The 198,202-nt window shown below is 38.4% G+C and carries 196 protein-coding genes, 2 tRNA genes and 3 pseudogenes (1 of these 201 running past the window's edge); 117 read left to right on the top strand and 84 right to left on the bottom strand.

Annotation, left to right across the window (positions count from 1 at the left end; genetic code table 11):
* From DWW91_RS10960 to DWW91_RS11110, 32 genes are all read right to left on the bottom strand, one after another.
* Window positions 1–748, bottom strand: partial view of a DNA polymerase III subunit alpha gene (locus tag DWW91_RS10960; protein ID WP_122327703.1) — the start only. 2,231 nt of this gene lie to the left of the window's left edge; 748 of the gene's 2,979 nt are visible here — the first part of the coding sequence; it begins with the start codon at window positions 746–748; its stop codon lies off the left edge, out of view.
* On the bottom strand, window positions 748–1,035 hold the full coding sequence (locus DWW91_RS10965) for a hypothetical protein (protein ID WP_122327704.1): 288 nt from the start codon (window positions 1,033–1,035) through the stop codon (window positions 748–750). Before DWW91_RS10965 ends, DWW91_RS10960 begins: the two co-directional genes overlap by 1 nt.
* Complete coding sequence (locus DWW91_RS10970) at window positions 1,022–2,386, bottom strand: ATP-dependent RecD-like DNA helicase (RefSeq protein WP_122327705.1); 1,365 nt, start codon at window positions 2,384–2,386, stop codon at window positions 1,022–1,024. The genes DWW91_RS10965 and DWW91_RS10970 overlap by 14 nt, the downstream gene beginning before the upstream one ends.
* Window positions 2,383–4,074, bottom strand: coding sequence for a PHP domain-containing protein (locus DWW91_RS10975; RefSeq protein WP_122327706.1), 1,692 nt, complete (start codon window positions 4,072–4,074; stop codon window positions 2,383–2,385). Before DWW91_RS10975 ends, DWW91_RS10970 begins: the two co-directional genes overlap by 4 nt.
* Window positions 4,068–4,331, bottom strand: a complete 264-nt coding sequence (locus DWW91_RS10980; RefSeq protein WP_122327707.1) for a hypothetical protein — start codon at window positions 4,329–4,331, stop codon at window positions 4,068–4,070. The genes DWW91_RS10975 and DWW91_RS10980 overlap by 7 nt, the downstream gene beginning before the upstream one ends.
* A 4-nt stretch (window positions 4,332–4,335) precedes the next feature.
* Window positions 4,336–5,361, bottom strand: a complete 1,026-nt coding sequence (locus DWW91_RS10985) for a toprim domain-containing protein (RefSeq protein WP_122327869.1) — start codon at window positions 5,359–5,361, stop codon at window positions 4,336–4,338.
* A 78-nt stretch (window positions 5,362–5,439) separates the two neighbouring features.
* Window positions 5,440–6,804 (bottom strand): DnaB-like helicase C-terminal domain-containing protein, encoded by a 1,365-nt coding sequence (locus tag DWW91_RS10990; protein ID WP_122327708.1) that lies wholly within the window; start codon window positions 6,802–6,804, stop codon window positions 5,440–5,442.
* Window positions 6,786–7,382 (bottom strand): hypothetical protein, encoded by a 597-nt coding sequence (locus DWW91_RS10995; RefSeq protein ID WP_122327709.1) that lies wholly within the window; start codon window positions 7,380–7,382, stop codon window positions 6,786–6,788. The genes DWW91_RS10990 and DWW91_RS10995 overlap by 19 nt, the downstream gene beginning before the upstream one ends.
* A complete protein-coding gene (locus DWW91_RS11000) occupies window positions 7,360–7,980 on the bottom strand; it encodes an RNA polymerase sigma factor (protein ID WP_233584465.1) in 621 nt (206 codons plus the stop codon). Before DWW91_RS11000 ends, DWW91_RS10995 begins: the two co-directional genes overlap by 23 nt.
* Complete coding sequence (locus DWW91_RS27550) at window positions 7,953–8,204, bottom strand: hypothetical protein (RefSeq protein WP_147426541.1); 252 nt, start codon at window positions 8,202–8,204, stop codon at window positions 7,953–7,955. The genes DWW91_RS11000 and DWW91_RS27550 overlap by 28 nt, the downstream gene beginning before the upstream one ends.
* Window positions 8,201–8,683: a crossover junction endodeoxyribonuclease RuvC gene (locus tag DWW91_RS11005; protein ID WP_122327710.1), complete on the bottom strand. Its 483-nt coding sequence runs from the start codon at window positions 8,681–8,683 to the stop codon at window positions 8,201–8,203. The genes DWW91_RS27550 and DWW91_RS11005 overlap by 4 nt, the downstream gene beginning before the upstream one ends.
* Entirely contained in the window at window positions 8,676–11,012 is a 2,337-nt protein-coding gene (locus tag DWW91_RS11010; RefSeq protein ID WP_122327711.1) for an AAA family ATPase, read from the bottom strand. Before DWW91_RS11010 ends, DWW91_RS11005 begins: the two co-directional genes overlap by 8 nt.
* Window position 11,013: 1 nt before the next feature.
* Window positions 11,014–12,054, bottom strand: coding sequence for a metallophosphoesterase (locus tag DWW91_RS11015; protein ID WP_158599436.1), 1,041 nt, complete (start codon window positions 12,052–12,054; stop codon window positions 11,014–11,016).
* Window positions 12,055–12,124: 70 nt separating this feature from the next.
* A complete protein-coding gene (locus tag DWW91_RS11020; RefSeq protein WP_122327713.1) occupies window positions 12,125–13,459 on the bottom strand; it encodes a hypothetical protein in 1,335 nt (444 codons plus the stop codon).
* 17 nt (window positions 13,460–13,476) lie between these two features.
* Window positions 13,477–13,803, bottom strand: a complete 327-nt coding sequence (locus DWW91_RS11025) for a hypothetical protein (protein ID WP_199722571.1) — start codon at window positions 13,801–13,803, stop codon at window positions 13,477–13,479.
* 247 nt (window positions 13,804–14,050) lie between these two features.
* Complete coding sequence (nrdG, locus tag DWW91_RS11030; protein WP_122327715.1) at window positions 14,051–14,530, bottom strand: anaerobic ribonucleoside-triphosphate reductase activating protein; 480 nt, start codon at window positions 14,528–14,530, stop codon at window positions 14,051–14,053.
* A complete protein-coding gene (gene nrdD, locus DWW91_RS11035; protein WP_122327716.1) occupies window positions 14,523–16,688 on the bottom strand; it encodes an anaerobic ribonucleoside-triphosphate reductase in 2,166 nt (721 codons plus the stop codon). Before nrdD ends, nrdG begins: the two co-directional genes overlap by 8 nt.
* Window positions 16,678–17,367 carry an FAD-dependent thymidylate synthase gene (locus DWW91_RS11040; protein WP_122327717.1) on the bottom strand — a complete coding sequence of 230 codons (690 nt, stop codon included), beginning with the start codon at window positions 17,365–17,367 and terminating at the stop codon, window positions 16,678–16,680. Before DWW91_RS11040 ends, nrdD begins: the two co-directional genes overlap by 11 nt.
* A gap of 143 nt (window positions 17,368–17,510) precedes the next feature.
* Window positions 17,511–17,930, bottom strand: a complete 420-nt coding sequence (locus DWW91_RS11045; protein WP_122327718.1) for a hypothetical protein — start codon at window positions 17,928–17,930, stop codon at window positions 17,511–17,513.
* Between the two features lie 67 nt (window positions 17,931–17,997).
* Window positions 17,998–19,980, bottom strand: a complete 1,983-nt coding sequence (locus tag DWW91_RS11050; RefSeq protein WP_122327719.1) for a hypothetical protein — start codon at window positions 19,978–19,980, stop codon at window positions 17,998–18,000.
* The gene (locus DWW91_RS11055) at window positions 19,977–20,522 is read right to left on the bottom strand and encodes a hypothetical protein (protein ID WP_147426542.1); all 546 of its coding nucleotides are present in this window, start codon (window positions 20,520–20,522) and stop codon (window positions 19,977–19,979) included. The genes DWW91_RS11050 and DWW91_RS11055 overlap by 4 nt, the downstream gene beginning before the upstream one ends.
* Window positions 20,519–21,406, bottom strand: a complete 888-nt coding sequence (locus DWW91_RS11060; RefSeq protein WP_122327721.1) for a hypothetical protein — start codon at window positions 21,404–21,406, stop codon at window positions 20,519–20,521. The genes DWW91_RS11055 and DWW91_RS11060 overlap by 4 nt, the downstream gene beginning before the upstream one ends.
* Window positions 21,406–22,332 carry a hypothetical protein gene (locus tag DWW91_RS11065; RefSeq protein WP_122327722.1) on the bottom strand — a complete coding sequence of 309 codons (927 nt, stop codon included), beginning with the start codon at window positions 22,330–22,332 and terminating at the stop codon, window positions 21,406–21,408. Before DWW91_RS11065 ends, DWW91_RS11060 begins: the two co-directional genes overlap by 1 nt.
* Window positions 22,333–22,334: 2 nt before the next feature.
* A complete protein-coding gene (locus tag DWW91_RS11070) occupies window positions 22,335–22,991 on the bottom strand; it encodes a hypothetical protein (protein ID WP_122327723.1) in 657 nt (218 codons plus the stop codon).
* Between the two features lie 459 nt (window positions 22,992–23,450).
* Window positions 23,451–23,792, bottom strand: a complete 342-nt coding sequence (locus DWW91_RS11075; protein WP_122327724.1) for a hypothetical protein — start codon at window positions 23,790–23,792, stop codon at window positions 23,451–23,453.
* Window positions 23,793–24,505: 713 nt separating this feature from the next.
* Window positions 24,506–28,336, bottom strand: coding sequence for a hypothetical protein (locus tag DWW91_RS11080; protein ID WP_122327725.1), 3,831 nt, complete (start codon window positions 28,334–28,336; stop codon window positions 24,506–24,508).
* Between the two features lie 9 nt (window positions 28,337–28,345).
* The gene (locus DWW91_RS11085) at window positions 28,346–29,998 is read right to left on the bottom strand and encodes a hypothetical protein (protein ID WP_122327726.1); all 1,653 of its coding nucleotides are present in this window, start codon (window positions 29,996–29,998) and stop codon (window positions 28,346–28,348) included.
* Between the two features lies 1 nt (window position 29,999).
* On the bottom strand, window positions 30,000–30,806 hold the full coding sequence (locus DWW91_RS11090) for a hypothetical protein (RefSeq protein WP_122327727.1): 807 nt from the start codon (window positions 30,804–30,806) through the stop codon (window positions 30,000–30,002).
* Window positions 30,807–30,808: 2 nt separating this feature from the next.
* Entirely contained in the window at window positions 30,809–32,077 is a 1,269-nt protein-coding gene (locus DWW91_RS11095) for a hypothetical protein (RefSeq protein ID WP_122327728.1), read from the bottom strand.
* Window positions 32,068–33,069: a DUF6046 domain-containing protein gene (locus DWW91_RS11100; protein WP_233584466.1), complete on the bottom strand. Its 1,002-nt coding sequence runs from the start codon at window positions 33,067–33,069 to the stop codon at window positions 32,068–32,070. The genes DWW91_RS11095 and DWW91_RS11100 overlap by 10 nt, the downstream gene beginning before the upstream one ends.
* Window positions 33,069–35,891, bottom strand: coding sequence for a phage tail tape measure protein (locus tag DWW91_RS11105; RefSeq protein ID WP_122327729.1), 2,823 nt, complete (start codon window positions 35,889–35,891; stop codon window positions 33,069–33,071). The genes DWW91_RS11100 and DWW91_RS11105 overlap by 1 nt, the downstream gene beginning before the upstream one ends.
* Window positions 35,892–36,175: 284 nt before the next feature.
* Window positions 36,176–36,553: a hypothetical protein gene (locus tag DWW91_RS11110; protein WP_122327730.1), complete on the bottom strand. Its 378-nt coding sequence runs from the start codon at window positions 36,551–36,553 to the stop codon at window positions 36,176–36,178.
* A gap of 341 nt (window positions 36,554–36,894) precedes the next feature.
* Here DWW91_RS11110 and DWW91_RS11115 point away from each other — a divergent pair, with 341 nt between their 5' ends.
* On the top strand, window positions 36,895–37,965 hold the full coding sequence (locus DWW91_RS11115) for a hypothetical protein (RefSeq protein ID WP_122327731.1): 1,071 nt from the start codon (window positions 36,895–36,897) through the stop codon (window positions 37,963–37,965).
* Between the two features lie 28 nt (window positions 37,966–37,993).
* Here the strand turns inward: DWW91_RS11115 and DWW91_RS11120 are convergent, their stop codons facing one another.
* The 5 genes from DWW91_RS11120 to DWW91_RS11140 form a co-directional block, all read right to left on the bottom strand.
* Window positions 37,994–38,437 carry a hypothetical protein gene (locus tag DWW91_RS11120; RefSeq protein WP_122327732.1) on the bottom strand — a complete coding sequence of 148 codons (444 nt, stop codon included), beginning with the start codon at window positions 38,435–38,437 and terminating at the stop codon, window positions 37,994–37,996.
* Window positions 38,438–38,448: 11 nt separating this feature from the next.
* Window positions 38,449–39,732 carry a DUF2586 family protein gene (locus tag DWW91_RS11125; RefSeq protein WP_122327733.1) on the bottom strand — a complete coding sequence of 428 codons (1,284 nt, stop codon included), beginning with the start codon at window positions 39,730–39,732 and terminating at the stop codon, window positions 38,449–38,451.
* A gap of 7 nt (window positions 39,733–39,739) precedes the next feature.
* Window positions 39,740–40,063 carry a hypothetical protein gene (locus DWW91_RS11130; RefSeq protein WP_122327734.1) on the bottom strand — a complete coding sequence of 108 codons (324 nt, stop codon included), beginning with the start codon at window positions 40,061–40,063 and terminating at the stop codon, window positions 39,740–39,742.
* A gap of 65 nt (window positions 40,064–40,128) precedes the next feature.
* Complete coding sequence (locus DWW91_RS11135) at window positions 40,129–41,157, bottom strand: hypothetical protein (protein WP_122327735.1); 1,029 nt, start codon at window positions 41,155–41,157, stop codon at window positions 40,129–40,131.
* 19 nt (window positions 41,158–41,176) lie between these two features.
* The gene (locus DWW91_RS11140; RefSeq protein WP_122327736.1) at window positions 41,177–42,526 is read right to left on the bottom strand and encodes an ATP-dependent Clp protease proteolytic subunit; all 1,350 of its coding nucleotides are present in this window, start codon (window positions 42,524–42,526) and stop codon (window positions 41,177–41,179) included.
* A gap of 99 nt (window positions 42,527–42,625) precedes the next feature.
* Between DWW91_RS11140 and DWW91_RS11145 the strand changes: the two genes are divergently transcribed.
* Complete coding sequence (locus tag DWW91_RS11145) at window positions 42,626–42,835, top strand: hypothetical protein (protein WP_122327737.1); 210 nt, start codon at window positions 42,626–42,628, stop codon at window positions 42,833–42,835.
* A gap of 9 nt (window positions 42,836–42,844) precedes the next feature.
* Here DWW91_RS11145 and DWW91_RS11150 read toward each other — a convergent pair whose 3' ends face one another.
* From DWW91_RS11150 to DWW91_RS11205, 10 genes are all read right to left on the bottom strand, one after another.
* A complete protein-coding gene (locus DWW91_RS11150) occupies window positions 42,845–43,369 on the bottom strand; it encodes a hypothetical protein (protein WP_122327738.1) in 525 nt (174 codons plus the stop codon).
* Window positions 43,370–43,396: 27 nt separating this feature from the next.
* Window positions 43,397–44,011: a hypothetical protein gene (locus tag DWW91_RS11155; RefSeq protein WP_122327739.1), complete on the bottom strand. Its 615-nt coding sequence runs from the start codon at window positions 44,009–44,011 to the stop codon at window positions 43,397–43,399.
* A 190-nt stretch (window positions 44,012–44,201) separates the two neighbouring features.
* The gene (locus tag DWW91_RS11165) at window positions 44,202–44,966 is read right to left on the bottom strand and encodes a hypothetical protein (protein ID WP_147426543.1); all 765 of its coding nucleotides are present in this window, start codon (window positions 44,964–44,966) and stop codon (window positions 44,202–44,204) included.
* A complete protein-coding gene (locus DWW91_RS11170) occupies window positions 44,953–45,636 on the bottom strand; it encodes a hypothetical protein (RefSeq protein ID WP_122327742.1) in 684 nt (227 codons plus the stop codon). Before DWW91_RS11170 ends, DWW91_RS11165 begins: the two co-directional genes overlap by 14 nt.
* Before the next feature lie 3 nt (window positions 45,637–45,639).
* Window positions 45,640–46,098, bottom strand: a complete 459-nt coding sequence (locus DWW91_RS11175; protein ID WP_122327743.1) for a hypothetical protein — start codon at window positions 46,096–46,098, stop codon at window positions 45,640–45,642.
* A 229-nt stretch (window positions 46,099–46,327) separates the two neighbouring features.
* On the bottom strand, window positions 46,328–50,065 hold the full coding sequence (locus tag DWW91_RS11185) for a hypothetical protein (protein WP_122327745.1): 3,738 nt from the start codon (window positions 50,063–50,065) through the stop codon (window positions 46,328–46,330).
* A gap of 2 nt (window positions 50,066–50,067) precedes the next feature.
* Complete coding sequence (locus tag DWW91_RS11190) at window positions 50,068–51,009, bottom strand: Ig-like domain-containing protein (RefSeq protein ID WP_122327746.1); 942 nt, start codon at window positions 51,007–51,009, stop codon at window positions 50,068–50,070.
* Window positions 51,006–51,461, bottom strand: coding sequence for a hypothetical protein (locus tag DWW91_RS11195; RefSeq protein ID WP_233584467.1), 456 nt, complete (start codon window positions 51,459–51,461; stop codon window positions 51,006–51,008). The genes DWW91_RS11190 and DWW91_RS11195 overlap by 4 nt, the downstream gene beginning before the upstream one ends.
* Window positions 51,458–52,282 (bottom strand): phage minor head protein, encoded by an 825-nt coding sequence (locus tag DWW91_RS11200; RefSeq protein ID WP_122327748.1) that lies wholly within the window; start codon window positions 52,280–52,282, stop codon window positions 51,458–51,460. Before DWW91_RS11200 ends, DWW91_RS11195 begins: the two co-directional genes overlap by 4 nt.
* Entirely contained in the window at window positions 52,272–53,600 is a 1,329-nt protein-coding gene (locus tag DWW91_RS11205; protein WP_122327749.1) for a DUF935 family protein, read from the bottom strand. The genes DWW91_RS11200 and DWW91_RS11205 overlap by 11 nt, the downstream gene beginning before the upstream one ends.
* A gap of 357 nt (window positions 53,601–53,957) precedes the next feature.
* On the opposite strand from DWW91_RS11205, the gene DWW91_RS11210 reads away from it, so the two are divergent.
* From DWW91_RS11210 to DWW91_RS11265, 12 genes and pseudogenes are all read left to right on the top strand, one after another.
* Window positions 53,958–54,503, top strand: coding sequence for a DUF4494 family protein (locus DWW91_RS11210; RefSeq protein WP_122327750.1), 546 nt, complete (start codon window positions 53,958–53,960; stop codon window positions 54,501–54,503).
* Window positions 54,503–54,952, top strand: coding sequence for a hypothetical protein (locus DWW91_RS11215; protein ID WP_122327751.1), 450 nt, complete (start codon window positions 54,503–54,505; stop codon window positions 54,950–54,952). Before DWW91_RS11210 ends, DWW91_RS11215 begins: the two co-directional genes overlap by 1 nt.
* Window positions 54,953–54,956: 4 nt before the next feature.
* Window positions 54,957–55,379 carry a hypothetical protein gene (locus tag DWW91_RS11220; protein WP_122327752.1) on the top strand — a complete coding sequence of 141 codons (423 nt, stop codon included), beginning with the start codon at window positions 54,957–54,959 and terminating at the stop codon, window positions 55,377–55,379.
* A 1-nt stretch (window position 55,380) separates the two neighbouring features.
* The gene (locus tag DWW91_RS11225) at window positions 55,381–55,710 is read left to right on the top strand and encodes a hypothetical protein (protein WP_122327753.1); all 330 of its coding nucleotides are present in this window, start codon (window positions 55,381–55,383) and stop codon (window positions 55,708–55,710) included.
* A gap of 2 nt (window positions 55,711–55,712) precedes the next feature.
* Window positions 55,713–56,147: a dUTP diphosphatase gene (dut, locus tag DWW91_RS11230; protein ID WP_122327754.1), complete on the top strand. Its 435-nt coding sequence runs from the start codon at window positions 55,713–55,715 to the stop codon at window positions 56,145–56,147.
* A 39-nt stretch (window positions 56,148–56,186) separates the two neighbouring features.
* Window positions 56,187–57,446: a KilA-N domain-containing protein gene (locus DWW91_RS28045; protein WP_233584468.1), complete on the top strand. Its 1,260-nt coding sequence runs from the start codon at window positions 56,187–56,189 to the stop codon at window positions 57,444–57,446.
* Window positions 57,447–57,506: 60 nt separating this feature from the next.
* Window positions 57,507–58,073, top strand: coding sequence for a BRO family protein (locus DWW91_RS11240; RefSeq protein WP_122327756.1), 567 nt, complete (start codon window positions 57,507–57,509; stop codon window positions 58,071–58,073).
* A gap of 1 nt (window position 58,074) precedes the next feature.
* Window positions 58,075–60,027, top strand: a complete 1,953-nt coding sequence (locus DWW91_RS11245; RefSeq protein WP_122327757.1) for a BRCT domain-containing protein — start codon at window positions 58,075–58,077, stop codon at window positions 60,025–60,027.
* A 146-nt stretch (window positions 60,028–60,173) separates the two neighbouring features.
* The gene (locus DWW91_RS11250; protein WP_122327758.1) at window positions 60,174–60,758 is read left to right on the top strand and encodes a tyrosine-type recombinase/integrase; all 585 of its coding nucleotides are present in this window, start codon (window positions 60,174–60,176) and stop codon (window positions 60,756–60,758) included.
* Window positions 60,759–60,894: 136 nt separating this feature from the next.
* A complete protein-coding gene (locus tag DWW91_RS11255) occupies window positions 60,895–61,707 on the top strand; it encodes an antA/AntB antirepressor family protein (protein WP_122327759.1) in 813 nt (270 codons plus the stop codon).
* A 330-nt stretch (window positions 61,708–62,037) separates the two neighbouring features.
* A pseudogene (locus tag DWW91_RS11260) lies at window positions 62,038–62,370 on the top strand (IS1595 family transposase); the annotation flags it as partial.
* 381 nt (window positions 62,371–62,751) lie between these two features.
* Window positions 62,752–63,291: a DUF6680 family protein gene (locus DWW91_RS11265; protein ID WP_122327760.1), complete on the top strand. Its 540-nt coding sequence runs from the start codon at window positions 62,752–62,754 to the stop codon at window positions 63,289–63,291.
* A gap of 9 nt (window positions 63,292–63,300) precedes the next feature.
* Here the strand turns inward: DWW91_RS11265 and DWW91_RS11270 are convergent, their stop codons facing one another.
* Window positions 63,301–63,594: a hypothetical protein gene (locus tag DWW91_RS11270; protein WP_122327761.1), complete on the bottom strand. Its 294-nt coding sequence runs from the start codon at window positions 63,592–63,594 to the stop codon at window positions 63,301–63,303.
* 192 nt (window positions 63,595–63,786) lie between these two features.
* Here DWW91_RS11270 and DWW91_RS11275 point away from each other — a divergent pair, with 192 nt between their 5' ends.
* The 5 genes from DWW91_RS11275 to DWW91_RS27625 all read left to right on the top strand — a co-directional run bounded on the left by DWW91_RS11275 (window position 63,787) and on the right by DWW91_RS27625 (window position 69,352).
* Window positions 63,787–64,011 (top strand): DUF2188 domain-containing protein, encoded by a 225-nt coding sequence (locus tag DWW91_RS11275; RefSeq protein ID WP_122327872.1) that lies wholly within the window; start codon window positions 63,787–63,789, stop codon window positions 64,009–64,011.
* 300 nt (window positions 64,012–64,311) lie between these two features.
* Window positions 64,312–67,005: a hypothetical protein gene (locus DWW91_RS11280; protein WP_122327762.1), complete on the top strand. Its 2,694-nt coding sequence runs from the start codon at window positions 64,312–64,314 to the stop codon at window positions 67,003–67,005.
* Between the two features lie 910 nt (window positions 67,006–67,915).
* Complete coding sequence (locus DWW91_RS11285) at window positions 67,916–68,500, top strand: hypothetical protein (RefSeq protein WP_122327763.1); 585 nt, start codon at window positions 67,916–67,918, stop codon at window positions 68,498–68,500.
* A gap of 13 nt (window positions 68,501–68,513) precedes the next feature.
* Window positions 68,514–69,188, top strand: a complete 675-nt coding sequence (locus DWW91_RS11290; RefSeq protein WP_122327764.1) for a hypothetical protein — start codon at window positions 68,514–68,516, stop codon at window positions 69,186–69,188.
* Window positions 69,189–69,199: 11 nt separating this feature from the next.
* Window positions 69,200–69,352, top strand: a complete 153-nt coding sequence (locus DWW91_RS27625; protein WP_158599437.1) for a hypothetical protein — start codon at window positions 69,200–69,202, stop codon at window positions 69,350–69,352.
* 420 nt (window positions 69,353–69,772) lie between these two features.
* Here DWW91_RS27625 and DWW91_RS11295 read toward each other — a convergent pair whose 3' ends face one another.
* Window positions 69,773–70,027 carry an SOS response-associated peptidase family protein gene (locus DWW91_RS11295; RefSeq protein WP_255420029.1) on the bottom strand — a complete coding sequence of 85 codons (255 nt, stop codon included), beginning with the start codon at window positions 70,025–70,027 and terminating at the stop codon, window positions 69,773–69,775.
* A gap of 117 nt (window positions 70,028–70,144) precedes the next feature.
* Here DWW91_RS11295 and DWW91_RS11300 point away from each other — a divergent pair, with 117 nt between their 5' ends.
* Genes DWW91_RS11300 through DWW91_RS11310 form a run of 3 tightly spaced genes read left to right on the top strand, consistent with a single transcriptional unit; the run spans window position 70,145 to window position 74,313 of the window.
* On the top strand, window positions 70,145–71,383 hold the full coding sequence (locus DWW91_RS11300; protein WP_122327765.1) for an ABC-three component system protein: 1,239 nt from the start codon (window positions 70,145–70,147) through the stop codon (window positions 71,381–71,383).
* Window positions 71,384–71,387: 4 nt separating this feature from the next.
* Window positions 71,388–72,068, top strand: a complete 681-nt coding sequence (locus DWW91_RS11305) for an ABC-three component system middle component 1 (RefSeq protein ID WP_122327766.1) — start codon at window positions 71,388–71,390, stop codon at window positions 72,066–72,068.
* Window positions 72,040–74,313 carry an ATP-binding protein gene (locus tag DWW91_RS11310; protein WP_122327767.1) on the top strand — a complete coding sequence of 758 codons (2,274 nt, stop codon included), beginning with the start codon at window positions 72,040–72,042 and terminating at the stop codon, window positions 74,311–74,313. Before DWW91_RS11305 ends, DWW91_RS11310 begins: the two co-directional genes overlap by 29 nt.
* A 109-nt stretch (window positions 74,314–74,422) precedes the next feature.
* Here the strand turns inward: DWW91_RS11310 and DWW91_RS11315 are convergent.
* The 4 genes and pseudogenes from DWW91_RS11315 to DWW91_RS11330 all read right to left on the bottom strand — a co-directional run.
* Window positions 74,423–74,731: pseudogene (locus DWW91_RS11315) on the bottom strand (transposase); the annotation flags it as partial.
* A gap of 93 nt (window positions 74,732–74,824) precedes the next feature.
* The gene (locus DWW91_RS11320) at window positions 74,825–75,493 is read right to left on the bottom strand and encodes a uracil-DNA glycosylase family protein (protein WP_158599438.1); all 669 of its coding nucleotides are present in this window, start codon (window positions 75,491–75,493) and stop codon (window positions 74,825–74,827) included.
* Between the two features lie 77 nt (window positions 75,494–75,570).
* A complete protein-coding gene (locus DWW91_RS11325) occupies window positions 75,571–77,502 on the bottom strand; it encodes an SIR2 family protein (RefSeq protein ID WP_122327769.1) in 1,932 nt (643 codons plus the stop codon).
* 57 nt (window positions 77,503–77,559) lie between these two features.
* Window positions 77,560–78,426, bottom strand: coding sequence for a hypothetical protein (locus DWW91_RS11330; RefSeq protein WP_122327770.1), 867 nt, complete (start codon window positions 78,424–78,426; stop codon window positions 77,560–77,562).
* A 98-nt stretch (window positions 78,427–78,524) separates the two neighbouring features.
* Between DWW91_RS11330 and DWW91_RS11335 the strand changes: the two genes are divergently transcribed.
* Complete coding sequence (locus DWW91_RS11335) at window positions 78,525–79,256, top strand: hypothetical protein (protein WP_122327771.1); 732 nt, start codon at window positions 78,525–78,527, stop codon at window positions 79,254–79,256.
* A gap of 850 nt (window positions 79,257–80,106) precedes the next feature.
* Here DWW91_RS11335 and DWW91_RS11340 read toward each other — a convergent pair.
* Window positions 80,107–80,442, bottom strand: coding sequence for a hypothetical protein (locus DWW91_RS11340; protein WP_122327772.1), 336 nt, complete (start codon window positions 80,440–80,442; stop codon window positions 80,107–80,109).
* Window positions 80,443–81,532: 1,090 nt separating this feature from the next.
* On the opposite strand from DWW91_RS11340, the gene DWW91_RS11345 reads away from it, so the two are divergent.
* The 18 genes from DWW91_RS11345 (at window position 81,533) to DWW91_RS11420 (ending at window position 89,076) form a co-directional block, all read left to right on the top strand.
* Entirely contained in the window at window positions 81,533–82,180 is a 648-nt protein-coding gene (locus DWW91_RS11345; protein ID WP_122327773.1) for a hypothetical protein, read from the top strand.
* A gap of 49 nt (window positions 82,181–82,229) precedes the next feature.
* Window positions 82,230–82,454 (top strand): DUF6722 family protein, encoded by a 225-nt coding sequence (locus DWW91_RS11350; protein ID WP_147426544.1) that lies wholly within the window; start codon window positions 82,230–82,232, stop codon window positions 82,452–82,454.
* Window positions 82,451–82,591 carry a hypothetical protein gene (locus DWW91_RS27630; protein WP_158599439.1) on the top strand — a complete coding sequence of 47 codons (141 nt, stop codon included), beginning with the start codon at window positions 82,451–82,453 and terminating at the stop codon, window positions 82,589–82,591. Before DWW91_RS11350 ends, DWW91_RS27630 begins: the two co-directional genes overlap by 4 nt.
* A gap of 83 nt (window positions 82,592–82,674) precedes the next feature.
* A complete protein-coding gene (locus tag DWW91_RS11355; RefSeq protein WP_122327775.1) occupies window positions 82,675–83,208 on the top strand; it encodes a hypothetical protein in 534 nt (177 codons plus the stop codon).
* Between the two features lie 12 nt (window positions 83,209–83,220).
* Window positions 83,221–83,445: a hypothetical protein gene (locus tag DWW91_RS11360; RefSeq protein WP_122327776.1), complete on the top strand. Its 225-nt coding sequence runs from the start codon at window positions 83,221–83,223 to the stop codon at window positions 83,443–83,445.
* A 13-nt stretch (window positions 83,446–83,458) separates the two neighbouring features.
* A complete protein-coding gene (locus tag DWW91_RS11365) occupies window positions 83,459–83,680 on the top strand; it encodes a hypothetical protein (protein WP_122327777.1) in 222 nt (73 codons plus the stop codon).
* A 248-nt stretch (window positions 83,681–83,928) separates the two neighbouring features.
* A complete protein-coding gene (locus tag DWW91_RS11370) occupies window positions 83,929–84,144 on the top strand; it encodes a hypothetical protein (RefSeq protein ID WP_122327778.1) in 216 nt (71 codons plus the stop codon).
* 154 nt (window positions 84,145–84,298) lie between these two features.
* Window positions 84,299–85,195, top strand: coding sequence for a hypothetical protein (locus tag DWW91_RS11375; RefSeq protein WP_122327779.1), 897 nt, complete (start codon window positions 84,299–84,301; stop codon window positions 85,193–85,195).
* A gap of 10 nt (window positions 85,196–85,205) precedes the next feature.
* The gene (locus DWW91_RS11380; RefSeq protein ID WP_122327780.1) at window positions 85,206–85,496 is read left to right on the top strand and encodes a hypothetical protein; all 291 of its coding nucleotides are present in this window, start codon (window positions 85,206–85,208) and stop codon (window positions 85,494–85,496) included.
* 157 nt (window positions 85,497–85,653) lie between these two features.
* A complete protein-coding gene (locus DWW91_RS11385; RefSeq protein ID WP_147426545.1) occupies window positions 85,654–86,733 on the top strand; it encodes a hypothetical protein in 1,080 nt (359 codons plus the stop codon).
* A 12-nt stretch (window positions 86,734–86,745) separates the two neighbouring features.
* Window positions 86,746–87,042, top strand: a complete 297-nt coding sequence (locus tag DWW91_RS11390) for a hypothetical protein (RefSeq protein ID WP_122327782.1) — start codon at window positions 86,746–86,748, stop codon at window positions 87,040–87,042.
* A gap of 28 nt (window positions 87,043–87,070) precedes the next feature.
* Window positions 87,071–87,331 (top strand): hypothetical protein, encoded by a 261-nt coding sequence (locus DWW91_RS11395; RefSeq protein ID WP_122327783.1) that lies wholly within the window; start codon window positions 87,071–87,073, stop codon window positions 87,329–87,331.
* Window position 87,332: 1 nt separating this feature from the next.
* Window positions 87,333–87,509 (top strand): hypothetical protein, encoded by a 177-nt coding sequence (locus DWW91_RS27830; protein WP_199722572.1) that lies wholly within the window; start codon window positions 87,333–87,335, stop codon window positions 87,507–87,509.
* A 17-nt stretch (window positions 87,510–87,526) separates the two neighbouring features.
* Window positions 87,527–87,826 (top strand): hypothetical protein, encoded by a 300-nt coding sequence (locus tag DWW91_RS11400; protein ID WP_122327784.1) that lies wholly within the window; start codon window positions 87,527–87,529, stop codon window positions 87,824–87,826.
* Between the two features lie 35 nt (window positions 87,827–87,861).
* The gene (locus tag DWW91_RS11405; protein WP_122327785.1) at window positions 87,862–88,074 is read left to right on the top strand and encodes a hypothetical protein; all 213 of its coding nucleotides are present in this window, start codon (window positions 87,862–87,864) and stop codon (window positions 88,072–88,074) included.
* Window positions 88,075–88,082: 8 nt separating this feature from the next.
* The gene (locus DWW91_RS11410) at window positions 88,083–88,310 is read left to right on the top strand and encodes a hypothetical protein (RefSeq protein WP_122327786.1); all 228 of its coding nucleotides are present in this window, start codon (window positions 88,083–88,085) and stop codon (window positions 88,308–88,310) included.
* 3 nt (window positions 88,311–88,313) lie between these two features.
* Window positions 88,314–88,685 (top strand): MucR family transcriptional regulator, encoded by a 372-nt coding sequence (locus DWW91_RS11415; RefSeq protein ID WP_122327787.1) that lies wholly within the window; start codon window positions 88,314–88,316, stop codon window positions 88,683–88,685.
* A gap of 4 nt (window positions 88,686–88,689) precedes the next feature.
* Window positions 88,690–89,076, top strand: coding sequence for a hypothetical protein (locus DWW91_RS11420; RefSeq protein WP_122327788.1), 387 nt, complete (start codon window positions 88,690–88,692; stop codon window positions 89,074–89,076).
* 9 nt (window positions 89,077–89,085) lie between these two features.
* On the opposite strand, the gene DWW91_RS11425 is transcribed toward DWW91_RS11420, so the two are convergent.
* A complete protein-coding gene (locus tag DWW91_RS11425) occupies window positions 89,086–89,319 on the bottom strand; it encodes a helix-turn-helix domain-containing protein (RefSeq protein WP_122327789.1) in 234 nt (77 codons plus the stop codon).
* Between the two features lie 487 nt (window positions 89,320–89,806).
* Here DWW91_RS11425 and DWW91_RS11430 point away from each other — a divergent pair, with 487 nt between their 5' ends.
* From DWW91_RS11430 to DWW91_RS11590, 31 genes are all read left to right on the top strand, one after another.
* On the top strand, window positions 89,807–90,211 hold the full coding sequence (locus DWW91_RS11430) for a hypothetical protein (protein WP_122327790.1): 405 nt from the start codon (window positions 89,807–89,809) through the stop codon (window positions 90,209–90,211).
* Window positions 90,212–90,235: 24 nt separating this feature from the next.
* Complete coding sequence (locus tag DWW91_RS11435) at window positions 90,236–90,478, top strand: hypothetical protein (RefSeq protein WP_122327791.1); 243 nt, start codon at window positions 90,236–90,238, stop codon at window positions 90,476–90,478.
* A gap of 11 nt (window positions 90,479–90,489) precedes the next feature.
* Window positions 90,490–90,660 carry a hypothetical protein gene (locus DWW91_RS27635; protein ID WP_158599440.1) on the top strand — a complete coding sequence of 57 codons (171 nt, stop codon included), beginning with the start codon at window positions 90,490–90,492 and terminating at the stop codon, window positions 90,658–90,660.
* Window positions 90,653–90,907 carry a hypothetical protein gene (locus DWW91_RS11440; protein ID WP_147426547.1) on the top strand — a complete coding sequence of 85 codons (255 nt, stop codon included), beginning with the start codon at window positions 90,653–90,655 and terminating at the stop codon, window positions 90,905–90,907. The genes DWW91_RS27635 and DWW91_RS11440 overlap by 8 nt, the downstream gene beginning before the upstream one ends.
* Before the next feature lie 99 nt (window positions 90,908–91,006).
* On the top strand, window positions 91,007–91,282 hold the full coding sequence (locus DWW91_RS11445; protein ID WP_122327793.1) for a hypothetical protein: 276 nt from the start codon (window positions 91,007–91,009) through the stop codon (window positions 91,280–91,282).
* A 10-nt stretch (window positions 91,283–91,292) separates the two neighbouring features.
* Window positions 91,293–91,517: a hypothetical protein gene (locus DWW91_RS11450; RefSeq protein ID WP_122327794.1), complete on the top strand. Its 225-nt coding sequence runs from the start codon at window positions 91,293–91,295 to the stop codon at window positions 91,515–91,517.
* A 273-nt stretch (window positions 91,518–91,790) separates the two neighbouring features.
* Complete coding sequence (locus tag DWW91_RS11455; RefSeq protein WP_122327795.1) at window positions 91,791–92,339, top strand: hypothetical protein; 549 nt, start codon at window positions 91,791–91,793, stop codon at window positions 92,337–92,339.
* Between the two features lie 36 nt (window positions 92,340–92,375).
* On the top strand, window positions 92,376–92,777 hold the full coding sequence (locus tag DWW91_RS11460) for a ribonuclease H (protein ID WP_122327796.1): 402 nt from the start codon (window positions 92,376–92,378) through the stop codon (window positions 92,775–92,777).
* A gap of 192 nt (window positions 92,778–92,969) precedes the next feature.
* A complete protein-coding gene (locus tag DWW91_RS11465; RefSeq protein WP_122327797.1) occupies window positions 92,970–93,755 on the top strand; it encodes a hypothetical protein in 786 nt (261 codons plus the stop codon).
* 137 nt (window positions 93,756–93,892) lie between these two features.
* Complete coding sequence (locus tag DWW91_RS11470) at window positions 93,893–94,543, top strand: hypothetical protein (RefSeq protein WP_122327798.1); 651 nt, start codon at window positions 93,893–93,895, stop codon at window positions 94,541–94,543.
* Window positions 94,544–94,624: 81 nt separating this feature from the next.
* Window positions 94,625–95,059, top strand: coding sequence for a hypothetical protein (locus tag DWW91_RS11475; RefSeq protein ID WP_122327799.1), 435 nt, complete (start codon window positions 94,625–94,627; stop codon window positions 95,057–95,059).
* A 182-nt stretch (window positions 95,060–95,241) separates the two neighbouring features.
* A tRNA-Glu gene (locus DWW91_RS11480) sits at window positions 95,242–95,312 on the top strand.
* Window positions 95,313–95,602: 290 nt separating this feature from the next.
* Window positions 95,603–95,676: transfer RNA gene (locus DWW91_RS11485), tRNA-Met, on the top strand.
* 137 nt (window positions 95,677–95,813) lie between these two features.
* On the top strand, window positions 95,814–96,464 hold the full coding sequence (locus DWW91_RS11490; protein WP_199722573.1) for a LamG domain-containing protein: 651 nt from the start codon (window positions 95,814–95,816) through the stop codon (window positions 96,462–96,464).
* A gap of 136 nt (window positions 96,465–96,600) precedes the next feature.
* Window positions 96,601–97,443 (top strand): LamG-like jellyroll fold domain-containing protein, encoded by an 843-nt coding sequence (locus tag DWW91_RS11495; protein WP_158599442.1) that lies wholly within the window; start codon window positions 96,601–96,603, stop codon window positions 97,441–97,443.
* 38 nt (window positions 97,444–97,481) lie between these two features.
* Window positions 97,482–98,045 (top strand): hypothetical protein, encoded by a 564-nt coding sequence (locus DWW91_RS11500; protein ID WP_122327802.1) that lies wholly within the window; start codon window positions 97,482–97,484, stop codon window positions 98,043–98,045.
* Window positions 98,046–98,051: 6 nt separating this feature from the next.
* Entirely contained in the window at window positions 98,052–98,309 is a 258-nt protein-coding gene (locus DWW91_RS11505) for a hypothetical protein (protein ID WP_147426548.1), read from the top strand.
* Window positions 98,310–98,323: 14 nt separating this feature from the next.
* Window positions 98,324–98,590, top strand: a complete 267-nt coding sequence (locus tag DWW91_RS11510) for a hypothetical protein (protein ID WP_122327804.1) — start codon at window positions 98,324–98,326, stop codon at window positions 98,588–98,590.
* A 368-nt stretch (window positions 98,591–98,958) separates the two neighbouring features.
* On the top strand, window positions 98,959–99,261 hold the full coding sequence (locus tag DWW91_RS11520) for a hypothetical protein (RefSeq protein ID WP_122327806.1): 303 nt from the start codon (window positions 98,959–98,961) through the stop codon (window positions 99,259–99,261).
* Between the two features lie 233 nt (window positions 99,262–99,494).
* The gene (locus DWW91_RS11530; protein WP_122327808.1) at window positions 99,495–99,758 is read left to right on the top strand and encodes a hypothetical protein; all 264 of its coding nucleotides are present in this window, start codon (window positions 99,495–99,497) and stop codon (window positions 99,756–99,758) included.
* Window positions 99,759–99,762: 4 nt separating this feature from the next.
* The gene (locus DWW91_RS11535; protein WP_147426549.1) at window positions 99,763–100,080 is read left to right on the top strand and encodes a hypothetical protein; all 318 of its coding nucleotides are present in this window, start codon (window positions 99,763–99,765) and stop codon (window positions 100,078–100,080) included.
* A 24-nt stretch (window positions 100,081–100,104) separates the two neighbouring features.
* Window positions 100,105–100,281 carry a hypothetical protein gene (locus tag DWW91_RS27835; protein WP_199722574.1) on the top strand — a complete coding sequence of 59 codons (177 nt, stop codon included), beginning with the start codon at window positions 100,105–100,107 and terminating at the stop codon, window positions 100,279–100,281.
* Window positions 100,281–100,472 carry a hypothetical protein gene (locus DWW91_RS11540; RefSeq protein ID WP_122327810.1) on the top strand — a complete coding sequence of 64 codons (192 nt, stop codon included), beginning with the start codon at window positions 100,281–100,283 and terminating at the stop codon, window positions 100,470–100,472. Before DWW91_RS27835 ends, DWW91_RS11540 begins: the two co-directional genes overlap by 1 nt.
* Window positions 100,473–101,008: 536 nt before the next feature.
* Window positions 101,009–101,203 (top strand): hypothetical protein, encoded by a 195-nt coding sequence (locus DWW91_RS27840; RefSeq protein ID WP_122327813.1) that lies wholly within the window; start codon window positions 101,009–101,011, stop codon window positions 101,201–101,203.
* 16 nt (window positions 101,204–101,219) lie between these two features.
* A complete protein-coding gene (locus tag DWW91_RS11560) occupies window positions 101,220–101,804 on the top strand; it encodes a deaminase (RefSeq protein ID WP_199722575.1) in 585 nt (194 codons plus the stop codon).
* Window positions 101,776–102,453 (top strand): RNA ligase family protein, encoded by a 678-nt coding sequence (locus DWW91_RS11565; RefSeq protein WP_122327815.1) that lies wholly within the window; start codon window positions 101,776–101,778, stop codon window positions 102,451–102,453. The genes DWW91_RS11560 and DWW91_RS11565 overlap by 29 nt, the downstream gene beginning before the upstream one ends.
* Window positions 102,454–102,466: 13 nt before the next feature.
* Window positions 102,467–102,919 carry a hypothetical protein gene (locus tag DWW91_RS11570; protein WP_122327816.1) on the top strand — a complete coding sequence of 151 codons (453 nt, stop codon included), beginning with the start codon at window positions 102,467–102,469 and terminating at the stop codon, window positions 102,917–102,919.
* Window positions 102,920–102,990: 71 nt separating this feature from the next.
* Window positions 102,991–103,338 carry a hypothetical protein gene (locus DWW91_RS11575; RefSeq protein WP_122327817.1) on the top strand — a complete coding sequence of 116 codons (348 nt, stop codon included), beginning with the start codon at window positions 102,991–102,993 and terminating at the stop codon, window positions 103,336–103,338.
* Window positions 103,322–103,747 carry a GTP pyrophosphokinase gene (locus tag DWW91_RS11580; protein ID WP_122327818.1) on the top strand — a complete coding sequence of 142 codons (426 nt, stop codon included), beginning with the start codon at window positions 103,322–103,324 and terminating at the stop codon, window positions 103,745–103,747. The genes DWW91_RS11575 and DWW91_RS11580 overlap by 17 nt, the downstream gene beginning before the upstream one ends.
* Before the next feature lie 7 nt (window positions 103,748–103,754).
* Window positions 103,755–104,051 carry a hypothetical protein gene (locus DWW91_RS11585; protein ID WP_122327819.1) on the top strand — a complete coding sequence of 99 codons (297 nt, stop codon included), beginning with the start codon at window positions 103,755–103,757 and terminating at the stop codon, window positions 104,049–104,051.
* A 368-nt stretch (window positions 104,052–104,419) separates the two neighbouring features.
* Window positions 104,420–105,745, top strand: coding sequence for a PhoH family protein (locus DWW91_RS11590; protein ID WP_007656311.1), 1,326 nt, complete (start codon window positions 104,420–104,422; stop codon window positions 105,743–105,745).
* Window positions 105,746–105,823: 78 nt separating this feature from the next.
* Here DWW91_RS11590 and DWW91_RS11595 read toward each other — a convergent pair whose 3' ends face one another.
* Window positions 105,824–106,933 carry a family 20 glycosylhydrolase gene (locus DWW91_RS11595; RefSeq protein WP_122327820.1) on the bottom strand — a complete coding sequence of 370 codons (1,110 nt, stop codon included), beginning with the start codon at window positions 106,931–106,933 and terminating at the stop codon, window positions 105,824–105,826.
* Between the two features lie 302 nt (window positions 106,934–107,235).
* Window positions 107,236–107,739, bottom strand: a complete 504-nt coding sequence (locus tag DWW91_RS11600) for a GNAT family N-acetyltransferase (protein ID WP_122327821.1) — start codon at window positions 107,737–107,739, stop codon at window positions 107,236–107,238.
* Between the two features lie 157 nt (window positions 107,740–107,896).
* Here DWW91_RS11600 and DWW91_RS11605 point away from each other — a divergent pair, with 157 nt between their 5' ends.
* The 12 genes from DWW91_RS11605 to DWW91_RS11660 all read left to right on the top strand — a co-directional run bounded on the left by DWW91_RS11605 (window position 107,897) and on the right by DWW91_RS11660 (window position 122,978).
* A complete protein-coding gene (locus DWW91_RS11605) occupies window positions 107,897–108,487 on the top strand; it encodes a hypothetical protein (protein ID WP_007656315.1) in 591 nt (196 codons plus the stop codon).
* Between the two features lies 1 nt (window position 108,488).
* Entirely contained in the window at window positions 108,489–109,358 is an 870-nt protein-coding gene (locus DWW91_RS11610) for a DUF2764 domain-containing protein (protein WP_007656316.1), read from the top strand.
* A gap of 2 nt (window positions 109,359–109,360) precedes the next feature.
* Entirely contained in the window at window positions 109,361–111,118 is a 1,758-nt protein-coding gene (locus DWW91_RS11615; protein WP_007656317.1) for a V-type ATP synthase subunit A, read from the top strand.
* An 8-nt stretch (window positions 111,119–111,126) separates the two neighbouring features.
* Window positions 111,127–112,446, top strand: a complete 1,320-nt coding sequence (locus tag DWW91_RS11620; protein ID WP_007656318.1) for a V-type ATP synthase subunit B — start codon at window positions 111,127–111,129, stop codon at window positions 112,444–112,446.
* A gap of 92 nt (window positions 112,447–112,538) precedes the next feature.
* On the top strand, window positions 112,539–113,165 hold the full coding sequence (locus DWW91_RS11625) for a V-type ATP synthase subunit D (protein ID WP_007656319.1): 627 nt from the start codon (window positions 112,539–112,541) through the stop codon (window positions 113,163–113,165).
* On the top strand, window positions 113,162–114,982 hold the full coding sequence (locus tag DWW91_RS11630; RefSeq protein WP_007656320.1) for a V-type ATP synthase subunit I: 1,821 nt from the start codon (window positions 113,162–113,164) through the stop codon (window positions 114,980–114,982). The genes DWW91_RS11625 and DWW91_RS11630 overlap by 4 nt, the downstream gene beginning before the upstream one ends.
* Before the next feature lie 54 nt (window positions 114,983–115,036).
* A complete protein-coding gene (locus tag DWW91_RS11635) occupies window positions 115,037–115,489 on the top strand; it encodes a hypothetical protein (protein WP_007656321.1) in 453 nt (150 codons plus the stop codon).
* 186 nt (window positions 115,490–115,675) lie between these two features.
* Complete coding sequence (locus DWW91_RS11640; protein WP_122327822.1) at window positions 115,676–116,932, top strand: DUF4934 domain-containing protein; 1,257 nt, start codon at window positions 115,676–115,678, stop codon at window positions 116,930–116,932.
* Between the two features lie 61 nt (window positions 116,933–116,993).
* On the top strand, window positions 116,994–119,435 hold the full coding sequence (locus tag DWW91_RS11645; protein WP_010803232.1) for a DPP IV N-terminal domain-containing protein: 2,442 nt from the start codon (window positions 116,994–116,996) through the stop codon (window positions 119,433–119,435).
* A 252-nt stretch (window positions 119,436–119,687) separates the two neighbouring features.
* Window positions 119,688–120,053, top strand: coding sequence for a BlaI/MecI/CopY family transcriptional regulator (locus DWW91_RS11650; protein WP_044246236.1), 366 nt, complete (start codon window positions 119,688–119,690; stop codon window positions 120,051–120,053).
* A gap of 5 nt (window positions 120,054–120,058) precedes the next feature.
* The gene (locus DWW91_RS11655; RefSeq protein WP_122327823.1) at window positions 120,059–121,729 is read left to right on the top strand and encodes a M56 family metallopeptidase; all 1,671 of its coding nucleotides are present in this window, start codon (window positions 120,059–120,061) and stop codon (window positions 121,727–121,729) included.
* Between the two features lies 1 nt (window position 121,730).
* On the top strand, window positions 121,731–122,978 hold the full coding sequence (locus DWW91_RS11660; protein WP_158599443.1) for a DUF4934 domain-containing protein: 1,248 nt from the start codon (window positions 121,731–121,733) through the stop codon (window positions 122,976–122,978).
* A 435-nt stretch (window positions 122,979–123,413) separates the two neighbouring features.
* On the opposite strand, the gene DWW91_RS11665 is transcribed toward DWW91_RS11660, so the two are convergent.
* From DWW91_RS11665 to DWW91_RS11725, 14 genes and pseudogenes are all read right to left on the bottom strand, one after another.
* Entirely contained in the window at window positions 123,414–125,930 is a 2,517-nt protein-coding gene (locus tag DWW91_RS11665) for a beta-N-acetylglucosaminidase domain-containing protein (protein ID WP_122327825.1), read from the bottom strand.
* Window positions 125,931–126,051: 121 nt separating this feature from the next.
* Entirely contained in the window at window positions 126,052–127,806 is a 1,755-nt protein-coding gene (locus tag DWW91_RS11670) for a DUF3857 domain-containing protein (RefSeq protein ID WP_122327826.1), read from the bottom strand.
* Window positions 127,807–127,812: 6 nt separating this feature from the next.
* Complete coding sequence (locus DWW91_RS11675; protein ID WP_122327827.1) at window positions 127,813–129,777, bottom strand: DUF3857 domain-containing protein; 1,965 nt, start codon at window positions 129,775–129,777, stop codon at window positions 127,813–127,815.
* Window positions 129,774–130,436, bottom strand: coding sequence for an HNH endonuclease (locus DWW91_RS11680; RefSeq protein ID WP_122327828.1), 663 nt, complete (start codon window positions 130,434–130,436; stop codon window positions 129,774–129,776). The genes DWW91_RS11675 and DWW91_RS11680 overlap by 4 nt, the downstream gene beginning before the upstream one ends.
* 6 nt (window positions 130,437–130,442) lie before the next feature.
* A complete protein-coding gene (locus DWW91_RS11685; RefSeq protein ID WP_122327829.1) occupies window positions 130,443–131,534 on the bottom strand; it encodes an AAA family ATPase in 1,092 nt (363 codons plus the stop codon).
* A gap of 58 nt (window positions 131,535–131,592) precedes the next feature.
* Window positions 131,593–132,750: an AMP-binding protein gene (locus DWW91_RS28050; protein WP_233584473.1), complete on the bottom strand. Its 1,158-nt coding sequence runs from the start codon at window positions 132,748–132,750 to the stop codon at window positions 131,593–131,595.
* Between the two features lie 45 nt (window positions 132,751–132,795).
* Window positions 132,796–133,818, bottom strand: a pseudogene (locus tag DWW91_RS28055) (o-succinylbenzoate synthase); the annotation flags it as partial.
* Window positions 133,799–134,875, bottom strand: coding sequence for a YhcG family protein (locus tag DWW91_RS11695; RefSeq protein WP_122327831.1), 1,077 nt, complete (start codon window positions 134,873–134,875; stop codon window positions 133,799–133,801). The gene DWW91_RS11695 and the pseudogene DWW91_RS28055, both read right to left, overlap by 20 nt.
* Window positions 134,876–134,902: 27 nt before the next feature.
* The gene (gene menB, locus DWW91_RS11700) at window positions 134,903–135,727 is read right to left on the bottom strand and encodes a 1,4-dihydroxy-2-naphthoyl-CoA synthase (RefSeq protein WP_007656343.1); all 825 of its coding nucleotides are present in this window, start codon (window positions 135,725–135,727) and stop codon (window positions 134,903–134,905) included.
* Window positions 135,728–135,753: 26 nt separating this feature from the next.
* Window positions 135,754–137,421: a 2-succinyl-5-enolpyruvyl-6-hydroxy-3-cyclohexene-1-carboxylic-acid synthase gene (gene menD, locus DWW91_RS11705; RefSeq protein ID WP_122327832.1), complete on the bottom strand. Its 1,668-nt coding sequence runs from the start codon at window positions 137,419–137,421 to the stop codon at window positions 135,754–135,756.
* A gap of 65 nt (window positions 137,422–137,486) precedes the next feature.
* On the bottom strand, window positions 137,487–138,551 hold the full coding sequence (locus tag DWW91_RS11710; RefSeq protein WP_122327833.1) for an isochorismate synthase: 1,065 nt from the start codon (window positions 138,549–138,551) through the stop codon (window positions 137,487–137,489).
* Window positions 138,548–139,780, bottom strand: coding sequence for a Cof-type HAD-IIB family hydrolase (locus DWW91_RS11715; RefSeq protein ID WP_122327834.1), 1,233 nt, complete (start codon window positions 139,778–139,780; stop codon window positions 138,548–138,550). Before DWW91_RS11715 ends, DWW91_RS11710 begins: the two co-directional genes overlap by 4 nt.
* Window positions 139,781–139,876: 96 nt before the next feature.
* A complete protein-coding gene (locus DWW91_RS11720; protein WP_010803221.1) occupies window positions 139,877–140,719 on the bottom strand; it encodes a Cof-type HAD-IIB family hydrolase in 843 nt (280 codons plus the stop codon).
* Window positions 140,720–140,726: 7 nt separating this feature from the next.
* Window positions 140,727–142,670 (bottom strand): AAA domain-containing protein, encoded by a 1,944-nt coding sequence (locus tag DWW91_RS11725; RefSeq protein ID WP_122327835.1) that lies wholly within the window; start codon window positions 142,668–142,670, stop codon window positions 140,727–140,729.
* Between the two features lie 101 nt (window positions 142,671–142,771).
* Here DWW91_RS11725 and DWW91_RS11730 point away from each other — a divergent pair, with 101 nt between their 5' ends.
* Entirely contained in the window at window positions 142,772–143,428 is a 657-nt protein-coding gene (locus DWW91_RS11730) for a hypothetical protein (RefSeq protein WP_044246388.1), read from the top strand.
* Window positions 143,429–143,434: 6 nt separating this feature from the next.
* Here DWW91_RS11730 and DWW91_RS11735 read toward each other — a convergent pair whose 3' ends face one another.
* On the bottom strand, window positions 143,435–144,793 hold the full coding sequence (locus DWW91_RS11735) for an MATE family efflux transporter (RefSeq protein ID WP_122327836.1): 1,359 nt from the start codon (window positions 144,791–144,793) through the stop codon (window positions 143,435–143,437).
* 44 nt (window positions 144,794–144,837) lie between these two features.
* Window positions 144,838–145,683: a hypothetical protein gene (locus DWW91_RS11740; protein WP_122327837.1), complete on the bottom strand. Its 846-nt coding sequence runs from the start codon at window positions 145,681–145,683 to the stop codon at window positions 144,838–144,840.
* Window positions 145,684–145,771: 88 nt separating this feature from the next.
* Here DWW91_RS11740 and DWW91_RS11745 point away from each other — a divergent pair, with 88 nt between their 5' ends.
* The 8 genes from DWW91_RS11745 (at window position 145,772) to DWW91_RS11785 (ending at window position 157,206) form a co-directional block, all read left to right on the top strand.
* Window positions 145,772–147,064 (top strand): serine dehydratase subunit alpha family protein, encoded by a 1,293-nt coding sequence (locus tag DWW91_RS11745; RefSeq protein ID WP_007656511.1) that lies wholly within the window; start codon window positions 145,772–145,774, stop codon window positions 147,062–147,064.
* A 299-nt stretch (window positions 147,065–147,363) separates the two neighbouring features.
* Window positions 147,364–148,908, top strand: a complete 1,545-nt coding sequence (locus DWW91_RS11750; RefSeq protein ID WP_007656513.1) for an acyl-CoA carboxylase subunit beta — start codon at window positions 147,364–147,366, stop codon at window positions 148,906–148,908.
* A 13-nt stretch (window positions 148,909–148,921) separates the two neighbouring features.
* Window positions 148,922–150,433, top strand: a complete 1,512-nt coding sequence (accC, locus tag DWW91_RS11755; protein ID WP_122327838.1) for an acetyl-CoA carboxylase biotin carboxylase subunit — start codon at window positions 148,922–148,924, stop codon at window positions 150,431–150,433.
* A gap of 18 nt (window positions 150,434–150,451) precedes the next feature.
* On the top strand, window positions 150,452–150,976 hold the full coding sequence (locus tag DWW91_RS11760) for an acetyl-CoA carboxylase biotin carboxyl carrier protein subunit (protein WP_007656521.1): 525 nt from the start codon (window positions 150,452–150,454) through the stop codon (window positions 150,974–150,976).
* A 636-nt stretch (window positions 150,977–151,612) separates the two neighbouring features.
* Window positions 151,613–152,728: a DUF4925 domain-containing protein gene (locus DWW91_RS11770; RefSeq protein ID WP_122327839.1), complete on the top strand. Its 1,116-nt coding sequence runs from the start codon at window positions 151,613–151,615 to the stop codon at window positions 152,726–152,728.
* Between the two features lie 274 nt (window positions 152,729–153,002).
* Window positions 153,003–154,028 (top strand): DUF4925 domain-containing protein, encoded by a 1,026-nt coding sequence (locus DWW91_RS11775; RefSeq protein WP_122327840.1) that lies wholly within the window; start codon window positions 153,003–153,005, stop codon window positions 154,026–154,028.
* Between the two features lie 242 nt (window positions 154,029–154,270).
* Entirely contained in the window at window positions 154,271–155,482 is a 1,212-nt protein-coding gene (locus DWW91_RS11780) for a DUF4925 domain-containing protein (protein ID WP_122327841.1), read from the top strand.
* Between the two features lie 254 nt (window positions 155,483–155,736).
* Complete coding sequence (locus tag DWW91_RS11785) at window positions 155,737–157,206, top strand: PCMD domain-containing protein (RefSeq protein ID WP_233584470.1); 1,470 nt, start codon at window positions 155,737–155,739, stop codon at window positions 157,204–157,206.
* 69 nt (window positions 157,207–157,275) lie between these two features.
* Here the strand turns inward: DWW91_RS11785 and DWW91_RS11790 are convergent, their stop codons facing one another.
* The 5 genes from DWW91_RS11790 to DWW91_RS11810 all read right to left on the bottom strand — a co-directional run bounded on the left by DWW91_RS11790 (window position 157,276) and on the right by DWW91_RS11810 (window position 163,012).
* On the bottom strand, window positions 157,276–157,998 hold the full coding sequence (locus DWW91_RS11790) for a bifunctional 2-polyprenyl-6-hydroxyphenol methylase/3-demethylubiquinol 3-O-methyltransferase UbiG (RefSeq protein ID WP_224265126.1): 723 nt from the start codon (window positions 157,996–157,998) through the stop codon (window positions 157,276–157,278).
* A 100-nt stretch (window positions 157,999–158,098) separates the two neighbouring features.
* Entirely contained in the window at window positions 158,099–159,184 is a 1,086-nt protein-coding gene (locus DWW91_RS11795) for an LptF/LptG family permease (protein WP_007656526.1), read from the bottom strand.
* A gap of 31 nt (window positions 159,185–159,215) precedes the next feature.
* Window positions 159,216–160,346: a tRNA guanosine(34) transglycosylase Tgt gene (gene tgt, locus DWW91_RS11800; protein WP_007656528.1), complete on the bottom strand. Its 1,131-nt coding sequence runs from the start codon at window positions 160,344–160,346 to the stop codon at window positions 159,216–159,218.
* Between the two features lie 36 nt (window positions 160,347–160,382).
* On the bottom strand, window positions 160,383–162,062 hold the full coding sequence (locus DWW91_RS11805; protein ID WP_122327843.1) for a 4Fe-4S binding protein: 1,680 nt from the start codon (window positions 162,060–162,062) through the stop codon (window positions 160,383–160,385).
* On the bottom strand, window positions 162,062–163,012 hold the full coding sequence (locus DWW91_RS11810; RefSeq protein WP_255217677.1) for a DUF362 domain-containing protein: 951 nt from the start codon (window positions 163,010–163,012) through the stop codon (window positions 162,062–162,064). Before DWW91_RS11810 ends, DWW91_RS11805 begins: the two co-directional genes overlap by 1 nt.
* Before the next feature lie 79 nt (window positions 163,013–163,091).
* On the opposite strand from DWW91_RS11810, the gene DWW91_RS11815 reads away from it, so the two are divergent.
* Window positions 163,092–163,889 carry a hypothetical protein gene (locus DWW91_RS11815; protein ID WP_122327844.1) on the top strand — a complete coding sequence of 266 codons (798 nt, stop codon included), beginning with the start codon at window positions 163,092–163,094 and terminating at the stop codon, window positions 163,887–163,889.
* A 385-nt stretch (window positions 163,890–164,274) separates the two neighbouring features.
* Here the strand turns inward: DWW91_RS11815 and DWW91_RS11820 are convergent, their stop codons facing one another.
* The 5 genes from DWW91_RS11820 to DWW91_RS11840 all read right to left on the bottom strand — a co-directional run bounded on the left by DWW91_RS11820 (window position 164,275) and on the right by DWW91_RS11840 (window position 167,538).
* Window positions 164,275–165,165 carry an AraC family transcriptional regulator gene (locus tag DWW91_RS11820; RefSeq protein ID WP_046147057.1) on the bottom strand — a complete coding sequence of 297 codons (891 nt, stop codon included), beginning with the start codon at window positions 165,163–165,165 and terminating at the stop codon, window positions 164,275–164,277.
* Window positions 165,166–165,288: 123 nt separating this feature from the next.
* A complete protein-coding gene (locus tag DWW91_RS11825; protein WP_122327845.1) occupies window positions 165,289–165,645 on the bottom strand; it encodes a TlpA disulfide reductase family protein in 357 nt (118 codons plus the stop codon).
* Window positions 165,543–165,905 carry a hypothetical protein gene (locus DWW91_RS11830; RefSeq protein ID WP_010803206.1) on the bottom strand — a complete coding sequence of 121 codons (363 nt, stop codon included), beginning with the start codon at window positions 165,903–165,905 and terminating at the stop codon, window positions 165,543–165,545. The genes DWW91_RS11825 and DWW91_RS11830 overlap by 103 nt, the downstream gene beginning before the upstream one ends.
* Window positions 165,906–165,938: 33 nt before the next feature.
* Window positions 165,939–166,565 carry an NUDIX hydrolase gene (locus DWW91_RS11835; RefSeq protein WP_122327846.1) on the bottom strand — a complete coding sequence of 209 codons (627 nt, stop codon included), beginning with the start codon at window positions 166,563–166,565 and terminating at the stop codon, window positions 165,939–165,941.
* Window positions 166,566–166,599: 34 nt separating this feature from the next.
* Window positions 166,600–167,538, bottom strand: a complete 939-nt coding sequence (locus DWW91_RS11840; RefSeq protein WP_122327847.1) for a winged helix-turn-helix domain-containing protein — start codon at window positions 167,536–167,538, stop codon at window positions 166,600–166,602.
* Between the two features lie 161 nt (window positions 167,539–167,699).
* Here DWW91_RS11840 and DWW91_RS11845 point away from each other — a divergent pair, with 161 nt between their 5' ends.
* Window positions 167,700–170,036: an ATP-dependent helicase gene (locus DWW91_RS11845; protein ID WP_122327848.1), complete on the top strand. Its 2,337-nt coding sequence runs from the start codon at window positions 167,700–167,702 to the stop codon at window positions 170,034–170,036.
* Window positions 170,037–170,040: 4 nt separating this feature from the next.
* Here DWW91_RS11845 and DWW91_RS11850 read toward each other — a convergent pair whose 3' ends face one another.
* Complete coding sequence (locus DWW91_RS11850; protein WP_147426550.1) at window positions 170,041–171,504, bottom strand: TlpA disulfide reductase family protein; 1,464 nt, start codon at window positions 171,502–171,504, stop codon at window positions 170,041–170,043.
* A gap of 413 nt (window positions 171,505–171,917) precedes the next feature.
* Between DWW91_RS11850 and nspC the strand changes: the two genes are divergently transcribed.
* From nspC to DWW91_RS11955, 22 genes are all read left to right on the top strand, one after another.
* Window positions 171,918–173,057, top strand: a complete 1,140-nt coding sequence (nspC, locus tag DWW91_RS11855) for a carboxynorspermidine decarboxylase (protein WP_048315309.1) — start codon at window positions 171,918–171,920, stop codon at window positions 173,055–173,057.
* 135 nt (window positions 173,058–173,192) lie between these two features.
* Window positions 173,193–174,146: a signal recognition particle-docking protein FtsY gene (gene ftsY / locus DWW91_RS11860; protein ID WP_007656544.1), complete on the top strand. Its 954-nt coding sequence runs from the start codon at window positions 173,193–173,195 to the stop codon at window positions 174,144–174,146.
* 138 nt (window positions 174,147–174,284) lie between these two features.
* The gene (gene rimO / locus DWW91_RS11865; protein ID WP_010803199.1) at window positions 174,285–175,583 is read left to right on the top strand and encodes a 30S ribosomal protein S12 methylthiotransferase RimO; all 1,299 of its coding nucleotides are present in this window, start codon (window positions 174,285–174,287) and stop codon (window positions 175,581–175,583) included.
* 77 nt (window positions 175,584–175,660) lie between these two features.
* The gene (locus tag DWW91_RS11870) at window positions 175,661–175,951 is read left to right on the top strand and encodes an HU family DNA-binding protein (RefSeq protein WP_044214631.1); all 291 of its coding nucleotides are present in this window, start codon (window positions 175,661–175,663) and stop codon (window positions 175,949–175,951) included.
* Window positions 175,944–177,191: an HU family DNA-binding protein gene (locus DWW91_RS11875; protein WP_122327850.1), complete on the top strand. Its 1,248-nt coding sequence runs from the start codon at window positions 175,944–175,946 to the stop codon at window positions 177,189–177,191. The genes DWW91_RS11870 and DWW91_RS11875 overlap by 8 nt, the downstream gene beginning before the upstream one ends.
* Before the next feature lie 158 nt (window positions 177,192–177,349).
* Window positions 177,350–178,345: a MoxR family ATPase gene (locus DWW91_RS11880; protein WP_007656548.1), complete on the top strand. Its 996-nt coding sequence runs from the start codon at window positions 177,350–177,352 to the stop codon at window positions 178,343–178,345.
* 260 nt (window positions 178,346–178,605) lie between these two features.
* Window positions 178,606–179,475, top strand: coding sequence for a DUF58 domain-containing protein (locus DWW91_RS11885; RefSeq protein ID WP_010803197.1), 870 nt, complete (start codon window positions 178,606–178,608; stop codon window positions 179,473–179,475).
* 2 nt (window positions 179,476–179,477) lie between these two features.
* A complete protein-coding gene (locus tag DWW91_RS11890; protein ID WP_122327851.1) occupies window positions 179,478–180,479 on the top strand; it encodes a hypothetical protein in 1,002 nt (333 codons plus the stop codon).
* A 1-nt stretch (window position 180,480) separates the two neighbouring features.
* The gene (locus DWW91_RS11895; RefSeq protein ID WP_122327852.1) at window positions 180,481–181,467 is read left to right on the top strand and encodes a VWA domain-containing protein; all 987 of its coding nucleotides are present in this window, start codon (window positions 180,481–180,483) and stop codon (window positions 181,465–181,467) included.
* Between the two features lie 12 nt (window positions 181,468–181,479).
* On the top strand, window positions 181,480–182,499 hold the full coding sequence (locus tag DWW91_RS11900; RefSeq protein WP_007656552.1) for a VWA domain-containing protein: 1,020 nt from the start codon (window positions 181,480–181,482) through the stop codon (window positions 182,497–182,499).
* Window positions 182,500–182,512: 13 nt separating this feature from the next.
* On the top strand, window positions 182,513–183,262 hold the full coding sequence (locus tag DWW91_RS11905; RefSeq protein ID WP_187386437.1) for a tetratricopeptide repeat protein: 750 nt from the start codon (window positions 182,513–182,515) through the stop codon (window positions 183,260–183,262).
* Between the two features lie 32 nt (window positions 183,263–183,294).
* A complete protein-coding gene (locus tag DWW91_RS11910; protein WP_010803193.1) occupies window positions 183,295–185,103 on the top strand; it encodes a BatD family protein in 1,809 nt (602 codons plus the stop codon).
* Between the two features lies 1 nt (window position 185,104).
* Entirely contained in the window at window positions 185,105–185,872 is a 768-nt protein-coding gene (locus DWW91_RS11915) for a tetratricopeptide repeat protein (protein ID WP_010803192.1), read from the top strand.
* Entirely contained in the window at window positions 185,872–186,558 is a 687-nt protein-coding gene (locus DWW91_RS11920; protein ID WP_122327853.1) for a phosphatase PAP2 family protein, read from the top strand. Before DWW91_RS11915 ends, DWW91_RS11920 begins: the two co-directional genes overlap by 1 nt.
* A 152-nt stretch (window positions 186,559–186,710) precedes the next feature.
* Complete coding sequence (locus DWW91_RS11925; protein ID WP_007656557.1) at window positions 186,711–186,986, top strand: hypothetical protein; 276 nt, start codon at window positions 186,711–186,713, stop codon at window positions 186,984–186,986.
* Between the two features lie 115 nt (window positions 186,987–187,101).
* A complete protein-coding gene (locus tag DWW91_RS11930; protein ID WP_007656559.1) occupies window positions 187,102–188,214 on the top strand; it encodes a universal stress protein in 1,113 nt (370 codons plus the stop codon).
* Between the two features lie 582 nt (window positions 188,215–188,796).
* Window positions 188,797–191,124, top strand: coding sequence for a DUF4906 domain-containing protein (locus DWW91_RS11935; RefSeq protein ID WP_233584471.1), 2,328 nt, complete (start codon window positions 188,797–188,799; stop codon window positions 191,122–191,124).
* Between the two features lie 280 nt (window positions 191,125–191,404).
* The gene (locus tag DWW91_RS11940) at window positions 191,405–192,316 is read left to right on the top strand and encodes an Rpn family recombination-promoting nuclease/putative transposase (protein WP_010803178.1); all 912 of its coding nucleotides are present in this window, start codon (window positions 191,405–191,407) and stop codon (window positions 192,314–192,316) included.
* Window positions 192,317–192,460: 144 nt separating this feature from the next.
* Complete coding sequence (locus DWW91_RS28310; protein WP_255420030.1) at window positions 192,461–192,583, top strand: hypothetical protein; 123 nt, start codon at window positions 192,461–192,463, stop codon at window positions 192,581–192,583.
* 265 nt (window positions 192,584–192,848) lie between these two features.
* Window positions 192,849–195,341: a DUF4906 domain-containing protein gene (locus DWW91_RS11945; protein ID WP_122327856.1), complete on the top strand. Its 2,493-nt coding sequence runs from the start codon at window positions 192,849–192,851 to the stop codon at window positions 195,339–195,341.
* Window positions 195,342–195,377: 36 nt separating this feature from the next.
* Window positions 195,378–195,581 (top strand): hypothetical protein, encoded by a 204-nt coding sequence (locus tag DWW91_RS11950; RefSeq protein ID WP_048317933.1) that lies wholly within the window; start codon window positions 195,378–195,380, stop codon window positions 195,579–195,581.
* Between the two features lie 182 nt (window positions 195,582–195,763).
* Window positions 195,764–198,046 carry a DUF4906 domain-containing protein gene (locus tag DWW91_RS11955; protein WP_122327857.1) on the top strand — a complete coding sequence of 761 codons (2,283 nt, stop codon included), beginning with the start codon at window positions 195,764–195,766 and terminating at the stop codon, window positions 198,044–198,046.
* Window positions 198,047–198,202: the final 156 nt, after the last annotated feature.

Genomic DNA, 198,202 nt, shown 5'->3' on the forward strand with positions numbered 1-198,202 from the left:
AAATATTTTGCGTATAACCGTTTACAAATAGACGATAAACCTTCTCATCTTCAAGTTTATCTGTGATGATATTTAAGAACGAGGTTTTATCCGAATACATTTGTACTACGAGATCATGTATTTTTTGAAGCTTTGTTAACTCCTTAATCCCAAGACAGTCATTCTTCAGTAGTCCCACTTCATCAATAGATGCTCCATCAATCTCAGATACCAATATGTCATCAATTTTCTTTACCGGCAAGAAATCGAAACATTCCATTGTTTTCCCATTTTTAATCTCAGGGGTAATAACAATTGCTGAAGCATGAACAGAAGAGGAGCGAGGCTGATTCATCAATGTACGAATATCTTCAATAACTCTAGGGTATGTTTCAATGAATGATCTAACTTTCTTATTTGTATATGCAAGTTTGAATAGTCCTGTATAGTCCATTGCATCATCATCAATGATCTTGTTGATGTAATTTACCTCCATTACTGGTACATGATGAACTCTAGCAACATCTTTTAGAACAGCTTTAATTTTCATTGTTGTAAAAGTACCGGCACTAAAAACTCTTTGTAGACCATTCTTATTATATCGTCTTTCAAGATATTCTTTAACTTCTTGCCGACGATCCGATTGATAATCGATATCCACATCTGGAAGGGAACCTGACTCACCTTGCAGATACCCCTTCCCAACACAGCAATCGATGACTGGTATCACATTTGCTGACTTTTTCAGCTTAATTGATTCTACTAGCATTAATTTTTATTGTCGTTTTTATATGCATCTTCCCAGCCATCTCTTGATAATACTTCTTCCAGGCTATAATTCATAAATACTGCTCTTACCATATGAGCTGGAGAAACATAACTTTTCCCGTTTGACAAATTATTTATTGTGATCTTTGTTGTTTTTTCAATGATTCCCATCGAAAGTTCAAACTTTACAATAGTACCTTCTTGAAGATCCTTGTAGAATCTCGATGATGTCCTACGTCTTACTTCAGTAATTCTGTAAGTACCACTTGTTAATTTAATTGGTTTCATTTCCTTCTTCTGTTTTAGGTGACTGTTCGTTCCGTTTATTTCTCATAAATTTTACAACCTTCCGGTCGCAACTGATTTGATCTTTGCTAAACATTGAGATCAGATGCATATTTTCTAAAGTTCTGCACCTACTTAATGCTACATATACTTGTCCTGAAGCAAATGATCTTCCTGCATCGATGATCACTTTGTCAAATGTTAAGCCTTGACTTTTATGGATCGTAATAGCCCAAGCTAATCTGATAGGAAGTTGAGTACATTTACCTATGGATTCACGTTTGATCTTTCCACTTTCAGCATCATGACTGAATTTATTGTTGTCCCAGGTATGAGGTTTTACTTCTATTGATAAACCATTTTCCAGTTTTACTACAACATTTTTTTCTTTAGTTTCTGGATCAATATCAATGTATTCAACAGTGCCAATTGTTCCGTTACAAAATCTTTGATCTGGATCATTAATAAGAAACATGACCTGTGAGCCTTCTTTTAATCTTAAAATCATGTCGCAAGGAATAGAATTGTTATTAAACTCTCCTTCAGTCAAGCAATTGAATACATGTTCTTTTGAACTTAGTTTGGATAACTCTTTCGCGTTGATCTTGTCTGCTTTTGAATTGTGAGAGCAAACTGTGATCATGTTTTCTTCAGACTTAAATCGGGGTTGACATTTTTTATTAAGAACACTAAAGCTCTCCTTAGAAATAGTGCCCATTCTGACTTCATTTAATATATTAATGAAGACGGGATCTTTCTGTCGATAAATCTTATCCAGTTCTATCATTTTGAACCCACTAAGTTTCAGTGCCCATGAATCAAAGAAATAGAATGATTGATATAAATCAGAGAGTATTTCTTCTTCTTCTTTTTTGATAATAGGACTTAATTGGAATAAGTCTCCGAACATGACCACCTGAACGCCACCGAACATTTTATTATTACATCCACGGTGAACACAAAGGATATCATTGATAGCGTCCAGTAAATCTGCTCTAACCATACTGATTTCATCAATAATCAAAGTGTTCATGTTTTTCAAGACTGCAATTTTATCAGGTCTTAAACCATAACTGTCTAGTCCAGGATATGTATTTTTGCCTACGATGTTCGGTCTGAATGGTCCGAAGGGTACACCGAACTGGGAATGGATTGTTGTACCACCGGCATTAATTGCTGCAATACCTGTTGGAGATACTACTGTAATGTTTTTATCGCAATTTTCAACTAGGTAATGAAGCAATGTGGTTTTACCGGTCCCTGCTTTACCTGTAATAAACAAGTTTTCATTTGTATTGCATACTAGATCGTATGCTTCTTTCATTCTAGGATTATCCTCTAAGTTTATGTTCATAATTCATTAATTGTCCATAATACATCTCTATTGTCAAATATGATATCATCTCCTGGTATCAATTCATCAGCATAAATAATTATATCTTCTCCACCTCGATTTACAATTAGTTGAGCATCTCGATCGAATTTGTATTTTCGACCATTCATTTCTATTTCTACAAACTCCTTTGTAGGTACTGAATCTTTAATGATTGTAACATCTGTTTCGTACAACCCTGATCTATCTGGAAGTAAGAAACGCTCAAAAATTAAATTGTACTTAAGAGGGTCAAGTTTAGTGATTCCCATAAGATAAAGTAGAAGACATCCACCACCAGAACCGCGAGAAATACCAACCATGATATTGTTCTCAGTAGCCCAGTTGACAGTATCGTATTGAACGAGAAAATAATCTATGTTATTTGTTGATTCAATTACGTATTTTTCATACTCCATCCTTTTACGATACAAATCTTCTTGTCCTTTAGGAACCAATCGTTTAAAACCTTCTTCAAGAATTTGATTGAACATGTTATGCCGAGAACCATACTTTTTTATTTCATCTGAAGTCATGTCGTATTGTGGCATGAAGTTTCTATCTGTTTCATAAGCAGCTTTGGCTCCTTCAGCAATCTTGATTGTATTTGTACATAGTTCCTCGAACAGTGATTCTTTATCCCAGTCGTCTGAAAATAATTCATCAAGCACAGAATATAGTTCATCTTGATCTTTAAAATACTGCTCTTCGCTTTGCATATGAGCAGCACCATCGGCTACTTTGTTCAGAATTATTTTATTTTTGGCATCTTCTTTATCGAGATAATAGTTGTCACATATTAGAACTGGATGGATTTCGTAATACAAATTATCGTAGTACATCTTAATTGCTTCAAGATATGCTTTATCAAAGCGATCAGCTTTGAACTCTGTAAGATCAACCTGGTAATAAATTCCTTTGGCACAGTGTTCTAAATTCCTTATTTTACTAAGGTTTTCAGAAATCCAGTTTATAGAAAGAGTTCCAAATACAACAATGTTTCCAGGTACATACTCTATCAATCGAGAATATGAGATAGTTTTAGTATCGCTATCAACATTGATCTCTTTTTGGATTCTGAGAAGATTCTGAAGACCATCATTTGTTTGACAATAAATCTTTACAGGGATAATAATGTCTCCATCTTTCATATCTAGGGTATATCCTATCACATATCTTATTTCCGCTTTCTTACATTCTTTCTGAAGTACAAGGGATGCGGCCATAGTATTCTTATCACATATGCCGATGGCTGTGTGATCTAGATACTTAGCTTTCTTAACCCATTCAGATACCTGGAAAGATCCTTGTAAAAGTTCGAATGGAGTATGTATTCCAAGATTAACAAATTGTTCATTGTGTTTAATAGGAGTTCTTTTACCGATATATTTGAGAATGTTAAGTGAAAACTTTTCCCGTAAATCATAATAATACCAGTTATTTCCGAATTGGAAACAGGTGAAATATATTTCTTCTTGGAAAAGAGTTTCTTGTGTCTCCATCAGGTTAAAGATAACTTCACCAGTGTTATCTTTCCGGAATATGGAGTCTACTTCATTTAGATCATTAATGAATAGCTTACCAAAATTCTCGATTTCGATTACATCGTCATCGATTTGTTTATAAGATATTTTGTTTATAGATAGCCATTCAGACAGACTTTCTACCACACTTTATACATCTGGAAGAAATTACAGACATCTTTTGCAGATTCTGAAAGTCCATAAAAGAACGATGATATAAAACCATCTTCATCTATTTTATGGAAAGTATAGTGAAAAGCTCTTGCGAGTGGTGTGATAAAAACCAATATCCAGAACAATGGATTCCACCATCTAGGGTAGAATAAATTCCATAGAAAATTCTCTTCAATCAATTCTTTCCAGTCGCTACTTTTATTGGCGTATGTTTTGTTTTGTTGTGACATATTTTTATATTTTATTTAATGCATACTCGATTGGTGTCTTAATTCTATAGGCGAAAGTGTTGTATATTTCTTCATACTCCATTTCATCAAAGTCTAGATCACCATCAATATCTGCAATATATGTTTCGAAATATGTTTTTAGTTGTTGAGAGATTGTTTTAATAGCTGTAACAGCGTCTCCATCGTATGCAAGTACGACAGTTTTAACTCCTTTTTGTTGTATTTTATATATCTGTGTAGTCGAAATTTTTTTTCCAAATGTGGCTATTACTGCTATCCTGTGATTGTCATATAGTTCTAACTTTCTGGTTAGTGCAATAACATCAAAAACTCCTTCTACTAAAATGACGGTATCGGTTTCTCCTTCAATGATTGTATCATAGTTGTATAGCAACTTCATGAATTCATTTTCGGTAGAGTTTTTATATCGTCTCAATTGAAATATGCCCGTTCTTTTTGCTTTTCGATTATATTCTTCTATGTCTGATTTAGGCCAAGTATGTCGGGCCACCCATCCAACTGTATCACCAGCGTCAACAATGAGGAATATTACATAATTGTCGAATTGAAAGTTGCACCCTCTTGTTGTGCCCACTGGGAAATATTCATAATCATCAGCATTAAATCCACGAGATTTTAAATAATTGTTTTTATAGCATCTTTTAAATCCTTTAGGAGGTTTTATAATATCTAAGGAGTCATCAATTTGTTCTCCAGTGGTGTCGAGTAGAAGAGAGGCTTCTAATTCAACGTCAAGTGTAGTAGTAGCTTCAAATATTAAGTCGGATCTTTCAAGTTTTTCTAATAAAGGATTGAGTTCTCTGTTAGATTTTCCACATGAAAAACAATGCGAAGCAAATAATTGTTTTCTTGCAGTAGGCTTACCAATGTAAACCGCAAACTTGTGTTTTTTTCGACAGTAAGGACAATACTCTGCTATCAGGTTTTTTTCTGATCCGTCAAGGTGTCCATTCAGTTCAATTTTGAGTTCCTGTATAATGAACTCAACTTCTTGTCTGCTGTAGTTCATTTTGACAATGCAAATATAATGACAAAAATTAATTAAAAAACTAAAGGCCCATAGAAATATACCATGAGCCTTCATTTTTCATTTTACTTTACTCAGATTTAACGTTCTTTGTCGATCATAGAACACTTCGTCTTCATATCTAGTAGCTATTTTAAAAGTATTCCCTTTTTTGAAAAACCTTGATTTGGCAACATGGAGCCGCATAATATTTTCTTTTCTCTCATTGTCCGACTGATTCATCGAAATTAAATGGGTCATAGGTCTTGCTAGACCCTTTGCTTCTGAACAGTTATACTCTGTCAATACATTCTTTTCATCGTTTAACCAATCTCGATTTTCCATTGTCGCCTGATAAGTAACAACTATCCAAAGATCTTCGTCCCCGGCAATATCTTTCAGGTCATTTGCAACTGCAATTCGTTTATGTCGTTCGTGATCGCTATCCCAAGTTTTTCCACTCGCATCTCCAAGCAAATCCATACTATCAATAATAACGAGATCAGGAGCAGAACCATAAGTTTTTTTGTATTCATCAATTCCTGCTTTTATATCGATTGTGGTAACTTTATTATTGAATCTGGGAAATGCCTTTACATCAATATTACCTGCATATTGATCCATTTGGACAATAAATCGATCCATCTCAGCATCGCTTAATCTTCCTCTTTCATATAAGTATGAACTTTTTTCGATAAGAGCTCCAGAGTACGCATCAACAACCTCTTTTTGAGATCCTTCTAACTGAAAATGCAATACATTCAAACCATCATCAATTGCTGCATGTAACCCGACATGTCTTGCAATATGGGACTTGCCAACTCCAGTAGGTGCAAGAAAGCAAGTAAGCTGGGTTCTTAAATTTCGTCCTCCATTAAGATTATCAAGATCATCAACATAAAATCTCGAAACAATAGGCTTGTTTTGAAGCTTCATGTCTTCCATTGCTCTTAAATTGTCATCATATCTTTCTTTAAAAGTTCCAATCACATCAATAAAACTAGAAGAATGAAGGGAGAATGAGTTAAGCCATTCCGCGTATTTCTTAATCTCATCTTGCGCTTTCTCTGCTTGCCCTTTATTATAGTAACTTGGAATTTTCGCATATAGCTGCTTTAGTTTTACATCCTTGATGAACTCTTCCAGTGTGTCAATAATAATCTCATCTGTTTCATTATATGTTACTTCATTTATCGTTTGAACCAATTCAACAGCATCTAAATCATCTCTAACCTTTTCCATTAGAATACCAACTGACGGAGAACATTTATTTGCTTTGAAATAGATACTGATGATCTTATTGATTGTCTGAAATTGTTTATCTGGCAAGTAATCAGGTTTCATGTTCTCAACGATGATACCGCAAATATTACTCCGCTTCAAAGCTACATTATATAAAATATATAGGAAATCCTCACTTAAATGTTTTATTTCGTCTTTTGCCATCTGTCTAGTCTAATTCTAAATAGTTCAGGGTATAATTTTTGTGTGAGAGCTTTGCATTCTATTATTGAATTACAATGAATACAACTTTTAGAGAATGGAGTGTATAGTAAAGTGCTTCTTTCACACATCAGAACTCCCATTTTTAGTTTCTGTGCTCTTTTCTTAGTTTGTTCTTCCGATTCCAGATAGATGTATTTGGCTAGGGGATGAGTTGTACAGTCTGAGATAATAGCTTCTAGTTCGGATCTTGTTAATCCATTTTCTTTTAGCCATTGATCTTCGAAATATCTTTTTCCACCTTTGAATTCGATATATCTTTCTATTGATTTGGGACCAAATGATAGATTAGGTTTCCAAATCCTATTTAGATCTCTGCGATAATGGACTAAACAGATACAGTAATCTACAATACGTCCGTTACTTATTTCTCCAAATTCTTTTTCTAATCTATCGACAAATGCCTCCATTTCTCTGTACACTTTTCCACCTCCGGGAAAAGAAAACTGAGGATGGAGGCATTTTCTTTCTATCTGAGTATAAATCGTGACAAACTTTTTAATCAGTTCGTCTTTCACCATTTCTAGTTAATTTTCTTTGTAAAAATTGCCTGGCTAAGAACAATCTACTTTTTATTGTATCAATGTTCTTTGATTTGAGATTTCCATTCCGATATGATATTTCAACTATTTCGTTTAACTTGTACCCTGCATGCTGTAATAAAAAAGCTTCTCGATAAATAGGTTTTAATGACTGTAGAGCTTCAATTTCTTCATCATTATATATTTCAGTCCACTTTCTGCAATTGAGAGCATCATCTTCTGAATTGTTGGGTTCATACATAAATTCTTCTGAATTCTCAATATTAACATCATCAGTAGGTTGAAGTTGTCTTGTTCTTCTTTCTTCCAGATCATGAACAAATCTTTTACATATTATGTGGAGCCATGTTCTGATAGACATTGAGGGGTTATAAGTTTCTATGTATTTATAGTAATTCACTAAACATTCGACATAATTGTCATCTATATATGCTTTTTGCATTGAATATTGAATTACTAACTTATATATCATGTTTTCATATGGTACGACATACTGGTAGAATAATTTATGTTTTCTTTTTATGTCTTCATCTGTATCTGGCCTTCGCTCTATTGCTCTGTTTGTTTGTGCTTCCACGCTTCTGATACTTGGTGTTTAAACTCTGAATGTAGTAGGGGAGATAAGTGCTTTTTTAAACAGTAGGATAACCATTCTTTTTCATATTCAATGAACTTATTTCTTACTTCTTCGTCTGAAGGCTTATCAGACTTAGAAAGAAAATCATAAAAGCGACTCAGGATTATACCAAGTTCGTTCAAATGTTTATCTATTGCTCTACGATTTCTTCTTGAAATACTCATAATCGGTAACGTTTACATATTAAATGAAATAAATGGCATGCATCGGCTTCATTATCATCAACTGGAATTAGACCATATTTATCAATCATTGCTTGTATCATGTCTTTTTTATCAGCTTTGCCATTGTTAGTAGCAAATTTTTTGATAGAAGATACATTTACGAATATTGGTTCTGGAAGACTAAGTTTATCACACACTTCCATAAGTATTCCTCTAAATTCACTCAACTTTCTCATACCAGAAAATTGCCCCCCTACATTTACATCTTCGGCTGCAATCAGTCTAATATTGTTCTTTGTTATAAAGTTTAGTATGGTTGTTCTAAAATCTAGGTGCTGTTTCCAGTCGTTTGATTTCTTTTCGGTAAAATCCCAGGTTCCAGAACTAAGTGTAGAATAGTATCCACAATGTGTGGCAATATCTAGTGCCAATATATCTTCTTTCTTCAGGTCAACAGGTACTTTTAAATGATTATCCATTAATTGTTGAGTTTCCGTTTTGTTTTGTTATTACTAATTTGTGAGGGTATGATTCTGCAGTTTTACCATGTGAAACAACTAATGATGTTATTTTTAGTTTGTTAAGAGAGTCCAATATATGAATTAACCCTTCCTCATCAACTGCTGCTAATATTTCATCCAATATTAATAAATCAAGACCTTTATCTCCTTCAGCATTGTTATTAGTAAGAGTATTCATTGCAAGGATTGTTGCAAGTTGTATTCTACTTTTCTCTCCTTCTGAGAATTTAGCGAAACTACCTACATCGATGCCGTCACGAAGTAGCGAGACTGATATTTTGTCTCTAATCTTTCCAGACTTTAACATTGTATATCCATCAAATCTAACTCTTAGATCACTGCCGATTTGCTCAAGGAAATTGTTTGTGATATCGTTTAAAGCTTCAACCTTACTGTTAGCTAAGTAAGTTTTAAAAGCAATGAATCTAGCTTCCTGTGTGTTCAATAATTTTATCCGCTCATCCAGATCGTTGCTCTTTTTGTATACTATCGCTTTTTTCTTTTTGTATTCCTTAAGAGAAGATTGTAATGATGATATTATTGAGTTCTCATCCTCTGTTTCTAGTTTGTTGATCAATTCTTTTTTTGCCTCAATGATACCATTATAATTAGAAATAGACTCGTTTGCCGATTTTATGGAGTTTGAAAGCCTTGTAAAACATCTTGTAATATTATTGAAAATATCATCAAATATATTGTTAACCAAATGAGTTTGTTTCTCTTTCAGTTCCTTAATGATATTTTCTATATTGCTTTGTTGTCTTTTGACATCTTGCAGCTTTTCGTTTTTAAGGGTGACTGCTCTTTCTGCTGCCTTAAAATCTTTTTCAATAGTCTCTAATAAAGAACACCTAACTATTTTTGACTTATTTGATTTATCAATATAATTATCAATACACTCTAAGTCTTTGACTGATTTTTCTATTTCACTAATACATATATTATTCTCATCTGTATGATATTTGATTAGAGATTTAGCATTGTCAATATCAAAGTCTTTATCTCCAAGAATGAAATGTTTCTTACAATGAGGACATTCAATAGAACCACTAATTTTTGCTTCCAGATCTGAGATTGTAGAATTGTTTTTAGTAATCTTTGCCCTGAATGACTTGATGACTTCATTCAGCTTCTCTCGCTTAACACAATATTCTTGTCTTTTGACTTCAAAATCTGAAATGAATTTATCATAAGTAACTTTTTCACTGTTGAACTTCTCTTGATGGTGGGTTAAATCTATTGATAATGATTGTAAGTCTGATTCAACCTGGATAATATCTTGCCCCAGTTTCTCATATTCTTCATTCTTTAGCTTAATCTGATCAGATAACTGATCTCTAGTTTCATTGAAGGATTTTGAATCATAAGAAACTAAATTTGTTTTAGACAATATTGTATTTATATTACCCAAAATCTCATTAATAGCGATTTCTTGAGACTTATCGTCCAGTTCATTTAGTTCATCACCGACAGTGTTTAGAGTGTTCTGCTCTGATTTATAGGATTCAATATTAGCTTTTTGCTCATTAATTAAATCCTGATGGCTTTTAATTAAGTCTTTTACTTCTTGAATACGTTGAGATTTTGTTATTTGCCTTGTTTCGGCATTTTTCTTTTCATTCTCAATTTGTTCTTCAGTAGCAGATATTCTACCTTCAAAGTTGGATAATTCAAGTTTGGTATTATCAAATTGCTCCATTAAAGGTTTTTTATCAATCTGTACAGCCTGGATAGATTGATCCACCAAGTTCCCGTTACTAAATTTATTGATGATTTCTTTCTTGTCCTTGTCGGAGGCAGATAGAAAGTCTTGGTACCGATGTTTTGAAAGAATATAACTATTGTATATTTCATCTTTACTTAGACCAAGTAGATCAAGAATGTACTTGTTATATTCATCTACTCCAGATTTAACAGTAGAGCCATCATCAACCAAGTTACCATCTCTATACATGGAAACAGTAATATCTGGTGATCCTTTTCTGTAGATTGTTCTTTCTATATCTACAGATATTTTATTGACGGTATTTTCTAGCCTTATTCCGATAAAAGCATTTTCTTCATCATTATTTATAAGTTCATCATTCTTTACCTGACGAAGAGGGGACCCGGTTAACCCAAATACGATTGCTTCAGTCAATGCTGATTTTCCAGAGCCATTACTCTTTTGGCTATCATTATCCAAATTGTTTCCAAATACTAATGTTGTTACTCCTTGGGTGAATGAATAATCAATATCTTTCAGTGTACATATGTTCTTTATTCTTATTTTCTTTATTTTCCACATCTTATTGTATCACATTTAAGTATTTAATTCCAATCTCTGCTTCTTCGTCTGTAATATTGTTTTCCTGGCAAAATGATGAGTACACATCTTTCAATCCATTCTTGTCATAACGTTTACCAAAGTCGTTCTGAGAGGTTTTTATCAGTTCGACATTATCTTGTGTTACTTCTACTTTTGATGCTCCAGAATCGATTAAAAACTGTTTGTCAATGCTTTTAACCTGCTCTGGTTTACAGTTGATTTTTACCCTCACTTTATATCCATCATGAACAAGATCATCGATGGTTTCTTTCATATGAGAGTTAATCTCTTCGAAAGAAACTTCAAGGGTTTTATATCTGATGTTAACCTCGTTTTTGATAAATTGAGTTGAACCATCTGAGAATAAGATTGTGTACCCCTTTTCTTCATCCTCTCCAAAATTGTGCTGTCTGGATGATCCGATGTATTCAATATTAGCAAACTTGCATCGGTTATGATAATGGCCAACTAATACTTGATCCCAGTCTTTGAATATCTTTGCTGGTAACTCGTCATCACTAGGTTGGGAGAGGGCACCACGTATTCCTTGATGGATGTATAGAATCCATTTTTCGTAATTTGTTCCTGAGAAATATTCTGTTATTTCTTGTAACTTGTCAGAGAAAGAACCGTTCTCTGGAAAATAGGACATAAGTCCTACACCGATAGGTCCAAATCCGACTTCTCCCCAGGTATCAATCACCCTTACATTGTCGAATGAGTCAAACACATGACAATATCCTCTTAATGTTTCTTGGTCTACTTTATCATGATTACCTTCAATAATAGTTAGTTTAATATTATTGTCAAGACATTCCTGAAATGTATCATGTACAGCTAAAAGAATGTCTAGGTTTTGGGAGGACCTACTGAGAAATAAATCACCTCCGACTAAAATATGGTTAATCTGGTTATCAATAGCTATATTTATAGCTTCTCCCCAGTTCAATTTAAAATCATTAATAGTATCCTTACCAACATGTACGTCATTTAAAAGTAAGGCTACCGCTTTTTTCTGCACTACTATTGATATTTAAAAAGGACATACCTTCTGTTTCGATATGTCCTTTCATTTATCTGTTAAGTCTTTGTTATTGTCTTCTTCTGCGTCGAGGAGTCGCTTCTTCAGTTGGAGCTGGATCAGCTGTTGTTTCTTCTGTTTCTTCCTTTTTTTCTTCAGGAGCATCATCAGAAACATCTTCTTCCGGTGTTTCTTCTACCTCTTTCTTGCTTTTAACTGATGTTGTTGCTTTCTTAGATGTAGGTTCCCCACCTAATGTATCTAGTTCTGCTTCAATTTCATCAAGGAGATCACTATTTGATTTGCCACGTTTAACAGCAACAGATAGATTTTTACTTTTAATATATTCTGAAATCAACGATCTTAAGTTCTGTCCTTCTTCTGTTTTGTCTCCAAGTTTTTTGTCCTGAAGATCGTCATAGATGGCAGCCAGTTTATCAAATGTTATGTCTTCATCACTTACTTCACCTGATTTGTCATCATCACCCGATTTGAAAGAGAAAGAAGAAGTGTCATCTGCCGGTAATTCGCCTTTCAGAATTTCGATAGCATTTAGCATATCTTCATGTTCCATAATATTTAGATCACTTGTCTCATCATATTGCTTAAGAAACTCGATTGTTGCGTCCATATGATACTTTGTGTATCGGTAGATGATTTCTGGAAGAGTAGGAGCACTCATTAAGTCCTTAAGCTGTTTTTCGCTCAGTTCGTATGAGTCACTAACAACATCAACAATAAATTTGTATTCGGTTTTATTGTTTTCTTTTTTCTTAGTGATCTCAATAGGAAAACCTTTATTCCACGATGAAATAGGACAAGGAAATTTTGCATTCTTTGATTTAGTAATCATCTTTTTCCAAACAGATTCTTTCTGATCTTCAAGATCTTTAAACTGACCATTTGATGCTTCCCATATCATCATTCCATCGGCTTCTTTGTCCAGATTAATTACATACATTGCATGATTATAACCGTATGCAAGTCCCCCTCCAAACGTACCTCCTTTGATTTTCTTTACCAGATCTTCGTCATCCTTTACTGCATCTAAAGCCAATTTTTTATATGTATCGATCAAATCCACGGAGTAACCAGCATCAGTCGCTTTACATACCTTCACGTACATAAATTTCTTTTTGGCTTCTTGATCCGGATTATTGATCTTCAATAGCATTTGGCGAACTGGATATTCATACCCTCTGCGATCTGATTTAGGTGGCAAAGGTAAAATACGAATATTATATGAACCTAATGAGTCCATGACAAAGTATTTAGCTTTTACAAAAGATACTTCTTCCTTCGCTTTTCTTGCTTGTGCTTCTTCTAATGATTCTTGGCTATCTGAAAATAAGTCTTGTAATGATTTTTCTTGTAATTCCAGGTCTTTTTCGTTTACTTCTGACATAATAAATTGCTTGATAATTAAATATTTCTGTTATAGTCTTCCCACTGTTCATTATATGCACCAACATAAGCTTCAGTTACTTCAGATGGTCTAAAATCCAATCTTTCCATGACTTTAATACTCAAATTTTCTGAAGCAAACCAAATAATTTTTTGAATTACTTCATCTAATTCTGTTGATGTACAATTTTTTAAATCTTGGTATGAAAATTCGTTTTTGAAGAGTCTTGTTGTTCGGGTGGGTGCGAACATTTTTTCGAACTTTCTGTATAAAACCTCTACTTTAGGATGGTCCGGTAATTCGTCTGATATGGTTTTTAAAACTACCGCGTAAAGGTATTTCATGCGAGGGAGGGTTTTGTTGGGCTTCTTGTCGCAGATAAAAAATGAATATTCACCATCTGGTAATCTTCGAATTTCTCTTTGTAACTCTGCTAGATCTGGTCGCTTACCTCTAATATGGACCAACCCTTTTTTTAGAATTGACACTACTTCATATACTTTGTTTTCTTATTACGATGCAAATGTAAATACAATAAATTAAATATGCAAATAAATTAGATAAAAATAATTATACTACTGTATATCAATGTTATAGTATTTTATTTCTGAATCTATATGTTATATCAATTAGAACTCCATCTTTAATACTAAACATTCTTTGATTAGTGTTTTTTGATTTAAGTCCTCCTAAAGCTTCAATGTATGGTCCAAGTTTGATATAATCAAAATACTGGAAAGGAAAAGTTTTATCTGATTTATTAGGGAACATCTGTTTTCCCGAATACCATCCAACTTTAATATTATAACGTTCTTTTATGTATTGAGCAAAATATGAAACTTCAAAAGGGGCATCATCACCACCCATAAACCCTATAAGTGTAATCTCTTCGTGATATTTATCCATAAATTCATCTATGGTATCTTTTGTTAATAATTCTCCAATGTCTTTAACTAAATAACTAGAATGACAGCCTGGACAATGACAAGGGCAATTGGAGATATTTATACACAGTGCAACTTCATCTGGGAATTCTTGAAAAGTTACATCTGTATTGACATATTTAAGCATCACTGTTCATATTTCCATAATATCGTTTTGAAGCTTCTTCTTGACGAGGTTTAGAGAAGTTAGATATAAGACGTAAATAGCCAATTATTCGCGTCGCGTAATCAATATTTTCACTTCCGCATTTTGGGCACTTATCTAATGTATGTTTCGAAATATGTCCACATTCTCTGCAAACCGTATTTTTAACATTGAATGTAAAGTAGTTTGTGCCTTCCTTAACTGCAATCTGAAGAAGCTTTGAATATTGATTTCTAGTTAGATGTTCTGCTAGATTACAATGAAGAGCTGATCCTCCATCAAGATTGCTTACATATCTTCTTCCATGAAGTTTGAACTTTTCAATAATGTTTGTGTCCGATTCTGGAAGAAAGAAGTAAGAATTATAACAGTCACGAGGTGAAAAATAACCATCTTCCTTATCCCAGTTTGCATTCTTTACGCCTAAAGACTCTCCTGGAACAAATTCTGTGTTGAATAATAGTTCGTCTGTTTTATGACTACTATTCTCTCTTGATATAGTTTTTAAAATCGTATTTGTGAATCCTTCATAGGATTTATTATCGCTAACATCAATCCCCATGTATTCTGCTGCTTCATTAATACCGTTGATTCCAATTGTAAGATACTGTTGCTTCATTGAGATAAACCCTGCTTTATATACCGGTAACATATTTGCGTCATACAATTCTTTCAATAGTTCATTGTAGGCTGTATGATATTTATAGACACGATCCAGTATTGTCTCCAAATAAGTTGGAAATTCTGTTGGAAAAGTCATTTTTACATTTGTTTTAGTCCAGTCTTGGACTATTCTATTGATATTCAGGGTAATAACTGATTTGCTACCTGTGGACTCTCCAGTTAGACCATTTGTAAAGCTAAAAGTGTTGTCTGATAATTCATTACGTAAACGGCAACAGCTTGATAAGCTATCTACATTATCACTAATATATGTAAAGAATGAATGGCCTTCAGAATACATTTTAGCTACAAACTCAGCCCATTCTTCATCAAGAATTTTATTCTTACCATCGGAAAGTAATGCAACTGTTTCAACAGGGAAAGTTAAAACACATTTAGTTCTTTCATGATTGAACCACTGCATGAATTTCTTTTGTAGCCAATTAATAGATTCCCATTGAGGTTGTGTTCCGTCTGGATAATAGAAGTGACCGAACATTCCATGCCAGTAATTTTTGTCAAAGTAAGATATGTTAGTAAATGGACTTTGAAACGATCTATTTCCAGCAGGTTGATTAATCGAGTAGACTATTTGCTGAAAATATTGTTCAATCTGCTTGTTTACACTTACTCCATATTCTTCTCCTTCATGTTGTTTCAGTCGAGCAATTCTATTTTCAGTAAATAAGTAGTAGTCATCTCCCCATTCTTTGCGTGCAAAATAATCGAACATATTAAAGAAAGAAGCAACAGCTACAGCGCCTGCGAACTGAGAGGATACAGCAAATATCAAATTTACAAACATTCCGCAGAATGAATCTAAGTTTTTAGGTGCCGCTGATAATCCCCCTAGATCCTTCAGGCCGTTTTGCATAAATGGATAACAATTAATAGCAACACAATAGGGGACAGTTCCAAAAGAAAAAGAATTTTCATCATTCTTATATATAATATGTGAGTTTAAATCTTTTTCATAATCCGGAGCTTGATCTCCATATAGTTTATGAAGCATTTTAACAACACGATACCTGTTTAGTTTGATGGCATCTTGTTTGGGGATTTCTGCGTTTAAAGTTGCAATATTTTTAGCTGCCACATTAGCATTTGAATCATAAACACTACCAGTAGCTGCATTTTCGGCATTTGAGTACTCATAGATAAATTGATTCTTCTTTGCAAGCAGTGCTAGTTCTCTAGCTTTATTTCTCTCATTCCTATAATCTTCAAAACACTTAGCTATATAATCGAAACTATCTTCTCGGAGAGTTTTGATGATTAAATCTTGAATATCTTCTACAGATGAACTTTCAGTTATTTGTCTAATAACTTTATCTGTTACCCTTTCGGTTATTTTTATTTCAGGTAAATCAAATTTTCCTGAAGTTGCTTTCACAGCACTAGAGATGGCACTAGAGATACAAAATGGGTCAAATGGGACAATACGTCCATCACGTTTTGTAATAGTTTTAGTTGGCATGTAATCCTTTTTGTTTAAGTGTAAAATGTTTGATATAATTTTCTTGTTCCTTTTTGAATGTAGGAGAAACTTGGAAGCCGCAACATTTGGGCTCTCCACATAGTCCATTTCGATAGACACACTTACGAACCATCATTGAAGCTAGTTCTGGATCAATCTCGTTGATCTTTTCTTTAATGGCAGAGAATACTTTTATTGTTTCTAGAGAAGCCATATTACAGAGACGAAGTTTTGCCATATCGATCAGTGATTGAGCATTTACAAGTATAGAGAGATTTGTCAATGCATTTCTTCCAGATCTATTTCTTAACTCTTCAAGTAACTCATACATCTCTTTGGTTTCTTCTTCAGCACGATATTCTTCTGGAATAGCTAGGATTTCCGATAAACGATCTGCAATATAAGGACACTGGTCTTTTCCTCCATCACGATCAGTTCTCATTGATAATTGAAATTTCTCAATACCGACATGGTGTCTTACATAGTGAGAAACAACAAAAAGAGGTGCGTTTTTTATCTCAATCCAAAACAATTGTGTTCTAGCGGGAGAGTGCTCGGATTTATAGATACTCAATAAACTTTGATTGCTTTTTCCTAGGAATGTAGACTCACATGCAGAAAGCATTAGTTCACGATCAGTTAATTTTCTAACAGTTACATAGAAATTTTCATTTAACATTTATATAATTAGATATTTGCTTGGGCGAAGAAATGTGCCCATTATCAAGGATAGCGATGCAAAGGTAAGTTCTATTTGTAAAATAAGCAAATAAATTTGATAAAAAAAGGAACACCCTGTAAAAGAGTGCTCCTATGTGTACATTAATAATAATATCCTTCTTTTTTCTTGGATTCAATATATTTTTTTATCTGATTCATTTGGAGCCTTTCGTAATAAGCTTTTCTTTTTGATGTTAATACTTTTGCTCTTTCACTGCAAAGTTTGTTTCTTCTGTAATCATCAAGATATCGGTAGAACTTATTTTTTTGAAATACTGGGTTAGGGGAGGCTAGTGTAATAGCTTCTATAACCTTTATTTTAGGCTCCGGAAAAACACTTTTTGGTGTAGAAGACATAATTAGTTCATATTCTATTGGCGTTTCATATTTTAAAAGAAAACCTAATTTAGTCTCTTCAAACAGTCTTTTCTTTTTTGTTCCTTTTGGTCTTCCTGGTTTCCCGTTGGGTTTTGACTTCAGTGTTATCCTTACTCCGTTCTTTATTAATGGTTTCGTAGCCATCTTCTTTCATTTTTTCTAATAAATATAAATCACGATCCAAATTTGATATGTTCATAATAATACAAGTTTATAAATATGCCTCTGCATTACCAGGTTTTGTTTTTGTAACATATGTACAACTAAAAGTAACTTCTCTTTCTTGATGATCAGGATAGTAATGAAAAGGACATGTAATATTTCTACTCTCTGCTTGGCATTCCCAAGTTAATCCATAGTTAATATCCTCTTTCTTTCCAAATCCAGCAAATATAACCCCACTGATAACTGTAGCAGGTGCACCTATTGAATTTGGAATATTAAACCAATGACCAGCACCACCCGCAGGTTCAATTTTTCCTCCAATAGATACAACACCTCCAATTTGAACAAACGTTAATCCATCTTGAGTAGCGATCTTTATTCCTGTAGTGGATTTTAAAGCAAATTTTTCATCCAAACTTTTCATCTCTTCTTTGACAATTTGTCTTACTCCTGAATCAGCAGGAGAGTCTCCGATTTTTGCTGCTCCAATCGCATTTCTGATATTCTCCTTTTCGTTTTCGGTTAAAGTAGGAAGATCTGAAAGTTTCTTGTCTTTGCGCAGGTAGTAACTTTCGCATTCAGATTTTGAAAAAATATTTAGATTCTCTCTTGCTTCAGCTTTATCATTGACATCGCTCAAATTATTGGCCGCGTCTAATTTTCCTGCTAATGCCTGGCTTACATCATTGCCATTTACCATCCCATCATTACCAGAACCAATGCTTCCCTGTTTTATATTATCAAGTTTAGCTTTGTCAGCAGATGTAAAGTTCTGTTCTGACAATCCCATTCCGGCAACCGAATTAACTTTTTTAGCTAACTCATCATCTACATATGCTTTTTTTGCATAGACGAAGTCTAATGATTGTCCTGATTCTAGTATTGTTCCTGATATATTGAATTGTCTAGCTACAATTGAAACATCTCCTTGTTCATTTTTGATAACCAAGTCATTTTTCGATGTGTCTGAGTAGCCTATAGAACCTAGAATCACTCCTGCATTATCTTTCCAGGCAATCGATTTATTATAATTAGGTTCCCTGTAACTATGTGCTGTATCTCGAAGCGTAATCCCAAACTCGTTAGTTGATTCTTCTGTAAATGAGCCATATGAAATCACTGTGTTTTTACTTCCATCAACGCGGAATAATAACTGTTTTTTACCTCCATATACATTAAAATGACGTGGTGTATTTGCAGTTCCGTTATAACCGGTTCTATTAATATTTATACCGCCATCTTCACCTTTGGTGCTAAAGTTATCAATTTCATTACCTTTAATAGCTAGTTCTGAAGTTCTTAGTTCATTAACACCTATAAGGTCACATGCTGTGTTTGTAGGTGAAATAACCAACTTTTCAATACCTCCAGAGATAAATTTGATGCAACCGTCATAACCGAATAGTAACTTGCTTAGTTCGGCTCCATTTTTTAAGAAAGAGTATTGACCGTCTCCGGAGGATGAGATAGACTGTTTTATTTCAACCTGTTTATCTGAATTGATTTGTGTAATATTGCCGACACTAGTTATATTTCCTTTGACTGATATATTTTTATCAAATGCAATATTTTGTGAGACTGTCTGTTGGTTGAATGCACTATTTAAGGTTACTGCATATTTACCAAAGAACTCGTCCTTAAGCCTTGGGATATATGTACTTGTGATTTTTATGAACTGCTTGTCTATAGGCTCTACATCTGATCCGAAGCATTCGTATATAATACAACCTTGTTGAGTCGCATCCCCAGCATATTTGACAGATTCAGTCCTTTCTTTTTCTACAATGTAGTATGGTTTTGTTAAATCTATACTTCCTCCTTCAAAGTGTCTAATCTTCCCTTTGATAAATACATAACCCTCAGATATTGCTATATTGGAATTATTTGTCCCGGATGTCTTACAACCGGAAAGAATGAAATTATTGCATCCTTCGAAAATAGAAGTAAGTGAAAGTGATATTTCTTGAAGTCCGATAAAATCTTCAATATATGTATACCGGCCTCCTGTTTTTGCTATAAATTCTCTCATTTTGGTTCTGATATTTTAATTTGAAATGTTTTGCCTGCAATACGATACATTTTTATCGTATTAGCAATCATTGGTACAAAATCTTCTTGCGGTATATTGATTGCCGGAACAGAGACAGAAAAACTTGTTTTGTTTATTGTAATATTTTCTTGCTTATAAAAGAATACTGGAGGTTCTTCGTTGGTGTCTTTGACAGAATCCCAATTATCAGCGACATTCCAAATAGTATAAGGAATTTGGTTGGGATCTTTGTGACGATACACAGGGACTCCAATATCTATTGAATCTTCAATTATTACCGAATCTGTTGGATCTACAAAATATTGGTTGTATTTATGATTTAAGTACCAAGTAAATAGAATAACTTGGCTTGTCATTGATGCTTCAATTTTCTTCTCTTTTGCAAAATTGATGAATTCTTCATTTTTTATCTGTAGAGGATATATAAAAGATTGCATAAAGAGAACATACTGTCTATTTCTCAAATAGTATGGTATAAGCATATTCATTAAACGATCAAAATTTATAGAATACCTGCTCATACTACATCTACCTTTAGAACTATAGCTTCTCTGAAATTTGGAATATTAGCTTCTTGATCCTCTTTTGATGATTCTCTCAAGAAGCCGGAGCTGGCATATGTCATTCTTCCGATTCTCCTTTCTTCAGCCATAGAACCATCACTTTCATACGATACAATGTAGACTCCTTGTTGTGGGACTGCATTAACATCCATATAAACATCGGTAACATGCTCAATGGACATTAAACAGCTAATAATGTTTGAAACATAAATTGCAGAATTAAATTTTGTTTCCATTATAAAGCTATTTAATGCTTCATCAATTTTGCTTCTCATAGTCTCTTCTGGTAAGGCTCCATCATGATAAACTGTTAATCGAGGTATAATTATGTCACCCTTTCTACTTACGACTTCTATATTTGTTCCAGCAAACTTGATCTGATTTACATAAGAAGTAACCATCATAAGTTGATCAGATGTAAGAGGAGACAGTTTTCCATTTGTTCCGGAAGCAACTTTCAATATCAGCTTAGTATCTAAACTTTGATCATTTGTGTCTTCTTGATAAGAAGCCTGAGTTACAATACGTTTTGTTGTATCTAATTTTTCATATCCAAATCCAAGTCCATCTTCTCGGATTTTGAGTTTATCACCGTGTTGATATTTAAGTAGTGAATTGACATAATATGAAGGTGTTCCGTTAATTCTTTCCTGTAGGGCACTGTTCATATCATATGTAAAGATATCCATTATAGTTTCAAAGGAGAAAATAGCTGTAGCTACTGTCCATGCTATACCATTAAAAATAGAGACTTTAGAATCACTCTGAATATCAGATAATTCAAGCCTTTTGTCTTTCTCTGCTACAATTTCTTTGTAGATATCATTAATGCTTCTTGCCATTATATAGTGTATGTATTATTTGTTAGTATAAATTTCCAAGGACCTGATGATTCTTTATGTTCATTTACTATTACCCATATTGCTTCCATACCGGTGAGAGGATTTTTTATGTCTTTTGGTTTTTGATATAGACCTGTAGGGTTAATAGAACCAATCAGATTTACAGTACAGTTTCTTCTAACCCCGTAGTTTTTTACAAGAGATATCAAGTATTGATCGATTACAGATTGTTTTATGTTGGAATATGATAAATTGATTATTTGGGCTTGTCGTAACTGGATAAGGGGTGTAAGGTTTGTTAATTTAGTATGTACTAAATCAATGTTAGTTAGTACGTTGTGGTCTGCTAAATATAAGAACTCTATATCAAATAGACTTGTGGCTCCCCTAAAAGATAAAGACTCAACGTAAAGAGGGGAGACAACATATAATTTTATTGGCGGAATGTTGCTAAAGTCTATTTGGTATAAACTAAAATCACCATAGAACTTGATTTTCCTGTTTCCTAATATTTCATTGTTTGCTACATGACTCACATTACGTAAACTACTTGATAAATCAATATTCTCAATGGGGGAATTATCTCCCCAATCAATTTTAATGTTCCCATTTCCTGAGACATTAAAACCAAAGTTCCTCAATTTATTATCAATATGTATAATCATTCTTAGTTGCGGTAACATATTGTAATAAATGTTTCCAATCTGATTAGCAGGAACAATTTTGTTCGATTTATAATAATCAAGTACTGAAGAGTCTTCAAAATAATTATCTGTGTAACTTAAGATATCGCCATCTTTTATGTTTGAATCCATTGATAAGTTCGGGTTGCATACAAATAAATCCAGAATTCCTTCAACTGATCCATAAAGAGATAATGCAATGTCAAATATATTTTGTCCAACCTTGACTGTATATTTTGCCATAATTATTTTTCTATTGCTTTTATACAAATTTCTCCTGTTTCAGTATTGATAGAAGCGGTTTCTACATACATACCATCTCTGTTGAACTCATCTTTAACCCTTTCTCCTAAGTCAGAGGCCCCAATATTACCATTTAAATAGCCTGGTAGTCCAACTCCGGATGTTGGGTATTTATACAAATTCCCTTCATTACATTTTAACAAGAACATTTTGTTTTGTTCTATTGATTCGTTGATACTTAAATCATAGCTATACATATCAGATATATATACCATATTATCTTTCATAGTCAATTTATACATAAAATCTTCAGATAATAGTGGTAATTGACTTGCATAAATAGGGGTATTGTCTTGATTTACAGCGTCAAATATAGCCCTGCTGTTACTGGAATTTAATACAGGATAAGTGTTGTTCTGATTATCTATGACCAAAAAAGATAACCTGATTTTCTTATACTTGCTTTTAAAAGGGATATTTACTCCAATCCCATTATATAAATGTTCTTCCGTCATACCATATCTAAATGCACATTCTCCATAGACATAGTAATCATCTTCTTTTTCTTCCAGCCAAGAGAAATCAACGGTGAACTGGGGAATATTCTTTTTTAGTGTAAGTTCCCCGGTATCATAATTTATTGCAATATCAGTTCTCATATCGTTTAGGTGTTTATTAAGATTAGATATTAATCAATATCTATGTTCATATACAAGAAAGGGGAGAAAAGCAATTAGCTAATCCCCCCTGATTTAGTTAAGGTTTTGTTATGTAATGAAGATAATTTATAATTAAATTTGTAGCCCCTGTTAAAGATAAATAGAGATAAGCCTTAACAAATAATTTTTTAAATCTAATCTAAATGATTATATACCACAATAATAAGTTGGTGGTGTTTGTTCATGCGTATTTCAGAAATCGCTTCGGTAGAACTGAATATGTAAGACAGCATTATCGTTCTTTACCTCGTAGATAGTAGATAACAGTTGTAAGTTATCTTTATGGAGGTGAAAGAGGGTTGGTGGTGGGTGCAGATTCATATCTTATATCCAGATTACGTTTTTTATATGAGATAGATTAACTAAGGACCGGTTATAGTTCATTTGTAACCGGTCCTTTTAAATTAAGATAATTGCGCACTCATCAAATATTCGTTCAATTAAATTCCATATGTCATCGGTATACTCATTCTCAGATACGCTTTCACAAGCGGTTTTAAGGTAATTGGCTAAATCTTCGGTTAAGGTTAATTCTAGTGGGTTCTCTTGATCGTATTTATAATCCCATTTTACAGTTTTGTTTTCATCATCACCGGTTTCAATTTTGTATTTTTCTTTATCTTCTTCAGAAATAGAGATTTTATTGATTAACTCCTTTTTGATACTGAAGGTCTTGTAGCTTATTGCTTTTTGAGGAAGAATGTTTAAAAGATAAATTCGGTCCTTAATATATAATTTCATATTTTAAAATGTTGATTTTTAGGTTGTTAAATATTTATTGTTGTTGAAAAGGCATAATATGCCCTTTATACCCCAGGAAGGAATGTCTTATTCAACCTTACTCCACCTTTATTACACCTTATAATAATACTTTCATTATATAGGGCAATAAGCCATAAGATAAAACATTCTTTCCTCAACCTCATATAACACTTCCGTCCCCCCACAATATCAATTAATGTTTTCTTCCTAATTACTAATCTCTATTTTCTATATTATCTATAAATGGGTAAGGAAGGCCCAGAAAATATAAAACTTCAACAAGATGTTCTGTTAGTTATAATTGATATAGCTTCTTTGTTCGTTCACTTACATCATAACGTTAGTCGGTGCTAAAAGCGTTATTCCTTCCTGGGTTCTCGTTAACAGGGCAGTTAGAGCGAGATTTTTGCCAATTATGTGTAAATGGTTATATAAAGCCAATTTCTTTTGTTACCTTCCTTTTTTATGGCGAAGATTGAGAGATATAGGCAACCTATCTGGTATTCGCAGATTCAGTTGCCGTACAGAACTCAATGTTATCTGGATGTCTCATTACTTAATTCCAGACCTCAAATCGGATTGTTTACCGCAAGTCTTCCATTCTACTTCTCTTGAAGTATTTATAGAAGAATAAGGAAATGAACAGAAAAAGGTTTAAAAAATGTACCAAACAAATATTATACAATGATTAATTACCAGCCATTATCATATTTTGCTACACACATCCATCCGGCTCCAACTAAAGTACTAGATATATTAGGAATCAAATAACCATAATGTACCTTAATAAAAATGGCACATTCCCCTCCGTGTACTTCAACCCATTGACCATTAGAAGCGATATATCGAGAATAATTGTTATGTGTATTTACAACAATAACGACCTGTCCGTTACTTCCAATTAAATTGTATCTAACAGTTCCGGCATTACCATGTTGTATTATAAATACATTAGCCGTGAATCCGGGTATCGAAGTGCTAGTGCTAGCATCTAAAGGAACATCATAATAAACTAAATTATTATTTGATGTTTTATATGGAAATACTACTTTTACATATTTAGATGTATCTCCCGGCTCACCCGCTTGATTAGGTCCATCTACACAATAAAAACCATTATTTACAGAATATCCAGTTTGAAGGGTATTCATGCGTCTTGCTCCAAATCCGCCCCTGCACCATATATCTCCTGAATAAAATCTATAACCTCCTTGGTGATACATATTGCCGGAAAACCATAAATTATTACTACCGTCAAAAGATATCATACCTGCTGGTTTGCTAGGATCTGTATCATAACAAGTTAACTTTTTGAATGAGCCAACAACTCCTTTAAGTTCACCAGTGAATGTACCACCTTTTGCATTTATTGTGCCAGTAATATTTAAATCTCCAGTGGCAGTCCACGTAATGTTACCATTGGCTAAACGACCAGAACCATCATTGTTTAATTTCCAATAATTTCCATTATATAAACTTCCATCTGAACCCCAATATACAGAATTCTTGTATATCGCATTTGAAGTGATATTCCACCCACCGATAGTCCCTTTGGTTGTCGTGAGAGTAAGAGCATTAACCTGTTCAGCCGTTATTGTAGCATTCACTTTTACCGATCCATCGATAGTGAGATTTCCGCTAGCATCCCATTTAATCTTTCCATCGGCCAACTGACCTGAGCCATCTTTTTTAAAAATACAAGTATATGTTACGATAGCATTGTTGTGAATAGTAATACCATTTGTCCAGTTAGCACTTCCATTCCATTTAGTACCAGTATATATCGAATTACTATCTATAACCCAACCTCCAATAGATCCTGAAGAAGAAGTTATTCTTCCAGAAAAATCACCGTTAACACCACTTAGAGTGCCGGTAAATGTTCCGCCAGCAGCAGAAAGAGAACCTTTGAATGTACCACCTGCTGCACTTAAATTACCAGAGAATGTACCGCCAGCAGCTGATAGATTTCCACTAAAAGTACCTGTAGCGGCACTAAGGGTTCCTTTAAAGAATGCATTTCCATTTGTATCAATTCTAAATTGTTTGGCTCTTAATGCACCGGCACTGGATAATGTAATCCCTGTACTTGTAAAATCATTATTTGCTTGCTTGGTTCCTGAGTATATAGAGTCTCCATCAATATTCCAGGCTGCAATAGAACCAGATTTAGCTGTGATTTTGTCTACATTCCAAACACCATCAGTACCCCATTTAATAGCACCGCCAGCTAGTTGGCCAGAGCCATCGTTATTGAGTTTCCAATAATTGCTGGTATGATAGATGCTACCATCTGAACCTAAATAGATGTTATTCTTCTTTATACTGGTAGAGTTTATGGTCCAGCCACCAATTGTGCCACCGGCAGCAGTAATGCTTCCTATGAGGCTTAAATTGCCTGCTTTGTCCCATGTAACATTACCTCTTGCAAGTTTACCTGATCCGTCTTTGGAAAATAACCAGTTTACAGTTGAACCCGTTAATGATTGTATTGAACCATTCGAGTTCAGTTCAATTTTTTCATTATTGCTAGTAGGAGTAGAGTAAAGCTGAGTATCAGAAATGTTCCACCCTGCAATAGTAGTGTTTCCATTTTTATCCCATCTAATCTTACCTGATGCAAGAATACCAGAACCGGTAGGAGAGAGTTGCCATATTGTTTTGCTTGCTACTATTGCTTGAATACCTCCAATGGTTGATAGTTCTATATGATCACGACCGGGAGTTGTTTCAGAGGTAAGCCTATTTGCTTCTATTAACCATCCTCCAATTTTTCCTTTTTGAAAAGTAAGATTACCACCTACGATAGTTTCGGTTTCTATGTTTTTCGCAAATATTGCTCGTACATTTAAAACATCTGTGTTGATGGTACCATCTTTAATTAGAGTCGTTCCATTAATAGTTGATTTGTCTCCAATTTCAACTTGTCCTTTAAAATAGGCTGATCCATCTGGCAGAATATAAAAATTATCATTACGAGAACGAATAGAGCCATCAGGTCCAAGTTTAAGTAATGGGTTTTGTATTGTACCACCTATACCGCCTTCGCAAAACCAGGCACCGTACCCTTCACTGTCTTCTTTTAATGTTCCGTCTGTTGGTTGGTATTGAGATACAATATCTCCTTTCTCTAATTGTGGAGAACACACAATCAGAGGTTCATTCGTTTCAAAGTTGATATAGAATGGATCTCCGGATTCAGTTACAGGAAAAGATGTATAATAACGTCTCCAACCTTGATATATATTCCATGAGTCAATTAGGTTTGTGTTTTGATAAAGATTTAAAGTAGTTATATTTGAACTATATATCCATATTGAAAAAGTTATAATATCACCCTTGTTATTAATGGACCATCCGGATTCCCTACATGTCAGACGGTGAAGCGTTGTATTAGTCTTAAATTTGTATGCAGATCCAATTTTAGCTGGGATTTTTATATCGACTTTATCTGCGGTGTTATTAAAATCACAATTAAGGCTATTCTTTATCATGTTTTTGTAGATGCGGCCAGCATAGAAGGTACTTGAAAATCCATTGCTATCACCTGCTGTTAAAGTTCCTGCAATACCTACGTTCTGAGTCGCATAAAAATTTTGAGTGTGGATTCCATAGCCCTTGAGTGATCCGAATATTGGATCAACTGTTGAATTAAGGTTCCCAATAATAGCTTTGCCAGCATCAGAGAAATTAGCAACATCTGATAACTTTATGATATTTAGTTCAGCAATTTCAACCCAGTCGTTTTGAGATAATGAAGCTAAATCAATAAGAAAACTCCTTGTGTTCCGAGATGGTGCATCAATTTGGACAATATGTAATTTGTATTCCCAATCACCTTTTGAAGATACAGACCCTGAAGCGTCGTATGAACTGTTGTCTGTATATCCAAAAGAAAAAGGTAAGGTGATATTTTTATTTGTTCTGATTTTGTATGAGATTAAAACCTTATCCTGTATTTGAAGTGAATCTAGGAAAGTAACTTTTATCTGAACTGCATTATTTGTGGTTGTTTTTTTGATAACCTTGTATGCCCGGTAAGAACCATTAGAGTATTTACTATATGATGTTGTTAGAAAACTTTCTCCTATACATGCATAAATATTTTTAGACGGTTGATTTACACTACTTCCTGACAAATATGGCAAACACAGTGATTTTTCTGTTCCAAGTTTATCTAAAACTTTTAGAAATGGAGCATCTGAATCACTGGCAGTCATATAGATTGCTCCAGACCTATCTGCGTTAAATAAATTGGTAGTTCTAACAAAATCCAATACCTGTTGGCTATTAGGAATATCGCCTTCTAGTAAGGCTCCGATGAAGTAATGGGATTTCACTATAACACCTTTATCATTAGGTACTTCATCAAGGCCTACAGCCAATACAACCATTAGAGTATATATTGTACTTATTCCATCTGAATATTGTCTTCTTACTATATCACCAGGTTGTAAACCTTGAGTTTTTTTGGAATCAGGATTGATGGAGATTTTAAATTTAGGGTAATTGGTTAATGACATAATTAGGTTTTATTTTATTTGCTCTACTTTATCTCCGGAACATGAACTACTGACCCAAAGCGATCCATTGATGGAACTTATCTTTTGTATTTCAAATTCATATGCTCTGATTTTTTTTCGAAATACAGCCTCATCTGCAGTGATCTCTATATTACCGGTATCTATTTTTTTTCTAATACCCCATCCTTCGCCTGCGAAACCTGTCGAGAAACGCTCGGATGAAAGATTGCCGATAAAATATGCGTTGCCAAAATGCTTAATTCCGTCAGAGATATTTAGTAGATAATTGTTATCGCTAAAGAATAGAGTATTGTTTGCTAACCTGGTTGTTGATTCTTGAATGCCAACAAAGTCTTTCCCTTCCAGTGGTTTGTTGAAAGTAAAGAAATCGGCACTTGTATCAATAAATACGCTTTCACTGTTTCTAGATAAGTCTGCATAAACAGATGTAGTCTTGCCATAATTGATACCGGTCTTATGTGTTACCCGGTTCGAATCAGATCTGAGAAAATCAGCTGTTAATGCTATTCCACATATATCAGAATTAATATATGGACCAATGTTGTCTCTGAATCTTAACTTCTCGTGGATTATTACAGCTTTGGTATTTGTACTCATCAAAATATCACCATATCCGAACCCTGCCTGGAATGAGTTCATAAATGATGCTCGTCCAAATTTGTCGATTAAGTTATGATCTCCTGCTTCTGTAGTTAAAGTAGACCAAAGGCGTATATCACTAGTAGATTCTCCTCCTAGTATTAGTGAGCCACCTATAGAAGATAATTGGATATGGAAGTCTGAAGGACATGATATAACTTTTTGACCATTTAACTTGATGCTGAACTGTTTTCCTATATTTATATTTCCGTTCAATAGAAGTTCATCTTGTGTTATTGAAGCTATAGCATTTCCATTTGCACCTAGTTGTACTCCATACAAAGAGAAGAGTGGACCCAATAAATTACTATTCCCCGTAACTGATAATTCTCCCTTCACAATAGCGTTTAGCATAGTCCAATTTACATCAGCCTTGTTAGAGTTTCCGGAATAATAAATATCTCCTCCTTTATATGAAAATAAATTGGTGGTAGGGGATACATAAAAACCATTAGAAATATCAGGTCCAAATAATACATCTCCCGATGTCTGTAAATTTGACTGAAGAAAATCTACAATGTCTCCAGCATCAATCTTCATTATCTCTTTTTGAATTGAAGAATCAATGTAGTGATTGAATAATAATTTGTTGTCTATTAATAGATTATTGCTGTCTATTTTTAGTTTCTCTTCAATAGATATATAGCTCTCAACAGTTTGTCCATCGTTGGTTTTCTTAAATGTTTGAAGAAATATTTTTCCATCTTCCCCAGCTTGGAATCCAAATAAAGTACTGAGTCTACCAGACATATTATCGCCAGCTTTTTTAACGAAAGTCGCTAATTGTGGTTCAGTAGGGTCGGCAGATTCGAAATTTTCAGCAATAGGCTTGGCTAAATTATAGGCGGAATTTTTGATTCGTGTGTCAAGACTAATGTTAGTTTTCCCATCCTGGCTTGTTTTAATACTGGCATAAAAACTCTCATATAAATTTTTGCATACAATAGAGGTCGAAAGATCAGGCATCTCTATCAACCCTTCTGTATTTTTTGTTTGCTTCATATTATTTTACTGTTACAGTTTGAGATAAGACTGAATTACATTTAGTTAGAAATGATAGGAAATTAGCCATGTTTATGATTGGCATTGTTCCTAACATTGTTGGTGTAGTTATCTTTGAACACTCAGTCATAAACTCCATCATAAGGGATACTAGTTGGTTGCCTAGTACAGCTGGCTCTGTTGCTCCTTCACCAAGAACTATGTGTTTCCCATTTAAAATGATTGAATCTTCGGTTATGCTTTCACTAGTATTTCCTACAGAATGCTTAATTTGATCTTTATCTTGCTCTACCTTGCTTTTTCCTGTGTTAGTAGTAATCTTGCTTGGTTCTATAGTTTGAGTGGCAGAATCGCTCTTATTTGAAGCCTGAGAGATTATCTTCGTGGATTCATATATGGTTTCTGTTTTGTTCCCGTCGTTTTTTAATTCATTATAGTCTACTTCAGGATTGCTAACTTCACTAGTTACACCAATAATAGTTTTTTTATTAGCTATAGTGCTAATTCTATCTAAGTGGGAAAACGATAGGATAGATGCGTCCCCAGTTCCAACAGCCCATAACAAGGTTACATCAGACTTAATAGTTGGCACAAACATTTGTCCTTTATTTAATCCCGGAACGGAGTTAAGAGGGATATCTGATAGATTAATTGTCCCATCCATTGAAATAACGTCAATGGTTCCTAATGAACCTTCATTTTGTGGTTGGTTATATTTTGCAACAAACCCATGAACTATTTGGAGGTTATTTTCTGGAGCTTGGACTAATTTGCGTAATGCTTCTGATAGTTTGTTTTGGTCGGCCATGATTATTTGTCACTTAGTTTATATGGTATTTTAAGTCTTTGTCTGTATCCATGTGTTCCAAAGGTTGTAACAACTTCACTTATAACATACGTTCCATTTCTTTCAGGATTTAGATTGTCAGTTAATCTAACTTTACATCCGGAGGAGAGTCCATAATCTCCGAAGATAACCAAGTCTCCTTCGATCCCTGTCTGTGAAATCTCGGAGAATGCAGCCTGTGCATTTTTGACAAGAGTATCTCTATTGACGTTGTACTCATGATAAGTTCGAACGTTATAAGCAGAAAGATCAATCTTATTATTTTGAGTCCCCACCAAATTTGTGAGGTTAGTATTTTTATCATGCTCGCTTAATAAAGTGTTCTTTAACTGGTTTTTACTGATCTTGGTCTCATTTATTACTTGAAATTTAGAATTGTCTTTAGGATCACGCCTGATGGTTGCCTTATACATAGAATTATCTGGATACAGAGCTATAGCTTCAAGGGCAAGTAGATTAGCATCCAACTTACTTATTTTGAGATTATCATCTGCAACATGTTCATCAAAGTAAATTTCATATGGTGTCGCTGGCATATCTTTGAGTAAAGACTCGGAGGAGTTAACGGAGAACATAGTTCTTCCAAGAGCCAAATGAGGCACGCCATTATAGTTTCTCATATAAGCCATGATTCCCCATTTTTTGAATCGATTCAAAATATCAGCAGCAGTACAACTCTGTGGATATACAATTTGTCCAACTTCCATATTCATTTCTTTTGTTGCTGGATGTAGTTCAATACCGGTCCCTTTTAATAAAATATTTTCACAGAAATCATTAAGCTTAGTACCTTTAGAATCCGTTTTTATGGCAGAAAGAGCGGTTTGTTTTAATATATATCCCATATCTTCACATTTAAGTGTAAATGGATTATCCGCTACTATACCGGTAATGAAACCGTCAAACATTGTTTTTTTATTGGTTTCATCTCCCTCTATTTCACTATACCAAAGCTGTATTTTAATTCTTTGTCCACGTTTAAATGCCCCGTTTTCACCTACTAATCTTACTTCTCGCTCTCCAAATTCATTTTTCTGTGAAGTCTTGGTTGTAATTTGTCGTGTAAATTGAACATTAGCAACATTGATAATAGTTTTGTAGGAGTCTTTTATCTCTATATTGACTACTTCATTTATGTAGGTAGGATTAATGATATTTAATTTGTTGTTTGGATCTGTATCCCCAAAAGTAATGAAACAGTTGAGGATACTTAGACCATGTACTATATCCATGATTGTTGTTGTAAGAATTGTTTTGGATTAAGTTTATTGAGATAATCTTTCAATGATGTACCTGCAGGTTGGTATTTTTTGATAGTTTCTACATTAGCTTCAACTATACCTTCTTGCTTTGCGATTAATGCCTCTAGTTCGGCTCTGGCTTCAAGAATTTTCTTTCTTTGAGCATCATCATATTTTATTGCTTCTATAGATTTTTCAAAGACAGCACTAATCGTATAATTTTGTACGTTGGAAGAACCTATTACCTGTGGAAAATCATAGCTAAGAACTATCATAGTACTTATCTCAAATATATCAAGAAATGGAGATCTGCATTTTATTACACCTTTATGTTTCAGTATTTTAAGCAGGTTTGACATCTCTTCTGTTGGATATACATCTTGATAAGGGCTCACTATTTTACCAGTAATAGAAATCATATAATCTCCTCCGGAAATATATTCTTTACGAGTAAGATCACGACCTTGCACTTTTGTTAACAAGATGTTTTTACTTTCGTTGATTTTTAATACTGCATGAGCATCTACAAATTTCAATCCGTCTGCTTCCAGGCGAAGATAATGTCGTATTTCTTCACCAGCAAAAGTTTGCATTCCAGATTCTAAAACTGGTGTGTTTGCATCGACGAGTTTAATACGGGCCTCATTAATGGATTTTAAATCTCCTTCAATCTTTATACTATTGCTTGGCTTACCGTTAATTAACTCATCAGCCAGCCTCATAGCTGCCTGTTTAGTTCTCCATTTTACAATTCGTTCTACTATCCTGGCCTTTTTTTTAATATATGCCTCTGGATTACGTGCTAAATCGATTATATTAATCCTGGGAATATAGGTTAGGAGAGAAGATGGGTCTTTTCCTTTATATAATTCCCTTTTTAGAAAAGGTAAAATGTTTGAAGAAGCTTGATTTACTTGAGCAACAAATTTTTTGTTACTTTCTTTATCAAGATATGTATTTAATCTTAATTTATTAATATTCATTAGCTATATGATATTTCAAAGTCTTTTACTGCATCCATAATTACTTGGGTTACTTTGTCTCTCAATTCTTCCATATCTTCTCCATTTGTAGAGTTGATATTAATAGATCCAATTAAAGACTGGATATTTATAATGAGGTGCTTAGTTTGATTGTTAGAACCTTTCCCAACTCCAGAAAGTGATCCGTTACCTTGGCGTCCACTAACTGAAGTATCGACACTACTATCTCCTTCTATGCGAGCTTTATCTGGACCAAATAATTCTGTTGGAGGAACTAGGTTTTTGATATGATCAGGCAATGATTTAAATAATGCATCTAGTAGGACTGGGCTATACTTTTTATTTCTTAGTTGAGAATAAATATTCTGAACATAAGCAGATTGAGCATCTTCGTTGAGTATATTAAAAGACTTAAAGTCTTTTCCAGTCTCCAATTTGATTAAGTCATATGAATCCTGAGAAGTAAGTGGTATGCTTTTATATACTTTTTCGGATACGTCTAATATTTTATTTGTAAGCGAAGAGTATCTTTCTAAACTTTGATTATAACCATCTGCAAAAGAAGAAATCTCTTTGATATTGTTTTCATTAATATCATCCGGGTTAAGTCCTGTAAAATTTTTGTGCTTATCGTAGCTAAATATTTTCTCTCCAGTATGAGCAAATATACTGTATCGACTGTCATTAATCAACATCGATTTAATTTGGCTACGTTTTGCTTTTATTATTTCTATAGCTGTATTATTATCGATATTAGATATGCTAACGATATCCTGCTTGAACTTATTAAAGTCTTGTGCTGCTGATAATTCACCTTGTTCTTTGACCTTGTCATGGTATTGTTTGTAATAATTATTACCAAAGCCATTGAAAAAGCCAAGATCGTATCCTAATGATTCAAAATAGTTCTGTTTCTTTTTATTGGAATGTCCTTCATATTCATACTTAAATCCTGGCAGTAACTCGTCAATCTGGTTTTTTATTGATGAAGATACATTTGCAGTTTTAGATTTTGCAGAGTATACTTCGATCCCAAAAGTTGCTAAAGCAGCTACTGCTGCCGCTATAACAGCAGGTATTCCACTTATAGCAGCCAATAAGCCTCCTCCGACTGCTGCCCCCGATCCACTTGCTACTCCAACTGCTGTTGTCAATGCCTTAGTTCCTCTCAATGCTCCGGTCAAAGTGCTACCAAAATCTAAAAAAGCCGAACTAATACTGTATACTTTTTTTGATAAGAAACCGCCAACGATAAGTGGTTCAAGCCAACTCCAGTTTTCAGATACCCACTGGGATACTCCGATTAAAGCCTTGGTCAATGTCATTAGGCCAGCAGCAAGGTCTCTGAAAAATTGAATAGTACCTGGTTGCTGTAATAATACAACAATATCATCAAGTCCCTTTTTTATAATTGGATTATATGCTTCAAAAATATTCATCCCTGTTTCTGTGAACTGGGAAGTTACTTTATACCATTTACCTTGAATTGTATCTTGCTTTTTAGATGCAATATCTTCTGCTATGCCTCCGGAGTATACTGAATTTTGCACTAAAGAAGGTATTTTCATAAGTTCTGCAAAAATATTGTTTGCAGCGTTACCTCCAATTTTGTCAAATATTCTTGTTAAGTCTTGAACACTAGCATCTTTTGCTTTTAACTGAGTGAAAATGTCAGTGAGAGAGCGCAATTTTATTTTACCAGTAAGTTTATCAGTCTCATATAGTTTTATATTGTATTTTTCTAAGACAGCCAACCCTTTCTTTGTAGGATTAAGTAATCTCGTCATCATGGCTCTTAATGCAGTACCGGCTACTGTTCCCTTTAATCCGGCATTAGCTAACGCCCCAATTGCAGCTGCTGCTTCATTAAATGATACTTTTGCCATACTCATCATAGGAGCCGCAAACTTCATAGCTTCACCCATTTCCAATACATTAGTGTTGGTACTGGTTGTAACGCTGGTAAGAATATCTGCTATTTGTGGCATCTTGGAACTCTTTAAACCATAAGCAGTCTGAATATTTGTAACAATATCAGCCATCCTATCTAATGGTGCGTCTCCAATAATAGCCAAATTAGCAATAGATTTAATAGAATTGTTGATGTCCTCTATATTTAGGCCAGCCATTCCTAAATATTTAGCTGCTCCTGCAACTTCAGTTGTTGTAAACTTGGTATCTATTCCGACCTGTCTAATATTTTTTGACATTGCTTCAAATCGTTGATCAAATGTTGCAACATCGTCGTCTGTAACCTTTAGAATACTTTGAACAGTCGTCATGATATTCTCATATTCTGCAGCAGACTTGACAATACTCATTGTTCCCATACCAATTGCTGCCGCCCCAATCATGTTAGGGAATGGGAAACCTGCGGCATACATTACGTCAGCTGCTCCAAATAGGCCTCGTGAACCGGAACCAAACCCTCTTGCTGCTCTATTACGCCCCTTTTGAGATAAAGTATTATTACGGGGAGTAACAACAGGAACCTTGCCTCCTGTTCTTTCTGTTGAAGTTTCGTTTATTGTAGCATTAACTTTAATAGTTTTGCCTTTTATAGAATTTATTTCAGCCTGAAGATTTTTGAGTTGTTTATTGATATTGCTATCAAGAGTGAATTTGACTGTTTTGGGTTTGGCTCCAATAAATCGGTTCATAGCTACAAATGCCGAGTTTACCTTACCTACCTCTTTTCTTAACTTTGCTAGATTTGTAATAATTGAAGGAATGGTTCTTTGTGCTGTATCTTGAAAGTCACCAAGTCTTTTTGTTGCGGTGCTGCTGTTTATGTCTATGTTATACCTTACATTATAATCCATATGGTCTTGATTAAATCGGTTTTTAATAAGAATAGAGTTAAGGAGTAGGGCTTGATTAAAACAAGAAACCCCCACCGGAAAAATACCGATGAGGGTTGTGAAGATGTGTATATAAAGTAGTTAAGAAAAAAGCCTAACTGAAGACATGACCATTGTCTGTTCGTGAAGCCATAGAGCATCGTTGGCTACTATTGCAAATTCTTCATCTGTTAAGGTTGTGAAATCTATGCTGGGGAAGTAGTGACGCACTAAAGCTGTGTATTGCCTTAATGCATCATCTTTATCTACTTTCCAGCTTTGTAGAAATTTACGACTTTGGTTTGACGAGCCTCCAGGATTTTACCCATTTCTGCTGATAGACCATACAAGAAAATAGAATCATCATCAATCATTTCCTTATCGCCATCCACAAAAGTATCGCGAGCCAATGCTCTCAAAGCTGCAACATCATCCTTTTTCTGTAGCTGTACAAATTTGCTAAATGCAGCAAAATCAGGTTCTCTGAAGTAACCAACATATGTATCCTTATCATCAAACTCATCACCAAAAATTACAATAGGTCTGATACGCTTGTTCTTTTTAGGATCTTCTTTTCTGAGAGATTCAAGTTTCTTCTTGATTTCCTCCTCTTGTATTGAGGTTAATTCTTTGCTTTCTTCCATTTTTTAATAATGATTTTTGTTTTATGAAAGAATAGTGATTTTGTTCATCTATTGTTTTTTAGTTATCAGTCAATATATATTTTGGTTGTTAAATGGTAATTTTCTTTTATTGTAAAGTCTCTATTTGTAATATTAATGTTTATATTTGCAAAAATAAGTATTTGTATTATGATTTATAATATTGTTAATAAGACATTTTCGTTTGTTGCAAAAAATTGGAAGACTATTACTACTGTAATTGCAAGTGGTACTATTGCTTCAGTCATGGTAACTAAAAGCCAGAAACGTCAAAATAACAAACAGAGAAAAGTTGATGAAATGAATAAATAAGAATCCTTGGTATGAAGAATTATTTAATAGGAAGTAATGATGAGTTAATAAAACAGAAGTACACAGATGAGGTTTTGTTAGATGAAAAAAATCTAGAAAGGCTTGAAAATATATTTTCAAACTTAATTGATACTACAAAAGATATGATTGTTAACTCCAGAAGAAATGGAACAACTTATTTTGAATGTTCTGTTGATCCTTCATTTTTAATGAAAGCTAAAGGCGGAGGATATTATGGGGATATAATAGATGATAATGGTAAAATATGTAAAAAAGCAAAACTGTTTGAAGTTACAGGAAAAGATGCATTAGTTTTATCTTGTTTTCAAGCAACTTCTCTGATTACTGGGCAATATTATCAGCAAACTATTAAAAAAGAATTAGAGATTATTCAAGAAAAACTAGATAAGATTATTCGCTATTCAGAGATAAAAGATGAAGCACAATTAGTAAATTCATTTAATATTGTTCAACGTTTGTATAGTCAAGAGTATTATGCTTATAATGATTATATTTCCATTGATTATCAAATAGATAAAATAGGGTACCTGGTTGAGCAATATAGAAAAAGTATTGCTGATGTATTCAAAAAACTAAGATTATCTCATACTTGGTTTTTTGAATATTTAGAAGCTAGGCAGAAAGTTAGCAAATTAGAGAATAGTGACTTTTTTTATCTATGTGATATGGCATTAAATGCTGAAATGTTTTATAAAATAGCTATTTCAATAAAGATCAAAATGTATGAGTTTAGTAATGATATCAATCATATCCAAAATATACCTGCATTAATTAATGAATTAAATATAAATATCAAAGATTACTATGATAAAAGTTTTTGTAGAATAGCAAATGACATTTTAATCTATCTGAAATTATCAAAAAATAATGCTTGGGTATTTAAAGGGATGATACAGAGGTGTATAGATCGCTGTAATGCTAGGTTTACGGATGTTAATGCTAAGTATAAACAAAAATATGATTATATATCAACAATAAATCAAAACAGTAATATTCTAATAGAGATTGAGGGTAATCATATTAAACACGTTTTTAGGCAGGCAAAAATAAAGGAGGAATGAACTGTCTTATAGCTCATCCTCCTTTACTTTAAGATACTGGATCAATACCTCCAGGATTCAAATCAAACTCTTTAGTAAGGTCTGTGTCATCCTGTTTTGCGTCCATTCCATCTTCTGAGAAAATACATTTCTTCAATGTGGTGGTTACTGTACGTCCGTCATCTGGATGGGCGAAGTGAACAATCAAATCAAATTCACCAAGTCCCATCAGTGTACCGTCCGGAGATGCTTCCTGGAACATAACCTGAGTCGCGTAGTCCAGTTCAACTGATGCTGTATAGGTCCAGTTTCCATATCCACGAGAAATAGGCTGAGAACCGATTCCGTAGTTACTCTCAACCTTTCTTTTCCGTTCCCATTTTACTGCCTTGATCCCATATATTGCTTCTGAAGAAGAGGCAAAACCGAAATTTATTTCTATCATTGACCAGTCATAAGCGCGGCCATTGATTAATGTTGTGCTATCTGCCATTATGTATTAATTTAAGCGTTAGTTAAGGCAAATCCTTCTTCTACAATGATGTTGCTATTAACACCAATAGGAACGATTGCATAAGTAATTTTCAATTCATCAGTTAAAAGGATATTTTGATTAGTCGCAACAAGAACTGAATATCCTGAGATTTCGCTGTTCCCCTGCATTGTTTCTAAAACACCTTTTACTACATTTTGATATTTTTTGATCTCAATTTCAGCAGGATAACCAGTCTTAGGATTAACTGTTAGAGGAGAATTTAAGTAGGGGAGTAGTGCATTTCTGATTGCTCGTCTTGATTTATCTATCGTTCTATTTCTAGCAATAGTTCGATAGTCTCCAGTTGTACAAGTTGTATCTTTATTAAAATAAGTTCCATTAGATTTTCCCGGATACTTGATTAGGAATACATATCCTTTGTTGTCAATTTCATCAACCTGAGCAGCAGCCAAAGATTCAAATTGTAACATACTAACAAAATCATCTCCAGCATCATTCAAACTAATGTCCCCGAAACCAAGTTCAATATTTGCCATAAATTTATTATTCAAATTGAATTGACTAACCCAGGCAATAGATTCACATACTTTAGCTTCAGCAACACATCCTAATGCAGTGCCAACACACCCAATGCTGGAGTGATTCAGATTGGCTATCTGCATTTTTCTTAAAGTATCATGTTTACCTTGACCAAGCAATACTGTAACTCTGGGGTAATCTCCTTTGCAAGTTGGAATCTTTGTTAAATTGATAGTTTTAGTCGCTCCTGTAGAATCTGCAGTAGTAGAGTTTGCTGTCAGTATAATAGAAAGAGGTTGATGATCATTAGCTAGTTCTTCAGCGATATTATTGATGTCAGCTACAAGATTTAACGTGTATGGATCTTCTGAACTTGCTCCAATAGACCAAATGTTTTGTGGTGTCCATACTCCTAATTGCTTAATATTTCCTTGTGCCACTGATTGAATAGTTTTGATTGCATTCCAGTTTTTAGAACAATCTGTAAACATCACATACAATGAACCATCAGGTTTCATTCTAAAGTATTCAGAAATATGGAAATAGGGGATGCCATAGAAGAAATTTTGTTTCTCTTCATCATATTCAGTAATACCGAGGGAAACTGCTTCTGTAACAGAAAAAATCTGAATTACATCGTTCAGTTTAACTCCTGAAGGCATTTGGGTATCTTTAGGAATGTCAAACAAAAGGCCGGAAATATGGTCTGTTCCAATTGCTGTAGCTGTTAAATTTCCGTCTTGTCTTGTGAAGGTGACTTTTGAAATTGCCATAGTTTGTTTATTGTTTGTGGTAAGGATTTTTATATAAAATTGATTCTGGAGATTTGTAGTCTTTTGAAGTATAAACTCCACCTTTATTGTCTACAAATAATTCAGCATAGGAAGGATACATTTTAAGTTTAACATCTACATATTCAGGTATATCTACTTTGTCTTTTATTTCTGGTGGAGTAGGAGATGTTGTAGTTGGTTCTGAGGTATCTTCACTATTTGTAGTCCCTTCTGTAATAATATCTTCTGATTTATTGGTATCCGGATTTACATTTTCTAATTCAGTCTGAGTTTCCGGTTTTAATTCTTCAGCTTCTTTCTTTCGTGCCATAATTTAGGTTATAAAAAAAGGAGTGAGGTTTGGCCTCACCCCTTTATGGTTTTGGTTAATAATGATTATGCGTTAGCCAATTTGTATGCGGTCCATACTACAATTTCTGCCGGACGAACAATGTTGACATCCATTTTCATTCTCATTTGGAAAAAGTAGAGTTCTGAGTTAGCTTGTAAACGGTCAATTTTTAAGACTTCGGTATCATTAGCATAGTCAACACCCATCCACAAGTTTGAATCCATACCAGTAGTGAAATTACCCAAAACAATAGTACATTCAGGAACTCCTACGATAGGTACAATTCTCTTTCCTTTAAACATGTATTTGTTAACCTGGGTATTGTCGGTATATTTAAACTGTTTTGAAGTTACATACTGATCATACAAATCCCACAATTCCCAACTCATGATATATACCAAATTACTTTTACGAATCTGATATGGAGTCTTCTGCCACATTGTATACATTGCAGATTCAACCTGTTCACCAGTAGTCAATTCTGTATTTCCTGCCAACACTGCTGTTTCTCCTGCAATGTTTTCTTTCAAATTGGTTAGGATTCGATAAATAGCACCATCATAATATTTATATGATCCAGCACCAAGATCAACACCTGTAGTTGGTTTAGTTAGCGTACCGGTAACGCCAGCAGTTCCACCCTTTATTGATTGCCAAATTGCGTCACCAATGTAAGCGTTCTTCTTATCCATCAATAAACGAAGCATAGTTGCCTGTACTTTCGGATCGAGTTCACGAAAAACTAAATTTCCATCTGGCTGCGCAAACGCCCAATATTTCTCAAAATCGCGAGGGTTAAATTCAAGGTAAATCATAAAATCTTTCGGTTCCAAATAACGTTCACGGAATGTATATTCTCCTTTGGAATCTGAAGGACTAACCGGTGTTGGCTTATTATCCTGGATAATATCTCCTAGCGAGATAGAAGGTAAGGTATATTTATTTTGGATACCGGATTTAATATGAATAAGACCTTCTTTATAGGTGTCATTACCTTGTGCGGTATATGTTAGCAGGTCTTCTAGGACTTCACCTGCGTAAGAATTTTGTGCAAAAGTTACACTTGCCATAATATAGTTAAGGTTTTAATTATTAATCGAGAGTGCTAAATTTAAAGTCTTTTCCAACAACGTTTGATACTTGTTCGGCAATTTTAGCTTCAACTGTTTTTACGCTGTCTTTGACTCTTTCAACGTTGTGTTCGTCATGTTCAATTTCTGTAGAAATCTTATCACGAGCAGGAATTGAATCCAAAGTAGACTTGGCTAAATCAAAGTTTTTTGTAGCCATGTCAATCCAAGTTGATTTAGCAGAATCTTCAATTTTACCTGCTTCAATGGCATTCTGAACCATAACTGCGATCTTTTGGTTGATTGCTTCTTTTTCTGCGTCTTGGTAGGATTTTAATTGTGCTTTTACCGTTGTTAGTTCCTGTGTTAAATTCTGGTTCTTTGTGGTTTCTCCTACATTTTCGATTTTCAAAGTATCGATGATTTTATTTGCCTCATTCAGTTTATTTTCAACTCCCATCAATTCTGTGATACGAGTCATAACCTGTGGTACATCTGCTTGTTCTTTGAAACCGAGAGAAGCGACTACTGCACCAAAAGAAAAATCAATTGTTTTGTCTTTTTCGTCCATACTTGTTTTGGTTGTATTTTTAACCTCGTTAGGTTGGTTATTTTTATTAAGATTAGGATTAGTATTGATAGAATGTTTATTTTCTTTGTTTTCAGCATCTTCTAGTGATAAAGAGTTGCAGACTGAAGTAATTGTATCCATAAGTTTTTGATCTTCAGTAATGCCTTCAATTGCATTTTTTACTTTGGCTACTTTTTGTTTGTCCGTTTTAATAATATTATCGACCGGAATGATATTAGCTTTAACGGCTTCATCTGCTGTGAAAAAGGTACCATCGCACCCATCCTTTCCTGACATGATTTCTTTTACCTTAGTTTTACTAAATCCCCAACGCTTCATGTATATCATTTCAATCTGCTGACGAAACGCTTTTACATAGTCTGGCTCATTAGTTTCTGCTTTTGTTTTGCAATTATTGTCTGTCTTACATTTATCTTCTTCTCCTGAAGGGTTGTTAAAAGGATTATGAACCATGAGAATAGAATAATCTCTCATTAAAGATTTATCTCCAGCGGCCCAGATTATTGATCCCATGCTGGCGCAAAGTCCTTCGTTTATGCATTCTGTAGGGATAGAGGAATTTCTAATGACAGAGAAAATACTCATTCCATATAAAACTGAACCTCCTTCACTGTTGATTAGAATTCTGATTTTGCTCGGTTTTATATAGCTTTCTACCCACAAAAATTCAGAATTAAAAGTATTAGCTGTATATTCATTTACAGAGTCAAAAAATCGAATATCACATACTTCATCGGTTTTGGCTTCGTTTACTACATATTTGAATTTGGTTATATCCATAAAATTATATGTTAAGATTTTGTTATTAATGAATAGGAAGACTATTATATATTAGATTAAAATATATCTTTGTAGTTATATTCATAAAATAATTGTACTGTGGGAAGAAAAGTAAATTATCAAGGTAAGGTTGATAAAATTAAAGTTCAGATTGAAGAATTGGTTCAATCAGTTTTAGAACAATCTTATGAAGATGAGAAAAGTAATGACATATCTATAGATAAAATAGATTGGGAAAGTCTGGATGATATGAAACTATTGAAAATTCAATTGACAATAAGTAAGATCCTTGAAAAAAGGATAAAATAAAGAATGGGGCTAATAAATGCCCCATTTTTGTAATATGACTGTCGCGTATGTACAGACCAAAGCCGCTATCTCACACCAAAACATTGGTTTTGTTGAGATAAACCTGTCAATGACTTTCTGGTTTTTACTTTTTGTGATACCTACTATAGTATATGTTATATAAATGAACCATATAGGAATAAGTATCCACCATGTAGATGATAATAAAACCCAAATTTGTGAACACAATATAGTGATTGTTGCTGAAGTACAGTGAATTTTATTTATCCATTTGTCTTTAAAATCAGGAGCTAGTCCAACTCCAAAAAGTCCGATGCAAGATAAAAATACTAAAAATTGTGTATTCTCAGTGGTAATATCTAATGCTGGGAAGAATAGAAAAATTGATGTTGCTATCATGCATACAGCAAACCAAAACTTGTGTTGTAAGGTGTAAAATGTAGCACTAATAGAGTAGGGGATTTCTCTGTTTTTTAAACATACTGCTAATGTGTATGAAATGATTGTGATTATAGATAAGATTATTGGTATCATAAAATTTATATTTATCGTAGTCACAGGTTAATTATCAGTGATATTTATGTAATATTCACGCCCGGCATTAGTAGTAAGCCTTATATTTCCAAATCCTCTACCAAAACTACATCCTGTTTGATATTGATATATTTCACCATTGTAAGTATATGTCATATTTTTTAAAGTATCTATTATCCCTCCTCCGCTTCTTGGATCAATAATATAAGTAGAGGTAACACTAGGTAGTATTTGTACATTAATAATAGATTGATTTACACTATAATTCGTTACTGGGGTCCAAACTTCTTTTATTGTTACAGGAAAACTGCTATAACAAGTTACATTTAACATGCTACTTCCAATAGATGCATCATATTTTTCAAATTGTTCATATGGTTTTAAATAAGCCTCTAAAGTATTATCTACTGTCCAAGTTACAAGAGCTACTGCTGCACTAGATTGTATTTTACTAACATATTCTTCCACACCTTTAAGTTCTATTTTAACTATTCCCTTATATTTGGGTGCTTTCCATTCTAATTTTCCACTGGATACAGTGCCAACACATTTATCATTTACATAAACCTGAATAGTACCATGTTGGGATGTTCTGAGAAAATGAGTTACTAGCTTTTGAGACATAAATCTTCTTATATTCATAATTTATCTGGTATTATAATGGTTGTTACACTATCGTCTCTTACCACAATTGTCCCCTCCTCAATTTTTGAAATTGGGAGATAGTGAGGTGCTGTTGCGCACCAATACCCAGCAATCAAAATTGTTGCCGCGATTAACAGGATCATCAAGTCCTGGTTAGTTGTTTGTCTTTGAATTGTTATTTCCATATTTATACTGCTCTATTTAATGATGTTTGAAATTCCTGTACTATGTTATATAATATGGACTGTTCACCATCCGTCAAGCCTTGTCCGATTGATATATACCTAAAATTACGAGAATTATACCTTGCATCTCCTTCGGGAGTCGCATTAAAATACATGTCGTAGTACTGAGGAAGAGTGACTGATAGTGGTTTATAGGACATCCTTGTGCCATTACGATATATACTAGCTATCGAAGAGTATTGATTCGCTACAATTAATCCTGTTTTAGATATACTAGCAGACACTCTCTGATCATACGCATCTCCAAGATCAAAATAAGTCATACCTGTATATCCTATTGATACTAAAAGACGATTGTAAGGTTGAAACATATGACTGGCAACGTCAAATGATACGTCACTTACATTATTAGAAACGTACATGGCAATATGAACATTGTTAGATACATTAGGAATAGATGACGTATTCAAATTCAAATTATTAATGCTGTAATTTGGTATTACTCCATTATAATTATGTGTTGCTCCATTTCCCCAACTTATAATATGACTGTTAACATTTTTTAGATTATACTTATGTGCGTTGTCATTTCCACCACAGAAAGGATATAGTGCTTCCATTTTAGTCCACAATCCATTTGATTTTAAAGACTTAACAAGATTACTGATAGCATCCTTTTGTATAGAACTAGTAATTCCAGTAGCGTTAATAAATGCTACTGTTTCCGAATCAAATCCTGTCTTCCCCATAAACCTACGCCTGCTCATATTTATCTAAGTTTAGTTCAAACGTCAAGAATAAAGGATAGTCTGCTTTTACGTCGATTTGAGCTATCTCTTCGATGGTTGTAGCAGCATAAGCAGCAGCCTCATTGGCCTTCATAAGATCCCAGGTCCTGGTTGCATAAATTTCCAGCAACGGAAGATTTTCTTCAACCCAAGAAATAGGGGCGTCTATACACTCAGAAGGCACCGTGTTAGTCCAAAACTTTTTAATTGTTATGCCGTCGGATAAAAGTGATGGTAATGTAGTGTTAAGTAAAGAACTGCGAAGACCTCTTTCTATCCAAGGCATTTCGTAATTAGCAACTTCTACACCCCCTGATGTAACAGAGACAAAAAACTTCTCAGAGAATTTATCCTGTATTCTGATCTCTTCCAGTTTTGCTTGTCTGGCCGAAAACAACGGATCGGGTTCGGGAACCGGTGTAGGATCAGGTTCTTCCGGAACAGGAGCCAGCTGCATGTTAAATATTTCTTCGACCGAAGCTTCCGGATTCGCATCGTGAAATGCTACTTGCTCATCATTTAACAACAACCAGGCACCATCAATATAATCCTCCCATGTTGAGCCTATCTGATTATTATCTTGATCTAGGGGAGCATCAAGCTCCACATAAATCGTTTCTGCATCTTTATTTATGTATGTGTATATCATATCTTAACTTATTAATAAAAAAGGTATTGCATAAAACTTGAATACGATATCTGTATTGTAGTTTTTATCACCAGGGTTAAAATCATTGTAATAGGTATTTAGATAATATGCGTTATTAGTACCACTCTCCGTTGATGTCCAATAGTCAATATAATTATCCACATAAGACCTAAATGCTATATTATTAGAAACATTAGCTAATTTAAAGTCAGACTCAATACGACTTCTATTTTGCCAAAATAAAGTTAATTCACCTCCAGCCGGTAAATACCAATCTCCATTTTTATATCCAGGATTATAATTTTTACATAGTTGAGCTATACCCTGAGATGATATGTAGCTTGTATTTGTCTTTCCATCATAATCAGACATACTAGATAAAGCATTTCCTGAAAAATTATATAAGTTAGATACATCTGTTCCTTTCCATCCCCAAGCTCCTGCAACTGTATATAAAGACATTACTCTACCTGATCCTGAATTATATTTATTATACTAAGGACTGGTCGTAGATGCTGAATAACTTAATTTGCCTAGTGCATATCCTTTTATTTTAGCCTTCTCTGTTGAGTTCATTTTAGAGACTTCTGCGGGGCTATAAAATAGTCCGTCACTGCTCATAAAATAGAATTCTGTATATGTTTTAGTTCCTTTATTCATAAATCGTCTTCTACCCATATATCATTTCCTCCTATTCTTGTTCCATTTTAGCGATGTGCCAGATACCACCAATACATTTCAGATTAAACTCACACCATTTACCTGAAGGGATCGTAACGCTACTGCCACACATGCTGATATAGCTTCCACTGGTCGGGATTGTTACAGTTCTGTTGCCCCCGCTCGCCTGAACAAACACATGAGTTTCCCAGGTATCGTAGGCTGTCCCAGTTAGATTAGCTGATAAAGAGGCATTACCGGACAGGGTTACATGTATCGTCTCGTAATTAACATTCAGACTGGCTACAGTTGTGGCCGTAGTCTTCATGCCTATTCGATCTAACTTCTTTTTGTCGGCAGCACTCATTAAGCCATTAGCAGACTGAGTTACAAGACCGTAAGTCGTGTTAGGAGTAGTAATACTAACATTACTAGAACCATTGAATGCGGTCCCATTGATAGTAAGAGTACCAGTTGTTTTATTAGCAGCAGAAGCAGTACCACCACTAGCTAAGGCACCAACCTCAGAGGCTGTATAGGTCGGTTTAGTTCCGGCTTTTGCCCAAGCAGAAACGTCTGAAGCAGGTCGGGCATTACTTAATCGACTATCATTTCCCTGGCAAACAGTTCCTGCCGCTGTGCCAAAGTTCTTATTAAAAGCATTATTTTTACTGAATACAGGCTCGTATACTCCGGAGTGATTGTGGTTTGATGCAGCATAACTGCCAACCGGCTGATATACTCCTGAATGATTATGATTACTCGGAGAGGCTCCTACTTCGGCAGCTGTATAAGCCGGTTTTGTTGCCGCTTTCGCCCAAGCAGAAACATCTGATGCTGGACGTGAATTGCTTAGTCTACTGTCATTCCCCTGGCAAATGGTTCCAGCGGTTGTACCAAAGTTCTTATTAAAGGCAGAGTTCTTCGTAAAAACAGGTTCGTAGACTCCAGAATGATCATGAGAACTAGAGGCATAATTACCTTTCAGCTGATATACTCCGTTGTGGTTGTGATTACTTGGAGAAGCACCTACTTCTGCTGCAGTGTAGCTTGGTTTTGTAGCAGCTTTTGCCCAGGCAGAAACGTCGGAAGCCGGCATTGATGTTGGAAAATCTGTTATTTCAGACTTTTTATGAGAATGTTCTGATGGCTTAAAAGCAGAAGGTTTATTTTTAATAAATGAGGGCAACTCTGTCTCTGTAACGTTCCAGTCTGTTTGTATTTGAATAGGAACAACGTATTCTACAAATTCTCCATCAGCACTTCCATCTGTTGAAGGTTTGAATAAATAAGTCTTATTTGCTTTCAGATTTTCTTTTTGTACAGACACACTTCCTGAACTTTGCGGTAATACCAAATCCAATCGATATTTAGGTACACCAGTTTCTGTTTGTTCACCAAGAACTAAAGAAGCGTCTGCAGGATCGCCTGGATTTCCTGTTGTGACTGTTCCTATCTCAAAGAGAGGAGTATTCCCCTTATCTCCCTTCGGAAGCACAAGATTTAGTAGAAACTTAGGGTTTCCATTAGAATCTGTTCCATTGGGAGATAAAGAGGCTGAAGGATTTTCGTCCTTCGTTACCAATCCGATATTAAATTGCGGTGTCTTTCCAGTAAATCCTCGTGCACCAGACATATCTACGATAAAATTGAAACTGATTACACCATCGCGTTCATTTTTTACGTAAAGTTTAGCCGTATCTGGCTCTTCTGTATCACTTCCTTCAGGAACATCGGGTATTGGAATACTAACAGCAACAAAAGATCCTAATGGAATTTTTTCATTGTCAGCATCAGCTTTCATGGCTTCTACCGAAGGATATGTTTCTGCTATACTGAATGGTTTTCCCATTAGGTTGACATCGCTTTTTACATAGTCTTTCAGCGTTCTATCCCAAAAATATACATATCCATAGGGGTCAAAAATTGGTTGCTTATCAGCCATTTCTTGTGCAGCAGCAGCGGAATTATTGGCTGATTCTGTAGCAGCTGCTGCATTTACTAAAGCTTCATTGTTGTCTATTACACGTTGTTCCTCTGCTTTTATACGTGATATCTCAGCTTCAATCCTTATTTTTTCTGCATCATCACGTTTTTTCTCTTCAATTACACGGGTATCTTCAGCATCATTACGTAATTTTTCAGCATTAATACGATCTGTTTCCGAAGAAGAACGTTTACTTTCCTCTTCAATACGATCTGTTTCAGATGTTTTGCGAACCAGCTCTGCTTCATTTCGCTTACTTTCTTCTGATATGCGATTTTGTTCTTCTTGAACGCGTAGTAACTCTGCTTGATTGCGATCAGATTCTGCATCGATACGTTTAGTTTCTGTGGAATCCCTTAATGATTCAGCATCACTACGGGATTTTTCGGAATTTGAACGTTCGGTCTCAGATGTAATACGTTCAGTTTCTGAAGCTATTCTGTTTTTTTCAGCATCATCTCTTTCTTTTTCTTTTTCTATTCTTGATGATTCAGCTTCAACTCTATTAGCTTCATTTTTAATCCTTTCTGTTTCAGAGTCAACTCTATTGGTCTCAGAAGTTATTCGATCATTTTCTTGGTTGTTACGAATATCCTCCGATAACACTCGGTCACTTTCTGATTCTTGGCGTTCTACCTCATTATTAACCCTTGTCTCTTCTTCTGTGATACGTTTTTTTTCTGATTCTAATCTTGTGTTTTCTGCAGTAACACGTTTGGACTCATTGTCTAGTCGAATATCTTCGTTACATTTTCTTACAGATTCTAAATCTATACGATCGGCTTCTGAGGATTCTCTAACTTCTTCATTTAGTTTTCTTTCTTTTTCTGCATCTTCTCTATTTGTTTCTGCTTCTTTCCTTCCTTTTTCTGCTTCTATTCTTTGATTTTCGTTAATTATTCTAATAGATTCAGCTTCACTTCTAGCAGATTCTTCAGTTTGTCTATTAATCTCATTGGTATCCCGTATAGATTCATTAGATATACGTTCTTTTTCAGAGTTAGATCTGATAGTTTCAGCTTTACCCCGTTCAATTTCAGCCTTATCTCGCAATTCTTCAGAGTTAACTCTGATAGCTTCATTTCCTTTTCTTACATCTTCATCAGTATTTCTCTGTTTTTCAGCTTGTATTCGAATCGTTTCTTCTGTTATTCTATTCTGCTCACTTGAGATGCGAGTGGCTTCATTAGAATTACGAATATTTTCAGCAGCTACTCTGGCTTCCTCTGCTACCTTTACTTTTTCATTTGTCTGAATACTGACATTTGTAGCTGCGATTGCTTCTGTTGTAGCGTCATTAGCTAGTTGAGCTGCTTCTAATGCCGGTTCTTGTAGTTGTTTTATTTCATCTTCTGTAAAATCGGAAAAATGAAAGGCTAACAGGTCACGTTGTTCATCTGTAAGATTTTCGAATTTGAAAAGGATATCATCAATAGGAACCAATAGACGTAATTGATCTTCAGGTTCACTTTCATAACGATATTCGATTCCGGAAGTTGTTTTAACTGGAATGAATTTATCTCCTCTTACTTTACCACAATCAAAAGTTAACCCGTTTGCAAATTCAATTATGAGATGCCCATCTTCTGTTGTGATATTGCTGATTGAAGTGTAAATTTTAGCGTTATCAATAAATTCATCTACTTGCTCAATGATCTCTTTTGAAGTATCAAATTCATTTTTTGTTTGGGTGGTTAATAATTCATTTGATAAAAAAGCAGCTTTCATAGATCTGCTTTTCGAATCAATAGAATACCATTTTTTATTCAGTTCTTGATCCATAGTTAAGGTTTATGATATACAGTTATGGTCTTATTAATACTAATGCCATTAGACGTTAGTATGTTTATTTTACAGCTACCAATGCTTATCCCGGTGATAATGCCATTGAAATTGATTGATGCGATTTCAGGGTTGTCGGATGTGAATGTTAGTGATTTATCTGTAGAATCATCGGGAGTAAATTTTATTCTTAGTGTAATTTGTTCTCCAATCTGAATTCTACAATTTTCAGGATATACTTCTATATTGGTAATGCCTATGATTCCGTCATCAATTGTAGATGCTTCATTATATGTTGGTTTTGTTACATCTTCTTTACCATCAGGTATGTCGCTGTGATTGGTAAACGGTGGAATAATCACTTTTTTCTTAATCCAATTAGTATATTTATAGCTTGATATAATTCGAAAGTAAATTTCATAGTCTAACCAATAAGCTTGTAACATGTTAGTTGACTGTGGCATATCAAAATACATAAGATTACATCGTTCTTGGAGTGCTCCTTCTGTATCTTTAGCTGCTTGTATTGCTTTATTAAGTCTCTCTGCTATTTGAAAAGGATATGTTTCCCAATTTACATGTTGATTATCTAACCTGTTCAATATGAATCTGATTCTTATTGTTCCTCGTCCTTCTCCAATATTTTGTTGAGCAACGAGAAAATGTACATTAACGAACCTCACAAAGCAGGCAGGAAATGCTGTTTCATATTCGGTATTGGTTAAACTCATTATTCTTTCGAATTGTCCAGTATCTATTGCTATAGTTTTAAAAAATTGAGGACTGTCTGGATTTTCTTCATCTTCTCTTACCGTTTGAATCGCTCTTTTGATAGCTTGATAAACATCACCTATTGTGTTCTGACTCTCAATTTGAGTTGATCCAGAGTCTGACTCTCCTATATCTGTTTCACTTTTTGGTTTTGGCTTATATTTTTTTATCATGAAATGATACTTTGTAATAATTTATATAACATGTTTTGGACCTTTAGTTCCATTAAAGGAGAATCACCCATAAATTGTCGTTGGATATTGGGTGGATATGTTCCGTCTTGAGAATTATGGAAAGCTGCATAACTTTTACTATCGTGCTTCCTTCTTCCTGCTGGAAAACTGTTTTCATCGGTGTATATCATTAAACCACCACCATCATAGAGTTGATACGAAATAGAATTCTTTAATGCACCTGTTTCATTTAATATAGGATGATTATAATTGCGTTTTCTTGTTCTCCAAAATTTTCCTCTAGGATCTTTCTGTAAATCAAATGAACGTTTGAATTCTCTAACATAAGTTTCTCCAATTTCTAGTTTGGTTTTAAATAATCCTGATGCAAACTTGTTAGGGGCCACTTTCCATTGATTTAGCATCTCTTCAAAAGTGATATTTGTTTTCACGCTAAATTGAATTTTGATTTTATTGAGGTAATAACTTTTTGCATTGGTTTAACTAAGGACTTATCCACAATAAAATAAGGATGATCATCTCCGAAAATAGGACCTCCTTTAGCTAGACTTTTCTTAAATATCGGATTTACTGCTTGATTAACAATGTTATCAGTGTTTGTATAGTCTTGATAATTAGGTCTGGAGAAAGATTCTATAAGATAGCATCGACATCTCCAGTCTATTGGTGGAATAAGCCATTCGGGAAAACTAGATTTTGGATAACTAAGACCTTCTAGTGCTCTATGAGAATCACGTACACGCTCATCTCCTTGAGTCATATACATTAGCGTTGTTTCTTCAGATAAGTTGATCCACCAAGCGGCTATTGTGGCTGAATAATCTATATCTCTATTTTCGGTAATTGCATATGTCTTATTATATAATTGAAAGATGTCAGTAGGATCTAAATCTTCGTTTTGTTCTTCCAAGTCCATATACATTTGTGTTTCTTCAGCTGCTGCAAAATCTATTAGATTATCCAATGCTGCCAATAGAATCTTTCTTCTTTCTATTTCTGAAGGAGTAAGATATAGGTCGTTGTGATTTCTTACAATATCTATAGCCTCTTCAAAATCAATACCAAATCTTCTGATACAATGCCCATAAGCAAAAAGTGCTCTTTTTTCTATTATATCTTGAAAATATTCTAAATCTAATGTTTGATTATTGTATTTATCAAGTAAACTGGAAAATAATCCAAGAAGAATAAGATATTCCTTTTCAGACTCCTGATCAACAAGTGATTCATCGAAGTAACTTTCATCGTCCATTTTTTACCTCCTGCAAGTAATTTACAACAGATCTACTTCTGTATCTACGTCTAGGAGTAGGAGTAGAGCCATTGTTTAGTTCTGCATCTTTCTTATCAACTTTTCCATCATCGTTAATATCGGCCCATCCAGCAGGGTTATTGAACTGCTTCTTTACAACAATGCCAAATTCTTTTGTTATTTCTTCCGGATCAATTTCATATTTGTCGGTCAAAAAATCATAAAGTTTGATTTTACTGTCAACACCCATCTCCAAACCTCCAGAATACTTAAATTCTAACCCCTTCTCTATGTAACCCATTGCAACAAGACGTGGGATTACTTCTTCGTTCATGGCATTTTCTATGTATTCCCGGTACACTTTAATGCGATCCCTGAAAACATCTTGATGTGCTTTAGTTGAGCCTACATAAGACTGTGTAGCACCAGCCATAGATTCGGACCCCAAAACAAGATTAGACACTTCTGCATTTACAAATGCTATCAAAGAGGTATATATTTTCTCAGAGTTAGACATCGTAAAGGCTTTGACTTCTATTTCATCAGTTAGGCCAGTCACGATGACTCTATTTGTTGCAGCCGAGGCAATATCGTTAGCTAGTTTATTTCTATCTCCAGGACTTTCGTTTTCAGTTTTTCCATGTATAATGGGCAGCCCATATGTATGTGCAAAATTAATGAAGTTGGATAGGGTGAACTTTTTAGCCAGTATTAAGGGTGTTGTAGCAGAAAATAAACCTAAATCTCCGGAATTTATGAGGATATAGTTTTTTTTATACTTTGGATTATCCAGATCCCAATTGGGCAACCATATACCTTGTCGCTTAATAACTGTTTTTTGTTCAGGAAGTACGTTTCTTCTTTCAATAATATTTACGTCATTCAATTTTCCGGTTATGGGGTCTATTGATGAATTTAGTTCAATCAAAGTGTATCCATACAGCTTAGATTCTGCAATTCCTCTAATAATCTTTATAAATTGTGTACCTTGGATTTTCTTTGTAGCCTCTACATCTCTTATATATTGTCCATTTGCATTTTGTTTGGCCAACATATATCTTTCACCTATAATCTGCGACTCTAGTGTTTCTAATACACTTCTTAAGTGCGCGTCTTGTTGTACACATGCCTCATACAAATCTATCAACCTGGAGCGATCATCAAGTATAGTACCTTTTACAGTTTGTGATCGTGTTGATTTGTATCGACAGTTCCTTTCAATTTCTGCAACATACTCTTGAATAGTTTTCTTGCTTAGACGAAAAATACTTTCAAGAGATCCAGAGTCTATTTTTCCTTGATTAATTGCTTCATTCATTAGGTTTTGATTTTTTAAAAGAATAGGTATTGATATGATGTGTTGTTTTATTTATTTGGTATCAGAAAAAAGCACATCAATAACTATAGTGTATTTGTTATTCATTCTTGTTAGTATTCATTTTGTCGTAATTAATATAGATAAACATAGTTGATCATTGTTGTTATAATATTTGTTGTGTTTTATAAAATAATTAATGGCGTTTAAACTTATGATAATTAGCTATATAAATAATTTATGAAAAAATAAATGCATAATTATTTGGATATATAAAATGCGGCTCTTACTTTTGCATCGTATTAATAAACAAACATAACACTAGTAAAGAATGAAGAATTAAATTTAGTATTTTAATTAATGTATGGTTTTTACTACTTTAGCGTTCAAGGAAACTTCCGTACCACAAACAGCAAAGGTAAGGAAGAAAATGCTAAAGAATTATTTTTAATTGAGTCGGCTAACTTTGGCGATGCCGAAAATACGGTCTTAGAACTTCTTGATAAGACCACACAATTTCCAGATACTATTGATATACCCAAAAACAATAGGCTGAATAATATTAAAAATCTTTTGTATAGTGATATTCTCACGGTTGAACAATCGGAGAAAAAGGGCTATATGGAGTATTTTATTGAAAAAGAGGATGGCATAAGGTTATTCTCTGCTAAAGTACTGTTTGAAGAAGTTTCTGATGAAAAGACCAAAACTACAACAGAAATTTATCTAGTACCAGCAAAATCTACATCTGATGTTGAAAAACATTTAAAAGCTCATTTGAAAGATAGCGTATTTGATTTCAAAATTCCAGATATAAATGGAACTAAGTATGATACGATCTTAGTATTGAATGAAACGCATCGAAGTTTGGTAAATGATTATGATATGATTAAGAACCGGCTTTAATGTTATACATTCCGAAACATTTTGAAGTACAGGAATTGGTATGTCCTCATGTCTATAAAAAGTGGGGACATAATCCGAACTTCATCTGGAATTTCTTTGATCCTCGTCTATTGAAAACTCTTGATTTTTTGAGAGAAAAACTAAATAAACCAATTTATGCAAATAATTGGACTTTAGGAGGTGTTTTTGATGAGAGAGGTCTTCGATGTAATTTGTGTGATTTGGTAAAATCTAAAACTAATTTATCGAAAACATATATGAGTTCCCACATTTTAGGAAAAGCCTGTGACTTTGACGTTAAAGGTATGGCCCCTCAGGAGGTAAGAGCCTGGATCATTTCACATGCTAACGAACTTCCATTTTCTCTTTCGTTAGAGGATAAGGTGAATTGGGTCCATATTGATATGAGAGAACAACAAAATCAAAAAGTTTATCTATTTACAGTTTAAAAAAATGAGTTTAAAACATAATTACAGAGCATGGTATCCTGAACTCCCAGACTTGCTTTTTGGACATGTAATGGGAGTAGACGTATTTAATGCTACAAAATTTCTAGAACTAAGGAATGCAGACCTTGAAGTGTGTACCGTAGATGATTTCAAGGATAGAAATAAATCGTTAATCAATTACTATGCTGATAAGTTGAAAATTAATGATCCAAATGAACTTTTCCTTGTTGATGACAATGGAGATACAATGATGCATGCATATTTAGCTTTTGCCTTTGTTGCATACGTTGATCCTAATTTTTCAATCTATATGCACGATCGCATGCATGAGTTGTTTACTAATGGGTTCCTTGTATCTGATAACTATTTGGTCGTTTCTGCTAAACAGAGATTACCAAAGAAAGTATTGAATCAATTAGTTTCATAAAATGGCAAGACAATCAAGACAAGAACCAAAAGGAGTTCTTGTCTTTGATCCCAAATTTGACCTGATAGCCATAACAAAAAATATAAATACAGCAGCTAAGTTAACCGGTTCTTACGCTGTATCAGTATGGCTAAACGTGAAAGGAGACCTTATTTCTACCAATAACTTATACTTCAGAGTTATTCCTGATGACATAGAAGTTGACCTTTCCGATTTTAATTCATTAAAACTTCAAGATTTTGATAAACTATGTGGGTTGGAGCGGACCTATGTGGTTCCGGAACTTCTGCTCAAAAGAACAAAAAGATTTAACAAATCAAATAGTAAATAATAATGGAAATACAAATTATAAATAAATCGAAACACCAACTCCCTTCTTACGCAACAGAACTATCTGCCGGTATGGATATCCGTGCAAACCTAACAGAACCCGTAGTGCTGAAACCATTGGAACGCAAGCTGATCCCGACCGGATTGTTTATTGCTCTTCCTGAAGGTTACGAGGCTCAGTTACGCCCTCGTAGTGGATTAGCATTGAAGCATGGTATCTCTCTGGCTAATGCTATTGGGACAATCGATGCCGATTTTCGAGGTGAAATAGGGGTAATCCTTATTAATCTTTCATCAGATCCATTCACTATATGCGATGGAGAGCGTATCTGCCAGATGGTTATCGCCACCCACAGCCAGATAAGCTGGAAACCGGTAGAAGTCCTTGACGATACGGAACGCGGGACTGGTGGTTTCGGTCATACGGGAAGAAATTAATTATTATAGATGTGTAATAACAATAAAGAAAACAAGCAAATGTCTAATTATATCAATAACATATTAAAGAGAGGAAGTTTTGAATTTGAAGGTTCAAATATTAAGTATGCCGTAAATAGTGTAGATAAGGTCGTATGGTTCCAGTTAGCAGATATCTGTAGTGCTATCCAGGTTAAGAATTGGTTTATGCCAGATAGCAAAGATTATGTTCTGGAGAAACTAACTGGTAAAAGAAAGACTTCATTTATTAAATCGCACTATACATGGGGTATTCAAGAAACTGATGTGATTTGGTTTTTGGAAGGTTATGCTGAAACCGATTCAATTCGCGGAGATCGTGCGTTAAGATTACAGAAAGTGATCAAAGCTTTTGTGAAGAGTGAAAAGCTGCTCGGAATACCTTCTTTTGGCACGATCAATGCTGAACTTAATTTGAATGGTTATACATACTTAAGAGAAAAAGTTCAGCAAGACGAATTACCTGTTACAAACCTTCCTGTAATTTTTAGTTATGGAGATAATCCTGTAACATTTAAGAATGTGGATGGTACTGTTATGGTAAACGCTACTGAAATGGCTAAGGGGTTTGCTAAGAAAGAAGTAAGACAATGGTTTGATAACAATAACACTACTGAAATAATCTTAGCAATAGCGGAAAAAAGGGGCTTAATTACCGAAGTCGGAAAAACCACTTCGTTGAATGCCAGCTCATTAGCCAAGATGTATCCCAGTTTGATTAATGTTGTAAAAGGTGGTATCCCAGGGAAAGTTAAACAAGGAACCTGGATGCATGAAGATGTTGCTCTTGAATTTGCTCGTTGGTTATCACCTAAGTTTGCTATCTGGTGTAATGATAAAATCAAAGAACTTATGAAAACAGGATCGGTGTCAATTAAACCTGAAGTTAATGTAGACTTTGGCGGATATCCAATCCCCGCAAAATTTAGCGATGCTTTAATACTGGCCGCTCACCTTCAGCAAACAGTAGAAATACAGGAAGCTAAAATAGCAGAAGATCAACCCAAAGTAGAATATTACTCTAATATGGTTGAAAATAGAGATTATTTCACAACTACAACTATCGCGACTGAACTTCGCACTTCCGCTCAAATTCTTAATCAATATTTGAGCAAAAGAGGAGTGTTAAAGGGATGTACTGGTGTTTGGACGGTAACAGATGAGCACCAAACTTTATTAGTTCCATCTCCTTTTAAATCAATCATAAGATGGAATCATGAAGGACGTACATTAATTCGTCAGCTATGGGAAGAGAGAGAAGAAGAGTTAGTAGATGCTTGATAATAACCATGTCCACCTTTTCATTTCGGATTGGTGGACATAAAAATCACAAAAACAATCATGAACGAACAAATAAGCGTATATACATTTGAAGATATTGCTACTCACATGAAAAATGAAATCCATTATTTTATGACTATAGATAATGAGGTATATTTAAACTTGAAAGATGTGGCTGTCAGCTTAGGGTTTGAAAAAGCAGAACGTAGAAATGGCAATGTAACAAAGTCAATACGGTGGAGTCGAATAAAGCAATACTTATTACAAGTAAATGATATGACAAACGTAACTCTAATAGATAGCGATACATATATTTCTGAATCGGATTTTTATGGGTTAGCTGTAATTGCCAGATCTAAAATAGCAATGGATTTTAAGTATAAGATGGCTAAAATATATATGCCTGATATCAGAAGGAAGAATGATGCTATTAGATTTGCCTCTTTCAAGAAAAAAGAGTACCTAAACGAACAGCCTTTAAATAACAAAACAATTTCAGTCAACATTTCTTCATTGATCGATAATCTCATAGTTATCAATACGCAAAGTGATGATATTGTTGAGATTATCGAACATAAAATACGTATGGCTTTAGAAAATGTCGTAAAAACATACTCAATCAATTAAAATGAATAATAATAAACAACAAATCTACGATAAGATCGTAAAAGCAAACAAGGAGTACCGGAATGGTACTCCTATTATGTCAGACTTAGAATATGATACTTGGATTGATAAGTTGAAAGAGATTGACCCGGATAATGATTGGTTCAAACATATTGAACCTGGAATGGAGGTGTCTGAGAATAGAAAGACAAAACTCCCTTATCCCATGAAATCGCTTGACAAAGTGAAATCATTGTCTGAACTTAAGAAATGGTTTATAAAGATCGGATTAAAAGATACTGACGAAGTGGTAGTCACTCCTAAATACGATGGTATAAGTTTACTCTGCAATGAACGAACAATGATGACTTACTCCAGAGGAGGAAGTGATAATGAAGGGTTAGATTGTAAAAAGCATATGGAAACAATGAGGTCAGTATATCATGACTTTCATTCTCCTATTGAATATACATTTGGAGAAGCAATTATTACTCACGATTGTTGGAGAAAATATTTTCAAGGTAAAATAAACCCCTTGAATGGACAACCTTACAAATCTGCAAGAAATACTGTTTCAGGTTTGTTCAGACGTGACATTCCTTCTTCTGATTTACTAAAGCATGTTCGACTATATCGTTATGGTGCATTTGGAGAAGGCTCTAAAGGTTTTGATAGTTATATTGACTTAGTTCAATATATGCAAAGAATATATGGGGATTCCACCTGTAGATCTCTGTTAAAGGTATCTGATATAAATGAATATAATTTGAAGATGTTGTTTGACGATTGGATACGAGAGTGTGCAATTGATGGTCTTGTGCTATATGTGAATGATATAAGTAAATGGGATTCTATTGGCCGTCATCCATCAACCGGTAATCCTCAGTGGGCAATTGCTTACAAACCTGAAGAGTTTACATCGGCAGAAGTTACTATAGTAAAATATATAGATTGTAAGGTCTCAAAGAATGGATATTTACGTCCTACAGTCGCGATTGAAGAAGTAGAACTGGAAGGTGCTACTATAGAAAACCCAACAGGATACAATGCTCGCTTCTGTTTTGATAAAGGAATTGGAGCAGGGGCGGAAATTCGTGTAATTCGATCAGGGGCAGTTATTCCCAAAATCGTTGGGGTTAATAAAACTGTAATAAAAGAAATTACAGAAATTGCGTTTTCTAATTGTCCATCATGTTTTAATCCAACAGTATGGAATGAGACAAAAACAGATCGTATGTGTCCTGATCCGAATTGTCCAGGAAGACTGTTGGCTAAGTTAGTTTACTTCTGCGAGAAGATGGAATATGAAGATATAGGAGAGGAAACATTGAAAGCAATCTTCAATGCCGGGATAGAAACCCCAAGACTACTTCTTCAGGTCGATTTGTCTGATTTGCAGAAAATAGATGGTATTGGATATGATACGGCCAGTAAAATCATTGAGAAGAACCGATCTATATTCGATGAAGGTGTTAGTCTCCCTAAATTAATGGAAATTTCTGATTGCTTTGAAGGAATTGGAGAGAAGAAGGCTACGCTTTTATTATCTAATATCGACAATGATACTCTTAGGCTGTGGACCAATAGAGAACTAAGTACTACAGATCTTTTGGTAATTGTCAATATATTGAATAATACAAAGGGGATAGGAAAGAAGATGATCGACGAATTTTTGAGTAATGAAAGAGTATTTGTAAATTGGGTAAACGAGAATCAAATCCCTATTGATTGGAATGCAAAAGATACTGGCGATTTGTTAGCTGGTAAGAAGATTTGTTTTACTGGCGTGCGAGATCGTCAACTGGAGGCACTTATCATGAAAGCTGGAGGAAAAGTGACTAATTCTATCAGTAAGAATACTTCATGGCTGGTTGCTGATGATCCAAATTCTTCTTCTGGAAAGGCTGTTAAGGCTCGTGCTTTAGGAATTTCTATTGTAACTATTGATGAAATAAAAAATCAACTTGGTTTATAAATCTTAATTCTTTGTTTAGTTGATTTAAAATCGTGTGTAAGAAATATAAAGTTCTGACCTCTTGTGAATTAAGGGGTAAATGATTTGTTTTGTATGAAACATAACTCTAATTTCGCATTAAAATAATTGATATAAAAATTAAAGTTATGGCGAAAAAAGGAGTATTGACAACGGCAGATTATTTACCTTATGAAGAGTATAAAGTGGTATTGAATAAGCTTCATATTGATAAACGTTATATTGATGAACTGTACTTTGTGATAGCTTTCAGTACCGCTTTACGTGTATCTGATATAATTCAACTACGTTGGGAAGACATATTAGATACCACATCTCTCACATGTATAGAGATAAAAACCGGTAAAACAAGAAAGATTAAAATAAATCATACAGTACAGGAAAGAATATCTCTATTGTACGAATTGTTAGGTAAACCATATAAAGGATGGTTTCTTTTTAAAGATAGTCTAGAGGAAAACATAACTCCTCAAACGATCAATAGAAGACTTAAATACATAAAGGATAAATATGGCCTTGCCGTTGGTAATTTTTCAACACATACTTTCCGGAAGACTTTTGGTAGGTATGTGTATGAGAAGATGAATAGGAGCCAAGAAGCATTATTGTTATTGTGTATGACCTTTAATCATTCAAGTCCTACAGTTACTTTACGTTACCTGGGGATTCGGCAAGACGAGATAAATAGTTTGTATGATTCAATTGAATTTTAAATCTAAAGTATGTTTTTATGAAATCAAGTTAGCCTGTTTGTTGTATTTTACTATTCCACTGAGTACATTTTCCAGAATGTAATACTTAGCGAGTCCTTCGCTATAGATATTTATAAATCATTCAAAAAAGATTATTATGGGCACAATGTGCGAAAAAATGGATAACCAAGATTATTCAAAAGTTATTAGAGTTAGAGAAGATAGTGGTAAACAATTAGTGTCGGCCAGAGAGTTATATATTGGGTTAGGATATAGAGTAGCGGATTATTCTAGGTGGATACAAAAGAATTTATCTGAAAGTCCTTATTTTATTGAAAATGAGGACTGGATATTACTCCGCATAAATGAGGAGTATTCTGGTAGAGGCCAAAAAGCTAGAGATTATGCTCTAACTTTGAATATGGCAAAGAAGTTAGCAATGATGGCTAAAACTGAAATAGGTGATCAAATCCGTGACTACTTCATCCAGTGTGAAAAGAAGCTACAATCAATGGTTAGAGTTCTTCCCCAAGATTATCCTTCTGCTTTAAGAGCATTAGCTGATGCTGAAGAAGAGATACTAGAGGCATTGGAAACTGTCAAGCAAAAAGAACTAGAGGTGAAAGAGCGTGACAAGTACATAAACTCAAATCACCATAAGGTAAATTTCTTTGATCACTGTGTCGAAGATGACGAAAAGCTTTATGATATGCTTGAAGCTTCTAAGATTCTGATGAACGGACGTAAGGGAGGAAGAAATACTATGATGTATGATTTGCGTGAAATGAAGATCCTGATGTGGAATAATTTACCGTATGAACAATATATCCAAGCTGGGTATATGAAAGTGAAAATTGTCAAGACGGTAGATAAGTATAATGTTGAACATTTCTCCAAGTCTACTTTAATTACAAATAAGGGGTTGGGGTATTTAAAGAAGAAGCTGGATGAGAATAATATAATACTGTAAAAATGATGATTAGAGAAGAGGATCTGTGAAATATAGCATATCCTCATTCTTGTTTCTAATTAGTATCTAAGTGATAATTCATTGCTTAGTTGGTACTTGTATCCATTGATTTTTGACTGACTCATATTGTAGATAAAGCGAGAAGTCTTGATTCTTATTCAATTCAATTAAATAAGGTGATTATTTACGACATTACCCTAACTAACTTTGCTAATAATACCGTTCAGAACAAGAGTTTTGGGCGGTATTTCAATATACACAGATAACTGTTTTCCCAAGCAACTTTTCTTACCAGAGTTATATATAGCAAGAACTATAAACTTTGGTAAGATGAATATCGGTAAATTCAACTCCTTATATGACCTTTTGGAAGCATTTCCTACAGAGGAAAGCTGCATCAAGTATCTGGAACAGCAACGCTGGGCAAATGGTATTCCTGTTTCTCCTTATGACCCTACGTCCAAAGTATATAACCGTGGCGATGGAATGTACCGTTGTAAGAATACAGGCAAGAACTTTAACGTCAGAATAGGAACGATGTTTGAAGGCTCTAAATTACCATTGAGAAAATGGTTCGTGGCTATCTATGAAATAACATCCCGCAAGAAAGGTATTTCATCAATCGAATTATCCAAGAGAATATCCGTGACATATAAAACTGCGTGATGCTAATACAGCGGTGGCAATAGAAATACCCAACGCAAACAGAATACAAAAGAAACCTACTATAAGTTCCATGGTGGCGAATTTTAACGAGTTCTCCACGACAGCCATAGGAGAAGTTTAACAATGTTAGTTGTTAAAGAAAGTGGGCTGCCCCTGTGCATACTCGTTAGGTATCGCCAAATACCTGTATATACGCACAGTAGGGCAACCCACAAGTATGAGCTGTCCTCTGTGCCTTGTATATACCTCTTGATAATTTGGCGATTTCAACGAGTATAAGGCACTTTCCTTATTATATTCCAAAACTTTGTCCCGAAAGACAATGCAAAGATAGTGAGAAAATCTATATCTTTGCATTCGTAATAACGTAGATTAAAGATGAATACAGAAAGTATGCAGATAATTATTGGTATTGGACAAATATTAGCTGTTGCCATAATTCCTATTATAGTGTGGGTGTTAGGTATAAAATACCAAGATAGAAAAGCCAAGAAAGAGGCTCAATTACGACTTTTTCTAACTTTAATGGCTGACAGAAAATCTAATCCAATAACAAAAGAATGGGTTGATGCCCTAAATTCTATTGACGTGGTTTTTCAAGACAACAAGAAAGTTAGACACGCTTGGAGAGAATATCTTGATAGTCTGAACGAGAAGTCGCCTCATTTTGATAGCAGTAATTCGTTTCGGCTTGATTTGCTTTCTGAGATGGCGATGGCTCTTGGTTATAAGAATTTGAAACAGACAGAGATAGACCGTTTTTACTCTCCAAAATATTTTGGGTCACAAATGAGCCGTCAGGAAATTCTCTTCCAAGAAAACTTGCGTGTTTTAATGCATTCCAAAAACTGCGCTGAAGGTTTTTCGGAGGAAGAATATCAGAAACATTATGACGAGCTGTTAGAGAGAGATGTATAACATTATCTTTCATGATTGTTTATCAAGTGTTCTATAATCGGGATTGGCTTTCATTTTACTCCGTATCGTAATATCATTGAATAGTTTACGAATACAAAGAATACCAAAACTTTCGCCAAGTTTCGGAAACTTCTCCATAAACCGTCCTTTCAGAAGGTGAAGACGCAAAGAGTGCTTTTCTTCGTCCTTATAATCAAATTGTTCCTCAAACATAATCTGATTGTTCCGTTCTCCTCTGACGATGATATTAGCCTCTTTACCACCGTGGTCTTGTACTTCGATTGAAATAATTGTTCTGTTCATACACCTGCCATTTTGTCATTTTACTTCTATAACTTTGTCGGGATTATGCCACTTTTAAGACAAATAACCGATTGGCATACCGATTGTTATACAATAAGTAAGCCCCAACCTATCGGGTGTAGGATTGGGGCTATTTTATTGTATAACGGCAACCTGAAACATGTTGCCACTAAGAACAGAAAGGAGGTAAATATGGCAGGCAAGAACATTCATGTTGTTCGTAATGGCGACCAATGGAAGGTAAAGAAAGAAAATGCTCAACGCAGTTCTGGTAATTTCAGAACACAGCAAGAAGCATTTGAGCGTGCCCGTGAAATCGCTATTAAGAATGGTCAAGAAGTTGCTATACACGGATTAGATGGACGCATTCGTGAAAAGCATAGCTACGGCAATGACCCATACCCACCAGAAGGGTAATACTGAGATTTAGGATGTGTCCCGACAAAGTTACAGCTTGTCGGGGTTTATTTTTTCTCAATCCTTCTATTCTGCTATATGTAAACGTATAATAACTGGAAATGTTATATTCCTTTTCAAAGTTTAAGATTTCAGTTATTATAAATCAGACAAGCCTATTTGGGGTATTGTCGTAAATAGTCACCTTAAATAATTACATATCATTTAATATTAATTTTACAGAAGAATACATATCTTTGCACAGTGTTGAATATTGTGTAATATTTTTAGTCACATTGCAGATATATAATTGAATCTAATATGAAAGTCGGTTCTTTTTTACTTGGTTCTACATTTGCTTTAACGCCTATAGCAATAAATATGGGATTAGCTGCTGTGGATGCTCCAGTAGCTCTTAGTCTGCCATTAGCAACTATCTTGGAATATTATTGTGGTAAAGAAGAAGGGCTTAATAATATAGCAAGAAAATTAGGATTAAAAAAAGAAGAATTATTCTCTTTGGATAATTTTTTACAGAAAACATTTAAAAAGTCAGTATTATCTTCAAGTAAAAAATTTTATAAAAAATATGAGAAGAGTGAATATTCAAATCGGATATTGTTTAGTGAGAAAACTAAAAATATGATATTGAAATATATATCATTAGTTGATTATTCAAAAAAAATAGATAATGAAACACTGAGTTGTGTGTTTAATGAATCCTCCGATTATATTAAACTAGAAAAAACTATCAATATAATAGCGGGTATAGATTTTAACAAAAATACAAAAGATTTAAGTTCGGAGACTAAAAATAGTGTTCTGGTAGAATATTTTAAATTATTACGTTTAAATTTAAGCCATGATTTACTCTCAGATTCAGATAAATATAAACAATTTATCAATATACAAAATCAAATACTTAATGAACGATTAGATACGATAGAAGAAGCAATTAGAAACAATAACAATAGTAAGATAGGACTGTCTAAAAATGAAAAAAAATATTTATTAAATAAATTAGGCAATAAAGAACTATTTTCAAATAATATAGATGGGTATTTGAGAGAACAATCCAATAAGTATCAAGCTATTATAGATATATTAGATAGTCATACTGATAAATTGGATCAGATAACAGCTGATGTAAGTCTTGTAAAAGAAGCATTAGTTAAGAAAAAAAGCATTACCTATTTTCTTGACAAGTGTAATTTTCTTTTAATACTACATATAAATAGAAGTAAAATATTTTTAAAAGAAATAGGTGTAAATAAGTATATATATTATTTATGGACAAGGAAGTTTATTAAATTGTTATTGGGACTGTTTTTTGTATTAGGATTAACAATTGTAGCGGGTGGTTGTTTGAGATTAGACCCAGGTCTTGAAACAATATACATCACTTGCTGTAAATCGCTTGGTTTTAATAAATATGCTTTGAAAATGAGAAAATTATGCTCAGAGGATAGCCACAGAAATGCAGCTATTTATGCTAGAGCATATTATTTATATTGCTGCAAATCAGATTTAGATAACAATAAAGATATATCCTACTTAAATGAATTATATGATGAAGCAATACAAGGAGGATATGATTTAGCTAGAATAAATAAAGGTATTTTGCTATATCATATTGGTGAAATCGATTCAGCAATTAATTGTTTCTCAGAACCTATTGATTATAATCTCTATAAACCTGTTTCTTTTTTTGAAAACATATGTTATCTGTTTGATAAGTTAATATATAAGAATTGGCGAGATATAATAATGAAAGAATATTTATTTTTGTGTTATAATAAAAAGAATGTTTATGAAAAAATTACACCTTTATTGAATGAACTTTTTGAAAAATCAAATAATTCTTATTGTCTATATTATATTGGTGAATTCTATTATATTAATCAAGATTATGAAATGGCATATAAGTGTTATTTAAAATCATATAAAAAGGGTTATATTTGTGCTAAATCTTGTGTCGCCGTATCGTTAATGAAAATGGGGGATTTTTCTAAGGCTAAAAAAATTTTAGAAGAAGTCGTTGAAGAACATTACAATCATTATGCGGCATTAAACTTGTCTAAAATAATTTTAGAACACTATTATCATGACCTTGATAATAGAGCAAAAGCAATAAAGCAATTAGATGCATTATTGGTTAGTAGTGATTCTACTTATACTATTGGTGAAGCATATTATCTTTATGGAAAATATATTTTAAATAATACTGATTCTATTGCTATTTATTACCAAGAGGCTTATAAACGTCATTTTGTAAATGGTGAAATATATCTTTCATTAATAAAAAATGAACAAAGTGATAACGAAGAAAAATTAATAGATTATCTTTATGATGCGGTTAGATATGATTATCATTTAAAAGATAATTCTATAGTGGAAGATAAAGTTTTACATCTATTATTTAATCCGATTTATGAAGCCAAGACTGTTCATGGAACAAGGTTGAGAATACTCAATTTTATAGTAGATCCATTAGATTTCAAAGATGAAGCATCCATACTTGATAATATTTTTTCAAAAGATTCAACGGCTAGAATCCGCTATAATAAAACTCTCATTTTTTTGAATAAAAAAAAATTCATAGATATAAATGATGTAGATAGCATAGAGTTTAAACTTTATTCTAAATTAGAGAAATATTATTGGTATGATCTTGAAAAAGCAGTTTACTATTATACAAAAGCACATCCTTTAGCTAATAATAAAGATTATAGTTTTGTTGATAGGGGATCTTATGTATATAAATTAGCTCAAATGAAAGATACATTTAATCTTATCAATTGTTGTGAAACAATATATAAGTATGCTCACAAAAGAGATGCAGAACTAGTAATGAAATTTATGTTTGATTATATACAGAAAGATTCTATACTTATTGATGATCATTTTTTGTATAGGGTTAATTTTGATACTGTTAGATATGAGTATGACCCTCGTAATTCCTATGGGAAATATTTTAAAATGGCAAGTGATAAATTGTGTATAAAGAGAAAGTAGAGAATTTACTATTCCTTAATTGAGTATAGGTTCCCCTTTACCCCTCCATAAGAACATCCTTCAGTAGAGCAACGCTCTTCTTTAATAACCTTTATATACAAGGTATAAAGATATGTTCTTATGTGGTGTTGTCATTATCTCTTAAACAATATACATAAGGTATATAAGGGTAACTAACCATAATCCAAAAGGATTACATTAAGAAATAACAGTTAAGCATACAACAACACTTCCGCCCCTCCACCTATATAGTACCTTTGTTCAGTATTGGATAACTTTTCTGTCAGCAAGATACAGGGAACAAGTATATATCTCTTAACGCTGATTACTGGGATACCTCCAATAAAGGGTAAAATTATAGGATTTTTATTGCTTTCGGTTACTTCACATGCGCCTTCGACTATGTTCTTTGCGGAGTTCGGGTCGTCAGGTGAGACGTTGCCCAATGGATTTTGATACGCATGTAAAGCATTTGTTGCTACCTTTCCTACTTTTTGTTAGGTATTTGTTAACCAGGCAGGTGTAGTATCAAATATACATTTCAGTATATTCTTAGTAAACTGTCTCAAAGTCTTTTTAATATTTACCAGCCATCTTCAACACTGGTAAAGTAGAACGGTTATTTATTCCCGGATACTAATTTTTCGACTGGCATCTTCCAAACATGTACTGACTGTCGTAGCTGTATCAAAGCTGGGATAAGAACAAGATCCTCTAACTCATCCCGATTTAGTATTAATGAATACTGGTGAGGATTTTTCCACGCTTATATCTTCATCATGGCTACTGAGTTCTTGACAACTGCCAGGGTTATCTAAGAATATCGTTGGACCATGAGATAGGGTATAAGGTGTCCTTTCTCCCTCTTGAAAGAGGAAGTTTATAGAAGAATAAGAAAATAAAGAGAAAAATGTTTGAAAATATAAGCGTTATTTTTAATTTTGTTGGAATGAGGAAGATTCTAGTCACATTGATTTTATTCTTCTCCCCAGTATTGTTAACCGCACAAAAATATGCCGCAACACTGGAGCAGCTTCAATATGCCATCGATACTTCAGTTAAAGCAGTTGATAATATAAATGAAGCCGGAGAGTATTGGACCGGCATAGAAGAAAGTTTATCTCTTAATCGGGATCAATCGAGTATGACGAATACCCAGATCATCAGGATCGCCTATGTGATGAGAAAATTAGTGGCCGAATCTGAAACGTATATTGACAAGGTTGATGATTACCTCGATAAAGCCATATCTGAGGCTTATACAGCGGGTTTTAGTGAGTCGGAGGATTATGCTTTGTCTGGACAAAAAGAACTCAGAAAAGCGATGGATGAGCTTTATTCTGCCAGGTTGAACTTTGGATACGCAGAGAAGGAAACTGACTTCAAAGAAATTTTGAACTGTCTGGATCAGGCTGTGAAAGATATGACTGCTGGAGGTAATAGGGTGATTGATGTGATGGAGTGTATCAAATGTTCGGCTAGTTGGTTAAAATAAAATAATATGAAGTATGAATATTAACGAATTATCATTAGAGGATGTATATAGTGATCAAGATTATAAAATGAGAGATTTGAGTTTTGTGATTGCTAACAGTGTGAGTCGAGGAACTGGTTTTCTTATTAACACCGCTGGAGTTTTCCTTTCTGCAGGACATAATTTTAAAGAAGAATTGGATAGTTATAGAGCTTATTATAGAGGAAATGAATTTTTTATTTCTCCAATATTAAAAGATTATGACGATGATAAAGGTGCTGATCTATTTATTGGTAAGTTGAATAATTTTGAAGAGAGAATTGTTATACCTTTTACTTTAAAGAACTCATCAGAATTAAGTGTTGATCATGAATTATATATTTGTGGTTGGAATACACGTGAAAATATACCAGGAAGTATTGAGCCTTTTGGGGATAGTATTCACTTTTTAGGAGCTAGTTCTTATTGTCATATTATATCTAATTCTCTGTCTATAGAAGATAAGACAACGAAAGGGATTATTACCCCTAGATCGTTTAGGAATGAATTTAGGCCATTAAAAAAATACTATGATACATATCGTGGATTAAGTGGTGGAGCTGTCTATTGGAAATATAATATATACGGTATTTATATAGGAAATTGTTTTTGCTCTTCAGAATATATAATTGAAAAACTAAAAGATCTCAAAATTGATTGTTGTATTTAATTTATCATGATATGGATAAAAACAGTAAAATACTAATAGGACTTTCCGGAGAATATTTTGTTGTTGGCATGATGAATATTAAAGGTTGGGTTGCAAGTCTAACATTAAAGAACTATCCTTCTGTAGATATTTTTGGCCTTAATCCAGAAATAACAGACTGTTAATATTCAAGTTAAGACAACTAGATGTAAAACGAATTATTAAATTGGATTAAAAAGGAGTCAAAGAACAATTATTAGAGGAAAAATCAAAGGTCCATATGTATTTGTGCATATTGATAATAATGAAGTTATTAATTATTATATTCTAACTCGTGAAGAAATGATAAAAACTGTTGAATACACAGATGATTTGTACTATAATCGTCTTAGAATTAGATCATTAAATGATTGTCCAATAGAGGTATATTTGAAGGATCTAATTCAATATAAGGACAAATGGGAAAATTTATGGAAATAAATTAATAAAACAACTTATGATGCTTTTATTATTGTTGGATCATTATTGTTCTTTTTCAAAAAAATATCTCGATAACATAAGTCTCTATCTTGCCAGCTGGGAATGGAGTCAATAGTTTTTTAATTTCAGATTTTTTCAGTAGTTTTGTCAAGCCATTCATCATATATACCAGCCATAGAGAATATCTCTTCATCTTTAAGAAAAATGTAGTAAGGAATCTTCTTGTTCCCTTCATGTCTCCATTCAAAATAACCAGTACTGGGGACTAGACACCGTTTTGACTGGATCGGCTCCCAAAACGAAGGTTTCTGAAATAAGATATCTGCTCTGACGTTAAGTGTCATTCGTTTGATTTTATTAGCTTGCTTCTCGTCTTTCACCGATTTTCTCTTATTTTCGGTTTTTTGTGATATCTTTGCAGAGAACAACAGACCTTAATGAGTTAAAGATATTTATCTTGATAAAAGGTTATTGATAAAATTATAGAGATCAAAGATATGGCAGTGGAGAGAAAGTTTAATAATTCTGCTATCGGTTCATGGGCTGGATATATCTATCAGGGTCTATGTGCCGTGTACGTCGTTCTACATTATTTTCATGACGTTGTCAATAATCCAGAACTTAGAGATAAGTATGGAAAATATATTCTTTATCTAGATTCTTACGATGATTTTTCAATCCATGATGGAGCCAATATTGCTATTTCCCTTCATCAGTGTAAACTTTATAAGGACAAGAATAGTTTCTCAGAGGCGTTGGAACAGATGAAAGGTCTTTATAAAAAACTTAAGGAAAATCTTATTTGCACAGACACGACTAATTTGTATTTCCATTCCAACCATTCCATCAGTGATGAGGAAGTTAAGAATTACAAAGATTTTCAGGAAAATGAAACTCGGACAGGTGAAGAACTTGATACATCAATAAGTCAATTGGTAAAGGTGATTACCCAGAAAGGGGAATTTCAATATCCCTCATTTCGTATATGTGCACGCCTTTATTGGTTCGTAGACAAAAGAGTCATAGCTCTTCATAATGAATATCTCAAAGATGAGCGCAGGAAATTGGTTGATATTGTCCGAGACAAGGCGGCAGGAATTCTCTTTGAGGAAATTTTTAAATTATTCGATACTGATGACTTATGCTTGGTTGAATCAGATGAATACGCTCACCTTTTGAAGTTTCACATGATTTCTGCCATGAAGAGAATCATCGATGAGAACAACGATCCTGCTGATTGGGAGGAACAGGATTTAATTTTGGCTCCGGAGTGCGTTCATAAATTGATTGAGCTTATTATGCAACAAGAATTGAAGAACTTTCCGACAATTGTGCAACGCCTTATGCCTGGATTACCATATAATAAACATCAAGAGCATTTAAAAGAGTCAACGAACGAACCAATTCTAAGGGAATTGATGTCCACAGTCGGGTTTTGCAAACTTCCTCTGGAGGATTCATTTGTATGGGTGAAAGATTGTATGTTTCATGCTCCTATCACGATAGCCCTCTCAAATGCAAGACAAATATGTAGAAAATTATATAATAACAGGGCTAATTTGGATTGTCTGAATGAATGTGACTATCTAATAGTTAATCATCGAATAGGTAAAGAGATGGATTGCAGTATTGTGATGAGGAATATTATTGGAGATAAATATGAGGGAGATCCGCGAAGTATTTTCAATAGTAAGAAAATTGGTCTGATGGATATTAAGGAATTCAATAAAATATAGAATCATGATTGATATATTAAGAATACTTTTTGAGGACTGTGGTTATCAAAAAAAGGTCTCTGAAGAGAACGGGCTCTGGTTCTGGAGTAGTAAAGATTATTCTGATTTCTGGATTGTTGCAGAAGGGAAAACTTTTAATGATGAGAGAGCCGAGGATATTTTTAATATGAGTCTCCAAGTATTTGACAGGAGAAAAGAAGTTGAAAAGAATCTGTCGCTTTTATTGGTCAAACAAGTTGATAACCTAACTCCAGAATTGACGGAATGGATTATGAAACAAGAGAACGATCCTTTTTATTTCAAGAAGTATGTGATTGTATATACTGATGAGGATCTGCGTCTAATGAATGAGACTCTGGATGGGAGAAATCTGATTGACTTCATTCTTGATATGGGTATTTTCAATGCTCTCAAGGAAGAAAAATTATCCACCAGAGTAGGTAAATATCATCTTGCTTATTCCTTTGCCCATAAACTTCCATTCCTAAGACTATCTATGGATAAAAATGTTGCCAATCTAGACTCCAATGAGTTTATTCCGTCTGAGCAACTAAAAGATATCTATGACTGGGTTATGGATTTGAATATGAATCATGAAAATGAAGAAGATAATCTGGAGGAAATTAAAAAGGACATAATTGCAAAAGTTGAAGAAAATGGAAAAGATATTGCTGAGAAAGATTAAGACAACTAATTTCAAAGGTTTTGCTAGTCTTGAAATAGATTTCCCCCAGCAGATGATTGTGCTAGGTGGAAAAAACGGATTTGGAAAAACCACCATATTCGATGCCATTGAATTGGTTCTTACGGGGAAAATAGCACGATTAGACTCTTATAATGAATTTATCAATAAAAAATTTAGTTTTGATCAAGAAAAGAAACCCCTTGTGTATGATCCCCAAATACCGACTGTAATAGTAGAGGTACAGTTCGAATACCGGAACCAACTAATTTGGTTCAAGAGAGAAGCTAAGGCTCAACAGATTACCAACCCGATTTCATTTGATGCTTTTAGCAAGTTATATACAAAAAAAGAGGAAGAAGGAGAATATGCTGTTGTGGAAGAAACAAGTTTACTCCCTCAGTCCTTGATTGATTATTTCGATTTCTTACATTATCTCGATCAGGAAGAAGCTGCAGCATACATAAAAAACAATTTTTGTGAACGCAACTCACAATTGAGCAAATTGTTTAATATCCAAAAATTTGATCGGGATATTCAGAAAGTAAAGAAATGTGCGACACTATTAAAGAAATGCCGGCAAAATTTAACAAATGAAAAAGGCGAACTAACGAATGAGATAGACCAGTTAAAAGAATCCATTCGAGGAAATAAAGGAGGGGGTGCGGGATATATCCGACTTTTGAATTCAGATGAGAATTGGGATAATGAAAATCCCGTATTAACATTAAATGACATATCTTACTATCTTGGAGAAGAAGGCTATCTATCTAAGATGCTTTATTGCTGTAATCACTTTGACGAGTATAAAAGGTATAAAAGAAATAATAGGCTGGCTCCATATTTGGAAGAAAAGGAACTAAACGCATTAAGTCGGTTCATATATTACAGTCCTTTTCAAAACGAGTTAAAACTATATAAACTGCTGACAGATAAGTTGATCGGTCAGTTAAAAGAACTGACTCTTAAGGAACTAAGCTCATTCACGCTTGATTTCGATATACTTAAAGATAGAATAGATGAGGATAGCAAGAATAGGTTGTATAATATGAGAGATGATCTAATTAGCCTATTCGAAAGTAGCCAAACCATTGAAAAAGCATTTTCCGAACTCTTAAGTCAAAGACAGGCTATAGAGAGGACTCTGAATAGTGGAGAATTCTCCACAATGTCAGCATGTCCTTTATGCGGTAATGAGTACGACAATCTGGCATATCTCCTCAAAAGTATAAAAATACACGGTGAAAAGCTGAGGGTAGAAGTAGGCGATATGGCTGGGCGATTGAACCGTCAATACCAAATTCTTAAGGAGCTATATAATGAACAGGTTATATTCCCACTGCAAGAGGATTTAAAGAATAAGAATTTCAATCAGGAAGTATTCCAATGTCTCACAGACAATGCATTGTATGAGTTTATTAAAACAACTGAGGTGAAAGATAATATATTTTTTAACGGAGGAAATTCATTGATTGAGACCAAGGAAAAGGTTCTAGTAATTCTGAAGAATAATATCTCAAACTTAAATCCTGAAGTTAATTACAAACTTATGGATTCTTTCTTTAGCACGGAATTGCAAAAAATAAATCAGGAAGTATTTACGCGGGAAAACATAGAAAATAAAATCGTTTTTCTGTCTGATAAATGGCGTCAACAGTCATCTGAAAGACTGATCAGAATTGAAAAGGTGAGAAATCACATTTCAGCCCAACTTGTTGAGTGTGAAATTCGTATAAGAAAGATAGATGCTTTAAAGAAAGAAATAGAAAAGCAGAAGACAGAATATCTGAAGCATATAATATCCAATATCGAGATTCTCTTCTACATTTATAGCGGAAGAATAATGCAGGAATGTCATTTCGGGAGAGGTATGTTCCTTAAACGAATCGGTAAAGACAATATGATAATATTCCGCGCTGGTGATTATGACGGAGAGGTTGATGCGCTCTATACACTTAGCAGTGGGCAGCTTTCTGCGTTAATAATGGCCTTTACTCTTTCTCTACATAAACTGTACGCTAATGCATCATTCATTGCAATCGATGATCCAGTACAAACAATGGATGATATGAATTTATGGGGATTGATGGAAACATTACGACATGAATTCAGAGACCATTCTTTATTGTTATCAACGCATGAAGAACATTATGGAGCTTTGTTAAGATATAAACTCAGTAAGGCAGGTATCAGCACAAAGTATTATGATATGCAAGAACTAAGGGTGGCGAATAATAAAAAAGATTAGTAAATAAAGTAACCCGATAAAGTCCCCGTATAAATCATAGAATCGCTATATAAATCTAATAAGTTTATAGCGATTCTATGTTTATAATATGCTTTTTATTAGAGTATTGTTAGATTTCTTTGGATTTTCTCAGTTTCCAGTAATTGGGTAGCAACTCTTTTAGGTCTTTTCCCTTATCCCTTGTGTAATATGGCAACCAGGCAATTATATCGGTAAGCCATTCTCTGGGATTAACTTGGGATGTTTTGCATGATGCCAGTAATGAACATATAACAGCTGTGTTTTCTGCCGCCTCATAATTCCCACAAAACAAGAAGTTTTTTCTCAATAAAGCTATTGGCCGGGTTGCATTTTCAGCCAGATTATTATCAGTTTTGAGCCTGCCGTCTTTGAGATAATTTCTCATGCGTGGCCAAAGATACGCATCTTAGATCGATAAAAAGAAATTATGACAACCCTACATTTAGATCAGATATTGATAGGCTGAAGAAACTAAAGATTAAGTTGGAATCTATGATGTGATAGATTGTATGATATCTTTGCAAATATAATCACGATATTCTACTTTACTGTTTTGTTGTAAATAATTAGGATGATATGTTCTATAGGCTGTAATTCCGTTTGATAGTTGAAACTTGGCTAATTCTCTTTCATTAATTGAAGAGATTAGAGGCGTAGATGATGTGATTGAAAATATCTTTTCAACTCTTTTCTCATAATTAGGACCAGTAAAGAATATTATAATGTCAGGTTTTAATATGTTGACTTCTTCTTCTATGATGTTAAAATGTTCATTCTCAAAACTACGAATAATATTTGTTGGGCGATTTTTACCTTTTTCTTTGTTGCCTATTTTATAAATGTTATTCCAGATAATTTCAATTGTTTTACCTGGTAATAGACGATTTAGACTATTGTTAATATTTTTTATGTAATGCCAGAATGGAGAATTTTTTCCCCATTCATTAAGGAATGTTCGATAAGTATCCATAAAATCATCAACTGTGCTTGCTACAATTTTTGAAGATTGATCTATGGGAGTAAAAGGTCTTTTCTGTTGACGTTCCCAACTATCGGTCTCTTGTCCCATAATCATTATTTTTAAATCAGCTTTATAATGTATTTCTTCATTGACTTTTAATAGGAGAGGGTATGCAGGTGGATTTTCTCCTCTTCTCATTTCTCTGAGTAGTTGAAGAATGCATGGGTTGCCTTGTTGAAACTTTGAGGTGTATAATGTTTTAAGTAATTTGTTTGTCATTTTAAATACAATGTTTGGTTTTCTTGTCTTATTGATTCAGTAGAATATAAAATTTGCGCATCTTCTTCATTATGCACTGTAATAGAATAATTTCCATTACTTAATAATTTGCATGAGGATACGATGCAGGATTTATATAAAACATTTTCGAATCCGATTTTAAATATTTCATCATTGAGTTTAATTGAAGGGATATCTCGTGAGAAAGCCATAGCATATTTATTATTATTATCATTTTGATAATCCTTTATAATAGAGGAGTTAGGCTCGACTTCAAATGTAAGATCTTTACATTCAATAGGAGGAATTATTATTGCTTTTTGGTTTAAAAAATGTAATACTTTTTGGGCTTTATCATAACGCTCATTATTAATGTTTTTATGTTTTTTGAATTTTCTATGGATGATTTTCTCTATCTGATCAATTATTTCGTAATATTCAATACCTTTTCGATATAGCAATTCTCCTTGTTTATTAACATTTGGACTAATCATAATTGTTTTATCATCTATAATTACTTCAATATTATTACCTGTGCATAAATATACTAATAGATTCATCCAGTATATAGCTTCATATTTATTTGAATAGTAATCTGTAAATTGGGGATTCCCTGTAAAATTATATTTATTATTAATTCTATCTATGTTTATTATTATTTCATATGTATATAATGGTGTTCTTATTTTCATGTTAAGTGTTTCATTATCTACCTTATATATCTCATATTTCATATTAGAGTAATATTGTGCATTTTGAGTGTGTATAGATATATATCCTTTTTTTTGAGGGTAATCTACAATATATAGTGCTGAAATTTCATCTTTGGTGCTGAAGGTAATGTCATTAGCTGAAAAAAAATAATCAATAAGTTCATTCTTCTCTAATTTTAATGATGGCATTTCTGAGAACTTGATACCATTTATTTCTTTCAACTCTTTATTGTATTGTTTATACTTAGGATTGAATATTTTATCTTTTAGTTCATTAGGAACAGTAAACGAAATCTGACTTTTTGCTGGATATTCAGAAATTGGATTGATACTAAGAATTATATTTTTATCTTCTTTGGGGAGTATGGAAACTTCTAAGCCATTATTTCGACAGAATTTACTATATGTTTCTGTTGTGACTCTTTTTTCTTTAAAATCTTTAACTATATTCTGTTTGATATTGTTTATAAGTGCATCAAGAAAAATCTCTCCTGTTGAATCAAAATAGTTAATTCTGTATCTATGTAATCTTTCTACTTTGTGAGATGGAATATTAGGAGCAATTAGAAATATTTCTTTTCTATTATCTCCAATAGATTCAAGAAGTTTTGTGAAAATTGATTCTATATTTCCATCTTCATAACCATATCCTATAAATAAAACAGATTTAGTAGCGAATAAACTCCTAACATAATTCCACATTACCGGATTTCTAATTGTATCGAAATATCGAGTATAATCTGATTTTGATATTATTATACTGTCTGGTTGTGTTATATTGCCATGTATTTTGAATATGTTGACTTTTTGTTCGTCAATATATGGACAATTGGCATCAGAAACAATAACATTACAATCCGATTTATAAACTTGTTCGAATAAGGTATCGTAATTTGTTGTTATAATATCATGAAAATGAGGGATAGAAGCTATTAGATTATGACTAGTTAAATCAAGGGGATTTTTATTAAACTCATTTTTTAGAATTTGTATTAATGAATTTCGACTACCGTGTCTTATTTGTATATACTCTTCTGCCAAATCCATTAATCCTATATTAGGGTTAATATGTGTTTTCTCTGTATTGGTTAAGTCATTATATATAATTTCAGCTAAGCGATTTCCTCCTGGGTATCCAGCCTTTAATGAAAAACCAGCACCGATGAATAAAACAATATCTTCTTTTCTTATGAGTTCAAATAGACGACTAAACATGGATATATAGATTATTAATAAAATATGTAATGTTCTTCTTGATTTGAGAAATTGAAACTATTCGTCCTTTCTCGGTCTACCTCTTTTTCGCTTTACTATTTTACCCTTTTCATCTGTAGATAGGAGGAGAGATATATTTGGAACTTCTGTTTTATCTTGTTCTATGTTTTCATTTGCTTGTCGTTTCATTAATATTTTGTTGAATTGCTGGAGAACTTCTTGAGCTTCTACTTCTGTTAGGAAATAATTTCCGGCATTGAACCGGTTATTATCCACACCAGTCATTTGTTCTTCCCGGTAACTAATAGTAAATCTATCATTGATATAGTAATAGATCTCATTCTTCTTGGCTCTGTAAATATTTAAAGGCAATACCCTTCGCTTTGCATAAGACCACTGTTTACCATATGGAAATAGGATTACATTGTAATATTCTCGTTTGTCTCTGGAGGCTTTCTTGAGATAGGTGTTGGATTTGTCACCAACTTCATAAGAAAGGTCCTTATAGAATACACCATTATGACTATAATAGGTATACATGTAAACTTTATCATCAGGACTCGGTTGATAGGCTCCATACCCAGACTCTCCGGAGACAATGTTGTAGAAGTAAGTGATTTCACCTGGAAGAGGTTTATGTATAAGGTTGATTCCTATACTCTCTTCAAAGTAATAACCGTTTGAGATCAACGTAAGCATAACATGTATCCAGTCTTCATGAGAAATATATTCAATTGAACTGCTTGGCGCAATTGTAATTGCGTCTTTTGTTAGTTGTCCTGGATGATCTGTTGATACATTATAGATGAACATAAGATTACCGGTGTTCGGCTCATTGGAGTAGAACATTCCGAAGAAGGCTGGAGAGTTGTCGGCCAGCTTGATCTTGTAGTAGTAATTCTTTTTGAGGTCTATGTTATTCATTTTATATGTCGATGATATGCGAAGGTAGTTACTTTTTTAATACGAAAAATAGATTTCTAAAAAATATGCAGTATATTTAAGGGATAAAAAATTATGCTATGAGTAAGAAATTTCCACCACAAGCAAGGTGTTATAATTGTGGTAAGTTAATCCCGGATAAAGATAGGACATGGGAACATATACCTATGGATGCTTTATATAAAGGTTTTACAGAAGAAGATAAGCGAACTCGAATTCAGGTATGTGCTTGTAGATCTTGTAATCAACAGTATAGTTATATAGAACAACGACTGAGGAATTTGATCGCAGTTATTGGTCTCCTTAAAAAGGAAAACAATTTATCTGAGATAATTGGAGCCTCAATGAGAAGTCTTAAAACTGATTTGGAATATAAAGAGCAATGGACTAAACTTGATGATGAAAATTATTATTTTAGCATTAATACTAAAGATTACGATGATATACATATTAAGAACTTAAAAGGTATTATATATAATGATTTAGGTTTTTCTTTACCTGATGATGAATACAAATTTGTAGTTATGTCTGATTGTGGAAAAGAATGTAATGGAGATGATTTCGATACTATGATAATAAAATCAAGTAGAGAATTTCTTCGAGATCGTCCTAATTGGAAAGAATCAGGCAATCTTAATATTTTTAAGTATAGACTAGGGGTGAATTGGAGTTTTAATTATGAACTACCAATTCGTGTACAAGATATTGATATTATTATTTGCCCAATGATTTATCACAATCTTGTATATGCAATTGTAAAAGCTTATAAAAATGAAGTTTATGAAAAACTAAGTAAGAGTAGTTTTTATTAAAAAAAGCATAAAAAGGCACAAACCTCTATGTTTAAGTTGCTGTTTATTAAAAACGAGACTTGAAATCTGGCTCCCGGAAAATTTTGAAGAGTTATATATAAAAGTTTTGTATTCTGGAGATGATAATTTATATAGGTTAATATAAAGGCGATTTCGTTGAAGGATAATTTGTTGTGAACTATTTATAAGGATCGTTTTAATAAATGATGAGCAATACTACGTTATATTTGAAATTATCTTCAGGAATGGTTTGGTGAGAGGTTTATTTTGGCCCTACCCTGGGTATAATTCACCAGTTTTGAGTGGGAGAGAAGCCTTAAAAACGGGACTTGAAATTAAAGGTCGGCAACATGTATGGAATCCGCTGCGCAAAGAGGGTACACCCTGTTATTTTTAATCACTTACTATTAAATTAATGTTTGTTTATTGATTTGTCTATTATGGTATATGGCTGTGCACTAATATGTTATGACCAAACGTTCACTTTTATAATAAGTGAACATGCTTGTAAGTAGGCTTTTTGCTTATATTGTGTATAACTGACACTAAATATATAAAACACTTGTTTTGTGACATATTGTCATGTTGTTTTGTCATGGCATGATTCGCTTCTTGTCTTGCATACTTACTATTAGTAACTATTGTGCTTCCTGGTAAGCACTATTGTTTAGTTGTTATCAGTCTGTTTGTCTCATTCCAGTTACTTTCTTTGTGCTTATATAATGTACGCGTATGTTATTATATTATTGTTCATTATCCTTATTAGCGTTTAAATATAATAGCATAGCAAAGGCACCTACAAAAAAGAGTATCCATTGCCACCAGCACCAATCAAACCCCATAATAGTAGTTATTTAGTTAGTTCTTTTTTTAGGTCTTCCTTTAGTTTATCAAATAGCCTATTATATTCATTCGGATTATCCAATATAGATGCTAAGTATTTATATTCAATTGTTTCGCCTTTTTTGTTGCAAATATTGTCAGGGGTGAAAATAGTATTGCCTAATAATGTGTTATAATCAACTTTGGTTTTTTCATGTAAGCGAATAAGTTGATTAATAGTTAATTCTGTTATATCCTTGTCATAATAAAGATAAACATTAGCGGGACTTTTTTTTCCTAATATATACGCTATATCGGTAGTATTTAATTGATACTTATCTTTTATGTCTTGTAACTTATTCATATACAGGGATATAAAATTTAATTAATAATTGTAAACACCATATTAGTGTTTGTTAACCACAAATATAGTGTGTGTTCCATAAAAACTATGTTACTTTGCATTGTCAACAAGAGATAACAACAACATCTCAAACTGACAAACTACCTTACAAGTGAGTAAGGACAAACACAAAAGTACTGATAAAAACTGATTCCTACAAAGGTCAAACAGGTATAATCTTTTAGCTAGTTGTATTTGACTGCAAATGTATCGTTCTTATACGCTATATAATACCATAAGGCAAAAGATTAAAGAACTACCTAAAGAACTGAAATAGGATAGAGGCAATAAAGTACAAAATGTATTGTAATGTTGAAAGCGAGATTTAAGGATTTAATCCTTTCGGTATTGCTAGATGATGATGTATTAAGAAAGAAAACAACGGCTAGACCGTTCCTAGTGTGACAGGCTAGGATAAAGTTCTTTGAAATGTTGAAAGTTAGAAAGTACAAATAACTAACAGAATTGTATATGTATGGAATAGAATGTTTGAAAGTACTTTATAATTGGAACGGTTTCCGTTTCTTCTTTATAAAACAACTCAAACATAAACGAAACATATCAGACGAAATAAAACCCGAATAGTCTGTAAAAAATGCAAGTATACTATATAAGTAACTGGAATGTTTTCGGTTAAAGTATAAGAATGTAGCAAAATGAATATACAAAGAGGTTGCATGTAGTATCGGTGTGTACGCATGGTTCCAGGTGAAGCTGGTTTGTACGGGAAAGGAATGTCTTAGAATGAATGATCGAGTATTCTATGACTGGTGGGTTATTAAGTTACGCCTAAAGAACGTGACCTCTAATAATTGGGAGTCTTTCTCAAATTTTCACACGAAAAAGTCTATAAAGGGTGAACTGTATAGGCTTGATTAGTGTCTTCTCGGATGAACTACCGTTACAAAATAACAGAATTGTCATTCTGTTATTTGGGTATGTTTTATCGTAACTTTTGCTTCTTTAGTCGGGTGCAAATATACGATAAAAATTTGTTCGATACAAATGTAGTTCGCAAATAACATAAACTTAAAATTTGGAGGATAGAATTATGACAACTAACGAAACAAACAATCAGGGTGTAGATTTTACAGTAGAACAAGTGTACAATATTCTTTACGGTATGACCGAAGAACGTTCGCGTATCTTTAAAAAGTATGATCTGGAGGATTATGCAAATTGGGGTATGGCACAAAAGAAAGAATACTTTGGAGGCAAAATAGTTATCTATACGTCAACCAAAGCGTATGTCATCCAGGATATCAAAGTAGAATCCGGGAACGATCCCGCTGCCGGTATTTGGAAAGCCTGGAAAAGTATGTTCATTCTTGCAGCTTCATTAGCTAAAGTTAAACAGAACATCAAAGAACTTGGTGGATCTATGCCATCTCTTATGCCGGTCAAAGGTGTTGTCGCAATGTATAACAACGAAGGCATCAATGTCTTTTCCAGTGATCTATATGGAGATTGTGCCGATAATATCCGGTTTGCACCAAAGTCAAAGGATATAAAAGAAGCAAGCAAACCTAAAGAAATTCGCGATTGTGGGTTCCGCCAGGCAAAAGCTATGTTTACTCTACTTGGTGCCGATAAGCTGATCCGTCAGTATAGATACGAAAAAGAGGAACCGAAAGCAATAATTCCAGCACTTCCTGAAGCTGTATTGATTGAAGAAGCTGAAGCAATTATCCTGAACTAATATAAATAATGGACGTGCCCTAAAAAGTACGTCCTTACTATGTCTATAAATGAATAATACGTATATTTGTATGGATAAAGACATGATGAAAGAACTCGGCAAGTATTTTATAGATTTGTCGAAGTATATAGTTACAAGCGTATTGATTTCCACCTTCTTTTCGAATAGTGGTAACGCTTTGTATCTAATCTGGATAGCTATTATGGTAGCTGCGTTATTCTTGATCTGGGGACTTGGATTTATGAAAACAGGAAAGAAAGGAACAAAGAAATGAATAGTACATTGTTTGCATTATTATTGATCGCCGCTATGGGAGGTAGTTTCTATTATTGGGCAAAATCTAAATGGGGACGTAAGTTCTTTGGGATAGATGAACCCGAAAAAGAACAAAGTAAGGAAGTTAGGAAATAATTCCAATCCATATTTATAGTTTGAAAGCATCTGCGAGAAATCGTAGGTGCTTTTTTATGTCTAAAATTTAAATTAAAATAGTCATGGAAATTAAGATTACAAAAACAAATACAATTAAAACGAAGTATAATTTAGGGGTTTATGTGTATGTATATGAAGGTTTTGAGATAAAGCGTAGAAAAATTGTTTCAATTGTATACGGAGATATTTCCGCCAGGTTAAAGCGAACATATACAGAGTACTACAATAACAATGAGGTTAACTCTAGATATGCCTATGAACTTACAACAGGCCAAATATACTCTGAGGATGAACTGTTCAAAACAGAATCAGAGTTGAAAGAACGATTGCTGTGTAACTTCTCCAGCATGTTCAGAAGACAGGACATAGTTGATGCAGCATTAAATAATCCTGCAATTATGTGTAGTATTAAACAATTGATGAAAGGTGATTTGTGTGAAGTGGTAAGGCAAGAACTACGCGAAAAACTCTTGGAGCCTGTAAAACAAGAAATAGCATCTAAAATTCTTCCAGGTATTGTTGAAGAGGTGAAAAGTGATGTCCGCAAAAAGTTTGCAGTAACATTTAATGAATTCACAGATCGTTGTATGGCTTAAATCTAATTGAATATGAAAACTAAAATATTACTCTCCGTTCTTTGCGGAATACTCGCAATCTCAAATATTGTAATCTATGTATCCTTTCAGAAGGATGAGCAAACAGTAAAGAACCCAAGCGATTATACAAACTTCAATGTATATGAGTCTGAATTTGAAGGAACACCGTATTTGATCTTTGTTCAGGACGGTAAAGTAGTCGGAGTTGTACATGATCCGAAAGATTATATGGAGTAAAATTGGGAATAATATGAAAAATTTGATATTCTTCGTAATTATCCTGATCCTTATAATTCTGGTAGGATCTTGGGAGTTTCATATAACTGAACAGGAACGCTTACAAAATATACCAGATATTGTATATGAACACATCTATCTCAAACTTGGAGATGGCTGCACTGATTCTGAAATCTTAGAGTATTATGATGCCCATAGAGCAGAATGCAATAAAGTTGAGTTAGAAGATTTTTGACTCTTCTTGCACAAACGATCCAGCGTTTATAACAAATATGTTATCCGGAGGCAGATTTTCCGGATGTGAACTACTTTTCTAAACGGTCGTGATGATCGCTACATATCCTACCAATTTTTAGTACAACAATCACCAGAGTATGTCAGGGGCATGTAAAGATTACTTAGCTGTAATCTACCTGGGATTGTTGTAACCTTTCTTGAAGGATATGTAAAACTCTGAATACAAAACAATAAATATAATATAAAATGAATTTAAACAAGTATTATTTAGCCTGGAAAGATGGCGCAAAAGCTAAAGTAATAGCCCGTACAATGAACGAAGATGGATTATGTCTTCATGCTTACGGTAGAACAGTAGAATCATATCACTTATATCAATGTGGAGAACTTCTTCCTGGTGAAGGTTGGAAGGAATTGTCTATTAAGGGAGATATGGTGTCAAAGATAATAGCATTAGTATAAAATGTGTGTTTTTCATGGTATTTATGTTGGCCGCAATTGTCTGAGAAGATAGTTGCGGTTTTTATCTCTAAGCGTGAACAGATATTCTGGAGGAACGTGTGTCATTCGATTGATGTTAGGGAACAAATTAATATAACGATTAAACTAAAATAATATGGAAACTGTAAATAAATTGACTTACTTTAAAACTAATTATTATACAGAGGATGGTGAACAATATAGGATCATTACAAAGGTTTCTTTGGATGATGATTGCCATAATAATATGTGCGACTGGAGTATAACAGCAGATATTGATTGTAAAAATAAATATGATAGATATATAGACTATATGGGGGGATGCTGCCATAAAGAGATCATAAAACATTGTCCAGAGTTAGCGAAATTTATTCCGTTGCACTTATCCAATCATTATGGTGCTCCAATGTATCCGGAAGCGAATGGTACATATCACGCAAAGAAAAGTGGGATGAAAGTAACTATGGAGTATTTGCGTATTTCAGAAGAAGAATATGTAGAGCTTTCCAGTGCATCTGATGATAAACTGTATTTTAAATATCAGCTTTTCAATTTAGGTATAGTTTATCGCTGGAAGAGAGAGTCGGATGTGCTTATAGAAGAACTTGAAAAACTATCTGGAAAGAAGTGGGTTAATCCATATAAACCGGAGGAAGAAAGATTCACCCTAAAATTGACTGAAGAAGAAAAATTGTTGATAGAAGATCGTATTCGCAATGATTATTATTCTGTGTCAAATATCGAAAAGCGCAAGGAAGAGGCACATCAAGCCGCTATCGCTAAAGAGAGAGCCAATATCTGTAAGAGGTTCGATGAAAAGATTTTAGAAGCAGAAACCGAGAAGAAAATATATCTGTATGTTTTAGATCATGGACTTCCTATAGACAATATGATCTTTTATTCCCATAAAAATACCGTAGTATTTAACTGGAGGGACTATGGCGATAAAATAACACAAGGAGAGTTTGTGAATTTTGTCACCAATATTGATTATTCACAGCTTCCTGAAGGTATCAAGTTTGAAATAAAATAAGAAGATAATTATGGAAAAATTAAATTTTGAAACTCTGTTAAGCATCGTAATGTGGGATTACAATCGTAATTCACTTACAGGGGAATCTCTCAGTCTTGATATATTTTGTGAGAAGTATGGAAATGTTATGGGTAAACATTACTATAAAAAATTCATCTTTGAATTTGATGGAAATATTTTGAAAATGATAGGATACTTTCGCGGAGAAAATAAGGAAGGTCAAATCTTTTGCGATATGGTTACGGATTGTATAGAAAAGTATCAACAAAGGATGGCTGAAAGGAATAAGACTAATAAGTAATAATTTATTACATATTATTTAATCAAGCTGGTAGAATATTTTTTCTACTGGCTTTCTTTTTATCTGGAGGGTAGTTGTGAATTTTATATAAAAGATGGACAGCTATTCACTCCTTGATGTCTTCAATAACACTATTTGATATTAAAACTTAACTGATATGAATAATAAGATGGTAGCTCACTTATGGGCAAATGAAAAGCAAGATTCCGCAACTGGTAGCAATTTCTATTTTGAAGGAACAAGTATATATTCTTATGGTCGTCATTTTGAGGCTGGTCGTATTGTGCGAAATAATCGTGGCGAGAAAGCTTATCTTGTTAATACAAGTCGGTATTTACTTGATAATGGTAGATGTTCAAAGGTAACGTCTTCTAAACACATGCCTAAAGTTTGGGGAGCTATACCAACCGGGAGTTTAACTTTTGGCATGGAAGAGCTTTCTGAAGGTGGAATGCTATATGTAGTAAAACAACTGGAAGCTATTAAAAACTCAGCAGAGAGATACAAGAAAGCCAGAACTGAAATCTCCTATCACGCTATATGGGAACCTTTTACAAGCTTGATGGCTTACATTGGGTTCTTTGATCTTGGAACCCCAAAACAGTTGCTTAAAAAGAGCGTAAATGAATGGCTTGGAACAAAACACGAATTAGCATGGAAATCTGATAAAGTGAAACGGGAATATGTTCGTGAACTGAAACGTATCTTCCAGATTATGTTAAATCATCAATCACTGGGTATTCTGGGTACAGTAAATGTGATTGTTGATGAAATATGTGGGGAAGGGACATGGATTAGCTATATCGAGAGATGTCAAAAGTTTCGTGCTGCCCAAGAAGATCGGGAGTCTAAAAGAATAGAAAAAGCAAGGGTTGAAAATGAAGCCCGAAAGAAAACATTGGAAGAAAGAATCCAGATGTGGAAGGCTGGTGAAATCAGGGAGTTAAATAATCCGGTGATATATGATAGAAATGAACCTAACGTTTGGCTTCGTATCAAAAATGGAAAAGTTGAAACAAGTAAGGGGATTGAATTATCTCAATCTGAAGCTGAAAGGCTTTGGAAACGTATTAAGTCTTTCCATGATGGTGCTCAATTTCAACATGATTTAGCAAGAGATTCTTCGGGTCACAATTGGGCTTTTAATAATTATCAAAGCGATATGCTTACTGCTGGATGTCACCGTATCGCTTACAGTGAAATGGAAGAGATAGCAATGAAGTTAGGGTTTATGTAAAAAAAAGGAGCTATGAGGTCGAATTTTGAATTATGGAAGGAAGGTAAGCTATCTATGTTTATCGTGTCATTCACAATTAATGGTGTGAATGGGTCTGATAATATAACGTATTCTGACGCTGAAGCAAAGGAGTATTTATCCAAATGCTGTAACGAATTTGCAGAAACAGGTTTTGAAGGTTTATTAGAGATAAGGATTTACAACCCAGACTTGGGAGACAGATGTCAATATGATAATGAAGATCAAATATTTGAGGATTGTGATTACTTATATATAGAGCCTTATTTTTCTGAGACAAAGAAATTGTAGATGATTTATTAGTTAAAAATAAAAAGCCATGAAAAAGAAATATGATAAACAATATATAGAATCTGCAAATAAGAGGATTTGGGAAATTCTAAACGATAAGAAAGAATACGATGACTGGACGCAGATTTGTTTCTCAATGAAAGATGCAGTTCAAGCAGCAGCGGATATTTTCGGATGTTCCTCTGATGAAGAAATACATAAGCTTTATTGCTTCATCCGTGAGATGGTCTATAAAGAAACTGAGAATATCCAGACATTTGATATTTTCTTTAAAAAGAAGGAGGCATGATATGGAAAAATACCGTGTAACAATTGAGTTGGACACTTTTGAAATTTTAGTGTCTGCTAAAAATAAGACGGAAGCTAAGAAAAAAGCTATTGAGAAGCTTCAGAAAAAGAAAATATCAATTTTGATCCGAAGAGGATGGCCTGATAATAAAAAACAAATTTTCATTGATGAAGAATAACTAAAATCAAGAAAGTAATGAATATAGAGGAAGCAATATCATTTGATGATATTTCCGATGATAGAATATTAATTGGAGACTGCCGTATTTTCTATTCGAATATCCACTCTCTTAAGGAATTTGGCAATTATAGTAACTGTCAGGTATTTGTTTACTTATTCGGAAGCGATGAAGGGCAAAGATTATGGATGTGCTTTGTTGAAGATGCACATAGAGATATTTACAAATTATTCTTTGAATACCTAAATAATGAACAAAAATTCGTTTTGACTGCAAATATCTTGAAGAATAGGGATTTGAAAATGGCAGCGCTTTAATATAACTAAAAACAATTTAAAAAGGAGTAAAAAAAATGACTGACGAAAAAATAAAAGAATTTAAGCAAGAATTGGCTCAATTGCTTATTAAGTATGATGTTAGTATTGCTTTTACGTGCGGAGAATGTTGCGACACGGAGGGGTTTTATGATGATCAAGTGATCATACAAGAAAATGAATCTCGTCAAAATATTGTAGAGGCGGGTGATTGGTGGCTGATGGCAAGTGATTTATTAGAGGATAAATAATAAAAAATATGAAAAATAAAATTAGTGTAACAAAGATCAAGAAAGGACTTTCAGCTCTACATGTAAATTATGGGAGTTTTTGCATAATCAGTAAAATAAATGATCTTACTGTGGAAATCCATATTCATTATATCTCTTGGATTCGTGATGATATTGAAACCGTATTGAATTTTCTCCGGGAGAATTATGGTATAGAAGAAAGGCTTAATAATAATTATTTGATAACTGAGAGGTAGATTATGAACTCTGTTGAAAAAGATCATCCTAATTATGGGGAGATAATCAAAACTCCTGATGGTCGCTTAGTTTGTCATATTTGTGGAAAGGCGTATAATAAGCTTGGAGCACATGTTGTACAAAAACATAAGATTACATCCTATGATTACAAAAAGATATTTGGATTAAATGTTTCTATCGGACTTATTTCAGATAATCATAGAGAACATTTACATGATATGGCTATTAAAAATTATGATGTAGTCGTTAAGGAAAATCTACTAAAGAAGGGGGTTAATACACGATATGTGATAGGCTCCAAAGGTCGAACTCGTGAACAATTGTCAGAGCAATCATTACGTATGTTGAAAAAAAGGAGATTTAATAAAAGATAGAATTATGTGTATCACAAATTGGCATGGCTTAGATCCAGAGAAAGAGATTTGTTTGTTAAAATATGGTTTGTTGGTCCGCTGGGATAGAAGGAGTAAATCTTACCAATGTTTATATAAGGTTTCAAGAAACAAATGGGGGGTAAGTAATATAACTCCCAACCAATTAGATAATATACTTTTTGAAGATTGGTTTGAAATTGAGAATTTGCAGAAATTTACCGGCACTCCACTTAGTGTGTGGATAGGTTTGTCGTTTGAAAAGAAACTTTATAACCTTATAAATTTTTGTGGACCTATCGATGTGTTCGGAACAATCTACAATTTTTCATCAACTCGCGAAGCCTGTAAATTAGCTAGGGTTGATTTCTCTCCAGAATATTCAATGATATAAGGCGTAGATTTAATCTAAGTCTTGCTCAATGTCTTTTAAAAAATCAGATATGCTGACATTGAAGTATTTACATAGTGTCATCAAAGTGGTAATTTTAATATTTTCATTCCCTTGCTCGATACGGCCAATTGACACATTGGTATTATAATATACCTCGCGCTGTGACTTATTGTTCTTGTCGCGTAACTCTTTGATACGTTGAACAATACGGCTAATGATAATATGTTCTTTATCTGTCAGCATTTTGTAATAACAAAGAACATCATCATTTAGAATTAAAACGCTATCGCGTACATTAGCATAATGCAAAATAATGTTTATATTTGCACTGTCAAACGAATTTAAAACATGAATATACACAGCTTACTTTTCAAGGCAATAGGATTATTAATCATTGGCTATTGTATTTATATATTATTAATGCTTGTATATGAGGTGGTTAAGAAATATTCTAAAGGAAAAGGAGAATAATAAATTAATTTTTTTCAAGGTTCGTTCCTTGAAAATTGAGTGTAAAAGTCCTTCGCAGTGATGCGCGGGACTTTTTTTATGGTGTGTCGTGCATGGCAATTTACTTGGTAGTGCAAGTCCACTATGGGGTATGTAGCGACCAACCATTAACTTAACAGGGGGCATTGTAAGGTGGAATCTGAAGGAAATCATTATGTCTGAATTACCATAACTGATGGTTGATGATAAAGAGTTTGAAATTGATTAAAAACTAAAAAACATGAACAAAATTGACAGATTAACTAAACTCGTCTCTGATGCAGACGAAGCGTATGAACAGTCCGTTATTGGTGTCTTAGACGAAATAGCTCCTGGCTTAGATATGGAATCAAGACAGAAGATTGCTGAAAAGATTTGCTGGAATAGATACGGATATAGCAGTATTGATGAAGTCATATTAATGCATGATGGTAGAGCTTTCGATAATCCTGCTTTAACAGATATCCTCACAGAACGAATCCAGAAGACAAGAAAGGAGAATAAAGAACTGGAACCGGATATTGATAAGCGCTATTGGTGCGAAACATGCGGATCGCATTCACATGAAACGAATCCTAACACAGGGTATTGTTTCAATTGTAATACTGACAATTGGGAGCCGGAAAATTATAGAGATGTAATATAATTCTATATTAAAAATAACTGAATCATGGGATATTATCCAGACAAGAGTCAAATTCCAAAAGGGTTTGAGGAATGGACGTTTTTCAACATGCCGGAAGATGGGGAAGTCGTGCAAGTACTAAGATACGGTAAAGTAGAAAGAATGAAGTTCAACAAACCGTATATGGCGTTTAATCCTCCATGTAATTATTCGAGATTAGGAGACGGATGGAGTTTAGGAACTATGTATCAAGAAGGTATAACACATTTTAAAAGAATCAATAACTAAAAATAAATGTTATGAAAGAGATAGTAAAACCAAGGTTTGAAGAAATAAAAGCAAATATCAATCAAGCTATCATGCTTCTTTCTCATTCTGACCAAATTGAGGTACTAGATAATTTGAGTAGTTGGTGTCGCAAAGAAGCTGATTGCTTGGAAAATGAACTATATAATGAATCTGATGAATAAGAAGAATTATAAAAAAGTAGAGGACGCTTTATCAGACTTGAAATCAATTCAGGAGAAAATGCGCCCTATCTATAAAGAAATAAAGTCTTTGAAGGATATCAAAAAAAGTATATCAACTATAAAAGATGATGATAGTATTGATCAGTGTATTAACGAGATCGATCTGATAATTGAAAATTTGGATAATATTCAAACAAGTTTTGGTGATTTTGTTGATTTACTTGAAAATATAGAATCTGATGATTAAAATTAATAATAAATGCATTTAAAGAAAAACAAATACTATTAACTTTCCTTTTGCTATAAAAAGGCTACTTTAGCATTATTAATAACAATCGATATAATTATGAGAGAGGAGATATTTAGAGCGTACAATGAGGCTAAGATCGATGATGATTCAATTGTTTTTTTTAGAGTAAACAATTATTATGTTGCATTATTTGATGATGCTAAAAAGGTTAGTAATGAATTACATATACCTTTGTTGACTAAAAATATAGACGATAGTGATATTATTTATATAGTGATCCAAGAGGATAATCTTGTTTCAGTACTAGTGCGATTAGACAGATGTACAGAAGGAAATTACAAATTAATAGAAACTGTTGAATTTATTTTGTAAATATATTTTGATGAGAAATAGTAATAAAGAAACCACTAGATCTTCATTCTGGTGGTTTTTAATTTTAGTGTTTGGTCCTATTTCAATGTTGTGGGAAAATTGTAGTTATCGACCCATAGTTCAAAAAAGAAATGCTTTGATTGAAGTGAATTGTTCAAATGTAAAGACTATGTCTGATAAAGAAATTGAACTCGCTTACCAATATGGTGTTGATAATGGCTGGTTTAAAAAATAATATTTCAAACTATTTTTAATATGAATGGTAAATTTAAATTAATATATGACGATTCTTGGTATTGTGTTGAAAATTAATATTTTATATAATAAACTATACAAAATATTAATTACTTCTTTGGTGAAGAATTATTATAAATGATGTTATTATAAAGTGCTAAAACACAATATTTTATGTTGAAAATATTATCAAATAAGTTTGCTTTTCTCGTTTTTATATCGCTATCTTTGCAGAGTCGAATTGAGAGAGTAAATCGATTAATTATATAATCAAATGGCAATAGAAGAAGTTAAGAAAAAACAGTTGAAGACTAAATTAAAATTTAAAGAACACGAGTGTACAGGAGAATTGGTAGCTTGGGCATTTTGGGACAAAACTTTAAAATCTCTTCGCGGAGTTAATGAAGATAATGAAAGCAAAAAAAGAATTTGTATATTGTCTCCAGAATTGAAGGAAAAAGATCTTGTTAAGCCTGGTATTTTGTATTCTGTATTAGTTCATTCTAGTACCAACAGATCAAGCTACATTGTTGATTCTGTCAAAGCGTACAAGTTTAAAGCGAAACTTGAGACACAAATTATCAAGAAATGTTTTTATCAAACTATAATCACGATCGGAAATCAGAAGGTTTATTATAATCCTTTCGATGGAAAGTCCGAATATAGTAGAACACTGGATGGAGTATTGGAACTATTGCAAGAAAGAGACGATATTCTTAATAAGGAAGAGATTATTAATGCACTTAAGCGCAGTGCAAGGACCGTTAACAAATACATGGAGGCTGATGGGTATATCTTACCATCTAAAAAGAAAGCTGTTTAAAACGCCAACAAACGATATTATATTGAATGCTTCACAATGATTGGTGAAGTTCCAACCAAGGGCATAACGTGTGATGCTGCACATTCTATAAAACATGGTGTCACAGAATATCAAGCCCACGATCTAAAGTCTGGAGATCGTATATTCTACAAAAATCTGGGTAATCAGACAGTTAACATAGGTGAGTTTTTAGCAATAGTTGATTCAATCAAATACATAATAGAGACCAACTACCCAGATAAAATCATTTATTCTGATAGTATTACCGCAATAACTTGGATTAAAAATAAGAAGACTGCTTCAAACAAACGTAATAATGATTTGAAGAAGGCTGAAATATATCTTCGTGTTATGAGTTATGATGTGGACAAAATAAAAATTGTTCACTGGAATAACAAACTATGGGGAGAAATTCCTAGTGATTTTGGTAACAAATAAATAATCATTTAAATATTAGTATTATGTACAGGCTAATAATTGTGTCTGTTGGGTTCCTGTTGTTTCTATACTATGCTCATGTTATAGCATTTCTTTTTGGTATAGTTAAAAGTATAGGTAGTAACAAAAAAGTAACCTTATGGAAATGTTTAGTGCCTTTTTATTTTTGGATAAATTTAAAATAACAAACAAATGAGCGATCAAAAGAAGAAAATTATTGGAATTGTAGTAATTATTATCGCGTTTTTAACTCTAGTTACACTTCCTAAATGTGGGGAAGATGTAAGGAATGAGGAAATTGTAATTAATCAGGTCCCTTTGTCTGGTGAATTGGAATATTGGACAACGCCAGGATTTAAGTATCAGGGATGGGGACGAACTACATCTTATTATAAAACGAACCAAATTTGGTTTAACGAACTTGAAAAGTATAAAGATGATAAGGGGAATGTAATGTTGCGGCCAACCGGTGATAATCCCGCTCTTCCTATTACTTATAATGATAAAGGAAAGGGATATGTATTAGGTAGCGTGAGAGTAGAACTTCCTACAGATACTAAAAGTTTGAACCGTATTCAAACTCATTATGGCTCAATGGATAGGTTGATTAATGATCTTATCAAACCTACTCTAGGAAAAGTAATACTTGCTTGTGGCCCTTTAATGACTTCATTAGAATCTGTAAGTGAAAAGAGAACTGATCTTATCGCTTATGCAACAGACCAATTGAATTATGGAGTCTATAAGACAATGGTTAGAGAAATGGAATCCTTCGATCAGTTGACAAACGAAAAGAAGATAATAAAGGTCGCAAGTCTAATTACTGACTCTATTTCTCCTAATGGTTATAAACGACAAGAAGAATCACCGTTTGCATATTATGGTCTGAAGGTTTCTCAGTTATCGATCTCTGACATGGAGTATGAACAGGCAACTATTGACCAGATTAATAAGCAGAGAGAAGCTGACATGTCTTAACATAATAGGACCTTTACGTAGCAATACGTATAGCAAAGGCTTTTAATTGCTGGAAAATCCTTATTGATAGCTGTATATAAGGACAATCAGCAGCCAAGCACTAAATAACAATAGCAATCATATTAAAACCAAGGCCAATGAAGTATTTATTTAACGTCGGTGATAAAGTTGACAACTTTACACTTTTAGAACATATTAGAATTGAAACTGCTGCAGGTAATAAAGAGTGGCGGTGGAAATGTGTAGATGAAAATAGTATATATTATTATATGCGATCAAGAGCACTTTATCTAAAAGCTCAAAAAGCACAAAAGGAAATAGATAGAGTAGCTAATAGTCATTATTATGAGAAAATGGGATTAAATCAGATGGGTTTGCGAAGAAAAGTATTTGGAGAATATATTTCTAATGCAGCGCGAAGATGTATTCCTATGAATTTAAAGTTTGAAGAGTTTAATCAGTTAATTAACGAAGATTGCTATTATTGTGGATCTCACCCGTATGTACATGAAAGTTTAATACCTAGAGCCAACAAAGCAGAACCAATGCTAAGGCACAATGGTATTGATAGACTTGATTCAAGTATTGGTTATGAGAAATTCAATTGTGTTCCTTGTTGTTTCAAATGTAATAGGGCAAAAGATACTATGGGTTCTAAAGAGTTCATAGATCACATTGAAAAAATACACAATCATATATTTAGTGAAGGTTCAACGACTATCCTGAAAGGGAGTACATCTGAAATGTATGCAGATGGAAAAGGAGCCTCTCCTCATTCAATCGAATAGGAGAATGATATAGTCTAATCTATATGGTAACATATAGCAGTCGCGAGACGCAACAAGTGTTATGAACTTGTTGGAATATAAATGATAGTTACAGCTAAGGCCAAGGCTCTTGAAGCAGTACAATTGAGGGTTCAGGCCGAAGAAGAGGGTAAGAGAGACGCAGAAAAAGCACGTTGGAAACAAGAAGAGATTAAAGCTGTAGAAGTAACTAAAGCGCAGCAGGCATATGAAGTTGCATCTCTTCAAGCAAAAGAAGCAGATGAAAAAGCAAAGAAAATCATTGCGGAAGGTAGAGCAGAAGCAGAAGCTAATCGATTGAAAGTACAGGCAGGTCTTACTCCACAAGAAAAGGCAGAATGGGAATATAAGACAACTGTAGGAGTTGCCGAAGCATTGTCTAAATCAAATGTACGTTGGGTTCCAGAAATTATGATGGGTAATACTGGAGGCGGAAATTCAATGGATGCTGTTGGATTGAAAATGATGTTAGATATAGCAAATCAGATGAAGAAATAATTTAATATTAATAGTAGTAAGTAATTAACTTGAATAAACCGATTTATTATGGGATTTGAATGGGAATGGTGGCAATACATTTTATTTATTGTCGGTTGTTTACTATCGTGTAGAATAAATTCAGATTCAGATCAACACTAAATTTTGATTCTGGAGTAATATTACGGTGATAATTACTCCGAGGAGGGATAGTTTAATGGTAGAACGACAGATTTTCATTCTGACAGTATCGGTTCGAATCCGGTTCCCTTTACAGCAATATGGATGTGTTATTATCCTGCTGGTTCGTGAGAATAGGTAGGTTCTTTAAAATGACTGGATGGCGGAATTGGTAGACGCGAATGAACGGTAGTAATTTGATAGGAGAGTGAAGCGGGTATTCGAGTCCCCAAACTTAGAGGTTCGACTCCTCCAAGTGCAGGTGCAATAGCTCTTAATCGTAGAGGTTCAAGTCCTTTTTCCAGTTACATCAATCAAGTAATAAATATGTCTTTGAAAACATATTTTGGTAACGATGCGCCTGTGAAGGTGTAAGTTACTTTCGCTCCTTTAACTCAGTTGGTCAGAGTAGATCCCTCATAAGGATAAGGTCATTGGTTCAAGTCCGATAAGGAGCACGAAAAATATACATTAAAAAGAGAATATATGAAAATAGAAATGTTAATCAAAGTTAACGGGGGGGGGGGGGAAATTCCCTTCTAAATCAAGGCGTAGCCAATCTTTTGAAAAGGAGGTTGGCATGTTAAGAAGGAGAATGATGGGAAAGAAAAAGTTTAATGCACCAGGTGGTTTATTGCATCTTTGGCGGCTAGATGGGGATTTATTGGACGCTGTAGGAGGCGTAAACGGAACTGCTGACGGAGCGATTACGTATGAAACAGGCAAGTTTAACAAGAAATGTGCTAAGTTAGTTAATAGTGCCAACATTGTTGTAAACCTGGATCATACATTAAATAAATATACAATACAAGCATGGGTAAAATGCCTATCATTAGTAGATGGATCGGCTATAATATTTAGCAGGACGACAAGCGTTAATACGTATGGTTTTTATTTTGACATGTACGGCTCCCGTAATGCAATAGCTTTGGGAGCTACAGAGAATAATAATGGGCAAATAGGCTGGAATTGGGGTACATATACAAATTGGCAGTTATATACCTTTACATGTGATGGAAGTACTGCTAGATGCTATATTAATGGAGTTGAACAATCTGTAAAATTCACGTATGGAAGTTATAATCGATATCTGAAATTTAGGAGTAACACTCGAATTGGTCGTGACACATATAGTGCCTCTCGTAATATCAATGGCTATATACAGCAGGTAATGATATGGGATAAAGCCTTGTCTCAGGCAGAAATTAATAAGTATTACAACAACGGAAATGGTTTAGAATTATGAACAATAAATTAAAGAAATCATGAATAAAATGTTAATAAACCCTAATGGGGGGGGGGGGGGGGGTAGAATACTCTCTATATAAGGATGTTACGATCTCTGATCGAAAGAAAGGGGGTCTGAAATGTTAAGACGAAGAATGATGGGAAAAACAAAATGTACTCTAACAGTATACACTACCGCTTTCGCTCAAGTAGTAATTAACGGTACGACTATACAAGCTAATAGTTCAGGGTATGCTTATTTTCAATTAAAAAAAGGTACTTATTCATTTTCTGCATCAAAATCAGGATATACTAGTCGAGCTGGATCGGTTGTGGTGACTAGCAATCAAACATTATCAATAGTATTATCTGCAACGCCGATTAGTACAATATTTCTGATGCATTGTAACGGTGATTTAACGGATGAGTATGGTCATAAAGCTACAGCTTCTGGGGTTGCCCGATATGTTTCCGGAAAATTTGGACAAGCACTAAACCTGGATGGTAGTTGGCATGTACATTTTGATAATTCTGGCTTTGGAGATATTATTAGGGATGAATCATGGACCCTTGAATACTGGTTGTATCCAATTTCAAATAACTTATCTAATAAATATATAGTTTGTTCCTGGTATCAAGATCAATGGTCATTTGTAACATCTGCAGGTCCGAATGGGATAGCGCCTCATATGGAGGTTAGAGATGCAGAAGATGTAAGAGCCTATGGAGGTACTTGTAACAATAGATGGAACTTAAATCAGTGGAATCATATAGCTTTTGTTAAATATGGCATGACATATACTGTATACTGTAATGGTCGAGGAACCGACTATCCAATTACTTATAATAGAGGTAGAGAAGTACCCTATTTTGATATCGGTTATAAAGCTGATACGGGTAGAAATGAAGGTGGGTTCTATATAGATGAAATTAGAATAAGTAAAGGAGCACGTTACACATCAAACTTTACACCGCCTAGCAGCCAATTTAGTTCTTAAATAGAATCTAACAAAATCAATAAATTAAATATAGCAAAATGAATGACGATTTAAATCAAAGTCTTCTGGAGGCTTTAAAAAAGACTTTACCTGAGATGCAGGTAAAAGCAGTTGAAGAACGTTTGAAAGAATATGATGGTCTGAAAAAGAAATTAAATGAATCGGAACAATTAGTGAAGTATTACGGACAAACATTGACAGAGAAAGATAATGAAATTGAAAAACTTCATACAGAATGTGACGGATTATCTGAATCTCTTAGGGTATTTCAAAAAAGAGAGGGACAACTTAAAGCGCGTGAATTAGATTGTGAAGCAAAGGAGCGTAATTGGGAAATGGAGAAGCTGCAAATTAAACTAGAAGCTTCTCAGGAACTAAATAAAAACATGTTCAATCTTACTTCTCAGGTATTTCAGTCACCAGTATATCAATCAACTCAATCAGGTATGATGACTGTGAGAAATAGTTATAATGGTTATGATCAGGTTCCATTTAATCAAATATCCAGAGTAGAAGTTGTTCCTCCTGCTGGTCACAAACATTGTATGGATGGGAATAACTCTACAAAAACTCAAGGTTGTACAGGTAATGTTATGCCCTAATTACCTATGCCAAAAATAGAAGAAGGTACAATCTTCTCCAGTGCTTCAATGAGATTTGAGGTACGTATGGAGATTGTATTCTTATATGATTTAAATGATTATGCCAGGATTGAATGTACAAAGAAAACAAATGAGGGATTTAAAACCTGGGGTGAAGATTGGACTTATTTTGCTTTAAAAGAAGGATTCAAATCCAGGGATTTAAGGAAGTTAAAGTTTAAAGACTATCCCATTACTTACAAAGAAAGACAAAATCAACGATAGTATTCCTTAAAATCATGAGCATAAAAAGTAACAAAGCAAAGTATCTAATTGAAAATGAAGGTGTACCTACTAGTGGAGGACTGTTAAAATCTCAAATGAATAAGACTGCAGTTGTCAAGGTAGTTGAAATTACAGAAGAGGAAATGAAACAGAAAGCTATTGAAACCCATCGTAAATCTTGCCCTCACTGGAATAGTTGCAAAGACCGGGTGTCTCATACTGATTGTCAAGTCGAATGTGAGTATCAGAGATTATTTATCAAGTTATGGGAGAATACATAAAAGAGATACAAATTCAAGTACTCGTCTGTTGCTATGAATCACTGCAGGTCGGGTCCTATGCTACAGCAGAGAAAACAAAAATGGTCAATGAGGAAGGATTAAAAAAGCTTATTAATAGAACATTAACGGATGCGCTTATTAAACAGGGACTTCACCCTTCAGAAGTAAACGCTTTCGTAATGGAGAGTGTTCACGATGAAATTACTTAGTAAATAAATAGAGATGAGAAGTATATGTGCATTTGCTTGCTTCCTTTTATGGGCTATCCTTACTTTTATATTATCAATAACCGTTATTGGATTGACAATAAGCGGAAGTAAAGAATGGCAGAAAATGGGTGATAAAATAATTGAAAAACTTTAAAAAACATGAGCAAAAGTAAAGAATATAAAGCGATTAAAAATTATATCCACAATGATCTAGGTATTTCTAAACAAATACTTATAGATATAATCAAAGAAGAAGTAAGAAAAATTGTCATAGAAGTGATGAAAAGCACCTATGGAGCTAATAATGTTGAATCCATCGTCAAACAGGCTTTACGCCAGGAAATACTTGGAAACAGAAGTGAAGTAGGTTGGGCCTTTGAAATAGCAGTAAGAGAAATGATGCAAGAAATTGTGAAATCAGAATTTAAAATATCTATCGTACATAACGATATAACTAAATAGAATATGAATACTAGAGAATTAGAAAGACACTCTCTCCCATTAAATAAGATATATGAAGATATAGAGAATGCAAATGGACGAAACGAGTATAAGATATTTTATCCTCACTTCGTTTATTTCTCCGACGCTTGTAAACTTGAACTTATAAGACAAGGGTTTAAAGTCTATCAGGGAGAATGGATGCATGGTGATCAGGGATTGATAATAGAATGGTAGCTAATAATTAAAAAATCATGAATTCAAAAGATATAATAGAGTGCAATGCTTGCCATGTATGCGATGGAGAGTTATATGAGGGTTGGCGAGTAGGATGTGACGATCTCGTATTCAGAGCTGGAGCCGAGGAAGCCGTAAAGGTCAAAGAGGAAGAAATGATATTAAAGGCTATTGAAGCCTTCAAATTTGCTACCAACGGTTACTTTATTATCGGTGGAACTGACTACTCGGCCAATAGACTGAAAGAATTTATTGAAAGACTGAATTCTAAAAATGAATAAAATTATGAACGTAAAAACAGCAGAAATAAATACTAGTAAGACTGAAAGAGGTCTTTTCATCAGTTTCTTAAGTACGGAAAACTTGAGATGTGGAGACTTTTTAGAAATAAAAGTAGAAGATTCTCTGTATCCATTTGAAGTTGTTTATATCAGTGTCATGAATAACTTGTTGATCATTAGGGCAAAAGAAACAGGATATTTTGCACAGCAATTAAACAAGAAAAAAGATTTAGACCTAAGAAATTTGATTAATGCAGAGATATTTATTATCACTGACGAAGTTAGAATCAGGGAAATAAAAAAACAATCAAGCTGGTGCTAATTTATAAACTAAATATATTTAAGCATGAATCTAATTGATGCATTTGTGAACAAAGTTTTGTCTGGAGTTTATGAACAGTATGGTAAATTCTGGGTGAAAGTCTCCTATACAGATATGGGAGGGAGTGGTGAAACAACCCTAATGTTCGATAATCCAAGTGAAGCTATTGATGTTAAAGAAGGATATAAGTTTCAACATTAATGAAACAGATATACAAACAAAGAATGACTGAATGTGGAAAAGAAGAGGAAGAAACTCTTTTGATGGGACCTGATGGAACAGGCAGTATTGTAATTCAAAGAGGTGAACATACAATACGCATTGTGTCCTGGGAAATTAAAGTACTAAAAAGTTTTCTTGATAATATAATGTGCAAAGAACGTGATACTTGATCGAATTTTATGAAATGTTACACTGAAAGACTCGTTGATAGTCGTACAAAGATTGTACTTAGCGAAAGTATCATTTGGTACCATTATATAATGTATAGGAAAATACCATATAGAAATTGGTTAGGAAGACGTAAATACCATTGGCGAGTAGTAGCAGAAGTTATAGCTGAACGAGTGATAAAAGATATAAACGATAATAAGAAAAACTTCAACAATGACTCTTGTGGTGATCTTTTGTTGGCTCGGTTGAGAAAAAAAGCAATTAACAATATGAAAGATAGGAGAATAGCAGTTAAAGAACGGAATTTATTAAATCCTAAATTATGGTAGATTAAATTATTAAACAAAATGAGTGACAGTAAGTCGAGTACAGGTGGTATATCTTTCTTGGGGTTATTAACCATCGTTTTTATTACATTGAAATTAACCAAGGTGATTGCTTGGTCTTGGTGGTGGGTACTATGTCCTTTGTGGGGACCACTAGCTTTAGTTCTAATTGTTCTATTTATCGGTTTTATATTTGCTATAAATAAATCGTGAAAGTAGTATTTACCTGTTTTTGGGGTTCCAGGGATAATAAAAAAGAACCCGCATATACAGTGAGAGAGCAAGCTAATGAGTTGTTTTCAGTCTATCAAGGTAGTATTCCTCTAAAAAAGGACATATCTAATCAAGCGATAGCAATTAATATTATTATGAATAAGATGGGAGTCTGGGAAAATGTTAAATGATAAGTTCTTTTTAGACATGGCTTCCAGATTAGCTGAAGAAAGCCATTGTGTATCCTTACATGTAGGAGCAGTTATTGTTAGAGATAAACGAATTATCTCGATGGGGTATAACGGATCTCCAGAAGGTTTACCAAATTGTGATGAGCAATTGGCGAAAGGTATATTTACAAGAGAAGAACATCATTCTTGGTCTTTAGTAAATGAAATACATGCAGAGATGAATGCTCTTATGTATGCTGCTAAGTGTGGTATATCCGTTTTGGATTGCACAATCTATGTTACTCATAAGCCTTGTTATGAATGTATGAAGAACATTTCTCAGTCAGGTATTAAACGAGTTGTATATCTACATGATTATAAGTATTCTGATATACCTGAAGGTAGTAGTAAGTATATGGGTATTTCTGTAGAGAGGTTTGATCCTTCCAGAATTGAAAATGATGGAATCAGAAAGCAATTATCAAACCTTCAAATGATGTACAATGCTAATTTGAGAGTTGGAAGAGGTATTACTTGTCAAAAAATAAGTAAGGAGATAGATGAATTACTAGACAAATTAAAAATAGAAGAAAATGGATCACAAAGATTATCAGAAGATTAATACCATTTACAAGAGAGATCAGAAGACAAATAAATTACTTATTGGAGATTGGAGTCTTCCTGAATTTGAATATTTGAAAGATTGTAAATGGAGAGCAGAAGAAAAGATAGATGGTACAAATATCCAGATTAGGTTTAACGGACAAAGTGTTGAAATTGGTGGTCGAACAGTAAATGCTAATATTCCTACGTTTTTGTTGAATAAACTACAAGAGATATTTACAGCCGCAAAACTTCAATCATGTTTTCCTCCAGAATCAGAAGAAAAAAGCAAGTTGTACTATACTAATGTTATTTTATACGGAGAAGGGTACGGTGCTAAGATTCAAAAGGGTGGAGATCGATATATTAAAAATGATATTAACTTTATACTTTTTGATGTAAGAATTGATCGATGGTGGCTAAAACGTGATGCAGTAGAACAAATAGCTTCAGCATTAGGAATAAAAGTAGTTCCGGTCATTGGATATATGAGCATTCCGGAAGCAGAAGAATACGTTCGCAATGGCTTTATCTCTCAAATTGCTGAAGATCTAACATTTGAAGCTGAAGGGTTAGTCTTGAAAACTGATTTGGGATTACTAGATAGGAGTGGTCAGAGAATAATAACAAAGATCAAGACTAGAGATTTTCAAAATTTAAACAATTAAACAAAAACACATAATGAAAAGAATATCTGAAATTAAAAAACTTTTGAATATGAGTTATTTTGATGTAGAAGAAGCCCCGTATGTCATAATGTTCTTAAAAGAAATAGGATTCAAGCAAGCAGAAAGGTATGTCTACACAGAACCAACGATTTCAAATAAAAGGGCAAACATATGGTATTATCGAGCCACTGATTTCTTCTCTTATTGTATTGAACATAGTATAGGAAGCATGTTTTCGGCTGAAACAGCAATGTCTATGGCTATTGAGGATTATAAGTACCAAGTGAATGAACTTAAAAGTAATTCAAACTCACAGAAGCAGATTGATAACGATAAAGGAACGTTATATGGCTTTTTGGTTGCATCATTTCTGACTGAAGCATCTATGGGGGATATTTTGAAAGCTGCTAAACCAGAAGATGCCGAAATTATTAGACAGATACTTAAAAGAGTCTTGGAAGGATGAAATAAAACAGATATAAGGTAGGCATTTGCGAAAAGAGTGCTTACCTTTGTTAAAGCATAAAAAGTCTAAAAATGGATAATGATTGGGTTAAGCCTGGTGCTAGAGTTTATTTAAAAAGTTATAGCAATTGGATCAGAAGTGGATACACTACTATCACCGAATTAGATGGAAATATAGTGTATTTGCAGAGAGACCTAAGAATCAAAGTTAACGCAATCACTTTAAACGGTAACTTTCTTGAGTTCGATAATATCTGTCGTATTTATAAAGCTAAAGAAGAATTGGAACAAGAGAGGAATCAAAAAATGAGTTACAACAAAAAGCGTCAGATCATCAAAGAAAATCTAAATATTCTATCTGATGAAGAAATAGAACTAATTTATAATATTGTAAAGAAGAATTATGAATTACTTAGATAAGGCCATACAAATAGCAACAATTGTTCATTCGAATCAAGTTGATAAAGCTGGGAAACCATATATACTACATCCTTTAAGAGTGATGTTTAAAATGGATACGGAGACTGAGATGATCGTAGCAGTCTTACATGATATAATGGAAGATTGTAAGGGCATAACAGCATATTATTTAGAAAAAGAAGGATTTGCTGAAGATATAGTAAACACCTTGATTGTACTTAATAGACATAATTATCTGGATTACGATGCTTATATCTATGAAGTAGCAAAGAACCCTATTGCCCGTAAAGTGAAGATGGCAGACATTGTGGACAATATTAATGTACTTCGACTTGATTCAGTTGAAGAAAAGGATCTTCAGAGAATCAAAAAGTATCATTTGGCATATAACTGTTTAAAAAATAACTAATTAGAATATGACTTCAAGTAAGATCTTCAAAAAAGAAAATGGTGATAAGTATGAGGTAAAAATAAGCTTATCAACTGATAGTTATTCTGATGGATTCTATTGGAATATTAGAATTTACTTTTGTCCTGCTGGTAAAAGGAAATATATTTACCTCGATTGTCAAGATGATTGGAAATATAGAGAATTGGATCTTGATGCTAGAGATAAGTATTATAAAGACTTTTTATTGACTCATGTCCCAGCTGAATGGATTTTAGAGGTCCAACAAGATATCTTAAATAAGTTAAGTAAGCCTATTGTATAACTCAATATAAAATATATACTCCGACGTTTCCTGTTGGACAATATGCGAATTAAGTAGCGAGCAATCCGGTTCTGGGGAAATGACGTTGTCTGATAACCAGACTAGGGGTATAATATGGAGAGGGTGCTAGAAATAGTATCCTCTTTTTTTATTCGATTCATTATTACCCAAAAAAGATTTTGTTTTGAACATTGCTAATTCATATAATAATGTATCTTTGTAATGAAGCCATATGATAAAGATAGGGAAATTGAATTTATATGGACTTGTTTGCCGAATATTGACCGAAATAGTGATTTTGAATCTTTTCGGCAAACATTGCTAAACTTAAAGTGTTGATTGTTATACTTTTATTAAATCGAAAGATCATGGGAGCAAAGAAGAATTTTGTATTGGATACCAACGTTATCTTGCATGATTACAAGTGTATCGAAAATTTTCAGGAGAATGATATCTATCTTCCTATCGTCGTGTTGGAAGAGTTGGATAAATTTAAAAAGGGGAGCGACCAGATTAATTATAATGCCCGTGAATTTGTGCGCGAGCTGGATCTGATGACCAGTAACGATCTCTTTTTGAAAGGTGCCTCGTTGGGACCGGGGTTGGGAACATTACATGTCGTAACAGGTGACAAATACCAGGAAAAGATAGCTTTGTCTTTCCCGGACAGGACGCCTGACCACCGTATCTTATCTTGCACGCTTTCCGTTGCAGAAAAGACACCTAAGATGCAGACTATCCTGGTTACGAAGGATGTCAACCTGCGTATGAAAGCCCGTGCATTGGGTATTCAGGTGGAAGACTACATCACGGATAAGGTAATCAATGTCGATATCTTTGAACGTGCTCAGGATACCTACGAAAATATCGATCCTGATCTGATCGATAAGATCTATTCAACCCCTGACGGACTGGATGCGGATTTGTTCGAATTCAAATCTAAACTCGAACCGAACGAATGCTTTATATTGAAGAGTATACGGGCTTCTGTTTTAGCTCGTTATAATCCGTTTACGGGAAAGATAAAGAAGGTAGAAAAGAGTTCTAATTATGGTATTCAACCCCGTAATGCGGAACAAAGTTTTGCTTTTGAAATTTTGAATGATCCGGACGTGAAACTGGTTGGACTGACGGGTAAAGCCGGGACAGGTAAGACCTTGCTGGCACTGGCTGCCGCACTTAAACAAGCCGGACTTTATAAGCAAATCCTGCTGGCTCGTCCGATTGTGGCGTTGGCAAATAAGGATATCGGATTCCTGCCGGGAGACGAAAAACAGAAAGTAGCTCCTTATATGCAGCCTCTGTTCGATAATCTGAACGTGATAAAGAACCAGTTCGCTCCCGGAAGCCAGGATGTCCGTAAAATAGATGATTTACAAAAGAATAATCAGTTGGTCATCGAGGCATTGGCCTTTATTCGCGGACGTAGTTTGTCGGAAACTTTCTGTATCATTGATGAAGCCCAGAATCTGACTCCACATGAGATCAAAACGATCATCACCCGTGCCGGAGAAGGAACAAAGATGGTATTTACAGGTGATATCCAGCAGATCGACTCGCCGTATCTGGATGCCCAAAGTAATGGTCTGGCCTATATGGTCGACAAGATGAAAGGGCAGGAGTTGTTTGCCCATATCAACCTGATCAAGGGTGAACGAAGCCAGTTGTCTGAGTTGGCTTCGGATCTGTTATAAGAGTATTATAAAATAAAGAATATCCGTGTATGTGAGAATGCTCAGTACACGGATATTTATTTTCTATGAGGATTTCTTTTATTTGCTCATCGACTTATAGGCGCTAATCAGTTTTTTGATAGTGACCACATCCGATACATCCTGCTGCTCACTTTCCGGTTTGTAATAGTTTTCCAGAAAACCGTCGGCGCCTGACCATACAGTCTCAATAATACCCTGGAAACGGTTGCTCATTTGAGAACCGGATTGCTGGCGGAAACGTTTCATATCATCCAATTGTTTGAGGGCAACTTCCGGTTTTCGCCAGGGACAAGTGGCAACGTCAAATCCTTTCATGGCAAAATAGACAGCCGTTTGTTCCGGACGTTCGTAATGCCAGTCGCAAATGAAAACTTCTTTCGGGATAAGGTCGATGGCACGATACGTATTGTTCATACTAGCTTCCCAGGCTCCGATACCGGTTGTTTTGCCATCTATCAGGCGATCGCCCCATATCATTAACCGTTTTCCCTGCTGAGCTAAGTGATTTTGTATTTTGGTTACCTCTCCGGCATATAATTCTGCTTTATCGCGTCCGCTGCAACGAGGACATTTATCATCTCCGATATAGAAAACTTCATCCATACCGGCATGAAACAGATCGGTTTCAAATGCGTCCGTCAGTTCGTCGACCAAAGCGAATACAACTTTATGCACATCGGGGTGAAGAGGGCAGTAACTTTTGCAATATAAACCGTCCGGGTTAGGCCATCCGGTATAGTTTTTCGTATCTACATGCGGTGTTTCATCAAATTCCGGATATTCGCGGAGCAGGGCATAAGTTGTTTCTGCCCATGACTGATGACCGAGCAGGTTTATCTGCGGTGCTATCCGTATGTTATGTTTCCGGCAGGTGGCAACGATTCGTTTTACATCCTGAAGGGTAAGCGGATTGGGATCACGCAGTTCCGGATGAGACTCATAAGCATAATTCCAGTCAACCCGGAGAATGAGCAGGTTGAAATGTCCGGGAGCAAGTTCTTCTTCGATAAACTTCAGGAAAACATCCATTTTCTGCACAGACGGGGCTGCTATTGCCAATCCTCTGACAGGAAGGATACTGTCCAGCCTGTTTACATTTGTTTGTGCAAAAATGCCGTTAGTTGTTATACAAATCAAAAGGCATGCGATCGTGATGAAGTGTTTCATGGAATTCAAGTATTAAATTGTAATGTAAATATGATTTGTAACTAATTATAATTTAGCATATTCCAAAGATAACTATTTTGAATTTAACACACAATTATTCCCCTTGAAAAAAGATAGGACTTTTGATTTTAAAAGTCCCTTATTTTAAAGTTAAAGGTCCTGTCTTAACATTTGTAAAGTCCTATGCTTTTTTTCAGGAAGTTATTTTTTCGATTGTTCATACTATATTGGCTTGCCGGAGAGGTTTGGAAGCCGTAATGGAGTTAAAGGAAATAAAGTTTACTTACTAAGTAAGTTTTTCTTTAATTTGCCACTTCCATCCGCATAATATAATCATTCATATAATAACCGTTCCCAATGTGAAAATCGCGTGTCGCATGTTCATGGAATCCCATGTGTTTATAGAAACCGACAGCCGGATTCTCGCGGTTCACATTCAGTTCAACGGTAAACGGTCCCGGATGGATCGTCTTCAGGTAAGCAACTCCCTGTTCGATGATAAAACGTCCGATGCCAGAACCATGTAAAGAAGGAAGCGAATAGATTTTTTGGAACTCATACAAGTCTTTCTCAACTGTTTCGATAGACAGGTATCCGGAAGGTTCTCCGTCCTTGTAAATGATAAAGAACTCGTGATGAAGTTCATTCATCTGGTTAAGAATACTTTCCGGGGCATACATCATCTCAAACATATAGTCGAGTTGCTCACGGGAGAGGATAGAACCATAAGTCGGCTCCCATATTTGGGATGCCAAGTTTCTGATTAGCAGACAGTCGTCTGTAGTAGCTTTTCTAATTGAGAACATATAATGCGATTTTTAGACCAACAAAATTAGAAATTAATTTATAGTGTTTCATTTTTTAGATTGATTTTGCATTTATTTCAGCATTTATTCACGAAAAATAATAACTTTGTGGGCGTTTAATATCTGAGAGAAATACAACTTAATAAATATATTTAAAATGGATACAAAGATTCAGGAACTGACCGACAAGATCTACAAAGAAGGAGTAGAGAAGGGGAACGAAGAAGCCGGACGGATCATTGCCGATGCAAATGCTCAGAAACAAGCGATTGTCAGCGAAGCGGAAGCAGAAGCAAAACGTATTGTTGCAGCGGCACAAAAACAGGCTGCCGAGCTGAAGAAAAATACAGAAGCCGAATTGAAGCTGTTCGCTACCCAGGCCGTAGAAGCGCTGAAGAGCGAAGTTGTGAACCTTATAACCGGAAAGATTACTTCCTCGAATGTAAAAGCGATCGTTTCTGATACCGCTTTCATGCAGAAAGTTATTCTGGAAATGGCTAAAGAATGGGCTAAGAAAGAAGCGATCACGATCCAGACTGCCGATGCGGACGCATTGACCAAGTATTTCGAGGCAAATGCCAAATCTTTGCTGGACGGCGGCGTAAAGATCGAGAAAGTAAGCGGAAAGAATGCCGGCTTTACGATTGTTCCTGCCGACGGTTCTTATAAAGTAAGTTTCGGGGAAGACGAATTTGTTGCATTCTTCAAAGAATTCCTGCGTCCCGGGCTGGTAGAAATGTTGTTCTGATATGAGTAAATACTACTGTCTGATTGCCGGACTCCCTAATATATCATTGGATGATAGTAAACTGACCTATTCCGTTTCTGAATTCAGAAAGGAACTGGACGGTATTCTTACGTCTTGTGATAAGAAGTTGGTAGACTTGTTTTTCCTCAAATTCGATAATAAGAACCTGCTGGCTTTCTCACAGCGGCCGGATAGCGACCCGGACGAGAAGGGAAGTATTACATACGATGAGTACAAAAGTCTGTTTGATGCTTTGAAGGATGGTGAAAAGCCACCGAAGAACAAACGGATCCCTCCTTATTTCATCGAGTTCTTCAAACTGTATCTGGATAGCCTGAAAAAAGAGGAAAAACAGACGATCTCCTGGGAAGACCGCCTGGCAGCCCTTTATTACGACTATGCAATGAAGTGTAGCAACGGTTTTATCCGTAACTGGTTTGAACTGAACCTCAATATCAATAACATGCTGACCGCTATTACCTGCCGTAAGTATGGATTTGATAAAGCAGACTATATAGTGGGACACAACGAGGTAGCCGAAGCTATCCGTACTTCCAATGCCCGTGACTTCGGATTGGGAGATACGGTGGACTATCTGCCCGACCTGCAACGCATTGCCGAAGAACCGGACCTGATGGCCCGCGAAAAGAAAGTGGATTTGCTGAAATGGAAATGGCTGGACGATAATACGTTCTTCAAGACTTTCGATATAGAAAGTGTGTTCGCCTACTTGCTGAAGCTGGAAATGATCGAACGCTGGGTTACCTTGGATAAGGTGACGGGCGAGAAGACCTTCCGCGAAATAGTAGGAGCAATGAAGCATGGTAGTGAGAATGCGTTGGAAGAATTTAAAAGAAACAATAATAAATAATTATGGCTACGAAAGGAATTGTAAAAGGAATCGTATCCAACCTGGTGACCGTAGAGGTGGATGGGCCGGTTTCTCAAAATGAAATCTGTTACATTTCCGTAGGAGGCGTGAAGCTGATGGCGGAGGTTATTAAAGTAATAGGGAAGGATGCCTTTGTTCAGGTATTTGAAAGTACACGTGGGATGCGTGTAGGTGACGAAGCCGAGTTTGAAGGGCACATGCTTGAAGTAACATTGGGGCCGGGTATGCTGTCGCGTAACTACGACGGTTTGCAGAATGACCTGGATAAAATGGACGGCGTGTTCCTGAAACGTGGTGAATATACATTTGCACTGGATAACGATAAACTGTGGGACTTCAAACCGCTGGCGAAAGTGGGTGATCAGGTGGCCGCAGGTGACTGGTTGGGCGAAGTGGATGAAAACTTCCAGCCGCACAAGATCATGGTGCCTTTCACGTTTAAAGGAACTTATACTGTAAAGAGCCTGGTGGAAGCCGGACAATATACCATTAATCAGACGATTGCCGTTCTGACTGACGAAGATGGTAAGGATATCGATGTGAATATGATACAGCGTTGGCCGGTAAAGAGAGCCATCACTTGTTACAAAGAAAAACCGCGTCCATACAAACTGTTGGAAACAGGTGTTCGTACCATCGATACGGTAAACCCGATCGTAGAAGGCGGTACGGGATTTATCCCCGGTCCGTTCGGTACGGGTAAGACCGTGCTTCAGCACGCTATCTCCAAACAGGCCGAAGCCGATATCGTTATTATCGCTGCCTGCGGTGAACGTGCGAATGAGGTTGTGGAAATCTTTACCGAGTTCCCCGAACTGATCGACCCGCATACAGGACGTAAGCTGATGGAACGTACCATCATTATCGCCAATACTTCAAACATGCCTGTGGCTGCCCGTGAAGCATCTGTATATACCGCCATGACATTGGCAGAATATTACCGTAGCATGGGATTGAAGGTATTGTTGATGGCGGACTCTACTTCCCGTTGGGCACAGGCGTTGCGTGAGATGTCCAACCGTTTGGAAGAACTTCCCGGACCGGATGCGTTCCCGATGGACTTGTCTGCTATCGTGGCTAACTTCTATGCCCGTGCAGGTTTCGTTGAATTGAACAATGGAAAGACAGGTTCGGTAACCTTTATCGGTACGGTATCGCCCGCCGGTGGTAACCTGAAGGAACCGGTAACGGAAAATACGAAGAAGGTTGCCCGCTGTTTCTACGCTTTGGAGCAGGAACGTGCCGACCGCAAACGTTATCCGGCTGTGAACCCGATCGACAGTTATTCGAAATATCTGGAATATCCCGAATTCCAGGAATATATCGCCAAACATATCTCTCCGGAATGGATCGACAAGGTGAACGAGATCAAGACCCGTATGTTGCGTGGTAAGGAAATCGCTGAGCAGATCAACATCCTGGGTGATGACGGTGTACCGGTGGAATACCATGTTACTTTCTGGAAGTCAGAATTGATCGACTTCGTGATCCTGCAACAGGATGCTTTCGATGCGATCGATGCCGTGACACCGCTGGCTCGTCAGGAATTTATGCTGGATAAGGTGGTGAAGATCTGTCATGCGGAATTCCGTTTCGACACCTTCCTTGAAGTAATGGAATATTTCAAACAGATGATCAACGTCTTCAAACAGATGAACTATTCCGAATACGAAAGCGACCAGTTTAAGAAGTTCAACGATCAACTTGACGCCCTGCTCGCAGAGCGCATGGAAAAATAACAGAACGTATGGCAACAAAAGCATTTCAAAAAATATATACGAAGATTACCCAGATCACGAAAGCTACCTGTTCGCTGAAAGCAACGGGAGTTGGGTATGACGAGCTGGCTTCCGTAGACGGCAAGTTGGCACAGGTGGTGAAGATCATCGGCGACGAGGTTACGTTGCAGGTGTTCTCCGGTACGGAAGGTATCCGTACGAATGCCGAAGTAGTATTCATGGGCAAGGCGCCTACGCTGAAAGTAGGTGACCAGTTGGCCGGACGTTTCTTTAACGCGTATGGTGATCCGATCGACGGTGGCCCTATCCCTGAAGGAACGGAAGTGGAGATCGGCGGTCCGTCGGTAAACCCGGTGCGTCGTAAACAGCCGTCTGAACTGATCGCTACAGGTATTGCCGGTATCGACCTGAACAACACGTTGGTAACCGGTCAGAAGATACCGTTCTTCGCTGACCCTGATCAGCCTTTCAACCAGGTAATGGCAATGGTAGCCCTGCGTGCCCAATCGGATAAGATCATCCTCGGTGGTATGGGTATGACCAACGACGACTACCTGTTCTTTAAAAATACATTTAGCAACGCCGGCGCACTTGACCGTATCGTGAGCTTTATCAATACAACCGAAGACCCGTCCGTAGAACGTATCCTTATTCCGGATATGGCACTTTGTGCGGCTGAATACTTCGCTGTACAGAAGAACGAAAAGGTATTGGTACTGTTGACTGACATGACCAACTATGCGGATGCTCTGGCAATCGTATCGAACCGTATGGATCAGATTCCTTCGAAGGACTCTATGCCGGGTTCGTTGTATTCCGATTTGGCAAAGATTTACGAAAAAGCAGTACAGTTCCCTGCCGGCGGTTCTATCACTATTATTGCGGTAACAACCCTGTCGGGTGGCGATATTACGCACGCTGTGCCTGATAATACCGGTTATATCACCGAAGGTCAGTTATACCTGCGCCGCGATAGTGATGTCGGTAAGGTTATCGTCGATCCGTTCCGAAGCTTGTCACGTTTGAAACAGCTGGTAACAGGAAAGAAGACACGCGAAGACCACCCGCAGGTGATGAACGCCGCCGTTCGTCTGTATGCCGATGCTGCCAACGCAAAGACGAAGATGGAGAACGGTTTCGACCTGACAGACTACGACAACCGTACGCTTTCTTTTGCAAAGGATTATTCAGAAAAGCTATTGGCTATTGACGTTAACCTCGACACAACCGAAATGCTCGATGTGGCATGGGGTTTGTTCGGCGAATACTTCAAGCCGGCTGAAGTGAATATCAAGCAAGAGTTGGTAGACAAATACTGGAAGAAATAAGGAGGTCTTATGACCGTCCCATTCGGATGAAAATATAATTTCTTTCGAGAGAAAATAAAGTTCCGTCCGAATGGAATATAAAACGATATAATATGGCAATAAAGTTTCAATATAATAAAACCTCTCTTCAGCAACTGGAAAAGCAACTGAAGATGCGCGAGCGTTCCCTGCCTACGATCAAGAGCAAGGAAAGTGCGTTGCGTATCGAAGTGAAGCGGACCAAGGATGAAGTGACTAAATTGGAACTTCAGCTGGAACAGGAGATACAGAGCTACGAAAATATGGTGGCTTTGTGGAATGAGTTCTCTCCCGAACTGATCGCTGTAAAGGATGTGACGCTCACGACGAAGAAAATCGCCGGGGTGATCGTTCCTGTCCTCAACGAGATACAGTTCGAGATCGGACATTATAGTCTCTTTAATTCCCCTGCTTGGTTTACCGATGGTGTCGAACTGCTGAAGCAGTTGGCGCGTACCGGGATAGAAGCAGAGTTTTCGGGAATGAAGCTGGAGTTGTTGGAGCATGCCAGGAAGAAGACTACTCAAAAGGTGAACCTTTTTGAGAAGGTACAGATCCCCGGCTATAAAGATGCGATCCGGAAAGTGAAACGGTTTATGGAGGACGAAGAGAGCCTCTCCAAGTCGTCACAGAAGATCATGCGGGCTAACCAGGAGAAGCGTAAAGCGAAAGAAGAACATAAAGAGGAGGCTGGCGTATGATAGTAAAGATGAGCAAATATGCCTTTATGGTATATCATAGGGAATATGATACGTTTCTGGCACAACTGCGCGAACTGGGCGTTGTGCACGTGAAGGAAAACAAGTCTATTCTCGATAATGCGGAACTTCAGGATATTCTGGCTATACGGAAGCGTGTCAATCTGTTAATGCGTTTCTTCAAGAACCTAAATAGTCAGTTGAAAGATGTTCAGTTGGCACCTGCCCGTGAACTGGACAAGAAAGCCGGAATGAAGTTGGTACAGAAAATAGAAGGATTGCAGGATAAGAAAGTGCAGCTCCAGTCTGTTAAGGCATCTCTTGAAAAGGATATTGCCTATATGGAGATCTGGGGTGATTTCAGTTGGGCTAACTTCAATCGTTTGAAGAAGGCCGGATATGATATCACGTTCTGGACTTGTCCGACCGCTAAGTATGAACCGAAATGGGGAGATGAGTATAATGCTGTGTTGATCAATAACTTCCAGTCGGTAACTTATTTTGTTACAATAACAAAGGAAGGTACACATATCGATATAGATGCGGAGCGTCCGAAGATGCCGGACAGAGGTTTGCAAAAACTGAATGCACGTCTCGATCTGTTACAGCAGGAAATGAAAGCATTGGATGCCGAAATGAAAAAACTGGCTGCATCCGATTATAATACCCTCGACCTGTTCGATAAGAACCTGCAAAACGAGTTCAATCTGTCGAATGTATTGGTGCAGACAGACCGTCAGGCAGGGGAAAAGCTGATGTTGCTGGAAGGCTGGGTTCCGACCGAGAAAGCCCGGGCAATGGAAGAAGCGCTGGAAAAGGATAATTACTTCTATCAGGCACAGGAGATAGAAGAAGGTGACAAGGTACCTATCCTGTTGAAGAACGGTAAGTTTGCCAAGCTATACGAACCGATCACCCGGATGTTCTCTTTGCCTAACTATGGCGAGTTCGACCCGACACCATTCTTTGCCCCATTCTTTATGCTGTTCTTCGGACTTTGTTTCGGTGACGGCGGATACGGGTTACTGGTAATGATAGCCTGTACGATCCTGAAACGGAAAGTCAATCCGGACTTCAAACCGTTCCTGAGTCTGTTCCAGTATCTCGGATTGGCGGCGCTGATCGTCGGTACATGTACAGGTTCGTTCTTCGGTATCGCTTTGGTCGACATACCTGCTTTTGCTTCGGTAAAAGACTACTTTGTATCGAGCGATAACCTGATGACGTTCTCTATCATAATCGGATTGGTGCAGATCTTGTTCGGAAAGACAATTGCTGCGCTGAAGATCATGTCTCAGAAAGGGAAGAAATATGGTATTGCACCGTTGGCATGGGTATTCATTATCCTGGCATTGTGTCTGGTATTCGGCTTGCCGATGCTGAATGTACAGTTGCCCGAAATGGTGAAAAATGTATTCCTGGTAATAGCCGGGCTTGGATTGCTGGTCGCTTTCCTTTACAATACACCGGGCAAGAATATTTTCCTGAACTTCGGTACAGGTCTGTGGAATACCTACAATATGGCTTCCGGACTGCTGGGTGATACCTTGTCTTATATTCGTCTGTTCGCAATCGGTCTGACCGGTGCGATCCTGGGTGGCGTGTTCAATTCGCTGGCTGTGGATATGACAGAAGGTCTGAACGTAGTATTACGTGTGATTTGTATGCTGCTGATCCTTTTGGTCGGTCATGCGATCAACATCGGTCTGTGTACTATCAGTTCGCTGGTTCACCCGCTTCGTCTGATCTTCGTGGAGTATTATAAGAATGCAGAGTTCGAAGGCGGCGGTAAGGCGTACGAACCTTTTAAGAAAGCATAAACAAAACGTGATTTAAATAATAACAAAAGAATAATTAAACAAACAAATTTCATTATGGAACCAATTTTATTAGCTTATCTGGGTATTGCGTTGATGACAGGTTTAACCTTTATCGGCAGTAGTTATGGTGTAACAATCTGCGGTAACGCAGTAGTAGGAGCAATGAAGAAGAACCCGGATGCACTGGGTACTTACATCGCATTGAGTGCGTTACCTTCTTCACAGGGTTTGTACGGATTCGTAGGTTATTTCATGATGCAGAAATTCCTGGTTGAGAGCATTACAATGTTGAATGCAACAGCTATCTTCGGTGCAGGTCTGGTATTAGGTTTTGCAGGTTTGTTCTCTTCTATCCGTCAGGCAGAAGTTTGTGCAAACGGTATCGCCGGTGTAGGTGCAGGTCACAACGTATTCGGTGCAACAATGGTTATGGCCGTATTCCCTGAGTTGTATGCAATCTTGGCTTTGCTGGTTGTTATCCTGATCGGCGGAACTCTTCCGGTATAATAGTAAGTAGTTAACAATATCTTAATCCCCTGCTTTATCGGTCGATAGAGTAGGGGATTTTTTTATTCTTTCATTTGAGAAACAAAATATTTATATACTTTTGCATGAAAGCAAGCAAACAGTATAACACAATTATGCGTTAACCTTGGCTGATTGAAGTTTTTAAGTTATTATGGAAAATAGAATATGGAACGAAAACTTTTAGGAGGAGTATTTCTCTTTTTGGGCCTTTTAGCCTCTTGCAGTGGCCGTCAGACGGAAACCGGAGAACTCGAAACGATCCGACTGGCAACAGCTTTTGAAAACCAAACGGAGTTGAAGGCTTCAGATTGTTTCTCCCAAGTACATTATGTGACTTTGGAAACTTTGGACAGTTGTCTGATCGGTAACGATCCTTTGATACAAATTGCTTCCGACCGGATTATAGTGATGACTTCGCACCAACAGTGTTTTGCCTTTGATAAACAGACGGGGAAATTTCTTCATTCGATCGGTCATGTAGGTGATGATCCTGAAGCTTGCAGGGAAATGTATGGATGGCTTAACGGTTCGGCGGAACAACTTTATTTCCCGTCGATCGACTACAGGAAGATGACGGTTTACGATCTGGACAATCGTTTTATCCGGAAACAGCCTGAGGTCTTGACCCTTCCGGAAGGCTCCATTTGCCCATTGGAATATGATTATTGGGATAAGGAGACGTTGTTGGTTCATTCATACGCCACAGAAACAACGCCGGACTGCATTACTTTTATACGAGACACTTCGGTCTTATCTGTTTTCCCGACTAATAGTGAACCGGCAAACGAACATACTCCTCGCTTGGGTATTGATGTCGACAAGTTCTCTATTGCAACAGAGGGAACAGGAGGGCATAAGTTATATATTATCCTGGATGACGGGAAAAGTAGTCTCGTAGCGAGTGAGAATAAGAGTCCCTTTTGGCATTTCGGCAAAGATGTTTTCTTTAAGGGAAATTTCAACGACACGATTTACCGGGTGATGCCGGACGGTCTGCATCCGGAACGCCTGTTGGATTTGGGATCATACCATTGGGATGTAGCCGATCGGTATTATGCGCATAAAGACAAAGGTTTCTACCTGCTTGACTTTTTCGAGAACAGGCAGATCGTCTTATTCCGTTTTTGCAGGAATCTTTATCATGAAAAGGACCGGGTGGCTTATAATGCGGTCTACAATAAAAGATCCGGAAAGGTGATGGTGGCCCCTTATGATAGTGGGCTGATAAACGATCTGGGTAGTTTTTTGCCTCTTCAACCTGTGACATCCAATAGCGAAGGTGAGTTCGCACAACTTATTCAGCCGGGTGAAATCGTTTCTTGGTTTGAGGAGCATCCGGAAGTTCGAAACCTGCCGGACGATGTGGAACAACTTCGTAAAGTGGGGGAGGAAGACAATCCGGTTGTCGTTATCATGAAATGAACAGTTAGCTGCTTTATGGCATCTTCCATATGTAATAACAATATAACACAATTTGTAAAATATGAAAAAACATCTACTTTTAGTCGCGTCAGGACTTCTTCTTTCTTTTGGCGCAAGTGCGCAAACAACTTCGGCAGACGATCCGCTACCGGGTTATACGCAGGCTGAACGTTTTGCGGGTAATAAATTATCGACTATGCTGTTTTCCACTTCGGTGGACCCGCATTGGTTTAAGGCAGGGAACTGCTTCTGGTATGAATATAAAACAGGAAACGGCAATGTCTGGTATGTGGTTGATCCTTCCGCAAAAACGAAACGTCCTTTGTTCGATCAGGATAAGCTCGCGGCCGAATTGACGGAGATCGTTAAGGATCCGTATACGGCTCAACAGTTGCCTATCCAGAAGTTGGAGACGGGAGAGGACGGACGTACTTTTACTTTCCAAATCACCTCTTCACAAGACGCCAAAAAGGACAGCACGGATAAAGACAAAAAGACGAAAAAGGAGGTATTCTATTTCTCCTATGACTATCCGACACGTAAACTGACCTATCTGGCAGACAAAAAGAAGGATACAGAATATCCAAACTGGGCCTCTATCTCACCGGACGGTAAAACCGTTGTCTATGCCAAAGACCTGAATCTGTATCGTATGTCGCGTGAAGATTATGAGAAACTGAAGAAAGATGATAAAGACAGTACGGTCACAGAGATACAACTGACGACAACCGGTGTAAAAGACTTCGGTTTCGGTCAGCCTTACAGTCTTCTGAATACAGATACCTTATGTAACGGTAAAAGGAAGAACCCGGGTTATCTGTTATGGTCGCCCGATTCCCGTCATTTTGTAATCTCTATTTCAGATAACCGCAAGGTGAAAGACCTGTGGGTGATCAATGCTATGGCCACTCCGCGACCGACATTAGAGACTTATAAATACCAGATGCCGGGTGAAAAGGAAGCTCCTGTCAGTCATCTGTATCTGTTTGACATGAGTAACGACTCTTATAAAGAGATCAATACGCAAGCATTCAAAGACCAGACAATACGTATGGCTTATCGGCCCCGCCTGCATAAACAGCGTGATATGAAAGAACTGCCCAGTATTTGGTTGGGTGATAATAACCGTTTCTTCGTTACCCGTTCCAGTCGTGACCTGCATCGCATCGACGTCTGTACTTATACGATCGGTGAAGACTCTATCCGTCCGATTATCGAAGAACGTATGAATACGTATATCGAACTCCGCCCGCTGGCCGCCGTTAATAACGGAAAAGAACTGATCCATTGGAGCGAACGCGACGGTTGGGCGCATCTGTATCTTTATGACGACAAAGGTAATCTGAAGAACCGCATCACATCAGGCCCCTGGCATGTAGACCAGATCGTGAAGGTTGACGAAGCCAAACGCGTTGTCTATTTCCTTGCCAACGGAAGAGAAAAAGGGGAGAATCCTTATTATGAACATCTTTACCGGGCTAACCTCGACGGAAGCGGTTTGCAGATGGTTTCTGCCGGCGATTATTTCCATGATGTCCGTGTAGATGATAACGCCCAATTCATCGTCCATAATTATTCCCGTATCAACACTGTTCCGAAATCGGATCTGTTGGATAACACCGGTCGTAAAGTGATGGAACTGGAAGAAAGCGATTTCTCGCAACTGTTTGCTGCCGGTTACCAGTTCCCGGAACCGTTCAAGGTAAAAGCTGCCGATGGTGTAACGGATCTTTACGGTGTCATGTATAAGCCTTTCAATTTCGATTCGACAGCAGTATATCCTATTATCGACTACGTTTATCCAGGTCCGCAGGTTGAAGCGACACGCTATCCGTTTACCCGTATGAGCGTCCGTACCGACCGTTTGGCACAGGCTGGCTTTATTGTCGTATCAGTCGGTAACCGTGGCGGTCATCCGAGCCGTTCGAAATGGTATCATAACTTCGGATACGGAAATCTGCGTGATTATGGGCTGGCTGATCAGAAAGCTGCTATTATCCAGTTGGCGGATAAACATAAGTACATTGATATCCACCGTGTCGGTATTCACGGACACTCGGGTGGTGGTTTTATGTCGACCGCAGCTATCCTGCAATATCCTGATTTCTTCAAGGTGGCCGTATCTTGTGCCGGTAACCATGATAATAAGATTTACAACCGTTGGTGGAGTGAAACGCATCATGGCGTAAAAGAAGTGGTATCTGAAAAAGGCGATACGACATTTACCTATAGTATCAAGAGCAATCCCGAACTGGCCAAACAGTTGAAAGGACATCTGCTGCTGGTTCACGGAGATATCGACAACAACGTGCATCCGGGTAACACGATGCGTGTGGTAGACGGACTGATCCGTGCCAATAAACGTTTCGATATGTTGCTGTTGCCGCAACAGCGTCACGGTTTCGGCGATATGGACGAATACTTCTATTGGCGTATGGTCGATTATTTCTCAGAACATTTGCTGGGAAAATCGGATAAGTCGGTGGACATTCCGAAACGATAAAAAGCCAAGAGGCTCCTGTATCGAATGCAGGAGCCTCTTTTTACATAAATAGACATTGTTATTTGATTCCTCGCGGATGAAATAACAGAAGGGGGTACAGGTCTCCGACCACAAAAATGGAACATAGATAGAGAAAAATAATCCAATAAAAAGGAAGAAGAGGAAGAAAAACGACCTCTTTTAGTTTATTAACTAAGTAATTTAGTTTCCAAACTAAAACATTTAGTTACTTTGCCCGAAACAACAGGAATTATGAAACGACTGACTGCAAAAGAAGAAGAGATCATGGGCTATTTCTGGGAGAAAGGTCCTCTTTTTGTAAAACAACTGCTGGAATATTATGAGGAACCTAAACCTCATTTCAATACATTATCGACGATTGTCCGGGGATTGGAGGATAAAGGATTCCTTTCACATAACACTTTCGGCAATACTTATCAGTATTATGCCGCCGTTAGTGAGACAGAGTACAGCAAAGGTACATTGAAAAATGTTATTGCCAAATATTTCAATAACTCTTATCTGGGCGTTGTTTCTTCCCTGATTAAGGAGGAAGATATCTCTGTGGATGAACTTCGGAAGTTGTTGGACGAAGTGGAACAAGGAAATAAAAACTGACAATTATGGGAGACTTCTTTGTTTATATCCTTAAATCGTCTGTATGTCTGGCAGCTTTTTATCTGTTCTACAGACTGTTGTTAAGCCGTGAAACATTTCACCGCTTTAACCGGATTGCCTTGTTAGGGGTAATCATTCTTTCCGTTGCCATTCCATTTATCCGTATTATGACCGATGAACCGGTTGCCATACAGCGCCCCTTGCAGAATCTGGAATATCTCTTACAGATGGCACAAATGCAGACAGAGATACAGGTACAGACCTCCCAGTCATTCTGGCTTCCGTTACTGTTTGTAGTTTATCTGGTAGGCTGTGTTTTCTTTTTTGCCCGCTTCCTTTATTCGACAATCCGCATATGCCGGATGATCGGGATGGGAGAGAAGCAGGTGCTTCCCGATGGTAGCAAACTGGTGGTTACGGATGAGACTGTATGTCCGTTCAGTTGGATGGGATACATCGTCATTTCGCAAAAAGATATGGAAGAAAGCGGTGAAGAGATACTGACGCATGAGATGGCGCATATTCGTGCCCGTCATTCTGTCGATATGCTGATCTGTAGCTTTTGTGTCATTCTTCAATGGTTCAATCCTGCTGTCTGGTTACTAAAACAGGAATTGGAGAATATTCATGAATACGAGGCTGATGAAAGTGTGATCAATCATGGCATCGACGCGAAACATTATCAATTATTATTAATAAAAAAAGCTGTTGGTTCACAGCGCTTCACTTCTATGGCCAACAGCTTTAATCACAGTAAACTAAAAAAACGAATTACTATGATGTTAAAACGAAAATCGAATCCGTGGGCGAGATTAAAGTATCTCTATGTACTTCCGCTGACAGCTGTAGCGGTTGTAGCTTTTGCCCGTCCCGAAATCTCTCGTGAACTGGGAAAGATTTCAAGTGCCAAAATTAGCGAAATTGTTCCGGTTAAGGAAGTTATCGAGCCTAAAAAAGCTGAACCGGTAGTCGAGGTTGTCCCTGCCCCTGTAGAGAAACCTGCCATAAAAGAGGTGGTGGCATCTGCCCCTCAAGTGGTAAAAGTAATAAAGACGGAAGCGAGGGCAAATAAGGACTCTGTTACACAGGAAAAAGAGAAAACGGAAAATCCGCTGGAGGTTATGCAACAACAACTGGATAATTTCTCGAAAGACGCCGAAGATCGGATGAGAAATATCAAACAGAGAGTAGAGATGTCTCGTAACCTGATCCTGATCGATAATGAAGTCGCTACTTATGAGGAGCTGGATAAAGTGAGTCCGGAGAACATTCATAGTTTTAGTATGAGTCCAAAAGATAAAAGTGAAGAAATTCTGGCTAAATATAATGCTTCGGACAAGCAAGGTGTGATCTCGGTCGTTACTAAGGGTGCTATTGCTTCCGGCAAAATAAAAGAGGACGATGTAAAGGTGGTCGGTTATGGTCGTTTGTCTGATCGTCTGCCTGGGGACGTAAAAATCCGTATCAGGGACGGACAGAGCGGAAAAGAGAAGCCGCTCATAATTATTGACGGAGTAGAACAAATAAAGGATGATGCTATAGATAAGTTGAATCCCAATATTATTGAATCTATATCTGTGTTGAAGGATGAATCTTCAGTAAAATTATATGGAGAGAGAGGAAAAAACGGCGTGATTCTGATAACAACGAAAAATGCATCCACAAAAAAGAAGTGAAATGATGAAGACCTATTTATATCAGGCGGCTTTTGCCGCCTGTCTTTTTCTTGCCGCCTGCAATGAGAGTAAGACAACGGATGGAGAAATAACCGTAATCCCTGTAGGAGCCGCTCTCGACGCTCCTTCCGGATTGAAGGCTTCCGACTGTTTCAAACAAGTATCTTATGTGGCGTTGGAAACGAATGACAGTTGTCTGGTAGGGCAGAATCCGTCCGTGAAGATCCTACATGACAAATTGTTGGTGACAACTGCTCAAAAACAATGTTTTCTGTTTGACAGGGCAACCGGTCGCTTCTTAACCTCTGTGGGGCATGTTGGCAATGATCCGGAAGGATATAGCGATGTGAGAGGATGTTGGCTGGACTATCCGAATAACCGGATTTATTTTAGCGGTTGGAATGAGAAACTTATTATTTATAATGCTGATGGTTCTTATTACGGAGAAAAGAAAACTCCGGTTAATACTTCTGTATTTCCTGCCTTTACAGTCTTTAATTATTTAGATAATCAGACACTTGTCGCTCATTCTACGGCAGGTAACGGTGATCCCGACCGGGTGATTGTATTCCGTGATACAATGATCATTAATCAGTTTTTACCATCCGGCAAAGATACGATGTCATTGAAGGTGAATCCAGATGATATAGAATCACTCAGTGTCACTCATAGTAAAGGTTTTGGCGGTGGTATGATTATTATAAGTTATAAGGATGGAAAAATGGCTGCTTATCCGGTAAGTGACCGTTTCTTCTGGCACCAGGGGAAAGATTTGTTCTTTATGGAACAATTCAATGATACAATTTATCAGGTAACGGCAGATGCTTTATTACCTGTCCGTCGTTTGGATATGGCATCTTATTATTGGAATCCAAAGGAACGTTTCAATAAGGAAAAGACCCATGTAGCTTATCCGACAGAAATGTTGGAAGGGAAAGATGTTTTCCTTTTACGTTTCATTGTGGATCTGTATAAGGATAAGCTTATTTATAATGCTATGTTCGATAAGAAAAGTGGAATAGTCAAAGTCGCTAAATATGACACTGCTTTTGAAAACGATTTGGACGGTTTCCTTTCTTTACAACCTGAATCAGTTTCTCCCGATGGCGAGTTTGCTCAGATCATTCCGGCAGACCAGGTCGTTTCATGGTTTGAAGAGAATGGAGATAAAAATGATTTACCGGAGGAAGTCACAGCTTTAAGAAAAGTAGGCGAAGAAGATAATCCGGTCGTGATTATTATGGAGTAAAATGTGAATGTACAACACCTGCATGAAATACCGAAGAGGAATGAATACGAAAGATTTATGACATATTGTCTGGAGCCAGTTTCCTTATAGGGGAACTGGCGTTTCCACATTAGGAAACCAGCGTTTCCTGCCTGGGAAATTACAGTTTCCTGGCTAGGGAACTGGCGTTTCCTTATTAAAAAAAATTAGGAAACTGCAATTGGCTGGAAATTAGCTAGTTATCCTTTTTTTCTCTTTCATGCTATTTAAGGTCTGTGGTCTCTGTTATTACCAGCCAAAATGTCCGGTTTGTATTCTTTAGGACAAGATATAAATGTTCTCAAATGAAACAGGTGACACCGATTGCTATATCTGCGTCACCTGTAATGTGTTAATATGTTGTCGGTTAAATGAAGGAATAACGAAGCGGTGCTATTCCCGGAAGAAATTTATGATTTACTCCCTGACAATCTGGTGAATTTGTACCGGAGTTTTACCTGCCGGAGTGATTATCAGCGTTTGCATATCATCAAATGAAATTTTGTTCAGCTTCACATAGCCGACGTAGCCACAATATAGCATATTGTTTTCGCCGTCATTGTTGACACCGGAGATGGAAACCATACTATCGTTATTGCCGGACAAGAAGAATTCGATATACTTGTCTACACCGTTACATTTCACTTCAACCTTTTCGCCCGGTTTCAACGTTTTATAAGTACTCAGATTGAGATCGTACATCATCAATTCTTCGTTGATTTCTGGTGCTTCCTTTGTCTTTACGGAAAAAGCGGCAACCTTCAGTTCCATCTGTTTGCCGGAATTGTTGCGCATCCGGACAAAATGAGCGTTCAGAGGAATTGTAGTAACGGTGAACTTTGTCCGGTCGGCAGGAATATCAGAAAGGATAGTCCATGTCTTACCGTCTTCCGACCATTCGAATACACGTCCGTCCACATTACTTTGAGGTAAGTTGAACGTGAAAGATTCGGCGTCCTTTTGTATTTCCCATCCGAGGCCGAGATACTGGTTAGGTTCGACTTTTACCACTTCAAGCATGGGGACATAGGCTATCAGATTCTCGTCTTCCGACCAGGGTTGATTCTTCAGCTGATCTATATTAGTAATGGTAGAAGCTGTGCTAACTCTGATTTCGTTGGAAGGTGTATCGGCTGTCGAAAGTAGGTTGCGGCTGGTCTGTCTGTATAAACCTTCAATAAGCGGCATCAGGACTCTTGAACCTACTTTTACACCTTTCTGATACGGATTCTGGTTAAAAGTACGGTTAACCAGTTTCATACTGTCCATAACGGCAGATACTTCGAGGAAACGTTGCCAGGTGTTCTGGCGGTCTTTTTCATACCAGGCGTGAGCCATACGCAGAGCATTGGAACCGCATCTTCCGAGTAACTCGAACTGCATAAGCCAGGGATTGATTTCTTTAATCAGTGCTTTATTGTCTCCCTGATTGTATATCAACTCGGGAGCAGCCTGTATCTGTGCGAATAAGGCACCCAGTTGGTTTGCATCTCTTTCGCCGAACTGTCCGTTGCGGTAACCGGTAAGGAATTTGTCGGCCTGTGCCTGGTAGCGGGTAGATTCCTCACGGCGATATAAATGACCGTTAGGTCCCGGATCGCTATTATTCTCACAGAATGTCTTGAAGGCGATGGCTGCTTTGGGTACTAAATATTCGCAAGCCTTTTCCCAAGCCAGTTGCGGGTCGTAACTGTGTATATTCCAGCTATACATGGCAACACCGAACAAGGCGACTTTGGAGGCTTCAGCGCGTTCCATCGGGTTAGCAACGAAACCGGACATCGCATTGGAAGCCTGAGTGTCCAGACCATAAGCGGGTCCCATCAAAAGGTGGTCACGGCAGTAATCGCTTACCGGGAAGTTCCACCAGATATAGGCGGGACGGCGGATACGCTTGTTGACCCATTCAAGACCTTCCAGGGTAATATCGTCTACAACACGATTCCCGGTCCACATGATATGGACAGCCGGGTGAAGTTGTTCGCCCAGGATATCGAGATAATCGGTCCGTGCCCATGAACGGTTGTATTCGGTCGGACACATGATTAATGGCTGTATGTCGCTTTTCTTTTCAATAAATTCTTTCTGGATGAAGTTCATCAGGCCAGCTTGTTTGGCTGCGTTTGTTCCTTCACCGGAAATGTCGTCAAAGAAGACAGCGAAAGCACGTACACCGAGGTCGTACATTTGTTCGAACTTGGTGATCACGTTGTTACTGTCGGTTGCATTCCATTTGATATCCTGTCCCGGATGGATTGCCCAGACGAAGTCTACCTTGTTGCGGGCAGCTTCGGTTGTCAGTTCTTTAATCTGCTTTGCCTGGTCGGCAGGATAGGGTTCACGCCAGCTGGCACTGTGGAAAGGATCGTCTTTCGGACCATAGATGTAAGTATTCATCTTAAACTGGCCGTAGAAACGAAGTTGGCTGATACGGTCGTCATGGCTCCAGGGAGTACCGTAGAAGCCTTCGACAGTTCCCCGATGGAGTACGTCAGGATAGTCGGTAATCGTACATAACGGAAGTGTGCGTTTGCCTGCTTCATTGTAGCCGACCAGTTGTTTGAGTGTTTGGGCGGCATAGAATAATGAACGGTCGTCCACAATTTCGATAGTGATTTTCTTCTTTGAAATATCCAGGATATAAGCACCTGAACGTTCCATTTCGGGTGTTCTGGCTTTCAGCTTTTTGACTTCCAGCGGTAATGACTTGCCTGATTGGACGAAGGGCAATGCTTCTTTCAGTATTTTCACTGCGTCAGCGTCCGGATTGCTGATACCCTGTAATGTATATCCATGAGACGGCACATATTGCTGGTTGGATATAACAATTTGTTGTGGTTGGGGATATAACTCGAGAGATAAGCTTTGCGCGTAAGTAAATCCCGGAATACAACATAATAATAGTGTCAGGAGTAGATTTGATAGTATTTGCATAGATCAACGGTTTAAGATATTAATATTTGACTGTAAAGTTATTAATATTCAACAAAAAAACAAGGATGGAACAGTAGAATTATCTCATTCCATCCTTGTTTAAATTACTGATTGTATTCGCTTAGTTAATTGACAATAACAATGTTTTGCCGGACTGATTTCCCCATTCGGTCAACAGGGTGCGCAAGTTGCCGAATTCAGCGGGAGTATAGAGCTGTTTGTTCAGTAGCAAAGAGCGTTCTACCTCTGCGTTGTTTCCGTTTTGCTTAACGGAGATGACTACCTTACCGGCAGCGTTTTCAATTGTTTTAACTGCTTCCGGAGTAGCTAGTTTCATCCCTTCCGGTACTTGAACAGTATAGGTATACCGTTCGTTTGCTTTGCAGGGCAACAGCAGGTTTTCCTTGCGGCTACTGTTCATATTGCAGTAGTAACTATGTGCCAGGCTGACCGGGGCATCGGGCAGTGAAACCATAACATATCCGTTGTTCGCTTTTAAAGGTTGGGATGCAGTATAGGAGATTGTCGTTCCGTTGCCGGTCTTCGATTCTTTTGCTTCCTTATCAGCACCGGCATAGGTAGACAGATAAGCTCCGTAATAGGGGAGGTAAGCGTTGCCGATAGTTGCATCTACTTTTGCATCTGCTTTTTCCGGAGAGACGGAAAGGGTAACCTTATAAGTGAGGTCGGTAGACGGGGTGCTGATTGTTACAGGCGTACCTTTGGTCAGGCTGATGACCGGTGTCAGGTTATTTGAACCCGCAGCTGCCATTTTATTGGATGATGGAGACATGATATACTGTTTACCGTCTGCATTGGCAATAACGACCAGTTCTTTTATTGCATTCAGCCCACAACTGGCCGGTTCGGCATTCACACTGTAGGATGCTGCCGTTTCGGCTTTGATGCCTGCTGCATTTAACAGGCCGTTCAGCAGGTTTGTCTTTTCAGCTTCGGTTCCGTAGGCAGAATAGATTACATCGCTTGCCGAACGGATTTTATATCCTGCATCCGGCAACGAAAGGCGACTGTAACCCAGGTTTTCCGTTACGTGTTTCAGGATGGCCTGTAGTTTTTCCGTATCGTTCTTTTTACCTTCTGTCAAGTTTTCGGCAATGGCAGTCAACTGGACGTCGCTGGCGGGAGTGAACTGTGCATACAATGCTTTCAATGCGTCTCCGTTCGAAGCATAAGTGGTTGCAGTCAGGAAAGGAACGTTGCCATTGGCAGCCGAAACGAACGGGTCGCGGGAAGAAGCCGGCAGGTTCTGTAATTTCCAGGTAACGGTTTTCATGCCGTTGGCTGTTGTGACGGCCGGCTTGGCATTGTTATACTGCAAAGTGTAGGATAACGGTTTGCTTTCCGGTGCAGACAGACTGATGGTATATTCTTTTACCGGAGAGGTTTGTAATAGCTCGTTATAAATATCCAGCTCCGGCAGATACCCCGGTTTGGAAGTCAGCGTATAATCCAGATAGATGGTTGCTCCCAGTTCCAGACCGGTATGGACAACGACCATTTCTTTCAGATGGTTGTAAGCCGGAGCATCGGCTGCTGTCCGGGGAAGTACTTCCACAAAGGCATTGTCGGGCGTTTTGACAATGTTGCCGTCTTTCTGTTTGGTATAAGAGGAATTAATTTTTAGTTCCTGGTATTGCGGATTGTAAACGATGAAACTTTCCCCGTAAGTACCGTTCATGGCCGTATGTGTGAAAAGCGTAAGTTCCATGTTGTAGCGGAACTCCTGGCTTCCGTCTGCATTCAATGTATATGCTTTCGACAGCTTCTTATATTCAGCTTCCGAGCCGGCAAATGCGGATGCTGTAATAGCCAGCAGGCAGAGAAGCAGTGCCAGTTTATGTAGTATATTAGTCATTGTCTTTTATTTTTTAATAATTAAATAATCACCGAAACTTTTGTGTGCATTAACGGCAGAACGGAAACCGTCCCAGTCGGCTGCTTCATATACACGTTTCTTTAGAGCCAGCTTCTGGTGAAGCGTTATTTTATCGCCGTCCTGGCTCAATGAGCCTTCGAAGTCGGCGGCATCGCTTTGCTTGCTTTCGTTCTTTGCCTCATTTAACAAAGTGTATCCTTTCGGTAGCTGGATGGTTTCGTCCAGTTCCACCAGACGTGAACAGCCATCCTTGAAACCATACTGGCGTTCGGGCAGGTCGGTATTGATGCGCAGATAACTCTTTACCTGATTGTACAGGTTGTTCATTACCATCGGTTTGAAGACCAGTTCCTCTTTACCCGGGATAGCATATTCCGGTATTTCATAGCGGAAAGTGATTTTGATGGGAGCCGCTTGATAGTCTTTCGGATCTTTTCCATAATCCACGCTAAGCAGACGGGCTTTCGGGGATACGTTTAGCAACTGGCTTTCAAGCATGTTCTTCCATTGTGACTGCCAGCCACGGGTAAACATGCCGCGGATATTGCTGTCCGATTGTCCTTCGGCCGTGATGGTGAATTGTCCGGTCAGTGTGCCTTTGGCATCCAGTTTATTGTTTGCTTTGATACGTATATAATGGTTTTCCGGAGCGGAAACGGGAGTCAGGCAAAGGTCGGAACCTTCGGGAACTCCCGGCAGGTAGTTCTGTTGTTGTTCGGCGCTGCTCCATAGTTCGCGGCAGAAAGGAACCCAGGTCGGGTCGAGCGGCATATATGTACCGCTGGATAATTTAACGACGGCTACACAATGGTTGAAGTGGTCGGCCGGAATACTTTCCACACGGCTGCCTGCCATTGTCATAGCGGGATAGGCTTCGAAACCTGCCATACGGAGGAAGGATATCAGCGTTCCGGCAATATCTTTACAGACACCGCAACGGTCGGTATAATTCATCTTGGTATTGTGAAGGGTATAACCTTCGCCTTTGCCCATCGAGATGCCGGAGTAACGGATATTGTCGGCAACCCAGTGGGTGAGGACGGCTATCTTTTCCATTTCTGTTTTCTTCCCTTTGATAAGCTCGTCTACCTTTTTCTGTGCTTCCGGCAGTGGAGCAAAACTTCCGTAATCTTCGTTAACCTTATTGAACCATAATGATTTATCCTGCCATTTAGGAGTGGACGACATCATCAGTTTCGGAGCGGCATCGAACAGGTCGACCATGTTAGGTTCACGTTTGGTCGGCATCACATTGTTGGTGGAGAAGGTATAGGCTTTCCGACCATCTTCATAGCGCATGGAAGAGGCGCAGTCGCCTTGATAGAACTGGAACTGCATTTCTTTCTCCATCGGAATGGATACTTTATATACTTTACGTACGGTCGGTTCCGTCACCCAGAAAGGAACGATGTCATAGAATTGTCCGCGCATGGGAGGGATGAAGCGGGATTCGTCATCGCTGCCGTCGGCCAGCAGGGCGTAGGTGAAACCTTTCTTGTCGATTTCATATTCGATGATATCTCCCGGATTCAGCTGGCCTACTTCAAGCATGATCTGGCGGGCGCCCCAATAGATGGCGCGGGCCGGAGCCGCATAGTCGCAGGCTTGTGTAACGTCCAGGTTGATTACATCGCCGTTGGCACGGTAGACGGTCGCTCTCTTGAATTGTGCGAAAGCCGTCAGCGGGTCGTAATCATATTTGATGATACGGTTACTCACTGCTCCCCGGGGAGTCTGAATCTTGATAGTCTTGCAGACAGAAAATGAACCGGAACCAGTCGGTTGTACGGTTACGGACGTACTGTCCAGCAGATTGACGCAATCATATCCGGCATAGACTTCCGGCTTCTGAAGCGTCGGGTCCGGTGCGAACCGGCAACTTTCCCCACTCTGTCCGTAGGCGGACGAAAGGGTTAGGAATGATAATAGTATAACATTCAGTTGTTTCATAGATTGTTATTTTGTTTATTAGTATTATTCCATTTAATATATTCCCCAAATTCCTTATTTAATAGTGGATGGTTTTTTATTATTCTATATTTGAATCCCAGAAACTCCCGATTAATCTGTAGACGTTCAATAATAGCATTTCTATACTCGCTTGTAGGATTTGATAGAAATGCGTTTACCAATTTCTTAAAAGAATTTAGCCTTGATAAATAGTACTCGTAGAAACGTTCTTCCAGTATTCTCCGACTTACTCCGGAACCATTAAAAATAAGTGAGAGTAATTCGATTGTTTTTATTGTTTCCTTATCGTTGCGGCTTGACAGGAATACAACCTTCTTATGTGGAAAATCGTTCTTGTGTTCAATAAATTCTTCAATATGATTATCTAAAGGGTTGAGCAAATTGTCGTATTTACTTGATTTCTTATTGTTACAATAATTGCAGGCAAGTAAGAGATTTGTCCATTCTACTTTCAGATGCGGATAGTTCTCTTGAGATTTAAAATGTTCGATCTGATAGTCGGTAACTAATCTACGTTCACATAAATAACATTTTTCATGCTGGTCTTCCAGTAGTTGTCTCTTCACGTCCTCCTGGTTATACTGTGCACATCCTTTTAAGGATTTGGGAACTATATTGCTTTTCCTGATTCCTATCATCTGTTGCTATTTTGATAGATTACGTATTATATCATAGTATTCACTTTTTATGGCTGGCGCTACCACATCAGAGACTTGTTCGAACTCATTTAGTAGTTCGTCCAGTTCTATTTTATCGGAGATACTGGGTTCTTTTTTATCAACTAATATCTTTAAGGTATCCAACTTGACTTGCAGATAACTGGAATCGGAACGTACTCCGAAATATCCTTCGGCTAAAGCTTCATAAGAATAATCAGTTAAATCGCTGATGGATTCCTTTCGTTCCAGATCAAAAGCGACAGCATTAGGCAGAGAGTTCAAAATGAAAGGAGAATGAGTTGTTACGATAAACTGGACATTCGGGAATATATGCGTCAATAAAGGCAATATAATCCGTTGCAATCCTAAATGAAGGTGAGTTTCTATTTCATCAATTAATACGATTCCCTGTTTTTCGTATACACGTGTTAATGCATCGGGAGTTTGCATTTTGAGAATTAGATCTGCTACTATATCGATAACAGCGGAATAACCGGCAGATAGTTCTGTGAATTTAAATTCTTTTCCGGTAGTTTGTATTTTAAAACTGTAATCTTTATAATTAAATATAAGCTTTAGCGAATTATCCTCAAATATGCTCTGCAGGAGTTTCTCAAATTCAATAAACCATTTATTTATCTTATCGGCATCTTCTATTTGCTGCTCGTTACGGGCTAAAGCTTCCTGGATTTTATAATCTACCAGAAAGTTAAGGAATTCATTTGCCTTTTTATCCTCAATATGATATCCTTGATCTAAGTTCGGTTTGATCGGATTAATGGGCTCGTTCATCAAAGATAGACGTTCTGCTTCATAGAAGGCTAATAGGATATTCTCATTCTTAATTGTTGCATGATCGAACTCTCTGTTGAAGAATAACGTTGTTGCAGCATTTGGGGTATATCTATTCTTTATGCCGTTAAGTTGACTGGCTATATCATTTAACACTACTGTCTTCCCGCTACCATTTTTCCCGGTAATAATAAGATGCTTCTTTTCTTTTTCATCAATAGGAATATTGAAGTTCTCTAAATGAAAAACTTTATTGACTTTGATGTTTGTCAGGAAATAACTCATGATATGTGTACTTTTATATGTTCAAGTTACAAAGTTATTATTTTATTTCGCCGAAGCTCTATCTATTGTCAATAGATTTAATAGCTAGTAGCCGACAGGCTTTCCGGTCTGTTTTACCACTGCCGGTGAGTGGGATGGCATCGACCTGCCGGATATATTTAGGCTGTTGGTATTTAGGCAGGAGAGAGGCTATTCTATCAGAAAGGCCTTCAATGTCTGCCGTCTTTTCCATCAGTAGCACAATGGCTTCTCCTAATCCGGGATGTGGAATAGCCGTTATCGCAAAGGTAGCAGAAATTATTGAACGTAGTGTTTCTTCCACTGATTCGATTTGTACTTTTATACCTCCGGTATTAATGATGTTGTCTTTCCTTCCCAGAATGGAGAAAGTACCGTCCGGATGCAACTGTGCGATGTCGTTTGTCACTAATGTCTCGTCGCAAACCAGTGGTGCGTTGATAATGAGTGTATCCTCAGACGATAAAGACAATTGTACGGAAGGGAAAGGGGTGTAGGCTGAAGAAGCCTCGGGGCCGTTCAGCCTGCGCAATGCGATATGAGAAAGTGTTTCCGTCATGCCATAGGTCGAGTAGACGATATTGGGTAATGTCCTGACCTCTGCTTCCAGTTCTTTATTTATGGCGCCTCCCCCTATGATTAATATCTCTGTCCGGCATAGGCGTTCTTTTTCCTCCGGTACTTGAAGCGTGTTATATACCTGTAACGGTATCATAGCAGCAAAGCGAAGCGGAGTCTCTACATCTGCCAACGGATGGCCGGAAGGCGTGCGCAGAATGAGAGTCAATCCGGCAACTAAGGCCCGTACGACCACCATCTTGCCGGCAATATATTGCAATGGCATACACAACAATGCATTATCTCCTTTTTGCAGATGAAGGAAAGAGCAGGTAAGGATGGCACTTTGCATCATCTGTTCTTTGCGGACAGTGAACTCTTTAGGCGTTCCGGTAGAGCCGGATGTATGAACGGTGATGTAGGGAGATTCGTTGAACCAGTCGGCCAGGAATTTGTATAAATCCCGACGTATCTCTGGTGCATCGGCAGGTAGATTAGTTATTAATTGCTGTATATTTTCTGCTGTACAAACCGTTCCGTCCTCTAACTGTAACAGTTGTTTATTACAATCTGTAAGTAACTGTTTCCCCTCTTGAGAGGGGATAAGGGGTGTGTTATCATTTCGTTCCGGAACAGGCATTAACACACCCCCTGCCCCCGAGGGGAATGAGTTACTCTTCGGATCGTACCAGAGACAATCCTGGCGAATGGAGAGCGGCATCTCCACATTGTCCGTAAATAAAGCCCCTGTTCCCAGTCCTTGCGGTAAAGGATTATTGAATGTTGCACACCATTGTGCAATGGCATTCAGTCCGATATTCGATTCCAATGCAGAAGTAATCCACCAGCCTATCTTTTGTTGTTCAGCCTCGTCGATCCATTCCTGTCCGCCACTTATCCCGCCATGTAAAGACGGTTTCAGTATGATATACTGCGGACGGATAACTGATAAGAGTTCCTTTTTCCTTTCTATTGTATTGATGCCGATTAGTTCTTCATCCAAAGCAATAGGTAAAGGTGTTTCAGAAGTGAGTCGTGCCATTTCCTCCCACTGCCCGGCGCGGATAGGCTGTTCGATGGAATGCAGGTCCAGTTCGGCAAGCCGTTGTAACTTGTTCAGGGCATCGTCAGGGGAGAAGGCTCCGTTTGCATCTACCCGTAATTCTATTTCTTTAGCAGAAAAATGCGCACGGATATGTTTTAATAAAGCCAGTTCCTCTTCAAAATTAATTGCCCCAATCTTCAACTTAATACAGCGAAAGCCTGATTGCATTTTGACCTCGATTTGTTCCAGCATCTTTTTATAGTCACCCATCCAGATCAGGCCATTGATTGGGATACCGGCTTTACCTCGTGAAAAGTCTGTATCCCAAAGTGCAAAATTACCTGTTTGGAAATGGCGGAAAGCCGTTTCCAGTCCGAATAAGATGGAGGGATAGGAACGCAGAGCTTCGGTATCGGGCATTCCGTTCTGTTCCGTTTGGTGACAAATGGTTGCCAGTTTTTTTTCGTAGTCTGGCAGATCATCACAACTCAGTTTAGGGAGTGGAGCACATTCACCTATCCCGAATCGTCCGGGCATTTCATCAGTGGTAAGAACCAAATACCAGCTCTTTCGAATCGTATAAGTCCCCCGTGAAGTCCCTGCCGGTTGCTTGAAGTGTAAAACTTTAGGAATTATCCGGATTCTATAATGCGTTGTTCTCATTATTCTGTTTAATATAATCGTTCAGTTGATTGTTTAGATCCTTAAAGTTTGGTAAAGCATCCTGTAATTCTTTAGGTAATTCATTATATGTATATGAACTTACTCCAATAGGTTTGTTTATATCGCGAAGGGAAAATTCAACTTCATAATCATCTTTCCCTTTGCAAAGTAATATCCCAATTGTTGGGCGGTCATACTTATCACGTACTAATTCATCTATTGCGGAAATGTAAAAATTAAGTTTCCCAATAAATTCAGGTTCAAATTCCTTTGCTTTCAGTTCAATGACAATGTATGCTTTTAGACGGGTATGATAAAATAAAAGATCCAAGCGATATTCCTTTTTCCCAACTTTCAGAAGATATTGATGTCCCATATAAGCGAATCCTTTGCCCAATTCAAGTAGGAATTTAGATATTTGTTGGACCAGGCCGCATTCAATATCCCGTTCTAATGCTTTCTCCGATAATTGAAGGAAATCGAAATGATAAGGATCTTTCAATAATTCGTTTGCCAGTTCACTTTGAGGGGGAAGTAATGTTTGAGTGAAGTTATTGATTGATTTCCCTTGTTGGTGAAACAGGTCCTTTTCTATATGATATTCTAAAATGGAACGGCTCCAACCATTTTCGATGGTTTTGTGGATATAGAAGAGGGCTTCCTGGGGAGAGCCTATTTTGCTTAATAAAAGAATATGATGTCCCCAAGGTATTTCAAAGATAGTGGAGTCTGACAATTTGGTCACAAGCTGTGACCAAATTGTATTCTCTTGATTATAAAAAAGATAAAATCGTTTGCAACGTCTAAGATTGACAGCTGACAACCCTTTTATATCAGGAAATTCAGCCTGCAAATCCTTACTCAATTGTTCTATAAATCCGCTTCCCCATTGAGCATTTTGTTGTTTCTCCACAATTTGTTCGCCAAGGCTCCAGTAAAGGTGGATTAATTCGCTGTTTACAGCAATGGCCGCCTTTATCTGGCTTTTCCGGATATTCTCCTTTAATTCAGTTAGCCATTGGCGATAGTCTTGTTGTAGTTTAAGGTATTGTTCCATTTTATTTAATATATAGTTTAGTTCTGATTACGGAAATTTGGGATAATCTTCAAAACGCGGGCGGCGTTTTTCGAGGAATGCTTTGCCGCCTTCCTGGGCTTCGTCGGTCATGTAGTAAAGCATGGTGGCATCGCCTGCCAGCTCCTGGATACCGGCCTGGCCGTCCAGTTCGGCATTCAGTCCCGCTTTGATCATACGCAAGGCAAGCGGACTGTGCATCATCATGGTTTCAGACCATTCCACATATTCATCTTCCAGCTTATCCAGGGGAACGACTTTGTTTACCAGTCCCATGTCGAGTGCTTCCTGCGCATTGTATTTCCGGCAAAGAAACCATATTTCGCGTGCTTTTTTCTGGCCGACAATACGGGCGAGATACGACGAACCGAAACCAGCGTCGAAGCTACCCACACGAGGACCCGTCTGCCCGAAGATGGCATTTTCAGAAGCGATGGTAAGGTCGCAAACGACATGCAAAACGTGACCTCCGCCGATAGCAAAACCATTGACGGCTGCGATGACAGGCTTAGGCATGGAACGAATCTGTTTCTGTACGTCGAGTACATTCAAACGGGCAACGCCGTCCTTACCGATATACCCGCCATGACCTTTCACATTCATATCTCCACCGGCACAGAAAGCGGTGTCGCCAGCTCCGGTCAAGACGATGACACAAATATCCGGACGCTCCCGGCAAATGTAAAGCGCATCGCTCATTTCGGTTGTCGTGGTGGGAGTGAAGGCATTACGGTAACGTTCGCGGTTGATAGTGATACGGGCAATACCATTGTAGAAATCAAACAAGATTTCTTCATATTCTTTTATCTGTTTCCATTCTCTTTGTGTTGACATAAAATCTTTATTTAGAGTATTGTTTATTATAACGTCTTTAAACTATGGTAGTATTCTTTCAGCAGGCGGACGTCTTCATCTTTGTCGGTGAATACCTCCATCAATACGGGTTGATTGATCGGATTCGGATCGGTGAACACTTTCATGGCTTCTTCCAATTCTGCCGTGTCGTGTACGCCCTGGTAGAGGAATCCCCGTTCGGTAGCCCAGCCCTGGGCCGAAGTCTTATGTGTAGCCGTTACAAAGCGGTGTGTCTTTCCTGACATCGACAAACCGGGCAGTGCCTGGAAGATTTCGCCGCCACCGTTATTCAGTAACAGGATGCGCAGGTTACAGCCGAAGTTGCTGTTCCAAAGCGCGTTCATATCATAAAAGAAGCTCAGATCGCCTATCACCACAAAATTCAATTTGTCGGATGCTACCGCATAGCCGATAGCCGTGGATAATGAACCTTCTATACCGCTTGTTCCCCGGTTGCAGCAAACTTCAACTTCTTCGGGCAACGTAAACAATTGAGCGTATCGTACCGTCGAACTATTGCCTAAATGTAAGGCAGACGGAGTCGGCAATGACTTGAGCAAACGACCGATTGCTGCCATTTCCGAATAAGCAAACTCCGGTTCCGGCAGACTCTTCGTATTGTTTTCCCAGACACGTGGAAATTCTGTCGGCTTATTTTCCAGCAGATAAGCAATCTTTTCAAGAAACTCGAACGGGTCCATTTCTATTACGGTAGTCATTACACCGTATAAGTCAGCCACTTCACCATCGGCCGATACGTGCCAATGTTCTTTCGGCGGATTATTACGTAGGAATTTCTTTAAACGTTTGGATACGATGTGTCCGCCGTAGGTAATAACCAGTTCGGGAACCATCTTTTCCTGCGTTTCTTCAGGCAGGGCATAAATGGCTGCATCGAAGTTTTTGACCGGGATGCCCGGAATGGTCTTGTTGCTTGTATGTTCGGTCAGCCAGGCGAAATGTTTATAAAGTAGCTTGGATATCTTCTTTTCAAAAAGATAAATCAGGCTCATCTGGCCGACAATGATCATTCGTTTATTATAGCTGTTCAACCGTTCGATCAGGGTATTGTATTCCCTGTCGTACACATTCAATCCCTGATAGCGGGTGATAACGCGCACTTCCGGCAATTCGGGAGTAGTGAACTGGAACAAAGGTTCGGAGATCGGCACATTGATATGAACCGGCCCTTTTCCATGATGATTCAATTCCAACAATGCTTCGTTGACAAGACGGTTGCAATACCATTCATCTTCATCCGTATGAATTTCCGGCAGATTGACCGATTTCTTAACCAGGGAACCGAATACGCCCGGTTGCGGTAAAGTCTGTCCGTCCATTTGGCCTATCCAGGCTCCCGGACGATCTGCCGATATAACGATAAGAGGAACATGTTGGTAGTAGGCTTCCGCCACAGCCGGATGGATATTCAGCAAAGCCGTACCCGAAGTACAGCAAACGGCTGCCGGTTTTCCTCCGTGCAATGCCAGACCCATGGCAAAGAATCCGGCACTTCGTTCGTCGGTGACGGAATAACAGGTGAAGAACGGATGATTCGCCAATGTATGTACGATAGGCGAATTACGGCTTCCCGGACATAATACGATTTTACTTATACTATGCTCCTTGAGCAAGGCCACTAACTGAAGAATGTTTTTCTTATCGGTATACATATATTATATTTATCTTATTCTGCTTACAAAAGTACATATAATATCTAACGCAAAACGCCTGTCTATCATAATAAGGCCCGCATCGTTTGCAGTTTGTCTTCCGTTTCCTGCCATTCGTCGCTTAATTCTGAAGAGGAGAGCAATCCTCCTCCGGCATAGAGTGTCTGTGTCTTCTTATTGATATTCATGCAGCGCAGATTTACATACAGGTCGGTTCTGCCTTTCGGGTTCAACCAACCTATAAAACCGGAATAGTAACGGCGGTCGTAACCTTCATTTTCCAGGATAAAACGGTAGGCGTCATCTTTGGGTAATCCACAAACGGCAGGGGTAGGGTGTAGCAGTTTCAACAAACTACCCAGCTTATCGTTACTGTCCAGCCGGAACCTGAAATCACTTTTCAGATGACATAAAGCCCCGGCACGTGCCGAATAGGGACCTTCCATCGTCGATTCGATACCCAGTGAACTTAGCTGGTCGTGGATATAATTGGAGACTAGTTGTTGTTCCCTTTTGTTTTTCTCATCCCAATAAATCGGCAGTTCGCCGTTCTGTAAAGGCTGTGTTCCTGCCAGCGCAACCGTATGCCATTCACCCTTTTCTCCCGAGAGGATAATTTCAGGGGTTCCTCCCAGCCAGATGCCCGTTTCCGGTGTATGGCAGAGGTAAACATAAGAACGGATATACTGTTTGCAGGCCTTATAAAAAGCCTTTGCAGGCGAAAAGCCGGATTCCCTGTCGAGTGTCAGACTGCGCGAAAGTACCAGTTTGTCCAGCTGTCTCTCCTGCAAAGGCTTGATAAAGGAATCGAAACAATGTGTATAGTTGTCTTTTGTCTTCCGTTCGGATGGGTTTTCTGTTCCATTCGGATGAAACTCCAAATCCATTCGGATGTAATCCGGTTGACTGTTATCCGGCAATTCGCTATAATCGCGCCGAATCAGCACGATGGGACATTCCCGGCTGACCCGGAACGGAGCGATGACGAAGCCCTGTTGTTCATTCAGGTCCTCGATGTTATATAAAAGACGGGCAGAACCGGAGGCTTGCATCACGAACCGGGGTTCTTCTTCCCCCGGTATACGATAGATAGCAAAACTCCGGCCCTGCCTGATCAGTGAGTCTATCATTTCTTTTTTAATATACTATTTACGACACGTATGGATGATACCAACTTATCAGTAGAGGTAAACACATCTACATTCCATACGTGTGAAGAACGTCCCTTGTGAATAATTGTCCCGACGGCACGTACCGTATCGCCTTCGTGGGCCGATGACATATGGCTGCCGCTCACCTGCATTCCGACTACAATCTCGTCCGGCTTAGCCAGTATCATGGAGCCTAATCCCGCAACTGTTTCAGCCAATGCCAGAGTCGCTCCGCCATGCAGTATGCCGAAAGGCTGGCGTGTACGTTCGTCGACTGGCATTGTCGCTTCCACACGGTCTTCGGACGCATAAGTATATTGGATACCCAGGTTACCCATCAGTGCATGTTTAGCCCGTATATTCAATTGGTCCAAAGGCACTTCTGTCGGTTTGATGGCAGCAAGGATAGCGGTTTCTACGGCTATTGCCACACCATCCTGATCGTTGGTCAGCGTGGTGAAATCCGTACAGACCTTAACCGAATCACGGGCGTTGCCCATCGCTACGCTGGTCCCGGCAAGCTGTAACATGGGGACATCAGCAATTCCATCGCCGATCGCTACGACTTCTTCGGTCGTAATTTTCAGCTTTTCCATCAATACGCCTAATGTGTTTCCTTTGTTGATGAATTGGGGAACCACTTCCAGATAAAAATCTTCCGAACGGAATACGTCCAATACACCGTCCAGCCGTTTCTTCCAGTGATTTTCCAATCCTACCAGTTCTTCTTCGTTGTCGCTTGCCAGCACACACTTGCAAGGACTGAAGTCGACAGCCTCCGGAAAATTGTCAACACCGATCACACGCATATTGTTTAGCGCGGCTTCTTCCTGCACATGTTTGTTGTCAGGTTTATTTGTCAGGATATAGTCTTTATGATATGTGAAAATGGCAAAATCGTTTTTCTTCGCTTTCTTATCCAAGTAAGGCAGCATCTCCGGGTTGATACGTTTCTCGAAGAGCAGTTCACCCGTTTGTACGTTGATGATCTGGCCACCGTTATATGAGAGTATGAAACCACCGTAATGATCCAGTTCCAGAGCCTTTGCGAGCGGCATAACCCCGTTGGTCGGTCTGCCGGATGCCAATACAATGTGTATTCCCATTTGCTGAACTTTCAGTAAAGCAGCCTGGGTACGGGCAGTAATTGCTTTTTCACTGTTGAGCAATGTCCCGTCTACGTCTAAAACCAATAATTTGTACTTCATGGCTTGCTGTTTTTTTGTTTAGATTACAAATCTACATAAAAATCCTGGTTTATAAACGCATCCAATAAAAATAAAGACCATCTCGTTAGTATCTTTTTAACCTATTTCATGTATATTTTGGTGGGTATTACTATTGAGTAAGTCATGAATGAAATGTGCAACGCCATCCTCATCATTCGTAAATGCAGTGATCCGATCTGCATTTGATTTTACGGGAGGCTGTGCATTTGCCATAGCAACGCCGAGTCCGGCAAATTTGATCATGGAGAGGTCATTGTAGCCGTCACCGATGGCGATAACTTCCTCTCTTTTTATCTGCACACGTTCCAATAGGCGTTCCAGCGAAGCGGCTTTGTCGATCCCTTTGGGCACGACTTCCAGGTAAAACGGTTCCGAACGATAGACATTGAGGCGAAGGCCCAGTTCCTGACGCAGTTTTTCTTCCAGCGGAACCAGGTCTTCCGGTTCTCCGACTATCAGGCATTTGTCGGCTGGGAGCCGTAGATTGTGCAGGAAGTCGTCGGTTTCCTTTACCTTCATTTTGGTCAGGAATGATTCGTATTGAACATATTTGTCTGCTGCATTTTCGGTCAGGATGTATTTACCGTTGTAAGACAGGATTGTCAGTCCGGCTTCATACGAACGTTGATAGATCAGGGGCATGACGTCTGGTGGCAGGGCCTGTTCGTAAAAGACCTTTCCGGTTTTCACTTCGATCACTTTTCCTCCGTTAAAAGAGAGGATGAAACCTCCGTACTCTTTCATATCCAGCGTTTCTGCCAGTGGAACGATACCGTAAGTAGGGCGTCCGGAGGCCAGAACCAGATGGAGACCTTGTTGCTGGGCTTTTATTAATACCTCCCGGGTGAAAGGCGTGATCTCTTTTTTACTGTTTGTCAGTGTTCCGTCCAGATCGAGGACCAGTAGTTTATAGTTCATCTTTATTTTATTTCCGGTGAATAGAATCGTCTGTTTCTGTTGCGGGTTTTAATGGGATCACATGGCCGTTGGCTGTGATGTATTTGTATAATTCCCGATAAAAAGTATGTTTTGTCAACGTGGAGGCATCGCCTAGTATGATCAGTTTCATTCGGGCACGGGTGATGGCAACGTTCATGCGGCGCAGGTCGTTCAGGAAACCGATATTTCCCTGGTCATTGGCACGTACCAGGCTGATCATGATCACATCGCGCTCCTGGCCCTGGAAACCGTCTACGGTATGGACGGTAATCAGTTTGCGGAAGGGTTTGAAAAAAGAGTTCCGTTTAATCAAGCCGCGGATATATTGCACCTGTGATTTGTAGGGAGAGATCAGTCCGAAGTCGATGCTTTCGTCCAGTACGCGTTCTTTACTAATCTTTTCGATATAGGCTTGCAGTTGCTCCACCAGCAGTTCCGCCTCTTTTTTATTGATCCGGCTCTGGCTTTCGGATAATTGATCTTCCTCAAAATCACAATCTGCCGTATCGAACCACACGACAGGTGTGTCGTAGGCGAGGATGCCGCGGTGCTTAACTTCCGGCGCAGCCTGTAACTCGTCCTGGTAAAACCAGCGGGACGAGAAACGCATGATATCTTCATGCATCCGGTATTGTACTTTAAGCAGGGAGACAGTCTCAGGTTTGCCGGCTGCTACTTTCTGCATCAAAGTACGGTCCAGTCCGCCGCGGGCAGCTTCTATACATTTAATAGTAGGAGGAAGTTGGTGATGGTCGCCTGCCAGAATCACCCTGTCCGCTTTGCTGATGGCAATCCAACAGGCAGCTTCCAGTGCCTGTGCTGCCTCATCGATAAAGAGGGTGGTAAAATTATGGTTGGTCAGCACCCGGTTGGCAGAACCCACCAGCGTACATGCTATGACGCGGGCTTCGCTGAACAGGTCGGCGTCTATCTGCACCTCCAGTTCGGTGGCACGGAAGCGCAGGCGGGAAAGACGGTTGCGGGCCGTGTCCTTTTCGCTGTGACTTTTCTTACGGAAAGAGGATTGTATCTCCCGGATTGCTTTGCGGATTCCCCAAAGTTCGGAGTAGTCGGGATGCGACTCGAAGCGCCGTTCATACGTAAATGAAAGCATTTTGTCATTCACCCGTGTCGGGTTGCCGATACGGAGCACGTTGATACCCCGGTCTACCAGTTTTTCCGATATCCAGTCGACAGCCGTATTGCTTTGGGCGCAGACCATTACCTGGTTTTCCCTGTGCAGCGTTTCGTAGATCGCTTCGACCAGTGTCGTTGTTTTCCCGGTTCCGGGAGGGCCATGTACGATAGATACTTCTTTAGCCGACAGCACATGGTTGACCGCCTCCTCCTGGGTTGTGTTTAACCACGGGAAACGTATTGGGAACAGGTTTCTCCGGCTGGTCGGTGTCTTCCCCAGCAACACATCACGCAGATGGGCAAGCTGGTTATTTTTTGCTTTCATTACACCGGATAGTGCATTGAACATCGTTTTATAGCTTGTCTCGTCGAAGTAGAGTTGAACGCCCAGTTCACTGTTCACGTTTTGCAGGTCGAATAAAGCTGAAGGTGTCGGAAGGACGACGACCATCCGGTCGTCCTGTACATAGCTGATGATGCCGGAGAAATTCAGATAACGCGGACTGCCGGTTCCGTTTGTCGTAAAGAAACAAACCGGACGTCCGTACTCAAAATTATGTTCGATCTCCTTATCGTCCCTGCGTTCTATTTCAATGACGAGCTGATTGAGCGAATTATAATAACTTTTTCCCGGAATCACAGGATACCAGCAAAGTCCCTGTTGTATTTTCCTGTGAATGCCCACCCGTTCGGCTTGTTGCCTGTACGTCTCTTTCTCATATTCATACTCCATTTGGAGAAGATCATATTGGCGTTGCAGATCTGCGGATGGTGTCTGGAATTGATTGATCATTATTCTTTGTTTAACTGGCCGCAAACTTACATAAAAAAATGGAATTGAATGGGGGTTTTTGCTCTTTCCGATGTCATAAAGTCAAACTGAAGGATTTTTATATGAGAAATGTGATTCTATCCATAATGCTCTCTTTATTGCTTCTGCCGGGTTGCGGCTCTATGAGGAATATGAGTAGTGAAGACCGGGTCGGTTTTGGCGCACAGGTCGGCTCTTTTATCGGGTGGCTTTTCGGTGGATTGATCGGAGAGGCGATCAATGATGAGAATGGTGCTGAAATAGGTGCGTTTATAGGAACGGCTGTGGGTGGCGTTGCCGGTGCTTCGATTGCAGCCAGTACGGAAGAGGAAACGCATATTGTAAGGAGAAGTCCGAAATATACACCGTCGTCTCACGTCCTTCTTCCGGACTTGCAGATAGAGGATATTCTTCTGGATGAAGATAGCATCACCTATAATCAAAAGATCGATGCGGGAGAAACCTGTCGTATCTCTTTTGTAATCGTGAATAACAGTTTTCAGGATGCATTGAATGTACTTCCGGTAGTCAAACTGGAAGAAGGAGAAAACCTGGAACTATCCGAACCTGTCCGGATTGCCCGGGTTACCCATGATACTCCCATCACTTACGAAGTCACAGTGCACGCTTCTCCCGAATTACAAACAGGCACAGTCGTTTTCAGTGTACGTCTGGAAGAGGGACGCGGCAATGGCACGGAGGCGGAAACATTTACCGTTGAAACGTTGGGTAAAGAGTGAAATTTATCATACACCGGTCATCCTGTTCAGTATCTTCGGAAATTGTATAAAGAAAATGATCGTACAGCAGATAGCCGCCGTTGCATCGGAAATACCTTCTGCCGCATAGACGCCTATCATTCCCATAAAATGCGGTAAGATCAAGGCTAACGGAACAAGCAGGATAACTTTGCGGAGTAATGCGATAAAGATGGAAATCTTAGCCTGGCCCAGGGCAACGAACATATTCTGGCAGGCACGCTGCAAGCCGAAAATAGTCATACCAGCCAGGAATACAGGCATAACCTGCTTCACAGTCTGTATTAGCTCTTCATCCGAAGTGAAAGCCGAAGCGATGACGGATGGAAACAGAATCATCAGCAACATCAGGACAAAATTGAACAGGAACATGAAAGTCACTACGATCCTGAAACATTCTTTTACCCTTTCTTTATTCCCATGCCCGTAATTATAGCTGACAATAGGCACGAACCCCAGGGCGAAGCCGGTCAGCGGGACACTGACAAAAAGCATCGAACTTTGCATAACGGTCAACGCGCTCACGTAAATATCGCCGAATGTCTTTAGCATACCGTTCAGCACAAAACCTACCAGGCTTTCCGTACTGGCCATGATAAAAGGCGATATGCCTAAAGCCAGAGTTGCCCCGATCACTTTCCTGTCCGGTTTCATATACTGCTTTTCGAGCCGAAGGGAGGCGCGGGAAGAAGACAGAAAAGACAACACCCAGATGGCACTGCCGGCCTGTGAAATAATCGTGGCTAATGCCGCTCCTTTTACCCCCATGTTGAAACCAAAAATAAAAAGCGGGTCGAGCAGGATATTGAGGAAGGCACCTATCATTACCGACCACATGGCAATACCCGGACGTCCTTGCGTATTGATGAAAGTATTTAAGCCTACCGATATTTCGACGAATAACGTACCGATCAGATAGATAGAAAGATAATCGGTGGCGTATCCGAGTGTTTGTTCCGAGGCTCCGGTGAACAGCAGGATCGGCTTCATGAAAATATAGGCGAGGGTGGAAGTCAGCACGGTAAAGATCAGCAATAGTATAAAGCCGTTCCCAAGTATCTTTCCGGCCTGCTGCCGGTTTCCCTGTCCGAGGGCAATTGCTGCAAGCGGAGCACCTCCGCCTGCAACAATGGATGAAAATGCGGAAATCAGGATAATAATCGAACCGGCTACCCCGATGCCGGCAAGCGCCGGTGTGCCTATTCCCGGAATATGCCCGATATAAATACGGTCTACAATATTGTAGAGCAGGTTTACCATTTGGGCAACTATCGCAGGCAGTGCCATCCGGAAGATAAGAGGTAGCATACGGTCTGTTCCCAGCCGTTCTTCGTATATCTGATTCATTCTTTGTGTTATGATTAGAAAACGAAGCCAAAATTACTTATAATTCAATACGTGGCAAAATCTGATATCTTTTTCCTCAGTTTCGTGTTCGAATTATAGTGATAATAAGTCGGGGCAGAGGATGGGAAATAATAAAGGTCCTGCGTTTTGTTGTCGACCTCCACTTTGTATACCGGCAAGGGTAATGTTTTCGATTCGGACTCAGGCCGATAATATTCATCATACTCTTTCAGCTTCGATATGCGTAACAACGGTATTTTCGGCCCGTATAATTTTTGCAGCGAATGCACGATGTCGGGGCGTGTGACAATAAAACGTTGCGGAACGTTATTCGCAGCATAAATATATTCAGATTGCACGGCATTATTCCCCTTTTGACGTATAATCTCTACCAGCGGTTTATTTAGATAGGAGCACAACTTTAGCATACAGATCTTCTCCCCGTCATTAGCAGATGTCCCGTAAGCATCCGGTTGCAAAAGCAGGTAAGGTTCCATACTAAAATTATCCAGTAGGAGAGGCGGATGCAGCCGGTCCTGCTCTGCTGCCGTATGAGTATCGCCCAGCCATTTCGGGATAGGCGACATGGAGAGCAATCCGGTTATGATAAACGAACTCATACATAGGCCGACTGCCGTATCCGTCACCTGTTTCCATTTGCCGTTTCCCGACCGGACCGGGAGTGGTTGCGGCTTGTCGGTATCCCGGCCTGTCCATTTCTGCCGGAGCTTGCCGGTGACCACGTACAAGACTCGTCCGGTGAACAGACAAAGCAGGCAGGTGAAGCAAAGAACCAATGGAATCCATAATTCCGGATATTCTATGCTGAAGAAGCCTTTAGTAGCCTTTATCACCCTGTGAGTTAGGCGGTGCGAAGATATTATTTTCATTCTTAATTTAGCAAAACATATAACATAAATTAGAAATCATTACCTTTGCCGGAAACATGAATAATCTAACGCATAAAACATCGCTGTCATGGATAATATAACAAAATCACAAATCATATCACTGATCCATCAGGAGGTAATCCCCGCTATTGGCTGTACGGAACCGGTTGCTGTGGCTTTGGCTGCCGCGAAAGCTGCCGAGGTATTGGGCGAACGTCCGGAAAAGATAGACGTATTACTTAGTGCCAATATCCTGAAGAATGCAATGGGAGTGGGGATACCCGGAACAGGGATGGTGGGATTGCCTATCGCGATCGCTCTCGGAACACTGATCGGTAAATCTTCGTACGAATTGGAAGTGCTGCGTGACATCACGCCGGAAGCATTACAGGCCGGAAAAGCCATGATAGACGAAAAGATCATCCATATTGCCCTGAAGGAAAATGTCGACAAGTTATATATCGAAGTGATCTGCACGGCAGGCGACCAGACTTCCCGGGTTATTATTTGCCATGAACATACACATATTATATATGTAGAGAAAAACGGGGAAGTATTGACCGATCTGCGTCAGTCGGATGCAACGGACGATAAGCCATGCGGTGGAGATGAATTGAAACTCTCTTTCTCTACCGTATATGAGTTTGCGATGGAAATGCCGCTGGATGATATCCGTTTTATCCTTGAAACGGCAGATCTGAATAAGAAAGCCGCCCAGGCTTCCATACAGGGACACTATGGGCATACCGTCAGCAAAACAGTTTCCGGCGAATACGGCAAGAAATATATGGGCGACTCTGCCTATACCCACATGTTGGTGATGACAGCTGCCGCCTGCGATGCCCGTATGGACGGGGCGATGATCCCGGTTATGAGTAACTCCGGCAGCGGCAATCAGGGAATTGCGGCGACGTTGCCGGTCCTTTCGTTTGCGGAAGATATTAAATGTACGGAAGAGCAGTTGATACGTGCCCTGATGCTCAGCCATCTGATGGTTATTTATATCAAGCAGAGCCTGGGACGTCTCTCGGCATTATGCGGATGCGTTGTGGCTGCCACAGGTTCCAGTTGCGGCATCACTTACCTGATGGGAGGAAGCAAGATGCAAATATCGTATGCAATCAAGAATATGATCGGAAATATTACCGGAATGATCTGCGACGGGGCAAAACCGAGTTGCGCATTGAAGGTGTCGAGCGGTGTCTCTACTGCCATGATCTCAGCTTTGATGGCCATGGAGAATAAGGTGGTGACTCCGGTTGAAGGTATTATCGACGAAGATGTGGACAAGTCGATCTCGAACCTGACGGCGATAGGTTCCCGCGGAATGGAAGAAACAGATAAATTGGTATTAGATATTATGACAGGTAAATCCTGTTAGAAAGATTGTTGTTTTACTTTATTTCAGACCTCCCAATGGCATACAGGGTGCCGTTGGGAGTTTTTTTATGCATTAAAAGCGGCTTGGATAAATTTCATCAATACTTTCATTGATAAATTCGATCAAATTCCGTAACTGTTTCGTGGTTTCAAATGTTTACATTGTAAGGGAATTAAGACACGGAGTGTTTTCACGGTGTAATTTATCACACAGTTTAAGCCGTCTGTTCATCTTATTTTTGCAAAAGACAGATTTGCAAGTGAATTAAAGTTCATCAATCAATAAAAACCGACATCGCCATGAAAGAGAAAATTGAACAATTGGCGGCTCTGAACCATCAGGCAGAGCTGGGAGGCGGCGAAGACCGTATCGCGAAACAACATGCAGCAGGCAAGTTAACAGCCCGCGAGCGAATCGAATTACTCCTTGAGAAAGGTAGCTTTGTAGAAGTCGACAAGTTTGTAACTCATCGGTGTACAGAGTTTGGTCTCGAAAAACAACGCCCGTTAGGAGATGGGGTTGTAACGGGATATGGTTTAATCGGTAAACGTACCGTATTTGTATTTGCCCAGGATTTTACCGTTTTCGGAGGCGCCCTTTCAGAGACGTATGCCCGGAAGATTTGTAAAATCATGGATATGGCGATGCAACTCGGTGCGCCTGTTATCGGACTGAATGATTCCGGAGGAGCCCGTATCCAGGAAGGTGTCCGTTCGTTGGCGGGATATGCCGAAATCTTTTTACGCAATTCAATGGCTTCGGGGGTAATCCCGCAGATCAGTGCCATTATGGGACCGTGTGCCGGAGGAGCAGTCTATTCACCGGCGTTGACCGATTTTATTTTTATGGTGAAAGATTCCAGTTATATGTTTATTACCGGGCCGGAAGTGGTAAAGAGTGTCACCCAGGAGGAAGTCTCCATGCAGGACCTGGGAGGTTCGGAAGTACATAGCACCCGTTCAGGCGTGGCTCATTTCACCGGCGATAATGATATGGATTGTATCCTGAAGATACGTGAACTCATGTCATTCCTCCCCAGCAATAATATGGAGGAACCGCCTTTCATTCCTACGACGGATAGTGCCAACCGCATTGACGAACAACTCAATAACCTGATCCCGACCAACCCGAATCAGCCCTATGATATGAAGGAACTGATCGAATCGGTGGCCGACGATCATAACTTCTTTGAAGTGCAGGAAGAATATGCCAAAAATATTGTGATCGGATATATCCGGTTGAATGGAAAAACGATCGGTGTGGTAGCCAACCAGCCGGCAGCTCTGGCAGGAACACTGGATATTAATGCTTCGGTAAAAGCCGCCCGTTTCGTCCGTTTCTGTGATGCGTTCAATATACCGCTGCTGACCTTTGTAGATGTTCCGGGATTCCTTCCGGGCGTCAATCAGGAATATGAAGGCATTATCCGCCATGGGGCCAAATTGCTCTATGCTTATTGCGAAGCGACAGTGCCGAAAGTGACGGTCATTACCCGCAAAGCCTATGGCGGTGCCTATGACGTGATGAGTTCCAAACATATCCGCGGCGATATCAATTTCGCTTACCCGACTGCCGAGATTGCCGTTATGGGACCGGATGGCGCTGTAAATATCCTTTTCCGTAAAGAACTGAAAAAAGCGGAAGATGTGGAAAAGAAACGTAAGGAACTACAGGACGATTACCGTGAAAAGTTCGCCAACCCATACCGGGCAGCCGAACTGGGGTATGTGGACGAAATCATCGAACCGTCGGGAACCCGTGCCCGCCTGATCCGTAGCTTCGAGTTGCTTGCCAACAAACGGCAGTCCAACCCACCGAAGAAACATTCCAATTTACCACTTTAATACGCGAACGATTATGATTAAGAAAGTACTAGTAGCCAACCGCGGCGAAATTGCGATGCGAATCTTTCGTACCTGCCGCGTAATGAATATACCCACCGTTGCGATTTACACCCATGTAGACCGGGGAGCCTTGCATGTTCGGTATGCCGAAGAAGCCTATTGTATCTCTGAAGATGAATCAGATACTTCTTACCTCAAACCCGATGCGATTCTGGCGATTGCCCAAAAAACGGGTGCAGCTATCCATCCGGGTTACGGTTTCCTTTCGGAGAATGCCGATTTTGCCCGTCGCTGCGAAGAAGAAGGTATCATCTTTATCGGTCCGAGTGCCGATGTGATAGCCAAAATGGGAATCAAGACGGAAGCCCGTAAGATCATGAAAGCAGCCGGTGTGCCGGTTGTTCCCGGGACGGAAGAACCGGTTAACAATATCGACGAAGTGCGTAAGGTCGCCAAAGAGGTCGGCTACCCGATTATGCTGAAGGCGTTAGCCGGAGGAGGCGGTAAGGGAATGCGTCTGGTTCGTGACGAAGAAGGGCTGGAAGAAGCCTTCCGCCTGTCACGTTCCGAAGCCGGCAATTCGTTTGGAAACGATGCCATTTATATCGAGAAATATATTGAGAATCCGCACCATATCGAAGTACAGGTTTTAGGCGATAAGTATGGAAATGTGATTCATTTATACGAACGCGAATGTTCCATCCAACGCCGAAATCAGAAAGTGATCGAAGAATCTCCGTCACCTTTTGTCAAGGAAGAAACCCGCAGAAAGATGCTTGCCGTGGCAGTCGAAGCCTGTAAAAAGATCGGTTATTACAGTGCCGGGACATTGGAGTTTATGATGGATAAAGATCAGAACTTCTATTTCCTGGAAATGAACACCCGCCTACAAGTGGAGCATCCGGTGACGGAAGAGGTTACGGGTGTCGACCTGGTACGTGATATGATACTGGTTGCCGCCGGAAATCCGTTGCCCTACAAACAGGAAGATGTAGAGTTTCGCGGAGCCGCCATCGAGTGCCGTATCTATGCGGAAGACCCGGAAAACAATTTCATGCCTTCCCCCGGCATCATCAAAGTGCGCGAAGCTCCCGAAGGACGTAATGTCCGCCTGGACAGTGCCGCCTATGCCGGATTTGAAGTCTCCCTGCATTACGACCCAATGATCGCCAAGCTGTGCACCTGGGGACGTAATCGCGAATCGGCCATCTCCAATATGGCCCGTGCCCTTCGTGAATACAAGATACTGGGTATTAAAACGACTATCCCGTTCCACCAGCGTGTGTTGCACAACGAAACCTTCCTGAAAGGGAATTACGATACGACCTTTATCGACACCAAGTTCGATAAGGAAGATTTGAAACGTCGTCAGAATAATGACCCTCTGGTTGCCGTTATCGCCGCCGCGATCAAACATTTTGAACAGGAGAAAGAGGCTGCCGCCCGTATGACAACAGTTCCGCTGGTTGGTGAATCCTTATGGAAATATTACGGTAAATTGCAGATGACTGCCAATAACTATTAAAAAGGGGAGGACAAGATTATGCCGAAAGCATTAGCAACTTATTTTGCAACAGTAAATGATATGCCGGACACCGAATTTAAAGTGGAGATACTGGAAGACGGCCCGGTAAAGAAAGTTTCCGTAAACGGAAAGATATATGATGTCGATTATAATGTAGGTGGCGACAGTATCCACTCCATTATCCTGAATCATAAATCGCATGGCGTACAGATCACCAATATCCGTGACGACATGTACGAAGTAAAGAACAAAGGCGACTACTTCCAGGTACAGGTGATCGACGAACTGAAGAAGATGCGCCTGTCACGTATCCAATCGGTAGCTGTCGGTCGCCAGGTCATCACGGCCCAGATGCCGGGAGTAATCCTGAAAGTAAATGTAAAACCCGGTGACGAAGTAAAAGCCGGAACCCCTCTCTGCGTCCTGGTTGCCATGAAGATGGAAAACGAGATACGCAGCCCGATAGACGGGGTGGTGAAAGAGGTTTATATAACGGCTGGCGACAAGATGGCCGTCAATGATAAGATGTTGGTGGTAGAGTAATTAGTATATAGATTAAGTTTTCGGAAAGCGTTGGCAATATTTATTGCCAACGCTTTTTGGGTTTTAAGAAGGTTTATTAAACGAGGCTCGCCTCGTGCCGCAGGCTCTCTTTTGCCGTTGGTTTCAACCAACGGTTCTAAATACAGGAGGCAAAGCCTCTTCCTCTGTGGGATTTATCCCCTTTCATTATAATAACACCCAGGAAAGGGAAAAGGGGTTAAAACCCGCAGAGGAATCCGGTAAAACCGGAAGATTTATCTATCCGTCAGTTGAAACTGACGGCAAAATAGAGCCTGCGGCATGGGGTAAAACCCCATTAAAGAAAATAGTTCAACTCTGACAATATTTGAGTCTTCTGCATTTCTTTTTTAGAACAAATGAAAGGAAGGTTATTAGCCGAGGCAAGTTCTCCTTTAGAAATTCCCCACCTTTTTTATTTATGTGGGGAATTTTCCCCCTAGTAGTGGGGAATAATCCCCATTGCAACGGGGAAAAACACCCACTCTTATGGGGAGAATGTTATAGTTCAGCTATTTCTATTGGCATAGATGACTCTGATAATTTTAAATCAAACACACCTCTTCTAACAAGCAAATCATTTATCTTTGTGCAACTTATAATAAAGAAAAGAGAGTTATGAAGAAAAGTTTTTTGTATTTGTTTACCGTGCTTTGTACGTTAAATATGTTTACCGCTTGTAGCAATGATGATGATTCGAAAGATCCGAATGGCTTGGAAGTAAATGCCACTTACTCCGGTGAAAATCTTGATTTGAAGTATAGCGATGTCGCTTTGTTGGGCAAGGAAATTTCTTTTGAGACAAAAGACGGTAAGACGGCTACACTCACGATGAAAGGTACCTTTGACATGAGTGTCATTAACGGACTTATCAACGGCGGATCGAAATCCGCATTAATTCCTAATCTGGTTCCCGGCGTAATTCCGGGAGAAATTATTACAACGATATCGAATGTCCCCCTGACTCTATCCGGAGAGAAATATACGTTTGAAGGAACAGATTCAGGCAACGGACGTGAAGTAAAATACACCGGCAGCGTGGAAAAAGACAAGCTGGTCCTCTCCCTGAACGTAACCATGCCGAAGAATGACCTGACTGGTAACTGGAACCTGGCGGCACAGCCATTGAACCTTGTCTGGTCGGCAGGCGACGCAACGATCGACCTGAGTGGTTTAGGTATTTCCGGAATCTCCGGCCCGATTCCTGTATCGATGGCTGCACCTATGATTGGACTGTTTGCAGGCCCTATGCTGCATCAAGTACTTGAAAGCATTTCATACGGAGAAGACGGAAACATTACTGCCCGTTATATGAAAAAAGGAGCATCCGACTGGCAGTCTTCCCCGCTTAACCTGGCACAGTATTACATCAAAAATAATAAATTGTATGTGCAATTAAATATTGCCCAGATCCTGGCAACAGTGGAGGCTAACAAGTCTAAAGCGGATATAGGTAGCAGTGAAATCCTGAAATTCCTGGAAGCGATTAAGCTGATCGCACCTTACCTTTCGGACGGTGTTCCTTTGAGTTACAGCGTTTCTAACGGAACGGCGCAAGTCACTCTCGGATATGACGTATTGGGAAAACTGTTTGCTTTGCTGACCGATGAAGATTTGTCCGGTTTGATTTTGGGAAAATTACCTGATAATTTCAAGGCTGTTATGGCACAAATTCCGGGTATCCTCGAAAAGACGGATGATGTAAATGTAACCTTGATCCTGCAAAAGCAATGATAGCATTACGATTTTTTGAATGAAAAAAGGCAGTTGGTTTATTCCAGCTGCCTTTTCTTACTCAATCTCCGATCGATCGCAGCCACCTTCTTCAAGATATATGGCAGGTTTGTTGGTCAGTTTGACTTTCACTTTCTTGCCTACGCAGGGACATAGTGTTAAAAATCAATAGTGATTTCCTAAGTATGAACGGCATAATTATTATTACAGACCTTAACTTTGAAAAGGAATAATAACTATCTTTGCCCCCGATTAATATTAAACTTAAAAAATAATGAAGAAAAATTTATTGTACTTGTTTGCTCTGATCTGCTCTGTGAGCCTGTTTACGGCTTGTAGTGATGATGATGAAAAAACAGATGACAGTTGGAAAGCTGTTTCTGCTACATATTCTGCAGAGACACTTAAGTTAAGCTTGGATGGCACTGAAGTTTCAGATCAATCTGTAAAAGTAATTGCTAATTCTGCAGAGTCAGCAAGTGTCGTTTTAACAAAACTTATTCCAGGCGAAGCTGAAATTACAGTGGATGCTAAAATGCTTAAAACAGGAGAAAACTATGCGTTAGAAGGTGAAAATAAGACAGATTTACGTACAGTATCTGTAAAAGGGTCGGTAGAATCTGGAATTTTGACACTGGATGTTAAATTGAAAATAACAGCACCTATTGCTGGAACATGGAAATTAGCAGAAATAAAGAAAGACGAAAATGATAGTTTTGTTTCTGGGCCGCTATTCATGACTTGGGAAGCCGAGGATGGGACTTTGTTAGGAGGCTTTTTGCCTATAGAATCAATACCGGCTTTAGCTGGTCCTTTAGGAAGTTTAGTTTTAGGACAAGTACTTCAAAATGTTACATTTCAGGATAACGGACAAATTGTAGCATCTTATTCTAAAAGTGGAATTAGTCTGGATAAACCAGTGACTCCGTCTTGGGAGACTTCAGAAGAAGGTTACGCAGCCTATAATGTAACTGAGACTCAGATTCTCGTCTTTTTGAATTTGGAAAAGATCATAGCAGGATCAAAATCAGAACAATCTTCATTTGATCCATTAATAGAATTAGTTAAGAATGGAATACCTGTAAATTATGAAATGGCTTCTGATGGAAATTCGGCAAGAGTATATATCGACAAAGAGCTTGTTGATAAAATCGTACCGTTGCTTCCTATGCTATCCGGTATGATTGAAGATAATGCTTTAGGTGGAATGGGAGCTTTTGTAAAAGGACTCTTGGATTCATTCCCCGAAGCAATGAATAAAACAACTAAATTAGAAATTGGTTTGAATTTAGTGAAATAAGTTTGAACTAAAATCCGATATAACTATAAGATCTCTATCAGGTTGTTGCAACTAGTTGCAACAACCTGATATTTTTTTAGCTATAAATAGCATTTTTGTGATTCTACACTACTTTATGGGAGATGTTATTAATAAAGAATGTTCTATTTTTAAGGACTTATCAGGAGAGGTATGTTTACAAAAAAAATGTTCTTATCTTCGCACCCTATTAACATTAATAATAATATTAAACGTATTTTACTATGAGTAAAAAATTAGTCTATTTATTTGCATTGATTTGTTCTATCGGCTTATTTACAGGATGTAGTGACGATGAGGAAGAAATAGTTGACAACAGCTGGGAAGAGTTGGTAGGTGATTACAGTGGAGAAAATTTAGTGCTTTCATATGGTGATATGGCTCTAACCGGAAAGAAAGTTACTTTCTCGGCTACCAGTGGTAACAATGGGAAACTTTTACTGAATAATATAATCCCGGGAGAAAATGAAACTACAATCTCTAATGTCGAGGTTAAAAACAGCGAATTTTCAGGAACAGCTACTACTACTTATGCTAATGTGGAGTATGCCGGTTCTGTCAAAGAGAAAGTAATGACATTGAAATTGACTGTCGTAATGAATGACCCGAACGGATGGGTGAAAACTTATAGTCTGGCGGATTATACGACCGGACCACTCGAATATAACGGATATGAGAATCCAAACGCTGTACTTGCGGGTGCTGGTTACGTCAACTATGTTTGTGTTACATCTTCTTCTGATTACGGTACATCTTACGGAGCCATGTTCAGAGGTCTTTTCGGGATACTTCTTCCACAAGTATTAAATTCGGTTACTTTAGGTACAGATGGTACTATCACAGCTAAATATATAAAAGAGGGAAAAATTGAATTCAAAACAGATTGGATTTTCCAGTCACCGACAAAAGAGGTTGTAGAAGCACTTATCCCAACTTCCAATTGGTTAGATGCTCCTAAACACTTGGCCTATTGGTTCCATAAAGATGGTAAACTATATATGAAACTCGATTTAGGCAATATTATCGGGCAAGCGATGGGTAGCAATGCTGATGGAATGTCTGAGATCATAACAACAGTATTGACAAGTGAACCTGCCCAATTAAAACAGTTATTAGCTGGTCTACTCAAAGTAAGTGAAATTCCGGTCAGTGATGAAACGATTGCTTTATTACAGGATTGGGCTGTTAATGGAATACCCATGAGTACAAAAACAGAGAATGGACATACTTATATTTACCTTGACAAGAATGCATTCGACCCGATCATGAAAATGCGTGACGATTCTTCTGATTTCCTGAATCTATGGAATATGTTGAGTACAGCAGGTATTATTCCTCCAGATGCCGCCATGGCAGGTATGTTGTTACCAGCTATCAGTAATAATTGGGATGCTACAGAAGCGTTCGATTTAGGTTTAGATTTAAAAGCTAACTAATAAGCAAGATATAGTTATATTGTTTGAGAAAAGAGGATGCGTCAATGATGCATCCTCTTTTTGTCATATATTATTTCTCCTCTATCACAAACACCTCATGACTGGCGGTATTATTGGGGGGTAATATCTCCCTATCAATTTATCCGTCAATGCCTTTCCAGAACAAAACGTTTTATAAAAAATTATCCTTATCTTCGTACCGCTAAAAAACTTTATTTTACTAATTAAAAAGGTATTAGTTTACTAACAGATTTATGAAAACAAAATTAATGTATTTCTTCGGCCTGCTTTGCATGCTAGGCCTGTTTTCGGCTTGTAGTGATGACGATAAGGTAGAACCTATCGGAACAGAATTTGACGGTGTATACAAAGGAACACTGGACGTAGACCTGGATGGTACGAAAGTAGGTACTGATCTTCCCCAGAAAGTGTATGTGACAAAGGTTGGCGACAACCAGATCAAGATGGAACTGAAGAACTTCAGCTTCGGTGCGATGGCGCTCGGAAACATTTCCGTAGACAAATGTAATGTAGAAAAACAGGGTGACAATGCTTGTAAGTTTGATGGCGAACAAAAACTGTCCTTGCCTGTAGTCGGCGATTGTGACGTGGTGATGAGCGGTACGATCACAGGTGAAAAGCTGGAAATGGTTATCAATGTAAAGGCAACTCAGGAAGGTGCTGCGATCAATGTGAAGGTAGACTTTACAGGAACGAAATTAGCAGCCGACCAGAGTTCGGAAGCTAAGATTACGGAGTTTACTTTTGATAGTAAAGAAGTTGTTTCACAGCCAGTTATTGATGGAACAAGCATTACTTTTATGGTAACAGATACGATCAAAGCGGAAGAATTGGCAGCTTTGGTTCCTACCATCAAAATTTCAGATAAAGCAACGATTACTCCGGCAAGCGGGGTAGCTCAAGATTTTTCTAAGCCGGTCACTTATACCGTCACTTCGGAAGATGGAATTGTAACAACGACTTATACGGTTGCTGTTGCTGGTAAGGTATTACAATATTCGTTAGACGAATGGCTGGATAAAGGTACCGGTAAAGCTGCATATAAGACTCCGTCTCCTGATGATAAATGGGCAACAAGTACTGCCGGAGCTAGCCTGTTGGCACTCTTGGGTTATACCGGTGAATTCCCGGTTGTTCCGACTGATGATGCAGTAAAAGGGACAGCTGCAAAACTGATAACAGTTTATACAGCTGATGTATCTATGGCACCAGCTCTTACTTCTGGTTCTTTATATACCGGACGTTTTGCAATTGATTTCTCAAATCAGTTAAACAGTACGAAGTTCGGAATCATGTGTGATAAAAAACCGTTATTTTTTAATGGATATTATAAATATACTCCAGGTGAATTGTTCTTGGATGGTTCTGTAAAAGATAAAATTGTAGAACATCCTGAGTTGACAGACGAATGTAGTATAAAAGGAGTTTTATATGAAGTTTCGAGCGAAAGTGAAACTTTGACAGGGGTGGATATCAGTGGTTCTAAAAAGATCGTTGCCATAGCACAATTGGCTGATGGATCAGCTAAATCGGAATATACTCCTTTTAGTCTTGAATTTAAGTATCTGGAAGGTAAAACATATGATGCTACAAAACTGTATAAGTTAGCTCTGATTTGTTCTTCCAGTGCAAAAGGAGATACATTTAATGGTGCTGCAGGAAGTACTTTATTTGTAGATGAACTCGAAGTCGTTTTTGAATAATAGAATATTCACAAGATTTATAGAAAGATGCTATCTGTTTTAGGTAGCATCTTTTGTTATATATTATATTTACTTCTCCGTCACCACAAACATCTCATGATTTGACGTGAAATTATTTGTATCTAGCATATCTTTATATACCGAGCAACTTTTAAATCCTACATTTTTCAATAATGTACAGATTTCCTCTTCATTATAATAACGGTCCCATACGATGAAATGCTTTATTTCATCATCTGTCAGCAGATTGTATTGGTACGTGAAGCACTTCTCTTTCGGATGATGGAATGTCTGGCTTAACAGAAGGTATTTGCTGTCATTCCAAAAGCCGCCGGATGGACTGTATTCCCAATTTCTTTCTTCCCGTTTGTCTTTGATAAGCTCTTCGGTAAAAACATCGAAGATAAGTTTCCCACCTTCGGTCAGTGAGTCGAAGATGTGGTGGAGCAACGTATCGCGTTCCTGGTCGGAATGGGTACCCATATCACAATAAATCATCATGACCGCATCATAGTTACCCGCCGGATAATGGAGAATATAATCATCCTGGATATACCGGATATCTTTCCTTCGTTGGGAGGCGTAATCGATAGAGGCTTTGTTGAAGTCGATGCCTGTTACTTCATGGCCTTGGTCACGAAATAACTCCGCGTATAATCCCGGTCCGCATCCCAGGTCAAGTATATGGGAGGTCGGCCGGATATGGCTATTTATGAAATCAACAATTTTCAGGATAGATGCCCAATTGCGGCTGGCACCGTCCGTTTCAGGATTCAGATGTTCCTGTAACATTTGCTTTTGTATGTAAGGATCAGTCCAAATGTTACAGGATGACCGCTGAAACGGCTTGGGTTTTGTGTCTATTATATTCATTTTAGTTTGAGATTCCGTATTACCTCGGCGCCTTCTGATACAGATAAATGGCGATAAACGTATAAAGGATATTCGGAATCCAGGCCGCCACCATCGGACTCACATATCCGTTGATTGCAAAGGTCGATGTCACTGTCGTAAACAGGATATAGGAGAAACTCAGTGCCAGTCCGATACCGATATTCAATCCCATTCCCCCTTTGATTTTGCGCGAAGAAAGAGACGCCCCGATGGAGGTCAGGATAAATGCCGCCATGATGGAGGCAAAGCGCTTATGATATTCTATCTGGAATGTCTGGATATTACCGATACCACGCGTTTTCTGACGTTCGATATAGGTTGCCAACTCCGGTGAAGTCATCGTTTCGCAGTCGGTGACGGAAATCAGGAAGTCGGAAGGAATAATCGTCAGCGTAGTGTCCTTGCGGGAACCTTCGGTAATATGTTCGCGCATTCCGTCGAAATCACGTATCATATAATCGATGACAGTCCATTTGTACAGAGAGTCGTATTTGATGGAGTTGGCAGTCAGTTTGGATACCAGCTTCTTGTTTTCGAAATGTTCCAGAGAGAAACGGTAACCCATATTCGGACGCGCATCGTAGCGGTCGAAATAGGCAATCACGCCCGGCTCCACTTCAATCTGGATATTGCGGGCATATTCTACCTTTTTATTTCGGATATACTTATTCTGGAAGTCAATACGTGTAATATTTGCCGGAGGAATAATGAACGCGCTCAATATAAAACTGGCTATCGCAATAATACCCGCCGAAATAGCATACGGCAACATAAGCCGCCGGAAACTCATGCCGCTGGCAAGCATCGCAATAATCTCCGAATTGTCTGCCAGCTTGGAGGTGAAGAAGATAACCGCAATAAACGTGAACAGCGGACTGAACAGGTTGGCAAAGTACGGGATAAAGTTCATGTAATAATCCAGGATAATGGCCTGCAGGGGCACGTCCGGCTTCAGGAACTTGTCAATCTTCTCGTTTATATCGAAAACTACCGAGATAGAGATAATCAGTATAATCGCGAAAACATACGTCCCGAGAAATTGCTTGATGATATACCAGTCTATCCGTCTTAATTTGAATTTCATGCGAATGTCTTTTTTAGTTGACTGTCAACTTTTAAAGTCTGTTGTCAAGTTGTTGCACCATGCCGCTTTTCCAGGTAGCGAAATCGCCGGCAATGATGTGCCTGCGTGCTTCTTTCACCAGCCAAAGGTAAAAGGCGAGGTTATGGATGGAGGCGATTTGTAAGCCCAACAGTTCGTTTACTTTGACCAGATGATGCAGGTAGGCTTTGCTGTAAAGCGTATCCACATAAGAGTTTCCGTCGGAGTCGATGGGAGAGAAGTCGTCTTCCCATTTCTTGTTACGGATATTGATGGTGCCGAAACGGGTGAAAAGCTGCCCGTTGCGTCCGTTGCGGGTCGGCATGATGCAGTCGAACATATCCACGCCGCGTTCGATAGCTTCCAGCAGGTTTATCGGCGTACCGACACCCATCAGGTAACGGGGCTTGTCTTTCGGCAATATTTCATTTACAACCTCAATCATTTCGTACATCTTCTCGGTCGGTTCGCCGACAGCCAGTCCGCCGATGGCATTCCCGTCAGCTCCCTTCCTGGCAACGTTTTCAGCGGCGTGACGGCGCAGATCCGGATATACGCAACCCTGTACAATCGGGAAGAGGCATTGCTGATATCCGTATTTCGGTTCCGTAGCGTTGAAACGGTCGAAACAACGGTCCAGCCAGCGTTCGGTCAGTCCCAGTGATTTCTTGGCATAGTCGTAATCGGCATCACCCGGACAGCATTCGTCGAAAGCCATAATGATATCGGCTCCGATGATACGTTGGATATCCATTACTTTCTCTGGTGTGAAGAGATGCTTCGAACCGTCGATATGCGAGCGGAATTCGGCACCTTCCTCATGCAGTTTACGGTTGTCGGAAAGCGAGAACACCTGGAAGCCACCGCTGTCGGTCAGGATAGGACGGTCCCATGTATTGAACTTGTGAAGTCCGCCTGCCTTTTCCAGTATTTCAAGACCCGGACGAAGATAAAGATGATAAGTGTTACCCAGGATAATCTGGGCATCGATATCTTCTTTCAACTCGGTCATGTGGACTCCTTTCACTGTGCCTTGTGTTCCGACAGGCATAAAAATGGGCGTCTCGATTACCCCGTGGTCGGTTGTAATCAAGCCCGCCCTTGCATTTGTTTTAGTATCGTTGTGTTGTAATTCGAATTTCATTCTGCAAAATTTGCTTGCAAAGGTAGCATTTTTCCGTTAGAATCCGAAGTCATCGACTTCTACGTTTTTAACTTCTTCCTCTTCCGGCAAAACAATGGTCTGATGTACCGTGTTTGCTTTTACGATAATGGCACGCATCGGACGTACCGGGCAGATGGATTCGCAGCCGCCGCAACCGACACACAGGTCCGGATTTACTTCGGGAATAGTCAGCGTCCCTTCATAAGGAACCATATGTACCGCTTGTGTCGGACAGTGTTCGGAGCAGGCACCGCAATCGGTCCCTTCCGTCTTCACTATACAACGGTTGATAAAGAAGGTGGCAATGCCGACTTGCAATGATTTCTTTTCTTCTACGGAAATCGGTTTGAGAGCTTCGGCCGGACAGACTTCCGAGCAAATGGTACATTCATAGTTACAATAACTGCTGATATAAGCCATGCGTGGTTTCAATAGATAGTCGAAACCATATTCAAGCCCTGCCGGACGTAATACCTGGCTGGGACATTTCACGACACAGATATGGCATCCCGTACATTTGTCTTTAAACCGTTCCAGGTTCAGGGAACCGGGAGGGGTGATGGGCGGCCATTTCTTCCGACCTTTTTTCTTTCCGTGACCGTTGCCTTGACCATGTCCTTTGGCTTGTCCGACGCCGTCTGCTATAGCCGAAACAACAGGCAATGTTGCCGCAACCGTTACTCCGGTTGCCAAGAAGGTACGGCGACTGTTAGAAGCACTTGTCCGTTCCCGTGCTTGACACGGGATCGCATTAGAACTGCCCGTATCGGCAGCAGATTGAGAATGTCTGTCCTTCTGCGGCCCCGTGTCAGGCACGGGGACAAGATTGTCATTCTCTTTACGGAAAGCCGGTTTGAAACGGTATTGCAATCCACCTTTGGAGCAGGAAGAAACGCAATTGAAGCAATCCACGCAACGCGATGAGTCAACCGTCATCTCTTTTGCATTAATAGCTTCCGCCTTGCAGGTTCGTTCACAGTTGCCGCAATGGTTGCAGGCATCCTTGTCAAACGAGATACGCATTTGTGAATAACGTGATACCAGGCTGAGTAAGGCTCCAATGGGACATAATGTATTGCAAAACAAACGCCCCCGGAAAATAACCATTACAATAAATACGACCAGTGCAACAATGGCAGATATTAATCCGGCAATACTAACCGTACTGATTGTAACATGGAATAAAGAATAGTTATCCATCTTCATCAGCCAGTCGGCTAATACATTATTTCCCCACATCACAGCAGGACGAAACAGGTTTGCTGCTATACGACCGAAATTGCTATAAGGGTCGAGCAATAAACATAACCCGGAAAATCCCAATGCGGTAGTCACCACTGTTAGGGCCAGTATTGAATATCGTAGCCAGTTCATTGGCTTATGATAACTGAAACGGCGAACACCTTTTTTCTTCTTTTTACCAATACAAAACAGACGGTTGATGATATCTTGCAGAATCCCGGCCGGACAAATGGCTGAACAGTATATACGTCCAAAAAGGTATGTCATAATAAGCAATACTGCAACAATACCAAACATGCCGCCTAATACTGCGGGCAATAATTGGATATGCAGAAACTTATGTACATCCACCGGCATCTTGTTGGTGAAATCAAGAAAAAACAAGAGTATAGGTACAAAAAACAGGAGTGCGAGAAGTACTCTCACTCCTTTCTGATAATTTAATCGCTTCATTAAATCTTAATACGTTTGATATTGACTTTCTTCAAATCCGTTGTTCCCAGTTTCAATTCTTCACCTTTGCTGATATGGCTTACGGCTTCCATATCCAGTTTCTTTACCTGATTGAACAAAGCGAGGGCAGCCGTGTCGATAGCAATGATATTCGGGGAAACAATCATGGATTTCAATGTTGCTACGTCGGCAGCGCTTTTACCCTGCGGTCCGTTCTGATGCATCATACGGTAAGCATCCACAATGTTCAATACTGGTTTCTTCTGCCAGGTGCAGATGTCGGCGATACATTGTTGCAAGTCGTTCTGATGGAAGAAACGGCGGTCCCAGACGATACCCATATAGTTCTTCATGGCACACGACAGTTTCGCTCCGCCATGGTTCTTCAGGATAGGCACATTAATCCACGCATCCGCTTCAATCAACGCTTCATGTATCTTTGCAGACTTTACTTTTACCCCGTTGGGGATGGATACTTCTTTAAAGTACTTCTCATCGTTGGCGGGCATGATGATACCTCCGGCTTCTTTGACGGCGGCAGCGATGCCACTGCTTTCGTAACATTTCTGCCAGTTGTCGCAGGTATGGTCGAAAACAGTCACTTTTTCAGCTCCGGCTTCCAGGCACTTCTTTACCAATGCCTTGATTAGTCCCGGATTAGTGTTTCCAGCCAGTTCCGGTGTACGGTCCCAGCCGATGTTCGGTTTGATAACGACTTTTTGCCCTTTCTTGATGTATTTACCGATTCCCCCCAGGGTCTCCAATGCTTTGTCAAGCATGACTTCGGGCTCTCCACCCATTACGGCGACCATTTCGGGAGCTTGTTCTACTGCCATCGTATTGCTGGACAACGCAGCTTGCAACCCGGTAAAGTCTATTGAGAGAGCGGCGCCAGCTACTACACTGGTCTTTAAGAAATCACGACGTTTCATCTTCTTGTAATTGGTTATTAGAATTGTTTATAGTTGAAACAAAGGTAGTAATTCTCTGAATTATAGTGTATCTTTGCCCACAAAAAATATTAAATTAATGGAATTATCAGGCTATATATCATTGCAATCGTTCGTTGAAGGATGCACCGGACCGGCCGGCGAACCGGCACTTATTTTACAGGCTGAGAATTTATTATATACGGTTCCTGAAGAAGAATATCAATATGGATTATCGCTGCTCCGGAAGGCTATCGGAGCATATGAGGCACAAAAAGGTATCCCTTTGGAAAGCAGCAAACAGGCTATTCCTTTTTTTCGTGAAAAGCGCCGGATGCTGATCGGGCCGGAGATGGAACTTTATAAGTTCTCCTTCTATGAGAATGAAACCGTTCTGCCTGAAAAGGTACAGTCAGCCGGACAGCCTTATCTGCGGTTATCGTTTGACTATGAGCAATTAGCCGAACATTGTCTTTTTGAAAACATATTCCTGGTACGCTGTAAATACGACGAAAAACAGATACTCGATAATTTCATTACCCAGATGGACCGCGAGTACGATAAATTCTTTTTCGATGAAGAACACAGCGGCTTTACTGCCGATTCGCGTTTCTTTTCTCTTTTATGCAATGCCTGCCTGGAAGTAAAGAAACCATTGTCTGCTTCGGAAAAAGAATGGCGGCTGGCAGTCCTCCGCAGTCCGTCCGAAGCCGGTTACCGGTATGATAACGGACAGTTATTGCCTTCCGTTCCCATTTCTTTGCCGTTAAGTGTGATTCGCCGGGTTGCTTTGCTTAACAGTGAGAAAGAAGGATTGAATTTTAGTGCCCTTGCCGGATTCATGCAGCGCATCGGATTACCGCCCGAACGTTATCTGGAAGGTTTGTTGGAACAATAAACGACAAACTATTGACGGAATTGATTTAGTTCAAAGGTTCTTATCTGCAATATCTACAACTTCTGTTGTAATTTATTGTTTATTAGCGGACTATGATATGAATGTAGATATAAATGTATCTACAATAGCAGGGATATATCTACCATTATTGTTACTTTTCAAATACAACATGCAACCATCTTACACTTGTGGGGTATTACATTTATCTCTATGTCCATAATTGCTGTCAGGTATAGTTTATTTGTTTTTCTGCTGTCTAAACTTTTGTTTTGTGCTGAGAAAACAAAAGTTTCCACCGCACAAAACTTTTGTTTCCTCCGCAAGAAACTTTTATTCATCCCTTCTCCTTTCTCCATCGAAAAGCAAGATAGTGATATGTAATGTATCAGTTGGGATGCCTGTATTTGTTGGGTGAACATCCGGCTATTTTGGTAAACAACCGGGTAAAATACTGGACTGAAGAATAGCCTAGTTCGTCAGCAATCTGGTTGACGGTTTTGTGGGTTGTCTGAAGTCGTTGTCGGGCGATTTCGATACGTTTGAACTGTATGTGTTCCTTTATGTTTTTCCCCGTTTCATATTTCAGCAAATCTGTGAAGTAGGAGGGTGACAGCTGAAGTAAATCCGCACAATATTCAGCCGAAGGCAAACCGTTGCGTTTCACCCGGTCTGCTTCGAAATATTCATTTAGTATCTTCTCAAATTTGGTGAGCAGTTTCTTGTTGGCTTCGCAACGGGTGATAAACTGGCGTTCGTTGAAACGTATGCAATAATCCAGCAGCAACTCGATGTATTTTGTTATCAGCGTTTTGCTGTGGCAATCTATGGCGTGCTGTAACTCTTCACGGATATTATCGAAACATTCCGATACTTTCTGTTTCTCACGTGCCGAGATATGGAGGGCTTCATTTTTGTGATAAGAAAAGAATGAGTAATCCTGTATATTCTGCCCCAACGAAGTGCAACCGATAAGGTCCGGATGAAATGCCAGCATCCTGCCTTTCTGTGGCAATAAGCAGTTATCTATCGCAATGGTCTCTCCCGGTGTGAGGAACAGGAGCGTACCGTCAGAATAGTCATAATATTGACGTCCGTACAGGAAATCCCCGCACCGGCATTCCCTTAACAGGACGGCATAAAAGCCTAACTTGATGTTTTGCTGCGTCAGGTTGCTGTCGGATAAGTCGATGACGCTGACCAGAGGATGCAATGTCTTGCTACCCATGTAGCAGTTACATTGGTGGACCGTTCCTATTTTTATCGTTTTACTTTTCAAAGTCGTAAGTATTTGAACAGTAACAAAGATACAAAGAGATTTACATCTAAAAACAGGGACATGTAATTAGGGTAACAATATCCGTAATATTGGTACAACTTTCATTCTGACGGCAAGTGTTGCTTAGTTTCCTGTTAATGCATATAGCTTGTTTATCTCATTTTCTTCCCATAAATTGAATGGTTCGAAATTGCCGTCGGGATATACTAATAGGATATGCGGAATGTGAGGTACATAATATTTGCCACGTACTCCGGCTATATCCTGGTAAGCTAGCAGGCTTCTCCAGGGTAATTCCTCTTTCTTCACAAATTCCTGCCATTGTTTGATTGTTTTCTTTTCATCTATGGATATGGTTACGAAATCTACTTTATCTTTTAATTTCTGATAAATTTCTTTCTGGACAGGAAGTTGCTTATGGCAAGGCTGACACCAGGAAGCAGAAAAGATGATGACCGTACATCGTGTAGAGTCTTCCAGTCAAAAGGCTTGGGGAGTATCTCAAAAGACGCTGTCGTTTTATACAGGCTGTCCGGTATCTGAAATGTCCATGTGATGCTATCCGCCTTTTCCCCTTTTATAAAGAAAGGCGGAATCTCCGTGTTTCGGATGAACAAAGAATCATACTCTATACCTTTTGTTTGTATAGTCAATGACCTGTGCTTGTTATCGATGGTTCTGTTGCATGATGCGGTGAACATTGTTACAAACAAAATCCCTAATAGATACTTTGTCTTCATGGTTTTACGTTTTATGATTGATATTCGTGGTTTTCAGTCAAACTGTACCTCCCAGTTTTTATCCCGGTAGGCGGCAAAGCACATTTCTATCTGTTCCTTATTATTCTTTTCTTCGGCTAGCGGGGGAATTTCATCGAGGCTGAAATAACCGCTTTCTATTGTTTCTATGTTGGGCTGGAAATCTCCGCCTTTGGCTTCACAGAGGACAAAAACTTTGCAGACATTATAAGCATAGGGAGGCAGATTATGCAGGTTCCGGTCCTGTACCGCTATAATCCGGGTTGCTTCGACGTCCAAGCCGGCTTCTTCTTTCACCTCTTTTATCGTGTTCGATTTTATGGTCTGGTTTACGTCCACCCAACCTCCGGGTAACGACCAGGTGCCGTTTTTCTCTTTGACCAGCAATATCCTGTTGTCTTTAAAGATGGCGGCTCTTGTGTCCAGCTTAGGTGTTTGGAAACCTTCTTCGTTACAAAACAAGTCCTTTACTTTCTCCAAAGGCAAACCGGTTTGCCGGCTGACTATTTCGGCCGATATTTCCCTGATGCGTTCAAACCGTTCGATATCGAAAGCATCTTTTGAATATGTTAACCCCGCTTGTGCGATAAATTGTAGTTCCTTGGCCCATTCAAGCCATTCCGGTTGCTGATTTTTGTTCATAATTATTCTTTTACGTGTAAAAGTTTCTCCCTGTTCAGGCAGTCTGGGTATAGGCCTCTGTTGCCGGTTCTTTGATTTCCAGCTGGTAAGCCCGTCCGCGGTCTGTCGTTATTTTGAGATTGCTGTTTTCCTCGATAAGCGGGCGGAGGCGGCGTATCAGGGTGTTCAGCGTTTCGTCGGCATTCTCCTTGCCGGGCCATAAGGCTTCGCAAATATCAGTGCGTGCTAATATATGGGAAGAGGTAAGGTAGAACATTTCCATTACTTTATATTGCTGCGGGGTTAACCGTAGTTTTTCCTGGTCTTCTTTATAGAAACAAGCCTTGTCGCATGAGAAAGTAAGATTTCCGAAAGCGATAAGGTTTTCTTTTTGTACAGGAGTTTCAGCCTGCTTGCGCCGCATTAAAAACCACGAAAGACAACCTGCCATGAGGGCAAGCAAGAGGAGCAGGAGGGGAGCCTTCTTGTCTGTCAGCGCCAAGACGTCGGAGGCTGAATAGTTTACATACCCCTGAAAAGAGATTCCCAAATCTTCCAGGGAGGATTCGGGGAAGTTCAGATTTGCACTTAACCAGATAATGGTATCACTTGCCAGGTAATTCTTAGTCTGGTCTTTTCCCGGCGTTGCGTCTGTTACCGGTTTATCTATGGCTTTCTTGTTTTTGACATGTACGATGATGCCGCTTTTATCTTTTAATTGCTCGAGCTTCAATGCTTCGGCAAAATCTTTGTTATAACTTTCGATGGAAACGGGATTTCCGAAGACGGCGGACAGGCGCGAATAGGTTTTGAGCGTATCCTGATTCATCCATAGCTCGGAATTTTGCATAATGGTCTGCTGCAATGCCTGGTTCAGGTCCGAAACGATTGCTTTCTGTGCCTCCGAGTAGTTGTGAAAGCCGAAACTGAATGATAGTACAAGCATACAAGCTGTAAAGAGTACCGATAGATTTGCTGCTAACCGTGTGTTCATCGTTTTTCTTTAATTAACGCCCGAAGGTAATAATTTATTGTAATCCTTGCTAACACAATCGTATCAATTTGCGCGAATCCCTTTAAATAACAGGAATGATGATTTAATGAAATCCGAATAAATAAAAATTAGTACCTTTGTGTTCCTAAAAGAAAAGGTACGTGGAAGAATATCTGAATAAACTGAATGAAAGTCAGCGCGAAGCTGTGGAATATAACGAAGGTCCGTCATTGGTGATTGCCGGTGCCGGTTCGGGTAAGACCAGGGTGCTTACTTATAAGATTGCTTATCTGGTACATCTGGGGTTGGCACCTCAAAGTATCCTGGCACTGACTTTTACTAATAAGGCAGCCCGTGAAATGAAGGAACGTATCGCCGCCATTACCGGTGGCCAGACGGCCCGCCGTCTGTGGATGGGGACGTTTCACTCTATCTTCTCACGTATCTTGCGTTATGAAGCGGAGCATATCGGGTATCCTTCCAACTTTACCATTTACGATACGACAGATTCGAAGAGCCTGCTGAAAGCTATCATTAAAGAGATGCAGCTGGACGATAAGGTATATCGCCTCGGCATGGTGCAAAGCCGTATCTCTAATGCCAAGAATGCGCTGGTTACCTGGAAAGCCTACGAACAAAGCAAGGAACTGATGCAGCATGACATAGATTCGAAAGTTCCTTTACTGCGTGAAATCTATAAACGGTATCAGAACCGTTGCCAGCAGGCCGGTGCCATGGACTTCGATGATTTGTTGCTTCAGACAAATATCCTGTTCCGTGACCATCCGCAGGTGTTGGAGAAATACCGCAGTTTCTTCCAGTTCGTGTTGGTTGATGAGTATCAGGACACGAACTTTGCGCAGCACCTGATAGTCCAAAGACTTTGTGAGCAGCATCGCCGCATCTGTGTGGTAGGGGATGATGCACAAAGTATCTATTCTTTCCGTGGTGCCAATATTGACAATATCCTGCAATTCAAAAATCAGTATCCCGGATGCCGTATCTTTAAACTGGAGCGTAATTACCGTTCTACACAAAATATTGTAAATGCGGCAAACAGTCTGATTCATAAGAACAAGGAACAGATTCATAAAAATGTCTATTCGGAAAAGGAGGAGGGTAGCAAAGTGCGTATCTCTGCTTCTTATTCGGATTACGAGGAAGGATATGCTGTCGCTTCTGCAATCAATGAGTTGCGGTTGCGCAAAGATTATGATTATGCAGACTTTGCCATCCTATACCGGACGAATGCACAGTCGCGTATCCTGGAAGAGGCACTCCGTAAAAGAGGTATTCCTTATAAAATATATGGCGGTTTGTCATTTTATCAGCGGAAGGAAATAAAAGATATCATTTCTTATCTGCGCCTGATTGTGAATCCTCATGATGAAGAAGCATTCAAGCGTGTTATCAATTATCCGTCGCGCGGTATCGGAGATACGACCGTCAATAAAGTAATAAAAGCAGCTACGGAAAATAACGTAAGTCTTTGGACGGTACTGAATGCTCCTATCGACTACGACTTGCCTATCAATAGCGGGACAGCGAAGAAACTGACTGATTTCCGTGAGATGATTGAACGTTTCATAGAGCAGAACACTCGCTTGTCCGCCGAAGAAATGGCAGCAATAGTGGTCAAGGAGAGTGGGATTGTCAGTTCTCTTTTTCAGGACCGTTCGGTGGAAGGGATTAGTAAGCAGGAAAACTTACAGGAGTTATTGAAAGGTATTGCCGAGTTCTGTGAGTTGAGACGTGAAGAAGGAGTCGAACAGGTTTCTTTGGCAGACTTCCTTTCGGAGGTATCCCTGCTGACCGACCAGGATAATGACAAAGACGAGCAGGCTAATAAAGTAACGATGATGACCGTACATGCCGCTAAGGGACTGGAATTTAAAAATGTGTTTGTTGTCGGTTTGGAAGAGGAGTTGTTCCCATCATCTATGTCCAAGGATAATCCGCGTGCGGTAGAAGAGGAACGTCGTTTGTTCTATGTAGCGATCACCCGTGCCGAAGAAAATTGTGTGCTGACTTATGCCAAAAGTCGTTTCCGGAACGGGCAAAGCGCCATGTGTTCTCCCAGCCGTTTTCTGAAAGATATCGATGTGCGCTTCCTGGATGTTCCGGCGGATTCGTCGGCAGATACTTTTGCTGCTGCCCGCGAACGGTTCCAGCGTCCGGCATTTACTTCACCTTTTCAGCAGCCACGTGCAGTGGAGAAGGAAGAACCTTCTTTTATCTCTCCTGTGGCACAGGCACAGCAACGCCAGCGTTTGACAAAAGTAGAAACAACAACATCCACTCCGGCGTCGTCTTCTGCTCCTGCATCCGACCTTTCCGGTTTACGTGTCGGAGCAAAAGTACGTCACGACCGTTTTGGAGAAGGAGAAGTCATTGCTATCGAAGGCGATGGCGGAAATGCAAAAGCAACGGTAGCATTCACCCATTTCGGACAAAAACAGTTACTATTGAAGTTTGCCAGGTTGACGATTATCGGATAAACGCTTACAATAAACTGTTTATTTTCTGTTTGGTTCGCGGATCACTGGGACGTACCACTGTCCCATAATCCACAATGATCCCTTCCCGATTGAGTAACAGATAATGAGGGTAACCTTTTAATTCCAGTCGGTTCAATATTTTATAAAAAGAGTTCTCATCCGAAATGTCTGTTTGATACAGGCAATCGATGCCTGGCTGTTGCAGATCCAGCCGTTTCACTAAATCTTCCCATGTCTTTTTGGGACCGCCGGCACAAATACTTACTATAACGACATCTCCCGGAGAATATTCTTTACGAAGTTTTTTGAGTGGTTCCATTTCTTTCAGGCAAGGGGGGCATGATGTAGTCCAAAAATCCAGGTAGATTACTTTTCCCTTATATTTGTCCAGTATTTCATAAATGGGTTTCATAAAATCTGTGTCAATCTTTGAGTTTGGCATATCAGAATAGTTCCCATAAAGCATATAATTGGATACGGTACGGGGATTTTTCAGAAAATCTTTTTTGTTTTGATAAACCAGATGAAGTTCACGGTTTAAAACAGGAATATGCACAATTGAATCGAGCTGTTTTTGCCGACTGGAAAAGAGTGTTGTATCGTTACTTATTAACGATTGTGAGATTGATGCAGCATAAAGATATTGCCTGATATTCTTTCCGGTAGGGTAGGCTGCTATGATATCATCGAGAGTAGTCTTCTCTTTCTTCATCTTATATATTGGGTAAGAGATAAAAGAGTTAACGATCTCTGTCAGTTTGAATATATTTGACGGAATGATTTCCCCTTCGAAAAGAGAATCGACCTTAACAAATATTTCCTGTTTGTTGTATCTGGAGATATCTTTATTTTGCCAGCTCCGGTTATTCAGGTAGCTTATTAGTGTGCAATAATAATCGATCTCCAGGAGTTTGTTTGTGTATTGCTGTATTTCTTCATCCGGTTTGTATTTTTCGAGAAACTCCAGTCTGCGTTCTTGTCGTAGTTGATATTCTTGTTGCAGTTCTGCATCAAAAGCCTCCGGTTCCAGATCACCTCTGATCGAATAGTGTTCTATATAATAGCGTCCGCTCTGTACGAAAGTATTTGTTTCCTGATTCCTTTTCTCTGCATCTCCAAAAATCTTCGGATTAAGTATGTTTTTAAAGTCTATCTCCACATGCAAACTATCGCCTGGACTGACTAATATATGGTCTGCAAACTTATTGATCTGTACATTCCGGAGTTTAGCGTAAGGAGAAAAATGAAATGAAAAACTACCGTCCTCTGCAATAGGAACAACATATTTCGTTTCCTGATCCCGGAAAAAAGGAACGATAAGTGTTAAGTCTTTTTCCTGTGGGTAAAAATCTCTGTTCAAAACTTTCCCGGTAATAAGAACTTCTTTTGAGTAATCTTCATATTCTTTGTCGGATGAATTACAACACAGACATAAAAAAGGAAGTAGAAGTAATAATAGTTGTTTCATGATATTCAGAATTACAGGATACTTATACAAGTAACAAATATACTATTTTATATCAAATAAGAAAGTTTGAATCGAATAAAAAATCTATACCTTGTGTAAGTACAATAGTTAGATAAAAATTAGCCAAGCCTAAGTTGAGAGCTGTGAGTATAACTATTTACTGAGTGAAAGTGGGTGACACTATAATGTTACTAAATAGCATCCTTTATTCTCATTGTTAAAAGGGAAGAAAAGCTATATTGTCATAGTTGACAGATAATGGATATGCTTATTGGATTTATTACTATGTAGTTTGTTTTCGACGTCCTCAAAAACAAATTAGTTACCATACAAATCTTCTTCAGGTCTATAAGGTGGGATATTATGAATATAAGATTATCTTTGTAGCTTGTTTAATAGAATAAAGAAACTAAATGATCGATTTCAACGTAATACCCTCTCCTTGTTATGTAATGGAAGAGAAGCTGCTTCGTAATAACCTGGCACTGATCAAAAGTGTGAAGGAGCGGGCAGGAGTGAATATAATTCTTGCATTTAAAGCATTTGCTTTATGGAAATCTTTTCCGATCGTTCGTGAGTATATACCGTATTCGACGGCCAGTTCGAAGTTTGAGGCACAATTGGCTTTTGAAGAAATGGGAAGTCCGGCACATACCTATTCGCCGGCTTATACGGAAATGGATTTTCCTACCATATTAAAATACAGTAGTCATGTAACCTTTAATTCCTTGTCTCAGTTCGAGCGTTTTTATCCGATGGTGAAAGCAGATGGGAATCGGGTATCGTGTGGTTTACGCATTAATCCGGAATATTCGGATGTGGAAACGGAATTGTATAATCCTTGTGCGCCCGGTTCGCGGATGGGCATTATAGCCGACCTGCTGGGTGAAAAGTTACCGGAAGGAGTGGAAGGATTGCATTTCCATACATTATGCGAATCGACTTCGTTCGATCTGGAAAAAACATTGGGAGAAGTGGAGAAGCGTTTCGGACGTTTTCTTCCGCATATAAAATGGTTGAATATGGGGGGCGGACATCTGATGACTCGCAAAGGATATGATACGGAGCATCTGATATCATTACTTCATGGTTTTAAGGCTAAGTATCCTGATTTAGAGATTATTATGGAGCCAGGAAGTGCCTTTGCATGGCAAACGGGATTTCTCCTGACAACCGTTGTGGATATCGTTGAAAACCACGGAATAAAGACGGCTATAATTGACGCTTCGTTTACCTGCCACATGCCTGATTGCCTGGAGATGCCATATAAACCGGTTATCCGTAATGCAACAGATCCGGTAGAGGGAAAGCCTACTTACCGAATCGGCGGAAACAGTTGTCTGAGTGGTGATTATATGGGAGACTGGTCATTCGATGAACCGTTGAAGATAGGGGACAAGATCGTTTTTGAAGATATGATTCACTATACGATTGTCAAAACATCCATGTTCAACGGCATACCGCATCCGTCATTGGCTCTCTGGAGTAAGGATGATGAACTGGTGGTCTACAGAACATTCGGTTACGAAGACTATAAAGGAAGAAACGGTTAAGTTGCAACAAGCAGGTGGCAGGGCTGTTTTTGCGGAAAACAAATAACTTTCCACGGTCAACTGTCATCTGTCAACTAAAAAAGTTGTAACTTAGCAGCCTCATTCTAAGCAGAAATAAATTAAGCGAATTAATATATGGGTATTTTTAGCTTTTTCAGTAAAGAAAAAAAGGAAACTTTAGACAAAGGGTTATCTAAGACCAAAGAAAATGTTTTTTCTAAACTCACCAGGGCTATTGCAGGTAAGAGCAAGGTCGATGATGAAGTATTGGATAATCTGGAAGAGGTGCTTATCACTTCCGACGTTGGTGTAGATACGACGTTGAAGATCATTGAGCGTATCGAAAAGCGCGTAGCCCGGGATAAATATGTAACTACCCAGGAACTGACGACATTGTTGCGCGATGAAATCGCAACTCTGCTTACCGAAAACAATACGGAAGATGCCGAAAGCTTTACTGTGCCGGAAGATAAAAAGCCCTATGTAATTATGGTAGTCGGTGTGAACGGTGTCGGTAAGACTACTACGATCGGAAAGTTGGCTTACCAGTTCAAGAAAGCCGGAAAGAATGTCTATTTGGGAGCAGCCGATACATTCCGTGCTGCAGCGGTGGAACAGCTTGTCATTTGGAGTGAACGGGTAGGCGTGCCTATCGTAAAACAAAAGATGGGTTCCGATCCGGCTTCCGTAGCGTTTGATACGCTTAGTTCAGCCAAGGCAAATGGTGCGGATGTCGTTATCATCGATACGGCCGGCCGTTTGCATAACAAGATAAACTTGATGAATGAGTTGACCAAGATTAAGAATGTGATGAAGAAGGTTATCCCTGATGCTCCTCACGAAGTTTTGTTGGTTCTGGACGGTTCGACAGGTCAGAATGCTTTTGAACAGGCAAAACAATTTACTGCTGCAACCGAAGTGAATGCGCTGGCTGTAACGAAACTGGACGGAACGGCTAAAGGTGGTGTAGTGATCGGTATTTCAGACCATTTCCGTATCCCAGTGAAGTATATCGGCCTGGGTGAAGGAATGGAGGATCTGCAGGTCTTTAATAAAAAGGAATTTGTCAATTCGCTATTTGGAGAATAATAATACCAGATAAGAGTAACTTTTCCCCTCTTGAGAGGGGGCAGGGGGTGTGTTAAAGCCTGTTTTTGGACAGAATTATAACACACCCCTTATCCCCTCTCAAGAGGGGAACTAGTTACTATCAGTTCATAAAATAATATGAGGAAAAATAAAGTAGATATCATAACGCTTGGATGTTCGAAGAATCTGGTCGATTCTGAACAGTTGATGCGTCAGTTTGTAGCTAACGGTTATACGGTGGAGCATGATCCGCATAAAATAAACGGGGAGATCGTTGTCGTTAATACCTGCGGTTTTATCGGTGATGCGCAGGAAGAATCGATCAACATGATTCTGGAACTGGGTGAAGCCAAGAAAAAAGGAAAGATCGGCCAGTTGTATGTAATGGGATGTCTCACCGAACGTTTTCTGGAGGAAATGAAACAGGAATTGCCGGAGGTAGACCGCTTTTACGGTAAATTCAACTGGAAGCAACTCCTTACCGATATCGGTAAGTCTTATCATCGTGAACTGGCTTCCGACCGTGTATTGACCACCCCGAAACATTATGCCTTTCTGAAAATAGCGGAGGGGTGTAACCGAACTTGTTCCTATTGTGCCATTCCTATCAGTACCGGACATTACCAGTCCCTTCCGATGGAGCAGATAGAAGAAGAGGTCCGTTTGCTTGTGGCACAGGGTGTAAAAGAATTTCAGGTGATCGCCCAGGATTTGACTTATTACGGAAAAGATATATATAAAAGGTACGCGTTGCCGGAACTGGTCGAACGTATTTCTGATATCCCCGGAGTGGAATGGATTCGTTTGCATTATGCTTATCCTACCCATTTCCCTTATGATTTGTTGCGGGTGATGCGTGAACGTGCAAATGTCTGCAAATATCTGGATATCGCTTTACAACATATCAGCGATCCGATGCTTACAAAAATGCGCCGCAATATCACGAAGGAAGAAACGTATGCTTTGCTGGAACGCATCCGCGAAGAAGTTCCGGGTATCCATATCCGTACAACCTTGATGGTGGGCCATCCGGGTGAAACGGAGCAGGACTTTGAAGAACTGGTTGAGTTTGTCAAAAAGGCACGTTTCGAACGTATGGGTGCTTTTGCCTATAGCCATGAAGAGGGTACCTATTCATTCAAAAATTATACGGATGATGTCCCCGACGAAGTCAAACAGGAACGTCTGGATTATCTCATGCGGATACAGGAAAGAATATCTGCCGGGGTGAATGAGTCGAAAGTGGGTCAAACTTTTAAAGTAATAATCGACCGGGAAGAGGAAGACGGCTATATCGGTCGTACCGAATTCGATTCTCCGGAGGTAGATCCTGAAGTGATTGTTTTTAAAGAGCACTCATTGAAACCGGGAGAGTTTTACAACGTAAATATCGAAGAATCACAGGCTTTCGACCTTTACGGAAAAGTGTTGCTTTGATATAAAAAGCATTAAGAAGTTTGTCTGTTTACAAAAAAATTACTAATATCGTGGCTGAATCTATAGATGAAGCAAGTATGAAAAACAAGGAGCTGATTACAGAATTATCTGTAAAACTGGGATGGACGTCGAAAGAGGTAACAGAAATGTTAGCCGCTTTTGGGGCTGTGGTCGGTTCGAAACTGGCGGATAATGATGCTGTCTATTTACAGGGATTCGGGCTGTTTGAAGTCAAGAAGAAAGCGGAACGTATCTCTGTTAATCCTGCAAGTGGAAAACGTTATCTGGTCCCACCCAAACTGGTTCCTGTCTTTAAGCCGGGGGCGACCCTGAAATCCAAACTAAAAGAATTGAGCGACAATGAATAGTCGGCTGACAATACAAGATCTGGCCGGTTTACTGGCCGAGCGTACCGGAAAGGATAGGAATAGCGCCGAGCAGTTCCTGAGAGAGTTTATTGCCATCGTATCACAAGGAGTTTTTACCGATAAAGTAGCTAAAATAAAAGGGCTTGGTAGTTTTAAAATCGTTTTGGTAGAAAAACGGGAGAGTATCCATGTGAATACCGGCGAGCGTTTCCTGATACCTGCACATTATAAGTTTTCCTTCCTCCCTGATAAAGAATTACGTGAACTGGTAAATAAACCGTTCTCTTTTTTTGAAACTACGGAATTGAACGAAGATGTTGACTTTACCGATCTGGACGTATCCAATACGGTGGAAGACAAAGAAGCGGAAGATGAATCTGTCGAAGAAATCCTTCAGGAAAGCGAAGAAGTGATCGTTGAAACACCGGAGCCATTGCAGCCGACAGATGATGTCTGTGTTTCTGAAGAACTTCCGGAGGTTGAGCAGCCGGTCGAAGAACCCGCAGAAAATGAACCGGAAGAAGTAATCGAAGAATCGATAGTCCCGGACGAGCCCTCTCCGGCAGAAAATGATATTCCTGAGCAAACCGAACCGGAAAATACATCTTCAGACCAGTTAAAAGAAGAAACGAAGCAAGAACCTTCAGTTGCCAATTATCCTGGCATGGACGGGTTTCAGATTGAAGACGAGGAGCCGACGGCTTCTTCCTGGATCAAAATACTGGTATCCGTCGGTGTCGTTGCCATTGTTGCAATAGCAGGTATCTTCCTGTATCTTAACCGGAGTTTATTCCTGGGATCTGATACGTCGGGATCGACTGTCCTGACCGGTATGTCGTTGCCGGGAACTGCTGTTGTTCCTGAGGATACGACCCGTGTGGAAGAACCCGAAGTAACAGAAGCGGAACCTGAAACGGTAGAGGAGAAGGATACTGTTTCCGTCGAATCCGTAGCGCCGGTAGTCGAGCCTGCGGCACAAACACCTAAAATACTGGCAAAAGTAAAAATAGAACCGGGAAGCCGTCTGACCTTGATCTCTCTTGAATATTATGGGAGTAAAATATTCTGGGTTTACCTGTATGAATATAATAAATCAGTCATCAAGGATCCGAACAATGTCCCCGTAGGTACTGAGATACAGGTGCCTGCACCGGAACTGTACGGAATAGACAAACATAGCCGTGCTTCCGTAGAGAAAGCCGCTGCACGTCAGACAGAAATATTGTCCGGAAAATTGTAACTAAAATCCACGATTTTAAGTAAAATAAAACAAAATAGTTCTCGCTTCGGTTAGTATTATTTAACTGCAAAAGTGAAGGATACGAATTTAACATTTCTAATTTTGTGCAACTATAAAAACAAGCAGAAACAATAACAATATAAATAAGAAAAAAATCTATGAGTCAGACAGTAGACATTCGTGAGTTGAACGAACGGATTGAGAGTAAAAGTTCGTTTGTAAACATGATTACGATGGGCATGGACCAGGTAATTGTTGGACAGAAGCATTTGGTTGAATCGTTAATGATCGGTCTGCTTTCAGATGGGCATATCCTGCTGGAAGGTGTTCCCGGCTTGGCTAAAACACTTGCCATTAAAACATTGGCCTCACTGATCGATGCCAAATACAGCCGTATACAGTTTACGCCGGACTTGCTGCCGGCCGACGTGATCGGTACAATGATTTATAGTCAGAAAAGCGAAGAATTTCAGGTAAAACAAGGCCCGGTCTTCGCTAATTTTGTGTTGGCGGATGAAATTAACCGTGCACCGGCCAAAGTACAGAGTGCACTGTTGGAAGCCATGCAGGAACGTCAGGTGACAATCAGCGAAAACACGTATAAGTTGCCGGAACCTTTCCTGGTAATGGCAACCCAGAACCCGATCGAGCAGGAAGGTACTTATCCGCTGCCCGAAGCGCAGGTAGACCGTTTCATGCTGAAAGTGATCATCAACTATCCGAAGAAAGAGGAAGAAAAACTGATCATCCGTCAGAATATCTCCGGCATCAAACCGGATATCAAACCGATCCTGACAAAGAACGAGATACTGGAAGCACGTAAAGTGGTGCGTGAAGTATATCTGGATGAAAAGATCGAACGCTACATCGTCGACATCGTGTTTGCGACCCGTTTCCCGCAGGAACATGGCCTGGCAAACCTTTCCAATATGATTGCATTCGGTGCGTCTCCCCGTGCTTCCATCAATTTGGCGCTGGCTGCCCGTGCTTATGCTTTTATCAAACGCAGAGGTTATGTGATTCCGGAAGATATCCGTGCCGTATGCCACGACGTGATGCGCCACCGTATCGGTTTGAGCTACGAAGCGGAAGCGAATAACCTGACATCTGAAGAGGTGATCAGCGAAATCCTTAATAAGGTAGAGGTGCCTTAACCTTCGGTTCTGGCAATGCTTTTTTACTGGTGAAAAATGCCTTCCCGGTTTGGGAAACGACTTTGCACCCTTGTAAAATGCTTTCCCGGCGTGGGAAACGACTTTACACCCTTGCAAAATGCTTTCCCAACTTGGGAAACAGTTTTTCACCCTTGTAAAATGCTTTCCCGACTTGGGAAACGGTTTTTCACCCTTGTAAAATGCTTTCCCAACTTGGGAAACGGTTTTACATCAGTTTTGAAAGCACAAATTGAAGAAAAATGGAAACAAGTGAACTATTAAAGAAGGTTCGGCGAATTGAAATAAAGACCCGCGGCTTGTCCCGCAATATTTTTGCAGGACAATACCACTCTGCCTTTAAAGGCCGTGGTATGGCGTTCAGCGAAGTGCGCGAGTATCAATACGGCGACGATATCCGCGATATCGACTGGAACGTGACCGCCCGCTATGTGCGCCCTTATGTAAAGGTGTTCGAAGAAGAGCGCGAACTGACCGTGATGTTGCTGATCGATGTATCGGGTAGTAGAGACTTTGGTTCCGTGAACGTAATGAAGAAAGAGGTTATTACGGAGATCGCTGCGACACTGGCTTTTTCGGCTATACAAAATAACGATAAGATCGGTGTGGTGTTTTTCTCTGATAAGATCGAGAAATTTATTCCGCCTCAGAAGGGGAAAAAACATATTCTTTATATCATTCGCGAACTGATCGACTTCAAGCCACAGGATACGAAGACGGATATCGCTCAGGTTTTGAAATTCCTGACCAACGCCATAAAGAAACGCTGTACGACTTTCCTGATATCCGACTTTATCGACAAGGACGGTTTTAAGGATGCCCTGACGATTGCCAACCGTAAACATGACGTGGTGGCTATCCAGGTGTACGACCGTCGCGAAACCGAACTTCCGTCTGTCGGATTGATGAAGATAAAAGATGCTGAAACCGGTGCAGAACGTTGGATCGACAGTTCTTCCGCCCGTGTTCGCGAAGCCTATAAGGAATGGTGGAACCGCCGGCAGACTATCATGAGCGATTCGTTCAAGAAATGCCGGGTGGATTCGGTTTCTATTCGTACGGAAGATGATTATGTGAAGGCATTGATTGCTCTTTTTGATAAACGTAGTTAAGCATGCAAAAGAAAATAATAAATAAAAGCTTTCTGTTCCTTCTTCTGTTCCTGCTGGCAGGAGGGAAGATGGTGGCACAGCAGACATTGATCGATGTAAAGATCGACTCGGCTGCCATCCTGATCGGAGAACAGACTGTTTTACATTTGACGGTTACGACAGACAAGGACAAACCGGTTCAGATAGTGATCCCCAACGACACATTGATGCGTGGGGTAGAAGTGCTGAGCCTTTCCAAAGCGGATTCGTCGGTTATCGAGAACGACCGCCTGCTGATCAAGCAGGATATTCTGATAACTTCTTTCGATTCGTCATTGTATCTGTTGCCGCCACTCAAAGTAATCGACGGAGTCGATACTGTTTATTCAAACCAGGTGGCCCTGAAAGTTTCGACCATTCCTGTGAATGTGGATAAACCGGAAGAGTTTTATGATATAAAGGATATATGGAAACCGCCTTTCGTGCTGGCAGACTACTATCCGCTTATCTATGGCATATTGCTGGCTCTGTTCCTGATTTGCGTGATTGCCTATATTATTAAACGTATACGCAACAAGCAATCCCTTATCCCGTTCAAGAAACCGGAACCGAAGCTCCCGCCTCACGAGCAGGCTATCAAGGAACTGGATGAGATCAAGCAGCAGAAACTCTGGCAGCAGGGTCGTAGCAAGGAGTATTATACGTTAATCACCGAGACATTGCGTCGCTATATCGTAGACCGCTTCGATATCAATGCGATGGAAATGACTTCCGGCGAAATCCTGGACATTATCCGCAAGCAGCACGAAGCTGATTCGGTTTACGAAAATCTGAAACAGATACTTAATTTGTCTGATTTCGTGAAATTCGCAAAAATGAATCCGCTGCCTGATGAGAATGATCTGAGTATGGTGAATGCATACTTATTTATTAATCAGACGAAGATTGAAGAAGTTGCCGTTCCCGAAGCAGAGACGGATGGGAAAGCAACTGAAACAAACGATTCTAATATAACAAAAGAATAAAATGGTATTTGCAAATCCTACATATCTGTATTTGTTATTGCTGCTTATCCCGATGATAGGATGGTATATCTGGAAGCTCTGCAAAAGTCAGGCTAGTTTGCAGGTATCATCTTCGGAAGCATTCGATGCACCGGGAGCAACTTCATGGAAAGTATACCTGAGACATGTTCCTTTTATATTAAGGATGGCGGCAGTGGCGGTACTTATTATCATACTGGCTCGTCCGCAGTCGACGAATAGCTGGCAAAACACCTCGACAGAAGGTATCGATATTGTGCTGGCAATGGATATTTCCAGTAGTATGCTGGCACAGGACCTGAAACCGAACCGCCTGGAGGCCTCCAAAGATGTGGCGGCTTCCTTCATCAACGGTCGTCCGAACGATAATATCGGGTTGATTGTTTTTGCAGCTGAAAGTTTCACACAATGCCCGCTGACGACTGATCATACGGTGTTGTTAAACCTGTTCAAGGACATTCAACCGGGAATCATCCAGGATGGAACTGCCATCGGCCTGGGATTGGCTAATGCAGTAAGTCGTATAAAAGACAGTCAGGCTAAATCAAAAGTGATTATCCTCTTGACCGATGGTGTGAATAATGCGGGTGAGATTGCTCCGGTAACGGCTGCAGAGATTGCCAAGACATTCGGTATCCGGGTTTATTCGATCGGGGTAGGGACACAAGGTATGGCTCCTTATCCGTTCCAAACGGCATTCGGGGTACAATATCAGGATATTCCAGTCGAGATCGATGAAGCGACCTTGAAACAGGTTGCGGCAACGACCGGCGGACAGTATTTCCGTGCAACGGATAATGCCAGTCTGAAAGAAATCTATTCGGAGATCGACAAGATGGAAAAGACCAAGATCAGCGTTCAGCAATATAGCAAGAAACAGGAGGAATATAAGAACTGGGCCTTGTTGTTATTCGCTTTGCTTTTGGTTGAGATTTTATTGAGAAATACATTGTTAAGAAATATACCGTAAATATAAAGGCTTATGTTTCGTTTTGCACATCCGGACTTTTTGTACTTGCTTTTCATCCTTCCGGTGTTGATCGCATTCTATGTATATGCAATCATCCTGAAGAAAAAAGCAATAAAGAAATATGGTAATCCCGAATTGTTGGCAGAGTTGATGCCGGAGGTATCTCCCAAACGCCAGCATCTGAAGTTTTGGCTATTGTTCGGAGCCATCACGATGGTTATCTTTGTTATTGCGGGACCGCAGTTTGGTTCTAAACTGGAAACCGTAAAACGCCAGGGCGTCGAAATAATGGTTTGCCTGGACGTCTCCAACTCCATGTTGGCCGAAGACGTATCACCCAACCGTCTGGATAAAGCTAAACAGATGTTGTCGAAACTGACGGATGGTTTTAAGGATGACAAGATGGGGTTGATCGTTTTTGCCGGTGACGCTTTCACCCAGCTGCCGATCACTTCCGATTATATTTCGGCAAAGATGTTCCTGTCATCCATCAACCCGTCGATGGTGTCGACACAAGGTACGGCTATTGGTTCGGCTATCAATCTGGCTATGCGTTCATTCACTCCCAGTGAAACATCCGATAAGACAATTATCCTGATCACGGACGGTGAGAACCATGAAGGCGATGCTGTAAAAGCCGCTGCCGCCGCTGCCGAAAAAGGCATTCATGTGAATATTGTCGGCATGGGTGATCCGAAAGGTTCGCCTATTCCTGTCGCAGGAGCCAACAATTATATGAAGGATAAAGACGGCAACGTCGTTATCACGAAGTTGAGCGAACAAATGTGCCAGGAGATCGCAGCCGCAGGACATGGCATGTATGTCCGTGCCGACAATACCAACTCTGCATTGAAAGCATTGCAGAAAGAGATAGAGAAGATGAATAAATCGGAACTCGACAGCAAAGTCTATTCCGAATACAACGAACAATTTCAGACACTGGCATGGATCGCATTGATCCTGTTGATCGTAGACTTCCTTACCTTAGACAGGAAGAACCGAATTTTCAGAAAAGTAAAATTGTTCTCTTAATTCAATGGATAAGATGAGACGTATACGAAAATCAATGATATGGATGGGAGCGCTCCTGTTTTGCTCGGGAGCGGTGTTTGCCCAAAAGGCTGAACGTAAGAACGTACGTGAAGGAAACAAGTTGTATGGCAACGAAAAGTTTACCGAATCGGAAATTGCTTACCGTAAAAGTCTGGAAGTAAATCCCCGTTCAGTTGAAGGAACTTACAATCTGGGGAACGCCTTATACAAACAGAAAAAGTTTCCTGAAGCAGCTGAGCAATACCAGTTGCTGACCGGTATTGCTGAAAAGATGGCTGAAACTGAAGAAGGAAAAGCCCGTCTTGCAAATATATTCCATAATCTGGGCGACATTAGCATGCAGAATAAAGAGTATGACAAAAGTGTGGAAGCATTCAAACAGTCTTTGCGTTTGAATCCGGCTGATGACGAGACCCGCTACAATCTGGCATTAGCCCAGAAGTTGCTGGAAAATCAACAGAATGAGAATCAGGATCAAAACCAGGATCAGCAGAACCAGGACAAGAACGAAGATCAGGAAAATAAGGACGATCAACAGCAACAAGACCAGCAGCAGCAACAGCAAGACGACAAGAAAGAAAATAAGACTCAGCAAGAACAGCAGCAAAATGAACAGATGAGTCGGGACAATGCGCAGCAGATGCTCGATGCCTTCCTGCAGGATGAAAAGGATACGCAGGAGAAAGTAAAGAAAGCACAGGCACAACAGCAACAACGTCGCAAAACAGATAAAGAGTGGTAATTGATACAGAAAACAGAAAAAACAACAATATAATGAGAAGATTAGCTTTCTTATTCGTTCTATTTCTAACAGCCGGGGTGATGGCAAAGGCCGCTGATGTGACCTTTAAGGCAGTCGCTCCGAATGCTGTTGTGATGGGGCAACAATTCAGATTGGCGTATACCGTAAATGCTGAAGCGAAGGCAAGCGATTTGCGGATACCCGAACTTACGGATTTCGAAGTACTGATGGGGCCGTCTCTTGCCACAAGTTCGAGTACTCAGATTATTAATGGAAATGTTTCTTCGGAGGTAGCTTACACATTTACTTATATCCTGATGCCGAAGAAAGAGGGTACGTTTAATATCGGGGCAGCTTCTATCAAGGTAAAAGGAGCGAATTACACATCCAACTCGTTAAGTGTAAAAGTACTTCCTCCGGACAAGGCTGCCGAAGCAAATGGCGGACAAGCCGGAACAGGTATAGGCAAGGATGATTATTTTGTGAGAATGGAAGTTTCAAACCGGAATGTGTATGAACAGGAAGGTTTTCTGGTCACTTTCAAATTATATGCAGCACGCATGTGCGGACTGGAAGGAGTAAAATTTCCGGAGTTTGAAGGATTTCTTGCTCAGGAGATAGAGTTGCCGCAGGAAAAGCAATGGTCGCAGGAACATTATAACGGTCGTAACTATTTCACCGTTGTTTTGAAACAAACAGTCCTTTATCCGCAACGTTCAGGAAAACTGACAATAGAAAGCGGTAAGTTCGACGCTATTATCAGTATTCCGACCCAACGGAAAATAAGCAGCATTTTTGATAGTTTCGATGACATGTACGACAGAGTACGGAAAGCATTGGTATCGAGTCCTGCTACAATAGATGTGAAGCCGTTGCCTTCCGGTAAACCGGCATCGTTCTCCGGTGCGGTAGGTAATTTCACCATGACATCGGATATTAATTCCAATAATGTAAAGACAAATGATGCTGTTACTATTAAAGTGAAGATTTCCGGTAACGGAAATATCAAACTGATCAAGAATCCGGAAGTTGTTTTCCCGAATGATTTCGATACTTTCGACCCAAAACAGGAAACAGATGTCAGAACGACAACTGCCGGAGTAAGTGGAAGCAAAACGATCGAATACATGGCTATTCCCCGTTATGCCGGAGATTTTGAGATACCGGCTATCTCTTTCTCTTATTTCGATCCTAAATCAGGTACTTATAAGACATTGAAGTCCGATCCTTACAAGCTTCATGTAGAACAAGGCGAGGGGGGAAGCAGTAATTCTCCGGTCGTGTCTAATTTCAGCAATAAAGAGAGTGTGAAGTATCTGGGTAAAGATATCCGTTTCCTGAAAGTGAAAGATTTCAATTTCATTGCCAACAACGATATTTTCTTTGGATCGTTCATGTATTACATGTGCTATCTGGTACCGGCCATCCTGTTTATTGTCTTCTTCTTTATTTATCGCAAGCAAGTAAAGGAAAATGCCAACATAGCATTGGTTCGTACTAAAAAGGCAAATAAAATCGCTGTCAGGAGATTGAAGAATGCCGGCAAGCTGATGAAGGAAAACAAGAAAGAAGAGTTCTATGATGAAGTTCTCCGGGCTTTGTGGGGATATTTGAGTGATAAACTGAATATTCCTCAGGCAAGTCTGACCAAAGATAATGTGGAAACCGAATTGGCCAAATTTGGTGTGGATGATACCTTAACAAATGAGTTTATGGATATTCTGAACACCTGCGAATTTGCCCGCTATGCGCCGGCTCAGGCTTCGGATGCTATGGATAAGTTATATGAGTTAACCGTAGATGCCATTGGTAAGATGGAGAATACAATTAAAAAGCAATAAGATGAAAACGAATATAAAGATTAAAAATATATTGTTTTTTCTATTGATTCAGTGTCTGGCATGGACTGCTTATGCGCAGGATGCAGCGATAAAGGAAGCTGAGACTGCGTATACCAAAGAAGATTATGGAAAAGCAATCGAGTTATATGAAGGAATACTGAAAAGTAATGGCGACTCACCGGAGATTTATTATAATCTGGGGAACGCTTATTACAAAGCAGGAAAGATTGCCTCTGCAATATTGAATTATGAGCGGGCGCTGGTTCTTGATCCGGGTGACGCCGATGTCCGTTTCAACTTACAGATGGCACGTCAGAAGACTGTTGACAAGATTGAACCGGTAGACGGATTTTTCCTGAGCAGATGGTTCGAATCCATTCAGAATATGGGAGCAGCTGACTCTTGGGCTAAAATGGGAATCGTTTGTTTCATCTTATTCATCGGATGCTTGATCCTGTTTTTCTTTTCAAGGCAGATTCGCCTGAAGAAAGTCGGTTTCTATATCGGTGTGCTACTTTTGCTTTGCGTGATTATGACAAATATCTTTGCCGCAAATCAGAAGAGCGAACTGGTAAACCGTACACATGCTATTGTTTTTGCTCCGACAGTAACAGTGAAAAGTTCTCCGGATGCAAGTGGTACGGATTTGTTTGTTCTGCATGAAGGAACAAAAGTGTCTGTCAGAAGTACATTAGGCGACTGGAGTGAAATAGCACTGGAAGATGGTAATGTTGGCTGGATGCCGACAAAAGATATAGAAACAATCTGATGGTAGAAAAAATATTAGTTTACGAACGGGATTTGTTCTTCATGCTTAACGGCAGCGATTCTCCTTTCCTTGACCGCTTTATGTGGTTGTATTCGGGTAAGGCAGTCTGGCTGCCGTTAGCCTTTTTTATATTGGTCGTACTGCTGTATAAGAAGAAATGGCGGGAATCTATCCTGATATTACTGGCGATAGTGCTGGTAATAACTCTTTGTGACCAGTTTGCTTCACATGTGTGCAAACCCATTTTTACCCGCTTCCGGCCGACACATCATCCGGATTTTATGGATCAGGTAAAAACTGTCTTTGATTACCGGGGCGGCCGATACGGTTTTATTTCCAGCCATGCTGCTAATGCTTTCGGTTTTGCGACCTTTATGTCATTGTTGTTCCGTTACCGGCTGTTTACATGGACGATCTTCCTTTGGGCTGCTCTTACCGCTTATACCCGTATATATCTGGGGGTCCATTTCATTTCGGATATTGTTCCCGGAGCGATCGCAGGAGTATTCTTTGGCTGGTTGGTATATTGGCTATATGTCAAAGTCCGTCCGGTAGTTACCGGTACAAACAGTAATGCCAGTGAGCTATATTCGGTCGGGCAGAAGCGTCTGATCGTATATGCGATTTTCATTGCTGTTTTAATAATAGCAGTATTTAATGTTCAATTAGTTGCCTGTTTAAGATAAAATAAGCAGTTACAGTTAAATATAACACATGTCGTAAAGCATGTTTGCTAAAAGGTTTATTTTAACGAAATAATTTGTCCCTCTGATTTATATTGCTTAAGTTAGTGCCATTAATTAATAAACGAAGTATTAACCTTCAAAATAAGGAAACCATGACAAAGACAATCACTTTTAATGAATTGCGCAGAATTAAAGACCGTCTGCCTGACGGTAGTACTCATCGTATTGCAGATGAGTTAGGTTTATCAGTTGAAACTGTTCGTAATTATTTTGGTGGATATAATTATAAGGATGGTAAAAGCTGTGGGATACATATCGAACCCGGACCAGATGGTGGTTTGGTAGTTCTGGATGATACAACAATATTTGAACGTGCTTTACAGATACTGGCGGAAACAGAGGATGTATCTGAAGCACAGCAGGCGTAAAGAATTTTACAGTACATAAAAAATCCCATAGCTGACTAAACAAAAACGCTGTGGGATTTTTTTTATTAGTGATATTAGCATTTTCCGATTGTTTAATCTATAAAAACACACGAGTATGGAAGATAAATTAGTAACATTAGCTATTCACACGTTCGAGAAAGCTCAGATTCTCAAAACAATACTTGAAACGGAAGGAATTGAAGTTTATATACATAATGTAAATCAGATTCAACCGGTCGTTTCGGCAGGAGTGCGTGTGAGAATTAAGGAAAGTGATCTGCCTCATGCCTTGCGCATAATAGAGGACAGTAAGTGGCTCAGTGAGGATACGCAGGAAGAAGTTGCAGCCCCGCAGGTGAAAAAGATCCTGATCCCGGTTGATTTTTCTGATTATTCCATTAAGGCTTGTGAACTGGGGATTAATTATGCCTATCATGCAGGTGCGGAAGTAATGATCATGCATGCTTATTTCAGCCCATATTTTCCTTCGGCAATTCCGATGGGAGACACGTTGGCTTACCAGGTAAATGAAGAAGAGTCTGTACAGAACGTGTTGAAACGTGTACAAATTGATATGGAGAACATTTGCACATTGATCAACCGTAAGATGCAGGCTGGCGAATTGCCTAAGGTAAAATATAATTATGTATTACGGGAAGGTCTGCCTGAAGAAGAGATTCTCGCATATTGTAAGGAATATCATCCTACGCTTATTGTCATGGGTACGCGTGGAAAGAGCCAGAAAGATATGGATCTGATCGGCAGTGTCACCGGTGAAGTGATAGAAGTGAACAAAGTACCTGTTTTGGCAATTCCGGAAAACATACGCTTCAATGATTTTGGCGAAGCCAAAAATATTGCATTCGCTACTTCCTTCAACCAGCGCGACCTGGTGGCTTTCGATGAATTTATGGACCTGGTGAAGGGATATGATATTCATATTCATCTGTTCAATATATCGACAAGTAAAGACGAATGGAACGAAATACGTCTGACTGGTGTCCGCGAATATTTCCTGAAACAATATCCGGATGCAAACATTACCCATACGGTACTGGCCGACGGCGATTTGTTGCTGGCTATCGAAAAGTTTGTCCGCGATGAACAAATCGACATGATTGCATTAAGCACATATCGTCGCAATATTCTGGCACGTATGTTCAACCCGTCGATTGCACGTAAGATGCTATTTCATACCGATACACCGTTATTGGTGATGCATGCTTAATACTTAAAATATATAAGAGAATCGTAGCCCCGGTAGTTGTTTGCCGGGGCTTTTTTTATACAATTCCTAGCCGGAGTTGTACAGCTTTTGGTGTGCATTTTTTAGTAGTACCCCCGTATTGTTAATGTGCGTAAAAAAAGGAAAGGGAGAGTCAGAAAAAAACGATAAAAATAGAAAACGGAGAGTTTAAACGACAGTTTGAATCTCAAAGGGAAGAGAAAAAAGAGGAAAATACCTTTCTTTTATAAGAAAGAGATTCTGTATCAAAATGATTGATAATCTAGCGTTATCGGCAGCTAAAGTAATAACTTTTAACGACCGGAGCAAGGTTTTGAGGGACTATTTTATTACAATTTGATAAAATTGAAATAACGCCATCCTGAAAGGTGTAAAAGTTTATTGATTTATTGCAGTGTGTAATGCGTTGAAAAACAGTGTTGTACTGAAATCGTCAGTCCCAACTCTCTTTCTTATAAAAGAAAGAGATTCTGACAAAATGTTAAAATAGCGCTTTTGATGTAGTAAATTAATGATAAAAGGATGATAGGTATAGGACACAAATTAGAAAGGAAAGGAGTCATAATGACACTCTTATCACTGGTATTAATAAGCACAGGTTGCGAGGAACGGATCGACAGTCCGGCGGTGAATCCGTTGGAAGGAAAGATAGTGGAAGTAACGCTCGATCTCGGCTTTGCCGACGAAAAAGACGGATATACTTTGTCTGCACCATCGACAACAAAATCGAATGGAGCCGCTTTCAATTACGCACTTCAACCGGCAGTAACCACGAAAGGAGCGGAGAGTTCCCTGAAACCTGACAAGCTCTATAACCTGGAAATACAACAGTATGATCAGAACGGCAATCGCATAGGAGGCATGAATGCAAATGATGTTGCTGATCACGAAATCGGTTCCGCTTTTAGTCAGATTTTGACAGCAAACTCCGACTGCCAATTGGTGATCGTGGCATGGGGAAAAGGTAACACTAGCACTACCTTGGGTACTGGTAGTCTGGCATCCTCCCAAACTAAAAGTATTAAAGCCTCCGTTATATCCGAGTTAAATCCGTCCAATCAGGAGGATATGAACCAGATGCCTTATGTTCTGCATCTGGAACATGTATGCGTAGAAAACAATACGATTAAAAGTATTGAAGGTAAAGATGTCCGCCTGTTGCTGCGTCGACTCGCAACCCGGCTGACGCTGAACTGGTCTTATTCATACAGTGATTATCAGTTAAAACAAATCCTTTTGCAAAGTATTCCTCTTGATTATAAAGTAGTGACTGCTCCAGATAAAAATGATAAGACATATCCTTCCTTACTGGACCAATACACAACTATACAATTGACGAGTTCCCAAATAGGTACCGGAAATTATTCTTGTTGGGTTCCGGCTAACGTGCGTGGAACGAATTCATTAGCAACCTCCCAGACATACCGTATTAAATCGAATGCCCCGACGGGTAGTTCGTATGTCGATTTTATTGCAGCCAATACTTCTGACCTCAAAAAGAAGTTGAGTTACCGTGTCTATCTGGGTGGTTCTGAATCGACAGACTTCAATTTGTATAGTAATACGGATTATAATTATACGGTAAAGATCAGTCATATTGACTTACCTGTCAATGACCGCCGTGTAACAATTATCGATCCGATAGCGGCATCCGAGAATAATAACAATCTGGTGCCGACTGCCAACTGTTTCATGGTGGCTCCCGGTGGTGCATTCTGTTTTAATCCGTATACATTTTATATAAATGGAGAAACGCAACTTAATGAACAATTACATGACTGGTGTTCTACTATAAAGATTCAATCTGTTAAAGTATTATGGCAGACGAAAGAAAATGGTGATGTAGGTGATCCTGTGCTAGGAGTGGTTAATACATTAGCCGATCATTCAAATATTGTTGATATAAAGAATGGTGAAAGTTTTACGGATGCCCGTATTTATTGTCGTGTCGCTCCAAATACGACAGGAGGTAGTGGACTGATTGCCGCTTATGATGGTGCAAATGGAACAGGAAATATTCTTTGGAGCTGGCATATCTGGGTCACAGACTATAGTCCTGATGCAAAAGGGAATGCCACGGTTCTTACGCCGGAATATAAACGAAAACAAAAATATATTTATAACAGTGACCAATTTCCTATGATGGATCGTAATTTAGGAGCTATGGCCGGTTATACGAATGTGCCTTCTGACCCGTTAGGGATGTCGAAAGCAAATGGATTTCATTATCAATGGGGAAGAAAAGACCCTTTTCCCAGCAGTTACTCAGCAAGTATAAGGAGTGAGGTTTCAGGGGTAAGCGAACCTTCACCTGTTCCGGATATGTTGAATCAATATGGTCCGGATGGTTTATCATATATTGTAAAACAAGGTGTAACTCAAAATGTGTCACTTCAGGAGGCTTATCGGCATCCAACCGTTTTTTATTATTGGGGAATAACTTCTGCATTTACTACCGCAAACTCATGGAATGACTCTAATAATAATAAAACAATTCACGATCCTTGTCCGGTTGGTTGGCGTATTGCTTCAAGAAATAATTATAAGGCATTATTTCAATCAGGGAACTTTAATTTCAATACTTGGGTAACGGGTAATGCAATGAGTCAATCTACCTCACAGTCAGACGGTGGTTATGTGCTGTATTATGAAGCAAAAGGTTCTGGAAATACCACTTATTATAGAATGGCTGGCTATAGAGTTACTACCGATATTTTCAGGCATATAGGAGAGTGGGGATTTGTATGGACCAGAGAAGAAGGGAGTAATATTCATCAGGGTAGTTGTTTTAATGTAAAAAGTAATATTGACTCAAACTGGGGAGCTTCTATGAGGGATAATATGAATAAATGTGATGCACATACAATACGTTGCATTCAGGAACAGAAATAGCATCAAATATTGCCTTCTTCTCCTTTTCGAGAAAGGGTAAGTAAAAATACAAAGGTAATTTCCCCGGACCTGCCAGCAACCGGGGAAAAACGAGTTCTTTGACATGATGAGATTGATAAGATAAAAAAGGGGAGTGAGGCCCTTTCGTAGACTGAAAAAGGATCATATATATAATGTATAGCAGTTCGTATGTTTTTAGAGCATATATCTTGCATCTTATGAAAATAAATGCATATATTTGTCGCACGCTCACTATGGGCGCAACTAAAAACTTATAACTATGAGCAAATTTATTAATCCTTTCTCGGATTACGGGTTTAAACTCATTTTCGGGAGTGAAGTCAGTAAAGACTTAATCATCAGTTTTCTAAATGGAGTTCTCCATGACGAAGTAATCATCAACATCACTTTTCGCAATGTCGAAATGCTGGGCCTGAAGCAGGATCAGCGTCGTGCAGTATTTGATATTTTTTGTGAGAATGAGAAGGGGGAGTTCTTTATTGTGGAGATGCAGAAGACCCGTCAGAAATACTTTTCCGACCGTATCCTGTATTATGCTTCGTTTGCTATCCAGCAACAGTCTATTGTAGGCCGTGAAAAACTGTCACATTTGACGGAAGAAGAGCGTAAGAAACATTGGGATTACAATATAAATAAGGTATATATTGTCTGTATCCTTAATTATGTGATGTCTCCCGGGTATCCGGATAAATACCGCTGGGATGTGGTACGGATGGACCGTGAACTGAAAATACCTTTCAGCGAAACGCTGAACGAAGTGTATTTAGAAATGCCGAAATTTGTATTACCTTTGTCGGAATGCAAGACCATTTACTTAAAATGGTTGTATGTCTTAAATAATATCGAAATAATGGAACGTTTACCGGATGAACTCAACAACCAACTATTCCAGAAGCTCAAAAGCATCGTGGAAATAGAACGTATGTCTGCCAACGAACGTTTGGAGTACGAACTGAGTCTGGCTGTCGAACGCGATTTGCTTTCTGCCATTGATGCCAGTTTTGAAGATGGCGAAATCAAAGGCGAAGAGAAAGGTATAAAAAAAGGTATAAAGCAAGGTCGTGAAGAAGAACGCCGAGAAATAGCTCAAAACTTAAAATCCTTAGGTCTGTCTTTAGAAGATATTTCAAAGGCAACCGGTCTTACTTCCGAAGAGATCGAGCAACTCTAACATTCCCCCTGAATCTTATCAATCGCATCTGTAAAAAATAACAGATGCACCCAATAGTTACGCAGCACCCTGTCGGGTGTTGCGCTGCTTTTTCGTGTGTCTGAATGTAATTGTTAATGTGCGTAAAAAAAGGAAAGAGAGTATATGAAAAATACAGTAAAAATAAAAAACGTAGAGTTTGAACGACAGTTTGAATCTCAACGGGAAGAGAAAAAAGTGAAAATACCTTTCTTTTATAAGAAAGAGAGTCTGTATCAAAATGATTGATAATCTAGCGTTATCGGCGGCTAAAGTAGCAACTTTTAACGACCGGAGCAAGGTTTTCAAGTAGTATTTTACTACAATTTGATAATATTGAAATAACGCCATCCTTTTGGGCGTAGAAGTTTTTTGATTTACTGCAGAGTGTAATGTGTTGAAAAACAGCGGTTATACGAAAGGCGTCAGTCCCAACTCTCTTTCTTATAAAAGAAAGAGATTCTGACAAATTGTTAAAACGGCGCTTTTGATGTAGTAAATTAATGATAAAAGGATGGCAAGTATAGGACAAAAATTAGAAACGAAAGGAGTTATAATGACGCTCTTATCACTGGTATTAATAGGCACTGGTTGCGAGGATAAAATCGACAGTCCGGCGGTGAATCCGTCGGAAGGAAAGACGGTGGAGGTAACACTCAATATCGGTATTGCCGACGAAGAGGATGGGACAGGTACAAGCGCTTCGCCAACCAGTAAGGCAGGCAGTAGCAGCTACAGCGGTTCGGCCTTTGAGGTCGTGTCTGTCGCCGATGTACAGACTAAGTCTGGTATGGATATTCCCGATCAACTCTACAATCTGGAAATCTGGCAGTATAATGAAAGTGGAAACAAGATTGGCGGTGAAGCATTAGGGAATGTCACTATCGGTTCTACTTTTACCGCCAGCCTGACCCTGGCCACCGGATGCAAGCTACTGCTGGTCGCCCGTGGAGCTTCTACTGATTTCGAATCGTTGTCCGGTAAAACTTTATCTGCTGTGCAGGATTTGAAAGTGGAAGCTAAAAAAAGTAATATCAATAAGATTGCTACCAATGCCACCGGTAACGGTCTGGCCAATATGACCTATTATCTTTTGCTGGAAAATGTCAATATCACCTCCGCCGGTAAAATCGAAAGTCCGACGGGCAAAGACGTTCGTCTGCTGCTCAAACGGCTGGCGGTAAAAGTTCAGTTAGACTGGACTTTTACTCAGGAAATGACCAATAAAGGTTACACCCTGAAAGAAGTCAAACTCTGCCAGGTACCGGCGCATTACCGCCTGGTCCCTCAAACAGAGAAAACTGATAAATGGGGCGATGTCTATCCGACCTCCGTTGCCGAGTTTGTCGACTTTTACCGTCTGACAGGAACAGAATTGACAGACGCCAAAGGTACGCAAACCGTCTGGATTCCCGCCAACGCCCGAGGCATATCTCCCTATTCCAATTCCCCTTATTATCGGAATAAGACAAATGCCAATCCAGCGGCTACCTATGCCGAGTTTGTAGTAGACAACAGCGAAAAGAAAGAACGTCTCTACTACCGTGTTTATCTGGGTGGTAACGAAACGGATGATTTCAACCTGTTGGAAAATAAGAACTATCATTGGACTGTAAAAATTAATCAGGCCAATTATGTCAACGACCCGCGTATCCAGTTGCTCGACCAGACACCGGTTAAAAGTACCAATGAACAAACAACCGCTAACTGTTTCATGATGCTTCCGGGTACGAACATCTGTTTCAACCCCTATAAACACGAAGCCGGTACAGATGGCTGGAACACCTATCTGGCTAGCGGAGGAACAATATCCAAGACTATCACTTCTGTAAAAGTCCTTTGGCAGACCAAAGATGCCGGAACCAGTGGTGACCTTGTAATGGGATATGTAGTATCAGACGATAATCATAAAAATTTGGTCAATTACGAGAACCTCGATAATCCATCGACTGCCCTGGTTCACGTAAAAATACCTGTTACCAATGGTGGCAATGCAGTAATAGCCGCTTATAGCGGTTCGACAATCGTTTGGAGCTGGCATCTTTGGATTACTGACTATGTGCCGGCACGCATCAACAGTTTTTCGGAATATGCAACGGCTCAGATATCTTCTTCTAAAGGAACAGTACATAAATATGATTCCCCTTTATTTCAGGAAGGAGGCGTATATGCAGCTAAAGTAATGATGGATCGCGACCTGGGAGCACGCAAAGGCGGCTTCCCTGGTATTACCATAGGTGATGACTTTACGGTAATGGATGCTGTCAATACCTTTGGACTTCTTTATCAATGGGGACGTAAAGACCCATTTTTCCCTTCTGCCGACGGAACAAATAAAGAAACAGATATTATCTATGATGGGGATGGTTTTTCCACTGGAGTAGCTAATATAAAGGCACAAGTATCTATGAGTACAGCTATTGCTAATCCTTCAACTTTTTATTATTATTCAAACGGAATATGGAATACGGAAAGCGGCAGGGCTAAATTCTGGAATGCTGACGGAGGTATGGCTCCCGGAAAAAAGACGATTTACGATCCTTGCCCGAAAGGATGGAAAATTCCTAACTTATTTGCCAGTGACAGAACAATATCAGTTAACAATATTCAGATAAATTCAATTTATACCAATTTCGGAAAGACGTCAAATGGAGATATTGTTAATTCTGTACAAAAAGCAGACTACAGTAAATTCCTTTATTACTATAATAATTGGTATGGCAGTAATACCTCCGTACCGGATAATAACAATCCGAAAGGAGGACGTTTATTTTTGATAGGGGATGCGTCTATAGCAACCAAGACGATCCATAACTCCGTATGGGTATCTGCAAATGCCGAACGGCATTGCATAAATAACGGGAAATTAAGTTATGCTGGAAAGTATGGTCATATATGGGGGGCTGATGCCGAACGTTATTATATGGGATTTCATCCGACAATGGTAGAAGTGAACATTATTGCTAATTCTGCCTATGGCTGGCCTGTCCGGTGTATTCAAGAATAACATTGTTAATGTGCGTAAAAAAAGGAAAGAGAGAGTATGAAAAATGTGGTAAAAATAGAAATCGGAGAGTCGAATGATAATATGAAACTCAACGGGAAGAGAGAGGAGAGAAAAATCTCTTTCTTTTATAAGAAAGAGAGCCGTGTCAAAATGCTAGATTATCAAGCATTATTGGCGGCTAAAGTAGCAACTTTTAACGACCGGGGCAAGGTTTCGGAGTACTATTTTGCTACAATTTGATAAAATTGAAATAACGTCATCCTGAAAGATGAAAAAGGTCATTGATTTACTTTGCGCGTAACACACTGAAAAACAGCGGTTACACAGAAAGCGTCAGTCCCAACTCTCTTTCTTATAAAAGAAAGAGATTCTGGCAAACTGTTAAAACGGCGCTTTTGATGTAGTAAATTAATGATAAAAGGATGGCAGGTATAGGACAAAAATTAGAAACGAAAGGAGTAATTATGGCACTCTTATCACTGGTATTAATAGGCACTGGTTGCGAGGAACGGATCGATAGTCCGGCGGTGAATCCGTCGGAAGGAAAGACGGTGGAGGTAACACTCAATATAGGTTTGGCAGATGAAGCGGACGGATATACTTTGTCTGCACCATCGGAAACTAAATCAAGTGTTACCGCTTTCAGTTACACTCTCCAACCGGCAATGGCAACGAAAGGAACGGAGAGTTCCCTGAAACCGGATAAACTCTATAAGCTGGAAATACAGCAGTATGATCGTTCCGGCGGTCGCATCGGTGGCATGTCGAATGTAGTTGCGGAACAAGAGATCGGTTCCGCAATTAGCCTGACTCTAACAGCAAACCCCGATTGCCAACTGGTGATTGTTGCCTGGGGAAAAGGTAACACAAGTACCACACTGGGTACCGGCAATCTGGCATCCGCCCAAACCAAAAGTATTAATGCTTCTGCCATATCCGAACTTAATCCGTCCAATCAGGAGCATATGAACCAGATGCCTTACGTTCTGCATCTGGAACACGTCTGCGTAGAAGATAATACGATCAAAAGTATTGAAGGTAAAGACGTCCGCCTGTTGCTCCGTCGGCTGGCAACCCGGCTGACGCTGGACTGGACTTATTCATACAGTGGTTATCAGTTGAAACAAATCCTGTTGCAAAGTATCCCGCTCGATTATAAAGTAGTGGTTATGCCAGATGGAACAGATAAAACATACCCCTCTTTATTGGATCAGTATACAACTATACAATTAACAAATACCCAAATAGGTAGCGGAACTTATTCTTGTTGGATACCTGCTAATGTGCGCGGCTCGAACCCGGCAGCCACTTCTCAAGTATATCGTATCAAATCGAATGCTCCGACAGGTAGTTCGTATATTGATTTTATTGCATCCAACACTTCTGAAACAAAAAAGAAACTCAGTTACCGTGTCTATTTAGGTGGTTCGGAATCGACCGACTTCAATTTGTATGGGAATACAGATTATAATTATACGATAAAGATTAATCATACTAACCTACCAGTCAATGACCGCCGTGTAACGATTATCGACCCGATAGCGGCATCCGAAAACAACAGCAATCTGGTTCCGACAGCCAATTGTTTTATGGTAGCTCCCGGTGGAGCTTTCTGCTTCGATCCGTTGATGTTCAGACAGAATGATAAGGATATTGAAAATACAACGCTAAAAGGTTGGATAGATTCGGAAGGTGATATTGCCTATGTAAAACTGCTTTGGCAGACGAAAGAAAACGGCGATGTAGGTGACCCTGTTATGGGAGTAGCTAACTCTGAAACTGACCATACCAATATCGTTGACTTGAAAAACGGTCTTATCTATTGTCGTGTTGCTCCGAACACCACAGGGGGAAGCGGGCTTATTGCTGCTTATAATAAAAATAACCAGATTATATGGAGTTGGCATGTGTGGGTTACGGATTACCGACCTTCGGATACCGGAAATGAAACTGTATTGGAACCGGTAAATAAACGAAAGCTAAGACTTAAAAAAGATACCGAGGTAATCGTTATGATGGATCGTAATCTGGGAGCCTATGCCGGTTATACAGAAGTTCCTTCTTCTATACTCGACATGTCAAAAGCAAACGGATTTCATTATCAGAAAGGTCGTAAGGACCCGTTCCCCGGTAGTTATACATTCACTACTTTACCTGGCGTGTATCAATTTACCCTAAACAAAGACTATCCGCCCAAACACATGCTGAACCGTTACAAAGAAGATGGTATATCCTGGATTATACCAACTGATTTGGGATATACCTCTCTTCGGAATGCCTATATGAATCCCATATCGATAGCCAGGAATAACGGTTCTCAATGGTGTTCGGATAATCCGCTGCCACAATGGGGTACAACGAAAACATTCAACGATCCTTGCCCGGCAGGTTGGAGAATCCCCGGAAGTTCGGTAATACAAGTCTTTGTCGGTTATAATCAGACGAGCATTTTGCCTGATATATTTAACAATGCCACAGCTAATGGCGGATTACTGCTGAAGTATGATGATACCTCAAACAGAACTTATGGACGATTCACCGGTTACCCGCCAAATCAGGCTCAATTAAATTATGTAGGGACGAATGGCTATATGACTGTTTGGGAAAGTAATAAAGTTTTAGCTATCAGTGTATCTAGTGTCATTATTGGAGGAATGAGAGATTATGATGCTCACACCACCCGCTGTATCCAGGAACGGAACTAGCCGGTGCCGACGGTGTATTTAAGGAAATAACACGATTCAAAAACAACATCCGGCTACAAAGCCGGACTAAATAAACACTATTATTAATATTAAATGTAACTAACATGGAAGATTACAACAAAGAGTATTACTGGGAATTTTATCTGCGTGATAACC

This window comes from Parabacteroides sp. AF17-3 (assembly GCF_003635445.1).
Classification (GTDB): Bacteria; Bacteroidota; Bacteroidia; order Bacteroidales; family Tannerellaceae; genus Parabacteroides; species Parabacteroides goldsteinii.

Bases quoted from the DNA above. Each gene is read 5' to 3' on its own strand.
- DWW91_RS11355 (WP_122327775.1), top strand. From the start codon at position 82,675: ATGGAAATTAAGATTACAAAAACAAATACAATTAAAACGAAGTATAAT.
- DWW91_RS11600 (WP_122327821.1), bottom strand. From the start codon at position 107,739: ATGTTCTCAATTAGAAAAGCTACTACAGACGACTGTCTGCTAATCAGA.
- DWW91_RS10990 (WP_122327708.1), bottom strand. From the start codon at position 6,804: ATGGCAAAAGACGAAATAAAACATTTAAGTGAGGATTTCCTATATATT.
- DWW91_RS11650 (WP_044246236.1), top strand. From the start codon at position 119,688: ATGAAACGACTGACTGCAAAAGAAGAAGAGATCATGGGCTATTTCTGG.
- ftsY (WP_007656544.1), top strand. From the start codon at position 173,193: ATGGGTATTTTTAGCTTTTTCAGTAAAGAAAAAAAGGAAACTTTAGAC.
- DWW91_RS11490 (WP_199722573.1), top strand. From the start codon at position 95,814: ATGATGGGAAAGAAAAAGTTTAATGCACCAGGTGGTTTATTGCATCTT.
- DWW91_RS11580 (WP_122327818.1), top strand. From the start codon at position 103,322: ATGAATTACTTAGATAAGGCCATACAAATAGCAACAATTGTTCATTCG.
- DWW91_RS11175 (WP_122327743.1), bottom strand. From the start codon at position 46,098: ATGTCTTTATATACAGTTGCAGGAGCTTGGGGATGGAAAGGAACAGAT.
- DWW91_RS11645 (WP_010803232.1), top strand. From the start codon at position 116,994: ATGAAAAAACATCTACTTTTAGTCGCGTCAGGACTTCTTCTTTCTTTT.
- DWW91_RS11200 (WP_122327748.1), bottom strand. From the start codon at position 52,282: ATGGACGATGAAAGTTACTTCGATGAATCACTTGTTGATCAGGAGTCT.
- DWW91_RS11815 (WP_122327844.1), top strand. From the start codon at position 163,092: ATGGAATTATCAGGCTATATATCATTGCAATCGTTCGTTGAAGGATGC.
- DWW91_RS11660 (WP_158599443.1), top strand. From the start codon at position 121,731: ATGATGAAGACCTATTTATATCAGGCGGCTTTTGCCGCCTGTCTTTTT.
- DWW91_RS11570 (WP_122327816.1), top strand. From the start codon at position 102,467: ATGAAAAGAATATCTGAAATTAAAAAACTTTTGAATATGAGTTATTTT.
- DWW91_RS11130 (WP_122327734.1), bottom strand. From the start codon at position 40,063: ATGGCACGAAAGAAAGAAGCTGAAGAATTAAAACCGGAAACTCAGACT.
- DWW91_RS11210 (WP_122327750.1), top strand. From the start codon at position 53,958: ATGTATGGTTTTTACTACTTTAGCGTTCAAGGAAACTTCCGTACCACA.
- DWW91_RS11710 (WP_122327833.1), bottom strand. From the start codon at position 138,551: ATGATAGACTCACTGATCAGGCAGGGCCGGAGTTTTGCTATCTATCGT.
- DWW91_RS11940 (WP_010803178.1), top strand. From the start codon at position 191,405: ATGAGCAAATTTATTAATCCTTTCTCGGATTACGGGTTTAAACTCATT.
- DWW91_RS11670 (WP_122327826.1), bottom strand. From the start codon at position 127,806: ATGACTAATATACTACATAAACTGGCACTGCTTCTCTGCCTGCTGGCT.
- accC (WP_122327838.1), top strand. From the start codon at position 148,922: ATGATTAAGAAAGTACTAGTAGCCAACCGCGGCGAAATTGCGATGCGA.
- DWW91_RS11445 (WP_122327793.1), top strand. From the start codon at position 91,007: ATGAGAGAGGAGATATTTAGAGCGTACAATGAGGCTAAGATCGATGAT.
- DWW91_RS11805 (WP_122327843.1), bottom strand. From the start codon at position 162,062: ATGAAGCGATTAAATTATCAGAAAGGAGTGAGAGTACTTCTCGCACTC.
- nspC (WP_048315309.1), top strand. From the start codon at position 171,918: ATGATCGATTTCAACGTAATACCCTCTCCTTGTTATGTAATGGAAGAG.
- DWW91_RS11735 (WP_122327836.1), bottom strand. From the start codon at position 144,793: ATGAATCAGATATACGAAGAACGGCTGGGAACAGACCGTATGCTACCT.
- DWW91_RS11620 (WP_007656318.1), top strand. From the start codon at position 111,127: ATGGCAACAAAAGCATTTCAAAAAATATATACGAAGATTACCCAGATC.
- DWW91_RS11110 (WP_122327730.1), bottom strand. From the start codon at position 36,553: ATGGAAGAAAGCAAAGAATTAACCTCAATACAAGAGGAGGAAATCAAG.
- DWW91_RS11320 (WP_158599438.1), bottom strand. From the start codon at position 75,493: ATGAGAAGAGGAGAAAATCCACCTGCATACCCTCTCCTATTAAAAGTC.
- DWW91_RS11005 (WP_122327710.1), bottom strand. From the start codon at position 8,683: ATGGATAATCATTTAAAAGTACCTGTTGACCTGAAGAAAGAAGATATA.
- DWW91_RS11300 (WP_122327765.1), top strand. From the start codon at position 70,145: ATGGCAGTGGAGAGAAAGTTTAATAATTCTGCTATCGGTTCATGGGCT.
- DWW91_RS11915 (WP_010803192.1), top strand. From the start codon at position 185,105: ATGAAAACGAATATAAAGATTAAAAATATATTGTTTTTTCTATTGATT.
- DWW91_RS11655 (WP_122327823.1), top strand. From the start codon at position 120,059: ATGGGAGACTTCTTTGTTTATATCCTTAAATCGTCTGTATGTCTGGCA.
- DWW91_RS11100 (WP_233584466.1), bottom strand. From the start codon at position 33,069: ATGAATATTAATAAATTAAGATTAAATACATATCTTGATAAAGAAAGT.
- DWW91_RS11245 (WP_122327757.1), top strand. From the start codon at position 58,075: ATGAATAATAATAAACAACAAATCTACGATAAGATCGTAAAAGCAAAC.
- DWW91_RS11460 (WP_122327796.1), top strand. From the start codon at position 92,376: ATGATTGGTGAAGTTCCAACCAAGGGCATAACGTGTGATGCTGCACAT.
- DWW91_RS28310 (WP_255420030.1), top strand. From the start codon at position 192,461: ATGAAAAATACAGTAAAAATAAAAAACGTAGAGTTTGAACGACAGTTT.
- DWW91_RS11780 (WP_122327841.1), top strand. From the start codon at position 154,271: ATGAGTAAAAAATTAGTCTATTTATTTGCATTGATTTGTTCTATCGGC.
- DWW91_RS11450 (WP_122327794.1), top strand. From the start codon at position 91,293: ATGAGAAATAGTAATAAAGAAACCACTAGATCTTCATTCTGGTGGTTT.
- DWW91_RS11945 (WP_122327856.1), top strand. From the start codon at position 192,849: ATGGCAAGTATAGGACAAAAATTAGAAACGAAAGGAGTTATAATGACG.
- DWW91_RS11325 (WP_122327769.1), bottom strand. From the start codon at position 77,502: ATGTTTAGTCGTCTATTTGAACTCATAAGAAAAGAAGATATTGTTTTA.
- DWW91_RS11375 (WP_122327779.1), top strand. From the start codon at position 84,299: ATGGAAACTGTAAATAAATTGACTTACTTTAAAACTAATTATTATACA.
- DWW91_RS11610 (WP_007656316.1), top strand. From the start codon at position 108,489: ATGAGTAAATACTACTGTCTGATTGCCGGACTCCCTAATATATCATTG.
- DWW91_RS11060 (WP_122327721.1), bottom strand. From the start codon at position 21,406: ATGGCAAGAAGCATTAATGATATCTACAAAGAAATTGTAGCAGAGAAA.
- DWW91_RS11440 (WP_147426547.1), top strand. From the start codon at position 90,653: ATGAATAAGAAGAATTATAAAAAAGTAGAGGACGCTTTATCAGACTTG.
- DWW91_RS11045 (WP_122327718.1), bottom strand. From the start codon at position 17,930: ATGGCTACGAAACCATTAATAAAGAACGGAGTAAGGATAACACTGAAG.
- nrdD (WP_122327716.1), bottom strand. From the start codon at position 16,688: ATGCCAACTAAAACTATTACAAAACGTGATGGACGTATTGTCCCATTT.
- DWW91_RS11605 (WP_007656315.1), top strand. From the start codon at position 107,897: ATGGATACAAAGATTCAGGAACTGACCGACAAGATCTACAAAGAAGGA.
- DWW91_RS11745 (WP_007656511.1), top strand. From the start codon at position 145,772: ATGGATAATATAACAAAATCACAAATCATATCACTGATCCATCAGGAG.
- rimO (WP_010803199.1), top strand. From the start codon at position 174,285: ATGAGGAAAAATAAAGTAGATATCATAACGCTTGGATGTTCGAAGAAT.
- DWW91_RS11165 (WP_147426543.1), bottom strand. From the start codon at position 44,966: ATGAGCAGGCGTAGGTTTATGGGGAAGACAGGATTTGATTCGGAAACA.
- DWW91_RS11640 (WP_122327822.1), top strand. From the start codon at position 115,676: ATGGAACGAAAACTTTTAGGAGGAGTATTTCTCTTTTTGGGCCTTTTA.
- DWW91_RS11425 (WP_122327789.1), bottom strand. From the start codon at position 89,319: ATGCTGACAGATAAAGAACATATTATCATTAGCCGTATTGTTCAACGT.
- DWW91_RS11280 (WP_122327762.1), top strand. From the start codon at position 64,312: ATGAAAGTCGGTTCTTTTTTACTTGGTTCTACATTTGCTTTAACGCCT.
- DWW91_RS11310 (WP_122327767.1), top strand. From the start codon at position 72,040: ATGGAAAAGATATTGCTGAGAAAGATTAAGACAACTAATTTCAAAGGT.
- DWW91_RS11070 (WP_122327723.1), bottom strand. From the start codon at position 22,991: ATGAGAACTGATATTGCAATAAATTATGATACCGGGGAACTTACACTA.
- DWW91_RS11205 (WP_122327749.1), bottom strand. From the start codon at position 53,600: ATGAATGAAGCAATTAATCAAGGAAAAATAGACTCTGGATCTCTTGAA.
- DWW91_RS11785 (WP_233584470.1), top strand. From the start codon at position 155,737: ATGAAAACAAAATTAATGTATTTCTTCGGCCTGCTTTGCATGCTAGGC.
- DWW91_RS11740 (WP_122327837.1), bottom strand. From the start codon at position 145,683: ATGAAAATAATATCTTCGCACCGCCTAACTCACAGGGTGATAAAGGCT.
- DWW91_RS11730 (WP_044246388.1), top strand. From the start codon at position 142,772: ATGAGAAATGTGATTCTATCCATAATGCTCTCTTTATTGCTTCTGCCG.
- DWW91_RS11155 (WP_122327739.1), bottom strand. From the start codon at position 44,011: ATGAATATAAGAAGATTTATGTCTCAAAAGCTAGTAACTCATTTTCTC.
- DWW91_RS11530 (WP_122327808.1), top strand. From the start codon at position 99,495: ATGAATTCAAAAGATATAATAGAGTGCAATGCTTGCCATGTATGCGAT.
- DWW91_RS11925 (WP_007656557.1), top strand. From the start codon at position 186,711: ATGACAAAGACAATCACTTTTAATGAATTGCGCAGAATTAAAGACCGT.
- DWW91_RS11345 (WP_122327773.1), top strand. From the start codon at position 81,533: ATGACAACTAACGAAACAAACAATCAGGGTGTAGATTTTACAGTAGAA.
- DWW91_RS11880 (WP_007656548.1), top strand. From the start codon at position 177,350: ATGAGTCAGACAGTAGACATTCGTGAGTTGAACGAACGGATTGAGAGT.
- DWW91_RS27835 (WP_199722574.1), top strand. From the start codon at position 100,105: ATGAATCTAATTGATGCATTTGTGAACAAAGTTTTGTCTGGAGTTTAT.
- DWW91_RS11615 (WP_007656317.1), top strand. From the start codon at position 109,361: ATGGCTACGAAAGGAATTGTAAAAGGAATCGTATCCAACCTGGTGACC.
- DWW91_RS11930 (WP_007656559.1), top strand. From the start codon at position 187,102: ATGGAAGATAAATTAGTAACATTAGCTATTCACACGTTCGAGAAAGCT.
- DWW91_RS10970 (WP_122327705.1), bottom strand. From the start codon at position 2,386: ATGAACATAAACTTAGAGGATAATCCTAGAATGAAAGAAGCATACGAT.
- DWW91_RS28050 (WP_233584473.1), bottom strand. From the start codon at position 132,750: ATGCCTGTTCCGGAACGAAATGATAACACACCCCTTATCCCCTCTCAA.
- DWW91_RS11665 (WP_122327825.1), bottom strand. From the start codon at position 125,930: ATGCAAATACTATCAAATCTACTCCTGACACTATTATTATGTTGTATT.
- DWW91_RS11935 (WP_233584471.1), top strand. From the start codon at position 188,797: ATGACACTCTTATCACTGGTATTAATAAGCACAGGTTGCGAGGAACGG.
- DWW91_RS11625 (WP_007656319.1), top strand. From the start codon at position 112,539: ATGGCAATAAAGTTTCAATATAATAAAACCTCTCTTCAGCAACTGGAA.
- DWW91_RS11010 (WP_122327711.1), bottom strand. From the start codon at position 11,012: ATGTGGAAAATAAAGAAAATAAGAATAAAGAACATATGTACACTGAAA.
- DWW91_RS11225 (WP_122327753.1), top strand. From the start codon at position 55,381: ATGGCAAGACAATCAAGACAAGAACCAAAAGGAGTTCTTGTCTTTGAT.
- DWW91_RS28045 (WP_233584468.1), top strand. From the start codon at position 56,187: ATGTCTAATTATATCAATAACATATTAAAGAGAGGAAGTTTTGAATTT.
- DWW91_RS11720 (WP_010803221.1), bottom strand. From the start codon at position 140,719: ATGAACTATAAACTACTGGTCCTCGATCTGGACGGAACACTGACAAAC.
- DWW91_RS27625 (WP_158599437.1), top strand. From the start codon at position 69,200: ATGGATAAAAACAGTAAAATACTAATAGGACTTTCCGGAGAATATTTT.
- nrdG (WP_122327715.1), bottom strand. From the start codon at position 14,530: ATGCTTAAATATGTCAATACAGATGTAACTTTTCAAGAATTCCCAGAT.
- DWW91_RS11475 (WP_122327799.1), top strand. From the start codon at position 94,625: ATGATAGTTACAGCTAAGGCCAAGGCTCTTGAAGCAGTACAATTGAGG.
- DWW91_RS11890 (WP_122327851.1), top strand. From the start codon at position 179,478: ATGCAAAAGAAAATAATAAATAAAAGCTTTCTGTTCCTTCTTCTGTTC.
- DWW91_RS10985 (WP_122327869.1), bottom strand. From the start codon at position 5,361: ATGAACTACAGCAGACAAGAAGTTGAGTTCATTATACAGGAACTCAAA.
- DWW91_RS11105 (WP_122327729.1), bottom strand. From the start codon at position 35,891: ATGGATTATAATGTAAGGTATAACATAGACATAAACAGCAGCACCGCA.
- DWW91_RS11675 (WP_122327827.1), bottom strand. From the start codon at position 129,777: ATGAAACAACTGAATGTTATACTATTATCATTCCTAACCCTTTCGTCC.
- DWW91_RS11370 (WP_122327778.1), top strand. From the start codon at position 83,929: ATGAATTTAAACAAGTATTATTTAGCCTGGAAAGATGGCGCAAAAGCT.
- DWW91_RS11350 (WP_147426544.1), top strand. From the start codon at position 82,230: ATGAATAATACGTATATTTGTATGGATAAAGACATGATGAAAGAACTC.
- DWW91_RS11565 (WP_122327815.1), top strand. From the start codon at position 101,776: ATGGATCACAAAGATTATCAGAAGATTAATACCATTTACAAGAGAGAT.
- DWW91_RS11330 (WP_122327770.1), bottom strand. From the start codon at position 78,426: ATGAATAACATAGACCTCAAAAAGAATTACTACTACAAGATCAAGCTG.
- DWW91_RS11085 (WP_122327726.1), bottom strand. From the start codon at position 29,998: ATGAAGCAAACAAAAAATACAGAAGGGTTGATAGAGATGCCTGATCTT.
- DWW91_RS11040 (WP_122327717.1), bottom strand. From the start codon at position 17,367: ATGTTAAATGAAAATTTCTATGTAACTGTTAGAAAATTAACTGATCGT.
- DWW91_RS11875 (WP_122327850.1), top strand. From the start codon at position 175,944: ATGAATAGTCGGCTGACAATACAAGATCTGGCCGGTTTACTGGCCGAG.
- DWW91_RS11020 (WP_122327713.1), bottom strand. From the start codon at position 13,459: ATGTCAGAAGTAAACGAAAAAGACCTGGAATTACAAGAAAAATCATTA.
- DWW91_RS11790 (WP_224265126.1), bottom strand. From the start codon at position 157,998: ATGTTACAGGAACATCTGAATCCTGAAACGGACGGTGCCAGCCGCAAT.
- DWW91_RS11140 (WP_122327736.1), bottom strand. From the start codon at position 42,526: ATGGATATAACCAAATTCAAATATGTAGTAAACGAAGCCAAAACCGAT.
- DWW91_RS11290 (WP_122327764.1), top strand. From the start codon at position 68,514: ATGAATATTAACGAATTATCATTAGAGGATGTATATAGTGATCAAGAT.
- DWW91_RS27550 (WP_147426541.1), bottom strand. From the start codon at position 8,204: ATGAGTATTTCAAGAAGAAATCGTAGAGCAATAGATAAACATTTGAAC.
- DWW91_RS11255 (WP_122327759.1), top strand. From the start codon at position 60,895: ATGGGCACAATGTGCGAAAAAATGGATAACCAAGATTATTCAAAAGTT.
- DWW91_RS11075 (WP_122327724.1), bottom strand. From the start codon at position 23,792: ATGAAATTATATATTAAGGACCGAATTTATCTTTTAAACATTCTTCCT.
- DWW91_RS11685 (WP_122327829.1), bottom strand. From the start codon at position 131,534: ATGAGTTATTTCCTGACAAACATCAAAGTCAATAAAGTTTTTCATTTA.
- DWW91_RS11760 (WP_007656521.1), top strand. From the start codon at position 150,452: ATGCCGAAAGCATTAGCAACTTATTTTGCAACAGTAAATGATATGCCG.
- DWW91_RS11775 (WP_122327840.1), top strand. From the start codon at position 153,003: ATGAAGAAAAATTTATTGTACTTGTTTGCTCTGATCTGCTCTGTGAGC.
- DWW91_RS11380 (WP_122327780.1), top strand. From the start codon at position 85,206: ATGGAAAAATTAAATTTTGAAACTCTGTTAAGCATCGTAATGTGGGAT.
- DWW91_RS11540 (WP_122327810.1), top strand. From the start codon at position 100,281: ATGAAACAGATATACAAACAAAGAATGACTGAATGTGGAAAAGAAGAG.
- DWW91_RS11715 (WP_122327834.1), bottom strand. From the start codon at position 139,780: ATGAAGTACAAATTATTGGTTTTAGACGTAGACGGGACATTGCTCAAC.
- DWW91_RS11495 (WP_158599442.1), top strand. From the start codon at position 96,601: ATGATGGGAAAAACAAAATGTACTCTAACAGTATACACTACCGCTTTC.
- DWW91_RS11635 (WP_007656321.1), top strand. From the start codon at position 115,037: ATGGAACCAATTTTATTAGCTTATCTGGGTATTGCGTTGATGACAGGT.
- DWW91_RS11950 (WP_048317933.1), top strand. From the start codon at position 195,378: ATGAAAAATGTGGTAAAAATAGAAATCGGAGAGTCGAATGATAATATG.
- DWW91_RS11275 (WP_122327872.1), top strand. From the start codon at position 63,787: ATGGCAGGCAAGAACATTCATGTTGTTCGTAATGGCGACCAATGGAAG.
- DWW91_RS11830 (WP_010803206.1), bottom strand. From the start codon at position 165,905: ATGAAGACAAAGTATCTATTAGGGATTTTGTTTGTAACAATGTTCACC.
- DWW91_RS10965 (WP_122327704.1), bottom strand. From the start codon at position 1,035: ATGAAACCAATTAAATTAACAAGTGGTACTTACAGAATTACTGAAGTA.
- DWW91_RS11415 (WP_122327787.1), top strand. From the start codon at position 88,314: ATGAACTCTGTTGAAAAAGATCATCCTAATTATGGGGAGATAATCAAA.
- DWW91_RS11500 (WP_122327802.1), top strand. From the start codon at position 97,482: ATGAATGACGATTTAAATCAAAGTCTTCTGGAGGCTTTAAAAAAGACT.
- menB (WP_007656343.1), bottom strand. From the start codon at position 135,727: ATGTCAACACAAAGAGAATGGAAACAGATAAAAGAATATGAAGAAATC.
- DWW91_RS11410 (WP_122327786.1), top strand. From the start codon at position 88,083: ATGAAAAATAAAATTAGTGTAACAAAGATCAAGAAAGGACTTTCAGCT.
- DWW91_RS11520 (WP_122327806.1), top strand. From the start codon at position 98,959: ATGAGCAAAAGTAAAGAATATAAAGCGATTAAAAATTATATCCACAAT.
- DWW91_RS11455 (WP_122327795.1), top strand. From the start codon at position 91,791: ATGGCAATAGAAGAAGTTAAGAAAAAACAGTTGAAGACTAAATTAAAA.
- DWW91_RS11190 (WP_122327746.1), bottom strand. From the start codon at position 51,009: ATGATAAAAAAATATAAGCCAAAACCAAAAAGTGAAACAGATATAGGA.
- DWW91_RS11240 (WP_122327756.1), top strand. From the start codon at position 57,507: ATGAACGAACAAATAAGCGTATATACATTTGAAGATATTGCTACTCAC.
- DWW91_RS11850 (WP_147426550.1), bottom strand. From the start codon at position 171,504: ATGAAACAACTATTATTACTTCTACTTCCTTTTTTATGTCTGTGTTGT.
- DWW91_RS11770 (WP_122327839.1), top strand. From the start codon at position 151,613: ATGAAGAAAAGTTTTTTGTATTTGTTTACCGTGCTTTGTACGTTAAAT.
- DWW91_RS11535 (WP_147426549.1), top strand. From the start codon at position 99,763: ATGAACGTAAAAACAGCAGAAATAAATACTAGTAAGACTGAAAGAGGT.
- DWW91_RS11090 (WP_122327727.1), bottom strand. From the start codon at position 30,806: ATGGCCGACCAAAACAAACTATCAGAAGCATTACGCAAATTAGTCCAA.
- DWW91_RS11215 (WP_122327751.1), top strand. From the start codon at position 54,503: ATGTTATACATTCCGAAACATTTTGAAGTACAGGAATTGGTATGTCCT.
- DWW91_RS11435 (WP_122327791.1), top strand. From the start codon at position 90,236: ATGGGATATTATCCAGACAAGAGTCAAATTCCAAAAGGGTTTGAGGAA.
- DWW91_RS11400 (WP_122327784.1), top strand. From the start codon at position 87,527: ATGAATATAGAGGAAGCAATATCATTTGATGATATTTCCGATGATAGA.
- DWW91_RS11385 (WP_147426545.1), top strand. From the start codon at position 85,654: ATGAATAATAAGATGGTAGCTCACTTATGGGCAAATGAAAAGCAAGAT.
- DWW91_RS11630 (WP_007656320.1), top strand. From the start codon at position 113,162: ATGATAGTAAAGATGAGCAAATATGCCTTTATGGTATATCATAGGGAA.
- DWW91_RS11265 (WP_122327760.1), top strand. From the start codon at position 62,752: ATGAATACAGAAAGTATGCAGATAATTATTGGTATTGGACAAATATTA.
- DWW91_RS11470 (WP_122327798.1), top strand. From the start codon at position 93,893: ATGAAGTATTTATTTAACGTCGGTGATAAAGTTGACAACTTTACACTT.
- DWW91_RS11120 (WP_122327732.1), bottom strand. From the start codon at position 38,437: ATGGCAGATAGCACAACATTAATCAATGGCCGCGCTTATGACTGGTCA.
- DWW91_RS11095 (WP_122327728.1), bottom strand. From the start codon at position 32,077: ATGGATATAGTACATGGTCTAAGTATCCTCAACTGTTTCATTACTTTT.
- DWW91_RS11285 (WP_122327763.1), top strand. From the start codon at position 67,916: ATGTTTGAAAATATAAGCGTTATTTTTAATTTTGTTGGAATGAGGAAG.
- DWW91_RS11335 (WP_122327771.1), top strand. From the start codon at position 78,525: ATGAGTAAGAAATTTCCACCACAAGCAAGGTGTTATAATTGTGGTAAG.
- DWW91_RS11910 (WP_010803193.1), top strand. From the start codon at position 183,295: ATGAGAAGATTAGCTTTCTTATTCGTTCTATTTCTAACAGCCGGGGTG.
- DWW91_RS10995 (WP_122327709.1), bottom strand. From the start codon at position 7,382: ATGGTGAAAGACGAACTGATTAAAAAGTTTGTCACGATTTATACTCAG.
- DWW91_RS11695 (WP_122327831.1), bottom strand. From the start codon at position 134,875: ATGGAACAATACCTTAAACTACAACAAGACTATCGCCAATGGCTAACT.
- DWW91_RS27830 (WP_199722572.1), top strand. From the start codon at position 87,333: ATGGAAAAATACCGTGTAACAATTGAGTTGGACACTTTTGAAATTTTA.
- DWW91_RS11885 (WP_010803197.1), top strand. From the start codon at position 178,606: ATGGAAACAAGTGAACTATTAAAGAAGGTTCGGCGAATTGAAATAAAG.
- DWW91_RS11575 (WP_122327817.1), top strand. From the start codon at position 102,991: ATGGATAATGATTGGGTTAAGCCTGGTGCTAGAGTTTATTTAAAAAGT.
- DWW91_RS11595 (WP_122327820.1), bottom strand. From the start codon at position 106,933: ATGAAACACTTCATCACGATCGCATGCCTTTTGATTTGTATAACAACT.
- DWW91_RS11465 (WP_122327797.1), top strand. From the start codon at position 92,970: ATGAGCGATCAAAAGAAGAAAATTATTGGAATTGTAGTAATTATTATC.
- DWW91_RS11340 (WP_122327772.1), bottom strand. From the start codon at position 80,442: ATGAATAAGTTACAAGACATAAAAGATAAGTATCAATTAAATACTACC.
- DWW91_RS11835 (WP_122327846.1), bottom strand. From the start codon at position 166,565: ATGAACAAAAATCAGCAACCGGAATGGCTTGAATGGGCCAAGGAACTA.
- DWW91_RS11585 (WP_122327819.1), top strand. From the start codon at position 103,755: ATGACTTCAAGTAAGATCTTCAAAAAAGAAAATGGTGATAAGTATGAG.
- DWW91_RS11365 (WP_122327777.1), top strand. From the start codon at position 83,459: ATGAAAAATTTGATATTCTTCGTAATTATCCTGATCCTTATAATTCTG.
- DWW91_RS11185 (WP_122327745.1), bottom strand. From the start codon at position 50,065: ATGGATCAAGAACTGAATAAAAAATGGTATTCTATTGATTCGAAAAGC.
- DWW91_RS11125 (WP_122327733.1), bottom strand. From the start codon at position 39,732: ATGGCAATTTCAAAAGTCACCTTCACAAGACAAGACGGAAATTTAACA.
- dut (WP_122327754.1), top strand. From the start codon at position 55,713: ATGGAAATACAAATTATAAATAAATCGAAACACCAACTCCCTTCTTAC.
- DWW91_RS11430 (WP_122327790.1), top strand. From the start codon at position 89,807: ATGAACAAAATTGACAGATTAACTAAACTCGTCTCTGATGCAGACGAA.
- DWW91_RS11360 (WP_122327776.1), top strand. From the start codon at position 83,221: ATGAAAACTAAAATATTACTCTCCGTTCTTTGCGGAATACTCGCAATC.
- DWW91_RS11270 (WP_122327761.1), bottom strand. From the start codon at position 63,594: ATGAACAGAACAATTATTTCAATCGAAGTACAAGACCACGGTGGTAAA.
- menD (WP_122327832.1), bottom strand. From the start codon at position 137,421: ATGTATACCGATAAGAAAAACATTCTTCAGTTAGTGGCCTTGCTCAAG.
- DWW91_RS11395 (WP_122327783.1), top strand. From the start codon at position 87,071: ATGAAAAAGAAATATGATAAACAATATATAGAATCTGCAAATAAGAGG.
- DWW91_RS11405 (WP_122327785.1), top strand. From the start codon at position 87,862: ATGACTGACGAAAAAATAAAAGAATTTAAGCAAGAATTGGCTCAATTG.
- DWW91_RS10980 (WP_122327707.1), bottom strand. From the start codon at position 4,331: ATGTCACAACAAAACAAAACATACGCCAATAAAAGTAGCGACTGGAAA.
- DWW91_RS11115 (WP_122327731.1), top strand. From the start codon at position 36,895: ATGAAGAATTATTTAATAGGAAGTAATGATGAGTTAATAAAACAGAAG.
- DWW91_RS11220 (WP_122327752.1), top strand. From the start codon at position 54,957: ATGAGTTTAAAACATAATTACAGAGCATGGTATCCTGAACTCCCAGAC.
- DWW91_RS11390 (WP_122327782.1), top strand. From the start codon at position 86,746: ATGAGGTCGAATTTTGAATTATGGAAGGAAGGTAAGCTATCTATGTTT.
- DWW91_RS27630 (WP_158599439.1), top strand. From the start codon at position 82,451: ATGAATAGTACATTGTTTGCATTATTATTGATCGCCGCTATGGGAGGT.
- DWW91_RS11955 (WP_122327857.1), top strand. From the start codon at position 195,764: ATGGCAGGTATAGGACAAAAATTAGAAACGAAAGGAGTAATTATGGCA.
- DWW91_RS11305 (WP_122327766.1), top strand. From the start codon at position 71,388: ATGATTGATATATTAAGAATACTTTTTGAGGACTGTGGTTATCAAAAA.
- DWW91_RS11065 (WP_122327722.1), bottom strand. From the start codon at position 22,332: ATGGCAAAATATACAGTCAAGGTTGGACAAAATATATTTGACATTGCA.
- DWW91_RS27635 (WP_158599440.1), top strand. From the start codon at position 90,490: ATGAAAGAGATAGTAAAACCAAGGTTTGAAGAAATAAAAGCAAATATC.
- DWW91_RS11680 (WP_122327828.1), bottom strand. From the start codon at position 130,436: ATGATAGGAATCAGGAAAAGCAATATAGTTCCCAAATCCTTAAAAGGA.
- DWW91_RS11050 (WP_122327719.1), bottom strand. From the start codon at position 19,980: ATGAGAGAATTTATAGCAAAAACAGGAGGCCGGTATACATATATTGAA.
- DWW91_RS11920 (WP_122327853.1), top strand. From the start codon at position 185,872: ATGGTAGAAAAAATATTAGTTTACGAACGGGATTTGTTCTTCATGCTT.
- DWW91_RS11725 (WP_122327835.1), bottom strand. From the start codon at position 142,670: ATGATCAATCAATTCCAGACACCATCCGCAGATCTGCAACGCCAATAT.
- DWW91_RS11055 (WP_147426542.1), bottom strand. From the start codon at position 20,522: ATGAGCAGGTATTCTATAAATTTTGATCGTTTAATGAATATGCTTATA.
- DWW91_RS11250 (WP_122327758.1), top strand. From the start codon at position 60,174: ATGGCGAAAAAAGGAGTATTGACAACGGCAGATTATTTACCTTATGAA.
- DWW91_RS11590 (WP_007656311.1), top strand. From the start codon at position 104,420: ATGGGAGCAAAGAAGAATTTTGTATTGGATACCAACGTTATCTTGCAT.
- DWW91_RS11870 (WP_044214631.1), top strand. From the start codon at position 175,661: ATGAAAAACAAGGAGCTGATTACAGAATTATCTGTAAAACTGGGATGG.
- DWW91_RS11895 (WP_122327852.1), top strand. From the start codon at position 180,481: ATGGTATTTGCAAATCCTACATATCTGTATTTGTTATTGCTGCTTATC.
- DWW91_RS11905 (WP_187386437.1), top strand. From the start codon at position 182,513: ATGAGACGTATACGAAAATCAATGATATGGATGGGAGCGCTCCTGTTT.
- DWW91_RS11150 (WP_122327738.1), bottom strand. From the start codon at position 43,369: ATGATACCAATAATCTTATCTATAATCACAATCATTTCATACACATTA.
- DWW91_RS11560 (WP_199722575.1), top strand. From the start codon at position 101,220: ATGGCTTCCAGATTAGCTGAAGAAAGCCATTGTGTATCCTTACATGTA.
- tgt (WP_007656528.1), bottom strand. From the start codon at position 160,346: ATGAAATTCGAATTACAACACAACGATACTAAAACAAATGCAAGGGCG.
- DWW91_RS11900 (WP_007656552.1), top strand. From the start codon at position 181,480: ATGTTTCGTTTTGCACATCCGGACTTTTTGTACTTGCTTTTCATCCTT.
- DWW91_RS11510 (WP_122327804.1), top strand. From the start codon at position 98,324: ATGAGCATAAAAAGTAACAAAGCAAAGTATCTAATTGAAAATGAAGGT.
- DWW91_RS11840 (WP_122327847.1), bottom strand. From the start codon at position 167,538: ATGAACACACGGTTAGCAGCAAATCTATCGGTACTCTTTACAGCTTGT.
- DWW91_RS11080 (WP_122327725.1), bottom strand. From the start codon at position 28,336: ATGTCATTAACCAATTACCCTAAATTTAAAATCTCCATCAATCCTGAT.
- DWW91_RS11170 (WP_122327742.1), bottom strand. From the start codon at position 45,636: ATGATATACACATACATAAATAAAGATGCAGAAACGATTTATGTGGAG.
- DWW91_RS11025 (WP_199722571.1), bottom strand. From the start codon at position 13,803: ATGAAATACCTTTACGCGGTAGTTTTAAAAACCATATCAGACGAATTA.
- DWW91_RS11505 (WP_147426548.1), top strand. From the start codon at position 98,052: ATGCCAAAAATAGAAGAAGGTACAATCTTCTCCAGTGCTTCAATGAGA.
- DWW91_RS11750 (WP_007656513.1), top strand. From the start codon at position 147,364: ATGAAAGAGAAAATTGAACAATTGGCGGCTCTGAACCATCAGGCAGAG.
- DWW91_RS11420 (WP_122327788.1), top strand. From the start codon at position 88,690: ATGTGTATCACAAATTGGCATGGCTTAGATCCAGAGAAAGAGATTTGT.
- DWW91_RS11795 (WP_007656526.1), bottom strand. From the start codon at position 159,184: ATGAAATTCAAATTAAGACGGATAGACTGGTATATCATCAAGCAATTT.